The organism is Shewanella piezotolerans WP3, assembly GCF_000014885.1.
Classification (GTDB): Bacteria; Pseudomonadota; Gammaproteobacteria; order Enterobacterales; family Shewanellaceae; genus Shewanella; species Shewanella piezotolerans.
This window is the reverse complement of sequence record NC_011566.1, coordinates 4959903-5190588: the sequence shown is the minus strand read 5'-3', so window position 1 is coordinate 5190588 and position 230686 is coordinate 4959903. Positions and strand designations below refer to the sequence as shown.

Genomic DNA, 230686 nt, shown 5'->3' with positions numbered 1-230686 from the left:
GAGACGGCGCTGCTTTTTTGTAGTGCTTTGCAAGTTTTATCATCCGGGGATAAAAGAGATAATGGGTGATTCAGTTGAATCAAAAGGCTTAATAAAAGTATCGGTCGCAAAGCTCGGTGTAGGAATGTTTGTCGAATCAATTGACAACACCAAGGGGCAAGTGAGCATTGCTAACGCAGGGCAGATCCGCAGTAAAGAAGCCATTGCAAAGTTGCTTCGCAGCGGTATTACCCACGTGTGGGTTAATGCTGAGCGCTCATCAGCAGATTGCGGTTTAAATAAGCCAAATCTGAAGCCTACTCCAGTGGTAAAAAGAGTCAGTACAGATCGAGTAAACACTCAAAAGAAAGCCAAAGAATTAATGGTTGAGGCAAAAGATCTCATCCAAAAAGTGCTGTCTGAAACTTTTGAAGGAAAAGCGGTAGAAGTTGAGCCATTTGAGGCGCTTGCTGACAATATGATTGAGTCAGTACTGCTTGATGCTGATGCGTTGAAGTGTGTATCAGCTCTGCGTTCAAAAGATGCCTACCTGTTAGAGCACTCTATTAACGTTGCATTTCTGCTAGTCACCTTTGGTCGTTATTTGAAGTTTGATACTGATATGCTAAGAAAGTTAGCTGTCGGTGGGATCTTACATGACATCGGCAAGATTAAAGTCGATAGTGCGATTTTAAATAAACCAGGAAAATTAACCGCTGAAGAGTTTGAGCATGTAAAGTTGCACCAAACTTTTGCGATTGAAATCATGAGTAACACCGCTGGTTTATCACAAGTCAGCAAAGATATTAGCTTAATGCATCATGAGAAGCTTGATGGTAATGGTTATCCACGCGGGTTAAAGGGTGATGAGATCCCTATCCATGGGCGAATGAGCTGCATTGTTGATATATTCGATGCGTTAACAGCCACCCGTTGCTACAAAGAGGCTATGAGCCCCGCCGCAGCCTTTAAAATTCTGCTGAGCTTAACGCCATTTCATTTAGATCAGGCATTGGTCTACGACTTTATTCGCTGTGTTGGGGTTTATCCCGTAGGCTCATTAGTCGAGTTATCTGATGGACGAGTCGGTATCGTTTGGGAAGCTAAAAATCGCGACGCTCTACATCCTAAGGTTAAGTGCTTCTATTCAAATAGACATAAGCTTTATACCGAAGTGACTATGGTTGATCTACTCAAGTCAGAACTTAATATTGAAAAAGGGATCTCGCCAAGTAGCTTAGAGATAGATCCGACTCCATTCTATTAAACTTTCTCGAGTGAAAGCCTTAAAAAGCGCCGGTAGGGCGCTTTTTTGTGACCTCTATTTCATATGTTATTTTGATTAGTTGATCCACTCCTGTCATTTGATTTTTACTTTATTATCAACTGAATTAAGTCGATATGATTTGCTCTAAAAATCAGAATGAACTACAACAGGTGACTTATGCTTAAACGTCGGCAATTTTTGAAAATGGGCTCAGCTGCAGTTGCGTCGAGCTTGCTCACGCTCCCAGTCGTAACCGCGGCAAACACCACTGCCACAACCGCGTTATTTCAACCCAATCGTTATCGCGTGTTAGCTTTGGTGTTTGATGACTATGAAACCCTAGACTTGCACGGCCCAATTGAAATGTTAGGCCATATGCCAAATGTTGAGATAAAGCTGGTGGGGCCCACCGAATTTGTAAAAAGTTATCAGGGCCCAAGGGTGGTTGCAGATGTATTGATGGACAGTACTTATGATTGCGATTTGTTGCTTATTCCGGGTGGACTAGGTACCCGAACATTAGTCGATAATGTGCCGATGCTGCAGTGGCTTGCTGCTCAGGTAGAGTGCAGTGAAAAGGTATTCTCTATCTGTACAGGCTCGGCGTTATTAGCTAAAACAACTAAGTTAAGCGGAGTAACTGCAACCACCAACAAAATGGCCTATAAATGGGTCACATCGCTGGCTGAAAACGTTAATTGGCAGCCTAAAGCACGTTGGGTAGATGATGGCAAGTTCTTAACCTCCTCAGGTGTTTCTGCCGGTACTGACGCTGCATTGTACTGGGTTAAGACATTGCATGGTGAAGTTGAGGCTCGACGCATTGAAACGCTTACCGAGTACCACTGGGTGGATGACAGCAGTAACGATCCTTATGCTGTTTCTTTATAAACAAAAAGTATAGCCTTATCTGAAAATGCTATTAATTAGTAATAAAGGATATTGGCAGAAATATTAAAGCTCCTCAATAATTGCGTTTTACATAGCACGCTAATTGGGAGGAGCGCATGAACAAATGGTTAATTTTACTCTGCTGCATGATCTTTATCAGCGCTTCGTTATTGACGACGGGTTTAACTCGAGCGCTTATCGATTTAGCAGCTTTTAGTGCGTTGCTTTGGATTGTACTTCGCCATCAAAATAGCGCAGAAGATTAACGGTACAGTGAAACTTAGTAGAGGATATAGGCGAGTGAACTTGTGCCAATTGCCAGCCACAACAATAGTCCAAGTACTAACGGCTTAGCGCCCGTTGCTTTCATCTTTTTCAGCGTGATCCCTGCACCAATTAAGAATAAACACACCACTAACAAGCGTTTAGACACACTGAATGCGACCTCATAAAATGGCGCTCCTTGGGGGAGCCAATAAGCAATTGCGATGGTTAAGCAGTAAAAGCCAATAAAGTAGGGGATAGTAACTTTTTTCTTATCACCACTAAAAAGCAAAGCACTGACTAAAGCAATGGGAATAATCCACAAGGCGCGTGCGAGCTTAATGGTGGTGGCAGTGGTTAGTGCTTCATTACCATAAGCGGAAGCGGCCCCAACGACTGAAGATGTATCGTGTATTGCTATAGCACTCCACACGCCAAACTCATGTTGTGTCATGGATAATGCATGACCAATGGCTGGGAATAAAAATAGTGCGATGGAATTAAGTATAAATACCGTCGCCAAGGCCACAGCAGCTTGTTCGCTGTTTGCCTTGATTGCAGGCGATACCGCTGCAATCGCACTACCGCCACAAATAGCGGTACCCGATGCAATCAGGTAACCCGTTTTGCGATCAAATCTCAGTAAGCGAGTTAGCAGCACACCCAATACTAAAGTGAAGATGATTGAACCAATAATCAGTGGTAGGTTGTCTAAGCTCACTGTTATTGCATTTTCGAGCTCAATACCAAAGCCTAATCCAACAATAGAAAAAGCTAATAGCTTTTTGGTCAAGTTTGCCAGAAGTCGCTGATCAGGTGCCCAGCCGATACTGGCAAGGGTAAAACCGAGAATGAGTGCAATAGGCGATGAAATCACTGGCAACAAACACAGCAGAGCAATGATGATAAAAAGGGTGAGTTGTGTTCGTGGCTGATTGAGGGTGGACATTAAATGAGTGAGGTACCGGCAGCGATTGAGCTGCTGAGTATAGCGTTTACTTTAATTTTGATAAATTAAATACTACTTACTTTTATGGTCAATAAAATTGAACCTACATTTATCAATATAGATTGATAAACACTCAGCTGTTCAGAGCGTTGGTGCACGTTACATCTCATCTTTACTCTATGCCGCAGATAAATTTCATTTATTTACATAATTTGACTGTAAGCCATTTGGTTTTCACAGAAAATGAAGCTCATTAACATTGTGTGCTGGTATTGATTAGACTCCACCGCACAGTGAAACGTTATCGGTATGAAATGTAGCACTTGCCGCTTAGCTCACACTGTCCTTCAAAGTCTCCCAGTGTTCTATAGGGTTTATTCAGTGCTGAAATTCATAGCTATTTTTATTTGTTGTTTTGTCAGCGGTTGTTCATATTGGTGGGGAAAGCAAGATGCGAATGAACAGCAGTTCTACCATCGGATTAATGAGGCCTATGACTTTGAAGTGACCCATTGCGATAGTTTTGCTATGGCGCGTGGTAAAGGACGCGGAGCGCATGCGCTGCAAGAAGCTAAAAACCAAGCGATGAAGTACGCAGAAAAACTCAATGGCACCCACATTGTTTGGCTCCATATTGATCAAGGTGAGGTGGTAAAAGTCGTTGCTGTTATTTATAAGTGCCAGCAGTAATATTCACAAGCTACAGCCATATAGCTGATATCAGTACAAACTTTCCGCTTAAAACTTCTATATCGCTTGGCATACACTTTTTACTTACAGTAGCTTGCATCATTATGGCTACATAAATAGTACTGTAAAGAATAAAATTTTCACAAAAAATTGAAGTGGATCTCAATTAATTGAATGAGAATCAATATCATTTGCGTTATCGTCTTGGTGAGAGAATAATCCGCGCCAAATGATAATAACCAACATTAGGTGAATGATGAAATCCACTATACTCCCCTCACTTTTAGCCGCCAGTATCGGTTTGGCGCTTTATGGTCCACAAGCCGTTGCAAACGATGTTTTGCCCGTACTGGCTGAAACCGAAACTCAATCAGTCGATCAAGCGGATGGCTTGTTGATTGAACGTGAGCAGATAAAAGTAAAACCGGTTAACAACAGTAGTCTGTCACAGCTATTAAAAACCCAGCCCGGCATTGCGATTAACGACGCGACGGGGTCGGTGCGTGGCGGAGATCTAGCGCCAGAAGAGATTTCATTGGCTAACGCCCGTCCGCATCAAACTAACTACATGATTGGTGGGGTCACCACCAACAATATTTCAACTTTTGGCGCTAATGACACGGCAGGAGGTTTAGGTGGCCATACTTCAGGTTACTTCTTCGATACCGAGCTTTTGGAGTCGGTTGAGGTGATGGACCGGAATGTCTGTGCTGAGTACGGCAGCTTTACCGGCGGTATTATCAATGCGGAGCTACGCAAACCTACCGACGAATTCACTGCAGAATACTCTTTTAAGATGACTGATAGTGACTGGAACAGTGATCCGACGTTAGATGAAGACAACGGCGATCTTGAATCGCCAGTCTGGGGAGATGGCCGTTATCAGGACCAATATCAAAAGCGTTTCCATAACTTGTTTGTTGGTGGCGCCATCAATGAAAACCACAAGCTTGGCATTGGCATCAGCTTACAAGAATCCGACATTCCGCTGATCTACAACGGCGAGCGTAAAGACCAAGGTCAAACGAACACCAATGTGTTTATAAACCACCTAGCTACGCTCGGTGCTTGGGAGATGAGCAATGAGCTGCGCTTCTCTGAGTTCACCGATAAGCGCTTTTTAAATGACACCTTTACTGATGAAACGGATGAGTTTAGTGACTACGAAAATAGCAGTTCAGGAATTGGCTATACCTTAAAGCTAGACCGCGAGTTTGCTGCCGGGATGTGGCGCAATACCGTGGCGTTTGATCAGCTCAAAAATGAACGTAGTGCTGATGTAAACTATTTCAAGACTCACTTTGATTACCGCACTGGCTTCGATATGGGTTCAGAAGGGTCCTACGGTAATTTAGATGAGACCCAAAACAGCAGTAAATTAAAGTCAGTGTTTGACTTCAATGCCCTTTATACGGGGAGTATTCGTCATCAAGTGAGCATGGGTGTTGATGTAACACTGCACTCCGCTGAGGGCACCTACCAAGAAGATTTTCATACCTTTACCCAATACAGCAACGCCGATGGCACCGTAGAGCTAGACTCGTGGACCACGACTGCTGCGGGTGACTACAAAGCCGATGCTAATCAGTATGCATTATTTGCTACTGACACCATTGAGTGGAATAAGCTGACGGTAAACTTAGGCCTTCGTGCTGAGCACATGGAGCTATTTGATCAAACGGTATTGGCACCTCGTATAAGTAGCAGCTGGGATTTTGAAACAGATAATACCAACCGGCTAACTGTTGGTGCATCGCGTTACTACAGCGGTAGCTTATTGGGCTGGGCGCTAAGTGCTGAAAAACGTGCCTTGCAAACTAATCGCCAAGACTGTGTTGCTGTGAGTGATGGTAATAACGTTAGCTTAGACCCAAATGACTACAGCTGTGAGTCGACAAAGCAGTATCAAGCCACCGATCTCAATCAGGCAGACACGCCATATTCAGACGAAATTAGCCTTAACTACGATCTTCAGTTTGGCAATGTTGTGATGAATGCGGGTTACCTGTATCGCCAGCAACGCGATGGCTTATCTTCCATCTACAACAGTGAGCTTGGCTATGACGAGCTGCACAACAACATGGAAAGCGACAGCAACATCTATTCACTGCGATTCAGCAATGCGGATGATTACGTATTCCTTGGTGGCAAGCTCGGTGGCTACCTAGATCTTGGCTATGTCGATGCTAAAGGCTCTGGCAGTACCAGTTCGGTCTATGACTCCCAAAACGATCTTAATGGTGGCTCGAGCACTGAATGGGTGATGCTGGACGGCGAGTTGATGCGCCGCACCGAAATGGAAGCCGGAAGTTATAACAGTGACTTCACTGCAGGATTGGCCATTAATGCCAATTGGGAGCAATACGGCGTGATGTGGAGCAACTTCATTAATTACGAAAGTGGTCGCAACCTGACACTGTTCCAGAGGCAAGAATCCCACGAGATCGACGGAGAGATGACGGGGGTCGCAGTGATGTCCAGCGCTGAAATGGAAAGCCTTGTCACTTGGGACACCAAAGTGAGCTGGACGCCAACCATGGCAGACGAGCGATTCACCTTGAGTGTCAGCGTGACCAACTTGCTCGATAAGCAAGTGAAGATCTCCACCTCGGGAATTGAGGATAACAGCAAGTTCACCGATGACTACTACAACCAAGGCCGTCAGGTGTGGTTGAGCGTAAGCGCGCGTTTGTAATCGCATCACAATTTCCCTGTTTGACAGCGGTGAGGCTAGCTCCCTTGTCGCTGCTTCTTTTATCCATTATTAAGGTTTTTATGAATAAGCTTCCTCTTAGTGTGCTAATCGCCACTGCTCTTCTAGCTGGCTGCAGTCATGCACCGTTGCCTGTGGCGACCGACACCCCTGTTGCGGCATTAGCGTCTCAATCTGCGCCGTTACCACTGCGCAGTGATATACAGCAGGGCACCCTCGCCAACGGCATGCAATATATCGTGCTACCCAACGCCGAACCGGCAGATCGCGTATCAATGCAGTTGATTGTCCACGCTGGATCGTTAGTTGAAGCCGATGATCAAAAAGGTATCGCCCATCTGGTTGAACACATGGCCTTCAACGGCACTGAAAAGTTCCCAGCAAACGGCATCATCGAGCATCAAGAATCACTGGGGATGGTATTTGGTCGTGACGTCAATGCCATGACCGAGTATTACACCACCTCGTATTATCTGCACTTGCCCAATAACAGCGAACAGATGATGGATGAAGCATTTACTATGTTCTCCGAGCAAATCAGTGCGCTAAGGTTTGACCCTGCCGAACTGGAAAAAGAGCGTCCTGTTGTTGAAGAGGAATGGCGTCGTGGCCTGAATATGATGGCGCGCCTAGGTACCGCAAACCGTCAGATCACGCTTGAAGGTAGTCGTTTTGGCGAACGGGACCCCATTGGCGATATGGATCTAGTGCGCAACGTCGACGCTGAGCGCATCGAGGCATTCTATCAAGACTGGTACCACCCTAATAACATGACGATGTTGGTGGTCGGTAGTATTGATAAATCGCAGGTTGAAGCTCTACTAAGTAAACACTTTGCCGCCATGCCAGCCAAAACCTTACCAGTTCGCCCTGATCTGACAGTGCCACTGCCACAAGAGTTACAGTTTAAAACAATCGAAGATGCCGAAATCACCACCGAAGTGTTATCAGTGAATTTACGTGCGGTGCAAGCAGAGGTTTATAGTGAAGCAGATTTAAAAGCAGAGCTATTGAATAGTTTAGCCATGATGATGTTCGATAACCGTTTACGAGTGCAGTATCAGACTGAAAGTGACTATGTGAGCCGAATGGTTGCAAGCGCTATGCCTTTGGCGACGGGCTACAGTAATGACCGCGTGATGGCGATCCTCAAGGATGGCAATTACTTAAAGGGAATGGAGGAGTTATTTACTGAAGTCAGTCGCTACGCCACTCATGGATTTAGCCAGCGCGACTTAGACACCGCCCGCAAGGAGTTATCGAGTCGTTATCGTACCATGGCAGATGGCCAGAAAGGGGCGAAGAACAGCCGTCAGATGATGGCTATATTCAACAAGATCCGTATGCAAAAACCACTAGTGCATATGAGTGATTATAATGCCGTTGCTCAGCGCGTACTGGCCGAACTTAGCATCGAAGAGATCAATAAACACTTCACTCAAACGATGAATCAGCGTGCGCCACTGGTGATTGCCCAGATTAATACAGATAATGCTGTCGCCCAACCTAGCATTGAGCAGGTTGAACAGTTATGGCTGCATACTCTTGCAAATCCACCAGCGGCACTTACGCAGCAAGCGGTTCCCAAGAGCCTGTTTGACAAGGTCCCCGCCCCAGCTGAAGTCGTCGACAGGCAAACCTTCGGTAACGTAATCAAATGGACTTTGGCAAACGGCGCACAAGTTTGGTACCAGTACAGCGATGAGTCGGTCAATCAAGTACAGCTGCAATGGCAAGGTTTTGGCGGCACTATGCAATTGCCACAATCTGAGCGTCGTGCGGCGACTTTGGCTGCTCGCAACTTGCGCTCGTTTGGCTACGGTGGTTTTAATTCAGAAGCGCTATCGACATTAAATGCTGAACACAATATGCGTCAGATCACTTATGTTCAGTTGGATCGCCAAGGCGTGTTTGGCAGTGCTGAACAGGACTCTGTTGAGGCGTGGTTGCAAAACCTGAATCTAATGTTAACCGCCCCCCAAGTGGACAGCACCATTTGGCAAGCGAAACGAACCTTTCTCGCACGCAATATCGAGCGCCGTAAAGATAGTCCGTCGAGCAATTTCAATAAGCAAATTGACCTATTACGTTACGTCAATACGCCGTCAAAACAACCGCTAAGCGCGGCAGAACTGCGTAGCATTACCTCGGAGCAACTATTGAGCGCCTATAAGGGGGTGTTCGGCACTGCTGCAGGGCACCAACTCGTGGTTATTGGTGATATTGAGGCTGAGCGCGTGCTTGATTTAGCCAGCCGCTACCTAGGTGCATTGCCAGCGGGAGAGGCCCACAGTGAACCGAAATTGCCGCCGCTTATCTCAGGTCGCCATCAGGTACTCATTGAAGCCGGAGAAGAGCCGCAAGGGATCACTAGCGTATTGTTTAATGTTGACTACCCCTACAGCAAAGAAGCGGAGTATCAGGCTTATCTGTTAACGCGGGTCGTGTCGCTGCGGATGCGAGAGCAACTGCGCGAAAAAGCCGGTGGGGTCTACAGCCCACGCTTTGGTATCAAGCTAGAACGTGCTCGTCAGCAAGCCTACGGCATGATTAGCTACTCACATCAGCCAGAGCGCGCCGAAGAACTGAAGCAGATGGCGCTAGCGATCACTAAAGATGTGGCTGCCAATGGTGTGACCCAAAAGGAGGTGGACACCATACGCGAACAGCTCCTAAGTGGCCTTAAACCGGAAGCGATAAACGATCGACACCGCTATCGTTGGCTGATTGAGATGGCCGCCGAAGATCACTATAGCGATCTGCATGAAAACTACCTGAAGTGGTTGAACAAGGTCACGCCAGCAGACTTGCAGCCTATGGCGACTGTTGTGCTGAATACTGACAACATCATCGACGCGCTGTTGCTTCCAGACAGTAAAAGCTAACTCAAAGTGATATAGAGGGCCCCGGTCATTAGCGGGGCAAATTTTTTTATGGATCTGTTAAAACAGTTTTGGCGTTTAGCTGCGCCCTACTGGTTCGATAAAGCGAACTGGTTCTCTTGGGTGTTGCTAGTGATGTCAGTCGGTGCAAGCCTAACCATGGTTGAGATCACGGTATGGCTGAACGAGTGGAACCGCGAGTTCTACGATGCCTTAGCCGAACTCAAAGTGGATGCTATCTACCCACTGCTGATTGATTTTTGTGGCTTGGTGGCGGTCATCGTGTTGTTGCTGGTCTATGCCGACTGGTTGTCGCAACTGGTGCAGATCCGCTGGCGTAAATGGATGACCGAACGTCTGCTTGATCGTTGGTTTGCTAACGGTACCTACTACCGTATGACCTTGGGCGAAGAGCCTGATAACCCTGATCAGCGCATTGCAGAAGATGCCCGCTTGCTCACCAGCGATAGCGTTGAGCTGTTTATTGGTGCTATCCGTTCGACGGCGGTACTGATCGCCTTTAGTTCGGTGCTGTGGCAGCTTTCAGGTAACCTTTCTATCCCTTGGAATGGCGAGATGATCCAAGTCGCTGGTTACTTGTTCTGGGTGGCACTGATCTACGCAATTGTAGGCACAGGTATTACTCAGTTGTTCGGCTACAAGTTGCACGGCTTGAACTATCAGCAGCAAAGTAAAGAAGCCGATTTTCGTGCCAGCTTGCTGCGCAAACGTGATAAAGCCGAGCAGATCGCGCTATTTAAAGGTGAGGCAAATGAGTTGCAGCAGCTTAAACGCAGCTTCACTGGCATCGTCAGCAACTGGGGTTTGTTGATGACCCGGCGTAAAAACTTAGGGCTGGTGGTGAACAGTTATCATCAAACAGCCAAGATGGTGCCATTGTTCGCCGGTATTCCGGCATTGCTTGCCGAGATCATTACCCTAGGCGGGCTATTTCAGGTGCGAATGGCCTTTATGAAGGTGTACTCCGGTTTTAGCTGGTTTGTACATAGCTATGATGACCTAACTCGTTGGTCGGCAACGGTGGTGCGTATTGGCCAGTTTGTTGAGGCAATGGAAAACCAGCCACTACTGCCAGAGCCAAATAAGCAACCACAGCTGGATTGCCAAGACCTTGATCTGTTTACCCCAGAAGGTAAGCCGTTGCTAAACAAAGTAGAGCTAAGTTTACCCCCGCATTCACAGTTATTCATCTCGGGAGTGAGTGGCTTAGGTAAGTCGACCTTATTACGCACACTCGCGGGGATCTGGCCATTTTATCAAGGTCAGTTTCAACAAGCTGAAGGCCAGACGATGTTGATGCCGCAAAAGCCCTATTTGCCTGCAGGAACCTTACGTGGTTGCTTGAGTTATCCGAGTGAGCAGTGCTATCAAGATGCTGAGTTAACCCGAGCGTTAGCACTGGTTGGTTTAGACAATTTGCTCGATAGTCTTGAGCATCAATGTGAATGGCAGCAACGTCTATCCGGTGGCGAGCAACAGCGGTTGAGTATCGCTCGTGCTTTGCTGGCTAAGCCTGACACCCTGATCTTAGATGAAGCAACCAGTAGTCTAGATCAAATGGGGGCTAAGCAGTTACTTGAGATGGTTAAGCAGCAACTGCCACAAACCAGCTTGATGATGGTGTCGCATCAATTAGCTCTTAAACCTCTGTTTGAACGTCACCTTGATCTGGGTCGTTTTGGAGTCACGCAGTGAAGCCGTTGCTATTACGAATATCTTTAACTTTAACCTGGTTATGGTTTGGCGTTGTTCAGGCCGAAACGCCTGAGTTGGCCAAGCTGGACCGTTTGATGTCGCAGCAGCTGCAAGTCGAGCGCGCAACGGCGGCCTTGCAAATAGAGGCGCAACAATCGCTGGCGGATAATAAGCGCCTCTTAGCGCTTTATCAGCAGGAGCATAAGGCGCTGACCAACGCCCTTGAGCGGCAGCAGCTGCAGCAGAGTGAAGTCGCTGAACAGCGTATCGCGTTACTCAATTCGCAGGCACAGCAAGAGCAGCGCAGCGAGCAATATTTGCAGCAATTGGAGCAGGGGTTACAACTTGTTAACTCTTTATGGCTGCAGCTCCCGCACCCGTTACAGCAAGGCTTGCAGGCAGAGTCGCAGCAATTAGCCGATCTGCAATTAGGCTTGAGTGTGCGCTATGGCGCGTTGATTGCTATTTTGTCGCGGCTAGAAGAATTTAACGCCAGTATCAGCCTACATCAGGGGACTATCGTTCACGAAGCGGAAAACTGGCGGGCAGAGCAACTGTTTATCGGCTTAGCGCAAGGCTATTACCGCTTGCCTGATGGCAAAGGTGTCGGGGTTGGTTATGCCACCGATGGCCTGTGGCAATGGCACAGTGCACCGCAATATAAGGCGCAGATCAACCATGCTTTTGCAATCTACCAAGGGCAGCAGTCCGTTGAGTTTATCAGCTTACCGTTAGCTGCTGTTGCGGAGGTTCAGCCATGAGACGGGTGAAAATGTTAGGTCTTAGCTTAGTGATGCTGGTAGCGCCCCTATGGGGAAATGCAGCCCCAAGCATTGCCCAGATAAGTATGCAATTTGAACAGAGGCTGGCACACGCTCAGCAGCGGCATCAACAGGTTACAGAGCAATTATTGCAGCAGCGAAAACCGCAGCTACAGCAATTGCAGCAGCTGGAAAGTCAGCTAATTGTTCTGCGTCAGCAATTGACGGGGCGTACTCGCGCTAAGGATGAGCAGTTTATGTCACTGCAAAGCCTACAGCAGCGTTTGAGTCAATGGCAGCAGCAGAGTCGCTATGTTGAAAACCTGTTAGCACGGTACTTGGGTAGCGGCATTGATGTGAATGACCCGCTGCAGTTTAGTCGTCGTTTAACGGCGCTGAAACAGGCCACGAACCCAGCTTGGCAAAAAGCGGAAGTCGTGGCATTAGATGGTCGCATGGTTAAAGGTACGCAGCTCACACTCGGGCCGTTGAGCTGGTTTGTTAATGGTGAGGGGCAAGGTTTTATTGTGGATACTCTAGCCAGCCCAGCGGCGCTAATTATGCCGTCGCCGCAGATACTGAGTGATCCACTGGCGATGCCTGTAGACATTAGCCAAGACAAAGCCATTCGCATTGCTGCTAATAAAGGTGGCTGGTTGGCAAAGCTAGATCGCGGCGGGATCTGGGTGTATCCGATTGTCATTCTGGGCGGATTGGCCCTGCTGGTGGCACTGATAAAACTCTTCGCACTAACCCGAATGACCAAGCTGCAACCGCAACTCGCGCAGCGTGCACTGGACGGTGAACAGCCAGATAGTGGCGGTTGGCAACAACAGTTGTTTGAGCTGGCCAATAGCCATCGTCATTGGCCACATGAAGCGTTGGCTGACAAGCTGCACCATCAATTACTGCAATGGAAATCTCAACTGGACAGTAAAATGGTGATGTTAGCGGCAACAGCTGCTGTGGCACCTCTGCTGGGGTTGTTAGGTACCGTTAGCGGCATGATCCACACTTTTGAGATGATGAACCTATTTGGTAATCAAGATCAAAATATGCTGGCTGGTGGGATCTCTGAGGCGCTAGTAACGACCGAGTTAGGTTTAGTTGTGGCGGTGCCGACATTGCTGTTACACGCCTATATTAATCGTCGCCACCAAGCCTATCTGGCGCAACTGGAAGCCGATACTGTGTTACTGGCTGAGTTGAGTCGAGTTAATCGGGAGGCGCTATGATCGAGATCTTATTATCGGTTAATGGGGTGATTCTGGGGTTGATCAGCTTGCTGGCACTTGCCATCTACTGGCAGGTATCTGATCTATTGCAGCAGTTGTTTCTTGGCCAGCCCAATTCCGCCACTCAACTGACTCTATGTTTGCTGCGTTGCCGGCAATTGGCTGGCTGGATCACGGTACTGCCATTACTTGGGCTATTAGGGACTGTTTCGGGCCTATTGAACAGTTTTAGCGGTCTAGCCAGTGACGATCAGCAAGTACTGACCGGCGGTATTGCTGAGGCATTACTAACGACTCAACTCGGACTCACAACAGCTTTACCCGCATTACTCCTGTTGATGCTGTGTCAGCGCCGTTGTGAGCGCGGCTCACTGGAGGCTGCATGCATCGACATTCAATAACCGACAGTGGTGAGCAAAACCTAACTATCGACATTGGTCCACTGCTGGATGTGGTGTTTATTCTACTGATCTTCTTCATCGTGTCAGCAGTCTTCGTGCAAGATACTGGCATTGAGGTCGATCGCCCAGCCAGCATCAGCCAAGGCGATGCACAGCAGCAAGCAGTGCTCATTGCCCTGAGTGCAGAAGGGGAAGTCTGGCATGGCGGTATGCAAATTGGGATGGCGGGAGTCACACCTATGCTTAAACAGCAGATGCGCAAAGGCCGCAGTGCGGTGATTGTACAAGCAGACAAACATAGCCTGACCGAAGCACTAATACAGCTGGTGGACTTGTGCAAATTGGCAGGTTTTTCTCAGGTCAGCGTTGCCACTAAGTCGGGGTCTTAGCGATGTTATTACGTTGGGGGATCAACAGTGCCACGGCGCTTGTGCTATTGATGGGATTGTGGTGTTTGCTGCATCTGCAGAGCGCGTCACCGCCACCACAGCAAGCATTGCAGATACGGCAACTGACGACGGTTGCTTTACCTGTGCCACCACCGCCACCCAGTCAGCCTAGGCTGCAGCAAAATACCGCGGTGGATCTGCAGCTGTCAGCGGCCGCAGCGCAGGTGCAACTCGAGGTGACCTTGTTAGATGTCCCCTTGCCTGAGTTAAGCGAGCCTAGTGCGCTGAGTAATGCACCGCTAGTAGAGTCTATTCGTTTCGATACCGAGGCGTTAATGACCGCTATCACCACGTTTAGTTTAGATGAATTGGACGAGATGCCGCGCTTGTTGACGCCAATTTCAGTGCGCTTACCGAAGCCGCTACGTCAGCAGGGCGTGCGTGAAGCCCTGTTGCAGTTACATGTCATTATCCACGAGAGTGGCAAGGTGGAGCTGGTGAATGTTGAGTTGGCCGAATATCCAGAGTTAGCACTATTGGCACAACAAATTGTCAATCAAGCGCGCTTTAGTTCCCCACGGCGAGAAAGCAGCAAAGTTAAAGCCGAATTTCTTTGGCCTCTAAAGGTATCTTAATGAAATATTTGATTTTAGTAACATGTTGTCTGACGGTCCTTTTTAGTGAGGCTGCCGAAGATTTCCACTGGGATGGCGGTGAACTACAGTTCGACTTTAGCTCGATTGCTTATCAGCAACGTGAACCGAAGATCACCCAAGAAGAGTATCTACTGCTTAATGACGTTGTTGGTTTAGTGAAGCAACAACGGCAAGACGATGCTATCGCAGAGTTGAATTTGCAGCTGGTACGCAGCCCAAGTGCGGCGTTATGGTTCTCACTCGCGCAGCTGCAACAGCAGCAAGAGCAGATGGCAGCCGCGCTAGCTTCATTTCGTCACGCCATCGTCTTGTTGCCGCACTTCACCCGAGCTCACGAATCGCTAGGGCTACTGTTAACTCAGCAAGGGGATTATGATGGCGCTCGCTCGCACCTGCGCCAAGCTGCCAGCCAAGGGGCGCCAGCACAAATCTACGCCATGTTAGGTTACGGCTACTTGCAAACTCAGCAGCCACAAGCCGCCAAAGCAGCTTACAGCCATGCATTAATGCTAGCAGGAGACAACCGGCAATGGCAGCGTGGGCTACTACACGCCGCAATGGCAGCTGGCGACAGCGCGCTAGCGAACTCGCTGACCGAACAATTACTGGCAGCCAGTCCTGAGGATGCGCAGTTACATCGGCTACGGGCTAGCTTAGCGCAGCAACAACAGTTGTGGGAACAAGCAATAGCAAGTTTAGAGATAGCGCAGCAGTTACAGCCCGATGACGCGGTGCAATGGCAATTGACGCAATTGTACTTTGACCAAGGTTATTACACCTTAGCGCAGCCCCATTTACAGCAGCTATTGGAAAGCGGTATTGACGGGCGTCAGCAGCGTCTGCTCGAAGTGGCGGATTACCTGATTGGTCAGCAACAACCGCAGCAGGCTGAAGCGCTGTTGATCTCGCTTTTAAGCAACGCGTCTTTGAGTGCAAGTCAACGTAGCCACGGACTGACCAGCCAAGCACTGCTGTTGACTGATAACAACTCACAGCGTTCGCAGAGTAAACAGGTTGGGCTTCTCAACAAGGCCCTGCGCCTCGATCCGCTTAATGGTCCTGCATTGATAGCCTTAGCTAAGCGCTATGAGACGAACGAATTGGTGCAGGCCGAAACCCTCTATCGCCGCGCAGCGGCATTATCATCGGTTAGATTAGAAGCGCTGCAGCGCCATGCTCAGTTGTTACTTGAACAGCAGGCATATCACCGTGCCCAGCAATTGTTACGCCAAGCGGTGAAGCAAGCGCCTAATGATCTGCAATTACGCGACAATTTAGCGTTAGTCACTCGAATGGTACAGAGCCAAGGTTGATAGTTTTTACCAGGGTTTAGTCGATGCCTAACCCCGCCATTAGCTGCTGAAAGAGCACTTATTCCGATTAGTTAAAACACGATAGCTGGCCACTCGGTCACTATATTCTGGAGACCCCGTATGAGATTACTGCTTGCTATAACCTTAATGTTCACATCCCCCTATAGCTTTGCCATCGCAGTAGAAAATGATGCAGAAGAAACCCTGACATTCTATGAAAATGGGCAGCAATTGCTGGCAAAGGACGGTGTAATTTACATAAAGAATGATTCTGCTGTAGTCGTTGGCAGTGAAAAGAAGTTAAAGGTAGAACTAGAAGCATTAAAAGAGATTCGAATTTTAAAGGTTGTTGAAGCACTATCAAAAAATGGGGCCGAATCTTTAGAATTTAATAGGCTATACATAAGGAGGGATGACGGCAGTGAAATCATTATTGTGTATGACGACGCTGGAAACGTGATTAGGGTTTTGGATGATCAAGGGCTGGGGCGTGAAGTCTCATTGAATTACGTTGATAACAATTTAGTTAAGAGGAGTGATTCCAAACTTGGGGATCCCCTTTTTCGCTACGACTCTAATGGGTTGAAAAGTATGGAAGTTTATATTAGTCATGAGGGAGTTAACAAGGCAGTCCACCAAGATCCAAACTGGAATTCAAAACGTGATGATGAATGTGCTGACAAATGTTTCAAGGAAATCGAAGCCCAAAATCTGTTATCAATAGAGCAACAGAGGTCGTGTTTTTCTCAATGCATATTTCCAATTAATTAAAATGTATCGGCGTCTAATGGCAGTAAATTATGTCAGCCATGACAATATAATATACTTGTGACGTGGTTAAAAGAGCCTAAACGTTCGAAGAGAGTTCAAGCTGTGTACAGTAAATTAAACCCCGTAAGCAGTGTTTTCCCAAAAAAGAGTTACGTTGAATTGAATATTTGTAAGTGTAAGACGTGATTTGTATAACTTAAGGGTTAATGTTTATATTTCAGATCTTTATGATGCTGTAAAAAAAGCCCTCATATACATGAAGGCTACAGGTGATGTGGTTAAGTCTACATTTTTAAGAGTGATGTAATATAAAATGAGAGCCCCACCAATTAGTATATTGCGAGCCTTAGAAATAGTAGGCTAGGCTGATGTTGAAGCGTTTGTCCCAATCATCACCGACTTCAGGTAAACCGATATGATCGTTGTTAGCAGTTGAGAAAGTCATATTCTTACCCATAATAAAGTCTATCTGGGTGTATGTTGGACCTGCACTAATAGCAGCACCTAATACGTTCTGCATACTATTATCGTAGCTATCATCATCAACATCTGGTGTCATTAAACCGAAGTCATTGTAGAACTTGATACTGCCCCAATCCGTTGCGAGAGTTTTAGCTATATTGGCACTATAGACTTGGCCTTTCGATGCGACCTCAAATTGCCAACTAACCACTGAGATACCTATTTTATTATCGTCTGCACTATCGGCAGCATCGAACTCGTATTGCATTGCTTGTAGCTGTAGGTTCCAGCCATTAAATGTGCTATCTAAATGTGCTGCAAATGCGTATCTATCACCATTATTACCTGTTTTTGAGTTATAGATTTGACCAGCTTCTATTGAGGCTCCAACAGTCGTTGAGCCACCTTGGTGCTCCATGGTGTAGGCTTGGCGAAGGTTAACTTGGTTGGATTCCTCATTGTTGTATTCGGTGCCATTGATCGTGCCGCTGTATAAGTCAGCAGCATAGCGTTTGTTTTCGGTTGGACCGTATTCAGCACCTTTATAAAATGCCATATCGGTTTGCCAGCCATTATGTTCGTAAACAGCCTTAACACCAATGTCATGATCGTCTTCGAAACCAAGATAGTAAGGTAGTCCAAACCAATAACTATTTGAAATATATCCTAGGTTACCAAATGGCACCTTGTTTATACCAAATTGTAACTGCCAGTCAGGGTCGAAGTCGTAAAAGCCGTAGCCGAACTTGATATAATTAGTGTTAGCGGTGAAACGATAATCAGATTTTAGGCCCCAGTTACCATGTTTACCATCAAACCTTAATGAGACCATGTCAAAAGTGAAATCACCACCCTTGTCTTTTGAGCTCTCGCTATAATCTTTGTAGGCATAGTTGACACGTACACCACCATGGATATTAATACCGTCCTCCTCTTGTTCGACTGCAATCGCATTGAAGCTGCAAAGTGTTATTGCACTCGTAAGAAGTGATATATAAAAAGTCTTAATTGATTTCATGAACATATTATCCCAATGAATTCTTAATTTTTATTAACGTTTTGTTTGTTGTCGACACTTGGTTATTAGTTGGTGTTAACCTGTTTCTTTCTTTAATTAATGGTTCCTCTTTTAGTATTTAAAGTATTCCCAGAATTTTATAGGTGACATTTTTAACAAAATTAATTGGTGTTAATTGATTCGTATAATTAACACCAGGATTTACATTAACTATTTGTTGCAACTCCTTTGCTTTGAAATTTGGCAGAACTCGTGGTTTCTAATGTTAGGTCCTTAGTTTCAGGAGCCATAAATACTGATATGACTAATCCAAATAATGAGATCGCAGCACCAATTAATAAAGTTGGTGATATTCCATAATTGGCCATAAATATAGGTAATGCATAGGTAGAGACAATGGTACCGATTCGGCTAAATGACATTACCGCACCCACAGCTGATGCGCGGATCTCTGTTGGGAACAATTCATTAGGGTATAACCACTGTAATATACCTGGGCCGCCGGAGAAGAAAGCGTAAGTTGCGAATGCTCCAATTATTAACCAAATGCTGGGATCTGGTACTACTCCTAATAGTGCTAAGGAGGCGGTCATTATTCCGAAACTTCCGATCAGCAAGGGCCGACGACCTATAGAGTTGAGCCAGTACATTGCAGGAATGCAGCCAGCCATGAAAAATAGGCTAATTACAATATTACCGAGCGCTGCGTCTTTACCGTCAGTAAAACCAAGTAGCTCAATAATCTGCGGTCCAAAGGTATAAATGGCAAACATAGGGATGACTTGGCAGGTCCAGATGATGCCTATGAATAAGATGCGTTTTAAGTAAACCGGTTCAAAAAGCTTACTGTATTTGGTTTTTTCTGCAGCTTCAAAAGCGATATCAACATTAGGGCCAAAAAACTTTTCCATTGTTTCTTGGCACTCTTTTACTCTTCCCTTTTTTAATAACCATCGGGGTGACTCAGGCAGATGAAAACGACCGAGCAGAATGACTAAGCAAGGGATAATAGCGCTACCAAACATCCAGCGCCAGCCATCTTGTACATCATAAAGGAGGTAACCCACCATATTGGCTGCAGTTGCACCGACGTACCACATAGCGGCAATAAACCCCATAGTGTAAGCGCGCTTTTTAGTTGGTGAGAACTCAGCTACCATAGAGGTGGCGATAGGATAATCGGCTCCGATTACTATCCCGATTAAAAAGCGTAGGATCACCAGTTCGATAGGAGAGGATATAAACATAGTGGCAAAAGAAAGTACTGCAATGGCAATGATATCTATCATGAACATTAGCTTGCGACCGAATATGTCTGCGACATAACCGAACAGTGCTGTACCAATAAATAAACCTGCTAAGGTTGCGGCTCCCACTAACCCTATCCATTGAGCGTCTAGCTCTAGTGTTGGGGTGAGTTGTTGTAACGCTAGGCCAATGATAACCAGAACATAACCATCTAAAAAAGGACCCCCACTTCCCCACAGCATTATTTTTCTGTGTAATGGAGTAAACTCCATATCGTCGAAATTAGTTCTTGGTTTCATGCGACTTACCACCAAATAAAAAATTGAAATATAGTTTTATGATTTTTATATTCATGGAGTTAATCTCCATTTGTATGTTTTATAAACTTATAACGGATATTACTCTGTAAAAATATTTAAACGGTGATGTGAATAGTGTTTTACTACTTTTTTTAATAAAGGTTTTATATTTGTGAAGTAGCAACAAATATTTTCAATAAGGCACGCTAATAGGGCTGCGGTATATATTCAGCCCTTTTATTATTATGGTGATTAAGAAAAGGTGTTATCCGTATCTATATTCAATTCCAAAAGTTCCACGTGGATATTCCCACTTTTCCAAAATTGTTTCACCGCATAAGAATTTACAAGTTCCGCATTCTAAACACCCTGCAGAATCAAACCTTATACTTCCATCATCTTCTAGTTTATAAAGTCCAGCAGGACATGCATTAATTAACTTTCGAAATTCTTTTATATCTGGATTATTTTTTAAGATAATATGTGCATGACCTTCGTCAACATGAAATTTATTAGCACTTAGTTTCACATCAACATTAACTGCTTTACTCATATTGAGGTCACTCCTTTAATTCCATCTTTGATTAGATTCATGTAGCCCACTTCTTTACAGTGTTTCATTAGCGTTTTTCTGATCGGTTGAGATGGACTGCCATCAACGGTGAACATATTTTGCATTATGTCGGCTACCATCTTTGGGTATTGATTAAAGATGCGAGGGTTTTCCATAAATTCTGGTAGATCTTTGTATAGCTTGAGATCTTTCATAATGAAGCTATCTTCTAGTAATGTTTGATAGGAAGATAGACCTTGAGCACTAAAGTCATTTTTTTCACGTGCCATTAATATTGCTTTGGCAGCAGCTTCACCAGAGGCTATTGCTAGATCCATACCGCGGACTGTGTAACCAATGTTTAAGCAGAACCCTGCTGCATCACCAGCAATAAGTACGCCGTCATCAACTAGCTTAGGTACCATATTGATCCCTGCTTCAGGTACAACATGGCCTGAGTATTCAATGAGTTTTCCGCCTTCTATTAGTGGCTGTATCATTGCGTGGTTCTTAAAGTCTTCGAGCATTTGTGGCACAGTTTTGCTTGAGTTACCTATATCGTGTAGTCCACAAACAATACCAAGTGAAACAGAGCTTTTATTGGTATAGATGAAACCACCACCCATTAAACCGTTAGCGGGTGAGCCGGCAAATAGCCAAGCGCAACCTTCATTATCATTTAGATTAAAACGATCTTGAATAATCTGTTGAGGTAGTTCAATTAACTCTTTTGCTCCAACAGCCATAGCGTCAGCTTTTAATCGCTGAACCATACCGAGCTGTTCACCGAGTACCGGGTTCACGCCTTCGGCTAGAATGACTGATTTTGCGGCCAGTTCATCACCATCAGCTTTAACACCAATGACTTTTCCGTCTCGGGTTAAAACTTCATCAACACGGATACCGCTAATAAATTGGGCGCCAACCTCTTCGGCTTTATCCATTAACCATTGATCGAATTCACCTCTTAGCAGTGTGTAGGACTCTTCCACTGCAGTTTGTTTTCGACCGTTGTGATAGTCGAGAGTGACACCTGTATCGTCGGTTAAAAAAGTTACCTTTTCCTTGGTCACTTTCCTTTCTATTGGTGCTTCTTTAGCAAAACCTGGAATAATTCTTTCAAGGCTATGGCTATATAGACGACCACCGGTCATGTTCTTGCTTCCTGCGTAGTTGCCTCGCTCAATAACTAGAACGTCTGCACCTTCTTTGGCGAGAACGTAAGCTGCAATACAACCTGCCAGTCCTGCTCCTACGATAATAGCGTCAAATGATTCTTCTGACATATTCGTCACTCTCTACAAATGTTTGACTTGTCGCCTCATGCTCAATTAAGGTTTGAGGCGATTGGAAATTTTATTTAGGCTTTTAAAGCATGAATAAGAGCTGGCATGACTTTATTGATATCGCCAACAATGCCGTAATCCACATATTGGAAAATCGGCGCATTCTTATCTTTGTTCACTGCAAAAATAGTCTGCGAATCTAACGCGCCAACCATATGCTGAATTTGGCCTGAAATACCTAAAGCAAAGTAAATTTCTGGCTTGAGCATCACTCCTGACACACCGATATAGCGCTCACGTTCCATCCACTTTTCAGTTTCAGCAATTGGACGAGAACAACCTAGTTCCGCTCCCATCAAACCACTGAGTTCATCTGCAATTTGTAGGTTTTCTTTACTACCAATACCGCTACCTACACCAATCACGCGCTTTGCTTTACCAAGATCAACACTTTGACCTTGTTTAGCACGGCGCTCTACGCATTTAATGGCTGAGGCAGGCTCTACAAAGGCCACATTTATGGCCTCACCTGTGTGACTAGCGTCTGCAACAGGTGCTTCATAGATACCACTGCTTAAGGTGATAATAGCGACTTGGCTGTTAATCTTTTCTTCGGCCACAGCCAAGCCGCCATATGCCATGTGCTTAGCACGTATGCCATCTTCAAGATTGATTTCAATAGCGTCGTTAACAACGCCTGCAGTTAATTGCGCTCCTAACTTACTGGCAAGCGCTTTACCGCGCTTAGTGGGGGCTAATAGCATTAGGCTATTTTCGCTATTAGCGGCAATAACCTGAGCCATAGAGGTGCTGTAATCTTCAGTGATTCTTTGGCTTACTTTATCGCCTAAGTAGTACACATGAGTCGCACCAAGAGAGAATGCTGCGTCGATGTCTGATTCTGTTCCAACTACAAATGCTGATACTTTTTCGCCTAACGCTACACCAGCAGCGATCACTTCAGGTAAACGGGAAGCGATATCGCTAAATACCCAAATATTAGATAGTTTGCTCATCATTTATCCTTAATTAGTTAAGTGCTTTACGTAAGTGTTCTGCGAACTCAGCGATCTGCTGCTCGTCATCACCATCGATAACAATATTCTGTCGCGCCTTTTGTTTCGGTGCGATAACTGAAATGAGTTCAACTAATGCTGGTTGCTCTGCAAGCTCAAGATCTGCAGCTGCTAGATTAGTCACTGGTTTTTTTGCTGCGGCGAGAATTGTTTTCATCGACGGAATGGTAGGTTCATTGATATCGGCTGACACAGAGATAACTGCTGGAAGGGGAATTTCTAGCACTTCTACTTCATCGTCTAGTGAGCGTTCCACCGTCAATTTACTTGGTTCAGCTGCTATAATTTTGCTTACTGCATTGATACTGGGGACACTTAGTAGTTCTCCTAGCTGTAAACCAACTTGCTGCGCATATAGGTCGCCAGAACCATCACCACAGATGATTAGGTCAAAACCGATATTTTGTGCTGCAGCCATTAATATTCTTGCCGTTTGATGTGGTAATAGTTGTTCGAACCTCTCATCGACAACGACTGTTAAATCATCAGGACCACGTGAAAGAATATCTTTACGTGCTTTAGGGTTATCTAGTGCTCTACCGCCGACACTCATTGCGGTGATATTGCTACTATCTACAAAACCTTTAACCTGAACACCTGCTTCTACCGCGCATAGGTCAAATGGATTAATTTTAGGTGCTGCCTTGTGGGTATCTAAATTGCCATCAGCAGTTACTGCGATATCTTGCTCTTCAGGCACTAGTTTGTAACACGTAATAATTTTCATTATTTCTCCCGTTAAAATACTAAATACTTATAAACCTAATAGTGAATATGTAGATGAGTCATCATAATAAAACTAGCTATATATTTGTTTTAATACATTACCAATTGAAGGTGCTCATTATTAATTGTATCTACTCGACCTACTTATCTATAGGTGCTTGGTTTGGTCGAGATTGTTATTAGGTTTTAAGTGTTTTTTATTGTCGTGTTGTAAGTTGGAATAATTATATTGCGATTATTCAAAATGCTAATGTTATGTTCGTCACACTTATTAATGGATAGATTTTAGTCTTTCTAACAGCTGTATTAGTTACTCTAATATAGTTTAATAAATGTGTTTTTAAGTATAGTTAATAGTCCTATTAGCTTGGCTAATGCAAGGGGGAGTCGGTCTAATAAAGTTATTAGCTAAGCTTAGAAAAGGTGCTTAAGTTATTCTAATATACTTATTAGAATTATAGTTATTTGAAGTTTTAGTATTTTTCATATCGGATTACATTCAGTTGTTTAGATGTTTTTTTTATTGGGATGTTTTGGTTGCACTAATTAAGTTGTTGTTTTTAATGTTTTTATATTAACGCCCATTGTTTTTTTCTTTATTAGTGCTTGCTTGGTTGTATAGCTTTTTAGCTAGTGTAATTTTCATTGTTTGTTAGCTGTAGTTGGCGTATTTACATCATTGTATTTCTATTTTAAATGAACGTGATAACGATCACTGTATACCAAAATGTTGGCTGTCATTATTCCTACGCAAATCAACGGAGTTGTTATTGATTAATTGTTTTGTGGTTTTTATAAATGATTGGCTTTGTTGTTTGGTGATTGGTTGTATTCCCTGGTTATAATTCTACTTTATTTGTTTTGTAGTCAGAGATTTAAATAATTCGATAAATACTCAGTATAAAACTTTAACTATTATCCTCCTAAAACAGAGAGGGAGAAGTATTGATATGAACGATAAAACGATGGATGTAAATGCCAAGGTAGGGAAGAAAAAGGTCACGATTGATCCTATTATATTTTTTCCTTCATTAATTGCAGTAATCATACTTTCTTATTTTACCGTAAAAGATTTGGATGCCGCTAATTTGGTGATTAAAGAAGTGTTCCACTACTTGACTCACTCATGGGGGTGGGCATTTGAGTGGTATATGATTTTCATGGGAGCGGGTTGGGCTTGGTTAACTTGGGGTCCCTATTCTAAAAATCGCTTGGGTCAGGAGAAGCCCGAGTTTAGTACAGGGAGCTGGATCTTCTTGATGTTTGCTTCTTGTACTTCAGCAGCAGTGCTGTTCTGGGGGTCGTTAGAAGTCTACTACTACGTGACGTATCCGCCTTTCGAGCTTGAATCCTTATCGGTTCCTGCTAAAGAACTTGGTCTGGCGTACAGTTTATTTCACTGGGGACCACTTCCTTGGATGGGTTATGGTTTCTTTACTGTCGCGTTGGGCTACTTCCTATTCGTTAAGAAAATGGATGTTGTACGCCCAAGCGGCACCTTAGAGCCGATTCTAGGTAAACACCACAAAGGCTTCATTGGTATTTTTATCGATAACGTGTATGTGGTTGCATTGATCCTTGCTATGGGTACTAGCTTAGGCTTGGCGACTCCATTAGTGACTGAATGTATTCAATGGTTGTTTGGTATTCCGCGAACCCCAGAAGTTGACACCATTGTTATCTCTTCATGGATTATTTTCAATGCTATCTGTGTTGCTTTTGGTTTAACTAAGGGGGTGAAGATTGCCAGTGACTTACGTAGTTACCTCAGCATTATCATGTTGGTGTGGGTGTTTCTTATCGGTGCTACGAGCTTTACGGTTAACTACTTCACCGAATCAGTGGGTGTGATGCTAGATCTACTTCCACGTATGTTGTTCTACACAGCAGCCGTAAGTGAAGGCAGCTTCCCGCAAGATTGGACTGTATTCTACTGGGCTTGGTGGGTCGTATATGGCATTCAGATGTGTATCTTCCTCGCTAAGATCTCTCGTGGTCGTACGGTACGCGAACTTTGTTTGACTATGGTTGCCGGCCTGACTGCATCTACCTGGTTTCTTTGGACCATCCTCGGCAGTAACACCATGAACTTGATGAATGAAAATCTCGTTAACATGCCGCTACTTATTGAACAGTATGGGGCTGCTAGAGCCATCATCGAGACCTGGGCCGCACTACCATTTAGTACCATCACTATGTGGGGGTTCTTCATTTTATGCTTCCTTGCAACAGTGACCTTAGTCAATGCCTGTTCCTACACCTTAGCAATGTCTACATGTAAAGGGGCTGATGCTGATAACGAACCACCAATTTGGGTACGTGTTGGTTGGTCAATCCTAGTCGGTGTGATTGGTATTGTTCTGCTATCACTTGGTGGTCTGAAACCGCTACAAACAGCAATTATTGCTGGTGGTGCGCCGCTGATTATCGTCAATGTCATGATCATTATCTCTTTCTTAAAAGATGCGCGTAAAAACAATTGGAAACCTGTGGATGAAAAGGCCTAGCCACACCTTGGGTTTAATAGATGAAATGTAGAGGATTAAACAATGGATTTTAAATTAACTGACGAACAAGAGCTTTTTGTAGCTGGCATTCGTGACCTAATGGCTAAAGAGAATTGGGAAAACTATTTCGCTGAGTGTGATGAAAACAGCCAATATCCAGAGCGCTTCGTTAAAGAGCTAGCTGAAATGGGGATCGACAGTTTGCTGCTGCCAGAAGAGCACGGTGGATTCAATGAAGGCATGGTTACCTTAGCAGTAATTTGGGAAGAGCTAGGCCGTTTAGGTGCGCCAACCTATGTGCTGTACCAATTACCAGGCATCACGACAATGCTGCGTCATGGTAGCCCTGAACAGATCGATAAGATCATGGCATTACGTGGCACGGGTAAGCAGATGTGGAACTCAGCGATTACCGAGCCGAGTGCAGGTTCTGATGTGGGGAGCTTGCTTACTACATACAAGCGCCGCGATGGCAAGGTGTATTTAACCGGTAGTAAGTGCTTCATCACTAGTGCTGCAGGTACGCCATATATTGTGGTTATGGCGAAAGATGCTGAGTCAGAAAAGCCTATTTTTACTGAGTGGTTTATCGATATGTCTAAGCCTAGCATCAAGATGAGCAAGCTACCAAAGCTTGGATTGAAAATGGACAGCTGTTGCGAGCTGCAGTTTGACGAGTTCGAGTTAGAAGAGTCAGACATGTTTGGTATCGAAGGCAACGGCTTTATGCGTGTTAAAGAGGAGTTTGACTCTGAGCGTTTCTTGGTGGCGTTAACTAACTACGGCGCAGCTTACTGTGCATTTGAAGATGCGGCTAAATATGCAAACCAACGAGTGCAGTTCGGTGAAGCTATCGGCCGTTTCCAGCTGATCCAGGACAAGTTTGCACATATGGCTATCAAGCTAAACAGCATGAAGAACATGGTTTATGAAGCTGCCTGGAAGTGTGACAACGGCACTATGACGTCGGGTGACTCTGCAATGTGTAAGTTCTACTGCGCCAACGCTGGCTTTGAAGTGATTGACTCAGCAATGCAAGTGCTTGGTGGTTATGCGATTGCTGGTGAACACCGTATCAGCCGCATGTGGCGAGATATTCGTGTTGACCGTGTATCAGGCGGCTCAGATGAAATGCAGATCCTAACTTTAGGCCGCGAAGTGCTGAAGCGTTATCGTTAATTCTCCACTGAGCAAACAGGCTGAGTGCTGCATCGTCAGTACATAGCCTGCGTGGTGTAATTGCTGGGGTATGAATCTTCTTTTTATTGCAAAGCAGATCGACACTGCGATTCATACCCCAGCACCCAATACGACAGTGTTTAATCAACAAATAAAGACAAGCTTCGCGACACTATGTCGTGGGGAATTTAATTCGAATATTAAGAGAGATGGGTATCATGTCAAATAAATTGTCCACACCTACGTTTGGTCCTCTTTCTGGTTTAAGAGTGGTGTTTTCAGGTATTGAAATTGCGGGTCCATTTGCGGCACAAATGCTAGCAGAGTGGGGTGCCGAAGTCATTTGGATCGAAAACGTAGCCTATGCGGATACTATCCGTGTTCAACCTAACTACCCAGAATTATCACGCCGTAATCTACATGCATTATCACTAAATATTTTTAAAGATGAAGGCCGTGATGCATTTCTTAAATTAATGGAAACCACTGACATTTTCATCGAAGCCAGCAAAGGACCTGCATTTGCTCGTCGCGGAATTACAGATGAAGTGTTATGGGAGCATAATAAAAAGTTAGTGATCGCTCACTTATCGGGTTTTGGCCAGTACGGTACTGATGAATACACTAACCTGCCTGCTTACAATACCATTGCTCAAGCGTTCAGTGGCTACCTTATCCAGAATGGTGATGTTGACCAGCCAATGCCTGCTTTCCCATACACAGCAGATTACTTCTCAGGTATGACGGCAACGACTTCTGCATTGGCTGCACTCTATCGTGTACGCGAAACCGGAGTGGGTGAAAGTATTGATGTGGCAATGTACGAAGTGATGCTGCGCATGGGTCAGTACTTCATGATGGATCATTTTAATGGCGGCGAAGTTTGCCCACGTATGACCAAGGGTAAAGACCCTTACTATGCAGGTTGTGGCCTGTATAAGTGTAACGACGGTTATATCGTCATGGAGCTGGTTGGCGGTATGCAGATTGAAGAGATGTTCAAAGATATGAATATCACCCATCTGTATGGCGGAGAAGAGATCCCTGCTGGAACTCAACTCATTCACCGTATTGAGTGTCCGTTCGGCTATCAAGTAGAGGATGCGCTGGATCTGTATTTAGGTGAAAGAAGCATTGAAGAGGTTATGGCAAGGTTTGCAGAATTGAAAGTGGCTTGTGCAAAAGTGCTGACAATTCCAGAGCTTGATAGTAACCCGCAGTACATTGCACGTGAATCGATTACTGAATGGAAAAACATCGACGGTAAGACCTACAGAGGTCCAAACGTGATGCCTAAGTTTAAGAATAACCCAGGTCAAATCTGGCGTGGTATGCCTAAGCATGGCATGGATACCGCTGCAATCTTGCAAGATATTGGTTACTCACAGGAACAAATTCAGAGCTTAAGCGAAAAAGGCTTAGTGAAAGTATCTGAGTGTAAGTGAGGCTAGAAGAATGGATATCGTTGGTAGCAAAACATTAAGATGCATGTGGGAAGAGCGTGCTCGGAAATTTAGTAATAACACAGCGTTGGTTTATGAGGATGCTGCTGGCGATGCCCAAGAGTTTACCTATAGTCAGCTTAATGACGAAATAACAAAAACTGCCAATTTGTTTTTTAGCCTTGGGGTCAAAAAAGGCGATAAAGTCGCAGTGCAGTTATACAACAGTCCGCAATTTATTTTCTGTTGGTTTGGCTTAGCCAAAATTGGTGCAGTGACCGTGCCGATTAACAGCCAATATCTACTTGCGGAGTGCCAATACATTATTGATAAATGTGCTGTAACAGCTGTTGTCATAGAGGAAGAGTTTCTTCCAATTTACAGTGCTATGCAGCAGGTTGCTGGTAACTCAATCAAGCATATTCTGGTCAGTAGGGCACAAAGCGAAACTCTTTCGCCGGCAATGAGCTTTGACCAATTGCTGCAACAGCAAGCTGTTGAGCTTACTCAGCGGATCACTCTTAGCAGTGATGACGTCGCCGAAATACTATTCACCTCTGGCACGACTTCGCAACCTAAAGGCGTAGAGATCACCCACTGTAATTTGCAGTTTGCTGGTTATTACACTGCGTGGCAAACCAGCCTGAGGTGCGATGATATCTATCTAACGATGATGCCGAGTTTTCATATCGACTTTCAGTGTAATGCGGCCATGGCTGCATTTACCGTTGGCGCCACATTGGTGATGCTAGAAAAGTACAGTGCACGTAAGTTCTGGCGACAAATCTGTGATTATCGGGCCACTATAACTCATAGTATGCCGATGATTATTCGCACCTTAATGCTGCAGCCTAAGGTTGCTACAGAGCAAAATCATTGCCTGCGTGACATGTTGTTTTTTTTACATATCTCCGATCAAGAAAAGCGTGATTTCGAAAGCCGATTCAAGGTGCAGCTATTTAACTCCTACGGCATGACTGAAACCTTAGTGGGCCTGATTGGTGATAGCCCATCAGAAGAACGTCATTGGCCATCGATTGGCCGACCAGGCTTAGGTTACGAAGCTAAGGTTGCTGATGAGAATGGCCAAGAGTTAGCTGCCAATGTGATTGGTGATCTCTGGGTTAAAGGAGTGCCTGGGCGAACAATAATGAAAGGTTATTACCAAGATGCTAAGTCGACAGAAGAAGTGCTCAGCGCTGATGGCTGGCTCTACACTGGCGATAAAGCCTATGTTGATGACCTTGGTCTGTTCTATTTTGTTGATCGAAAGACCAACATGATTAAGCGTTCCGGCGAAAACATCTCTAGCACTGAAATTGAAAAAATACTGATGTCGCATCCTTATATTCAAGATGCAGCAGTCATCGGTGTCGCGGATGTTATCCGTGACGAAGCGGTTAAAGCTTTTGTCATCTTAACTGAAGGGACTGTTTTAAGTGTCGACGAAATTCTGCAGTTTTGTGCAGAGAATATGGCGAAATTTAAAGTGCCTTCCTTTATCGAAATAAAAATTTCTTTTCCAAGAACTTGTACCTGCAAAGTACAAAAGAAACTTCTCAAATGAAGTTAACTTAAATTAGCTTTTTAATAAATGAGTCTGAAGTGGCTCTATATTGGAGTATTAACATGAGTGAATCATTACACGTTACCCGCAATGGCGCTATTTTAGAAATTACTCTTGATAGACCGAAAGCCAATGCGATTGACGCTAAAACCAGTTTTGAAATGGGCGAAGTGTTTTTAGCTTTCCGAGAGGATCCAGAGCTACGCGTTGCGATTATCACTGGTGCAGGTGAACGTTTCTTCTCAGCTGGTTGGGACTTGAAAGCGGCTGCAGAAGGTGAAGCGCCTGATGCCGATTTTGGTCCTGGTGGATTTGCAGGATTGACTGAAATCTTTGATCTGGATAAGCCCGTTATTGCCGCAGTAAATGGCTATGCGTTTGGTGGTGGTTTTGAGTTGGCATTAGCAGCAGACATGATTGTTTGCTCTGAAAACGCCAGCTTTGCATTGCCAGAAGCCAAATTGGGTATCGTCCCCGATAGCGGCGGAATGTTACGTCTACCCAAGTTGTTACCGCCTGCCATAGTAAACGAGCTTATGATGACAGGACGAGGTATGGGCGCTGAAGAAGCGTTGCGTTGGGGGGTTGTCAATAATGTGGTTAGCAGTGATCAGCTTATGGAAACTGCGCGTGAGCTTGCCCATCAAATTGCACAAGGAGCGCCATTAGCCATTGCAGCAATTAAAGAAATTTACCGTGAAACCAGTGAGCTATCAGTCGAAGAGGGTTATCGCCATATTCGCGCTGGTGGCCTGAAAAACTACCCTTCAGTACTACATTCTGAAGATGCGCTAGAGGGGCCATTAGCTTTCTCTGAAAAGCGTGCCCCAGTTTGGAAAGGCAAATAGGTAAAAATGTTTATTCTCGATAGAGCCTGATATTTCTGGTGAAGCATCAGGTTTTATTTTAACTGTTTGTCGGTAATGAAAGGATTTACAGATGGCGTTGAAATTAGAGATGCAAGGTCAGACCTATGGCCCATTCGTTAATGAATATACGGCTAGAGACTTGATGCTGTTTGCACTGGGTTGTGGTGCAGGCAGTGATGGCAAGACCGATCTTGATTATGTTTATGAGAAAAATTTTAAGGTGTTACCTATCTTTGCAGCCACTCAAATTGTTGATGCCGAAGTGACCAAAACTATCGATTACGGCTTTAACTGGGGTGGCTCACTGCACTGGGGCTTTGATCTGCATATTCATCAACCTTTGCCCACTAATCCAGGCAGGCTGAGCACCATGGTGTTGTTAAAAGGCTTGTTTGATCGAGGCGAAGGCCGCGGGTGCTTAGCACAACATATTGGTGAGACTTTCGATGAAGCCGGCACTAAGCTATTTACCAATGAGAGCTGGGATTGCGCCTTATATGATGGCGGCTTTGGTGGCGCCAAGGCGGCAAAAGATATCGTTGAGATCCCTGAGCGCAAACCTGATTTTGAAATTGAGCAAGAGATCCCATTAAATCAAGCACTGATCTATCGCCTTTCAGGAGATGACCATCCGCAACATGTGGATTGGGAATATGCGCAGGAGTTTGGTCATCCTAAACCTAATTTACACGGCGTGAGTACTGCTGGCGTTGCTTGTCGGCATGTTATTCAGGCAATGTTTCCTGGCGAGCCTGAGCGGCTAACGCGATTTAAAACACGCTTAACCAAGTCTTTGTATCCAGGTTGTCGAGTTAAGACTCAGATCTGGCAATGGCGCAATAACTGTGTCCATTTTTGCGTTATCGATGCTAATGACCCACAGACGTTCTATCTTAATTTTGGCCTTGTTGAATGGCAATAAGTGAAGGTTTTTATGGCGTGCTACGCGTTTGAAGGATTAATTCCAGTGGTTGAACCGAGTGCCTATGTGCATCCTACTGCAGTACTCATCGGTGATGTGATTATTGAAGCTGGAGTTTATGTTGGTCCCCATGCTTCACTTCGTGGTGATTATGGCCGCCTAATTTTGCAAAAAGGCTGCAACTTACAAGATGGCTGCATCATGCACGGTTATTGTGATGTGGATACCTTGATTGAACAAGATGGGCATATTGGCCATGGCGCGATTTTGCACGGCTGTGTTGTAAAGCGAAATGCATTGGTAGGGATGAACTCGGTCGTGATGGATGGTGCAGTGATTGGTGAAGACAGTATTGTTGCTGCCATGAGTTTTGTAAACGCTGGATTTCAAGGGTTGCCAAAGCAGGTGTTAATGGGACAGCCTGCGAAAGTGATACGTGAAGTGACCGAGAAAGAGCTGTCTTGGAAAGGCTTAAATACCTTGGAATATCAGGTGTTAGCAAAACGTTCAGCACAAAACATGCAAGTTGTGACGCCGCTTATCGCGGCTGAATCAAATAGACCAAGATTAAAAGGTGTTACTGAGGTGCTCCCCCAAGCCAAGCTTATGTAACTCAGTTAATTATGCCGCCTGAGTGAGCTTGTAAGGCTCAAGGTTTAAGGGGATGTGCGACCCCAATAACGCTTAAACCTGTTAGCGCCTCAGGCGGCCACCGTATCGAATTGAAGTAGGCTTTTGTGCTGGTGCATAGAAGTTGGATTTTATAAGGAAAGAACAATGGCGTTAGACCCCAAAGTGGCTCATTTTATTCAGCAGGTTACCGACTCTGGCGCTAAAGCCTACGAAGACTTGACTCCTGCTGAGTCTCGACGGCTAGAAATGAATGAACTGATAAGAAATAGAGGGGCTCGAGTACTAGAAAGTGTTGCGGGTGTTGAGCACAGCTTTATCCCAGGCCCGACAGCAGATCTGCCGATACGAATTTATCGGCCAATACATTGCGATATTGATGATCTACAGCCTGCGATCATCTTTATACATGGTAGTGGTTGGGTGGTCTCTAATATCGAGACTAACGACCATTTTAGCCGCGCTTTGGCTCATCGTACTGGTTCTGTTGTTATAGCTATCAATTATCAAAAAGCACCTGAGCATAAGTTTCCCATTCCCATAGACGATTGCTATGCATCAACTTTGTGGATTTTCGAGCATGCTAAATGTTTAGGGCTTGATGTAAACCGAATTGGAATTTTAGGTGACAGTGCTGGTGGTAATTTAGCGGCGGCAGTGACCTTAAGATTGCGGGACGAAAATGGTCCTAAGCTTGCCTATCAGGTTCTGATCTATCCTGCGGTTCAATACGGTTGGAACACGCCATCAGCGCAAACTCATGCCGAAGGTTACCTGCTGCAACAAGCGAGTATGAAGTATTATTGGGGGCATTATTTGCGTAGCGAAGCGGATGCCCTGAACCCCTATTGTTCCCCATTAAGCGCTCAAAGTCACAAAGACCTGCCTGCAACGCTTATCTATACCGCTGAGTTTGATCCGCTTTGTGATGATGGTTATTTATATTATAGGGAGTTAGAAAGTAGTGGTGTGAACGTAAAATATCGCTGTTTTGATGGGGTCATTCATGGGTTCATTAAAATGTTAGGAGTGTTTGATCAAGCTGATGAATTTCTTGATGAACTTAAGCAAGATCTACTAAAGGTTTAGCTGTCCGCTGTTAGGAGTATTGTTTGAATATGCTCGTGAAATAAAGGGTTTCGTGAGCTTGTTCGAATAAATACTAACGAGTTTACTTCGGACAAGGAATTAGCATCTTAATGTGCCCCAAGTTACATTTTTACGCTTAAAGCCTATGTTAGTCTCAAGCATCATGCACTAAAACTATGTAGTCAAATATGAATCATAATATTCCCTTAAGGGCGTTACAGGTTTTTGAATCATGCGCACGGTTAGAAAGCTGCTCCCTTGCTGCTAATGAACTTTGCATTACACAGAGTGCGGTTTCACAGCAGATTAAATTGCTTGAGGATTATTTCCTTGAGAAACTGTTTCACCGTAACGCCGGCAAGATTACTCTGACAGAGTCTGGCTTAGAACTTCGACAGAGACTTGCGCCCGTTTTTTATGATTTAAATAGTGTTTGTGCCAGTTTAGTACCTGATATGTCCAACGAGGTACGTATTCATTCATACAACTCACTTGCTGCGCGTTGGTTAGTGCCTAAAATGGCAAAACTTAGACGAGAACATCCTGAATTTAATATCAATGTGGGCATGTTCCAAGATGATGTTGAAATGAGTGATATGTTGGCAGATATCTTTATCATTACCCGAGAATGTCAAGATGGATATAGCATCATCCCATTGGTAGAAGAGAAGCTTGAGGCATATTGCAGCCCCAAATATCTCGAACAACACCCTAATATCTCGTTAGATAACTTCCACGAACAAACCTTGCTATATTCAAAACACAAAGATTATGGTGTCGATTGGGAAGGGTGGTTTAGATTTAACAAAGTGGGTGTAGGTCCACTACAGAGAAAATTTATTTTTAACCATAATATGCTAGCGGTACAGGCAGCTATTTTGGGGCAGGGATTAGTATTAGGCTTAGAACAAACTTTACAAATAGAGGTTGAGTCGGGAAATCTGGTTAAGTTAGAGCTACCTCATTTTTACACTGGCTGGACGTACTCGGTCGCTTACAAATCATCAAGAAAGCGAGATATTCGTATAACCAAAATTGTTGACTGGATCATTAAAGAATATGCTAGAAGCGGTTCTTAACTAACAAATTTCAGCCAATTCCTGCTAGTAATTTTGCTACTTGCTCTGGTTTACTTATCTATAATAGATAAGTAAACCCTCATTAAACTTGAGATAGTTAATGAGGGTATATTGTTTTTTATTAACAATTAGCATCGACAAATTTACTTTAAATCAAAAGTATATAGCCGTTAATGGTTTGCTATCTCATAGTAACAAACTCTTCCGCACCCGTTGGGTGAATAGCCACTACAGCATCAAAGTCTGCTTTGGTAGCGCCCATCTTCATTGCTACACCAAAGCCTTGGAGGATCTCATCCATACCAAAGCCAATGCCATGGATACCGACAACAACTTCATCTTCACCGGCACAAATCAACTTCATTTTACAGGCTTCACGGTGTGCAGTAATGGCGGTGTACATTGAGGTAAAGCCAGAGGTATAGACCTTAATGTTATCTTTGCCAAATTGCTCTTCAGCTTCTGGTTCAGTCAGTCCCATAGTACCAATAGGCGGGTGGCTGAATACTACGGTTGGAATAACGCTGTAATCCATTTTGGCATCAGGCATGTTACCAAATAGGCGCTCTGACAATAAACGGCCGGCTTTTACTGCAACGGGGGTAAGCTCTACGCCACCCTCCATGATGTCGCCAACGCAGTAAATACCTTTTGCTGTTGTATTTTGCTGCTCGTCGGTGACCACATAACCTTTTTCATTAAGCTTTACATCAGTATTTTCAAGACCAATGTTGCTAGTAGAAGGTGAGCGGCCAATGGCCCAAATTAGGCTATCTACGGTAATGCTGTCGCCGTTTTCAAGTTCTAGTGTCAGGCTATCATCGGCATTTTTAACCACAGCTTTTGGAATGCTATGGGTGTGTAATGTCGGCCCATTGATCTTCATCGCTTCAACTAAGGTATCAGTCAAAATCGGATCGAAGTTACGCAGAGGAGCATGTTTACGCACTAATAAATGAGTTTCGCTACCTAATGCATGTAATACGCCGGCAAGTTCAACCGCAATATAACCTGCGCCAACAACGGCAACACGCTTTGGTTGTTCGCGCAGCGCGAAGAATCCATCTGAATCAATACCGTATTCAGCACCAGGAATATTTGGAATGGTTGGCGCGCCGCCCGTAGCGATAAGGATATGATCGGCGGTGTAGTGCTCACCATCAACTTCAATAGTATTGGCGTTAATAAACTTACCGTAACCATTTAGCAGAGTGACGTTATTGCTGGCAAAACCACGTCCATAAGCATCGTGGATCCGGCTAATATAGGCTTCACGGTTATCAACTAAAGTGTTCCAGTTAAAGTTATTAACTGTTACGTCAAAGCCATAATCTTTAGCGAATAGGTGCATAGATTCGGCGACATGAGCGCCATACCACATCACTTTTTTAGGTACACAGCCTACATTTACGCAAGTGCCGCCAACGTGTTTTGCTTCAATTACCAATACTTTTGCGCCGCGCATTGCTGCACGATTACCTGAAGCGATACCGCCGCTACCAGCGCCAAGACAGATATAATCAAAATGTTGAGCCATTTGTATCTCCAAAAAAGTAACTTATTGAGGAGCAAAAGCGAATAAGACTGAGGCTTTTGTTCCTGTGTACGACTGATGCCAATAAATAGATGACGAATTTAGAACCAAAAAGATTCACATCATCCAAAATTCTTATGGCTTGTCGAATCTAGATACAGCCATTGTAGAGCTAAATATTTATTTGAACCAGAGCAAATATCTCAGCGATAGATTGTGAGCTTGCTAACTGATATTGGGATGAATGTTGTCCATTTCAATCTTTGACCACCAGGCTTAATTCATCCGGTAACAGTTAAGACCTGATCCTAGTCTGAGAACTTTCAGCTCCCTTTTCCTGGGTTAGCGTCGATATTGGCAGCTATGATGGTCACTCGGATTGGGTCCTTCTACACCACACTTTAAGCATTCCCATTCATCTTGCCGCACGTTAAGTTCTTGCTGCTGATGTTGATTACGGTGATTTACACCTAATCTAAGTTGTTTCTCTAGCTGTTTCATGCGGCCATTAAGCCAGCGGCAGCCCGCGTCATTGGCCACGTTTTTGCGGCTTGCAAGCTGTTGTTTACGACTGGTTTTTTTGTATTTCGATTTAGGCTTGGATAGGGGCGTTTTAATGTTATGGCTGCTGTTTACTGCTGGGGGAGTTGAGTAACTCAAGGCCGTTTTGTTTTGGGTCGGTATTGTCAGCGGTTGGCCTTTATCATCCAGTACAGTACCTAAAGGTAAAGTGGAGGGATCACTTGCTATGGCGTAAGGGCAATGAAGTAGTAAAAAAATGATGGTGACGCGATAAAAGGTGAGTAACATTCCTTGTCCTCTAGGCTGTATTGCATCTGCAATCCTTTGCAAATGACAGTGTTGCTATTGTTGCAGCGTATTAAGGCTGCAAAAACAACTATAGCTCAACCAAATAGGATGGGGAGTTATTTAAAAGCTCCAGCTGAGGTGCATACCAGCGTAAGTTTCATCTAAACCGCTGCTGTTGCCGTTTTCTCTCGCTTCAAGTTTAATATCTTCTTGGGCAATGCTGTGGCTTATATGCCCAGACAATACCCAGTGGTTAATCAGTACATATTCGGCCTCAATACCGAACTGTAAGTGGTTGGCACCGTTATGTTCTTCTGTCACGTATTGAAAGTCGAACCCTTGGGTTATGTAGGGGGAGATAGTAAAGCTCTCTGTCAGCGCCCAGTCACTGTGAACGGTAAACTCAACAAAGTAACCAGCAGCTTCGGTAGAATAGGTATAACTAAGAGAAGGCACTAACCAATCGAACTGGGTGTATTCGATGCTACTAAAAAGCTCGTTATCATTAGCACGTTCGTTGCCGTAAAACTCCAAGCGTTGATAGCCAACATTACCGACCAAATGTTCACTTAAGTTGAAGCTATAGTCGATGCCAAAGTTCCATTCAGTATAGTGTTCACTGTCACCGCGTCCGACAGTGGCATAAATGTTAAAGTTGTCTTTTTGTATGGCTGCTGTCGCCCAATATATGCCACCGTTTGAGAGATTATCTCGACCCTCTGAAATGTATTTTGAATCCCAGCCCAGATCAAATATTGCTTCAAGCTCTTGATTCTCAAGCTGAGATTTTTTTTCAATAATTCGGTTAGCGTGGGAGTCGTCAATTTTTTTGGGGTCATCAGCATGTGCTGCTGAAGCACTTATTAGCAGCGAAATTGCAAGAGCAAGTGTGTTGGCATTTTTCATGGTGAAGCTCAATATTTAGGCGAAAGTTAACATCGCGTACATCATAATTTGCGGATAGTGAATGTAAATGATAATCGGTTGTATTTGCGAGGCGCTTTGCAATACTAATTATGACGGTAACCCGGCCTGAAGAAAATTGACTTTAGTCAAAGATAAACAAATTGTTACCTGTTAGGCGGTATATTTATGGCAACTATTCTTACTAATACAATTGAATATTGGCTTACTTACCCTCATCTCTTTATCTATCAACTTAGAATGTTAAGGACTCAACCATGAGCAACCCCTTATTACAAAGCGCTAAGCTTCCACCTTTTTCTAGTATTAAGCCTGAACATATTCAGCCAGCTGTAGAGCCAGGGGATTGCCAACTGTCGTGCCAAAATCGATGAAGTGTTAAAAAATACTGGCGCTTTTAGCTGGGACAACCTTGTGGCTCCGTTAGATGATGTAGATGATGAACTTGGGAAAATCTGGTCACCTATCTCACACATGAACTCTGTCGTTAGCAATGATGAATGGCGCGCAGCTCATGATGCCTGTTTACCATTACTCTCGGAGTACGGCACATTCGTCGGTCAACATCAGGGGCTTTATCAAGCCTATAAATCGCTTGCCGCATCAGCTGAGTTTAACGATTACTCGCAAGCGCAAAAGAAGATGATTGCGAATAGCCTGCGTGACTTTGAACTCTCAGGTATTGGCTTAAGTGATAGCGATAAGCAGCGTTATGGCGAGCTTGTTAAGCGGATGTCGGAGCTCACTAGTGGTTTCTCTAATCAACTATTAGATGCAACCCAAGCGTGGAGCAAGTTGATCACCGATGAGAATGAGCTTAAAGGTTTACCTGAGTCAGCAATAGCTGCAGCTGCGGCGATGGCAGTTGCCAAAGAGCAACAAGGCTGGTTATTTACCTTAGACTTCCCATCTTATCTGCCAGTAATGACCTACAGTGAAAACCGTGAGCTGCGTGAAGAGTGCTACCGCGCATTTGTGACTCGTGCGTCTGACCAAGGTCCTAATGCGGGTGAGTTTGATAATGGTCCATTAATGGATGAGATCTTGGCTTTACGCCATGAACTTGCAAACCTTTTAGGATTCGACAGCTTTGCCGATAAGTCTTTGGCTACCAAAATGGCCGAAACCCCAGCTCAAGTGCTGGAATTTCTAACTGAACTGGCAACGCGCTCTAAAGCACAAGGTGAGACTGAACTTAAAGAGCTTACCGAGTTCGCTGCGAGCGAGTATGGAGCGACTGATCTGGCTGCTTGGGATTTGAGTTTTTACGCCGAGAAGCTAAAGCAACACAGGTATGAGATCTCTCAAGAGTTACTGCGTCCTTACTTCCCTGAAGACAAAGTGCTATCGGGTCTGTTCTATACTGTGTCGCGTCTATTCGGTCTTAAAGTCGAAGAGCAAAAACAGTTTGATAGCTGGCACGAAGATGTGCGTTTCTTCCATATCAGTGACAGTAGTGGCGAGCATAGAGGCAGTTTTTATTTAGATCTTTATGCCCGTGAAGGCAAACGTGGCGGCGCATGGATGGATGACTGTCGCGCACGTCGTGCAACATCCGTTGGTCTGCAAGATCCAGTGGCTTACCTAACGTGTAACTTCAATGCACCAGTAGCGGGTAAGCCTGCGCTGTTCACCCATGATGAAGTGACCACACTGTTCCATGAGTTTGGCCATGGTATTCACCATATGTTGACCAAAATTGACGTAGGTGGGGTATCTGGTATTAGCGGGGTGCCGTGGGATGCTGTGGAGCTGCCAAGTCAGTTTATGGAAAACTGGTGTTATGAGGAGGAGGCGCTGGCTGAGATCTCTGGACATTTCGAAACGGGTGAGCCTTTACCTAAAGAGATGCTCGATAAAATGCTGGCGGCGAAAAACTTCCAGTCAGGCATGATGATGTTGCGCCAGCTTGAGTTCTCACTGTTTGATTTTAAGATGCATCTAGAGTTTGACCCAGCTGCTGGTGCGCAGATCCAAGACAAGCTTAATGAAACTCGAGACTTGGTTGCTGTAGTAAAAGCGCCTGAGTTTAATCGCTTCCAACATGGTTTTGCGCATATTTTTGCTGGTGGTTACGCGGCTGGTTATTACAGCTATAAATGGGCTGAGGTGCTATCGGCAGATGCTTTCTCACTGTTTGAAGAGCAGGGGATCTTTAATGCTGAAACAGGCAAGCGCTTCCTTGAGAACATTCTTGAAATGGGTGGCAGTGAAGAGCCGATGGAGCTATTTAAACGCTTTCGTGGGCGTGAGCCGAAAACTGATGCGCTGCTAAGGCATAGTGGTATTAATGGTTAAACCGCAGAATCATTGAGTAAAAAAAGGCGCTTTGAGCGCCTTTTTTCTTTTAACCAATCCTATTGGAGTGGTCAATTAAGCAATGGCTGGGCTTTATATACCTATCCCACTTGAAAATGCCTCGCCTACATGGATGTAGGTGCTTAGGTTCAGCATGGAGCAATGAACCTGTGACTAAAGCCCATTAAACTCCCACAGAATCCTGCATTTTCAGGTCGGATGGGTATATATGCCCGCTCAGCCAGAATCCACACCTTCATGTTGAACGGGTATAGAGCAAAGGTTTGGTAATACTTCATGGCTTGTCATCTGGTATGACCTTTGGTAGCCTGCCCGCTGTTATTTATCAAGGATGTGGGTTTAGCAGTAAATGAATCTCTATTTTAGGCTTTTTTGGTTGTTTGCTTGGCGCGTACGTCATTGCAACAAAATTGATTTTTTAGGTACAAGTACTCTGAGCTACCGTGCACTTCCTAGCGATTGCGATATCAACTTTCATCTGACCAATTCACGTTATCCAGCGTTTATGGATCTGGCTCGAACCTATATGCTGTCTGAAATGGGATTACTAAAACGTTTCTTAAAGCTTGGCTGGATGCCGATTATTAATGCCGCCGAATTTACCTATATTCGCGATATTAAACCCTTTGCCCAGTTCAATATTGAAAGCAAGATGGTCGGATGGGATGAAAAGTACTTCTATGTTGAACAGCGCTTTGTGAGTGAGCGAGGCTTACACTGTATTGCTCATGTACGTGGTGTATTTGTTTGCAAGCGTAAGCAAGTACCAATCTCAGCCATGTTGGAAGAGATACAGTTTAATGCTGCTCAACCAGAACTGCCCACAGAAGTGCAGAAATGGAAAAGCTTTTTACAATTGAAAAAGCAGCAGAACACATAGAACTGTTATGCCTGACGCGCAAGCGTCAGTGCGACTTCCTCTTGCACCTGATTAATCGCACCCCGCAGTGTGGCTTGGATCCAGTAACGGCCTAAATGTTCATAGTCCAGTAGATTGAATTTTGTTTCTAACGACAGTAGGCAAGGAATTGTCGCGCAGTCGGCAAGACTGAAGCTGTCGCCGCATAGCCAGTGATTTCTGGCAAGACGCCTATCAAAGCTATCTAAAGTGGTCAGTAACTCATTCTCAAGCTGCTTGATTCTTAGCTGGTTGTTCAAATTTTGACGCTGTGCGCTCTGCCAATTATCGATCACCTTATCGAGGCGTGTATCACTGAGCCTGTCATAGAGGCGTACTTGTAGTGCATCAGGGGTGGTAAATGGAATTAGTTGAGTACCTTGATCGATGGTCGCATCAAGGTATTCTATGATAACGCTCGCATCTGGGATTATTTCTCCAGACTCAATTCTTAATGTCGGCAGATAACCCGTCGAATCTATTCGCTGGAATTCGCGCCTCGCATAGGGATCCGTAAGATCAATAATATGCGGATAGAAATGAGCTTGTTTTTCATAAAGGGCAATGAGAACCTTTTGTGATTGTCGTGACAGTGGATGGTAATACAGATCCATACTAGTGACTGGCTCCAATCTAAAGTTATTGGGTTAACTCTAGTCGCTAAATGGGTTCCCCACAATGTGCGTATTTTGCTGTGTAAATGGCATTCACGAGTGTTATGTTGAGAAAGCAATGCCGTTCAGCGGGTTAGTAATAATTAAAGGAAAAATAATGAGTCGTATTGAGACATTTGCTTCAATCTATGAGCGAGCTGCGGAGCGAAAAGGCGGACCAGCTGGGCTTGAGTTGTTGATGCCCGCGAGTCTTGAAGAGGATGAAATCGGTCAATACAAGGATGCACAGCTACTATCTGAAATGAGCAAAAAGGTGTTTCAAAGTGGTTTTGTATGGCGAATTGTTGAGGCCAAGTGGCCAGCTTATGAAAAAGCATTTTTTGATTTTGAGCCCTTTAAAGTACTGATGTTATCTCCTGAACAGCTGCAAGATAGAGCCAGCGACGCCTCGCTCATTAGGCACTTAAAGAAAACCATGGCGATTTACGACAACGCCCATATGGTGAATGATATCGCCCGCGAATATGGTAGTTTTGCAGACTATTTAGCGAACTGGCCAAGTGAAAATATTACGGGGTTATGGGCCGAACTTAAGCGTAAAGGTAACCGCCTCGGTGGTAACACTGGCCCCTATTTTTTACGTGCTATCGGTAAAGACACATTTTTACTGACGGGGGATGTACAGGGATACCTCAAAGCCCACCATTTAGTCGATTATGGCTTTAGCTCAAAAGCGGGGCTAAAACAGGTGCAAACGGTGTTTACTCATTGGCAGCAAGAATCGGGGCGTAGTTTGGCAGATATTAGCCGAATTTTGGCATGTAGCGTTGGGGACAACCGTTTTTAACTCCTCTTAACCTTACAATCTGTTGGATGTTTTCTTTTTGCTGATGACGTTCGCTTATAGTTAATTTCCGCTATCCAATGTCAGCTAATCTACACTTAAAGCTAATAGGTTAGCTGCAAGCGCTGTTTTGTTTACATTTATGAAACATATGTGGCTGATTTAGCGCGAAAATTCTTATTAGCTTACAAATTAAACTGGTAGATCACCTTGTTGACAAGCCGACATTATGAGATAAAGACCCGCTAAATCATTAGACAAAAAATTATGCTTTCAAAGGTTTAATTGACGGCATTTTGTGCTTCATACCAATCGGTATAAAGATTTGATCGCTCAGCGAGAGTTTAGCGGTTTTGAGGCAAGGAAGTGAGTGAAGCGCATAGTTATTCTACGTTCAAGCTCATTAACGCAGCAACAGAGCTGCTAAAACTCGCCTGGAAGGAGTGTTTTTGGCTTTCTACTTCGGTGTTGGATAAATGCAAAAGGGAACAACCATTATGTCAATTATCCGCCTTGAATTAGTTCGCCGAAAACACTCTGAGTAGATCAACTACTTATACTGATTGGTATTATATAAATCAATTACCAAATAGATGGCTTTATAGGAGTTCTCATGCGGCAAATAGTGAAAATTGCCTCTGTTTTAAGTGTGGCGTTATGGATAACTGGCTGTGATCAAAAACCGGAAAACATGGGGCCTCAAGAAAGAGGGCCTATGGAGGTGGGTGCAATTACCATTGCAGCTAAACCTCAATCTATTCTGGTTGAGTTGCCTGGTCGAAGTAAGGCTTATCTCGAGGCTGAAGTTCGCCCTCAAGTGAGCGGTATCATTATGAACCGCGGTTTTGTTGAAGGTAAAGATGTCGAGAAAGGACAGTCGCTATATCAAATCGATTCGGCGACTTACAAAGCAGCACTTGTGAGTGCCAAAGCCGATCTTAAGAGTGCCGAAGCAAGCTTAGTATCAGCCAAAGCCAAGGCATTACGTTTTAAGAAATTGGTAAAGCTGAACTCTATCAGTGAGCAAGATTACGATGAAGCTGATGCAGCTTATAAAGAAGCATTAGCGCGTGTTACTGTGGCTGAAGCCGCGATTAATACTGCGTCGATTAACCTTGAGTACACTGAAGTGCGTGCGCCAATTTCTGGCCGTATCGGTAAGTCATCAGTAACCGCCGGGGCGTTAGTCACTGCAAGCCAAACTGATACTTTAGCTACGATTCAACAGCTGGATCCAATTAACATTGAGATCACTCAATCCAGTGCTCAGTTATTACGCTTAAAGTCGCAAATGAAAGATGGCCAGCTTAAGGCATCTGAAAATGCGGGTGTGAAGCTTATTTTGGAAGACGGCTCGACTTACGGGCATGATGGTTTATTGCAGTTTGCTGAAGTCAGCGTTAATGAGAATACCGGCTCAGTGATTTTACGTGCTGAATTCCCTAATCCTGACGGTCTGTTAATGCCGGGTATGTACGTGCGTGCTGTACTCAATACTGGTACTGACCCAGAGGCGATTCTAGTGCCGCAGCGTGCGATTACTCGTAACACTAAAGGCCAGGCTGTCGCCATGGTGATTACTGACGGTAAAGTGGCATCACGTATTGTGACCACTGCACAAGTGATTGATAACCAGTGGCGTATTACCGAAGGTTTGAATGTGGGTGATCAGCTTATTGTTGAAGGTCTGCAAAAAATTCGCCCTGGAGCACCTGTTAAGGCTGGTCCTTTAGTGGCTGATAAGAAACCTCAAGCACAACAACAGAAATAGGGTAGAGCTATGGCACGTTTCTTTATCGATCGCCCTATTTTTGCTTGGGTAATCGCCATTATTGTGATGCTGGCAGGGGTGTTATCCATCCTCGGTTTACCAGTGTCACAATATCCTAATATTGCGCCGCCATCGGTGGTGATTAGCGCTGTTTATCCTGGCGCCTCTGCGAAAACGATGGAAGATTCGGTAACTCAGGTTATTGAGCAACGTATGACAGGCCTTGACCATCTGCGTTACATTTCATCGACCAGTGATAGTTTTGGTAATGCACAAATTACCCTAACTTTTAACGCTGAGGCTGATCCTGATATTGCTCAGGTACAGGTGCAAAATAAGCTCCAGTTAGCCATGCCCTTGTTACCGCAAGAGGTACAGGCACAAGGTGTGAACGTCGCGAAGTCGAGTGCTGGCTTCTTGATGGTTGTAGGGTTTGTTTCTGAAGATGGCTCGCTAGATAAAAACGATATCTCGGATTACGTGGGTTCAAACATTCAAGATCCTCTCAGCCGGGTACCGGGTGTGGGGACTATTGAGCTGTTTGGTGCTCAATATGCGATGCGTATTTGGCTTGATCCATTAAAGCTGACCCAATATAACCTGACGAGCATGGACATTATCTCTTCTATTAGAGAGCAAAATGCCCAAGTCTCGGCAGGACAGTTAGGTGGTTCTCCATCTGTTGCTGGACAAGAACTTAACGCGACAGTTTCGGCACAAAGCCGTTTACAAACTGCTGATCAGTTCAAGAAAATTATTATTAAAGCCGACCCTTCTGGTGCCAAAGTGTTCCTTGAAGATGTGGCACGTGTAGAGCTAGGCGCTGAAAGTTATGCGGTTGAGTCTTTTTACAATGGTAAGCCTGCAGCGGGTATTGGTATTCAGTTGGCAACAGGTGCTAACGCACTGGCGACGGCTGAAGGTGTTCGAGCTAAAATCGAAGAGATGCAACCTTTCTTCCCTGAAGGGATGGAGATTGTTTATCCGTATGACACCACCCCTTTCGTTGAAAAATCGATTGAAGGCGTAGTCCATACATTACTTGAAGCCGTGGTCTTAGTATTTTTGATCATGTACCTGTTCTTGCAGAACTTCCGAGCCACCCTGATCCCGACTATTGCTGTTCCTGTGGTTCTACTGGGGACATTTGCGATTTTGTCAGCGGCAGGATTCTCGATAAACACCTTAACCATGTTTGCGATGGTGTTGGCAATCGGTCTATTGGTTGATGACGCGATTGTTGTAGTCGAGAACGTTGAGCGCGTGATGCAGGAGGAGGGACTTAGTCCAATTGAGGCCACCAAGAAGTCGATGGATCAGATCACTGGTGCGCTTGTGGGGATTGGTTTAACGCTATCGGCAGTGTTCGTTCCTATGGCATTTATGTCGGGTTCAACTGGTGTGATCTACAGGCAGTTCTCAATAACGATTGTATCGGCGATGGCTCTGTCAGTCATGGTGGCGATTATTCTTACGCCTGCTCTTTGTGCAACTATGCTCAAACCGATTGCTAAAGGTGAAGGCCATAAGAAGACAGGTTTCTTTGGTTGGTTTAACCGTAAGTTTGATGCACTAACCTCGCGTTATGAAGACAGCGTTGCAGCTATGATCAAGCGCGCCGGTCGCACTATGATGGTTTATTTGGCCATTACCGTTGCTGTAGGTTGGATCTTTATGCGTATGCCAACTGCATTCTTACCTGATGAAGATCAGGGGATCTTGTTTACTCAGGCTATTTTGCCAGTGAACTCGACTCAGGAAGCGACGCAGAATGTACTGGAAGATGTTACTGACTTTTACTTAAACGCTGAAGGCGATAATGTTAAATCTGTATTTAGCGTATCAGGCTTTAGTTTCGCCGGTAACGGTCAAAACATGGGGATTGCGTTTGTTGGCTTGAAAGATTGGTCGGAACGCCAAAATCCAGGACAGGATGTGCAGTCAGTAGCTGGACGTGCGATGGGCATGTTTATGCAGATGAAAGAAGCATTTGTATTTGCGTTTGTGCCGCCGGCAGTTATTGAGCTTGGTACTGCAAACGGTTTCGACTTTTATCTACAAGATCGTAATGGTCAGGGTCACGATAAATTAGTTGAAGCACGTAATATGCTACTTGGTATGGCGTCGCAAAACCCTAACCTTGTGGGCGTACGTCCTAATGGTCAAGAGGATGCACCGCTTTATCAAGTGCATATCGACCATGCGAAATTGCGTGCCTTAAGTGTCGATATTGATGCTGTAAACAGTGTGCTTGGCACTGCTTGGGGTGGTAATTACGTCAATGACTTTATCGATCGTGGGCGAGTGAAGAAAGTGTACGTGCAAGGTGAAGCCGAGTACCGTATGCAGCCTGAAGACATGGACTCTTGGTATGTGAGAAACAGTCAAGGCGAAATGGTACCTTTCTCTGCGTTTGCTACAGGATCATGGGAATATGGTTCGCCGCGACTAGAGCGCTTTAATGGTCTACCAGCGATGAATATTCAAGGTGGTGTTGCACCAGGCTTTAGTACTGGTGAAGCAATGAATATTATCGAAGACATGGTTAAGAAATTACCACCAGGGTTCGGTGTTGAGTGGAATGGTCTATCTTATGAGGAACGTCTCTCTGGTAACCAAGCACCAATGCTATATGCCTTGTCAATTGTTGTGGTATTCCTGGTATTAGCGGCATTGTACGAAAGCTGGTCAGTACCATTTGCGGTTATTCTAGTGGTTCCTTTGGGGATTATTGGTGCGCTGCTGGCGATGAATGGTCGTGGTTTACCAAATGACGTATTCTTCCAGGTGGGTCTGTTGACAACGGTGGGACTGGCAACCAAAAATGCCATCTTAATCGTAGAATTCGCCAAAGAGTTCTACGAGAAAGGGGCGGGCTTGGTAGAAGCAACCCTGCATGCAGTTCGAGTGCGTCTGCGTCCGATTCTAATGACATCATTAGCATTTGGTCTTGGTGTTGTGCCACTCGCTATCAGTAGCGGCGTAGGCTCTGGTAGCCAAAACGCAATTGGTACTGCTGTACTAGGCGGTATGATGAGTTCTACCTTTATGGGGATCTTTTTCATTCCAATCTTCTTCGTGATTGTTGAGCGTATGTTCAGTAAGCGCGAACGAGATAATGCTAAAGCCGCCAAGGCAGAAGCTAAAGCGAATAAATAACGTCACAGTTATTGACTAAAAAAGCCCAGCATTTGCTGGGCTTTTTGTTGCTTGAGTCTGACCCGAACTGAGATTTGTTGAGGTTTTATACCAATTGCATTAAAAGTTTGACCATTCAGCGGGAATTCAAAACGCTGTAGGCAAGTAGTGGAATTTGAGCTAATAGTTATTCTCGGCTCTGGCATCCTGCTTCGCTCTCGATAATTGCTCCTGCATTATTCTACCTTCGACCATCCTTGGTCTCGTACCTCCTAAATCTGACCGCCAAGGAGGGCCGGAATGTCTTATTTTGTATGGAACAAAATAGACCATTTAGTCGTATATCCAAATCCCATAGCGAAGCATACAGCGTTTGCCAATTTGTTTAACCTCAGCCGCACTACGTGAGCCCCTCAGTCTTTCCACTTCTGCTTTGCATTGGCTTAAAAGGGAATAACCATTTCTTTACCAATGCGCTTTGAATTGAAAAGGCTGAGGGGCTCTGAACTGGTCAAATACTTAATGCAATTGGTTTTAGGTTGCCACTCTTGTGTACAAAAGCAGATTTGGGCTAGCAGATTTGTGCCCCAAAGTTGGTAGATCTTTAAATGAAGACTGACTACATTTTTGATTGGTGTTACTAAGCAGCAGGTTCTTTATTTTGGCTGCATCATTGCCAATCGCCTGCAGCGGGCGGATGTACAGACACTACCGTGACACGCTGCAAGTCCATCCTTGGAAGCTCGGCCATGACGTCCATGTCATGGACGGTCACGGCCGTATCTGCACTCGAAAACTGGTGTTTTATTTTGTACCGTAGTGGTAAGGCTTCTAGCACGGAAATGCCCCAAAATGAGTTTACGCCAGCAATTAGTCCAATGCAGCAATAACCTCTTTGCAATATTTTTTCTCATCAGTCGGAAAGAGCAGTGTTTGTGTTTTTATACAGTATTATTGGTTTTGTGCGGATAATCACCAAATTATGCGCAATCAGTTCGCGGGTTGCTATTGAGCTAAAATAAAAAGAATAGTAAATTCAAGTAACTAAAAACGCGCTCGCTCGTTTTGCAGGAGATACGAGGCAAACAAAGTGTGCATTCTCGTTTTTCCAGAAGGTGCATTTGGACTAGCCGTTGAAAATCATTATAAATCAGACGCTTAAGTTCATACGCTTTGACTGGTCTAACCTGATAAACGCGCAAGGCGTGTATACAAATGTTAGGTAAATAGGCAAACACGGAGTGTTATGAAGTCACCAAAGGATGAAGCAGATAAAAAGTTTTCAGTTCGAGATAACTTAATACTACTTGTTATTACTTTAGTGCTTGCTGGATTAGCACTCCTTAATATTGTCGATGGCTATGCTTTAGGTCGAAATGGCAGGTATTACTTATCGGAAGAGCCTGTCATGTTTTATATCGTTGTAGCACCTAAAATTATTATTTCTTTTATGTGTTTCTATTACGCAGTAAAAAACCATTTAAAGTTCAGAGTATAAATTTACCTAACAAGCTAATAAATAAGGACAAATAACAGTTGGCTGCTTGCTCCTTCGTCGCTTATTTTAGCCAACAATTATTTGCCCATTATTAGGGCTACATGGACTCCCCTTTGTCAAGCAATAGTAATCACACAACAACAGTGGATCTGACAGCAGCTCTACATTCGGCGTTTGATTAGCTTGCTGCCTAAACAGCTTTTGGCTATCGCCCTGATGATTTGCGCTTGAGCAAAGATCTCATTCGTTAAACAGTATTACTTTCTCTTTCAAGAAAGATGTACTTCCCAACTAACCAGATTCTATCGCTCTCGGTCTGACCGTGTTATCGTCAATTGCTAATGCGTCGACTCGGTGGGGTTAACCGTTTGGGTTAATCCTTTTTACGTTTTTACATAGTTAACTTGGTACTCTTGTCCTGATTGCAATAATGACCAAATTAGCCGTGCATTTTTAGCTGCCAAAGCAATGACAGCTCTTTTGAAACCTCTTCGCTCGATAAGGGCTTTAATCCATAAACTAGTTCTATCTATTTTATTGGCACAGTTTGCGATGACAGCGCGAGCACCATGGATTAGCGAGGTGCGGATATGCTTCTCACCGCGTTTACTTATTCGACCTAGTGTTGGCTTTCCGCCAGTGGAATACTGCTTCGGCACCAAACCTATCCAAGCTGCAAATTGGCGGCTAGTTGAGAAGTGTTTTGCATCACTGACTGTCGCGACTACTGCTGTTGCGGTAACTTCGCCAATACCTGGTATGGTCATTAACCGCTTAGCGTCTTTCATCTGGTTAGCAAGGGCATAGAGCTTTCGGTCAGACCTTAATATGTCTTGGTTTTGTTGTTTTATGCTCAGCCATAAATCATGGAGTAGTTCGCGGGCTAAATCAGGCAAACCGTTCTCAGCATCCTCGAGAATTTCAACAATATGCTTTTGAGCAGGATAACGACCTTTAGGCATAATAATACCAAACTCGGATAGTAAGCCACGTAATCGGTTTATCATCGCCGTACGGTCTTTGATTTGGCCTTGTCGAATGCGGTGTAGGCATAAAACGGCTTGTTGCTCTTCGCTTTTAATACAAACAAAGCGTGTTTTTGGTCTAGTCACTGCCTCACAAATGGCTTCAGCATCATTGGCGTCATTCTTTTCACTTTGGCGATAAGGAATAACGAATTTAGATGCCATGATACGTACGTCGTGGCCGTATTTTGTAAACTCTCTTGCCCAGTAGTGAGCGCCAGAGCAAGCTTCCATCCCGATAATACAGGGTGGAATGTTAGCGATTTTTTCTAACAGCTTGTTTCTTTTAACTGTTTGCTTTAGTTTAGTTTTACCGTATTCGTCAACACCATGAATACTAAAAACTAATTTGGCTAAATCGATGCCAATTGCTTTAATTAAGGACATATGGACTCTCCTTGATTGAATGTTTGCACTTTCAATATGGCACATAGTGGCCAATTGGTAAGGGGAGTCCATATCATTCGTTAGCTGCCAAGGAAGACTATGAGTACAATTCTAGAACAAGGTGTAATAGGAATAGTTACAGGTATTTGTACAACTGCTGTTCTTTTTCTAATTAAGTCTATTTGGGTTACAAAAGTAATCCCATTCATTGAGGCTAGAAAATACCAAGGTGTTAATATTGAAGGTCAATGGACTGGCTCAGGAAAAAATGAAGATCCCGACAAAGGAGATACATACGAAACTGAGTTTAATTTATTCCTAAAACAAAGCGCACATCATTTAAGTGGCTCGTTTCTCTTTAAATTTAAAGACCCAACTAAAGACGTAAACTTAGATTTCGATGTAAGTGGTTATATGTGGGAAGGCTATGTTACGTTAAACTTCACACCCAAAGATAAAAGAGTAACTTCTTATGCAACTACATTGCTTAAACTGCATGATGGTGGCAGTTCATTAGTTGGTACTTGGTTGTTTCGAGATGTAATTAAAGAGTTTGTAAACCAAGTGCCTCTTGTTTTGGTCAGGAGTTCTGGCAGCTAACAAGAGACTATGGCGTCAATAGCTAGTTTTAAGCTTTTGGCGCTTCCCACAAAACACCATCTCTTAGCATCGAATTTAGGATCACAACCATCTTTCTTACGCATGCAATAATCGCGACTTTCTTAGGTTTTCCTGCGGCAACGAGTCGCTGATAAGTCTCTTTAAAAACGGGGTTGGATTGTATTGCTGACATCATTGCCATGTACAAAACGGTTCTAACTTGATGTCGCCCTCCCTGGATTTTTCTATGGCCTTTAAAGCGTCCACTTTCTTTATTCATCGGTGCTACACCAACCAACGAACTGGCTTCTTTGTTATTAATATAGCCAAGCTCTGGTAGGTTACTGATAATGGATGCTGCGGCAATTTTACCTATTCCTTTCATGCTTTGCAGGATAAGGTTTTTAGCTTGATAGTCAGCGTTCGATTCGATGAGTTTAACGATTTTATCTTCTATCTTCGTTATCTGATTTTTGAAGACCGTTAAGATTGGCTTGATCGTCATTGCAAGCTCTTGAGGGAGAATTTGAAGCCGATTCTTTTCCATCGTTTGCATGACCAAAAGCTGGCTCCGCCTTCCTACGAGATCGCTCATAGCCTGCATGACATCAGGCTTTAGCGTTGATAGCCTAGGTTTAATCGCTTCACTGTAATGAGCTATCAGCTGTGCGTCTAGCTTATCTGTTTTAGCGCGTTGGCCTATTGCTCCAGCAAAGCGTTTAATGTGAACCGGATTGGCTATCACGAAGGGTAAATTGGCGTTAGCACAAGCCATGATAAAGGGCATCTCAAGACGTCCTGTCGCTTCAATGACAATACGCTCAGGATGGTACTTTTTAATGAGGCGCACTGCTTCTTTAATCCCTTTTTCATCGTTAGAAACGGTGAAATAGATATCTAGTGGTCGAATATAAATGTCGAGTTGGTACTTACCAGTATCGACACCAACGTTAATGTTTTGATTAGTTTTTGATTTCATAATAAGCTAACTCTTGCTTGCAAATGCGGGTTCGAGACCCAGTAGACTATTCGAGTATTTTGCTTGGAGTCGTTTGTCGCGTTCTTTCTTGTTATCGGTCTCTCGATAGAGGATCCATCATTCAATCGAACTACGACAAATGAAAGCTTTAGTTGCAGCTAAAGCCTGGGTCTCACATTACCCGAAACTGGGAATTAAGTGTAATTAGGTGGGTTTATTATCCATACAAGCCAATAAAGTGACGGGACTGCTAAAGCTTGGTGCATATGAAGACGGATATATATCAGAAAATTGAGCTGGATTTTGGGGCTGATTTACCTCTGGCTATCGAGCAGCTTGAGATTGTAGATGCTCGAACTAAAGGCATGATTGGAGATCGCATGATTCGAGCTATGGTCTTCTTGTCCAAAGGTAATATGGATCGTTTCAAGCAGGTAATTGAACTTGCTCATACAGACTACAGAGATGTCCTATGGCAAGCCGAGTATGACTGTGGCGAAGAACAATTGTATGACTTTAATAAAACGTTCCATGAATTGAAGCTTATGGGCAAGTAAGCACTTGACAAGGGCAGTCACGCAGACTTGTTTTAAGCTGCTTTCGCTGCTCGCTCAATCAACTTAAAACAAGCTGGTGCTGCCGACGTTAAGGATATGTGGGGTCAGGGTAACTTTAATTGGCTATCCATACATTTACTAATCCCATTCCGGTTTTTAGACCCTTTGTACTAACGCATTTCTGTCCGTGCGACCTGAAGTCGTATGAAGCGTTGTTCACCACGGTAAGAGTGAACCATCTGTATCACCAGATGACCCTAAGACTCTGAATAAAGTAGCGAGTCTGACAATGTAACGATATTTGGCTTATGTCAAATGGGAACTGAATCGTGAGAGGACGTTCTTCCTGATAACCACAATCGGGTAAGTGCTAGGGTGTCAGTATGATGAACGTATGTGAATCCATGTAAGGTGCGTTATATGAGAAACAGCGGAAGTGGTTAATACGCTGTGGCCAAAAGGCACGAGAGTTGGAAAGAGATTGGACAGTGCTCTTTCGTGATCAAATAACTCTCCGCACTATAGTGGGCATCTAACCTGACGTTGCGCGACATACGGAACAGGGTAAGCCTGTATTGCTCCCTTTGGGGAAAGTGGCCTGCGAAGGCTACTGATAGTGATGTAGGTAAAGGAGGCTGGAAAAAGCGAAAGCCGTGTTGTAATGATGCGGATACAGGTTGTTATCTGGCGCGAAAGCGAGCTGACTTCTAGCTGGTCTCCCGTTGCAAGATGATTTGAAGAACTTTATTCAAGGAGAAACGCAAATGATGGCTTCAATCGAAGTTAGTGCATCTCCTAACAGCGCTCAATGGCAATCCATTAACTGGAAAGCGGTTAAGCAACATGTATTAAAGCTTCAAATGCGCATTGCAAAAGCAACCCGAGAAGGTAAACACGGTAAGGCGAAAGCGTTGCAGTGGATATTAACTCACTCTAAATCAGCAAAATTGCTTGCAGTTAAAAGAGTTTCTCAAAACAAAGGCAGCAAAACACCTGGAATCGACGGCATCATCTGGAACACCGATGTCCGGTGTATGGCGGCGGTCAATCAACTGAGCAGAAAAGGCTATCATGCCAAACCGCTCAGGCGGATCTACATCCCCAAGAAAAACGGCAAACTCAGACCTTTAGGCATTCCCTGCATGATAGACAGAGCGCAACAAGCGCTTCATCTTCTCGCCTTGGAGCCTATTTCAGAAACGGCAGCCGACCTCAATAGCTATGGCTTTCGACCTAACCGAAGCGCAGCAGATGCAATTGCACAGTGCTTCAAATGTTTGTGTATGAAGCGCTCTAGTCAGTGGGTTCTTGAGGGAGATATCAAAGCCTGTTTCGATAAGATTGGTCATCAATGGCTCATCGATAACATTCAATTAGATAAGCGAATGCTGAAACAATGGCTTGGATGTGGTTATGTTGATAAAGGATTGTTCTACAAAACAGCAGAAGGAACACCGCAAGGCGGGATAATCTCCCCAACGCTGATGTTACTGACGCTGGCTGGGTTAGAACAGTTGGTTAAGTCTATTGCTTGTAAAACAGGGAATAGAGTCAACTTTATCGGGTACGCAGATGATTTTGTTATCACAGGTTCTTCGAAGGAAGTGCTCGTCAATGAAATCAAACCGCAACTCATGGGCTTTCTACAGGAAAGAGGCTTAACACTCTCTGATGAGAAAACGCACATAACTCATATCGATGATGGTTTTGACTTTCTGGGATTCAATCTTAGGAAGTACAAAGGCAAACTGCTCATTAAACCGAGCAAGAGTAACGTTCTATCATTTTTGAGTAATCTACGTGAATTCATCAGAAAACATCCAACAATCCCCGTTAACGATTTAATCAAAATATTGAATCCGAAACTGAGAGGATGGGCGAACTATTATCGCCACAGTGTTGCAAAGCAAGTTTTCGGTTATGTAGGCCATCAACTTTTCTGGCTGTTATGGCGATGGGCGGTAAGGCGTCATCCAACGAAAAGTAAGGACTGGGTGAGGCGTAAATATTACATGAATCGCATAGGTGGGTGGCAATTCCATGGCTGGCAGAAGATTGCCAACATGGACTGCCATTTTAATCTGGTTCAGATAGCTCAAACGCCGATAAAAAGACATGTGAAAATCAGGAGCGCAGCTATACCTTACGACCCCGAATACGAAGCTTACTTAAGTAAGCGGAAACGGGCAAAGGAAGGCAGAAACTCTTGGTTTGATCCTGTTTTGGCTGCTATGTAGGGTGCTGGGTAACAGAATACGCCTTTGTGGAGGCTTGAGCCGTATGCAGTGAAAGTTGCACGTACGGTTCTTAGGAGGGTGGCACTTGGTAACAAGTGCCGCCTATCCGACAATAATGAGCTTGCCCGTTAGGCTGATATCTAGTGACTAACAGCCATTACAGACTCAGCCAATACACCCACTCCCCATCGAAGTTACCGAAGTGCGTTGAAGAAATAGCCGTAATGCCCACACGGACGTGGGCATAGCTTTCGCGGGACAGGATGTCCCATCGGAAGCGCTAGGCTATTTCGAATAAGTATGAGGAAGGCAACTTCGTTTGGGGCGCTGAGGGATTGTTAAGGGGCGCAAGCGCTTTGCCCCTTGGCTCGGGTGTGGGCGAAGCGCCACGATCTTATATCAAACGAAGTTTGATTGGTTTGGCTTTTAGATGTCGAAGTGCTCAAGCACAAACAAACTGTTGTCTAAAAGTGAGTAACCAAGTAGTTAAAAGTTAATATGCGCTAATAGAGCCCTAAACCTCAATTTCTCGCCCTAGATCTTCTAATATTCGAGAGTTATCTGCTAATCTATCTCCTATAAAAAAGACCGTATCTCATAATATAAGATACGGTCTAATCATCAGTATTGACTATTTTTAGCGTCTAGTACTTAAGGGGTGTAATAGGTCTCTGCGCCTGGTCCTACTGGCAAACCAAAGCCGAATACCCAGATGAAGAAGAAGCAGGTCCAGCCAATAAAGAACACGATGGAGTATGGCAACATAGTGGCGACTAAGGTGCCGATGCCGAGATTCTTCTTATATTGCGATGCAACCGCTAAAATGAGGCCAAAATAGCTCATCATCGGAGTAATGAGGTTAGTCACTGAGTCGCCGATTCTATAGGCCGCTTGAATAGTTTCTGGAGCATAACCAACAAGCATAAGCATAGGGACAAAGATAGGGGCGGTAACTGCCCACTGAGCAGAAGCACTGCCAAGCATTAAGTTAATAAAACCACACATCATAATAAACAGCACAAATACTAATGGTCCAGTGAGGCCAATAGCATTTAATGCGTCTGCACCTGATACTGCCAATACCGCACCTAAGTTAGTCCACTTAAAGAAGGCGACAAATTGCGAGGCAAAAAACACCAGTACGATGTACATGCCCATGCTACTCATGCTGTGAGACATGGCATTAATTACGTCGACATCACGCTTCATGCTGCCGACAACTCTACCGTAAACTAAACCTGGAATAGCAAAGCAGATAAAGATAAAGGCGACGATCCCTTTCAGAAATGGTGAGCCTGCAACTAGACCTGTATCGGGGTTTCGCAGCGGCGCGCCCTCAGGAATGATGGTAAGCGCGAGTAACACCGACATCGCCAATACGGCAAGACCTGCAGCCTTAAGCGCTTTCTTCTCTATATCGGTCACCCCGTCCATCTTTTGTTCGCTGAGATCTGTAGCCGCTTCACTGGGATCATACTTACCCAGTTTAGGCTCAACAATTTTCTCGGTAACAAGCGCGCCTAAGAAGGTGATTAAGAAGGTTGAAACAAACATGAAATACCAGTTCACCTCTGGGCCAACAAGGTATTCAGGGTCAATCATCTGTGCGGCTGCTTCAGTGATCCCAGATAAAAGAGGATCAACAGTACCGAGTAAGAGGTTGGCACTATAACCGCCTGAGACACCAGCAAATGCAGCGGCCAGACCAGCTAATGGATGGCGACCGAGCGAGTGGAAGATCATCGCCGCCATTGGAATAAGTACCACATAGCCAAGCTCGGCTGCGGTGTTAGACACAATGCCTGCAAATACTATGGTGAGGGTCACAAGGCGCTTTGATGTCCCCATAACCAATAAACGCATAGCTGCAGAAAGCAAACCAGAACGTTCAGCAATACCAACACCTAACAGCGCAACAAGCACGGTTCCGAGCGGGGTAAAGCCAGTAAAGTTGGTGACCAAGTTTGATACGATCATACGCAAGCCTTCGGCATTCATCAGGCTTACAACGTGAATGAGACCGTCAGCGCTGCGACCAGAGGCTCCTTCTGGGCGAGGGTCAATAACCGTTAGTTCAAAGTAACCAGCAACACCACTAATCACCACAACCGCGGCGCAAAACATTGCAAATAGCGTTATAGGGTGAGGCAGTAAGTTACCTAAACGTTCAACAACATTGAGAAAGTTTACAAACCAGCCACTCTGTTTCTGCTCGGGGCTCGAGGGTGGGTCGTTAGGTAGAGGCAAGCTCTCGCCTTTATCGGTGCTCATTTGATCTTCCTTCAATTGTCTAATTATTTTTATGTTTGTTATTGAGTCAGCTTAGGTTGCTCTGAAACATCAATTTTGTAGTCGAAGCGCTATATCTATGGTTCGATATGTAAATTGAGCTTGCATGATGGATAACAAAAATTAATTGAACCTTAAAATGACCTGTAAAGCTTACAGCAGCGCGGTATAGCTAACCAGCGTGGTGTTTTTGGAAAGTGAGGGAAAAAGTAAAAAGTCAAAAAAAAGGACTCATGTAGAATGAGTCCAAAGGGATTGATTGGTTAACAATGTTCGGTAAAGCTTACAAAATAACTGTCCGTTGGGGATGACTCTAATATAGCGTTTACAAGCTGTATCAAAGCTGAACGCTAAAGACAGATTAGATGAACAGTTATTCATGTTTAAACAATGTGTTAGTCATAATTAAAGCCAAAAAAAGGACTCATGTTGAATGAGTCCAAAAGGGATTGATTGGTTAACAATGTTCGGTAAAGCTTACAAAATAACTGTCCGTTGGGGATGACTCTAATATAGCGCCTACAAGCTGTATCAAAGCTGAATGCTAAAGACAGATTAGATGAACAGTTATTCATGTTTAAACAATGTGTTAGTCATAATTAAAGCCAAAAAAAAAGGACTCATGTTGAATGAGTCCAAAAGGGATTGATTGGTTAACAATGTTCGGTAAAGCTTACAAAATAACTGTCCGTTGGGGATGACTCTAATATAGCGCTTACAAGCTGTATCAAAGCTGAATGCTAAAGACAGATTAGATGAACAGTTATTCATGTTTAAACAATGTGTTAGTCATAATTAAAGCCAAAAAAAAGGACTCATGTAGAATGAGTCCAAAGGGATTGATTGGTTAACAATGTTCGGTAAAGCTTACAAAATAACTGTCCGTTGGGGATGACTCTAATATAGCGCTTACAAGCTGTATCAAAGCTGAATGCTAAAGACAGATTAGATGAACAGTTATTCATGTTTAAACAATGTGTTAGTCGTAAATAGAGCCCAAAAAAAGGACTCATATAAAATGAGTCCAAAAAGGGATTGATTGGTTAACAATGTCGCCTAGGATGTGATGACTATAGCGGCTCGTAACTGTATCCCGGCTGAATGAAGAGTAAGCGAGTTTGAGACTACTGCATTAAGTTTCGTGAGTAGGTCTGTTTAGTCAGTTTTTCAAACCTTAATGCTGCTTTTTAGATATCAATAGTCCAATACATAACTAATTTCTTTAAACATTAGCTATGAACACCAACCTGATTGCAAAGCTGTACAAAAAAACACTAATTTCATCTTGTTGTTAGCTGCTGATTTTAATCGTATTATCTTTTATTGTTGTTGGTAATTTGGCCAGTTAATGTTATTTGGTAAGCCTAATCCATTAATGATGACAAGCCAGCAATATTAAGCAGTGAAATGTGATTTTATCGACCTAATTAGGCCAATAGCGTGAACATTGAGTTAAAAAACACCAACAGAAAATGCGACTTAGTTAGCCTATTAGGCTGGATTTTGGCGGCTAAATAAGTAACAGTGTGGCTATTAAAACCAATAGTTACGCGAGAAATAGCAAGTTTCTCAGCATATTGGTGCAGATGCCTCAATAGAAAGGCACGAATAACAACGATAAGGATATGTAGTAATGGAAGGTATTTTATTGGGCTTAGGGTTAGCAGTGATCATTGCTTACCTCTGGTATGTCAGCTTAATTAAAAAACGCAATGCGGGCCGAGAAGCATTATCAGGCATCGATGTGCAGCTAAAAAAACGTTCTAACTTAGTGCCAAATATCTTGAAGATAGCGCAAAAGTTTATGGATCATGAAAAGTCATTACTGACTGAAATCACCGAGCTTAGGACGCAAGCGATAGAGGGTTATAGCGACACTGACCCAGCTGCCGTAAAAAAACATCTGCAAGTATCTGAACAGTTGAATCAGAAAATGTCGCAACTTATGGTGAGCGTTGAAAATTATCCTGAACTTCGTTCAGACAATACCATGTTACAAGCCATGCAAACCTATAACGAAGTTGAAGCACAGCTTTCTGCCGCACGTCGTTTTTATAATAGCGCCGTTTCAGAACTCAATACTGCCGTTGAAATTTTCCCTGGTTCAATCATAGCGTCAATTGCAAATGTAAAAGTGATGCCTTTTTACGAAGCTGATGAAGCAGCGAAAGCGCCAGTAGATGCGGCTGACTATTTAAAGTAACACAGAGCAAAGAAACGCTTTGGCAATTGCTTAAGTGTATTAACCAATAAATACGATTTAACATAGTTACTTTATGAATATCTTTAGTTTTATTTTTGGCTCGCAGATCAAAGCCTTGCGTAGCGGTGACAGATTGCAGGCACCGAGTGAGGAGCTTGAAGCATTTAAAGCCCACTACCAACAACATATTGAACCGTTAACCAGTAAGTTTGAAAGCGCACGAGTGGCTAGCCTTAAAGCGTGCCGTGGTAGGTTGTACTTAAGCGCTGCTATCTATGCGGCGCTGTTGCTGTTAGCTATGTTGTTTAAACCCATGCTCAATCTTGGCTCTGCGCCAGAGTTGTTTTACGTAGGATTAGTGGTATTGCTACTGCCTTTTATATGGTGGCTATATCGTCCAATCAAACACTATAAACAAGACGTCAAACAGCGAATTTATCCGCAAATATTCAAGTATTTTGGCAGTGATTTTATCTTTAGTCGCGAACACAAAATGAGCTTGAGTAAATTAAAGGCATCTAAAATTCTGCCTTATTATGATAATGCTAACTTCGACGATTATGTACAGGGCACCTATAAAGGCGTTGAGATAGCGCTCAATGAGTTGCACCTGACTAAGCAGGTACAGCGTGATAAACGCACTGAAACTCAGACTGTATTTAGAGGGGTGATGGTAGAGCTTAGCAGCCACAAATCATTTGACGGTCATACAGTGGTGATTAAAAATCGTGGTGGACTGATCAATTTCTTATCGGGCAGTTTTAAAGGACTTGAGCGGGTAAAGCTTGAAGATCCGATATTTGAGAAACAATTTGATGTATTCTCTACCGACCAGATAGAGGCTAGATTCCTACTGACCGTGACTTTTATGGAGCGCTTACAGGCATTATCTGCAAGCTTTGATAACAAAATCCAATGTGCCTTTTATCAAGACCGTTTACTGATTATGTTGCAGAGCAAAGATAATCGTTTTGAGATGGCATCGATATTTAAAGGGGCGACCTTTGAGTATGAGTTTAGTCAAATAAACAAAGAGATGAAGCAGCTATTTGCCATTGTTGACCTACTAAAGCTAGATAGGTCGATGGGGTTATGATTAAAATCTTGCTGCTATGTGGTCTTAGTGTTTTTAGCGTGTATAGCTGGGCGCAAAGCAGTAAGCCACATTTTGTGGCTAAACCATCTAACAAAAGTGTATTGGGTAGTAGCGTAAAAAGCAGTAGCTCTAAACCCGCATTAACGGCTCCAAGTCAGGTATACCATTATCAAAATGCTGATGGGGTCGTCGTTTTCTCTGACAGACCGCCAGAGACAGGTCATTATCAAGTACGAATATATGACTGTTACGCCTGCAAACCAAATTCTAATATCAACTGGCAATCGATACCGCTGTATACCCAGCAGTATAAAGACCACATTCGTCTCGCCGCGCGGACTTATCAGCTAGAGACTGCGTTAATTCGAGCTGTTATTCATGCTGAATCTTCCTTTAAAGCATCCGCCATCTCTAAGACAGGCGCTCAAGGTCTTATGCAGTTGATGCCTGCAACAGCCAGAGAGCTCGGCGTCACTGACGCCTTTAAACCGAGCGAGAATATTCAGGCTGGCAGCCGTTATTTGGCACAACTTTTACAGCGTTTTGATGGTGACATCACGCTGGCTTGTGCCGCTTATAATGCTGGTGCATCGAGAGTAGAACAATATCAAGGGGTGCCACCCTTTGCTGAAACTAAGGCTTATGTCGAACGGGTTAATATTTTGCTGCAGCGCTACCGCAAAACCTAGAAAGTCCTTCCAAGTTCTGATGGGTATTATGCTGTAGCGGCTTGCTGGATAGTTATCGTTGGGTTGCCCTTAATTTGGCGCTGTTTCATGTCAAAGTAAACCAAAGGCATAACGACCAAGCACAGAGTTATATTCGATAGCGGCATGGCTAACCATACTCCATCTACTCCAATAAACCTCGGCAATATAAACAAAAATGGCAGCTGAATTAACATATTACTACAGGCCACTATCAACGCTTTCTTACCTTGGTTTGTCGCCATGAAATACACTGAAGCTAACGCAATAAAGCCATCTAGTGGCATGGCAAATAGGTGCATGCGGATCCCATCTATTGCAGTCGATATTAACAGAGGATCTTCACTGTTAAATAGGCCAACCATTAACTCTGGAAAAAGGTTCAGTAGCAAAGTCCAGCTAATACCAGCAATAAAAGTCACTTTAACTGATAGCTTGAGCATTTTGCAGATATTCTCATGCTGCTCTGCCCCGTAATAGTAACTCACTGGAGGCTGCAGACCCTCTGCAACCCCTTCGGCGACAAAGTAATACAGCACCATCAAATAACCTACAATAGCAAAAGCGCCGACAGTGATAGACGAGCCGTAGTCCATAAATAGGCGATTATGTAGCGCAAATACAAAGCTGGTGTATAGATACATAAATAGGCTGGATGAGCCAAGTAATAGTATTTGCCTACTAAAACTTAAATTGAATAGAGTGAATTTTACAGGCCACTTTATATTGCTATAGTTAGACAAAAAGTAACCTAAACCGATTAAACAAATAGTGATTTGAGCTGTTATGGTTGCAATCGCAGCGCCAGTTAATCCCATATCCAAAATACCAATGAAAAGGTAGTCTAATACGATATTAAGTACGGCACCTAAGGCCATCAATATGGTTGCCAAATTGGGGTTTTCGTCATTGCGAATTAGAAATGGCAATGCAGCAGCTAGCACTGTAGCAATGGTGCCCCAAGTAAACACCTCAATATAATCTTGTCCCATCTGCAGTGTCGTACCTACGCCGCCTTGAGCTTGCAGTAAGTAGGTGCTGGTCAGCAAGATGATGATGGTGGAAGCGGCTGACAATAGCAGCATGACAATCATACTGCTGGTAAGTATGGTAGGCGCTGTGCTCAAATCACCTTTTCCGCGCTGAATCGACAACAAACTACCGCTGCCCATGCCGACCATAATGCCAAAACCGACCATAAAATAGATAACAGGCCAAGCCATATTAATAGCTGCTAGGCCTTCAAAACCTATGTAATGGCCAATAAAAATTCCGTCAACAATTTGATATAAGCCATTGACCAACATTGCTGCAATGGCGGGCAAAGTATAACGCCAGAATGTTTTCTTAATGGATTGGTCTTGCTCAGATGTTGGTGTAAATACTGACATTACTTTTACAGTGTTGAAGTAGGAATGTGGGCAGGTTACTCTGTTATTGAGATTGGACAAAGTTAGTTTCTATCTGTTTTTGATATAGGAGTGTGTGGTGAATTGGACATTGGATGAACTTAACGCATTTGTGTACTCGGTTAAATTAGGCTCTTTTTCAGCGGCAGGGCGACGCATGGGGAAAGCGCAGTCTCGAGTCAGCACGGCAATCAGTAATTTAGAAGCCGATCTTGGCTTTGAGCTGTTTGATCGTAGTGCCAAATTGCCAGTACTGACAGCACTTGGCGAAGAGATGTTTATTGAAGCGCAAGCCGTATTAGCACAATGCCAACGACTGCATGCCCGTGCAATGACCGCCACATTAGGTGAAGAAGTTGCTCTTACTGTGGCGATGGACGAAGCAGTACCAGTTAACGCGTTCGAGAACTTTTTCTTGAGAGTATCGACCCAGTTCCCAATGTTAAAGCTCACCATTATTAACGGCTCTCAAGAGGATATCGCATTATGGGTCGATGAAGGTCGAGCTGACATTGGCATTATGTTTCATACCGCATTGTTACCCGATGCACTTGAATTCATGTCCATCGGGCAATTCAAACATAGCTTGGTGGTGTCGCCAAAACACGTACTGGCGCAGGTAAAAACACCAACATTGGAGCAGTTAATGCAGTATCGCCAGTTGGCTATTTGTGACCGTACAGGCCAATCACAAAGCCAGCCACTTTCGCCAAGCTATTGGTATATCGATAGTTACTACTACATTGTCGCTTTGGTATTACAGGGCGTGGGGTGGGCGCTGGTGCCTGAACATGTGGCAAAAACAGAATGGTACTCTGATGAGTTGACTGAGTTATCAACAGAGTATATTCCTGATCCGCTACTCGTAGAGATCGGTGTGGTAAATCGCCGCGATAAAGAAATAGGCCCAGTCATGCGTTGGTTTTTTAAAGAGTTAGATTGCTTACTTGCCGACGGTTAATACTAGCTGGATCTTCGATAGTTGCTGGAGAAGCGCAGCATAACTGCGTGAAAAAAGCCTGAAATTGTGGTTGATGCCGCTAGCGTTCATTCACCGACATACCTGCTAACAATTGAACGCATTACCATTGGCTATTCGTGACGCTGATTTGCTAAAGTGGTGCGCAAAATAACAACAAAAGACCTCGGTAATGAATATAGATCTAGCTGCTTGTTTTCGTCGCACCTTATTGCCTTTAACCACTGTGGCATTGACTGTCGTGACCACGGTGAGTATTGCCGCTGAATCACATGTCGCCCCTTCTGAAGAGGATATGCGACTGTATGATATTGCCACTGCACCAAGTGCTACTCGTTTGCGTAGTGATGTTGAAAAGCTGGTTAGTTTCGGCACTCGGCATACGCTATCTGATACAAAGTCAGACACTCAAGGTATAGGAGCCGCAAGGCGTTGGATAAAAGCTGAATTTGAGCAGATATCTAAAGCTTGTGGTGGCTGCTTAGAGGTGATCACCCTCGGTGATACGGTCACGGGCAAGCGAATTCCTAATCCAACCGAAGTGGTCAATGTTATCGCTATTCAGCGCGGCAGTTCAGATCCAAAGCGCGTGGTGATGATGAGCGGCGATATCGACTCGCGGGTATCCGATGTGATGAACTCTACTTCAGTCTCTCCCGGTGCTAATGATAATGCTTCTGGCGTTGCGGGGGCAATTGAAGCAGCGCGGGTGTTATCTCAATATCAATTTAATGGCACCATAGTTTACGCCGCGCTTTCAGGTGAAGAGCAGGGGTTATATGGCGGCGCAGCAGTGGCACAATACGCAAAAGATAAAGGCTGGCAGGTACAGGCAGTATTGAACAATGACATGATTGGCAACATTGAAGGGATTAACGGCGTTATCGATAATCACTCGGTGCGGGTTTTTTCTGAGGGAGTGCGTATTGCAGAGACCAAAGATGAAGCTAAAGAGCGTTACTTCAGTGGTGGCGAGAATGATTCAGCGTCACGTAACCTTGCCCGTAAAATCAAGACGCTGGCCGACCAATACATGACCAACCTTGATGTCATGCTGGTATATCGTCTAGATCGCTTTGGCCGTGGTGGTCACCATTTTCCTTTTAACAAAGCGGGTTTACCAGCGGTGCGGATTATGGAAACTAATGAGAACTATAACCGCCAACACCAAGATATTCGTGTTGAGAATGGTATCGCTTTTGGTGATGTTATCGAAGGTGTGGACTTTAACTTTAATGCAAAACTCACTGCACTTAACGCCATTAGTTTAGCTTCAATGGCATGGGCGCCTGCGCCACCAACAGAGGTGAGCATCAAAGGTCAGGTATCTCCGAGTACCACGTTGAATTGGACTCATGCTTCGCAAAAAGATGTTGTGGGCTACCGGGTATACTGGCGATTAACCACTGAGTCAGAATGGACCCACAGTCGCTATGTCGGTAATAAAACTGAATTTACTCTAGATAACATGGTCATTGATAACTACTTATTTGGTGTTGCCAGTGTCAGCGCCAATGGCAATGTCAGCCCTGTTGTGTTCCCAGGGGCTGCGGGGGCATTTTTTTAGTCATTCTATAAAGGAAAAATATGAAAAGGATTTCAGCGATATTGCTAACGCTGCTAGTGCTCGGTTCAGTAGCTTGCTCGTCACGGACGGCAATGAATGCAGGTTGTGACTTTGTCACTACCGCCCATGATAAAACCAAACAAGATGAAAGAGGTCATTCAAGCGGTGAAGGTCATATTGTAGAGACCAGCATTCTTACTGCCATTATCGGGATTTTTGTTCGAGAGGCTAATGATAACGATGAATGCATGGAGCCAGCACAGTATGTGGCAGTAAATTCGCATACTGACTGATATTGTGACTAAATGAAAACAGCCCATGCTAACAATTGCATTAAGTATTTGACCAGTTCAGAACCCCTCAGCCTTTTCAATTCAAAGCGCATTGGTAAAGAAATGGTTATTCCCTTTTAAGCCAATGCAAAGCAGAAATGGAAAGACTGAGGAACTCACGTAGTGCGGCTGAGGTTAAACAAATTGGCAAACGCTGTACGATTCGCTATGGGATTTGGATATAGAATAACTATTAGCTCAAATCCCACTACTTTCCTACAGCGTTTTGAATTCCCGCTGAATGGTCAAACTTTTAATGCAATTGGTATTAGATGGGCTGTTTTATTTAATCTGTGAGTGGAGATAAACTACTCTGCCACTTCTTGTTTAACCACAGTTTTACCGCCGTTGTGGCCAATACGTCGCTCAAGATAGTCGAGCATCTCTTTAGCGATGGTATCTAACTGCCATGGTGGGTTGATTATCCACAACCCTGCTGCCGTCATACCAAATTCATTGCTATCTGGTTTTATCGATTGCTCAATGCGTAGCTGATTTTTAATGCCGCTGTCAGCAAGTAGTTTAAGCATACCTTCTGTTTGCGCGCGGTCGACCACAGGATACCAAAGCATGAATACGCCAGTAGAAAAGCGTTTGTGCGCCTTGATAATTGCTTTAGCTACATCTTGGTAGTCGGTTTTAATCTCATAGCTAGGGTCGATTAAAATAACCCCGCGACGCTCAAGAGGTGGCACGGCACCTATCATGCCTTTAAGGCCGTCGCCCTTAATTACTCTTACATGCTTGTCACCGGTAAATTGTTCTTCAAGTGTTAGAAAGTCAGTGCCATGCAGCTCGTGCAACACCATGCGATCTTTTTGGCGCATGTTCATATCTACAAACGCGGGGGATCCAGGGTAAAACTCAAGTTCAGGTTTACCTTGGTTAAAGTGCGTAACGTCTTCAATGTATTGTGCTAACGATGCCGGTAGGTCATTGCGATCCCACAATTTAGCGACACCATCTAAATACTCACCGGTTTTTTTAGAAAACTCATCGGTAAGTGCATAGCCGCCCGCACCCGCATGGCTGTCGATATAGGCCATAGGCTTGTCTTTTTTATGCATCAATTTCAGCACTTGCAGCAAGATGGCGTGCTTAAGAACATCGGCATAATTGCCAGCGTGATAGCCGTGACGGTAACTTAACATTAGGATTCTTTATCAATAATTGAGGAAAGGCAAAGTATATAACATCTCGGTGTAGGTATCATAATTTCAGATACTGCGGCATCGCTGTTAATGCGTAGATTAGCTTATCAGCCTGAAGGCTTTCCTTGATCATGTTAATTTAAATATTACTCGGCATAGTATTTGTTGTTCTGGCTCGCATGCGTAGGCATCAAACTCGTTCTGATTGAATTCGGTTACTAAGGGGAAAAGGAGAAGTCTAATTTTCAAGAAAGGTGGATACGTCAGAAGTCTATTGTAAGGTAAAAGTATCTATCCCTTACCTGCTATAGAGTATATAGCAGCTGAGGGATAGATATAACGATAGTTAATTATTACAAATTAACTATCTTATCGACCGGTTTTTATTACTGATAGTCAGCAACAAAGTCGGTACCTGTTCCCTGTCCAGAGATCAGGAAGTAATGCCATCCTGAACGTGGGTTAGTTACAGTAATCACTTCATCATTACTATTAGCCGTAACAGAAGAGTTTTGGTTATTGGTTGTGCTCGGCCAGCCGGATGCTGATTGGTAAAGGCTTGCATCACCGTCGCCACCGCTGGTTTTAAGGGTCAACTGTGTTTGACCTGCTGGAACATAAAGACCGAGGTAAACTTGGTTTCCACCTAAACAAACGGCTTGTCCGTCAGTCACGTTGCCACGAGTTTGCGGATTTAACGTCGCACAAGCATTTGGAGTCGGCGTTGGATCTGGGTCGACAACACCACCTTCTTCATATGTACCCGTTAGGGTTACATTGTCAGAAGCTGAGTAACCTTTAACAGTGACATAATAGAGCCCACCAGACTGAGTTAACTTCGAGCTGTCACAAGATTCGTCACGGTTACCACCTGTGTATGGACGGCAATCGTAAACGTTGTCGGTCGCAGCTTCACCAAATCGAACGTAGAGATCTGGATCACCAGTACCTGCGCCCATGTGAACATTCACATTTTTGGCACCGGCAGGTACGTTAAATGTAAAGGTTTTAGACTCTTTAGAAGCAACATTAATTCCCGTTTTAGTGACGCCGTTAGCTAAATCTGACGGTGTTACTGGGTCGGTCGTGTCTGTTTTAAGCTCTACAGTAAAGTCTTCAATTTCACCCCAAGTGATTCGACCACATGATGTAGTGATCTTCTCGTAGCTTTGAACAACACGCATTCTTGTTTTACCAGCTAGCGCTGTTGTAGGGACGGTAAATGGACGTTCAATTGCATTGCTTGTATCTGCGTTGATCCAGTAGACAACGTTCTCAATTTCATCTTCAGCAAACAGACCATCTTGATTCATGTCTATGTAGACTTTCCACTCTGCATTGTATGAGGTCTTAGTACCAGTCGCTCCTTGGCGGAATGAAATGGTGTTATCTCCATATCCAATCGGCAATACTGTTGCTGTATGGTCGGTATAACCCGCTGCACCTGAGTCAATGCTTACACCGTTTACAGTAACGTTAGCCGTGTATTGATACTTAGAATTATAAGCATAGGCACTGCAGTAGTTTTGACCTGGAGGGGCGGTAACCTCTATCACTTTAGTCAGAGTATGCTTATCGCCATTTTTCAGTGTGACGGTTAGCGTTACCGTATAGCTACCGGCAAAGGCATAGGTATGCTCTGGGTTGAATGATGTGCTGGTATTCGTTTGGCTATAATTTCCATCACCAAAATCCCACTCTACTGATGCAATATCAGAGTTGCTTGCAGAACCATCGGCAAAGCTTACGCTTAAGTTATCAGTGGTAATATTTGCTGAGAAGTTAGCTGGGCTTGGCTCTTTAATAATATTGATGCTGTAGTCTTCAACTTCGCCAAATACTACGTCACCACAAGCACCGAGCTCGGTTTCACCTGCACGTACTTTTTCAGATTGAATGACACGCATACGTGTTACACCTGCTAGCGCCGTATCTGGGATGGTGATGCTGGCAAGTAGTGGTTCACGAGATGATGGATTTCTTGGTTTTGAGAAGTGTAAGCGCTCGCCTGGATCGTCAAAGCTGTTGTTCTGGTTTAAATCAACAAAAACAGCCCAGTGATCTGAATATGGTCCATGGCTGCTACTTCTTGTTCCTTGAACTAACTCAATACCTGTCGGGGTATTGGTATGGATAGTAAAGGGAGTAAGCTCAGTTTGATCGGTATAAAGTCGTGAGCCTGAAGTATGCGCTAATCCATTAACGTTTACACTTGATGTGTACTGGTAAAAAGCGTTTCCGCCCTTAGCTGAACAGTAACTTGCACCTGTTGGCGCAGTAACAGTAATGTCACGGGTTGTAGTATTGATTAAACCATTGTTATCAGTGGCGGTAAAGCGGGCAGTGTAAGTCCCTGGAAACTGATACGTGTGGGTCGCACTGTAACCTTCAGCGTAGGGTTTGTTATGGTAAACACCATCACCAAAATCCCAAAGCGTTGAGACGATATTGCCATCGCTATCATTAGCTTGACCTTCAAACGTTGCTGTTAGCAACTCAGATGCTTCAGCAGCGACAGTGATGGTTGCTGTTGGCGGATTGTGTGCTGCAGTACGAAATGCTGATAAAGTCGTCACTCGCTCGTTGTGGAGGCGAGCGTTATCATTTAAATCAGCCGTACCACCTGTATAGCCTTCATAGACCTTGTTTGGGTTAGACCAAGCATTTAGTCGAGTGCCAGTACAAGAGGCCGATGTTGCCATCATTGTTCGCCAAGTATTATTGGCATTACAAAAGCCGTGACCATAAGCGTATGGAGTGCTAGTGCTATCTGCTGCAGTATCGTGGCGAGCACCAAAAAGGTGGCCTAACTCATGCGCAAATGTGTTTTTAAAGGTGCCCCAGCTGCTCATAGAAAATAGCGCATTGCTTTCATCTGCACCAATTTCACCAGCCCAGCCAGCCCAAGGCGAGCTGGCATTTTTGTCAGTTAAAAGCACCATTACATCGGCTTGATGCTGGTCTCTTAAACTCTTGAGTTCAACACCATAACCATTTGGCGCTAGTGGGTTTGGATTTAACAACCAATCACTAGTCGCTTGGTTAAGCATTAGAGAGTTATCTTCAGACATATCACCAGTTGATACATAACCAGTTTGATAAGAGTGGACGATATTAACGGTTGCATCAATACCACTCGCTGTATAGCTATCGTTAGTGTCTTTTTCCATTAACGCCATATACGCCGCAACATCACCGACTTCAGCAGCTAGTTTTGCTGTGTAGGCTACGATAATAGTCACTTCACGGTCGTTTTCAGCCATGGCAACACTGTTAAAAGCGGCCATACCAGCTAGACCTTGGCGTCCATTTACCGATGAGCGAGCTTCAGGTGCATTTTTACTTGCTGGACGGTCAGAGGAGTCAACAGGGGAGTTATCTTCAACAAATTTACTGAGCGTGTAAGTTCCATTGGCTGAAGGAGTTAACAAGTAACCTGCTTGACCTAGATAGATCTTCGCGCTGTATTTACCTTTGGATTTAACCATAGATAGGCTCGCTGAGCCATCGTTGGAACGGCCATCAATATAGGTTAGATCGCTGTTTTTTACGGTGATCTTTGTTAACTGAATCTGTACATCTAGATTGTCAACGGTGAACTTGAGGTAGTTACCCACTTCTAATGCATTGCCAAGTGCATTGTTAAGTTCAATAGTTTGAGGAGTCGAGCGCTGGCCTCTTTCAACATTGAGTTGATTGGCAGCGCTTTCAAAGTTGATTGCGTTATTGAACAGCTTCACTTCTTCAGCGGCTGAAGAGAACGAAACCGCCAACGCTGATAGTATCGCCAGCTTTTTAAGTTTATGATTTGGCACTGATAATTCCTTATCCAATTGAATATTAAGTAACTCCCTTAAACCTTGCGTCTCACTGTTTTTTTTAGCGTTTTCTTTGCAAGGCTGAACTGCTAGAGACGTAAAAGGAGTTGGTTTGCCTTATTGACGGTAACATAAAATATACAATATTCAATTTAGAATTAACATTTCTGTAACTTATCTGTGCTGGCCGTAATCGTAATATTGCTGTCATGCCCAGCGAGTAAGGAGTTGTTTGAAGTGGTAAGTAATCATGAAAAATGTTCACTTTGCCGTTGGCGGTTTATTAGGAGTAGCGCTTTAGACTCAAAAAAGTCAGTTGGCAGAATAAACATGTGAAGTGCAGTCCTAAGGGGAGTTGGATAGTCTAATGATGTCTTTGAGTTGGGCTATCGCGAATGCTGCTGAAAACCGCAAGCTAAAGCCTGGAAAATGCCACATTGGCTTGAGAGTGAATTAATAAGCGATGAAATAGCCCCTAAGTAATAGCAATCAGCATAAACGATAGAAGAGCTTGCTTTGTATTAGGTGTAGTTTTACCTGTTGATATGAGCTTTATTTATAAGTGTTAATACTTTTGAATGGTATCAGAGCAGCTAATTTATCTGTTCAACAGATAAATTCATGTTGCTTATGATAGCGTTGACAACTTCTCTTGCTGGGATATCTTTGCTATATACCAAATGGTATATTTTATCCAAAGTTAGGAAGTGAAAAATGAAAGTATTAGACTTGAAAGATTTAGCTTTTGTATCAGGTGCTGGCGCTCCAACTCCAACAGAAGGAACTATTTGCCCACCAGGTGAAGATCCATCTCAACCTGGTAATGCTCCTGGTACTGGCGCGCCAAGCAACGAAGGGACTATTTGTCCTCCTGGTCCTGGTACTGCACCTGGCACAGCTCCTGGCGGCGACGGCATGCCTGGTCGCGATTAATAACCCTGCTTAACTGGATTGTTAGCTATTTAAGCATGGCTCCTAGAGTCATGCTTTTTTATTGGGTATTTATATCATTGATAACTTGGCAGTAAATACAGCTAACTCGAATTGCTCTCATCTAAATACGGGGTTGCTGGATTTATTTGTCTAACATTCAGTTTTAGTTGATTAACGGTTAACTCTGAAACGCCTTAATATCTTTCGCGACTTTGAATTTTTTGGCTACTCTTTCTTTAATAGGCCTAATAGTGATGTGAGTTTATTGACGCGGTGGTATTTGCAATATTGCTATAGGCTTAATGGTGATGGGTGTTATTATTATCGGGTCTATTTTCATAAAACAGAGTTTGATAGTGACTAGTATTTTTTTCAACCAGCAGTATCCAACATTAGAGTCAGTCGCCGAGCGGTGGGGGCTAACTTATAGCAAAGATGCTGAGTTTGAATTGGTGTTTGAAAATAATATTCTCAGCCTAATTAAACGTGATGAGCCTAAGCTGAAAGGGATCTCCGTCGACTTTGTTTCTGGTGCAGTGGCTCACCGGCGTAAGTTTGGTGGTGGCCGTGGCCAGTCCATTGCCAAAGCGGTCGGTCTTAAGCAAGGGGTAACTCCAACCGTTGTTGATGGTACAGCAGGTCTTGGCAGAGATGCTTTCGTGCTTGCCAGCCTTGGTTGCAAGGTGATTATGGTTGAACGCCATCCCGTTGTAGCAGCGTTATTAGAAGATGGCCTGCGTCGAGCCTATGAGGACAGTGAGATAGGCGAGTGGATGAATGCGCGCATGAGTTTGTTTCATGGCTCGAGTATCGACACCCTAGCTGATGCTGCTAATGCAGCAGGCACTGAAATCGATGTGGTCTATCTAGATCCCATGTATCCACACCGTGAGAAATCTGCCTTAGTGAAAAAAGAGATGCGTGTGTTCCAGTCACTTGTCGGTGCCGATCTTGATGCCGACGGTTTACTTAAGCCTGCAATGGAGCTTGCCAGTAAAAGGGTGGTCGTTAAGCGACCCGATTACGCCGAAGATCTCGATGGCGTCAAACCTAGCACGGTAATCGCCACGAAAAAGAACCGATTTGATGTGTATGTTAAAGCGGCAATGATCTCTTGAATTTCGTATTGGTTAATAAAGCCCTTCAATAATAAAGCCCAGATATCTCTATCTGGGCTTTATTTTATCTGTAGCATGGTGATTACTTGCTAGCAGCTACTTTCACCTCAGAACCGATGAAAATAAAGCTAATGCCTTCAAATATAAATGAGACACCCACGAAGATCCCCAATATAGATAAAGAGAAATCGGCATTATTCATTAAGCTGAAAAAGTAACTGGCAATTGCTGTGGATATGAAGCCGCCAACAGCGATCCAGCCCCAACTGCTCAAAGCATTGCGATTACTAAAAGCAAATACCATACGACTGATACCATTGAGCATCATGATGGTAATCATCAAGGCTGTAATGGTTAGTACGCCAACAAAAGGTTCAGCAAAGATCAATATGCCACCAATGGTATAGAGTAACGCACTGACTACATACCAAAGTTTTTCACCCCATTGTGGAATACCTACGGCATGGTATAGCTGAATAAGGCCAACCCCGATGAAACATCCACCAATTACGCTAGCGATGGTAACACCAGCAGCAACTGGCATAGCGATCGCAATAATTCCTGTTAGCGCAACAATAATACCAATGACTGCAAACCAAATTGAATCTTTACCAAAAATGGTATTCTCATCGTTTTTCATATTTAATTTCTCTGATGGTTATTTACTCATTACTTTGCTGCTGCGATGACTGTGCAGCCATAGCCTTTATCGCAGTTAATGGTATAAACCTGTTTTACTTTGCAGCCCTTAACACCAATTTGATATTGTGGACGCTCGTAGCTTCTTGCGAAGCCGTCAATATTAATCTTCTTGCTGCTGATTAATGTTGAAGTGACGTCTGTACAATCATTTTCAAATTTGAATCTGTTTTCAGCAGATTTAGTTGCTTCAGGTTGATATGACTGCAAGTATTCAGCGGGTGACTGGCAACCGACTAGAAATACACTTAATGCTAACGCTACGCCTAGAACTTTCATTTTTACTACCTTTTTGTAAGTTGAATTTCACTCATATGATTGGGTTGTTGCTGTTGTTACCTAGTGCTATTTAGGCACTGAGTACTCTGTGATTTTGGCTATAAACTCATTTTCACCCTGTAGAAATTTGTCGCCCTGAAGCAGTGTTGCGCTGAAGAAATGAGGGTTATTGTTTAGCAGCTTTATAGACGCTTTTTCACTGAGTTCTTCAATACTGTTTTTGCTATGGATAAAATAAGAGGTTGATGGAACTAAGCCCAAACTAGCCGCTTGTATATCTGAGATGTTCTTAAGTTGGACATCAGTGGTGATTGACTCTGCGACCTCAGCTACATCGTCGAGATAGTAGGACTCCATGGAGACATAGAGCTCTCCGCTTACGTTGATGATCTCCATTTTGTTCATCTCACTGTTAAATGTATTAATGTCATTTAGGTTGTTGTCGATAATGGTATCTGCCATTACAGAGGTAGACGCTAACGCTAATAGCGCGATAGATAGTGATCTTAAAGCTTGTTTCATGGGGAGAGTCTCTAAACTAATTCATGGCTGGTTCTAATGATGGCGCTATAGTAGTGGGCGGCAGGGTTGAAAACATATTGAATAGATAAAATTGTTATAATCGATATATTGCCAATATAAAGTTATTGTTATTTAAGCTTTAAATGAAAATTGATTGGTATTAGATCAGTGTTGCTTCTAGCTTAACGGGCGACCAAGTAAATCACGCTAATCGCTGTAATGGCGATATTCATTATTAGCTTATAAGCTATCGCGTTAGTGATGGTTCTTCAGGAACAAAGCAACACGCAGAGATGAAGTGGATTCATCGAGTGATTACCCACTGAAAATGAAAAATTCGATAATGGGTGAGTAAAGTGAAGTTGTGAATACTTGTGAGCAGTCATCGTTCATTGAGCAGCTCGATGAGAATATACATAGACAGCGAAAGTTAATGATCGATATTTCCATACATCAAAATGGTCAACATGCCGTGTAAAACTCCTCTATATTGCCCGCCACTCTGTAGTTCACTTGAACCTCAGCCATGTTAATGTAATATTCTGTTCACAATTGTTCGCGCGTTATATCTATAAAATTCATAATGTTGCGATCTATTCAACCGTAAGTGCTATTGATTTTGTGTAAATAATGGCTGCTTATCTATCGTTAATCTTTATTTTGGTATATTGTATTCCACGTGAGTTCATTAAGGATGTTGGCTCATAAATAACAGGCGAGCTCTGCTGTTTGAGTCTGGATTACGTCTGCAATAATCCACTTAAAAGGAATTTACGATGAAACCAAATCACCTCGTGGTGGCGCTTGGCCTAATGAGCGCATCGTCGCTGGCTTTGCCAGTGAGCGCCATGGAATCTGAGATTGCTACTCCACTTAGTAAAATATCTTCACAAGCAACACTGACCCAACCTATGGGAGCTATGGGCGCCGTAGGCCCTGTGGGTACTGAAGGTTGTGAGTCCTTTATCGGCTTAAGCGGCTGGGGGTTAGTCGATAAGCTTGCGAGCTCCGATCCTCAATGTGTGAGTCCGCTTTATAATTTACGCGGCAGTGATGCAACAGCTTTATTCAGCGAAAGCAATATTCGCACCGCTTTAGCTGGCGTTAGAGATCGCGCGTTGAGGTACACTGGTGTCGATACCGACGGCATAGAATCCTTGATCTACTATATACGTGCCGCACTTTACGTGCAGTTTTACAGTCCAGATGATGTGCCTACATATTCCTCTGGTGTGGAATCTGATACTAAGGTGGCACTGAATAACCTCTTCAACAACAGCGCTGCTTGGACGGCTAGCGATGAAAACGCTGGCGTTTTGAAAGAGGGGTTAATTCTGGTTGATTCGTCTGGTCTAGGTGCCGAATTTAATTGGGTGACGAAGAAGGTGTTGGCGGAATACGACAGCAGCTGGGAAGCCTCTTGGGGGATGAATGCAGCAGCTAATGCTATATTCACCACCTTGTTTAGAGGACAGTGGGACGATGATCTAAAGGCGCTATTTACAAGTGACTCCTCGATTATGGACGACCTTTATAGTTTTCAATCTCGCAACCGCCACCTGTTAGGTACTGATGCTCAATATGTGTTAGTGAATGCGGTACGTGAAATGTCTCGTTTCTATTATGTCGATGCACAGTTTGCCAAAACAACCTCTTTGGTTAAATCTGTTTTAGCGAGTACCTCTAAAAATGACTCCACTGACGTACTGTGGTTAGCCGCAGCAGAAATGGCTGATTATTACGATCGGGCTAACTGTAATGTTTATGATATTTGCGGTTTTAAATATGAGTTAGAGCAAGACACCTTACCGTTTAACTACAAATGTTCAACGAGTTTGAAGCTTCGGGCTCAATCTATGTATAACGACCAAGCTGCATGGGCTTGTGGTGTACTTGGCGGGCAAGAGACTTACTTCCACAGTAAGCTCAATACGGGTAATCAACCCGTGGCAAATGATAATAATAGTGATTTGGAATTGGTCGTTTTTGACAGTTCTAACGACTACCAATCTTACGCGGGTACTTTCTTCGGCATCGCGACTAACAATGGCGGCATGTACTTAGAGGGCTCTCCTGCGGGGCTGAAAAATCAGGCACGATTTATTGCTTATGAAGCTGAATGGCGTCAGCCAGATTTCCATGTATGGAACCTACAGCACGAATATGTACATTATCTAGATGGTCGCTTTAACCTTTATGGTGACTTTAGCCGTAGTATCTCCGCCAATACAATTTGGTGGATCGAGGGCTTAGCTGAGTATATCTCTTATCGTGATGCTAATAGTCGTGCTATTGAGATGGGAGAAACGCAAGAGTTTTCCTTGTCGACCATTTTCAAGAATGACTATGATTCAGGTCAAGACAGGATCTACCGTTGGGGATATTTAGCGGTGCGATTTATGTTTGAGAATCACCATGACGATGTTAGTCAGATACTAGCGCTATTGCGCGATAATAAGTATGAAGAATACCAAGCATTGATGGATAGCATAGGGACAAGCTACGACAATGAATGGCGTGGCTGGCTAACCAGTGGTCTCAGCAGTAGCAACGACGGTATTGTTGATAAAGGCCCTGCAGACTTGGATGCCCAAGCGAGCGGCACCAATGGCAATTGGGCGGGAACTCCTTCGACCATAAGCAGTGATTTTTCTGTGTGTGTGCCGACAGATGAAGTGAATCGCCATGATCCAAATAGCTCATCTATGACACTTGATACACCAATAGAGTGTGTCGACTCTAAGCAGGGGCGAGCAAGTTTCTCTTTCGCGAATAAAGATAATGGTACCGGCTCACTATGGATCAGAACTCGCGGTGGTTGGGGAGATGCTGACATCTACTATAATTCAGGAGGTTGGGCTAGCGGTGAGCTCAATGAAGGCTTTGGTATCGGTAATGGTAACTATGAAGTCATTGAAGTGCAGCTAAACCCTGAGGAATACTGGCATTACATCACCCTCTCTGGTGATTTTGGTGGGGTAGAGTTTATTGCTAGCACAACGGAGATCACCGTGGAGACAGACCCTGGTACACCAGACCCTGTTGATCCCGTGGATCCCGTCGATCCGATAGATCCCGTGGTGCCTCATTGTGGTACAGCAACTACAAACTATGGCCAGATAAATTATGGTCAGAGTGAGTGTCTCAGTGGTGGGCGTAACAGCTTCTACGTTTATGTTGAAGAAGATAATACCCCATTGACTATTAGTTTGGCGGGAGGCGATGGCAATGCCGATCTGTATTATAACGCTGACACTTGGGCTGGTACTGATAGCGCGCAAGCATCATCGGTCACAGCTGCTAATAACGAGTCCATTACTGTCGTTGCTCATCGAGGCTGGCGCTACTTTACTGTCGATACCAGTACTGAATTTAGCGGAGTAACACTGACAGTTGTCAATGATGCGAGCACTACCCCTGTGGACCCAGTAACTCCAGTCGTACAGATTGTGGATCAATGTGCTATCAGTGGTGTGGTTTCTCGTGCTGAGATAGTGGATGGGGAGCCACTTTGTACCGGTGATGGTCGTAATGATTACCATATATATGTCGAGCAAGGGGCGCAGAGTTTGTCTATTCGCAGTGGGCATGGTAGTGGAAACCTAAGCATCTACGCTGGTACTAGTTGGTCGAATGCTGCAAGTTATGATTATGCCTCAACTAACGCCGATACTAATCAGGAATCGATCACTGTTTCCAACCCTCCCGTTGGTTGGTATTACATTACCGTGCAGAGTGAACCCAGTGCAAATGGGGCCACGATTCAGGTAGATATCGATTAACACACTTTATTGGGGCTCAATGAGAGCCCCTTTTCCAGTTTAATTTCAATAGCGTAATAGAGGAATAACCATGAATAGGTTATGGATACTTCTGCTGGTGTTTATTGCCAATATTGGCTTTGCCAATGAAGACAGTAAGCAGCGTCAAGCGAGTTCATTATTGGATGCGATCAATGCAAAAGGAATGCTACTGCAGGCACAATATAAATTACAGGCACAATATACTCATCTGCTGAAAGATTACCAGATCCCAAAAGCGAAGCGGTCGTTAGAGCAATCGTTCCGCGAGCAGGCATTTAACTTTTCTCGAAAAAACTTGAGCTGGAAGCAACTTGAGCCAGCCATTATAGAAGCTTACTGTTTGCAGTACACAGAGGCTGAGCTTGCACAGTTAACCGCCTTTTTTAGCTCAGAGGTAGGGCAGAAGTTCTTAACGGTTCAGCCGCAACTCGCAGGGAGTGTTGACCAGCTAGTTAACCAGCAAGTTATATTAATAAATAACCAGTTTAGTTATCTGATCGAGGAGTTCGTGTTGCAGGCTGGACTCACTCAGCCATCAATAACTCATCATGAAACAGGAACAAGGTTGGCGCCGCACAGCCGACCAATTGCTCCACCTTCAAAGCCAACTAAGAATATCACGCAATAATCGTTTGTTTGGAAGAGTGTTGTTTTGGCAAATAGGTTGGATAACATTGGAGATTGTGGCTAGGAAAATGACCTCGTTATCAAATGTATTTAATCATAACGAGGCGCTTGTGGTAGCTACTCTTTCCTTGGGCTTGCTTGGCTGATTGGTGCCTGGACTGGAGCACGGCTACTTGGATGGGAAACAACTCCCTGCCCATTAGCCGGTGAAGGCTTTTGTTGAGCCGAACCATAAGGTGGTGGCAGTGGTTTTGATTCAACGTTTGCTACTTCCTCTATTTGCTCCACCTGCTGATTTTGAAGGTGATCGAGCTGCGGCTGTATACTGGCAACCTCCTCTGTGGCGTTTATTTCTACCGAGGGTTGGCTAGCGCTGATCTTGGCAGGCTTAGTCGTTGAGGTTAAAAGAGGATTTTTCGTTTGCTCTAAGCTAAAGAGCACGATACCTGCCAGTGCTATGGCTATAATTCCAACCGCTATTTTATTATTCATGTTGTTAACATCCATGTGTATTACCAATTCTCTAACTTAGCAGTAGCGCAGATTGTATGCAATTTAAATTAAGGGGGGATCTCTACGCTATTGATAATCCATCGAAATACACTATTCTTCTATAGGGTGTGCTATTAAGGTTGTTGGGCCTTGCAGGTCAGGATAACTTGTAGTTTTGCTACTAAAAATGTTAAATTCGCATCCGCTAATTACTTCGTATAATCCCAATGATATGGTTTGGGAGTTTCTACCAAGAGCCTTAAATTCTTGATTATGAGGTCTGTGACTTTGATGTCTTATTAATAAAGGTAGAGACCTATGAACTATTTAAACTTGCCCAAAATCGATCTTCATTGCCATTTAGACGGTAGTGTCCGCCCGCAAAGTGTTATTGATATCGCCCTGCAGCAAAATATTACTCTACCGAGTAATGATCTTTCTGAAATTCAATCACTAATGGTTGCGCCTGACACTTGTTTAAACCTGGATGAATACCTGACTCGATTTGAGTTGCCACTGTCTGTGATGCAAACCGCGGCGGGCATAGAGCGCATAGCCTTTGAAGTCTTTGAAGATGCAGCGATTGAAAATGTTAAGTACCTTGAAGTGCGTTTTGCGCCGTTATTACACCTACAAAGTGGATTAACACTGCAACAGGTAATTGGTAGCGCTGTAAAAGGCATGAAAAGAGCTGAAGCTCAGCACGATATCAAAGGTAATTTCATCCTATCTATCATTCGCAACATGCCTAAAGACAGGGTCAATGAAGTGATTGATGCTGGTGCTAGCTTTATCAATAACGGTGTTGTGGCATTTGATTTAGCGGGCAGTGAGCTACCTGGGTTCTGCGAAGGTTTTATTCCCCACGCCAAGTATGCCGTTGAAAAAGGTTACCGAGTCACTATTCATGCCGGAGAGCAGGGCGTAGGGCAGAACGTGCATGATGCCATTGCAATGCTTGGTGCTGAGCGGATTGGCCACGGCATTGGGATCAATGCACACAAGCAAGCTTATGAGTTAACAAAAAGCGAATCGGTCGCGCTGGAAACATGCCCAACCAGTAACGTACAAACCAAAGCAGTGGACAGCTTGAGCTCGCACCCTTTTAGGGAGTTTTATAAAGATGGCGTGCTAATTACTATTAATACCGATAACCGTACGGTTTCTAATACCACCATGACAGATGAAGTACGTAAAGTGATGCAGGAATTTGACCTCAGCCGCGAAGAGTACTTTGAGATCTATAAGGTCAGCGTTGAACACTCATTTGCATCTGATGCAGTAAAGCAGCAACTGTTAGCACTAGCAGAGTAAAAATGCTCTAGCAACATTTGTCAGGCCAAGCACACCTTGGGTGTAATAATGAAAACAAGATAATGGCTCAAACCCAGTTTGAGCCATCTTCAATTCCACCTCTATAGGTTACAAGCTCAAATTACTCCGTTATCCTTAGTTTTCTTCCTATTATTTAATTTCTGGAATCTAAACCCATGAATAATTCAATTGAGCAGAGCATTGGCAGTATCGCCCTAGTGGTTAAAGATTATGATGATGCCATCGTGTTTTACACGCAGAAATTGCAGTTTGAGCTCATTGAAGATACCGATCTGGGAAATGGTAAACGCTGGGTTTTAATCTCACCGCCTAATTCTAGCGGCACTAAGCTGCTATTGGCACAAGCGAGTAATGCTGAGCAAGAATTAGCGGTAGGAAATCAAGCGGGTGGCCGAGTATTCCTATTCCTGCAGACCAACGATTTTTGGCGTGATTACCACCTGATGCAAGCCAATGGCGTCGAGTTTACCGAAGAGCCCCGAGTTGAAGAGTACGGCACCGTTGCTGTATTTAAAGATCTTTATGGCACAAAGTGGGACTTGTTACAGCTCAATTAATTTTAACTGACAGGGTATATGAATAACTCTCATTATAATTCAAGCTGATGGCTATTGTCTTCATCAGGTCTGTTCTGTATTTTTTAAACCAATAAGATGATTTTTAAGAACGGGTTTAATTGAAAGGTTGTTATTAAATGGAATTTACACAATCACGTTTTCAAGATATATTTTCTCGATGCTATAAAGCGGTGTTTTACATCATTGGCTATTTTGTTGTTACTTTGCTGCTCATTTATTGTTTCCCAGAAGAAAATTTTGGGATTTATTCGTTCTTGTTTTCAGTTGTGACCTTTTTTTTCAGCCTATTTACATATAAAAATGGTTCGAAGAGACTGTGTTTAAGTGATGATAAGTTTGTTTATCAAAATGAAGATATTTTCACCGAGTTTGCGTGGCAAGAATACCAAGGTTACAAAATCTCAAGGTTTCCGCCTTATCAAGTTATTATAAAAGATACTATTTATGATAATACTCGCTTTAGTTATTACGCATTTTCACCTCAGCAGCGCCAGCAGATTTTTGCAATACTGGACACTAAATCGCAAGCGGTAAACTAAGTTAGGCTCATCGTCATTGTGCTAAATTCATAAAGCAAAGGAGTGTGATTTGAATTATACAGATTGGTTAAGAAGTGAATTCCCACCGTTAAGGGCGAGCACCAGCACTGAAACCCTTGAATATATTACCCAGGCAAAATCTGAAACTAGGAAATTGACGATACCGCTAGTATTCCTTAGTGCAGTTGCTCTGATTTACCTAATGAATGCTGTGCTCTCATCTTATGGTTTCGCTCCGTTTGAGAGTGTTGTTTATTGGGTGGCATTTATCATTGTGTTTAATGTTGGTTCTGTTGGAACTGATAAGCTTGAAAGCGTCATCATTAAAAGGCGATTAAGGGCACTGGTCAGAAACAACAAGCAAGGGTAATACCTGATATTGATTGTTATGGGTAACTTTGACAGATAAAGTTTTCATAGCCACATATTTCATAAACTATTCATCGACGGAGCTATTTTAAGTGTTCTCCTTAGTGAGCCAAGTTGTTCACTTGGCTCATCTGTTAGTAGCAAGTGGTTCTTAAGCTTATTCGCTTTCACCCACAATAATTAAGTCACCAGTGTCTTGGTCAATATAAGCGCCAATTGGTTGAGTTTGCTTCTTTCTTTCTGCCGCTTCGATAATTGCAGGGATCACCTTGTAAAAGAGACTGATTGCCATACGTGGGGTTTCACTCATTGGATAACCACCATTCATTGCGATGACGACTCCTGTCGATTTATCCATGGCAAGTACTTGGCCGTGAATACCTATCATCGCTAGGATTTTATGCTGGTTAATATTGAGTACTCGAAACTGATCTTTATACCAACCGTTGACGAGTCGTGCTTCTTTGCCTTTACTCCACGCTTGGCGCACGGTGTCATTGCCTTGTAATAAGTTATCTATAAATGCTGTTGGCACCACTTGCTGCTCGAGGTAGTTCTTACCGTCGTTTAGCAGCATCCTACCGATACGGGCAAGATCTTTTGTTGTAGCATTTAAACCACCGGAAGCCATAGCGCCGCCTGCGTGATCTGCCATTAGGTAGACATGGTTACTCATGCCCACTACGGCTATTGGCTTTTTGATTGCTGCTAACGAATGCGCGGTGATGATGAATATGAGCAGCAGTAATGAAATTGCGAAGTCTAATCGGACTGTTCTATACATAGGTGACACCTAGAGTGATAGCTATAATAAAGCGTTTTTGTGGGCAGCCAAAATTCATATTGTAGGTTCTCAATGGAAGTCAAAAGCTTGTAGTCGCTAGGCTTGCAATTCTATGCTCTAAAGGAGAGCTAATCGGGCGTTTGAATGTTGATATTGATCAACGTGATACCAATGATGATCAGTAACATGCCGAGAATGATGTCGAGGTTGACTGCTTGCCCTCGAATTGTGCCTATGATGACAATCAGTATGAGGCCGATACCACACCATAAAGAGTAGGCAACTGCAGTGGGGATTTGTTGAGTGGAAAGAGACAAAAAATAAAAAGCACTGGCATAACCCAGTGCGCAGCATACCGAGGGAGCAAGGCGACTAAAACCGAGAGTCATCGGCAGTAATGTGGTGGCAATCACTTCCGACATTATCGCAATGGTTAGGTAGATATAGTGACTCATATGCTGCTCTCGGTGACTTTACTTCTTTGGTCGATCTTACCGTTCGCTATCTAGACAAACATCACTAAGGTATTTAGTAAGTAGCGGTTATCCGTTTATCGAGGTTTAACGTAGTTGACCCAGTCACAGAGTTCTCTTGGATCGCCATATACTTTTACCCAGCGTAGAAAGCTTTGTGGGCAACGGGTATGCAGATTTAGCTGGCACCACGCATCTAATGCCGCTTGGGTCGTGTAACCATTACAGAAAGCATCAAACCCTTTATCTGCATGTCGCCAAAACTTGTGATCAATACGGCCTCGTTCTGCGAGGAATGGGTGTTCGCCTTTCGGGAGAGTAGATTTGCGGAACCCATGGCTGAGTGCATTGAGTACTTGCTGCAAAATATCGACTCCTATATCGCTCATAGTCAGTTCGTCAATGCGATTGATATCGTCACCAACTAACAGGTAAATACGTTCAATGAGGTAATCAATGTTCGTTGATATCACGACGTCATAAGCCAAACTATCGAGCCTAGCTAGAATGCGGTCCCGATACTCCTCTTTACTAAACCGCTGATTCTTTAATGCTTGATTGAAACGGCGAGTGTTGGGATGTTTGCTCGTCAGCTCTTTCTGCAGTATCGGGTAATCAGCTAAGTAGTTTTTTGGTAGTAACGACAGTAACTGCATCAAATCGGCTGTGTTGATGATCAGTGTGCCTAGCTCTGCGTTGGCTTTGGTAGAGAGTGTGCTTTTCATTAGTATTTTCTAAATTGAGTCGATGAGGCATAAGTGTAATCAGACAATATCTACTAGCGTATTTTTAAGCTGATAGTGATGTGTAGTGAAAAATGCTATGCCAAAGTTTGTTTGCAATAGTTGCAAACTCTCTCGCCTTGGAAGGCTCTTAAGCGTATTCAGTGGAGGACTTGTCGCATTTTTATGTTTCATTCTCACCTAGGCTACCGGCTCTCCTTTTGCCTGGTAAATGGCTATGCAATGTACCTAATCTCGTTACACTCTTATCAAGTACTTGTTTTTAATCTATTGATTAATATGTGAATAAAATAAATATTCATCTCTAAAAGTGACTAGACCTATTAGTGATGCTTGGTAACGCCTGCCTGCTTAACATTGCCTCATCTTAACAAGCCGCGACAACACTTTTGCTATTAGCGAGTTAGCCCGCAAACCACAGCTTGAATGATTACCGAGGATCCTCCTCATTATTGAACGCCACTTAAGTTGGACTTAAGCGGTAACACAGGCAAGAAGCCTATGTTATTTAAGAGAGTAAATGATGAACAACCCAATATTGATCAAACGATTACCACTAAAAGCGTTAGTATCGACACTCGTTCTTAGCGCAACCATGGGGACGGCCATGGCAAGCGACTTCACTATCAACCCTATGGTGGGTGTCGCTAAGAATAAAGCGATGGGAACCAACGCAGCACTAGGCTTAGAAGCTGGATATAAAGATTTTATTTTGGGTTATAGCTACACAGGTGATAGCAATAAAGATAGTTTCAGTCAGCATTTTGATGAGTTAAAGCCAACGCCATTCGATAATGTATTTCAGCAAGCTAAAGCACATTACAACGATGATTATAAAGCGCATACAGTTTACGCTGGTTATCAGTTTTCGTTAGGTTCTGGTTATTTGGCCCTGAAGGCAGGAGCGGAGTTTTCTAATCTAAAAATGAACGCTGGTGTTGCCGTTTATGATGTGATGCCTGGCGGGCAAACTTTGGTAGAGTCAGGGGCAATTTCAGCTTCCAGCAATACGGTAGTAAAACCTATGGTCGGTGTGGGCTACTATATGGATAACGGATTGAATTTTAACCTGCATTATACTATTCATAATGGCAATCGAGATATGAAAGGTAGCGCAAAATATCAGGGTGACGAAAGCGCAGGAAAAGCGAAGCTCAATGGCCAGATCCCGGACAAAGACTTCAGCACATTGATGTTTACTGTCGGGTATCGATTCTAGTAAAGCATCGACCTATCTAGGCCTATAAGGACTGCTTATGGGCTTTTTTATTGCTTCAATGGCAGTTTCAAGAGCATTGAGGTGAAAATAGCTGCGATACATAGGTAAAACACCCAATGAAGCACATCCTATTAACTATTTCCCTATTATTATCATCTGCGCACAGCGCTGCACACAGTGAGAGCTTTGAAACCTATGGCGATGTCGGTCAGTTTGCTATTCCATTGACTGCGTTATTTATAGTTTGGGCAAAGGATGATACCCAAGGTATGTACCAGCTGGGTAAAGGCTGGGCATACACTCAAGCTGTCACCCATGGCCTAAAATTGACGGTGCATGCGAGACGCCCTAATGGTGTAGATTGCAATAGCTTTCCAAGTGGACATACGTCAAGTGCATTTAGTGGCGCGGCCTTTTTACATCACCGATATGGTTGGCAGTATGGATTGCCCGCCTATATTGCCGCCGCAGGAGTCGGTGCTTCACGCATTGAAGCGAGCAAACATTGGGAGCTGGATGTGTTAGCGGGGGCGGCAATCGCTTATGGCGTGAGTTACTTGGTAACAGAGCGTTGTGCTGCATCAAACTTACAGCTAGCCCCGGCACGATTTGGCAAAGATGGCCAAGGGCTGATGTTAAGCTACCGCTTTTAATCAGACTATGCACTGGCTGATTGCAGCTGAATGGCATAGCTGTCTATAGTGTAACCATCCTCTTGGTATTGTCTTACTAACTTGAACCCCAGTTTTTTTAGTACGTGGCTTGAACCTACATTTTCTGGCATGACTTCGCCGAAAACCGTATCAAAATTCATATTGGCACGAGCATAATCAATACAGGCTTGATTTGACTCAGTGGCGAAGCCTTTGCCCCAGTAATCTGGGTGGAAACGATAGCCAATATCGACAGCATCAATGCGAGTCTCATTTTTAAAGCCACAAAATCCGATAACCGCTCCCGTCTCCTTTAGTACGACTGCCCAACGGGCAAAGCCGTATTTAGCGTACTCTTTAAGCCAAATGTTTTTGATGATATTTGTCGCATCTTCAATACTTTCGCACATTCCAGCGTCGCCCGTGTAACGGTTCACTTCCTCTGGGGCATTGAAATTATAAACTGCCTGCGCATCATCGAGATTAAATTCTCGAATGATCAGGCGGGCTGTCTCTGTGATGATTTTCATACTGATACTCTTCCTTTTTTGTGTTGGTTTTTACTTTACATAGATCTAAAAATTCAAAACAGATACAGTTAAAATAAATAAAACCCAATACAGATGGTAAGCAGGAAATGGCAGTGTTCAAATATCGAAAAATTGTCGATGAGATAACAACAGCCATTGAGTTAGGGCAGTTGACTGGCAAGCTCATGTCGGTTCGTGCTTTGGCAAAACAGAAGAAGCTTGGTGTTTCAACTGTGGTACAGGCTTATCATGAGCTTGAGCGTTTAGGTTGGATTGTTGCTAAACCTAAGCGAGGTTATTTTGTTATATCAACAGTGAGAGCTAAGCCGCCAAACTATGGCCGACAGATCAATAGAGTGCTTGCGGGGTTATCGCTTGATAAGGCGGTGCAATACTCTTTCAATGATAACGATATTCTGCCCTTGTCCTGTACCGCTCCAAGTACAGTGATTGATCCTGAACAGCTACTTGGTCAATTACATAAAAAAGCTTTGGCTAAGCGCCCCTATAAATTGTGGATGCAAGATCCAATCGAAGGTGTGTCGGAGTTCCGGCTGGCTATCTGTCAGCATCTCTCACGCAGCCAGCAACACTTTCGGTATGATCAGCTCTTGATTACTAATGGTCGGCAAGAGGGGTTATTGCTTGCTCTCATTGCTGCAAAGGCGCTGAATCGGCCAATAGCGGTAGAGTCACCAATGTCGTTTTATTTCCAGACCATGCTAAAGCAGTTTAATGCCGAGGTCGTGGAGATCCCAATGCAGGCCGATTATCGAGATGAACTCGCCCTGATGAGTACAGCCTATAACTCACAGGCTTTTGCTACCTACTTGGTGAACCCCAACTTTGCCGATCCAACCGGTAGAGTGCTCAGTGTCAGTGAAAAGGAGTTGCTTATCGAATGGGCTGAACAACGAGACGTGACGTTAATAGAGTACGACCGCGGCGAATTGCATTTTGATAATGAACGCCCGGTGACGATTGCCAGTTTAGTAAAAGAGCAATCATCATGTAGGGTGATCTGTATTGCAGATTTTTACGACACTATTTCTCCGTCTATAAGCTTGGGCTATTTGGTATGTATTAACAGTTTTGATGAATGCCAGTTCGCCAAGCAAACTGTGGCTGAGGAGCCGAGTATTGTATTGCAGTACATGCTGCAACAGATGATGCAGTCTGGCAGATACCAAAAACATTTGCGGCATTTGCGCAACCAACTTAAACAAAATTACACGGCAACGATAGCACTCCTTAGGCCACATTTAGCAGCGATTAACACGGAGCAGCTCTACATCAGTCAACCTGCTGGTGGCCCTTGTATTTGGTTTAAGTTACCCAATAACCTAAGCAGTCATGTGTTGTGGCATAAAATGGTCGAGAAAAAGTTGTCTATCGCTCCAGGAGCCATGTTTACCTTGGGCGAAGGTTACGATAATTTCTTTCGGGTGACCTTTGCGCTGCCTTGGAATGAGAGCATGATCAAGGGAATTAGCTTGCTGGGGGAGATTGTTGCAGAGTTTATTGCTGAGCAAGATAAGTGTAAAACAATAGAGTAAGCCGCAGTTTTAGCGAATGCATTTTCAATTACTAGCCAATTTTTTTAAACTTGCCGCTCAGAAAATAGTTTAAAGCCGAGAGTCGCATATGAGTGATGAGCATTTTAAAGGCCAATATGAAGTTGAGCTGAAATATCGCTTGAGCAATAAAGCTCGCTTTTTATCGATATTAAACTCTATTGAGCATGAGGTCATGCTACAAGATAATCTTGAGTCTGACTGCTATTTTGATTATCAGGGCACACTGCTCGCACAAGGAAAGAGTATTTGCATCCGTGAGATGGAGCCTTCGGGGATCAAGTTGTGGATTGTGAAGGGCCCAGAGGCAGATAGGTGTGAAGCCACTAGGATTACCGATGCAGACAGTGCCAAGAGTATGCTTAAGACCATGGGCTATGACGTCACTCTAACCTTGCAGAAGACACGTAGTATCTACTTTGTCGGTAAGTTTCATATTACAGTCGATAATCTTCCGGGCTTGGGAGATTTTGCTGAATTCGCGATTATGACTGATGATGCAGCTCAGTTAGAGGGTTTTCGACAGCAGCTCATGGACTTAGCCGCGAGATTCGGCTTAACAACTACTGATATTGAGCATCGATCTTACCGCCAACTGCAAACCGTTTAAGCTGCGGTGATGACAGACTCCATACTAACGGGTAGGGGGTGAGTGCCCATCGATTGATGAACCTTTAACAATATCAATAATATAATGCCAATTATATTAAGTGTTTAATCAATTCTGAAGCGCTCAAGCTTTTCAACTCAATGCACACTGGAGAAAGAATGGTTATTCCCTTGTGAGCCAATGTAAAGCTGAAGTGGGATGCTTGAACACTTCCCTTTGGGTGGGTTAAAGCTCTGCATGCTACGGCGAAAACTCTTGATATAGAATAACTATTAGCTTCAAGTTTCCGCTTTGCCTCCAGCGCTTTGCCTCCAGCGCTTTGAATTCCCACTGAATGAACTGATACTTAGTTCAATTGGTATTAGCCTAAATGCTTTCGCCGAAACCGAAGTAGATGATAGTGTCGCCGTCTGAGTTATAAGTGAGATCGACTTTGATGTTAAGACGTTCATACGGAAGTATGTTGTACCTAAAGCCGACACCAATAACTCCGAGTAAATCAGTATCACGAAAATCTAAGCTATTCCCCTCAAGCTGCTCACCAAAACTCTTACCAACACCACCGATAAGCACCATGGCTGATTTGTCTAAATAGTCATTACCAGTTGCTGAAAACTTGTGTCGATATTCAACTTCGACATTGACCATATTTGAAGATATATAATCACCGATGGCATAGCCACGCTGCACTTCTTTACCTTGTCGACCATAAGTCGAGAAAGCTGAAGAGGGGGCGTTTTCCGCATCAATCAAGTAACGGCCAACAAATTTGGTGGCAATAATGCGGTTTGAATTGCCGTTAATGCTATAAAAATGTCTAAAGTCGGTAAAAATCGACGAATAGGTTTTATCGCTATCGTTACCAAGCCATTCAGCATGGTTTTCGTACTTAAGATCCCAAATAAAGCCGCTGTGAGGGTAATAGAAATGCTCACGTGTGTCCCACTGCATGACACTCGGTAACCGATATCATCTTGATAATCACTAGTAAATCCAAATGCTTCAAGCGCACTTTGTTCTTCGGCATTATCGGCAGTATATTTAGTTGATGTGTATATTGCACCGACGCCAAGATAGAAGTCATCTAACACTTTAAACATGAAGTCAGCATCGAAATCGATAGTCTCTTTGTTTGAATCAATACCCGATAAAGGCTGATTAGTGCTGGTAAATCCAGTTTCAAAAGAAAGTCGGAAATTGTCTTCGAATAAGATTATGTCTCCAGAGACCTTAGCAATGTAGCTATCATTGCTGGTGTAGATCAATGGCACTGCAATCGTAGAAGCGTCAGAGATTAAATCATTATCGTCAGGGTAAAAGGCAAACAGTGGAATCGCGGTAATCCCTGCTTTTATCGATGGGTCGTAAAACGGTAGAATGATCGGCTTAAACTTATTACTTCTGTCTGCACTGGCAGCAACATCTTGAGCTATGTCAGTATCATAAGTTTCAGAGCTTACCTCGTTTGCAAAAGCTGTACTCATAAGGGCTGCAGCTAGGCTACAAGCGAGTATATTTAATTTGGTGATACGCATAATATGTTGCTATACAGTTCAAAGGGGAGCGGATATTACTTTAGGTGCGTTGTATGTACAACTAGGTTTATTACCAGTTACTAATTCTGCTATAAGGAATAGATGAATGGAGTTGAATAACAAACTGTTTTATCAAATATCTTTACTGCATAGGGTGTTTCGTCGAGATGCGCAGAATATTTTGACGAATGAGCTGAATGTCACACTGGAGATGCTTTCGATATTACAGATCCTGTCAGAATCAGGTGCTATGCCTCAGCAGCAGCTGGCAGATTTACTGTTTATCGAAAAGAGTTCGATGAAGCGCAATATCGATAAGTTAGTCGCTCGAGAATATGTTGTAGCTGACTATGGCTTAGAGAAGAACCGAAAAATCATCACCATTAGCGATAAAGGTAACCAGGTGCGCATGCGAGGGAAACAGATCATGCTTCAACAAGAGTCAAGCTGGTTGCAGCACTTGCCGGAGGAGGAGCAGCAGAGTTTGATGGCCAGTATCAGTACACTTGTTAAAGGCCAGATTGATGGTTTTAACTAGGGGGAGTGGAAGTGGCGCCAATGAACCTGATAACCCTGTTTTATATCAGTGTTTGTTCTTTGTAAATTGGTCTAGCATGTAGTCTCTTTGCACACTTCTCAATATAAAGGGATCACTCATGATTGAACAAGGACAAGCATTGCCAGCAGGCGTACTTTCTGAATTAACTGACGATGGTATGCTTAATCATCAAGTAGACGCATTATTTGCGGATAAAAAAGTGGTACTGTTTGCAGTGCCTGGTGCATTCACCCCAACTTGTTCCGAGGCTCACCTACCTGGGTTTGTGGTGATGGCCGATGAGTTTAAAGCGCGAGGCGTAGATATCATCGCCTGTGTTTCTGTTAATGATGCATTCGTTATGAAGGCTTGGGGAGTGGCGCAAAATGCTTCAGAGCTTATGATGTTAGCCGACGGTGATGCTAGTTTTACCAAGGCGCTTGGACTAGAAATGGAAACCGCTGGCTTTGGTGGTACACGCTCTCAGCGCTATGCGATGGTGGTAGATAATGGTGTGGTGACTACACTCAATGTTGAAGCGCCAAAGTCATTTGAAGTGAGTACTGCAGAAGCTGTGTTAGCAGCAATTTAATGCAGTAGTAAGGCGAATTTAATCGATAGTAAAGCTATAGCGCCTTTACTATCGATGAGTTCGATTACGAGTATGCTTTAGAAGTAATGCACGTATTCCACCGCAACTCGATACAGCACATCATCAAAGCCAATCAGATCTTGCTCAGATTCTCTATCGATATATTGCGTCATAAAGTGCAGCAAGTTGTTATTGTTGCTCAAAGGAACGATTGCGCCCATGCTCAATTTATTAAAGGTGTATGATTTGTCATTATCGTAACCCCAAAGCCCATCGTAACGGCTGTAATCTAGCACAAGTTGCACTCCAGAGTGGCCAAATGTATAGCGGTTACTCCAAGCAAAGTAGTAACCATACCCTTTACGATTTAACTCATCTTCAGTGATGCCTTGAGCCTCTCGCGGCCAATCATCATCTTTTTCTTCTTCGCTATAAGCGAGCCCCAGAGTCAAACCTAAATCATAGAAGTTATCGCTACCATAACGATTATTAAGCCCTAAACCTAAAACGGCAAGTTGCTCAAACTCTTCCAGCTGCTGGCTGTTATAGTGGCCTTCATAACGACCAACAAAGCTTAAAGTATGGTCAGCATTATTATTGATATTCATGAATGGGCGTTGGTAATGAAGCTTCAAATCCATGGAGTCACGATATCTATCTTCATCGTATTTCTCTGAATCGCTTTCGTAGTAATAGGTGCCACGCACTCTGAAGTAATTTTTGTCTAGCTTATAGGTTTTGTCGTAGCGTAGGTCGTCCCATATAAGTGATAAACCAACGCCTTTAGACAATGAGCTATCTGGAGAATCCTCATAGGCTTCCATCCCAGATATGATAGACATGGCGAAAGGAGAGTCAGTGGTTTCAGCACTAACCTGGCCTGATAAAAAACTTGTCGCAATAACTGCGCTTAAAAGGAGGTTTCTCATGATATCCCTATAATAGTTAAATCCAGCAATATGCTATTGAAAGTAAGTTCATTTTAGCTGGGTTTTTATAGAAAGGTTACCAAGAAATGTACCTTTTATTAAATGCTTGCCCTAATTCCTAGACTGACCTCTATATTTTCAACGCTGAGTTCAACTTCCTTTGCTATCTCTTCACTTTGTTGTGACGCGGCTTGGGCGTGGTTTTTAAGGCTATTCATCGCTGTAATAAAATCATCGAGGTAACTTACCTGCTCTAGAGTACTATTTGATCCCTGCTTGGCTGTGCTTGCCATTTCACTTGCTTGCGATTGCACACTTTGTGCAACTTGCCAAAGGCTTTGAGCACGCTGTTTTTGCAGTAATGTTGTCTCTTCAATCCCTTGCACTCGGGTATCTAGATCGGTGTTGGCTTGAGTGAGCTGATTGAGGATCTGCATGATCTCTTTTAGCGATATTTGCGTTCGTTGTGAAAGGTTTCGAACTTCATCTGCAACCACTGCAAAGCCACGGCCTTGTTCTCCCGCCCTTGCGGCTTCAATGGCAGCATTAAGTGCTAATAGGTTGGTTTGTTCGGCAATGTTACTAATGACATCAATGATCCTTGATACATCAGAGACGGAGGTCGTTAAGCTCGAAAGAGACTGATGACAATGAGATACAGCAGTTTGCGATTCTTCCGTCGCATCCAGTACTGCTTGCGCTTCTTGCTGGCTAAGCTGCATCTGTTGCATTGTCTGTTGTGCACTTTTTTCTACTTGTTCAGATGTTTGGCTAACATCCTGTGCCAATAAACGAATATGCTCAGTTTGATCTTGGGCTGTGAGCACAATCTTTTGAGTTTGTCCTGTACTTGCTGAAATATGTGAAATACGCTCAACCAGCAAGCTTAGAGATTGCGAAACCTGGGTTATTTGCTCTCTTTGAACCTCATCCTCTTCTTCAAATCGATGTAGAAGTTGATTAAAGTGGCCAGCAATCTGGCCCGTTTCACAGCGGCGCTGTATCGCAAGTCGCTCGCGACTGTTTGATTCGCTTAGTTTGTGAAAGGCACGGTTAAGATGCTTTAGCGGTTTTATCACTCGGCGCTGTTGCAGTACCAAATAACCGATCGCGAACACTATCAGTACTGAAACCATGATATATATTGCCATGCTGAGTTCTTGCTTTAACTGCTGATTATGTGCCTGTTGTTCTAGACCTAATGCGAGTAAAAGCTGCTCTATATTAGCGATGTCTTGGGTCATTGCTTGTTGAGTGCGCTGGTTATCAATGAGCAGCGAGTGAGTGTTATTGACCTCTTTGTTATAGCGGTTACTTAGGCTCAGTAGTTCACTACGAGCATTACCGCCGATCTCTATCTCTTCGCCCTCATCATCGCCGAGTGCAAATTCATCTACCTCCACAGTTTCATAGATGCCAATAAGTGGTAAGGTATCGAGGGTATCATGCCAAACATTAAGCTCTGTAATTAGGCTGTCTAACATTGATTTTAGCCGCTGTTCTTTGCCGATTAAGTAACCATCAGTGACTTGAGATAAGCCATAAACTAACGGAGGAAGCTCTCGAGTTAGTGCTAGGTATTTATTGGCAAGATCTGGTTGTTGCTGCAAGCCTTGGAAAGCGTAATCGGCAAGGCGTCGATTATAATCGAGCATCTCTGATTCTGCATGGGCGAGCAGTTGCCGTGGATTACCGGCAAGTTTACCTGCGGCGCGATAGTCATTATCAAGTGCTAGCACAAAACTGCTAATCGCAGCTTGCAGGGGAAGGACTTCGACACTTTTTTGTTGAGTTATATCGGCTTGAATGTCGGCTAGATTGAGCTTTGCTTGTTCAAGTTTACTGGCATCACCACTGGACAGGTAGCTATCAAGTTCTCGCCTTATCTCTACCAGAAACGTTTTTTGGATCTGTTGTAATCCTGATGTTTGTTGTTCAATAAATTGCCGCTCTTCACTACTCCAAAACACGACCCCTGCGAGTAATGCTGCAATGAATAATAATACTGCAGATGCAGAGAGTGACAGGGTTGAGATTTTCATTCCGTTGACCGACATCTAAAAAGATGGCGTTAGAATATGTCACTTAGATTACAAAAAAATTACAGAGAAACAGCTAATTAGAAAAACATTGTTCTTTAACATGAACTTAAAAATTATTTATTTTAGTGAGCTTAAGGGGGGGAGCTGTGACATTCCTTTGTTTATTAGTTCTGGATTGTTACTTTAAGCCTTCATCTCTTACCAATGTTCGTTTCAAATCTGTACTTTTCAGTTTGATCTCCCTATCGGCCGAGGCAATGGTTTCTTTGCGATGGGCAATAATCACACGGGTGATTTTCATCTGTTTAATGGCACGGTTTATATCGCTTTCTAGTGCAGTATCTAAGTGGCTGGTAGCTTCATCCATAAAGAGAATTTTCGGCTGCTTATACAGCGCTCTTGCTAAGATGATCCGCTGCTTTTGGCCGCCAGATAAACTAGAGCCCATATCGCCAATCAAACTGTGGTATCCCATCGGCATGTTGCTAATATCATCATGGATTGCTGCGAGATCAGCGCAATAAACTAAACGTTCCATATCGACTTTATCATCAAAGAAAGCGATGTTATCGGCGACACTACCTGATAGTAACTCGTCATTTTGCATAACAGCTGCTATTTGCTGACGATAGTGTCTATGGCCTATTTGGCCTAGGGGCACGCCGTCGACTAACACCTCGCCTTTATAGGGGGAGTCTAAGCCTAACATGACTTTAAGCAAGGTTGACTTGCCGCAACCAGAGGGGCCTGTAATCGCGACTGATTCACCGGCTTTTATGTCCAGATTGACATCAATCAGTACATCTGGGGTGGCATCGCTGTATTTAAAGTAGAGGTTTTTAAGGCTTATAGCGCCTTTTATGTCACTTGCAACTTGTTGGTCACTCAAAACCTCTTTTTGCTCTAAAGCGATATCTGCGATGCGCTCTAGGTGTAGGCTGAGCATTTTGAATTGGATCAATTTGTCGATGAGGTTTTGAGTCTTGCTCATAAACTGGCTTTTATAGGCCATAAATGCGAACAACATACCGGTACTAAAACCGCCTTGAATGACCAATGTAGCCGCCACATAAACCACCAGTATATTTTCACAGCCAAACAGGAAACGGTTGATGGCGCTAAAGGAAATTGTAAAGTTACCCAAGCGAATATTTTGGTTAATAGCTGCGGCATAACGGTTTTGCCACTGGCCTTCGCGTTTGGCTTCAGAGCCAAACAATTTAATTGTTTGAATAGCCCGTACGGACTCCATGAAATTGCTATTTTCTTCGGCTCTGGCGATGATCTCTTGTTCTGATATGGCCCGGTAGGGTTGGTACATCGCGATGCGAATGATCGCATATAGCGCGACCGCAATAAGTACGATGGCTGATAGTTTAGGGCTGTAATAGAAAATCATAAACAGCGTTAGAATGGCCATTATGCCATCAATGATGGACTCAACCACACCTGTGGTTAACAGCTCTTTTACCTGTTGCAGTGAGCCAAACCTGCTCACTACATCCCCCATATGACGCTTTTCGTAATACTGCAGTGGTAAGCGGATCAAATGGTGGAACAAGTTGGCGCCTAGCTGAATGTTCATCAAATTGCCAAAATGCAATAAAGCAAGGCCCCGTAGTGCATTGGTCGCAATTTCAAATAATAACACCATGAAAAAACCAGCGGCTAATACAATCAATAAAGAGGTGTCTTTACTGATAATAACGTCATCGATAACAAGCTGAATATAGTAGGGAGCGATTAGCGCGAAACACTGCAACAGCAGTGACAGTGAGAATATCAAAATCAATGAGCTTTTAAGGCCAATGATTTTGCTCCAAAAATCTGAAAACTTAAGGCTTGGGGCTGGCTCTTTTTGTTCAAACTCTTTAGTAGGCCTTAGCTCTAGTGCAATACCTGTGAAGCGTTTAGAGGCCTCTTCAATAGAGACTTTTTTGACGCCAGATGCCGGGTCATGGATAACAATATGACTCTTACTGACTGATTTTAATACCACAAAATGGTTGAGATCCCAGTGCAGTATACATGGGGTGTCTAGAGAGGGCAGATCTTCAAGCTCTATTTTCAGTGGCCGAGTTGTCAATGCCATTTGCTCGGCAAACTGCATAATGTCCAGCAGCGTTGCGCCTTCTAAAGAGAGTTGAAACCGTTGCCGCATTTCATTCAGCTGCGAGACATGGCCGTAATAACCCGCAATCATGGTTAAGCATGCAAGGCCGCATTCGGTAGCTTCAGACTGGCGGATCATCGGTAGCTTTTTACGGTTCCAAAAACTCAATTTATTTGCCGAGTCTTCTACTATATCGTCCATGTTAGCGGTCCTATCGATCGAGTTTTTAAAGTTTGCCATGCAGGCTGAAAATGGGGTCAAATAGCCAAGCTAACAGTGAGCGTTGCTCCACGATGATATCCGCATCTAGCATCATATCGGCCCGCAATGGAGTTTCTTTGCCGTATGCGAGTATGGCTTGATCGGCGAGGCTGACCACAACTCGATAAGAGGGCGTTTGAATGACACCTGGCAACTCAGTCTCTTCTGGTAAGATTACATTAGCGCTCACTTCAATGATTTCTCCATCAAAAATGCCGAACTTTTCGTAGGGAAACGCGTGATAGCGCAATCGAACTTGTTGGCCTATTTCGATGAAACCAAACGCTGAGGTGGGGATAAATAGCACCGCTTGCATCTTGCTGTTTTCAGGTAACACGCTGAGCAAAAACTGCTGTGCATTAACTGATTTGCCAACTTTAGTTAGGATGCCGGTGACACTACCACTCATTGGGGCTCGAAGTTCAGCTAATGACTCTTGCTTCACAATCGCTAGATTAAGCTGTACTTCAGTGAGTTGATTTTGCAGTTGATCGAGAATTTTGGCATGCTCTATCGGTAGCTGTGATAATTGATTGCTGATTTGATTTAGCTCGTTAGTCAGCGTGAGTTTTTGTGACTGAGTGCTTGAACTCTGCTGCTCAATGGTTAACGACGTATCTATCTGTCGATTGAGATCTAGCTTTGAGGTGTAACCTTGCTTGGCAAGCGTAGCCATCTGTTCTGAGACATTATTATTGATTTCAATTCTTTGATTTATAATCTTATTTTGCCGTTCAAGCTCTTTAAGCTTGGCTGTGATACTTGTTTTGCTATGGGTTAACTCTTGGATCTGTAGGGTATTTTGTGAGTGTTGCTTGTTTATTTGCAGGTTGAGCATATTGATTTGAAACTGATACTGGCTGATGCGGGAGTGATTTAATTCAAATCCATTGGCACCGTGTTTTAGCGACTCTACCCGTAAAATCGGTTCGCCCTGCTCCACATGCTGACCTTCAGCAACCAGCAGTGTTTTTATGACACCAGCTTGTGGCGAAGTGAGTTTTAGTAGGCCGCTATCGGGTTGCACAACCCCAACAACGCGCTCCTTTTTGCTGTATTGACCACTGGCGAGAAAGATCACGCTAACAATAATAATAGTGACCAGCAAAAGGGTTAACCATTTAAAAGCTGCTGGCTGAATCAGGCTTACAGTGCCATCTAAGCGGTTTACTTTATGTTGTATGACTTCTTGTCTAAATAACTGTTCCATGTCATTCCGAATCGCTGAACTTGCGTTAGATAGTGTTCAATTAATCTAAGGCGATTGATACTAGCTCAGGGAAAATGATATCGAAAGTGAAACTAATTTGAGGTCACGCAATAAGGTCGCGCGTTTATTTACTCTAGTGGTAGCCATACCTGGGCATGTAGTCCGCCTTCACTACGATTAGTGAGAATGACTTTGCCTTGGTGGCGATCAACAATCCGCTTAATAATTGCTAAGCCTAAACCAGAGCCAACACTGCCACGGGCCGTGTCGCCTTGAGTAAAGGGCTCAAACAGTTTTGGGATCTGCTTTTCATCAATGCCTGGGCCGTTATCTTCAACGCTAAAGCCAAGCACTTTTCCATTATATTGCGAGCTTATTTTTACCCAGCCATTACCATAGCGGTAGGCGTTTTCGACTAAATTGCTCAAGATCCGTTTAATGGCGATTCCCTGCATGGGAACTGCTGGGCAATCACTGAGATCGGACTCAATAATGCCTTCACGGTTGGACTCTGCTTGGATCACATCATTGATCAGCTCATTGATCTGCTCTGGTTCTCGAGTTCCCTCTTGATCTTGGCGGATGTAAGAGATGAACTGATTAATAATGGCGTCCATATCTTCAATGTCATGCACGATGCCATCTTTAAGGTATTGATCCTCTTCGACCATCATCTCTGATGCTAATCGAATTCGAGTCAAAGGGGTTCTTAAGTCGTGGGAAATCCCTGCCATTAGCAAGGCTCTATCTTGCTCTAACTGTTTCATGCCGTGAGACATCTGATTAAAGGTATTAGTCACTTCGACAATTTCAGTCGAGCCACTCAAGGGCAGGGGATCTGGGTAGTCACCGCGAGACACCGCAGTCGCTGCTTTTTGTAAACGTCTTAGAGGCCGATTTTGCTGACGGGCAAACCACCAACCGCCAGCAACACTAAGTGCACCAATCACCATTAAATAGAGGGTCAATGGCGAGAGGTTTTTCTCGTTCAACCCAGCAAGTGGCACTTTAATCCATATTGAAGGGGCTTGCGGTGGGCGGATCCAAATTTCAAACTCTTCGCCTTGTGCAATACGCACTTCAGCTTCACCGCCCAAATATTCAGACATCTGTGACGACAGAAAACCATAATAAGTTGCCCGCTCGATACCTGCTTGGCGTGCATCTTTTTGATTATAAAATTGCATCGCATCATCGCGTACTTTGGCGTTAAGCGCATCGACCATGGTCAGGTGCTCACGGCCAACATCCACACCGTCAACAAAAAGCAATTTTACTTGGCGAGCAATAAGTTGGTTAATTTGCTGGTAGCTGGGCTTAATAAAATAAACCGCCACCGAGAGATAAGACACCAGCTGGTTGGTCAGCAGCAGACAGCCAATTAACATCACAGTTTGACTGAAAGAACTGCGGGGCGTTACGCGGTGCCACCATCTCTTTTTCATATATTACTTTCGTGAAGCGCCATCAGGTACAAACACATAGCCTAGGCCCCAAACAGTTTGAATATAACGCGGATTAGCAGCATCGACTTCAATCAAGCGGCGCAGACGTGAAACTTGCACATCGATAGAACGTTCTAATGCGGAGTAGTCACGACCACGGGCAAGGTTCATTAACTTATCACGTGATAGAGGTTCGCGAGGGTGGCTAACAAGTACTTTTAATACTGCAAATTCGCCGCTCGTGAGCGCAATAGCTTCTTCGCCATGATGCATTTCGCGAGTGGCTAGATTAAGAGAGAATTCACCGAAGGTGATCTCCTCTTCCTGCTGTGTTGGCGCACCAGGCACTTCAGGTGTTTGGCGGCGCATTACCGCTTTAATTCGCGCCAGTAGTTCTCGCGGATTAAACGGTTTTGGCAGGTAATCATCGGCACCGAGTTCAAGACCGATAATTCTATCGACTTCATCACCTTTAGCCGTCAGCATAACAATTGGGATCGGGTTACCGACTTGGCGTAGTCGGCGGCATATTGAAAGACCATCCTCACCAGGTAGCATTAAATCCAATACTAATAGATGGAAGTTTTCACGCTCCAATAAGCGATCCATCTGTTCGGCATTCGCTGCACTGCGGACTTGATAACCTTGCTCCATCAAGTAACGCTCCAATAAGGCGCGTAGCCTCATATCATCGTCGACCACGAGAATTTTTGAGGTTTCTTGTCCCATGCGTAGGATCCTTTTTTGCTAGGAGGCCAAGTAGATATTAGGCAACTGGCTGATATTGAATATGAATTAGCTTAATATAGCCGTTTTAATATGTTGATGACTAGCTGCTAATGAGTAAAAGCGACCTTTAACGTCATAAATGAGTAGTTGTTTCATGATTAGGTTATTGAAAAGTATTGTAATAATCATCATTCTAACGCTATTTGTAAATTGTAACTAAATTGAACAAAGTGTTATTTGCCGCAGTGTCAGCTGAAAAGCATATTTTCCCTAGCGCCAAAATGCAGTGATGGGGTTGAAATATGCTATGATTTTTGGCCACAGATTATCATTTTCTTCTAAAAAGTAGCCCGTATGAGAACTAATATCGTCACCCGTGAAGGTTTCGACAAATTACAAAAAGAGCTGAATTACCTTTGGCGAGAGCATCGACCTGAAATCACCAAGATTGTCAGTTGGGCTGCTAGTTTAGGAGATCGAAGCGAAAACGCTGACTATACCTTCAACAAGAAGAAACTACGTGAAATAGACCGTAGAGTACGCTATCTGCGTAAAACTATCGAAAATGTACAGGTTGTTGATTACTCCCCTGCGCAAGAGGGCAAGGTGTTTTTTGGTGCTTGGGTTGAAATCGAGAATGATGATGGTGAAAAGCGCAGCTTTAAAATTGTCGGTTACGATGAGATTTTTGGTCGCAATGATTACATCTCCATTGATTCTCCCATGGCGCGGGGGCTTTTGAAAAAAGAGGTTGATGACGAAGCTGTCATTCATACTCCGGCGGGTGAGCAAGTTTGGTATATCAACCGCATCTCCTATCAAGGGTTTGATGAGTAAGTGCTGTGACTGTAAGGTAAAAAAATTAGTATGTTGTCACCAGATTTCCTGGTTCAACATTGGGCTTGAACGGGGAAATGTGCTGAGGCTGGTATTTGTATCTCTCAGGCCTATAGCGGGATGACTGTACTGCTTACCATCCTTAAATAAAGGTATATGAAGTTAACCTCATATACCTTTATTTGTACTTATACTACTTCCCACTCAACGTTTGCTATTTGCTCATTTACAGCAAGATTCTGAGTAAACAAGCACCGTATAGCGGGTACTTCTATATTTGGAATAGAGAAAGTGCACAATTTTTGAAGACCATATTTATCTGCAACGGCAACGGCTTCCAGCTCTCCTCCGGTAAGTCGCCAAGCCCAGATCATTGATAAATCTGTACTGATGAATGGCTTGTTACGGTATAGAATCCCATTAGCTAAACCTTGATCTAAATAAAAGTCGCTATTCGTTACTCTAAAGTAGAAAGCATCAGGCAAATCCTTAGCACTTTGGCCTCTGTATTTTCTTGCCGTAAAAATGGTCGCGTCAGCAGCAGGAACAAGCTCTCCTGTATTCCCCAACTGAATGTAAAACTCTCTACCATCATCAGGATCTTTAAGCGTCACTTTTAGTCGCCCAAGTCCATTATCCTTAATTTCAGCCATCTTTAATACCAATTGCATTAAGTATTTGACCAGTTCAGAGCCCTCTCAGCCTTTTCAAATCAAAGCGCTTTGGTAAAGAAATGGTTATTCCCTTTTAAGACAATGCAAAGCAGAAGTGGAAAGACTGAGGGGCTCACGAAGTGCGGGTTTCAAAACGTTGTATGCTTCATTATAGGATTTGGATATAGAATAACTATTAGCTCAAATCCCACTACTTGCCTACAGCGTTTTGAATTCCCGCTGAATGGGCAAACTTTTAATGCAATTGGTATCACTCCTTTAAGTTATGTTAATTACTGATTATTGAGTTGCTTCTCAATTCATTGGTGCTTCTTATTGAAAGCTTACAAGTACACTAATCCTGCGCTGTAAAAGCTCACTTCCAAATAAACAATATTGGTTTCATCACAGTTCAGCTCAAATGTGCTTTGTGATTTGAGGTTGACCTCTAGATGAACATCTTCGCCAAAAGGGGTGCGCTCTAACATCGCAAATAATCTGAGGCTATAACAGTTATCAATTACTTGCTGGGTGCCTTGGCTGTACTGGCATTCAACAAATAGGTCGCCGAGATCGGGTGTGCCATCATTGCTCCCAGAAAAATTCATCCAGAACTGCCGCGTGTCATTGACAGGAACATCGTGCTCTATCAACACCACAATTGGATGCCCTGCAGGTTTGTGCTCTCGGTAAACAGGGGTGGAAACACGACTAAAATCAGGTCCGCCAACATGGATAGCTTCTTTACCGATATTACTCATTGTTATATGGAAAATATTGTGTCGCATGGGAACTCCTTTTCTTGTCACGAGTAAGTTGCGCTTGGTATGTAAGATTAAAAAAACAAAATGCTAGGTTTTCACTCCGGTCCACTGAGCTTGTTAATAAGGTAGGAATACTGCGTCGCTAGGGTATTGATGTTGCTATAACGGGCTGAACTGTTTTGATGGCCACCAGTATTGATTGTTAAGATGATTTCGGCATTGGTGTACTGATTTTGGTGTTGTAGGTAATATTTACATGCTTCCCAATAAGGGACTTGAGCATCGTGCATAGCGCAACTCAGCAGCATATCTGGGTAGTCACTTACCTTTCGAATATTTTTGATTGGGTCGTAGCTTGCTATGTACTCCGCCATTTGAGGATCGTGTGGATCCCCCCATTCGCACCACTCCTCGCTAGTTCCTGGTAAGGCTTCATTGCTAAGCGTATCAATTACGTCAACAAATGGATTTATTGCCACTACCGCTTTGCAAATGGCTGGATGCTGGTTGATTGCCGCACACACAACTAAGCCACCGGCGCTTTCCCCCATCAATGCGAGCTGCTCTGCACTGGTATAGTTTTTTTCACAGAGAAACTCAGCGCAGCATATTAGATCCTCAATGCTGTTTTTTTTGTGTAACCCTTTACCTTTATCGTGCCACTGAGGGCCACGCTCCCCTCCACCGCGGACATGTGCTATTGCGTAGATAAAACCTCTGTCGAGCAAGCTTAAACGTGTTGAGGTAAATTCATCTGGAAAACAGTAACCGTATGCACCGTAGGTGTAGAGCAACATTGGGTTACCTTGCTCGCGTAGTAGTGACTTTTTATAGACCAAAGAAACGGGAACTTTTACTCCTTGATTGCAAACATCTAGGTACTCGCAGCAATACTCCTCAGGACAATAACCGTTAACTGTTATCTGATCGATATGACTTAACTGCTGTGTCGTAAAATTAAATTCATATAAGGTGTGTGGCCGAAGCAATGAGCTGTAGTTAAAACGTAAGCAGTTACTCTCAAAATCACGATTCTCAGCGCGGCTAATGACATAATGCGCTTCAGGCATAGGAATGGTTGAAATAGGTTTGCCTTGAGGCGATATCACTGAAATGGTGATGAACTGTTCTTCACGTGTATAGAGCACTAAATGTTTAGCAAAAACTTGTAACCTGACCAGCTGCTTTGTCGCTGATGGTGGTATAAGGCAATCCCAAGATAGGCACAGAGTGTCTTTTACCTTTGTACGATATAACCCATAATTTTCACCTTGGTGGTTACTGATTAAGTAAAAGTATTCTCCTTGATGATAAAGTTGATCTTGTTGTAGCTCTTTCCCGGGTCGTAATAAAGCAAATTTGGGGTTAGCTGCCTCACAATGGGTATGGTACACAACGCTACTTTTCTGCAATTCGGTGGCGGTCAAAAAAATAAACTGGCCACTTTCTGAGCGACGCACACTTAGGCTTATACGCTGGTTAAATTCCTCATATAGAAGCTCGCTTTGCTGTAAATCTAAGTGATATAACCATGCTTGGAACGGACGGTTACGATGATCTAAAGCTATGTATACAAAGCGAGTACTATCTAACCAGGCTAATTGCGGAGCAATGGCGTCAACTTCCAAATTGATAGGAAAATACAGGCCAGTAAACATATTTTTCAAATTTAGGATAAAGCGCTCGTTTCCTAAAGGATCGAGAGCAATAGGCAAATAAGACTGGCTAGGATCACAATCCAATCGGTGCACAAGCAACTGACTACAATCAGTAGGAAGTAACGCCATCGGTTCACTATTTTCATCAAAAATAAGTGTTGTTGTCCCATCCTTATATGTCCTATAAAAAAGTGGTTTTTCTTGGCCGACAACATCACGCAGTGAGTAACTGAATTCGCCTTGGCTATACGCAGGCATATGACGATCCATTTCCAAGCGACCTGTAATCTCAGTGGCGATGAGATCTGTTAATGGTTGCAGGTTTGCTAGAGCTCGGGCACTTGCTTTATTGGCTTCAGCAATAAACTCTTTTGTTACAGTTAGACTGCTATCTTCCAGCCAGTGCTGTAACTCAATATGATAAATGTTGTTCATATTAATCCAAGATGGTTTAGATGACGGCGTATTAAAGGGATAAGGCCGTCATCAAGTGGCTTAAAGATTCATGTAAGGGTAAAGAGTTTGAGCTAGCATAGGTGTAAGAGCTAGAGAAGCATTAGCCCCCATACCAGCAGCTGAAGATTGATACGTGGTACGTTCAATGGGCTGTGATTGTGTTGGTAACTTCATGAGATGTCCTTATGTAAATGGGCAGGAAAGCAGCAATAACTAGCAAGCTTAGCTATTGCTGCTAAAAGGCTTAAAGCGCGCCGAGTATTGCAGGGCCTACAACTTTAGCGGCGCTTAACGCACCACTCGCCAGTGAACTCCAGAAGCTACAGGCTTCTGCGCCAACGCCTGCACCGTGAGATGTGTAAGTTGTACGTTCGATTGGTTGAGATTGAGTTGGTAATTTCATTTTGAATTCCTTTTTAATGATGAATTAAAGTGTAAAAGTTATCAGCATTGGGGTATCCCAAAAGTCACGACAGCTGACGTGCCGTTTATTCAGGCGCTGAGAGCCGCGCCCAATAAAACTGGTTATAGCGATGCAACACTAATCGGTGCTTGCCATTGCTCGATGCTGCCAACAATAATCGGCGTGATCGCACTGACATCCACTGTGAGGGCGTAAGTCGTCGACGCTTGCGTAGTGTTTGCAGGGTTGAAGAAGGTTAGTTGCACATCGCGCATCTCTGAGTGCTGACGGGCAATTTTAGAAGGAGTGACCTTGTAAGTCGTAAATTGCATGTCGGTTTTGGCCGCATCTCGGACGATTTGGGCTACAGCAATAATGTTGTAAATTGCGTAGTTTAGCGCTCTGTCATCAGGAGTTTGACCACGGTTAATGGTGTTAATATAAAGGCGGTTAAGTAAGCTTATTAATTGCTCCCGGTATTCAGGACTTCCTGAATACTCGGGCGGCAGAGTGCTAACTAGCGCGTCAATTGTCCAGTTATTTATGCCGTAGGCAACAGGGGTCACAGATTGAATAGCGTTGCCATTTAATAGCTTGGTTTGGCCAGATATGTAGCCGGGCAAAGACATGCGCATCACATCATTTTTGTTGTCTTGGAAGTTATCGAACTTGCTTTGCAGGCAACTAATGAGTCGCTCTTGTTTCTTTTGGTTTTCACAACCGCTCTTAGTGCCAGCTAAACTGCTAAACATTGAGATATTGTTCGTCAACTGGGTGTAGTCAGAGATATCTAAGCCTACATTCTCACCAAGAAATTCAGCCATCGACAGATAAATGGCATCGTTAAAAGGCACTAGACCTGGAGTAATGCTGTAAACAGGCGTTGCATTCATACTGAGAATCCAAACCAACTGGCTGCTATAGAATCCGTTAACTAAGCTGCCGTTGACCTTCCAAAGTAAGAATGCCGACATTGTCAATTCGGAGAAGGCAGTGTTAGGAAATAGAGACTTAAGCTCAGCCGGCAGGTTGTCATGCCACGCTGAAATTGCCGCTTTGAAAATATCTTGGTTCGCTTCAGTGCCAAAGTTATAGGCGGGTTGACCGATGGCTGAGACAAGTTGGCAATTTTCAAATGTGGGCGTATTACCTTGGTTATTTGATGGGTTGAAGCTGGAGGCTGAGGGAGATACTGAACTTGGCGCTACGGCAGTTGGGCAGGCGCATTGTGCAGATTCTGATGGCTCAACTTGGCTTGTAGAAGCCGCACTTGCAGATACCGTAGTAGATGCGTTATCGACTGCAGTAGAATCTATCGCACTTGCAGATACTGCATCCGTTGCTGCTTCTGTATTGGCATCTGCAGCACTCGCAGTAACGTGCGTTGATTGGGGAGCAGAAGAGTTCTCTTGGTTCATAATGGTTACCTTTTGTATTGAGTTAGAAGGGGTGACGTTGTGTACTTGCTTGCTCGAAATATCTTTTGCTACAGGTAAAAGCATGTCTTGAAATTGAGTTAAGATACTTTTTATATTCAATCTTCCGGCGAGAATACGGTTGCAATTAATGCCTTCATTTTGGAGGCATGGCGTTGCGCAACTAAGGATCCAATCCCGTATTTGCAGCATATCTCTAGGCTGCTGTTGACAGCTGGCCAACAGGGCGGCAACACCAGAAACAAGAGCGGTAGAAAAGCTAGTACCACTCATTTTGCCGACTAACTGCTCTGCTTGATTGATAGCGCCGTGAATGTTTTCACCAATAGTGGTGATCCCATGTAAACGATCTGCTGCAGTCCAATTGCTAAAGCCAGAAGGTAAACCTTGAAGGTCTATGGAGCCTACTGCTAACACTGTTGGGAAACGTGCTGGCACATGTAATCGTGCGTCACCTTCATTACCCGTAGCGGCAACCACCAAAACGCCTTGTTGTTCACACATTTGTAATGCATTAACGAGGCGTGGCATCATCTCAACATCACTACCAATCGGTTCGCCACCGCTGATATTGATAATGTTGGCACCATTCTCTAGTGCGTTGTGGATCCCTGCTGCAATGTCTGATTGTGAACAGCTGTAAAGAGACCCATCTGGCTTTTCTTGATAAATATCATGTAGCAAGAAAGAGCATGCTGGGGCGATGCCTTTCACTTCACTACTGTGCTTAGCTGCAATTAAGCTAGTAATGAAAGTACCGTGAGATGATTGAATCGAGGATGAAGGTCGTTGAGAGATATAACGGCTATTCGAGTCAGTTAAACAGGCATGGTTTAAGTTAGTGGGGCCATCTAAAATTGCGATCTTTACAACAGGATCCCCCAAGGTTCTCTCCCACAAATCATCTAGATTATCTATGGCTGGCTTTGGTGTTAATCTATTGTTTTTAAGCATTTTTAGTTCTCCAGTGTTGCGGACTATTTTGAGCCAGTGTTGTAAGTTAGGCTCAAAGTTAAAGTATTAGTTTAGGCTGCGTAATAGGAAGCATTACCCTTTGATGCTAGTCGTTAGATGCAAGTGGCTAATATTTTTTGCAGCTCTGCTCGTCTAGTATTGCCGCCACTGCTTTTGATATTGCTGATCTGTCGAACGGTAAGGTTGTACTTATTGGCGAGCGATTTTCGAGGGCTGCCAGCCTCTATCTCATTTTGTATAACTTCATTACGGATCAATCGGTAGAAGTGATCTTGCTTAGGAAACTCTATGGTAGAGCCGCCGTAGCAATATGAAAGTTGTGCTAGTATGGGAGTTGGTACAGATTGGCTGAGCTTGGTGCGATTGGGATCTTTTGCAATATAGATCACTCTTCCGCCTAAATGTTCTAGTAGGTCGTAAGTGTCGTCGAGTCCTAGGAGTTGGATTAAATCTTGTAACTGATTAGGTAAAGCTGCTGTATCGATAAAAGGCAGTGCTTTTTTAATGAGGCTCCGCTCAATAATATGAGACATATATAATTCCTTTTACATAATAAACCATTACTAAAACAGTTAAGTTGCTGGTTTTATAAGAGGAAGGATTTCCAATGGGAACAGCTTAGGGAGTGAGTATCTAGGCAGAGTAGACTTACTGAGCGCTGAACATGAGTCGCAGATATGAAAAGCGTTCATGCAATTTCTAAATCCAAAAAGAAAATAAGTTAAAAGTATCAGCGCTAATAGTTAAGTATACGCTAAACTACTAACGTTTTACGATGACGCCTTTTTACGAGTAATTTTACTTATCTTAAGTTTTTTGGGTAAAGCACTGTAAAAAGAGCTTGTTAAGGAATGGAATTCGGAACTAGCCTGATTTAGTCGCTCCATTTGAGCATAGTTAAGCGTATAATCCATCATCTTCATGAGCACTCTTCAAGTTCACGCCTAGCGCGATATCTGCAATATATATTGGTTCACGACTCCAGTAACATATTGAATTATAATGGCGGGATAGTATTTTTACCGCAGAGTGTGTCAGTGCCTGGTAAAACGGGTGGGTCGCCTGTTATACGTTGATAGCTACATTAGGTATTGTGGCGACTGCTAATGTGGCTAATGTATAAGCAGTGAATAGTAGTGACTTAGTCATTGTTTAGTCCTTTAGTTTATTGAATTTGTTGTCAGTTATATCTGACACTAGAAATACTCCTATACCCTCTAGTTTTGTCCATTTACACTATTAAATAACAGCGCTGTCTATTTGGCGAGCACTAACATCTTGGCATTTGTCCTTAAAGGTTGCTTAGCCGCTGGCAGGTATATTATCGTCTGCTAGAGATAAAGAGTCCCGCCCTTGTTCTGGACATAAAACTGGCTTTGGCGACGCAAATGGTATGTTTGGTTGGGCCTGCGGTTGTTTTGCAAGCGATATACACCGCTGAGACTAATGCACCGTATCGAGCTGTTGGCAACCGAATAAACGTGAACAGCGGCATAGTAGCGTAATAAATCAATACCACTGGCGGGGAAATTCGTGCAAGTTTTGCTTGAATGTAAAAAGCCCTGTTCAATCGAACTGGGCTTTTGTTTTGGCAGATAGCCTTGCAGTTATCTTCTTGGTTATTCACATAGTGAGTTTAGCGACAACCCTCAGTGTCAAACTCGAGAATAACCGTGCTGCCACCAGTTGAGCCGCTGATCTCTAAATAACCCCAGTAGTCATTACCTGCGGGAATGTAGATACACTCTTGGCTGCTGTTAGGGTTTGCTGAACTGCCATCACTATTGGCGCTATTTGACCAAGAACCATGGTTGTAGTTAAGCGAAATATCACCTTTACCGTGAGCGGTGGTGATGGCGATGCTGCGGTGACTATCAACATCTGGGATGCTGAAGTTGATTGAGTTGTCATCGGCTAAACACACTGCTTCGCCGCCATTTAAGCGTCCACGGTCACGCGGTGATTGGGTGGCGCAGGCGTCGGGTACCGTGCTTGGCGTTGGCTCTGTCGGTTCGCTAGCGTCATCGTCGGTACTGATTTGCACGCTGTAGTCTTCTACTTCGCCATAACTTATAGTATTGCAGGCGCCATCGATGCTGCGGTAGCTGAGTGCGACACGCATACGTGTCTTACCGCTAGCGGTTGCAGGCACGTTGATGCTGCTATCAAGTGTGTTGGCAGAGGTGCGATCTGAAACGACTAGCTCATTGCTATCATCAAAATCACCATCTTGGTTAAAGTCGATCCAGACATACCAGTATTCGCTATCCGAGTCATTATTGGTCGTCAGCGTAATGGCTTGGTTGCTGCCTGCATCTAAGTTGATGACTTGCTGAGTGAAGTCACTGTAACCGCCCAGCTCTTTACCTGAACTATGGTTGATATTGGCGATGGCTACCCCTGTGATCCATTCATAGCTTTGTTTGTCGGCACTTTGCATGCAGTACTCGACGCCGTTTGGCGTAGTGTCTGCGTTATCGCCAATACCGTCATTGTCGCTATCTTTTGTTTCATTCGGATCGCTTGGGAATGCGTCACTATTGTCACCGGTGCCATCGTTATCGCTATCGGTTGTTTCAGTGGCGTCATGGGGGAAAGCATCGCGATTATCGCCCACACCGTCACTGTCGCTATCTACCGATTCGCTTGGGTCGTGAGGGAAGGCATCTTCGCTGTCGATCACTCCGTCGCCATCGCTGTCCGCTGGTTGTGGGGCATTATCGATAAGGTCTTGGCTCACGCTGAAGCTATTGATGCTGTCAGGCTGTGAGAAAATCGCCACTCCTAGACACTGCTTGGTTTCAGTGGCTATTACTGCTCGGCGTTTACCATACCAAGCGTATTTGGCTTCTTTGGCATATTCTTCGCCGGGTTGCAGTGTGGCGTAGATTTTGTCGAAGTTGACCTCACCTGTTTCGTTCAATACTCGGTAGATACGCACCGGTGTGTCACTGTCATTGACAATTGATAGCGGGTAACCCACCTCATCAATGTAGTGCTTTTCAATCAAATCGCAGCTACCGATGGTGTTCGGCTCTGGTAAACCCTCTAGCTCAGCGGCTTCAGCTATGGTGGTTTCGTCAATGGTGTAATCAGCGTTTTCGTTGTTTAACACCCCGACGGCGATACAATTTAAGCGTGCATCGGCCGCCATAAAGCGGCGATTGCCATACCAGCTAGGTGAGGAGTAGCTTTCCCCTTGATTAAGTACGCCATAATTACTGCTGTATAGCGGCTTGCCTGTAATGTCGTCGATACGTACGATCGATACAGGGTAGTCAGTGGTGTTGGTTACGCTGAACGCCCCTGTGGCATCCTTGTCTTTGATATGACGGTTGACCAGTTCACAGCTACCGAACTGGTCTTGCTTTGGAATGGTTTCAGCAACCACATTCTCAACTAAACTTGGCTCAATGGTGAAGTAATTGCTGGCTTGAGTCATCACTGCGATGCCTACGCAGTTGAGGTTGGCATCTGACAGCAGCATGCGGTCGTTGGCACGCCAGCCTGAAGAGGTAAAGCTATCGCCCTGATTGAGCGTGCGGTAGTTCTTGCTACCAATATAGTCACCCGTAGTATTTTTTATCCAAAATAGTGATATTGGGGTGTCGGTAGTGTTGGTGACAGTCACTTCAGCAAGTATGGCATCATCTTCTGATACATATTGCTGCTGCAAATCGCACGAGCCTATTTCGTTGGCGGTAGGAATGATTTCAGGCTTTGGAGCAACAGCTTCTGAGTGAGCTAATACATAATCGATGAAGCCCGCTTCTGTGCGCGTAACGACGGCTTTGATGGTCGCTTCATAGGCGTCAGTATCACCTGCACGCAGGGCTTCTGCTAGCAAATTAACTTCAGCTTTGTGCTCATTGGCCAGGTAGTGCATCGCAAAATAAGCCCATTGATACAGGTCGTCATAACTGTCGCGCATCAACATGATGTTGTATAGCGGCGGTATGGTTTTACCTTTTACATTATGCAAGGTGCGCGGGTAGTTGTTGCCTTGAGAAAGATACTCCGCCATGCCTTCTACCCAAGCGATGTCATACTTGTAGTACTTGTACTCGTCAAAACGGTTGTAACGGCCGTCTAGGTAATGGGTAAACTCATGTTTTAAATTGTAGATCTGGCCGGAGTAGTCACAAGAGTTACCGACCCAATCGTCATCACACACCATGGCGATGAAGATGGAGTTATCATCTGGCTTAGCGGGATCGCCCTCTAGATAGATCCCACCGTTTGAGGTGCTGATCCCAAAAAACGCACCAGCATATTTTTTATAATCATCGGGGCTTGAGAATGCGTATATATCTAGGCTTTGGTTATCATCATTTGGTAGCGGTGTACCTTGAGTGCCAAAAAACTGATGGAAATGGACTTCGTGTTCGCTGATCTCAGAGCAAGAGCGGTTGAGTTGCTCTGTGGTGGCGGATGCCTGCATATGCAGCGTGTAGTCAGTGCTACATTGGTGCACTACCGACAATACATCTTCAGAGGTGACACAATAGCTTGCAAGTGGATCGCTTGTGCCGCAACTCCGATTAACCGCCTCCAAAAACTCATAATTAACTAAAATGCCCACTGCCTCGCTGTCGACCTCACTGGCAAGTTTGGCGTGGAGCTCGATGATAAGGCTATCGATCCGTTGTTTCGCTTCATCATGAGCAATGTTATAGATCCGTGCCAGCGATTTGAGTGCCGTTGGCACTAACCAAAGAATGTCATCGGCATCGCTATAGCGAGCATCGAATGCGGTTTCGCCTAGATAAATGTGTGAGCGCATTACCGACAAAACTTCGGTCATTCTGGCATTGAGCGCGGTTTTTACTGGAGTGTCACCATAGTAAGCCGCTGCACCTAGCGCTCTAATGGTATAAGTTGTGGCATCGATATAATTGTCGTTGGCAAAGGGGTTACTGAGCAGAGACTGGAACTGTACTAGTGCCATTATATGCGGGAGTTGTTCGGCAAAATACTTAGCCCCTTCGCCTTTGTTAAAGTTACTAATTGCGCCAGTGTAGCTCTCTTGAATATCACCAGCAGGCACTGCAGTAGATAAAAAGCCTGACATTTTTGCTACGGCTTGCATGGCGATACTTAGGCTTTGAGCTTGTTCAGCTGTGAGTGGCTCGCCATCTTTGGCGTATACCAGCACAAAATTGAGTAGTTTGAGTAGATCTGCATCGGCAATATCATCTGTGCTCGCCAAGTAATGCAGTGCCTCACTGACATGGTTAATCACATTGGTGCCGTTGCTGGCAATCGCTTCATAGTCTGAAAATGAAAGTGACAAAATAGTGGTTACTGAGCTATCAAAGCCAGCCTTACTGGCAATAATTGCAGCCGGTATAGATGTAACTACATTTGTGTCGTAGACCACATAATCACCTAAAGGCGGTGGTGGTGGGATATCACCGCCGCTGACAGACACTAATAAATTGGTTTGCTCTATGTTGCCGCGAATTTTGAAATAGCGCTTCCCCTCTTTTGAAGTGAAACTTAAGCTTTCTTCATTTGAGTTTGGTGTATCCGTTTGCAGTTCAAGCGCTTCGCTACTCCAGTTGGTTCCAGAGTAAAGGTAAAGCTCGGCATCGGCAGTGCCTGAAAAGGTTCCACCAGATACGGTGATGGTGACATCACTATTTTCATAGGGGACGTTGAAATGCAGGTATAAGGTGTTATCGGTCATGCAAAGGGGTTTATTGATTTCGACCTCACCTTGTCTAGCAACAGTTGGGCCGTCACAATGCTCAGCCGTATGGCCGATATTTGGCAGCAAAGCGGCAAGTAAACTCCCTGACAATAATGTCTTACGAGTAAAATTTTTCATATTAAGTCTCTTATTTTTATATTGTGTTGTCGTTACGCTATCTGCGATAGATGTGTTGACCTAAAACGAAGCGTTGCGTCGCACTAACCTTCTACTGTTTTGTAGAATGGCATTAGAGATTAGTCTCGTGGCTACTTTGATACAATGTGTTAACATTCCTTTGGTTTTTATAAGTCATTGTATTTAAAGTGGTTGGTTGTTTGCCCATCAGTTTCTATCAGCTAAAATCAGCAATGGTCAGCGGTCAACTGTGGTAAAACAGTGACTCGATAGTGTTGCTTGCGGACTGTGCTGTTAGTTGGATGGCATAAGTATTGTTGTTTTCAGTCTTTAAGGGAGAGGTAATGATGTTAAGAGTCGTGCTATTTTTAATGCTGTTCGGTACTTGGCAATCGATGGCGGCAGAGGTATCACCACTGGTTAATATTGGCAGCGAGTGGCGCTATTACGATGGTTCAAAAGCTCCAAACTATCAATGGCATACAGTCGATTTTGACGATAGTAACTGGTCGGTTGGCAAAGCACAGTTTGGCTACGGCGAAGGTGATGAGGTGACTGAAACTTCATTCGGTGAGCAGGCGACCGCGAAACCGATAGCACAGTTGTTTCGGCACTACTTTATAGTTGATAGTCTGCCTAGCGAGCCATTAACATTGAACTTGCTGGTGGATGATGGCGCAATTATCTTTATTAATGGTCAAGAGGCCTATCGGGCCAACTTGCCGGCGCAATACCATGTCAGTGCCCAAGCTACAGGCACATTTATTGAGCATGTTTGGTTGTCTGTACCACTCGATGCAAGGCTAGTGAAACCGGGCAAAAATGTGATAGCCGTTGCTGTGCATCAGCTATCTGCCACGAGTACCGATATTAGCTTTGATCTCGGGCTATTTTATTAGCGCTTAAACTAGAGTTGGTTGATCTGCCATATATCCGCTTGTAGCTGTTTTACCTCTGTGGCTGCAAGGCCGTGGAGTGTGGCTTGAGGGCGATATAGCGACGACAGTGCTTCAGCATGCTCTGCAGTTATCATTGCAGAGTCTAAGTTTGAGCGCATTAGCTGTGTTTTTCCTGAAATTTGTTCAATCCAAAGAATTTGTTGCTGATTAACGTCCCAGTTTCTATCTAATCTGCTCGCTGAATTTAGCTTTTGCGGCGTGGAATGCCAGTCCCAAGACCATAAATCTCTCGTATTAGCATCGATAAAAAGTAGCTTATCCTTGTTTGGGGTTAGCCGCGCTTGAAAAACATCAAACTTAGCCATGTTAATAATATCGCTGCTAGCTATATCGAGGCTTTTTAGTTGCCAATTAATCTGTTTATTATCTCTGTTGAGTTCAGAATAAAGCAGTGTCTGTGCAGTTTTCCAACCAATACCATTAATAGCACGGGTCGATTGCCAATGGAGCTGGTGTTTTGCGCTAGCAACAGCGTAAATCAATAGCCCATAACGGCCCTGATCTTTGACTACTGCGCTAAAGTGGCTACTGTCGGCTGACCAACTAATATCGAAAATCTCACTGAATTCACTGCCCTCAATACGAGTCAGTTGATCGCTACTTCTAAACCAGAGGCTCTTTTGTCCTGAGCGATCTGATACAAAGGCAAAATGCTTGGTATCAGGGCTAATATTGGCGGCGTAATCATCGGCATCTGATCGCGTTAACGCAAAGCGACTCGGTTGGCTGGTAAAATCGTAAATTAGGTTTTGATGACGACGAGTACGTTTTGAAAAAAGACTGCTCGCTTGCTGCGGGTGGTGGTCAATATCTTGTGCGCCAACCACTTCAGTGGAGCTCCAAGGGGCTATTTCACCACTGAGTGAAAGAGTAAATAGCCCTTTGTTGAGTGAGACTAATAGCTGCTCGTCGTTAAGCCAGCTGACACCTAAGATGTCGCTAAAATAATGAGACACCTTGTGACTGTTGCCTGCTAAGTCTGAGCTGAAGATAGCATGTTCCTTGAAGGCAATTTGCCGTTGAAATACTAGTCTGTCACCTGATGGGGAGAAGATTGGTTTAGTGTCGTGGGCACCTGGAATTGCCTCGGTTAGTGTTGTCGCTTGATGCTTATCTTGATCCCATAATTGGATTGAGTGGTTGCCATTTGGACTGGTCGGTTGGCTGTAAGCGAGCATATTCGCTGTCGGATGCCAGCTTAAACCATGACTTACCGCCTCTAGGGGGATAACGGATTGCGATTGCCGGTTATCGGCAGTAAAAATCTCGATGGCAAACTGTTGGTTAGGCTGCTGCGCAATTGCGGCTATACGCTTATCGTTAGGTGAGAATACCGGGTAGGAGTAACTACTAGTACTGCCTAGACGTTTTGGGAATGTTTGCGTTTTCTCACGCAGCATCAATTGATCGACCGCGCCTTGCTCTGCTGCGATATAGACAAATGAATCACCTTGATGCGACTGTGTAGGCATGATGTTTATCGCCTTGTCATGAGTGAGACGCTGAATATTAGCTGGCGCCAGTTGTTGCTTATCATGCTGAAGGTAGCGCCAGCCAAAGATAAACACAGAGGCTATCACTAGGTAGGCGAGCCATCGCATTACGCCGATAATTTGGCGCTCCTCGTTGGCAACTGTCGCTTGGATTAGCGCTGGTTCGTTTTGCAGCGTAGCTTGCTGCTCAGTGGTAAGCGCATTAAGCACTGTGACATCAGCAACTAATTTGTAACCCACTTTACGTATGGTGGCGATATATTCAGGGTTACTGGCATTATCTTTAAATAATCGTCTTAAAGAGGACATCACTCTGTTGAGAGCATCTTCGGTAACCACTTGCTTGGGCCAGAACTCTTCAAACAACACTTGTCTGCTGACCGTTTCTCCAGGCCTCGATGCAAGGTATTGCAACACCATCATTGCTTTAGGTTCTACCAACACCTTTTCATCACCTAGCCACGCTAGATTTCGCTGGCAATCAATTTTCCAAGCGTTAATCGAAAAGTAATCGGGCAGGTTATCGGTCATTAGTCTGATTTTTTTGTCGGTTTTATCAGCAGTATAAGGGAGTTAAAGCAAGGGTACTAATAGAAACTAAGCAGCAAGAGTAATGGTCAAGTTTAACCATGGATACAGTGTTTATTACTACTATTTTTCATGAATCAATGACAGTGTGCTGTTACTTAAGGACTATTTTAAATCAATTAAATTAGCAAATTCCATTTTTCAGCGTCAAAACCGCGGGTGACGACATTAAAATTGCTGCTTAGCTGTGGTATCTTGAGCGCAATATTATCTATTTGGCATTACTTTATATATGCAAAACATTGCACAGCTTATTGCTGAAGAATTAAACGTCCGTCTTCAGCAAGTTAACGATACGATTACGTTATTGGATGACGGTGCGACCGTTCCGTTTATTGCTCGCTACCGTAAAGAAGCAACGTGTGGACTTGATGATGCGCAGCTGCGTACATTGAACAGTCGTCTTGGTTACTTACGTGATCTCAATGAGCGTCGTAACGTAATTTTATCGAGCATTGAAGCCCAGAGTAAGTTAACTCCTGAGCTGAAAGCTGCAATAAATGCCGCAGATAGTAAAACCCGCTTAGAAGATCTCTACCTGCCTTATAAGCCTAAACGTCGCACCAAAGGCTTGATAGCTATTGAAGCGGGGATAGAACCATTAGCAGATTTCTTACTTGCTAATCGCGGTGCCGATTGCGAAGTAAAAGCGGCGGAGTTTATTAATGCTGATGCAGGTTTTACCGATAGCAAATCAGTATTAGACGGTGCACGTTTTATCTTAATGGAGCGTTTTGCCGAAGATGCTGAGTTACTGCAAAAGATCCGTACCCACGTTAAGCAAAATGCAGTGCTTGAAAGCCGCATGGCTAAAGGTAAAGAGAAAGAGGGTGCCAAGTTTAGAGATTACTTTGAGCACTCAGAAAAGCTAACTAAGGTGCCATCACATCGTGCTCTCGCTATGTTGCGCGGCCGTAATGAAGGTATGTTGAGCTTAAGTATCAATGCTGATCCTACCAACGAAGCGAAACAAGCTAGCTACTGTGAAGTGATTATTGCTGAGCACTTCAAACTGGGTCTAAAAGACAGTGTGGTTGATCAATGGTTAAAGACGGTAGTGAGCGCTACTTGGCGAGTCAAAATCGCACTACAGATGGAAACTGAGTTTTTTGGCCGTATGCGAGATGATGCAGAAGGCGAAGCGATTAATGTATTTGCGCGTAACTTAGGCGACCTGCTGATGGCGGCTCCTGCGGGTGCTAAAGCCACATTGGGGTTAGACCCTGGGCTGCGAAGCGGCGTCAAAGTGGCCATTGTAAATAACACTGGCAAGCTAGTGGCACACACCACTATCTTCCCTCATGCTCCACAAAAGCAATGGGATAAGTCTGTTAGAACCTTGGCTAATTTGGCTAAAATGCACAAAGTTGAACTTATTGCGGTTGGTAATGGCACGGCATCGCGTGAAACAGACAAGTTAGCCGCTGAATTGATCACTATGGTTAAAACGGAGCTGCCAAGCTTGACCAAAGTGATGGTGAGTGAGGCGGGCGCATCTGTGTATTCCGCTTCTGAACTGGCCTCTGAAGAGTTTCCTGATATTGATGTTTCTATTCGCGGTGCAGTATCCATTGCGCGCCGTTTACAAGATCCATTGGCAGAGTTAGTCAAAATTGAACCTAAAGCGATTGGTGTTGGTCAGTATCAACATGATGTTAGCCAAAGCATGCTTTCTACTTCGCTTGAAGCTGTGGTTGAAGATTGTGTGAATGGTGTGGGAGTTGATGTGAATATGGCATCGGCTGCACTGTTGGCGCAAGTGGCAGGGCTTAATAAAACCTTGGCGCGAAATATTGTGGCTCACCGTGATGAACAGGGCCGATTTACCAATCGTAAATCATTGCTTAAGGTTGCGCGTTTAGGGCCAAAAGCATATGAGCAAGCAGCAGGATTCTTGCGGATCAGCGATGCGGAAAACCCATTAGATGCATCATCTGTCCACCCTGAAGCCTATTCATTGGTTGAAACTATCGCTAGTGCAAAGCAACAATCAGTTGCCAGCTTAGTCGGTAATAGCGAGCTGTTAACCAGCATCGATGCTAAAGACTTTATCACTAGTGATTTTGGTCTGCCAACTGTAACCGACATTTTGGCGGAGCTTGATAAGCCAGGACGTGATCCACGTGGTGAATTTAAAACGGCGACCTTTAAAGAGGGGGTTGAGCAGATCAACGACCTTAAGCCTGACATGATCTTAGAAGGTGTGGTCACCAATGTGACTAATTTTGGCGCCTTTGTTGATGTGGGCGTACATCAAGATGGATTAGTGCATATATCCTCGATGACAGACAAGTTTATCGATGATCCGCACAAAGTGGTTAAAGCCGGCGATATAGTCAAAGTAAAAGTGATGGAAGTAGACGCTGAAAGGCGTCGTATTGGCCTGAGCATGCGCTTGACTGATAAAGCAGGCGAGGCACCAAAAACAGCGCCGCGTCCTTCAAATAATGCAGCTAAGCATAAAGGGGCGAAACCACAGTCTCATAACAAAGCTAAGCCAAAGCAACCTGCCAACGCAGCGATGGGTAATGCTTTTGCTGATGCGTTTGCCAAACTGAAAAAGTAACCCACAAATTATCAGTTATAAGCCTCAACAGGTGTGATCTCTGTTGGGGCTTTTTTGTGCTCAATTTATATCAGCTCTTCGAGTTTCACTATGCTCTCTACTCACTTCCCAAAACCGCTAGACTCTCGCTGAGCGAGCAAATCTTATAGGTTAATGGGGGCAAAAATGTGCGCTATGTTAGTTAAAATGCCTGTAACTGAGCGATAACGTTTAAATAGCTTGAATATAACCTAGTAAAGGATATGTTATATCCCGCTTTAAAATTGAAACTTATTGGCGACATGGAGGTCAGAACTAATTGGAAAACGCTTCATAGAAAGCGTTAACAAAATAAATTAGGATTACCATTTTGACTCGTTCACATACTTTAGGGCCGTTTCGCCCAATTATAATCTTTGCCGCTATCTCGTTAGTGATCATTATGCTCAGTCGACTAGGGTTGGCGATTTGGCAGTTTGATCGTGTAGATATTGCTGCGGGTTGGTCACATTTATTGCTACAGGGCTTACGCGTCGATTTTGCGACTATGTGTTGGCTTTGGGGCGCCGCGGCACTCGGTACCGCTATTTTTTCTGGCGAGCATTTGGTTGGTCAGCTCTGGAACAAAATATTACGTGTTTGGCTGACGCTTGGCTTACTCACTTTAGTCTTCCTTGAAATATCAACACCTTCATTTATTGCCGAATATGGTGTTAGACCTAATAGGTTATATGTCGAATACTTGATTTACCCTAAAGAAGTGTTTTCAATGCTTTGGGCGGGTAGAAAGTTTGAATTGATCTTATCTGCGCTCATTAGTGGTGCTGTGATTTTTGGTGGTTGGAAACTGAGTGGTTACCTAATAAACCAAAAGCAAACATATCCTCGTTGGTATTGGCGTCCAGTATTGGGCGTGTTAGTGATAGGTATCGCGCTTTTAGGTGCGCGTTCAAGTCTGGGACATCGTCCACTTAACCCTTCACTTGTTGCTTTTTCGAGTGACCCTCTAGTCAACTCATTAGTGACTAACTCTGCTTACTCTTTGGTGTTTGCTATAAAGCAAATGGGCAATGAAGCCGATGCTGCCAAGATATACGGCAAAATGCCTAAAGATGAAGTGGTTAATATTATTCGACGTGAAAGCGGTAGACCGCTCTCTGATTTCTTGTCTAATGATTACCCGAGTATCTCTAGCAACACTGCAAGCTATCAAGGTAAGCCGAAAAACTTGGTCATTATTCTGCAAGAAAGCCTTGGTGCTCGATTTGTCGGTAGTTTAGGTGGTTTACCATTAACACCTAACATTGATGAGCTATCGAAAGAGGCGTGGTCATTTGAACGTATGTATGCCACCGGAACTCGTTCTGTTCGTGGTATTGAGGCGGTAGTGACAGGTTTTACACCTACTCCAGCTCGCTCAGTGGTCAAGCTAGGACGTAGCCAAACTGGTTTCTTTACCTTAGCTTCATTGTTAAAGGAACATGGTTACCGCAATCAGTTTATTTATGGCGGTGAAAGTCATTTCGACAATATGCGCAGCTTTTTCTTAGGTAATGGCTTTAGTGATATTGTTGATGAATCGGACTACAGCAATCCCAATTTTGTTGGTTCTTGGGGCGCATCTGATGAAGACTTAATGTATCGCGCTAACGATGAATTTGAACGACTGCATAAAGAGGGACAACCCTTCTTCAGTTTAGTCTTTAGCTCGAGTAACCACGATCCATTTGAGTTTCCAGATGGCAGAATTGAACTGTATGAGCAACCAAAGCAAACAGTGAATAATGCGGTCAAATATGCCGATTATGCCGTGGGAGAGTTTTTCAAAAAAGCCAAACAATCAGATTACTGGAAAGACACTATTTTTGTTGTTGTGGCAGACCATGATAGCCGAGTTGGTGGCGCAGAATTGGTGCCTATTTCTAGATTCCGTATACCGGGTCTTATTTTGGGAGAGGGCATAGAGCCTAAGCTGGATACCCGTGTCACGAGTCAGATAGACTTGGGACCGACTCTGCTATCTTTGATGGGCGTAAGTGACAACTATCCGATGTTAGGGCGTGATTTGACTAAGACTCCTGATGATTGGCCTGGACGTGCATTAATGCAGTACAACAAAAACATGGCTTACCTTCGTGGTGACGACGTGGTGATTTTGCGCCCTGAAAAGCCAGCAGCAGGCTTTGTTTACGATGTGGATGCTGAAAAGCTTCATCCTAAAACTCAACCCGATGAGATGAAAGAAACGGCTTTGGGGTGGGCGCTATGGGGCAGTATGGCTTACCAGCATGGATTGTATAGCGATAAGAAGTTGTAATCTTATACAGTCGTCAGCATATCGGGCTCAGATTTTGGCTGAGCCCGAGTTTGATAAAATGCCTCTATATGTGCACCAAAGGCGCGGTAGAACTGTAGTGTTTCATTTGGTAAATGTTTACTTTCTGCCGTTTCTTGTTTCTCTTGTGGCTGATTGGGAAGTTTGATATCACTGCGTTTTAGCGGCGAACGGTAGCTAAATAACTGCTTTAAATCGAGTGCTGGCGGACGCTTTTGCTGCTCTTGCTGAGACTGGTCTTGTTGCGAACCACCTTGCTGTTTATCCTGTACTGAACCACGCAGTTTCGCCTGCGCTTGAGCTTGCTCAGCGGTACGTTCATGTTGTGGGTTAAAGGCTCGCTCTTCATGACCTTTATTGGCTTGTGGTGGAGGTAATACTGGTGGACGCTGTTGATTATCCGTGCGCGCAGAATCAGTCGCTACGTTAGAGGTAGAGATTGGCACATTAGGATAATTGGTAACAACCAGCATAGACAATTCCATTTCAAGTCATGGTTAAATGTTAACCAATGTCGACCTAATAATAAAGCTGTTTTGCTCTTAAGTGTGTTGATAAGTTGTGCTTTTAAGCCACTCTTCCAGCTTGGTAACAAATTCTTCAGTGTGGCTGATAAATGGTGCATGAGATGCTTTTGCCAGCATGGTGTCTTGAGTATTTTCCATCACTGGCATCAGTTGTATTACTTTGCGAGGAACCAGTCCGTCAAGCTTGCCCCACAGCCTCAGCCAGGGTTGCTTTATATTGGTAGTTTGTTCTCTGATATCGACGTTAGCTAGCATCGACAAGCCCTGTTGCAGTGCTGGAAATTGCGCCTGAGGCTTGGCTAATACCCACTCTCGTAGCTGTTTAATATCGCCTTTGGCGGTTTGGCTGCCCATAGCTTGAATGGCAAGAAAACGTTCGATGGTCTTATTGAGATCTTGCTGCAACTGGCTAGCAAACTGCGCCAGAACGCTAGAAGGGATCCCCGGCCAAGACTCCTCTTCACGTGCCATAAAACAGGGAGATGAGGCAATCGTACATAAGCGGCTGACATACTGTGGGTACTTAATTGCAGCTAATGAGGCAATTAACCCTCCTAGTGACCAACCGATCCAAATAGCTGGTTGCGGCACGCTGTCAATGATCGCCGCAAGCCAGTCGTCTATTTCACCGTTAATGACTGGGCTATCACCAAAACCAGGCAGATCGACAAAGTGAAACCTATACTCAGGTAACATGTCAGGCAAAGCGTTAAATACGGCGCTATTCACACCCCAGCCATGCAGCATCACAACATCGATACCTTGACCGACAGATTTAACATGTAACTTAGTTTGACTCACGTTTCGATCCTGTCAATTTGATTTAAAATATGAAAAAGGAATTTCATTATTACTCAACCAGCCATACAGCGATGGCTCGCGGCTATGTTACCCAATCGCTGCCTAATGTGCCATCAACAGATTTTATCGAATCAAACTGGTATTTGTACTGTTTGTTTAAACGCCTCTATCTATCATGTTCCTGTTTGCTTAGGCTGCGGTAAGGAGATGCTTTTGCTGGCCGAATACTGTGGTAGGTGTCAGCAGAGCTGTCATTTAAAGGTGATCGCGGCTTGTCGCTATCATGATGGTCTAGGACATTGGGTGGGGCAGATAAAATATCAGGCTCAGTTTGCGGTCATTGAGGTGATGGTGGATACGCTTATTTGTCGGTTACATTTTTTAGTTAAGCAAGGCTTTATAAAAATGCCGCAAGCAATTATCGCTGTGCCATTACATCCTAAGCGACTAAGAAAGCGAGGTTTTAACCAAGCTTGGTTGATTGCAAAAACACTGTCAAAAAAGTTACAACTGCCGTTACTTGATGATGTCATTATTAGGCAAGCGAACACTTTGTCTCAGGCTGGACTATCGGGCACTCTGCGCCGAAAAAACCTGCTTAATGCCTTTGCTTTAATCGCTGATATTAGCCAGCAGCGAGTCGCCATCGTTGATGATGTCGTCACTACTGGCACTACAGTTTCAGAAATCTCCAAGCTGTTATCTAAGCAATATATCGATGCGCAAGTCTGGTGCCTCGCAAGAGCTGAGGCGCCTGGGCTCAATTAAAACAGTGGCAACGGCTAATGAAGCGCCGGAATAAAGTAGAGTGCATTGGCGTAAAGTTTTTCTGAGCCGAGCCAGATATTCCTAAACAATAGGTTATCAGTTAATGCTACGACCGCGCCTTTACCTCTAGACTCAACGACAATCGCCGGTGAACTCGCAAAACTACTCTGATACTCCTGCGCCATATAACCGCTTAATAGTGGCTGTGAGGAGTAGCTTGCTGCGACACTGAAGTCATTGCTTGCTTGCGCAAAACCGAGTGCTTTGTTTTTCATTACCGCTAAACGATTGCCGGTAATGCCAAAGTTCATTGGATGGCTTTTATCCAGCTTTAACTCAACAATAGCGCCACCAATCTCTTGCCTGGCACTAAAGGAGGATTTCTTATCGAATGTAAGACCTGCACCATTAAAGAGCTGCTTATAAAAACGTTCGCCCCTGAGGCTAGTCTTGAGAAAGTTGGCTTTATTGAGCCAACTCAATGCGCCTTTTTGTGCGATCACTACACCACCATCGGCGGTAAACGGACCTAGCTTTCGAGCGAATTTATCATCTAGGCTAGTGTAACTGCCGCCAGCAAGAATAATATGGCTATAGCTGCTGAGTTTGATTGCGTTTAAATCGTTAATGTCGACTAACGTTGTTGGTACTTTAAGTTGTGAGTCCAAGTAATACCAAATCTGACCAACTTCGGGTATAGAAGTCCCTTTTCCGCTAATAATGAGCGGCTTGAGTGGGCGGACAACTTTAAAATCTGGGCTGCCTAAGTCGATGCCATTAACTGAACTGCTGGAGTTTGCAGCGGTAATTTCCAGTTGCATCTGTTGGCTGAGTTTAAGTAGCATTTTATTCAGTTCACTGGCAGAGTGGCCATCTTGTTTCAAAGGTATTTGCAAGGTACCAGCAGGGAAGTCTAATTGGCGATTATTGCTTTTTATCGTAAACGGCTTGGCAGCAAATTTGACCATGACACCTTGATTAAGCAGCTGCTGCAATGCGGGTGCAGCTTGGTTTTGGCGCCAATCAATTAGCAGAGCGACGGCTTTAGGTGACCATTTAGACTGTTTAAACTTTGGTGCTGTCTGGCTCAATACGCTTAGCTCTAGCTTTACATTTTGCCGTATGGTTAAGTTTAAAGCGTGCTGTAAATTCCAAGTCGAGACGTCATAAAAAGTCGGATCGTTAAATTCCGTTCTATTATCAAATAGCGCTGTTAATAATGAACTTTGGGCTTGCTGGTCTGGTACAAAAATACTACTGTCTACATCAAATGATCCACCGCCTTGAGTGAGTGGATTGGTCAGATAGTAATACTCAATTTGGTGCTGTGATAACAGTGCCGTTAGCTGCTTAATACGTTGATTATCATTGGCTGTAGAGATTAAACGTCCAGATTGACGAGGTTTCTTTTTCTTCGGTTTTTGATGCTTATTGCTGAAGAACTCAGCTTGGTAATCTTGCAGCTCCGACTTGAGGGCTAATGCACCTTTTAAGCTTGAAATAGAGGTCGCGTACTGATTATCTATTGCTTCATCAAAACGAACCATACCATTACTTGAATCCTGCTGCTGACCGCGGGCACTAGCTTGTTCAAACAACACGCCAATTGCACCATTGATATCGGGATAGGTCGAGCCTTTGCCGTAAAAAAAGTCATCAAAAAGTTGCTGGCTAAAATAGCTCTGTTTTTTATCATCTAGTGCAGCTTGGTGATATGCTGCTAGCTTCACCGTCAATTTTTGATTTGCTGCTGGTGTTAGTGGGTGAGTGCGCTCAGGCACACCAGGCTGGAAAAAGTAAGTTTGGTTGTGACCCATCTCGTGAAAATCACCGACGTAATGCGGCTGCCAGCGGTGAAAGAGTGCAACTCTTCCTTGAGACTCGGGGTGTCTGAGAAACAACCAGTCTCTATTTAAGTCTGCTAAATAATGGTTACTTCTGCCGCTTGGCCAGCCTTGTTTATGTTCTTTGTGGTTTGGATCGCTGACCGCGACTTTGCCTGCATAACCATTGGCCCAAGTTGAAAACCTATCCATGCCATCAGGATTTTGGCTTGGGGTGATAAGTACTACTGCATTTTCCAGTAGATTAGTAACCCATTTGTCTTCACTGGTTGCCAGCATGTGGCTCAGTTTTAGTGCTGCATGGGCACCACTGGCCTCATCGCCATGTATTGAATAGGCCAGCCAAATAACAATTGGGCCTGACTGTTCGCCAAGATACTTAACTTGCTGACGTTGTTTTAGTATTTCATCTAGTTGTTGTTGATTATTGGCTGAGGTAATGACTGCTGTAAGCTGCTGACGTCCTTCATGGCTGATGCCAGTATTTTCTAACGATACTCTTGGGTTCTGCTGTGCTATCTCTTTTAGGTAGTAGTTGACTTGATCATGACGCAGTAGATGCTGCCCAAGCGGGTAGCCAAGAAACTCTTCAGGACTGGTGGTGGTCACTCCATAAAGGGGATTATCAGTCAGTCGGGTCTTTTTTGCCTCAGCGGAAACAGAGAGCAATATCAAAAAAACGAATATAAAGGTAACAGCAGTTTTCAGCATCGAAATGTTCATTATATTTATAGTATTACGCTTAAATTACCAGCTCAGCAGTGACAAAACCACAGCAAGTAGAGATAAAAAAATGTGATCAGAACTGCGTTAATTCACTTTGTGCGAGCATTAAGGGCTACAAAGCGTGGCGCAGTAAGAGTATTATAGGGCTAATTCTTACTAAAACACTCAGGTTTATCCCTGACGGAGCTATGTTTTCATGATTACCATTTCCGAAACCGCTCAGGCGCATTTTGTTAATTTGTTATCAGATCAGCCTGAAGGAACTCACATTCGAGTCTTTGTTATCAGCCCTGGCACAGCGCAGGCTGAGTGTGGTGTTTCTTACTGTCCACCAGATGCTGTTGAAGCAGATGACACCGAACTTGAGTTTAATGGCTTTAATGCCATGGTTGACGAGAAGAGTGCTCCTTTTCTTGAAGAAGCTACTATCGATTTTGTCACTGACCAGTTAGGTTCACAGCTAACGCTTAAAGCCCCAAATGCTAAGATGCGCAAAGTGTCTGGTGATGCGCCATTGGTTGAGCGTATAGAGTATGTTATTCAGTCAGAGATCAACCCACAGCTAGCAAGCCATGGTGGTAACATCATGTTGGTAGAAATTACTGAAGATGGCATCGCCGTATTGCAGTTTGGTGGCGGTTGTAATGGTTGCTCTATGGTTGATGTGACACTCAAAGATGGAATCGAAAAGCAGCTGCTTGATATGTTCCCTGGTGAATTGACTGGCGTTAAAGACGTAACTGAGCACCAACATGGTGATCACTCTTACCAGTAAGTAGTGAATCAGTAGAGAAAACGCGGCCCTGAGGTCGCGTTTTTTTATCTCTTTTTAATCTAGCACCTTTCTTAGCCTCAGCGAGTAATGAGCAGACAACGTAAGGCTGCGAGCCAGCATGAATGCACTCATTGCTGCCCATAAAGCATGGTTGCCCAGTCCCTGCAGTAGATACCAAGTAGGGAAGAACACCCCGAAGGTGGCAATAATCATACTGTTGCGCATGACTTTGCCTTGCGCCGCGCCAATATAAACTCCGTCAAACAGATAAGAGCCAAAAGCCAGTAGTGGCAAGAATATTACCCAGATAAGATAGTCATTAGCGACCTGTTGCACCTCTACAATACTAGTGAGGGCACTAATAATATTGCTACCGGCTACTGCAAAAAAAAGCGTAAAGGTGATGGCGGCAACTGCTGACCAAGCCCAGGCTAAGATCACTGACTCTTTCATCAAGCAACTGTCTTTGCGGCCGTAAGCTCTACCCACTTCAGCTTCAGCATAATATGCAATACCATCAAGTGCGTAAGAGATCAGCAGTAGTAGATTAAGCAGTACCGCATTGGCTGCAACAGTATTATCTCCTAGGCTAGCACCGTAAAAAGTCATAAAGGCAAAGGAAAGCTGCAAGCATAAGCTGCGGATGAAAATATCTGTATTGAGGCTAATAAGTTGACGGTAACTTTGCAGTGTTAGTTGTTTGCAAATCGTCATCAGTTGAAAATCGCCTAAACGATTAAGTTGACGTCTCACTAGTGTTAACGCAACCGCAAAGCCTGCCATATCTGCAAATACAGATGCCAGTGCCGCGCCACGAACGCCCCAATCTAGCCCGATAACAAACAGTACATCTAAAACAATATTGACGAGATTAGCTACAATTAATTGCCACATTGCCGCTTTAGGCTGTTGCCGACCGAGTAACCAACCAAGCATGACCAAGTTCATTAGTGCGAATGGGGTTGACCAGATCCGTACTTGAAAATATTCGCGGCAATAGCGCTCAACTTCAACACTGGCATCGGACATTGCCATGGCTAGATTAACGATTGGTAGTTGTAATAATACAGCAGTAAGACCAAACAACAGTGCTAGACTTCCAGCTTGAACAAGTAAGCGATATTGTTGTTGGGTGTCATTTGCACCGTAGGCTTGAGCGACTAATCCAGTGGTTGCCATGCGTAAAAAACCAAGTAACCATATAATTAAGGTTATAATCGTTGACCCAACAGCCACGCCGCCTAAATAATAGGCATTACTGAGGTGGCCAACGACGGCAGTGTCGACGAGGCCAAGTAGCGGCACAGTAATATTCGACAGGATCATTGGCAACGCCAGTGCAAGAAGCTGTCGGTTTTTTTGTTGGTTTAACAGTATGGCAATCATTTTAGAGGTCTAATATTTATGGTTAAAAACGTGTTACTCGCGCTGCTCGCGCTGACGTGTTTTTCAGCGCAAGCAGCGGTGATTTTGCAATATCATCATGTATCCGATGATACGCCTGCTATCACCAGTGTCACGCCTGAACAATTTAAAGAGCAGATGCAATATTTGGCTGAAAACAACTTCAATGTTGTACCGCTGTCTACAGTCGTAGCATCGGTAAAGGCTAAGCAGCATCTACCAGCCAAAACGATTGCAATTACCTTTGATGATGGATATCGAAGTATCGCAAATACAGCGCATCCTATCTTAAAGCAATACAAATTTCCCTACACGCTTTTTGTCTCAGTGGAGCCAATACAAAAGAAGTATGGTGAGATGATGAGCTGGCAACAATTGATCACGTTATCTGAAGAGGGAGCTGAAATTGCCAATCATACTTGGGGGCATGAGCACCTTATTCGTATGGAGAAGGGGGAAACTGAGCAGCAATGGCTAGCACGTATCGAAGGCAATATTTTGCGCACTGAAACGGAGATTGCTAAAGCGACGGGCCAAAACCATAAAATGTTGGCCTACCCCTACGGTGAATACAATCAACAGATCGAAAATATGTTGACTAAGCATGGCTTTGTGGCTTTTGGTCAGCAATCGGGTGCCGCTGGACCACACTCTCCTTTAACGGCATTACCAAGATTCCCGGTTGCAGGGGCTTACGCCGATCTAGATAGTTTAAAGGTCAAGTTACATAGCCTTAATATGCCAGTGATTGAGCAGACGAATAGCGATCCACAGCTGCAGTTTGGTCAATGGCGACCTGAGATCAAAGTGAAGCTGGATATGTCTGACATCAATGCCTCACAGCTGATGTGCTTTATCCAAGGTCAGGGTGCCAAAAAGCCTAATTGGATCAGTGCTGATGAATTTACCATTCGTGCAGAACTTGATCTTCCTGCGGGGCGTTCGCGCTATAACTGCACGGCACCGAGCAAGCATCAAGGTGGTTACTACTGGTTTTCGCAACCATGGGTTAGAGCCAGAGATAATGGTGAGTGGATAGCAGAATAGCTGGATATTCAAATAATGCATGGCCATAGAGGCCAAGCACATTTGTCATCATGGTCCGTTAGTTAATCCTTGTTTGATTGTACCGCTACAATGGCGGTACATTCTGCGCGGCCTGCAAATAATAACTTGATATAAAGATAGCTGATGACGGTAGTTGGCCAGATATTTTGTCATTAAACTTAGTGTATACCCATCCGACCTGAAAATGCAGGATTCAGTGGGAGTTTAATGGGCTTTAGTCAAGGCATTGATTGCAGCTAATGGTCTCTCCCTTGGTAAAATCAATAACACAGAGTAAAACCAATTAAAACCCATCGAAGAAGGGGTTGTGCAAGCCCACTTCGTTGTTGCGGCAACTTTAAATGGAATAACCATTTCCACGTTAACGCGCCTAGAATTGAACTAGCGCAACACCTCTGAAACGAGCATTTTCAAGTGGGATGGGTATACATCTCTAAGCTGATGTCGCCATGGGCCAAAAAGATACAGCCTAGAAGGTTTGCGCCTGTTACCGACTGCAAGTAACTAAACAGCTTTTCATGGCTATCAAATCCAATAAGCTGCGAAGTGGTGGAGACAAGGTGTCGCAGATCTACGACGTCTAAATTATTAGGCATTTCGTTAGAATCTAACTTTGCTTTTAAGTTAAGCATTACATTGTAGATGACTTCTGAGCCACTTGAGAGGGAATCTATTTCCGCAACCACGCAGTTTTGAACTGTACAAGCCTTATCAATCAGTTGTGATTTCGCCGTAGAGGCACCATGCACTAGCAGCTGGTCGAGTTGTTTAGCTAAGAGCGCTTTCTCAGTCAAGGTGTCGATAGGTATGTAATGCTCGACGTCGGCAAAATAATTCTTTGAGCTTATGATTGGAGCTGTGATTCCAACTTTGACTTTTTCCATTTCTACCGCAGGGTCAAACATAGACGTTCTATTTATAAAGTAACCATAGAGGACGTATTAAGGTGCAACATATTACTAAGTATGGCAATGATTAGTTTAGCCTTTTTCATACTTAGCAATCAACGCATGTACGTCATGAATAAGTGCACTATTCTTAATTTGTGGCAACTTACCTGGAGTGTCTGATTTAGGTTTGATAACAGCCACTTTCTCACCATTAGGGGAAACCAGTGCAAATGAAGCACTGTGATCGACTTGGTAGTCTTCTCCATCTCCCACCATCGCATACACAAAACCTAGGCTGCGAGTTATCGGGTATAGCTGTTTATGTTCAGCCGTTACCGCGACAAATTCAGGGTTGAAGAAGTTAGCGTAATTTAAAAGTGTATCTGTAGAGTCTCGCTGAGGATCAACCGATAGGAAGATTACTTGTAAGTCAGCATGCTCTGATAGTGACGGGTAGGCAGCTGTAAGTTTTCCCATAGTGGTAGGGCAAACATCTGGGCAGGAGGTATAGCCGATAAAAAACAGGCTCCACTTTCCAGATAAGTCATCATTAGTAAACGCTTTTCCATGCTGATCTGTCAAAGAAAATGGAGCAATGGCTTGGGGAGTGGGAAACTCAAAACTAGTCTGCAATTGCAGCTCTTTTGGCTGGCTAAATTGTATTGCCGCCCAAGCACCTGCTGAGGCGAGAATAATCGCCGCTATTATCCATGACAACTTCATTATCGTTTCTCTCCTTAAGCCAGTATTAGACCCATAAATAATGGTCAACCAAGAGCGCCATAAATAGCAGCATCAGGTGGTAGATAGAGAACTTAAATACGTTCATCGCAAGACCTGGCGTTTCATGAAACTTAAGCTGCCAGGCTTTATAGATAAAGCCAGCGCTTAATAACGTCGAGCTGACCAAATACACTGGGCCGCACATGCCAACCAGTACCGGTAGTAAACAAGCGATGGCCAGTAAGATGGTGTAAAGAAAAATACAGGTTTTAGTAAATTCAACACCATGGGTGACGGGTAGCATGGGAATATCGACTTTGGCGTACTCAGCTTTACGGTGAATAGCTAGCGCCCAAAAATGCGGGGGGGTCCAAGCAAAAATAATAATCACCAACAATAATGCGTTGCCATGAAACTCGCCGGTTACCGAAGTCCAACCCAGCAGTGGCGGCATCGCACCAGCAAGCCCACCAACAACGATGTTTTGTGGCGTTGCACGCTTTAAGTAGGCGGTGTAAACCACGGCATAGCCGATGAGACTGGCAAAAGTGAGCCACGCAGTTAATGGATTGACCAAGGCATAAAGAATAACAAAACCCAGTATCCCAAGGCCGAAAGAGAAGACCAGTGCTTTGGTTATTGATACTTTACCTTTGGGCAATGGGCGGTTATAGGTTCTTGCCATTAAGCCGTCAATGCGGCGATCGATAAGGTGATTAAATGCCGCAGCTGCGCCTGCCATCATCCCAATGCCTGTCATTCCCGCGATAAGAGGTTGCAGTGGCACTGTTCCTGGCACGGCTAGGCACATGCCTACCAGCACGGTTAAAAGCATTAAAGCGACGACTTTGGGCTTGGTCATTTCGTAATAGGCGCGCCACTGGAACAGCGGTGTTGCTGCGCTTCTGGGTATAGTTATTTGTTTTTCCATGGCTTACACCTCGTTTTGTGCAAATAGCACACTCTTAAATAGGCTGAACTCTGCTTAGTTGTATTTGTTTATCGCAGCATGTGGTTACGCTTTTCGCCATAAGGCGTAATTAATAAATACCAATGTCAGCAGCAGTAGTGCCGCCCCAGCGTTATGAGATACCGCTATCCCCAAAGGTAGGTGTAACACGACATTGCTAATGCCAAGAATGACCTGTAGCACTACTAACCCTGCTAATAACCAAGCTGCATTACGTATAGTGGTTGAATGCGCTTTAGTGATGAGCTTGAATGCCAACCAAAGCAGCATCGCCGCAGTGATAATGGCGCCAATACGATGGGCGACATGGATGGTCATTCGAGCTGAGTAATCTAAAACGCCAAACTCATAACTGGGGTGATCCCCTTGAAATGGTGAAAAAGCGGCACTGAAGTTGAGATTATCGACCCAATTGCCTTCGCATATTGGCAGTGATGTACAAGCCAAAGCGGCGTAATTAGATGAGGTCCAGCCGCCTAAGATAATCTGTAGTAACAGCACGCCAATACAGATTAAGGCAAATGCTGATAGTTTCCTCGCGGGAGCGTCACCACCAGGAATGCGTAATGGTTTGCTTCGAAGGTAGAGCAGTAAGAGCAAGGAGAACAGCGCGAAGCCGCCGATAAGGTGTGACATTACCACAATCGGCATTAGTTTCATGGTGACGGTCCACATCCCCAATGCGGCTTGAAACACGATTAATGCAGCAATAAACAGCGGTAGTTTTTTGGGAGCATCGGCTTTACGTAAGCTCATGATCAAAATGACTAGCACCATTAATCCTAAGGTGCCGGCAATATACCGATGGATCATTTCAAGCCAAGCTTTTTCTGATTCTACAGTGTGGTCTGGAAAGGCATCTTTTGCTGCTGTAAGTTCATGGCTCGCACTTGGAACCTTAATCATGCCATAACATCCAGGCCAATCAGGGCAGCCAAGACCAGCATCAGAAAGACGAGTGTATGCGCCCATCATAATAACGCACAGCGTAAAAACCAAAGTCACTTTAAGTAGAGGTTTAATATCCATTAAGTCCTCCCATGCTTTGGTTATCTGCCATAAAGAAGCGGGTATAAGCCAATCGATGCATAATAACGCACAGCGTAAAAACCAAAGTCACTTTAAGTAGAGGTTTAATATCCATTAAGTCCTCCCATGCTTTGGTTATCTGCCATAAAGAAGCGGGTATAAGCCAATCGATACATAATAACGCACAGCGTAAAAACTAAAGTCACTTTAAGTAGAGGTTTAATATCCATTAAGTCCTCCCATGCTTTGGTTATCTGCCATAAAGAAGCGGGTATAAGCCAATCGATGCATAATAACGCACAGCGTAAAAGCCAAAGTGACTTTAAGAAGTGGCTTTATATCCATTAGCCGATCCTTGAAAGCTTAAGCATCTTTCTTAAGTCAGCCACAATCGCCTTTCCCTGCATGATCTGAGCTTGATGACTGTTGGTGATAGGGTAACTCATGACCATACTCCCAAGAGGGTCGACGACGACGAAGGCTTGATCTTTGAGTAGCTGAGTCAGTGCAGTTGTTGGAGTTGCAGTCATAAAATCGAATGATTTTAGTGCTGAACTGTCACTGTTTTCATCAAGCATTATGATGGTATGAACGCGGTCTTGATTTCGACCCATTGCGATATGGCTTTGCTGTAAAATATAGAGTCTATCTAGACAAGTTGTGTCGCAAATCGCTGGCAGTTGATACAGCAGTTGCCACTCTCTAGGTTGAGGGTTTGTCATATCTAGACTTTGGTAATTGATACCCACATCAAGCAGCTGGCCTTTGTTGGTCGCTCCGCCATTGTATAGCCCAAAACTCAAAATCAATTTGGCGGCGATAACAGGTACCGCAAAAGCCAAGAGCAGTAATAACAGTGTTTTCTTGCCGTTCTTTTTGGGGGAGTTCATTCCATCTCCTCTGTATGAGTTTCACGTTACCTTTGTGGCTGCACCGCCTCGTTGGGGAGTGTCAGCATGCATTACCAATACTGCAAAGGTAATAAGCAAAACGACGGCAATCGTGAACAACTTAATATCAGTACATCCCGGAACGGCTAGGATGCATATTTTCTAACCTACATGGTCTATTCAGGCTTAGCAATAGCCAAGTAAACTTTTAATTTTTATTGATTATGTTGTTGTTTTAATTTGCGAAAAAACAAAAACAACATAATGACTCCAAATACTCCAGCCATACTGAACCACTGCACTGCATATCCTTGATGCTTTTGTGAAGATAGTGGAATCGGTTGCCATGGATGAACACGGCTGTCATCGGGAATATTGTTGGGTTGCAGCACGACTGGCGCGAGTGGTTTCTTAATTAACTGTGCAAGTTGCTCTATGTTTAAATTTTGGATCCGTATAGGTGAGCCTGTTTCAGCCATGAGCTCTGAACTCATTGGGTTCATCTGTTTTTGGTAGACGCGTCCACTTAACTGTAAGGGACTCGTTAACGCTGCAACGTTAGGCAATATTGAGCGATCAACGCTTCCAGCCTCAAAGCCTAACTCAACTAATAACCATGGTTTATCTGGTGAAACTTCAAAAGCTTGATAGGCTAAATAGCCAACTCTACCGTTAACGGTTTGGTTATCTAGTAGAAATACTTGCTGCAAAATGGGCGCTACCTGAGTACTTAGTTTATAGCCTGTTAGATTGTCATCGCCAAGTTTAGCGAGTAGTTGTTCATAGCTCAGTACGCTAGCGTTTTGTCGTTGGCTAAGCGCTGCTTGCCCATTGCTGTTTCTGCTCCGCCCGTTCAAGCTGCCAAAAACCAAGCTTGACCAAAATTGTAAACACCATCAAAGTAGAAAGTACGATAAACAACCAAATGCCTAAAGCCCCAATTTTTGGAGATTTGATGAATATGCTATTTGTTTTTAAGCTGGTTTTAGTACTACTACTGCTGTTCATATTGGTTAATTTAGCGAGAGCCCTATTTGTGATGGTTAAAGGTGAAAAGAGTGTACCCATGAGCCAATATTTAGGCCGACGAGTACTCTTTTCTGTGCTGGTGGTTATGTTACTGCTAGTGGCTTTAGGAACTGGGATTATTGCGCCGAACCCCAGACCCTATTAGTCAATCGAAAACCGTTATCTATTTGAAATTAAAGTACATAGACAAATATAAATAGGCATAGCCACACTACATCTACAAAGTGCCAATACCAGCTACCCGCTTGGAACGCAAAGTGATGTTCAGGGGTGAAATGTCCTTTCAGTACCCTGAAAAATAACACTATGAGAAACACCGTTCCTAATGTCACGTGCATGCCGTGAAACCCTGTGAGTAGAAAGAAGGTGTTACCGTAAACGCCAGATTCAAGCGTTAGCCCCATCTCTTGATAGGCATGGATATACTCTTCAGCTTGCAAGAATAAAAAGCCAATACCTAACACGATGGTTAATGCTAACCAGGCCGTTAGTGCCTGACGTTTGTTTTTTTCCAGCCCTACATGGGCAAAATGCAGTGTCACTGATGATGTTAGTAGAATAAGGGTGTTGTATAGCGGCAAACCTGTCCAGCCCATCGCTTCGGTCGTGGTACCATCAGGTGTTGTGACTAGTGGCCATACCGCTTCAAACGTAGGCCAAAGCACTTCGTGGGTCATGGCATTATTGGATGCACCGCCAAGCCAAGGGATTGCAATCATTCTAGCGTAAAATAGCGCACCGAAAAATGCAGCGAAAAACATCACTTCAGAGAAGATAAACCAGCTCATCCCTTGTCTAAATGATCGATCCATCTGTTCTGAATAGAGACCAGCCATTGATTCTGCAATAACCGTTCTAAACCAACCGAAGATCATAAAAATAATCACAGCTATTCCGGCTAATAATATATAACCGCCGATGCCGCCTTCGCTATTCAGCTCAGATACAAAGCTACCTGCACCAAATGCGATAAGAAACAACCCGATGGCGCCGATAATCGGCCAGGCACTTTGCGCTGGTACATAATAGGGTTCGTGCTTGGTCGTCATTTTAAACCTCCTTTCTCGGCTATTGAGTAAAGAGTAGTCGAGTGGAAAAAAGTTGAAATTAACTGTGTATTTGGCCTACCGTTTCTTAAGGGAAAATAATGAAACTGTTGTTCAATAAATGTCATCTTGCAGCTCCTTGCTCTACGCTACCGGCATAGCTCTTGTCGGTAATATTGTAGAGGGTATAAGAGAGGGTCAAGGTAGAGATGGAGTCCGGTAATTCTGGGTCCACATAAAAGATAAGCGGTAGATCGGCAGTTGCTGTTGCAGCTAATACTTGCTGATTAAAACAGAAGCACTCTGTTTTATTAAAATAAGCTGCCCCTTGCCCTGGAGACACCGACGGTATTGCTTGGCCTACGATATGATTCGCAGACAAATTCTTAGCAACAAAGTGAGTGCGAATAAGTTCTCCAGGGTGTACTTGCATACTGTTCATTTGAGGTTTGAACTCCCAGGGCATATCGCTTTGTACTTGGGAAACAAACTCAATGGTGACAGTTCTATTTTTATCTACCGTAACGGGCTTATAAACACTGGCGGTACTTTGAGTCTTGCCATTAATACCTAGCGTGTCGCATAGCACGTCATACAGCGGCACGAGAGCAAAACCGAAACCAAACATACCCACAGCGCCTAAAAGCAGCATGGTAATTAACTTTCGGTTTGATCTGCTCTGTGGCTGGCTCATCTTTATTTCACCTCAGGTGGTGTTGTAAATGAGTGGTAAGGTGCCGGGCTTGGTATTGTCCATTCCAATCCTTCTGCGCCATCCCATGGTTTTGCTGGGGCTTTTTCACCGCCGCGAATACATTTGATCACTACCGCTAAAAAGATCAGCTGCGATAATCCAAAGGCGAAGCCACCAATCGATACAATCTGATTCACGTCTGCAAACTGAATAGCGTAATCAGGTATTCGGCGAGGCATACCTGCCAACCCGAGGAAGTGCATTGGGAAAAACAACACGTTTACCGAGATAACTGAGCACCAGAAGTGCCAGCGGCCTAAGCTCTCGCTATACATGTTGCCAGTCCATTTAGGTAGCCAGTAATACGCTGCAGCCATAATGGAAAATATCGCCCCAGTGACTAATACATAGTGGAAATGCGCCACTACAAAGTAGGTATCGTGGTACTGGAAATCAGCAGGAGTAATGGCCAACATCAAACCAGAGAATCCACCAATGGTGAACAGAATGATAAACGCCACGGCAAACAGCATTGGTGTTTCAAAACTTATCGATCCGCGCCACATGGTAGCGACCCAGTTGAATACCTTAACTCCAGTAGGTACAGCGATGAGCATAGTGCAGTACATGAAGAAGAGTTCGGCGAACACCGGCATCCCTGTGGTAAACATGTGATGCGCCCAAACTAAGAACGACAGCACCGCAATACTGGCTGTGGCATACACCATTGAGGCATAACCAAAGAGAGGTTTACGGCTGAAAGCGGGAACAATGGCTGAGATAATGCCGAAAGATGGCAAAATCATAATGTACACTTCTGGGTGGCCAAAGAACCAGAAAATATGCTGGAACATGACTGGATCGCCGCCTCCAGCAGCATCGAAGAAGCTGGTAGCGAAGTACTTATCGGTTAGTACCATGGTGACGGTTCCAGCTAATACCGGCATCACCGCTATTAGCAGGAATGCGGTGATCAACCAAGTCCAAACAAACAGCGGCAATTTCATCCATGTCATGCCTGGAGCACGCATGTTGACGATGGTTACGACAACGTTAATTGCGCCCATAATCGAACTCATACCCATGATATGTACTGAAAAAACGAATAGAGCAGTGCTGTCAGGACTATAAGTCGTTGATAGTGGGGCATAGAAGGTCCAACCAAAGTTAGGTCCACCGCCTTCCATAAACAGTGAACTTAACAGAATGGCAAATGCAAACGGTAGGATCCAAAAGCTCCAGTTATTCATGCGCGGTAGCGCCATATCTGGCGCACCGATCATCATTGGGATCAGCCAGTTAGCTAAGCCGGTAAAAGCCGGCATCACCGCCCCAAAGACCATAACTAAGCCGTGTACTGTGGTCATCTGGTTGAAAAAATTAGGCTCCACGAGTTGTAAACCGGGCTGAAATAGCTCAGCTCGAATAACCATAGCCATTGCGCCACCTGTAAGGAACATAATGAAACTGAACCATAGGTAAAGCGTGCCGATATCTTTGTGGTTAGTGGTTAATATCCAGCGCATAATGCCTTTCGGCGCCCCATGATGTTCATCATGGTGATCGTCCTGAGCGGCAGGTGTATCTTGAGTAATAGTGCTCATTTTAATCCCTTACTTTCCGTGGCCATCAACATCAGAAGCCTGCACCGCATCACCGGAGTCATTACCCCATGCATTGCGCTCATAAGTTATAACTGCGGCTAATTCCTGCGGTGTAAGCTGCGAGCTAAAGCCTTGCATTGCTGTGCCAGCTTTACCATTGATCACAATATCTAAATGCTCGGTAACAGGTCCGGTAATGATGGGACTATTAACTAAGGAGGGGAAAGCGCCAGGCAGTCCAGTGCCTGCCGCTTGATGACAGGCGACACACTTGATCATGTATACTTTCTCACCCATGGTCATTAGTTCATCCATGCTCAAGTCATCTAGCACCGCAGCCTTAACATCCTCAACAGTTTCACTTACAGTCTCCGTGACTGTCGATGTTGCTGGGTCTGCGGCTGCGGCTGGGAGTTCTGCGGGTAATGTCACTGGTACCGCAGTAGAAGCGCCCGAGACAGCAGGGTTAGCATCATCTGAGCTAACATCTGCGGCTTGAACCGAGTCGCCGGAGTTATTGCCCCAAGCATTACGCTCAAAGGTGACCACTGCAGCAATCTCTGTAGCGGTTAGCTGCTTGGCAAAAGCTTGCATCGCAGTGCCTGGTTTGCCGTTAACCACGATATCAATATGGTCTGCAACTGGGCCTTTAATCATCGGACTACCAATAAGCGATGGGAACACGCCGGGTAAGCCTGCACCATTAGGTTGATGACATGCGGCACAGCGAGCCATGTATATCTGCTCCCCTTGAGTCATCAGCTCATCCATGGTCAAGGTTTTAGAAAGTGCTGCTTGAGCTGCTGCTTCAGCATTATTAGCAGCTTGTTTTTGAGCGATAAGCCAGTTATCGAAGTCAGCTTCCGATAGTGCTTCCACCACAATGGGCATAAATCCATGGTCCTTACCGCATAACTCAGCACATTGACCACGGTATACACCTGGTTTATCTATCTTGGTCCAGGCTTCATTGATAAAGCCTGGGTTAGCATCCTTCTTAACTGCAAAAGCCGGTACCCACCAAGAGTGAATAACGTCTTCCGAGGTCATTAAAAAGCGGACTTTGCGATTAATGGGCAATACCAGGGGCTTATCAACCTCCAGTAAATAGTGCTCACCTTTAGCTTCGGTGCCTTCTATCTGCGCTCGTGGGGTAGACATTAAGCTGTAAAACTCTACATCTTGATTAAAGTAGCTGTAATGCCACTTCCACTGCGAACCCGTAATTTTAATAGTTAGGTCTGCATCGCTTGGATCTTCCATGGCTATGAGTGTTTTGGTTGCCGGAATAGCCATGATGATAAGAATAATAAAAGGCACTACAGTCCATAATATTTCGACTTTAGTACTTTCATGAAAGTTGGCGGCGACTGCGCCTTTTGATTTGCGGTGGTTGATCATGGCATAAATCATCACGCCAAAAACAACTAAGCCAATAGCACAACAGATGTAAAGGATGATCATGTGAAGGCTATAAACCTGTTCACTGATCGCCGTCACGCCTTCTGTCATATTAAGTGGCATTTCTGATGCAAAAAGTGCAGGCGTAAATATTAGCGCCAACACACAATACAACAATTGCTTCACTAGACTTCTCCTCTGTCAACAAGACAAAGAAGAGTCACACAGTAAGTCTCTGCTCTATGTAAACTCTTCAGTTCCCAAAAAAGCAACGATGACTTCAAAGTGCACGAGTGGCGTGTCTATCGTGTCGTTATATTATGTGTCGACTATCGATATGACTTTTGTAATTTCCAGTATCTATCTACTGGTTAGTGTAACCACTTTGGCACCTACGGCTGAAATATATCAGGCCGATCTCAGTCTTCATATACTCTAAAAGGATCTACAGTCCGTACATAAAGACCGACGACTAAATCGCTCGGATATAACAAAAATATCGTTGTTATCAGTTCCTACCCTACTTGGTGTTGAAATATTGATCAAGATCACTTTTTGACTAATTTCACTCATAAGTGAAATAAAAAAGCTCTCATGGAGAGAGCTTAGAACTGTAATAGAAATAACTGCTTAATGCATTGAACTAAATAAAGAGCCTTGATTACACCTATCATCCTGTGTGTTTATTGCGCTATCAGGTAAGTGAGCGTTCGCATTTTCAATCACTATACCTAATGCTTGTGCACTTTTGGCCACTAACTGTAAGCGTCTATTATCGCGCGCATCTAGGCTATTTGCCCAAGTAATTACCGCACTCGATGTGCCGCTTGTTAGCGCTTTTTCCATTGCCCAAAGAGTTTCGATTTCATCTTTAGCATGCACCAATAAAATTCTATCCATGCGCACACCAGCCGATGCTAGCATTTGCTTATAACCAATATTAGGTGGGCTAATCAATACGATCCAGCGCCCCTGCTGACTCAATTGAGCCAACTGAGCGCTAATCTTTGTTAGCTCATTGCGCCCTTGAGTGTGAGATACCATCGTTTCTATATCTACAACTGCTTTTTTCGTCATGGTAGAGGCTGGAATATCTTGCCAAAGACCAGGGTGACGAGGGCTAACACCTAATAATTTGTTCATTGCCAATCTCCATTGCGGATCACGCCAACTGCTAGCCCTTCAATGCTTAAGCTCTGGTTCGCTAGATCTACTTCTATTGGTGAATATTCTTCATTTTCAGCATGTAGAAAGACCTTATTACCTTTCTTTTCAAAGCGCTTAACGGTTACGTCATCTTCCACTCGAGCAACGACTACTTGGCCGTTACGTGCTTGCTGACTTTTATGCACGGCTAATAGATCACCTTCGAGTATGCCAATATCCTTCATACTGTCACCTCGGACTCGCAGTAGAAAATCAGCAGAAGGGCGGAACATGGCAGGGTCAACTTTATAGTGTTGTTCAACATGCTCTTGGGCGAGGATCGGCTCACCTGCAGCAACTTGACCAATTAAAGGTAAGCCGAGTTCGACCTCTTCCGGTTCCTCTTGAGTGAGCCGAATACCTCTAGAGGTTCCCGGTATGATCTCAATACACCCCTTTTTAGCCAGTGCTTTTAAATGCTCTTCAGCGGCATTGGCAGACTTAAAGCCTAAACGTCTCGCTATTTCAGCACGAGTCGGTGGCATACCTGTGTCTGAAATGTTTCGTTTAATCAACTCTAAAATTTCTGCTTGGCGCGGTGTAAGTGGTCTCATGGTTGAACCTGTTTTTCTATACAGTACCTGTTAGTATATACAGTAATTTAATCAGTGCAAGTATTAACCAAATTAATGTAAGCATAAGTTAAATTTACATTTATATGCCGTTGCTTTAAATGTTGGGCTGTGCGACGGCAGACTGGATGGGGGAATCATTCGACTCTAGAGCTAATACACTTAACTGCAACTAAGTCATTGTTCTATAAATACACAGTAACTTCAGGTGCGGATTGTAAAGCAATTGCACAAATCGTCGAAAATTCTGGTATTCTACGGGGTTATTAGAAGCGACTAACACTGCAAGCGAATCATGTCGAAAAAAGACTCTCTTTGGTTTAAATCTTTACGCTGGATCCAGAAAAAGTTGGTACACACTATTGTGGTACCTCATGATCCTTTTGATGATCTCAATCTCGATCCAAGCAAGCCACTCGTATATGTCATGAAAACAGAATCCGTGAGTGACATCGCGGCTTTAAGTGAAATGACCGGGACGCTAGGACTTCCAAGCCCTTATGATGACTTAGAGGTCAATGGCGTGAGTGCGCCGCGTGTTGTTTGCCTTGAAGGTAGCAAACCTCTATTTGGCGAGCGGGAAAGTGCTGAGCAGTATCTACACTGTTTTAAACGTCTGTTGAGTGTGCATAAGCAAAATGCTGAATTAGATATTCAATTGGTACCGGTCAGCCTTTACTGGGGACGCACCCCAGGTAAAGAAGATGACACTATGCGCGCGGCGGTTTTGGAACGTCAAAATCCAACTTGGTTACGTAAGTGTTTGATGATCCTATTTCTTGGTCGTCATAACTTCGTCCAGTTTTCTAACGCGGTGTCATTGCGCTATATGGCGGATGAACACGGTACAGATAAGCGTATCGCCCAAAAACTAGCGCGCGTAGCTCGAGTTCACTTTCAGCGCCAACGTAAAGTGATGACCGGCCCTCAGCTCCCTAAGAGACAAGCACTTTTCCATGCTTTGCTTAAATCTGATTCGATTACTAAGGCGATAAAAGAGGAAGCGGCCAGCAAGAAAATTTCAGAAACTGAAGCTCGTGCCAAAGCAATGGAATATCTTGATGAAGTCGCAGCTGACTACTCAGACAGCTTGGTACGTATAGCCGAGCGTTTTCTAACTTGGCTGTGGAATAAGCTTTATAAAGGAATCAACATCAAAGGTGCGGAGCAGATCCGTCAGCTACACCATGATGGCCATGAAATAGTTTATGTGCCGTGTCACCGTAGTCACATGGACTACTTGTTAATCTCATATATTCTCTATTATCAAGGTATGGTGCCGCCGCATATTGCTGCTGGTATTAATCTTAACTTCTGGCCTGCAGGGCCAATGTTCCGTCGTGGCGGCGCATTCTTTATCCGTCGTAGTTTCCGTGGTAATAAGCTTTATACCGCTGTATTCCGTGAGTATTTAGATCAGCTATTTACTAAAGGTTATTCGGTTGAGTACTTCACTGAAGGTGGACGCTCACGTACAGGTCGTTTATTGGCGCCTAAAACAGGCATGATTGCGATGACGCTTAATAGCGTTTTGCGTGGTGTTGAACGCCCTGTAACACTAGTGCCCGTTTACTTGGGTTATGACCATGTGATGGAAGTGGCTACTTACCATAAAGAGTTAAGCGGTAAAAAGAAAAAGAAAGAATCTGTCTGGCAGGTATTTGGTGCAATTCGTAAGCTAGGTAACTTTGGCCAAGGTTATGTGAACTTTGGTAAGCCAATAACGCTGCACAACTTCTTAAATGATGAAGTGCCTAATTGGCGTGAAGATATCGCCCAAGATCCTGAGCAAAAGCCAACTTGGCTAACGCCAGCTGTGAATACGTTAGCTAGCCAAGTGATGACTAATATTAATGATGCGGCAGCAGTCAGTTCAGTGACGCTAACGAGCTTGGTATTACTGGCATCAGAGCAAAATGCACTAGAGCGTAGTCAGCTTGAAAAGCAACTTGACCTTTATCTTACATTGCTAAAAGAGCTGCCTTATACCGAGTACACCTCAGTCCCAGAGGGGAGTGGTAAAGATCTGGTTTCTCAAGGTCTTGAGCTGAAGAAGGTTCAAATTGAAAGTGATGCGCTTGGCGATATTATCTCCATTGATGACAGTATCGCGATCACTATGACTTATTATCGTAATAACATCATTCATCTATTGGTGGTGCCATCACTGATCGCAGCCTGTTTATTGCGTAAAGAGCGTTGCACTCGTGATGATGTTGTTTGTGTGGTTAATGACTTTTATCCGTTGCTTCAAGCCGAACTATTTATGGGTATTGAAGATCCTAAGGTCTACGCAGATAGCATCTTAGATATCTTTGTTGCGCAGGGGCTGGTGATTGAAAATGGTCATTTTGAAGTTGCCGATGATAAAGTGAATCAGTTGCTATTGCTGTCTGGCACCATCGACGAAACTATGCAACGTTATGCTATCTTATTTAACTTGTTAGCGGTGAAGCCTAACATGGAGCGCTCTGAGTTAGAGCGCGATAGCCATCGCCTGGCACAAAGGCTGGGAGCACTTCACGGTATTACTGCACCAGAGTTCTACGACAAGAAGCTATACGCTACGCTAAGCGTTAAATTAAAAGAGTTAGGTCATCTAACCGATAGCGAAGGCTGTAGTGATATCAAGCGAATAAAAGATAGAGCTAACTTGCTGCTGCGTTCATCAGTTAGACAGACGATTGTTGATAGCGTTAATGCGGAGCAAAAAGATTAAATGGCAAATCATATGAATGCGGCCAAAAACAAGGCCGAAGGAAAATCACTATTAGGCGGCGCAATGATTATTGCGGGCACGACCGTTGGCGCGGGCATGTTCTCCTTACCTGTAGTGGGCGCAGGCATGTGGTTTGGCTACTCGATGTTAATGTTACTAGGCATATGGTTTTGCATGTTGGTGTCTGGCTTGATGTTGCTAGAGACTAATCTTCATTTTGAACCTGGTTCTAGTTTTGACACTCTTACTAAAACCACACTCGGCCAATTTTGGCGTATCGTCAATGGATTATCGATTGCCTTTGTATTGTATATATTGACCTACGCTTACATTAGTGGCGGCAGCTCGATAGTCAATCACAGTCTAGAAGGTATTGGTATTAGCTTACCGCAAAGTATTGCCGGATTGGTGTTCGCTGCGGTATTGGCCACCATCGTTATCATCAGCACTAAAGCCGTAGATAGAATCACCACTATTATGCTTGGCGGTATGATCATTACCTTCTTCTTGGCCGTCGGTAATCTATTGATAGATGTTGATACTACTAAGCTGTTTGTGCCTGATGGCGAAACGAGCTATGCGCCATATCTATTGGCTGCACTGCCATTTGGTTTAGCCAGCTTTGGTTACCACGGTAATGTGCCTAGTTTGGTGAAGTATTACGGTAACCAACCAAAGACCATTATCAAGGCTTTGTTCATCGGTACCTTTATTGCCTTAGTCATTTATAGCTGCTGGTTAGTTGCCACTATGGGTAATATTCCTCGTAGTCAATTTGTCGATATCATTGCTCAAGGCGGTAATATGGGCGTATTGGTCGGCGCATTGTCTGAGGTGATCGCTAGTAACTGGTTAAACACCATGTTAACCCTATTCGCTAACTTGGCTGTGGCTTCATCTTTCTTAGGAGTGACCTTAGGTTTATTTGATTACCTTGCGGATCTGTTTGGTTTTGATGAATCTCGCCAAGGTCGCTTAAAAACAGCAGCAGTAACATTTATTCCACCGACTATTTTAGGTATTTTATTCCCGAATGGCTTTCTAATTGCGATTGGTTTTGCTGCATTAGCGGCTACCATTTGGGCTGCAATAGTGCCTGCTATGATGGCTTATAAGTCACGTAAGATTTTTGCTGAAAGTAAAGGTTTTAGAGTGCCAGGTGGTACTCCTTTAGTTGTCATAGTGATTGTCTTTGGTATTGTCACTGGAGCTTGTCACCTGTTGGCAATGGCCGGGATTTTGCCTGTATACGGGTAAGTTATACCAATTGCATTAAAAGTTTGACCATTCAGCGGGAATTCAAAACGCTGTAGGCAAGTAGTGGAATTTGAGCTAATAGTTATTCTATATCCAAATCCCATAGCGAAGCATACAGCGTTTGCCAATTTGTTTAACCTCAGCCGCACTACGTGAGCCCCTCAGTCTTTCCACTTCTGCTTTGCATTGGCTTAAAAGGGAATAACCATTTCTTTACCAATGCGCTTTGAATTGAAAAGACTGAGGGGCTCTGAACTGGCCAAATACTTAATGCAATTGGTATTACTGCTACTCGAAACGATTAACAAAAAGCCTCTTCTTAAAGAGGCTTTTTGTTTTTTAGATTTTTCAAATACTGAGTTGGTGTTTGTTGACGAAAGCGGGCAAAAGAGCGGCTAAAGCTATGGGCATTAGCGTAACCTAATAGTGATGCAATCTCGGTTGGTTCTTTTCCCTCCAGCATGTACTTGATTGCTTGATTACACAGAATATACCCAGATAGATAGGTAAAGCTAAAGCCCAGTTTTTGTAAGCGTCTTTGTAGTTGCTGCCGTGAGATCCCAAAAAGTTCGGCAACCGTATCGACATTGGGAAAACCGTAACAACGCGAATAGTTTACCATCTCGTAAAGTACCTTTGGCGTATCTGTGGGCTGGGGCATATTGAGATAGTTTTCAAGCTGCGACAGGGGAATTGAAGTTTTTAGAGGCTCTGGCACATAAGTAAAATCACCATTGGATGCTAAAAGGTCATCGATATCTAACCAAAGCTCAGTTTGGGGGGCATTCCAGGAAATAGCACAGCCAAATAAGGCCTCGGTTTCTGACTGATTAATCGGTGATCCACTTAGACGAACCTTTAAGAGGCTGTGGTTATCTCCGGCATAGTGCTTGATAGCGTTAAATAATGTCAGGGCCACTCGCAATGAATCGTGGGCTCTTGCTCGATCTTTGACAAAAGAGTTGCTGTAACACCATTTCAATATTCTTCCTGATTGTTGGGCGTAATAACTGGCGCCAGACTGAAAGCTAGCTACCCCATGATTAATACGCCTAAATGATATTGCTAAGTCTGGTGCGTTCAGAAACCAATTGCCGGGAACCTTAAGGCTAGATAACGTCAGATGTTGCTGAATTTTCATCATATAGTCAGCATCGCCAGTCAGTCGCTCAATCTGCTCTAACCAGAGTGACACTTCCGTAAAAGGGATCAGCATCATTGGATCTTGCTGCAATAATTGCGGCAGTTTAAGGGTGTCTGGCGTTAAGCCGTAGTGTGCTTCTACCCCCTTAAATACAGGCGAAAGATAGCAAGAGCGAATAAAGGCTGTATTGAGTAACATGATGCGATACCTATTGGGGAAGTGTGCTAATTGAATCATAAATCATGGTTTATTGATATCTATGTGTCACTTGTATTGTTCTCTAAGGCAAAAAAGGCAAACTACACAGCCGATACACAGTTGTGAGATTTCCCTATGAGTTTGTTCAGTATGCCATTATGTCGATACAGGGGTTGATACCGCTTTACATGGTGTCGCCGCAGTCGTGATGGTGTTGACTATTGCTGCTGCTGTTTTTGGTTTCTGGAAAATTCATGAGCTTCCCATTAACCAAGCTCATAAGAAACAACATCAACAGATAGGACTCATTACTGCGCTCACCTGGATAGGCTTTGTTTGGCACTGGGTGTGGGTGATCGCAGTGATTGTTGCATTTGTTGATAGTGATAAGGCTTTACGCCGAGTCAGAGATATCTGGCGTGAGAAAGAAACAGCAACTGAGCAAAACATGATGAAAGAGGAGCGATAAATGCTGGAAGGATTAGCTGTATGGGCATTATTCATCTATCTGCTTCGTTTAGTCGGTATGCCTTGGAATATCTATAGTAAGAGCTTTGCTTATTTAGGGGGCACTGGCTGGCTTATGTTTGTTTGGGTCGGGCTGCTTAACTACACGCCGATGGATCTATCTGGCGGCTCCTTGGTGCAATCACCTCATATTCAGCTTCGCCCTGCCAATAGTCAGATACGAGGCAAAGTTGAAAACATTTATATCAAACCTAACCAGCAGGTTGAGGCTGGACAGTTAATTTATGATTTAGATGCAGAGCCTTATCAGATAGCTTTGAATAAAGCCCTTGTGGCAAAAGAGACGGCACAAGTGAATCTCTTTTTGGCTGATGAAGATGTTAAATTGGCTCTAAAGCAACATGATGTTTCGATTGCCGATGTCAGTATTAGTGAAAATCAGCTTAGCGCAGCGAGCAAAGATTTAGCTTGGAAAGAGAAAACACTCGCTCGCTATATTGAACAGAACCGAGTTGTCCCCGATACCGTCACTAAGAGCTTGTTAGATGAACAGCAGACTGCAGTCGATCTCGCGAAGGCGCAAGTGAGTACCTATTCTACTCAAATAGAAAAAGCACAGATGGCAGAAAATACAGCGCTGCTCAATATTAAGAAGTCGCGCCTCGCTGTCAAAAGCCGTCAATCAGATTTAAATACTGAACATGAGAATGTCGCACAAGCTCAGTGGAATCTGGATAACACTAAGGTATTCGCTCCCACGGATGGCTACGTGACAAATTTTATTATGCGTGAAGGTCAGTATGTGGGAGTTGCGCCGCGCATGCAGATGTACACCAATGAAAAATATGTATTGATGCGTGTGAACCATCAAGCCATTAGAAATGTGAAAATTGGGCAAATGGCCGAATTTGCTTCGGCTGTCTACCCAGGAAAAGTCTTTAGTGCTGAAGTGGAAGGGATTATTGAGGCAACAGGGGAGTCTCAAGGACGTTTAGTCGCATTGGATGATAATGTTAGGCAAACAACGGGTCAAAACCTTAACAATAAGCACCACTTTGTTAGGCTAAAACTGACAGAAGCTGATGATTATGACATTCCTGTGGGCTCGGTTGGACTGGCATGGATCTCGGGTGCTAAGCCAATTGAATTTTTGGCCTTTCTGGATGTTATTCGTGGCATTGTGATTCGGATGAAGTCGCAGATCTACTATTTTTACTCTATATAGTTTGTAGTGTCACGCTAGCAGTTAAAGGCTACTAGCGTGACACTTAATTTAAGCAAAAACGCGATTTCTACCGTTCTTTTTGGCTATGTATAAGGCTTTATCGGCTAACTTTAGGGTTTGAGCAAATGTCAGCTGTCCATGGTGCTCTGCAACACCGATAGAGATAGTGACATTCACTGTAGTACTTAGGTTATCTTCTTGGGTGTTACGGCTAGATTTATTGCTTGTTTTACGATGTTCATTTCTGAGTACAATATCATAATCGCGAATTATACATCTGAGCTCGTTAAGATAAGGAAGCACAAATTCAACATCTCTATTGGGGAATACGATCGTAAACTCCTCTCCACCGTAGCGGTATACTTTGCCACTTCCTTTCACCTTCGTTAGTTTGCTAGCAATCAGCTGCAGTACTTGATCTCCCACGTCATGACCATAGGTATCGTTAAAGCTTTTGAAATGATCAATATCTACCATTGCAACGCTGTAGTGGCTATTGAGCGAAAGTGCCATGGTATTGAGTGCACGTCGAGAAGATAGCCCTGTTAAATCATCTCGATAGGCTAGATGGTATGACTCACTTAAAATTGCGCATAGATAAGTAACTGCCAACATACATAGCAGTATAGAAAGAGGCAGTTCACTAGGGTAATAGTAGTAGAATAGCCATATAAACAGAGTCACTACCATCATAGAGTCGATGGCAGTTTTACGCCAGGTTGCATAAATACACACCACAATACTCGAAACCCCAACAGGGACGTATATCGCAGCAAGTAAGTTGAATGCTGGCGGTAGTTCAGGCGTTGTTGGCGCGCTTAACTGTGTAATAAGAAATAGCCATGCAAACCCAAGGACAACACAAAAGGCGATGCTTACAAAGGTCTTTATTGTATGGGTAGAGAGAATAGCCCTGTCTTTATTGATTGAAAAAAATGCGATGACTAGCGTACCAGATAAAAATATATGGTCTCTCAGGTCTTCTATTGAAGTGAGTTCAGGTAAAAGACCTTGTTCATATAGGTAATAAATTAATAGGAGTACGGATAGAAAGCTTAGCCTAGCGTAATTGAATTGAAGCGCTAAGACCGCAACAATAGGATACAGGTAGTAGGGCAGCTCATTAATAGTGGGCAACCAAAGCTGCCATTTATAGGCAAAGAGTTGAGTCGCTGCAATACAGATAAATGTCATCATTACAGGTACAAAAATATAGCGAAAACTACGTGTTAATGCAGACACTGATCTCTTCCCTGATGTTAGATGAACAATATTATAGTCGATAGTGGCGGGTACTACATAAGTTGTAGTTTTACTCTTTTCGATTTGCAAGCGGGTCAATTGATTCGTTGGAAGGGCAAATATTAAAGAGGCATTTTATAAGACAAAGATTGGACAGGGATTGAAATAAGGTCTTAACTCAGTTCATTGTTAATTACCCCGCAGTCGGGGATTAGGACTGGCTATGAAAATTGATCAATATTTCCAAGGGCAGCCCTGCTGGGTTGAGTTGGAATCTGTAGATGTTGCGGTCAGCAAGCAGTTTTATCATGCTTTATTTAATTGGGATATTGTCGATATGCCGATCCCACAAGGCACATACAGTATGTTTAACTTGGAAGGCGATGATTTAGGTGCGATGTATCAGCTGCCTGACGAGATGATCACTGCGGGTGATAAAAGTCATTGGCTAATCTACTTTGCCGTAGAAAACCTAGAAAATAGTTTAATTGATGTCACAGGGGCTGGTGGCACAATTGTACTTGGCCCACACGATGTTGGTGAGGCTGGGAGTATGGCAGTCATTAGAGATTTAGAGGGGGCTAAGTTTGCCTTATGGCAGGCTAAAAATCATATTGGAGCAAGGAGAGCCGCAGAGGCGGGGACGTTATGCTGGGTTGAACTCGCTTGCAGAAAAACAAAGGACGCTAAGTCATTTTATAGTCATATATTGGGTTGGGGTTCTCGTAAGGCTGATATGGAAAATATTGAGTACACAGAATGGCAGGTAGGTACTCAAGATATTGGCGGCATGATGAAAATGACAGCTGAGTGGGGTGATATGCCAGCTCACTGGATGAGTTATTTTACTGTTGATGATTGCGATGCTAAAGCGGCAAAATTGGCAGAGCTTGGGGGGGCTGTATGCGTTCCACCAACCGATATTGCCAATGTCGGTCGCTTTGCCGTTGTGAATGATCCAGCCGGTGCCGTTTTTTCGATCATAGAACTGAGAATGAATAGCTAGACGTTTATTCTATTAAAAAGAAGCACAGTGATTAACTGTGCTTCTATAGCTATAAGCAGAAAAGCTAATTTTCGTTGTTTCCTTTGTTTAGTTTCCTACCATAGATCAGTAAGTAGATTGCGGGTATCACAAACAACGACAATATTGGCGCGGTGACCATACCGCCGACCATCGGCGCTGCAATTTTCTGCATCACTTCATTACCCGTACCGCTGCCCCACATAATCGGTAACAAGCCAAAGAAAATCGTAGCAACTGTCATCGCTTTAGGGCGAATACGCATCACGGCGCCATGGATTAATGCTTCGCTTAAGTCGTTACGATTATTGTAATTGCCAGCTTGTTTACGATCTTTGATGCTGTTGTTCAGATAAACCTGCATCACCACGCCAAACTCTGCTGCCACACCCGCGAGTGCGATCATACCGACCGAGACGGCAACCGAAAAATTGAAGTCTAAGAAGTACAGCAACCAGGCGCTACCCACAAGCGAGAATGGCAAGCTAAGCATGATGACCGAAGCTTGAATGAATGAGCTGAAAGTCATCATTAATAGCATGAAAATAACGGCTAGCATCAGCGGAACTACGAGTTTCATTTTAGCCTCAACCCGTTGCATATACTCATATTGACCGGCAAAGCTATAGCTATAACGTGCTGGTAACTGGATCTCTTTATCGAGCGCCGCCCTTGCCGTTGCAATGTACTCGCCAATTGAGGTGTTTTCTAAGTCAACAAACACCCAACTGATCAATCGGCCATTCTCACTGGCAAGCATTGGCGCACCGTCGCTAACGGTGATGCTGGCCAGATTTCCTAAGGGTAAATATTTTCCAGTCTTTGTCAGTACGGGTAACTCTTGAAGTTTCTCAAGGCTGTCACGTAACTCGCGCGGATAACGGATGTTGATTGGATAGCGCTCTTGTCCTTGAATTGACTGACCTACCTGCATTCCACCAATCGCCATCTGTACCACGTCTTGAATATCTTTGAGTGTCATACCGTAACGAGCCGCATTTTTAAGATCAGGCTCAATATCGATGTAACGCCCACCACTGGTTCGTTGGGCAAATGCTGACGCAGTTCCTGGAAGCTTACTGACTACCGCCTCAATCTCAGTGCCAATTCGCTGTAGTTCATCAATATCGGCGCCAGAGATCTTGATGCCAACCGGGGTTCTTACACCCGTTGATAGCATGTCGATACGGGTCTTGATCGGCTGAACCCACGCATTAGTCATTCCAGGGACTTTTACGGTTTTCTGCAGTTCGCTAATGATCCCCTCTAAAGTCATCCCTTCACGCCAAGTCTCTCGTGGATTGAGCATGATGGTTGTCTCTAGCATGGTCAGTGGGGCAGGATCGGTTGCTGTCATTGCGCGGCCGACCTTACCAAATACACGCTTAACTTCAGGTACTGTTTTTATGAGCCTATCGGTTTGCTGCAAAATCTCCGCCGCCTTACCTGCACTTACACTTGGCAAGGTGGTTGGCATGTAAAGTAGATCGCCCTCTTCAAGTTCAGGCATAAACTCACTGCCCATCTTTGTCATCGGGTAGGTTGCGCTGCCCAAGGCAATGATCGCCAGTAAAATGGTGATTTTTGGGAAGCGTAACACTAAGCGTAACAGTGGCTCATAGATGGCAATTAACACTCGACTGATAGGATTTTTCCTTTCGTCAGGGATCTTGCCACGTACAAAGTACCCCATTAATACTGGGATCAAGGTGATCGCCAGTATCGCACTTGCTGCCATAGCAAATGTTTTGGTAAATGCCAGTGGATGGAATAGACGACCCTCTTGCGCTTCCAGTGCAAATACGGGGACAAAGCTTAAGGTGATGATCAGCAGACTGAAAAATAGTGCCGGCCCAACCTCAACAGATGCTTTACGAACTAACTCCCAGTGTGCATCACCAGTGGGGACGGCACCGTTATGTTTTTCCCGATAATGCTCTAGGTGTTTGTGGGTGTTTTCCACCATTACAATGGCGGCATCAACGACGGCGCCGATTGCAATCGCTATCCCCCCAAGACTCATAATATTGGCATTAACCCCAATAAGATTCATCACAATAAAGCTTATCAGAATAGAGATTGGCAGAGAGATGATTGCTACCAATGTAGAGCGGGCATGTAGTAGGAAAATCAGGCAGATAATGCCGACCACTAACATCTCTTCCAATACTTTATGTTTGAGGTTATCGACTGAATTAAGGATAAGCTCAGAGCGATCGTAAGTGATCACTAACTCAACCCCATCGGGCAAGCCATTCTCGATCTGCTTTAGCTTCTCTTTAACGTTATTGATGGTAGCAAGGGCATTCTCGCCATAGCGCATCACCACAATACCACCGACGACTTCACCCTCACCATCTAACTCGGCTATACCTCTACGCGCAGCTGGGCCGGTGCGTAGCTGTGCAACGTCCTTCATCAACACTGGTATACCTGATTCAGAGACGATGCCAAGTGGGATCTCCTCAAAATCGGCCAAGGTTTGGCGATAACCTGCAGAAGTGATCATATACTCAGCTTCTGCCATCTCGATGACAGAGCCACCGGTTGAGCTATTGGAGTTATCTAATGCATTTTTAACTGTCATCAAATCAATTTGATACAGAGCTAATTTATGCGGATCGACAATGATCTGGTAGGACTGTTCCATACCGCCGATTGTGGCAATTTCAGACACGCCCTCGACACTTTGCAGCTCAAGTTTTAAGAACCAGTCTTGCAATGAGCGTAGCTGGGCTAAATCATGCTGCCCCTTGCGATCAACGAGAGCGTACTGGAATACCCAGCCCACTCCCGACGCATCAGGCCCAAGTGTCGGAGTGACACTTGCTGGTAGCTGTCCTTGGGTTTGCGATAGGTACTCTAGCACTCTCGAGCGCGCCCAATAGATGTCGGTGCCATCTTCAAAAATGATGTATACATAGGAGTCTCCAAACATGGAGAAGCCGCGTACTGTTTTTGCACCGGGTACCGCCAGCATCGCTGTCGATAACGGGTAGGTGATTTGATCTTCAACCAGTTGTGGTGCTTGCCCTGGATAGGAGGTTTTTACAATCACCTGCACATCAGATAAGTCTGGTAGCGCATCTAGTGGTGTCATGCGCATGGCTTGATAGCCGATTAAGGCGATAACAGCAGTCAGTACTAACACCATTACACGTTGTTTAATCGAAGCGCTAATAATTTTCTCTAACATGATAGCCTCCGATTAGTGGTTTGCATGTGGATCGCTAGCAGCTTTTTCACTGCTGTTGCTACCACTTAGGCGCTGTAAGCTGCCTTGAATACTCGCCTCTGAATCAAGCAAGAACTGGCCTGATACAATCACTTTATCGCCAGCTTTTAAGCCTTCGGTGATCTCAGCTTTCCCCTGAGCTATCATGCCGACCTTGACTGAGACTGAGGCAAACTTATTGTCATCACGCTGCACCACCACTCTGTTTTCTCGGCCAGTAAGAATTAACGCTTCTGTTGGGATCGACAAGACGTCTTGCTTAGGACCACCAAAGAGTTTCACATCAACTAATGTCCCCGGCTTAAGCAGCTTTCCTGGGTTGTCTAGCTTTACGCGGACTCGCATCGCGCGCGAAACGGGATCGAGTTCAGGGTAGATATAGTCAATGGTTGAATCCAAATCGAACAGGCCTTGTGCCGCTGAGGTTACCTCAACAGGGCGGCCTTGTTCGAGCCAGCTTTGTTCGTTTTCAAACACATCAGCAATGACCCATACACTACTTAAGTCGACGATTTCAAAAAGGGTGTTCCCGGGCTCAACATACATACCATGGCGAACCGATAGCTGACTGACAAAACCATCTTGATCGGCATAATAGGGGACCCGATAAATAGTTTCGCCTGTGCGTTCTAATTGCTTGATGGTATCGGAGCTAACGCCTAGCAGTTCGAGGCGTAAACGGGCTTTTCGCAGTAGTCCGGCGCCACGGACTTTATCTTGCTTGAGATAATCCATCGCCTGCATGTAATCGTCCTGGGCGTTAACCAGCTCTGGTGAATACAGTTCATAAAGCAGTTGCCCTTTTTTCACTCGTTGACCTACTGTGTGCACCATTAAGGTTTCCAGCCAGCCGCTGACTCGGGTGTGAGCATGACCTATGGTATTTTCATTGTACTCAACCGTGCCTATGGTTTTGACCAGCTTCCACAATGTGCCCTTAGTGACTTGCTCACTGCGCATACCTAGTGCTTGTTGCATGCCACCTGACACACCAACGACGACTTCTTCACCAACGCCGCCTATGGTCACTTTTTCCAGATTCATGCCGCAGATAGGGCAAGTGCCTGGGACGTCTGAAACCACATGGGGATGCATAGGACAGACATATTTTATATTGCCTTCACCACTGCTTTTCTCAGCAGGTATTAATGTCGGTTTGGGCTGACTTAATACCTGATCAGCTTTGCTCTGTGGCTCTGATTGGTTTGTGAGCTCTGTTGCTGAGTGATTGTGTCCTGCATGTTCGTCTATTTGATTCTCTTCCTCCTCTTCCTTAACGAGGAACATATTACATTTAGGACAGCGACCAGGTTGGTGACTGGTCACTTCAGGATGCATGGGGCAGTAATAGTCTTTATTTGCTGCCGTAACGGTTTGCTCTTCGATAGAGGGGTCGCCTGCTTGCTCATCTTTAACGAGGAACATATTGCATTTAGGGCAGCGACCAGGTTGGTGACTGGTTACTTCAGGATGCATGGGGCAGTAATAGTCTTTATTTACTGCCGTAACGGCTTGCTCTTCGGCTGAGGGGGCTTCTGCTTGCTCATCTTTAACGAGGAACATATTGCATTTGGGACAACGGCCTGGTTCGTGGCTCGTTTCTTCAGGATGCATGGGACAGTAGTAGTGCGCATCAGTTTGCTCACTTTTTACTGCTGGCTGTGATTGTTTTTGTTCAAGTGTTTGGCTATAACCTGCCATTGGCGCCGCAGCAACCAATAATCCCAGAGCACAAACTGCATTGTTACGAAATTTTTTTACTTTAAATAAACTCATAATGCCTTATCTCCACCCTAGCTATTAGTGATGCATGTGATTCTTTTTATCTGCGTTATCGCTTTTCGCAATAGGCATTAGATCCATACCGCACTTAGGGCAGCTATCACCCTCTTTACCAGTAATCGCAGGATTCATTGGACACGCATGAGTATCGGCAGTCATCTTATGATGTTCGCCTTTACCCTTGTGTGGGCATGAGTCGCAGCTTTTAGCTTCGGCGTTTTTGGCTTGTAGCTCCATGCCACATTTCGGACAGCTATCACCCGCTTTGCCAGTAATAGCCGGATTCATTGGACATGCGTGAGTGTCAGCAGTCATCTTATGATGTTCGCCTTTACCCTTATTTGGGCATGAGTCACATTGATGTCCAGCAGCTTTTACTACTTGTAAATCCATGCCGCATTTAGGGCATGAGTCGCCTTTAGCGCCTGTTACTTCTGGGTGCATTGGGCAAGCGTAACTTTGGCTTTGCTCTGCGCCATGATCATGCGCATGAGCGGATACCGACGGTGCCCAGGTTAAAAATAAAAAGGTAGTTAATACCATGCTAATAAAGGTTTTCATAAATCAACTCCATCAAAGAGATGGCCGAATGCTGTAAGTGCTAGCGCACCGGACAATTAACGGCATAAATAATTGCTTAATAAGAATAAATAGCGTTTTTAAAATACAGAGACGGGGAGTCTCAGACTAGGCTATTGGTGGTCTTAAATCTTGTGGCAATGAGATAGAGTGGAAATGAGGCATAGGAGTGGCCGTTACAATATCGGTGGTGTTATTGCCAGGCCATGACAACACACTAAACAGAGTACCTGTTACTGAAATAACCAAGCAATGGTTGCAATCACTCAGGCAGGATCCTTTGCCGTTACAGCAATGCTTTGAGTTGCCGGGAAGCATTTGCATATTCTCGTCGGCATCACAGCAATGAGTATCGCTATCCATTTGCATTTGGTGGCATTCAGCCCCATCTTGCATGTTCATCATTGGCATCTCTTCTGCCATGGCATTCGGCACCATCAAAGAACCATTAGCTAACAATAGCTGACTCAGCAATGCGAGCAGCGTAATGGTTAGTAATGTATGACGGCGAAGTATGCTAAGCATGATAATCCCAAGTGGTGAACGTTTTTAGTCTAACACAGCAATGAAGTGACACATTGATAAAGTTCACAAAACGACTCTATCAATGTGATAATAATCCTATTTAACAGGATTTACTTTGACAATAAAAGCTTAGTCATCAACTGGCTGTGAGTCATTAAGGCCACTTGTTTTTCGCTACCGCCTTCATCGGTGAGCTTAATATAAGGTGAGTTAATAAACTGATAAGCATCCTCTTCAGAAAGGATCTTAGGAGTGATTGCTTTATAGTTAGCCGCAGTTTGTAAGTCAATATAGAGATATAAAGGCTCAGAACGTACCCAGCTTGAATCCTCCGCATTAGATTCAAACAAGTCTCTATACTGTAGTTCAATTAAGTTCTGCCCATTTTCCAATTGCAGATAACGGCTATCTACATTGTTTAAGCCATTCACTCCGATAACTTCAAGTGACTCTGGAAACGAAACTGAGGCTGCCATGCTGCTAAAGCTAGCTATTGAAAGTGCGATAACGCTGATAAATTTTTTCATATTAAACTCCAAATAAAACCAATAACCATGGGCTCATTGCCGATGGAATAAATACTAATGAGATATTGCTTACTTAAAACGAGTATTTGAGGTTAAACGTGGAGCGAGATAGGCGGCGGGTTAATCAGAGATTGCTCTGCAGTTTGAGGAGCCCAAAATACAGTTTGTAGGCTTTGCCCTACCGCAGGAGGGGTGAGATTAAGTTGGCTTTGTTCGATAATAGCTGGAGTATATAAACAGTGCGCTACACAACCTCCCGCCCCTAATATTTCACACAATGTATCGCAGTCGACCATAGCGGTATTCAAAGCGGCAAGACTATTATCACAGTTAGCTGAATCTTGTCTGTGGTGTTCTTTGGCGTCGAAACGCATCGCTGCCATTGGCTGCTTCGTTATCTGTTGCTTAACTTCTTGTTGAGCATGGGAGCTGGCGTGCAAAAATTTAGGCATTGCCATCGCTGGTGAAAGCAAAAATTGCCCTACCAGTGAGATGAGTAATGCTAAATATGCAAACCGTTTGTACATGTTCAACCTGTGCGAATTAATATGTTGTAATCAGATAGACCCACCTTTTGAGGAAATAGTTTCAAATGATTAATATTTTTTTAAATATTTAATTCAATTTGAGATCTAAAAAAAAATAAATGAATTTGCTTAATTACGGCCTTATCAACCTGATAGTGCTAAATCCTTGCGGTGGGCATGGCTTTAAGCTAACTTTAGTAAAAGCGCATATATATTGAACAAGTTTTGATTCTGATGAGAGAGTTAGAGCCATGTCTCATTTTACGCTTTTAGTTCCAGATCAATGAGTAATAATTGGTTTATAATAAGCCGCATAAATAGCGATGAAGTAAAACTTACATCGATATAAAAATTAAACTTTGGAGATGTGTGATGAACTGGCGAGCACTTTTTAAACCCAGCGCAAAAATTTCGATTCTGGCATTACTAGTCGTCGGTATCGTAGTCGGTGTAGTTGGTTATTTTGCTACACAACAAACTTTACATGCGACAAGTACAGATGAGTTCTGTATGAGCTGTCATAGCAATCACTCATTGAAAGATGAAGTACTTGCTTCTGCTCACGGCGGAGGTCGCGCTGGTGTAACTGTTCAGTGTCAAGACTGTCACTTACCGCACAACCCAGTTAAGTACTTAGTTAAGAAAATCATCGTATCTAAAGACCTATACGGTTACCTAACTATCGACGGTTTCAACACTCAAGAGTGGTTGGATGAAAACCGTAAAGAGCAAGCTGACCTAGCACTTAAGTACTTTAAAGCTAACGATTCAGCTAACTGTCAGCACTGTCACACTCGTATCTACGAGAACCAGCCTGATACAATGAAGAAGATGGCGAAGAGAATGCACGCTAACAACTTCAAGAAAGACGAAGACAAGCGTAAGACTTGTGTCGACTGTCATAAAGGTGTTGCTCACGTTTACCCAAAGGGTAAGTAACTAGCAACGTCCTCTAGCTGCGAGCGGGATGAGACGCTCGTAGCTAACTAAAAGCCCCGTGTTCATTGTGAACATGGGGCTTTTTTGTGGCTGATGTATAGCGGGATACTACTGAGACGGATAAGCTGGTTAAAGCCAAGGTTAAGAGGTGATTACAGCTGAGGCGAAAAACGCTTAGAGCTAATATTAATGAGTAATACCAATCAGTATAAAGATTTATACCAATTTGCATTAAGTATTTGAGCAGTTCAGAGCCCCTCAGTCTTTTCAATTCAAAACGCATTGGTAAAGAAATGGTTATTCCCTTTTAAGCCAATGCAAAGCAGAAGTGGAAAGACTGAGGGGCTCACGTAGTGCGGCTGAGGTTAAACAAATTGGCAAAACGCTGTATGCTTCGCTATGGGATTTGGATATACGACTAAATGGTCTATTTTGTTCCATACAAAATAAGACATTCCGGCCCTCCTTGGCGGTCAGATTTAGGAGGTACGAGACCAAGGATGGTCGAAGGTAGAATTATGCAGGAGCAATTATCGAGAGCGAAGCAGGATGCCAGAGCCGAGAATAACTATTAGCTCAAATCCCACTACTTGCCTGCAGCGTTTTGAATTCACGCTGAATGGTCAAACTTTTAATGCAATTGGTATTAATCGTTCAGCGAGAGTTTAGCCGCTTTGAGGTAAGGTCATTAAATACTCCTCGGTAACTGCTCCTGCGTTACTCTACTTCCTATATACCCATCCCACTGAATCCTGCATTTCAGGTCGGATGGGTATATCCATAAAGTCGTGCATTAATTATATTCACCACATTTGACCTCCAGAGATGGAGAGAATGCCTAAGCATGTCAGGAACATGCTTAGGCCATGTGGTTAGCAATGAATGAAGGACATAATTAAACTAGGTTCAAGTTCACTAGTGCAGCATCAAAGCCGCTAACACTCGCCTGTTAGGAGTATTTTTGGTTATTACTCACTTTGAATTAGCCTGCCTTGAATGAGTTCGATAAAAAATTCTCAGTAGATCAACTTCTTATACTGATTGGGAGAAGGCGGAAAAATAGAAACAGCCAAGTAAGGAAAGACAGGTTAGAGCTAAAACAGCAAACCAAAGAAGGCATAACTCGTTTTGTTTTCTTTGGTTTACTGTTGGCGAAGTGCTGATGTAAGCGGGTTCGCAGTTATTATCGAGGACTATCTGTTTTAGCTTTTTTGCTTATCTAAAACTTGTTGGCGGTATTGCAGCAGGCTAAATACACCAAACATAAACACCTGTAGGTAATCCACTTTCTTTAACGGTAGCAGTTGATTGAACAAAGTATGAAAAATAATAGTTTGAAAGCAGTGCATAAACACTGTGACAGCTAGCAGGATATTTAAAATGACTGCGATATTGCCTTCAAACGGTGCAACTAGGTTATAGAACATCATCAACCAAGCAAAAGCGGTCGCCAACTTACCGGCTATTAAAACCCATTTCATCAGAGGTCTTCCTCGGTATTATCTTGTTCAAGTGGACAGTACTGATATAGGCGGTAGATCACTTGTCCTGCTGATTTTTCTTTCAGCAGTGTCCAGCTTGCAGGTACCTCAAGCAGTGTTAGTTCAGCTTCTGTTTCAACATAAATCAGTGCATCAGGCAGTAACCACTGTTGTTGAGCTAGTAGCTGTATGCTTTTATCAGCGAGTGACTTTCTAAAAGGCGGATCCACAAACACGATGTCGAAGCCTTTTTCTGGAGAATTAGCTAACAGTTTCAGGCTGTCTCCCTTAATCACGTCAGCATCGTTACATTTTAATGTGGCTAGGTTTTCAACTAGTTGCTTAGCAGCTTGAGGTTGCAGTTCAAAGACTCTGGCATAAGCCGCATAACGTGATAAAGATTCCAAACTGAGCGCGCCACTGCCGCCAAAGCAATCTAATACTCGCGCACCACGCACGTCATTAGCTATCCAGTTAAACAGGGTTTCACGCACGCGGTCGGTCGTGGGGCGCAGACCTTCAAGATCGTGAATAGGCAATTTGCGCGATCGCCACTGGCCAGAGATGATCCTGACTTGGCCGCTTGAGGGTCTTTTTTTGACCATGGTGTCCTCGTGATTTTGCCTTGTGGCAGAAAGTGGTAGACTATAGCGTCTGATTTAAGGTCGTTATTTTATATCAAAGCACAGCTAAAAGGTAACAAGCCGTCGTTTGGCTGTAGTTCGGTTGCACTTTTGTTGTTTTAATCAGCGTAATCTTGACTTGTTTTTGATATAACGTCCTCCACCCTAACGTATTTATGTACAGTTATTTGAGCATCGGTAAAACACATGGCAAAGAAAGGTTTTTTTTCCTGGTTCCGCAAAGATAAATCTAAAGAGCAATCGCAAGAAGTCGAAGCGGAGTTGAATGTTTCTACTCCAGCAGAAACTGAGCAGGTTGATACGGCGCATGTTGACGCCGAACGTGTAGCCGCTGAGCAGGTAGAAGCTGAAAAAATTGCTAATGAACAAGCCGCTCAAGCCGAAGCTGAACGTCTTGCCGCTGAGCAAGCAGAAGCAGAAAGAGTGGCTAGTGAGCAAGCCGCTCAAGCCGAAGCTGAGCGCCTTGCCGCTGAGCAGGCAGAAGCAGAAAGAGTGGCTAGTGAGCAAGCCGCTCAAGCCGAAGCTGAGCGCCTTGCCGCTGAGCAGGCAGAAGCAGAAAGAGTGGCTAGTGAGCAAGCCGCTCAAGCCGAAGCTGAACGCCTTGCCGCTGAGCAGGCAGAGGCAGAAAGAGTGGCTAGTGAGCAAGCTGCTGAAGCTGAACGCCTTGCCGCCGAGCAGGCAGAAGCAGAAAGAGTGGCTAATGAACAAGCCACTCAAGCTGAAGCAGAACGCCTTGCCGCTGAGCAGGCAGAAGCAGAAAGAATTGCGAGCGAACAAGCTGAACAAACAGCAGCTGAAGAGCAACAACCAGAACCTCAAGCTAAACCAGTAAAAGAGGGGTTGTTTGCTCGACTTAAGCGTGGCTTAAAGCGCACTAGTGAAAGTATCGGTAGCGGTTTTGTTGGGATCTTTAGCGGTAAGAAGATTGATGACGATCTGTTCGAAGAGCTAGAGGAGCAATTGCTGATTGCTGATGTTGGCGTAGAAACCACGACCCGTTTGATTAAAAATTTAACTGAACAAGCCAGCCGTAAACAGCTTAAAGATGGTGAAGCGCTCTATGATCTGATGCGCGATGAGATGCAAAAGACGCTAGATCCTGTCTCAGTGCCACTTATCCCAGAAAATGCCGATGGCCCATTTGTTATTTTGATGGTGGGTGTTAATGGTGTAGGTAAAACCACCACTATCGGTAAACTCGCCAAGCAATATCAAGCACAAGGTAAGTCAGTGATGCTTGCTGCGGGGGATACCTTCCGAGCTGCTGCGGTTGAGCAGTTGCAAGTTTGGGGTCAACGAAATGATATCCCTGTGATAGCACAGCACACTGGCGCCGATAGTGCTTCTGTATTGTTTGATGCATTACAAGCTGCCAAAGCGCGTAAAGCCGATGTGTTGATAGCAGACACCGCAGGCCGATTGCAAAACAAAGCACATTTGATGGACGAGCTAAAGAAAGTCGTTCGAGTGATGAAAAAACAAGATGAGTCTGCGCCACACGAAGTGATGCTGACACTGGATGCGAGCACTGGCCAGAATGCCATTAGCCAAGCACAGCTTTTCCAAGAAGCGGTTGGCGTGACCGGTATTACCATTAGCAAATTAGACGGTACCGCAAAAGGTGGTGTTATTTTTGCTATTGCAGATAAATTTGGTATCCCTATTCGTCATATCGGCGTAGGTGAGCAGATTGACGATCTTCGTACATTTGATGCCAAAGACTTTATTGAAGCGCTATTTAGTCAATCAAAGGACGACACAGAGACAAAATAACGTTAGCTTATAAACCTTTAATAGCGATATCGACGACTAAGAAATAAAAAATGATTCGATTTGAGCAAGTCAGCAAAGTTTATCCCGGTGGCCAGAAGGCCCTTTCGGATGTGAGCTTTCATTTAAAACGCGGTGAAATGGCGTTTCTTACTGGTCACTCTGGTGCTGGTAAGAGTACCTTGCTCAAATTGATCACTGTAATAGAGCGTGCTAATGGCGGGAAAGTGTCTATTAATGGCCATGATATAGCCAAAATTCGCCGCTCTCAGGTACCTTATCTGCGTCGCGATATCGGCATGATTTTTCAAAATCATCACCTGCTAATGGAAAAGACGGTCTTTGATAATGTCGCTTTGCCGTTAATCATTGAAGGCTTTTCCCATGGCGAGATCCGCAAGCGTGTGGCTGGCGCACTGGATATGGTTGGCCTTTTTGGCAAAGAGCGTCATAAGCCTATTATGCTATCAGGTGGTGAGCAGCAACGTGTCGGTATTGCCCGTGCGATTGTGAATAAGCCGCCATTGCTATTAGCCGATGAGCCGACGGGTAACTTAGATCCTAAGTTGTCGATGGACATATTACGTTTATTTGAAACCTTTAATGATTCAGGCACTACGGTACTCATCGCCACCCATGATTTAGGGCTTATTGCGCGCATGAAATATCGCACTTTAACGCTTAAGCAGGGTCGTGTGCTTGGCGCTCAAGAGTTAGATCACACCGATAGCTTAAGTGCCTACTGAGAATGATGATGAATAAGCAACCTCAGTTAACCCGCAGCAAACTACCCATCTCTGGTCAAATAGTGATGTTCTTCATTCGTCATATTCAGCATGCTATGGCAAGTCTTGGTGAGTTGTGGCGTAACCCTATTTCATCTGTAATGACAATGGCGGTGCTAGGGGTCAGTCTTAGCCTACCAGCGGCGCTGCAAGTGCTAGTCAAAAACGCTGAAACGATCACGCAGTCATGGAACAGTGCTGCAGAGATCTCACTGTTTGTTGATGAAGGTCGCAGCGAGAAGAGCATTCAAAGCTTAATCACACGCCTCAAAGTCTATCCTGAAGTGGCTGAGGTGAACTACATTAACCGTGAGCAGGCGTTAGAGGAGTTCCAGCGACTGTCAGGTTTTGGTGAGGCGCTATCCTATTTAGATACTAATCCTCTTCCAGCTGTGGTGATGGTGACTCCGAGTCTGAAATACTCCAGCCCAGAAGGGGCAAGAGAGTTATTGAGAAAGCTTGAGCAAGAAGCTGAAGTTAGCTTTGGCCGGTTGGACATAGAATGGCTTGAGCGTTTACAGGCTGTGGTGCGACTACTCGAACGCACCGTTTTGGCGATAGCCGCACTGCTTGTGTTAGCAGTCGTGCTGGTCATTGGGAATACGATTCGGCTCGCGATTATGAATCGTCGTACCGAAATCGAGGTCATGAAGCTCGTTGGGGCGACAGAAGCCTTTATTCAGCGGCCATTCCTTTATACCGGAATTTGGTTTGGCATCATTGGTGGCGTATTGGCATGGATGATCATTAATCTACTGGTATGGTACCTAGACTCCGCCTTGGCAGAGTTACTCGGTTTGTATGGCAGTCAGCTACATATGGAATCATTGACGATCACTGAACTGGGCCAGTTAGTACTGTTAGCGTCCTTCCTTGGTTGGCTGGGTTCATACCTTTCTGTTAGGCAACATTTACGAGCCATCGAACCCTCTTAAAGGTTGTCATCCTTTAGTCAAAAACATGAACTATCCTTCATTTGCGTTGTCTTTATGTAAGTGTAAAATCCAATTCTGTACTGATAGGTATTACATATTAGATAACGCCGATGGTTGACATATTTTGTCAATTAGTCGATAGTTCACAGTCCATCTTGTTAAGAGGTGGATTTTTAGGTTTAGTTAGACTGTAGTATTGGTAATAAGTAGTAGGAGCGTGAATGACTGATCAAACGCAAACAATGGCACTAATGGTTCCTCAAAGTAGTGGAAGCCTCGAGTCTTATATTCACTCAGCGCACAGCATCTCTATGCTGGATGCGGAGAAAGAGCATGAGCTAGCGAAGCGTCTACAGGAAACTGGTGACCTAAGTGCTGCGAAAGAGCTGATTATGTCGCATCTGCGCTTTGTTGTGCATGTTGCCAAAGGCTACTCTGGTTACGGTCTACCGCAAGCCGATTTGATTCAAGAAGGTAATATTGGCTTGATGAAAGCCGTTAAGCGTTTTGACCCAGATGTGGGCGTACGCTTGGTATCATTTGCCGTGCATTGGATCAAAGCTGAAATTCATGAATATGTGCTTAAAAACTGGCGCATAGTTAAGGTTGCAACCACTAAAGCCCAGCGTAAGTTGTTCTTTAACCTTCGTAAAACTAAAAAGCGTCTCGGCTGGTTTAGTGATAACGAAGTGGGCATGGTAGCTGAAAGCCTAGGTGTTTCTAAAGCTGACGTGACCGAAATGGAATCACGTATGGCTGCACAAGATCCTGCTTTTGATTTAGCTAGCGATAACGATGATGAGCAAGATTATGCGCCTATGCATTACCTTGAAGATCATTCATCTGACTTAGCTTCTCAAGTTGAAAATGACAACTGGGAACAAAGTAATCAAACGCGTCTGCTGTCAGCTATCAAGACTCTTGATGAACGTAGTCAGCATATTCTCCAAGCTCGCTGGTTAAACGAAGATAAAACCACGCTACAAGAGCTAGCAGCAACCTATCAAGTATCGGCAGAGCGTATTCGCCAACTTGAAAAAAATGCGATGAATAAATTGAAAGGACGAATGGAAGGCTAAGGCTTTTTGTTGGTGCTTTAAAGAAAACCTGCTTAATAGCAGGTTTTTTTATGTCTGGAACATTTATGCCAAAAAACCATGGATGGATATTTTTTGGCTTTATGTCTGGAACATTTATGCCATAAGCCCATGGATGGGTAGCTTACGGCTTTATGTCTGGAGTATGTGCTCCAGACATAGGTTTTTAAAATCAAGCTGCGCTTGACCAACGTCGTGGGATTCCATCCCACACCTGGGCAAGGAGGACTGCTCGTCCTTATCCTCCTTGCATCCACCATGACGCCCCGACGAAATTGTCTCCCTCGTACTTATGGATAAATCACTAACGCTTCCGATGGGGCATCCTGCCCCGCGAAAGCTAACCCGACATCCTTGTCGGGCTTACGTGATTTATTCCAACGTACTTCGGCAACTTCGATGGGGGAATAGGTGTTTTCTGTTCGTTAGGTATGGAATCAACTGTTGAGTTGCTATTTTTAAACTCAAATGTCTAATGGATGCGCTTTTAGAAACCAGTGTCGATGCAGCTGAGGCGGTCGAAATCAGGGCCAATTCTGTTCCATACAGAATATGGCATTTCCTCCAACCCTAGAGGTCAGATTTTTTGTCGAGCCTCAGCAGTATCTGCACACGCGTCGACCGCAGAACATTGGAACCACCTAGCTAGAAAACTCATTATTTATCCACAAATTGAGACAATGCTTTTTCAAGCATCAGAATAAATTATAAGATATTTACAACAACACCTTAGCAGTGCTAGCGTAATCTAAAATTACTTTGTCGAGCAGCTATTTAATAAGCTTTCAGGTCTACATGAGGTGTTGTGCAATATCATATACCAAAAGAACTGCCGTACAACTTTCTCAAATCGATCGACATTTTCTCCGTTGAGCAAGTAAAAATAGATGCAGTTGATGGCAGCAAAAAACTAGAGTGCTTTAACAACGTTAAAATGTTCCTAAAATCTACTTCTTGGGAAATTCAATTGGGTTGGGTTTTCGCTCAACTGGGAAATATCGCATTGAAACTTAATGCTCATGCAGTTGTAAAGCTTCCCAATGGTTCATTTAGGTGTGTTACACCATCAGAGCATGGTGCTTCTGAGATTAACTTTGCACCTGATGACTCAGTTGCTTCACTAATAGTAAACGATAGGCTTCCCGCTAAAATATATCCACTTGTAAGCAACAAGGTCGTTGACCAATTTGTAAAATTAGAAAACTTTGAAAATAAAATGAGATTGGAAAACAATAAGTATGCAGTTGCTTACATATTGGATCAAAAGTATCAAATTTCAAATCAATTAATAGAAGTTTTCAATAACCATCAAAAATAATTAAATGCTCCTAGCAAGTGTTAGCAATCAGGTGTTTTAGCCTTGTTGCTTTTTGCAAAAGGCGCAAAAACATTGCCAATCCTAAACAGTCATTGTTGCAGAGGTTACCGCTTAACTGCTGCTATCACCTGTTTGCGCACAACTTTAATCCCCACAGAGTTGATATCAGGCCATGGGTAGTATTGTCTTGGTCTTTTAAAGCGGGCTATTTTGTTGGCGAGAAATTCGCTCAACTCGGCTTCTGATGGTTGGCCTGTTGAATGACTCGCGATTTTAATAATTGCTGCCGGTAGGTTGCCAAATTGAGCATCGTTAATGGGATAGACGATGGCATCATCTATCTGCGGGTGTAGCTTTAGCGCTGCCTCTATCTCTTCTGGTTGGATATTTTCGCCACCACTGATAAACATGTTGTCTGCTCGGCCATCAATGCGTAGGTTGGTGTTTTCATCCCAATGGCCCAGATCTTTGGTGTAGAACCAGCCCTCACTATCAGTCGGTCGTTGAAAGTTATCTTGCGTTAAATAGCCAAGAAACAAACACTCACCCTTAACCCAGATTTCGCCATTAACTATCTTGAGCTGTCGTTGGGGTAACACTGTGCCACTGGAGCTGTCAGCACCAGCCTTACCTGTGGTGATTTGCGAGCTCATCTCTGTCATGCCATAGCTGGTATAGGCACCAATGTTCAGCGTTTCAAGTTGCAGCAGAAGATCGGCAGAGATCACGCCACCGCCCAATAGCATGGCTTTGACTTGGCTTAAATCGCAGTTGTCGCTATCAAGCAGTTTTTGTAGTTGTGCGCTAACCAGTGATAGGTGGCTTATTTTGTCGCGGCTTAGCTGCGTGGCAAGGCTGACTGTTTTGTCTTCAAATACTACGCAGGCTCCGCTAAGTGCACAGCGATTGATAATGGCTAATCCACCAATATGAAACAGTGGCAATAACAGCAGCCAGCTATCTTCCGCTGTGATATCAATAAGCGACTTTGAGCCATTAGCGCTGGCGATATGATTCTTTAAACTATGCACTGCAGCTTTAGGTAAGCCTGTACTGCCGGAAGTAAGAATGGCGTTTACGCCTTGGCTTGGGTCGATATTTGGTGCTGATGCTGAGCTGTGCTGAGTATAGTCGATGCTTAATTGCTGAGTAGTATCATTACTAAGCGCCTCATGCAGCGCTTGGTTGTGGCTATTATTTGAAATGTCGCCTAACCAGCAGTAAGTATATTGATGAGTTTGAATCAGCTCTATTAGTTGTTTTGGTGCGAATCGCGGTGAGATAGGGCAAAACAACATACCGTGATCAACGCAGGCCCAATATAGCGTCAGCAATTCAGGTTGGTTATAGGCGATACAGGCAATTCTATCGCCTCGCTGTACGCCAGCTTGTATCAACTGCTCGCCGACAGCCAGCACTTGCTGACTGAGCATCTGGTAGCTGACTTTTAGCTCTCCGATACGATACGCAAAGGTGTTAGGCGCTATGGTTGCCCGCTGATGGATCGGCGATAGCATTGTAATGTTTGCATCATGCTGTGGCATCTTGGGCTATCCAAGCTCGAGTATTGGCTGTAGGTCACTCAGTTGCAGGCATTTAGCTTTACCTGAGCTTTGTATTAGATCTTGGCTGAAGGCACCTAAGGTATCTATACCTGGGATCTCATCGGGTGTGACCATGTTGGCTAAGCGGCTCAAGGCATGAATACCCAAGCTAGCCTCTAAGCTTGAACTGAGAATTGTCCGTACTCCGTGTTTATTAGCAAGATTCTGCAATGCTTGTAGCTTATCTAAGCTCCCTAGCAGCATAGGTTTGATGATGATGGCGCAAAGCCCTGCCTGCATTTCAAATTGGTAATCTGGGTCGTTAAGCGACTCATCCAGCGCCCAAGGGGCCTCTATGGCTTTATAAAAGCTTGGATTGTCGCTCGGTTGCTTACACGGCTCTTCAATGTACTCGATGGCATGCAAAGGAATACAGGCGATAAATTCGATCGCTTGCTGTAACTCAAAGCCACGATTGGCATCGAGTCTCAGTTTTAGGTCTGGACGAATCGCTAATATTTGATGAATAAGCTGGATTTCATCCTCTAGAGATGTCTGTGCCACTTTAACTTTTACTGAATGGACATTACTGCCAAGTGCTTGTACTCGTTCGGCAACTGCTGTCAGTGGTTCATCTTGATTGCGATAGATAAGCGGTATGGTGCGGCTCTCGAGGCTATGGCCGTTAAGTGAGCCCATCAGTTTGGCGTGCATCAAGCTTAAACCAAAGGCGATAGCACTCTGCTCAGTATTATCTGCTAAATCTAACAGCGAATCGACAGGCTGTTGCAGCAGTGCGGGTAAGTTGTCATTTAGTTCTGTAACGGTTTGGGCTAAGGAGTGCTGACTAAAGCCTGTGAGTTGGTTGCCGTCGACATCGATACCTGTAAGAGGAGAAATCTCGACATACTCAGTGCGTTCATCATTATCTGCAATAGCTGTTGCTGCCAGAACTAAGCCGCTACGGTTATCTATCCGTTGTTTACCCACAGGCAGTAATCGATCGAGTTCAACACTGAATTGATAAAGGCTAAGTTTACTCAGAAGCATTTAGAGGCCTATTTAGGTAATGTTGGGTTAACGGCAAGGGGGTTGAGTAGCCGCAAGATTAACTGGCTAAAGGTATCAGGTGCTGCGCTATGAATATTATGGCCACTGGCATTAACTGGATAAAGCTTGAGTGGGTATTGTTGCTGCCAGCGAGTGGCCAGTGACAGAAATTTTTTGTCATCAACACCTGCAATAAAAAAACAGGGCGCACTGATAACCGCAGGCGTATCCCACAAGTCAGCTTGCTGTGCCAGTGAAGTGGCTTGATAACAATTGCTCAGTTTTGCGCCATTATTACCACTGCGGCGTTTAATCATCGTTTGTTGTTCAGTGATGCTGAGGTCGGTAAAAACGGCTTGTTGGTACCACAGAGTTAAAAATGCTGTGATATCAAGATGGGCGAGCTTGTCTGCCCATTGCGCATCATTGATTTTCCGTTGTGCTTTATCTTGCTCGGATTGTAGACCTGGATGGCAAGATTCTAAGATAAGGCTTAGTACACAGCTAGGATAGCGGCGAGCCAGATGCAGTGCAATACGGCCGCCAAGCGAATAACCAACGAGGTGATACTGTTTTATACCTAGCTTAGAGACTGTTTGCTGAATGAGTTCGCAGCAAGTTTCAAACCCAGGCGTAGGCAACAATTGGTTGAAGCTGTCGCCATGGCCAGGAAGATCGATGCTAATGCAGTAATATTGTTCAGCGAGCACAGCGGTGATAGCTGACCAATCTTGTTTATCTCCTAAGAAACCATGCAGCAGCACAATGGCTGGTTTGTTAGGCTGACCTTGGCTGCGATAACTCAGCATTAGCTCTGTTTTACCCAAGTGGCAATAGCTGCTATTTGATCACTCGCTTGGTTCTGCGCCACGCTGACTTCAATGACCGATGGGCCTGCATATGTCATGGCGTACTCATAAGATTCAATAAAGTCATCGAGGTTGTCGACTTGGTTATAGGCTAAACCGAACATTGCTGCACCGAAACCAAATTCAAGGCCATGGGATAAACGGTAGTAATCGGTTCTTAGCTGCTCGTTAGGTACTGGCAATAGATTAAATATATTGCCGCCATCGTTATTGAGGATAACAATCACAAAGGAGCTAGATACCGTTCGGGCAATCGCCAGTGAATTGAGATCATGTAGCTGAGAGATATCGCCAATAATCAATGTTGTTGGTTTTTTATCTGCAATCGCAACCCCGGCTGCCGTCGCTAACAGACCATCAATCCCCGATGCCCCGCGATTGGTAAAGATATTGGCATAGTCAGCAGTGATAGGCGCATACATATCAAATAATCGTACCGGCAAGCTATTACCAATGAATAATTGCTGCGCTGAGGTTTGTCGTTGTGCGATGGCTCTAATGGCCTGTGCTTCACCAAAGTCAGCATGGTCTATCTGTTGTTGGAATAGTGTCTCTAGTGCTGCATTATGCTGTGTGAGAGCTAGTGCCCACTGCGCCTCGGAGGAGCGCGGCCATGGCAACTGGCTAAAGGTATCAGCTTTGGCTATCCACTGCTGTTTGGCTTTATGGCTAGGGTCGAGCCTTTGTTGCTGGGGCAAGACTTGCCAGTAATCCTTCCACTGTTTTTCGTTTAAATAGCTGATGAGTCGCTTTGATAAAATACGACCACCAAATACCAGTACCTTTTCCGCTTGTGCCAATATCGCTTGAGATTTCGGATGCAATAGCAGTTGATCGATATTGCCAATGGCGGCATTACTTTGTCTAAGTTGCGACTGTGCGTCTGTAACAATTGGCCAGCCGAGCTTAATAGACAGTGCGATAAGCTGTTGTGGATCGTGCTCTGGAGGCAGCGTTGCTGCGACAATCACCCCTTTGCCATGGACAAATCGCGCTAGCGCATCAGCAGTTGGGAGTTGTGATGCCGTATTTGCAGCGTACTGAATATAGGGGGCACTATCTTGCAGCCAGTGGGCAACAGGTTTTAAATATTGGCTAAAATCGGCTTGTGGCTCAGCGGGGTAGAGCGGTTCACGGTACATACAGTTTATATGTACTGGTTGGGTATGATTGCTCACTGCATCATCGATACTGCTTAATAGTGCTGCCGGGCTGATATTGAGAGCTGGCGTCGGTAGATTGAGTGGTTTGGCATACTGGGCAAATATTGCTGGCTGGCTTATGGCTTGATTGGCGCCGCAGTCAATCAGTTCTGGTGGGCGGTCGCCTGAGAGCACGATAAGCGGCACTTGGGTTAACCAAGCTTCAATAATTGCAGGATATAGGTTGGCAACCGCGGTACCTGAAGTGGTAATTATCGCCACTGGTGCCGCGCTGGCTTTAGCCAGGCCAAGAGCCATAAAACCTAGGCCACGCTCATCGAAATGCAGGTGCTGCTGAAGACTTGCCTGCTTGGCGGCGGCAAGGGTTAGAGGAGTTGAGCGAGAACCCGGTGCCATACACACGTGTTTAACGCCTAGACGAGCAAGCTCCTCTAAGATCAACGTTCCCCATAACAAGTTCAGTTCAGCTGTATGTTCAGTTTGCATAGATAATTACCATCCCAATGATAAAGCTAGTTTAACTTGCTTTAGCGTAAAGGAATATGATCAGCTTTGGTTTTATTAAAACCTAAAAGGTTCCGTTGTGGAAATCTCTAATGGCAACGATAACTGCAAAAGCTGCTAACCCTGATTATCAATCCACTCACTCATCACCACATGAGTTTTAATTTTAGTGATATCGGGGTGTGCATCGATAAATTCTCGAATTTGATGCAATCGCTTCATTGACGGTGCATTCACATAAACTAAAAGATCCATATCGCCAGTGATACCTCTACAGGTAATGATCTCTGGAATGGTACGGAACACTTTAACGATATCTGCACAGTTAGGACATTGATGACGGATTTCAAAATAGGCCGTTACCCCTTCTGTTTGCGAAGCACTTAGCAGTACTTGATAGCCACGAATGGTACCGTTCTTTTCCATCTTCTTTATTCGTTCTGTGACTGCAGAGCGTGATAAGTTAACCTCCGTTGCAATATCAGAGATACTGCGGCGTGCATCGGTTCTTAAGGCCGCTACAATAGCGTTATCAAACTTATCCATAGTGTATTCCCACATAATGGCGGTAAGTAAATGGAATACCGACAAAATGCTGGTATCTTCGGTGATCTTGATTGCGAACAAACGCAGATTGCAGTTAAGTCTAGAACTATAATGGTGCCATTGAAGTCAGTGAGTATATGAGATGAATCAAATATCAGCAACAATAGGACGTTGGCAAGGTGCCGGCTTAATGGCCACCACTTTGTTGGGGACGGGAGTCTTTATTTTACCGCAAATGACCATAGCAACGGCGGGACAGGGCGCATTAATCGCTTGGCTAGTGCTCACTCTGGCCATTATTCCTGTGACCTTAGTGTTTGGCCGTTTAGCCAGTGTAATGCCCCATGCCGCAGGCCCAGCGTATTTCGTTGAAAAGGCTTTTGGCCGCACCGCGGGCCGAACCATAGGGTTAATGTTTCTGCTGGTTGTGCCTATTGGCGCGCCAGCAGCAATTCTAATGACTTTCCAATTTGTGAATGCTCTGGTGCCGATAGAGGGTTGGGCGCAGGTGGCGACTGAATTGTTACTGCTTGGTGTATTGCTGCTGTTAAATTTAAGAGGCATTCAAGTCTCTGCCAAACTGCAGTTTGCTTTAACCTTAGCGATTGTTTCGGTAGTTGTGGCACTTTTTGGTGGTGTCGGAATGAGCCTGTCTGAGCTTGAATCCTTTACCCATCAAGATAGCCCTAACGTGAGTTTAGTGATGGCAGCTGTAGGTATCGCTTTTTGGAGCTTTCTTGGTATTGAAGCAATGACGCATCTGGCGGGCGATTTTCGTAACCCTAAGCGAGATATGATCCCGGCGATGTTTATTGGCACTGTGCTGGTGGGTATTGTCTATTTAGCGTGTACTTTGCTGCTGCTTGTCGTCCCCAGTGAAAAGCCTGTAGCAATGGTTGGAGTGTTCGATAGCTTGCTGGGTGGTTATGGAGCTCAGGTCATCGGCATTCTAGGGATTGTTAGTGGTTTGGCGACCGTTAATGTTTATACCGCCAGTGTCTCTAGGCTTATCTGGAGTTTTAGTCGTGACGGTGTGTTGCCTAAATACTTTAACAAGCTAAATCAGCACAATTCTCCTGCTCGTGCATCAATCGCAGTACTGGTTTCAATGGCATTGGTGATAATTTTGACCTATGCAACAGGTCAGCAACTAGAAGATCTGATTGCTTGGAGTAATGGCGTGTTTGTCATTATCTACTTAGCGGCTATGTTCGCTGCGGGGAAGTTGCTGAGCAAGCGTTATCTGCCTTTGGTCGCTCTGAGTTGCATGTTATGTGGTGTTATTGGTTTCGCATTAGGTTGGAATATGGCTTACGCCATACTCTTAATGTTGGTGTTATTTCCAATATTATGGCTACAGAAAGCGCACCTCAGCCGTAAACAATGGGTCACTGAGTAACCTAAGGCGTCTGTTGTGTTTCAATGGCGAGATTACGCATCTGAATAAGCTCGCTATGTCTTAAGTAAAGCAGCTCTGAAGTGCGACGGATCATCTGGTCTTCATATTGGCAAAGATGACCGTCAGCATAGGCAAGGCGCCACATAGCTAAGATTAGTTGCTGCTTTTGTTCAATATCAAAATTGTCATTAATCGCTTGGGTAAATTCGAACAAAGAGGTCGAATTACTCTGCGATACGGTCGCGTCTTGTATCAATGCGCCGACATCATTTACTGATAAGCCTAAGGTGGTGGTAAGCAACTCGGGCAGTATCTTGGCTTCTTCATCTGACATGGTTTCATCGGCCATAACAACTTCTAGCAATAAACTTGCAGCCGCTAGGTTAAGATGATGAGCTTGCTCCTGGGCAGATAATGTCTGATTAGGGGATTCAAAAAACTGTTTTAGCTTGGCAAGCATGTAAACTCCTCAATAGGTAATAGCCATTACACTCCAGCGTTATCAGTAGCAGCTGTTTGCGTAAGTCCGGACATTGTTGTCTCATCTATACACTTTTAATGGCAGCTTTAAGTCGAACTGAATGAGCTATTTACTAAATGTCATTACGGTGAATATATACCCATCCCACTTGAAAATACTCGTTTCAGAGGTGTTGTGCTAGTTCAATTGTAGGCGCGTTAACCTGGAAATAGTTATTCCCTTTTAAGTTACCGCAACAACGAAATGGGCTTGCATAACCCCTTTTTCGATGGGCGTTTCTTATATAAAAAGCATGGGCTTTACTCTGTGTTATTGATTTTACCAAGGGAGCGACCATCAGCTGCAATCAATGTCTCGCCTACATGGCCTAGTATGTTCCTGACATGCTAGAGGCATTCCCTCCATCCCTGGAGGTCAGATGTAGGTGCTTAGGTTCAGCATGCAGCAATGAACCTGTGACGAAACCCATTAAACTCCCACTGAATCCTGCATTTTCAGGTCGGATGGATATAACTTAGAGCTACAAATAAAGAGAGAGTTCAATATTGGCTTACATTGATAGTGTCAATGATAAGCCAAGATATCAATGAAGCTTATAAAATAGCACTTAGCCCTTTCATCAGCAGATCAGAAGTGCCAGAAGTGCCATTAGCATCAAGGTAGCCTTTAACGATATCGACCATAGGCGCGGCAAGATCTTTTGAGATCCCTAGCTTTTCGAAAGCATCATAAACCATCGCTCCGCCCTGTAATGATTCACCGAACCCGCCAGCCTTGGAAAGTAGACCAGACATACCTGAATCGTTGTCTAGCTCTGGCACAGCACCTAGTAAGCCGTCAATACCAGGAATAGAGTCTGAAATAGCGCTAAAGTCACTGCTACCCAGAGAAGATTGTGCTAATGATAGCAAGCTACCTAAACCACCTTCAGCTTGGCCTTGGCTCAACCCCAATTGTGACATTACACTACCCACTAAATCGCTTGATTCAGAAGGATTAGATACAGCGTTGGTAACTTCCGTTAGCGAGTCTAACCCGTGAGCGGTAACCTGAGTCGAGACAAGGCTAAGCATGGCTAGAAAGGTCGCAGTCAATAATTTCATGAGGGTCATCCTTTTAAGGTTTATCTGTTGCGGTTTTTATTAGTTTAACGGGTTTAACAGTTCGTTTGCAGTTTTTTTACTTTTCAGAAATAGTAAATACGTGATTTGAACTGTGCATTAATTACCAAATTTGGGTATCCTTAGCCTTAATTCGTGTTATTCAATTTCAATCTTTGGAATACCCTATGTCATTATCAGCCATCTTGACTCAAGCTTTTAATTTTTTTCGTAATAATATTAGTCAATTAGCCACGTTACTGGTGCCTGTATTGTTTATCCAAGTGGGTATACAGTTATGGTTGAGCCTAGAAATTAACGCTGCCGATCTTGAAAATCCGCAGTTTGGCGCTAGTCATATGGTCGCTATGATGGTGTTGTTGTTGGTTTTTTCCTTTCTTATCGCCGCTCTGACACTGTTTTTAGAGATCCGCTCGCAAGGACACAGTCCGAGTAATGCTATGATCTTAAAAACCAGTCTGAACTTTGTACCTACCCTTTTGTTGGCTGGTGTATTGTCTGGCTTAGCGGTAGTGGGGCCATTTATTGTATTGCTCGCGATTAACCCAATGCTCGGTATTATTGGCTTAGTACTAAGTATTTATCTATTTGCTCGACTCGCATTCGTTAACTTTATGGTAGTTGTAGAGCGGTTAACCCCCTTGGAAGCAATTAAGCGTAGTTTCACTTTTAGTGGAGCAATCACGCTGAAAACCATCACGGTATTATTAATCTATATCCCTATTTCTCTTGCTGGTGGCGTATTGGCACTGGTAACACAGCTAGGTGGCGTGCCGTTACAGCTTGTTGGCGAAGTCGTTGTGGCATTCTTCGGTCTATTTGTGAACGTAGCACTGTTCCGTTTGTACATGGTTGCGCGTGACGACTCTGATGTGCAGGGCAATCTAGAGCAGTAATCACGTTTATTGCCAATCAGCTTTATCACGAGTATTGGATAAAATGCTCGTGATAGAGTTCAACATATCACTGTGTGGCGCAGTTAGCGGCGTAGGAGCGTATCTTGTTAAACGATATAGAATTCGTTAATCAGTTTTCGGCAGAGCTGGGACAAGACTACCGTAAAGCCAAAAGCTTTGTTACTGATGTACCTACTCAGGCATTACTGCACGTAAGAAGCTTTAGTCATAAACTGACCAGTTTACTGGCTGAGAAACGTTCAATTCATTTTGAAAGCCCCAACCTTTATGACCGCATTGAGTTACTGAATCAACGTCGATTAATCGATGTAAAAACCACTCGAGCACTGCATAAATTACGCACGGACGGAAACCGTGGTGCGCATCCTGAAAAATATCACCTAACGCCGGAGCAATTACAGCAGCTTAGTCAGCGAGCGATTAAGAACCTGTTGCAGCTCGTGGATAGCTTGTTTAAGCAAATCACTGGTAATGCCTGTCCTGAATATTACTTTGAAGAGTTTGACGCCCTAGCGGGGAGAGATCTGTGTTACCGCGCAGTGATGGAGCGTGATGCCGAGTCACAATATTTGGTGGGGATGTCACTCAAGGCGCGGGCATTAATGCAAAGAGAGCAAGAGCTTGCTTTGCAAGAGCGTAGTGAGGACAGTGTAAAGGAGCGTTCTACTGCATCTTTTGAGCAAGCGAGTTACTGGTTCTCTCAGGCTGCTGAGCATGATATCAATGCACTCTTTGAACATGGCGTGGCGCTGATCCACGGTTACAGTGGTGAATTTGATATTATTGCAGGCGAACAAGCAATCGCCAAAGCTGCTGCGGCAGGCGTTGCCAATGCGATGGCGCTATTAGGTTACTTCTACTTAGTTGGTAGTCAACATTTTGCCGCCGATGTTGAACTCGCAGAGCAGTATTTAAGCCAAGCAGCAAAGCTTGAGCAATCTGAAGCGATGGCTAACTTAGGGGTGCTCTACTATCAAAAATCAGATTTGCAGTGTGCTTATAAATATATCAGCCGTGCGGCAAAAGCAGGTTTTCCACACGCACAGTTTCATCTCGCACTAATGTTAGCGCGTGGCGAAGGTTGCGAAGTAGATGCGATAAAGAGTGAATACTGGCTAGCGGAAGCCGCTGAGCAAGGGCAGATAGATGCGATGTTTTCGAGAGCTCAGACTATGCTGCATGATGATACTGGCCTTATAAAGGATTACACTCAAGCTGAAGCCTATTTACGTGAAGTCATAAAGTACGGCCATAGTGTGCCGGCAATGATAGAGCTAAGTATTGCATTAGCCGATGGTGTGTTGGGTCGCATCGATGTGGTTGCTTCAGCCTCTTTACTGAAACTTGCTAAAGAGCATGCGAGTAAAGAAGAGTTAGCGGTTATTGAACCTCTTTGGGCATCGCTAGAACAGCAGGTGTTATCAGTAATGCAGATGACAAGTTCACCACAAGAGAAAGAGGCATTGGTTAAAGCCGCTGAATTACTGAGTTAGAGGATAAGTTGTCCCACGTTTTCATCGGCGAAATAGCAAATGCAATCCATTACCGCAGCATAAATTAGTTATGCCACATCACTTCATTTTCCCAAATTAACAGCTATGAACCAGAAAGTTCAAACTGGATGTTTTTCATTTAAATTCTGCTATTAGCAGTATAGATTTTTGAATAATCGGTATTATTTGTTTTTTTTATCTAGCTAAATATTTTATTTAGCTAATTAGTCTGTAAAGTGTTTGGTACGTTTTTTATTCATCTGACTATAATTTCTACTTGTATACATTATGCATGGTGGGTACATTAGCTGCACATAAAACCTTGGAGCGCTATATGTCCTACTCAGCAGCTAATGAAGCTAAGTCAATTCTCATCTCGCAAGCTTCTTTTAAAAGCCAGAACATTGAGCTGAATCATTTTGCTGAGCGCTATGTTCGGTTGGTACTGGCTGTAGGACAACATGATGACCTTTATGTCGATGCTTATTTTGGCCCAAGGGCTTGGAAAGAGCAGGCCTACTGGCAGCCTTTAGCTACACTTAGAGCGCAGTTCGATGAAGGTTGTAAGTTACTCTGTATTCTAGGTGCTGAAAAGTTTAATGCTGAGCTACAAGCGCGGTATGACTTTATAGAAAAGCAATGGTCGTCTATTGGGGCTTACTTAGATTTATTGGAAGGCAAGCCGCTGAGTTTCGATGAAGAAGCCGCAAGACTATATGACTCCGCCGTCGCTGATTTCCAGCTAGATGAATTACAGGCAATACACCATGAGCTTGAGCGATTATTGCCTGGTGTTGGCAGTTTGCAAAGCCGTTTTACTGAATTTAAAAATAGTTACATTGTGCCTAAAGCTAGAGCCGCAGCGGTGTTCAATGCGGCGGTCGACAAGGCACGTGAGTTAACTAAATTGCAGTTCACACTGCCAGAAAATGAGAGCTTTGAAATAGAGTATGTGAATGACAAAGTCTGGACCGCCTACAACTGGTTTAAAGGTGATTACCATAGCCTTATTCAACTCAATCAAGATCTGCCACTGACAATTGATCGATACTTGGAGCTTGCCACTCACGAAGGGTACCCAGGCCATCATGTATTTAATGCTTTGCAAGAACAGCAGCTAGTAAAAGGAAAAGGTTGGTTGGAATATGCTGTTTACCCGTTATACAGCCCCATTTCATTCTTAGCTGAAGGGAGTGCTAATTACGCGCTCCGCATACTGATGACAGCCGACGAAATTATTGATTTTGAAAGTGATGTATTAATGCCTTTAGCTGGGCTTGATGCAGATATGACGTTATTTCATGAAGTCTTTGCGTGTATTAAGCGGCTGGGGTACTTCGAAAACCATGTCAGCAAGCTACTGACGAATAAACAAATTGATCAGCAAGAGGCGGCGCGGCTTTTGGTTGATGATGCGCTTTATACTCATTCGCGAGCTCAGCAGCGTATGCGCTTCTTTGACTGCAATCGTGCCTACATTATTAATTACAGTATCGGTGAAGATGCTGTTGCTGATTGGGTTGAGTCTGAATCAGATAGTAAAGCGGTGCATTGGCAGCGTTTTGAGGCCCTGCTATCAAGGCCTCGTAGTGCATCTGCAATGAAGGTTACTCGTTAGGATTGTGCTCGAAAGTGCGTCCGGTTCTTGCCGATTGAGGTGGACTGTCTTTAAAGACTGTATTGCTGAAAGCATCAGTTTGCTGATCGCTTTCTCTTTGGAATGTTTGCCCAGCTTGCTGTTTCTGGAAACGTGCTAGCTGGCGCTTTAAATAAACGCGACCAAAAAGGCTTAGTGTTATAAAGGTGATAGCGCCAAAAAGTAACAGGAAAGGCAGCGCAACTAAGGCTAGAGTCATAAAGGCTAAACCGATGACGAATGCTAACCAGCCGCGAGAGCCAGAAAATCGATTTTGCATGGAACTGTTTTGAAACTGGTTGTAAATCATATCTTCTCCGTAATGTCTTAGTTGTTAGCTTACACCATAAAGATGAATACTTACTGAATGAATAAACTAACAACCTTCATATTGCCGATAAACTAAGCAGATATCACGTTAATAAAGGTTAATCTTGATTAGGGACTGTTGATCTTTCGAGCTTAGTTCTTGTTAAAATAATCAAAGAACGGCGGCCAAAATAAACGTGAGAGATCAACTGCCTCTAACTTCCGCAAATTCTTTTAGGTCTGGGAGCTAAAAGCGGCCGAAACGCTGCGGCAAATTACGTTCTTAACCCATTGGTGTCCTGGGTCATCATCGTTTCTCTGATGCCATAACAACACATAAGCAAGTGGCATGAAATCAAAGGGAAGCGGTAGTTCTGCCAGCGGGTATAGCTTTTGGGCATGTTTAGCAAAGCTTGCAGGTAGAGTGAATATAAGATCACTGTGGGCGCAAATACTAGCAGCACCGTAAAAATCAGGCACTGTAGTGCTGATACGACGATGATGCCCTAAGTCGGCTAAGTGATAATCTAGTGCCCACCAGTCATTTCCTTCGCAGCGCACTTGCACGTGTGCCATTTCTAGGTAGATCTCTCGATCCCAATGACCTGCGGCTATCGCGTTTAGCAATGGATGGTCTTTTCGAACAAGGCAAACTTGTTCGTCGGTGAAGAGTGTTTGATGCGCAATTCCGTCGGGTAGCCTGTCTACCTGAAAAGCCGATTGTGGATGGAGATCACGTCCAGAGATGCCGAAATCTATCTGCCCTTGTTGGATTGCGAGTGTCGAGTTTTCGGTCCAAACATAACTATCGAGCTTAAGATTTGGCGCTTTAGTCAGTAACGGGCCAATAAAATAGGGAATGAGTGTTTCATATGCACTTTCAACCATGGCAAATGAGAATTGCCTAGTACTGCTAGCGGGTTCAAAGCTAGGTGGTAAAGTCAGTTGGTACAAGCTTTGTAGGCTTTGAGGTAGCATTTTTCCTAGCTGAACAGCGTGGGCGGTAGGCTTTAGACCGTGAGCAGTGCGCAGAAAAAGAGGATCGCCTAAGGTTTCACGCAATCTATTGAGACTTTTACTCAATGCAGACTGACTGACATGTAAACGGTTGGCTGCTCGAGTAACACTCTTCTCTTCAAGCAGTATTTGCAGTATCACCAATAGGTTTAAGTCGATTCGAGCCAAATTCTCTAATTTCATTAGATATTCCTCAATGGAAATTCATTATGGAAATAATGTCATTTCTGTTCATACCATAGTTTGATTAATATAGTCACGTTTCCAATAGTTGAGAAAGATGATGCGTCGTAACCTATTACCTATTTTAATGTCGATGGTGGTTCTTAGTCCTTTGGCTATCGATATTTACCTTCCTTCCATGCCTGCCATGGCGGCAGATTTTTCGGTTTCTGCTAGCCAAATCCAGTCGACTTTGGTGTTGTTCCTATTTGCCATGGGTACCGGGCAATTATTGATCGGTCCTTTAGCCGATAGATACGGTAGAAGACCTGTTGCTTTAGGCGGTATTATTCTTTATGCAGCAAGTAGTATGTTGGCTGCCGTAGCCGTTGAGTTTGAATGGCTGCAGTTTGCTCGTGTATTACAAGGTTTGGCTGCTTGCTCAACCTCGATTGTAGTTTTTAGTGCGGTGCGTGATTGCTTTTCTCCGAAAGAGGGGGCTCGCTACTACAGTTACCTTAACGGCATGATATGTGTCATTCCAGCATTAGCTCCAACGCTGGGTGGTTTGCTAGCCTTGCAATTTGGGTGGCGATCTACCTTTGTCTTTATGACGCTGTACGCTATTCTCATCCTAGTTTTTGTCGGCTATCGTCTGCCAGAAACTCGTCCTAAAAATACAGTCAGTTCGGGCCCACTATATCGTTGGGCTCGGTATAAACCAGTGATAGTTGAAACACACTTTTTATTCTATGCCTTTGCTTGTATGGCAGGTATGGCAGCAATTTTAAGCTACGTTTCTTATGCTCCTGTTTGGCTAATAGATCGTCTTGGCGTGTCAGAATTGACCTTTAGTGGCTTATTCGGCCTTAACGCTGCGGTTAATATAGTTGCTTGTTTTGCAGCTCCAGTGGTGATTAAAAAGCTAGGTAATCGTCCGACGGTTATACTCGCACTGGCTTTAATGCTAGTTGCAGCGACAACCGAAGTGCTAGTGCAGATATTCGGCCCTCAAACGGGGTTAGCAGCGGCATTTAGCTTTATGTTGCCAATGATGTTGCTCTGTATTGGCTTTGCGTTGTTATTAGGGCCTGCTACAAGTATGGCGTTATCTGCCTTTGGTGAAAGAGCGGGTACTGCTACTGCGATGTTAGGTTTCATTCAGATGAGTGGTGCATCGCTACTGACAGGCCTAGTGCAACAGACCAGTATTCCAGCGCCTTATGCTGTGGCTTTAGTTATGGGCGGTTTAGCGATCACCTTGCTCACTATGATGGCTATGTCCCGTTTCGACCATTGGCATCAAGAGCAACACGCTTATTAAACGACTTTAAAATTACAGTTAGATCAAGTTAACCGCTAACATTTAAACACCCTTTGACCTGCATAGAATAACCGTCTATGCAGGTTTTTTTTGCGTGAAGCTTAATGATAGACCATAGTGAATTGGTATAAACTAAGCATTACCAAGTTAGCGGAATGAAAAAGGTTTACACTCTTGTCTCGTCCAGATTGTCCTACGTGCCATTACCCATTAAAAGCATGTTTGTGTGCCTGTATTAGAAGAATGCAGGTAAAAACTGAGTTGATCGTGTTGCAAGATCCTAGTGAAGTAGGGCATGCCAAAAATAGCGTGCGTTTAATGGAGCTTGTGATCCCCGAAACACAGGTCTTTGTAGGTGAAACTGCGGAGGATTTTTCTGCATTAAGACTATATTTAGCTGAATCTAAAAAACAGGTCTATTTAGTTTATCCGTCAGAAAGCAGTGAATTAGCTAATAGCAGCTCACTGGATGAAGAGGTGATTCTTTTGCTATTAGATGGTACCTGGAGAAAAGCCTACAAGTTGCTGAAGCTTAACCCGTGGTTAGCGGATTTTCCTGCTCTACACCTAGATCTAGAGTCAGCCTCTAATTACACCATCCGCAAAGCAAGTCGCAGTGATAGCTTATCGACTTTAGAGGCGAGTGCGATGATGTTAAAAGTGATAACTCCGCAGCAAGATGTGACGCCATTGACTGATGCCTTGGCAGCATTAGTCGAGCAAAGGCTGGCTTCTATGCCTGTCGATGTGCGGGCACGATATAGAGAGAATAAATAGAAGTAGAATTTGTGAATCACGTCATCTATTAGTCAATAAAAGTCTATTTAGGTCACGCTAATCCAGTGACATATAGGGTTTAATAGACATGTAAGCTATTTTAGCTAACGTAAGAGGCTGCCTCATTCACAGCTTTTGCAGGGGGCGACACTGAATTTTTTCAGGTGATTGATGCAGCCATCTTTCCATGTGTTTTATCTCATTGTGACTGTTTAAGTTAGGCTTTTTTTAGCAGACATAATGATTCTGTTGCAAACACATCAGCCGTTGCAGGCCAGCCAAAATGGTAGCCTTGGCCATATCCATTCCCCATCTTAGCTAACAACTCTTTTTGCTCTTTGGTTTCGACACCTTCTGCGATATAACAGATATTCAAAGTCTGAGCTAACTGCACCATGGCTTTGCATAGCTCTTTTCCTTGAGGCTCATGTAATCGTTGTGCAAAGCTGGAGTCAATTTTTAAGCAATCAATTGGCAAACTGCCTAATCGACTTAATGAAGATAGTCCAGCGCCAAAATCATCGATGGCTATGCCGATATTGAGCTGTTTAAGTTCACTTAATACTGCAGACATCATGGCTGGTTTACGGATCAAGGCTGACTCTTCAATTTCGATAATCAGTTTATCTGATGGCAATTGGGTCTGTTGTAGTACCTTGGTGAGCATTGATACAAAATCTGGGTGTTCCAGTTGTGATGTCGAGATATTAACTGTGATTTTGAGTGTATTATTGTACTGAGTATGCCACTGAGCCATCTGGGTACAGGCTTGCTCGAGAGCCCAGAGTCCGACATTGACCATAGAGCCAGTCTCTTCCAGCAAAGGAATAAACTCACTGGCCTCCAGTATATCGCCGTTGCTACGTTGCCAACGCAGTAGCGCCTCAACGGCAATCACCTCGTTGGATTCAAGATCAACAATTTGCTGATAAACCAAACTAAATTGCCTCAAGCTTTGAGCGTGCCTCAGGTCGTTGAGTATATGAAGTTTTTTCTCAGCAGCTTCTCTGATTGCAGCGTTGTAAAAGCGAATATGGTTCGGGCTTTTCTTAGCGGAATACATCGCTGTGTCAGCCATACTCAGTAATTGATTTGCTTCGTGACTCTGTTGTGGGAATAGTGATATTCCAATACTGGTACTGAGGTAAAATTTCTGGCCATCGATTTCAAATGGCGCATCAAACAAAGAAAGCACCAGATCGGAGAAGGCTTCGATCTCCTGCTTGTTCTTACATTTTGGCAGTACTAAGGTAAATTCATCGCCACCGAGCCGAGCTATCTCAGCGTCTTCTAGGCAGCAAGTTTCTAGTCTTGCCGCTACTAGTTGCAAAACCTTATCGCCTGTTGCATGGCCAAAACTATCATTAATATTTTTAAAGCCATTGAGATCTAAAAACATTAAAGCACCAATCATGCTGCTGTGCTGTTTAATATCTTCAATCGCCTTATTAAGAATTTTGATAAGATGAAATCGATTGGGTAAGCCGGTTAGTTTGTCGTACATAGCTTGCTGGGTGAGTTTAGCCTCGAGTCGTTTTTTCTCGCTAATATCACTGAATAAATTGACGAAGTACACTGTGTTATCGGCATAAATACGACGGCAACTTTGCCAAGCGGGGAACTTTGAGCCATCTGAGCGATACTTCCAGACTTCGCCTTGCCAGTTACCTTTTTCTTTTAGAGGGTTAGCGTTGAGAGTGTCGTTGAGCATTGCTTCAAGGCCAAGTTCCTTGGGAGTTTTGACGAGCATATGTTCAGCGCTATAACCACAAATACGACACATGGCTTTGTTTACTGCCAAGATTCGATGGTCTTCATTAGTGATATATACAGCTTCTGCACTATCTTCAAGTGTTATCGACATTAGCTCTTTCGGGAGCCCTTCAAAGCCATTGTTTGAGCGAGTGCGACGTTTGCCCCTTCTATCCATTGGGGTAAATTGAATCAAGATGACATCTTCATCTCTAAGCTTTACAGGGTAAAGGGTCACTTTGGTCGGTAGCTCGTTCCCTTGCTGGCTAATATGTAGCCAGTTAAAGGCGACTATATTGCCTTTAGCGGCTTCGCGGAGCTTTTGTTGGCCGTGCTCGACACTATTTCTACCTGATGATTGTATTCTAGGAGAAAAATCATAGGGGGTTGCATGGACAAAATTTTGTTCAACACTTTCGAAGTAACTTAAGGTTGCTTGGTTGGCAGCAAGAAAATGGTAACCTTTTACAATAGCCAAGGCCGAAGGTGGCTCTGCACTACCTAGTTGAATAAGTTGCTCGGAAAGAGAAGGGGTGGAAGATGTCAGGTGAGAGTATAACTCTGACCACTTTTGCATATTCATTTTTCCCTTTCCTTCATAACATTATTCTAATCGTCAGTACCGATTAAAAGTGAATAAATCTAGCGTTTTAGATACTTTGTTCTATAAGTGTCAAAAATACCTTTATTTGACGCTTTGTACAAACTTGTTGTAACAAATTTTCGTATAAAATCAGTTTTTGATCATAAAAATGCTACGTAATAAGCAAGTTTGTGTTTTTTGTCGACTTGTTTAATTACTTGATTAGAGTTAGGTGTTACCAAGCTAATTGGATTGATACTTGATGACATATTACTAATTTTTATCGCCGCTTGAGCAATACCTTGCAGGTGAGCTTTTAACAAACATATACAGTGATTGGATAAAAGGCATGACGCATCAAATTAGTTTCGTGAGCGGGCCCACAGCTTAAGCTCAAGCTGTAACTTTTGTTAAGTTAATGTTGGGTGCTGGCGGGTGATTACGGTAATCTGGAATAGATTCAACAATCTTGAGGTGATTCGTGGGCCAATTTCGAAGCAAACTCTTTCTGCCAATCATCAGCATTTTCATTGGTGCTTTCTCATTAATGATGCTGCTGTCGTATGCTGTTGCATATTGGCGAGTGACTTTAGAAGTAACCTCAGATGCTGAACAGATGGTTAATTATGTAGAGCATAAACTTAACTATGCTATGCGTAATATATTTGCAGTTGAACAACTGCATTATGAGAGATGTGATGATAAAGGTCGGGCAGAGTTAGAGCGTTTTTTACTGCATCATTTCAACGGTGGACTGTTTTTCGTTAGGAGTAATAAGGCTAAGAGGTTTACTTATTGTTCGGTGGTTGGTGAGATCGTCGTTGCGAAAAAAGATCGTAATTTTGAAAACCTAATTTTGCTTGATGAAGTTAATCGGCAGTTCCCACTTGCGGTACTCAATTATAACTGGAAACAACAGGATAGCCGCAGCCTGTTTCTTGGCTATACAGGGAAGAGGAATACCAGCGCTATTCGTATCACGCTTGATGATGGTTACGCTTTTTTTGAACCTGACTGTACAAAATGTCGACATGTCGAGATTAAGCTCAATAATGACAGTTTGGTTTACTCAATGGGACAACCGTTGGAAGGCTTAATCACGACGATTCGAATTGAAAGTGATCGCTACCCTTTCTATGTTGCTTCTCAGGTAAACCGTAATCGTATCTTGGTTATGATGAAAAACGGCGTGGTATTTAGCTTACCTGTGTCATTGTTGGTGGCATTTTTATGTGCTTATTTGTTTAAATTACTAAAAAGATCAGAGCGGTCTCTTAAGCAGCGATTAAAGCGGGCTATTCGTCAAAGGGAGTTGATTGCTTTTTACCAACCTATTATGGATGCAGCGACAGGTCGCATAGTTGGAGCCGAAGCGCTCGTTCGCTGGCTAAGACCTAATGGAGAAGTGATCTCTCCTGCTCGCTTTATCGATGAGCTCGAACGTACCGCATTAATTAATCCACTAACGATACAGATGCTTGAGCAGATCCCCGAAGATTTAAAGTCAATATTTGCAAGTGATGGTGGGTTTAGATGCAGTTTGAATCTGGTTCCTGAGCAAGTTGAGCAAGAAGATTTTTGTCGTCATGTAGAGCTGTTAGCAGCATCTGGTTTTCCTACTCAGCAGATAGCAGTGGAAATTACGGAGCGCTTGCCTTTACGAAATTTAGAGGTCGCAAACCAACATCTTGAGCGGTTGAAAGCACTTGGGGTAATGATTGAACTTGATGATGCGGGAACAGGTTATGGGGGAGCCTCATACCTACAAGAGTTAAACATCGATATTCTTAAGATTGATAAACTGTTTGTTGATACCTTAGTGTTGTCGCCTGATAACACACCCGTGCTAGATGCCTATATACAGATGGCTAAGACTTTAGAGATGGAAGTGATTGCTGAGGGTGTTGAGAAGCAAAAGCAATCCTTAGCGTTACTTGCTAGGGGAGTTCACTTGCATCAAGGCTATTACTTCTCGAAACCTTTGCCTGCTGAAGAGTTTGTGCGTTTTTGGTTATCGAAACAAAACTAATACAATTCGGATGTAATGACTGCTTGATGATAAAGGTCGGCAGGAAAATGACTAAATAAGCCGATATTTTATGCAGCTGGTATAAGGTAGCATTAGCTAGCTGTCTGATTGCTATTTAAGGAATGATGAGTGACATTAGCTAAAGTATTAATGACTGTTCTCCTACTACTTGCTTTTGGGTTAAGCGCAGACCTACAGGCAAATGACAAAAGTGACCTGGCGATGCTAGTCGATAAGGCCGAAGAAGCAAAGGCACGTTCTTTGACAATCGAGCAAGAGCAGTTGAAAAAAGCACGGGATGCTGCCAATAAGACAGCTGAGCATGAAAAAGAGATGCTCGCCAAAGAGAAACAAAGAGATTGGCAAACCGAGCAAAGAAAGAAAGCTCAGCTGCAGTTCGATGAACGAGAATCTAGAGAAGATAAATACTTAAGGGAAGCCAAAGAGGCTGCTAAGCTAGAGCGGAAAATACCGGAGCCTTTATAACCAATATCTCTGAGCCTAACGGGAGAACGGTGTGGAACAGTGCCCTTTGTGTGGATGTGCTAATTCGGAGTTATATGATAGAGACAATGTTATACCCATCCGACCTGAAAATGCAGGATTCAGTGGGAGTTTAATGGGCTTTAATCACAGGTTCATTGCTCCATGCTGAACCTAAGCACCTACATCTGACCTCCAGGGATGGAGGGAATGCCTCTAGCATGTCAGGAACATACTAGGCCATGTAGGCGAGGCATTGAATGCAGCTAATGGTCGCTCCTTTGGTAAAATCAATAACACAGAGTAAATTATATAAGAAACGCCCATCGAAGAAGGGGTTGTGCAAGCCCACTTCGTTGTTGCGGCAACTTAAATGGGAATAACCATTTCCACGTTAACGCGCCTAGAATTGAACTAGCACAACACCTCTGAAACGAGCATTTTCAAGTGGGATGGGTATAGGCATTACCTGCGCTGTAAGACATGCCAGTTAGTTTTTGTTCCGCCAAAGTTCCATTAAAGTGTGATGGATGAAAAGGCTATTTACAATTATCATCAGAACAGCGCGTCAGACATGGGTTACAGGCAATTTCTTTCTCGCGCATTAGTACCGCTATTTTCACGACTCGCTAGCCAAGATCAAGGATTAGACTTTGGCTGTGGTCCAGGGCCAACTATCAGTGTTATCGCTGCTGAATCAGATATCCAGATCAGCAATTATGACCCGTATTATTGTAATGACATGGCGTTGCTGCAACAGCAATATGATTTTGTGACTACAACCGAAGTCATTGGACACGTTGCTGGTGCTTTGTGTTATACCAATTGCATTAAGTATTTGAGCAGTTCAGAGCCCCTCAGTCTTTTCAATTCAAAACGCATTGGTAAAGAAATGGTTATTCCCTTTTAAGCCAATGCAAAGAAGAAGTGGAAAGACTGAGGGGCTCACGTAGTGCGGCTGAGGTTAAACAAATTGGCAAACGCTGTATGCTTCGCTATGGGATTTGGATATACGACTAAATGGTCTATTTTGTTCCATACAAAATAAGACATTCCGGCCCTCCTTGGCGGTCAGATTTAGGAGGTACGAGACCAAGGATGGTCGAAGGTAGAATAATGCAGGAGCAATTATCGAGAGCGAAGCAGGATGCCAGAGCCGAGAATAACTATTAGCTCAAACCCTACTACTTGCCTGCAGCGTTTTGAATTCCCGCTGAATGGACAAACTTTTAATGCAATTGGTATTATTACGAAAGCTGGATAGTTTGCTCAAACCTGGAGCAACATTAGTGGTGATGACTAAGCGGGTTATTGATAAGGCCGCTTTTACTCAATGGCACTATAAGAGAGACTTAACACATATCTGCTTTTACTCAATAGAGACATTTAAGTGGATTGCTGACAACTATACCCGTTCTACCTGGAGATGCAGGATTCAGTGGGAATTTAATGGACTTTAATCACGGCATTGATTGCAACGAATGGTCATTCCCTTGGTAAAATCAATAACACTGAGTAAAGTCCATTAAAGCCCATCGCCGAAGGCTTTGTGCCAGCCCACTTCGTTGTTGCACTAATTTAAAAGGGAATAACCATTTCTACATTAATGCGCCTAGAATTGAGCTGGCACAATGCCTCTGAAACGAGCACCTTCAAGTAGAACGGGTATATAATTGGACGTTAGAGATTATCGACACCGACGTAGTGTTTTTTACCAAACGGATTTAAATCTGTTCCCGTTCAGCTGACTTTGATAAATGAATTTTGAATCAGAGTGGCTATTAATCTATTGGAATTTAAATATGTTAAATAGAATTTCTCTTTTCAGCTGCTTTATCGCTGTGTTGCTATTTAGTCACATAGTGCAAGCCAAACCAATCTACAACATAGAGTTTTTAAGTAAAACTGAAGCAACCAATTTACTGACATTGAATGATGACTTTGTTCAACGGGTGAGCCAGTTTGATATCGATGCCAGGATGAAACAAGGTACGGCTCAGTCAAAGGGTGATTACCTTGGTTTTGTAGCTCAGCAAACTTTAGATTGGACGCCGGAAGAACAACGGATCATTAGCGAGGCATTTAACAGTATTAGCGCTAAGTTAGCAGAACTAAAAGTGAGCTTACCCGATCCTATTCAATTCATTAAAACCACTGGGTTGGAAGAGGGCGGAGCGGCTTATACCCGAGGCCAAGCTATTATTCTACAAGCGCGACAACTGGCGAAAAAACAGGGGTTACCTAGGCTAATAGCTCATGAGCTACTGCATGTATACTCGCGTTATAACCCGCAGATCAAGCAAGCGCTATATCAAGCAATAGGCTATGAATATATCGGTGACATAGAATTTCCAACCAACTTGGCTAAGCAAAAGATTACTAATCCAGATGCGCCGGTAAATGACTTTGCAATACAAGTTAAATATAAAGGCGAGCTAGTGTGGGTAGTACCAATCCTATATTCAGACGTTGAGCAATATGATGCCGAAAAAGGTGGTGAGTTTTTTGATTATTTAACCTTTAAGTTTGTCATTGTAGGCAAGGAGGAGCAGGCGAGTAAAGCTGATTATGACCCGCAGCAAGCAGAAATCATTGCAGTGCCTGATCTTAAAGGTTTCTTTAAGCAAGTGGGGCGTAATACCAACTATATTATTCACCCTGAAGAGATTATTGCTGATAATTTTGCCCTATTAGTTACCGAAGAAACTGAGCTTAAATCACCTAAAATTCTGTTCAAGATAGAGCAAGTGTTAATGCAGCAGTGAATACTATTTTATCCAAAAGTTAGTTTTTTGGATTTTGTAGAAGGTGGTGCAAAATCACTTTTTGTACCATCACTTCAGCTTCTTCATGATCAGCCTCTAAGATCAGCCCATATTGGATCTGTTCTGCTTGGCCTTCAGCTTCCTGTTGGTTTTTCAAAGTGACCAAGGTTTCAATGGTTTCATTTTGTTCATCAAGCCTAACTTGCAGTTTATACTGGCTATCAAGCTCAAAGCCTTCTATCTGCTCACCGACAAAGGCGCCACCCTTTATGGATATATCACGTAGATCGCCTTGAGAAACCACGGCATTGCTTGTTCTACAGATTAAACTTGCTGTTACGTTGATGGGGATTCGAGAATGCTGCCTTAGCGCTACTGTTTGTAAAGCCTTAGGGTAATCAATGATAAGCCAACGGCCAACAACGGTAATGACTTTTTGAATACTACTTCTAAAGGCAAGAATATTAGCATCCTGTTCATCGCTGTTTACTACTCGCATGATCACGCTCTGTCGCTCCCTAATAAATGGAGTGGCAGCAGCCCAAGCTTTATCGTTGCCGTGAGCAAGAATGATAGATCGGCCTGAATCCACACCAATGAGTTTACTGCGTAAGCGAATGGCTTGTGTTGGAGTCAGGATCTGCAGATGCACTTCAGTACTACAGGTTAAATTATCAAGCGCATTAAAATCATTTTCAGTTGGCATAGTCAGGCCGTTGCTTAAGGATCCTTTGATTCAAACTAGCATAAAAGGTTGCTGCTGTTGATATTTATAGAATATTTTTTAGTCGTATTGACAGCTTGATGATTTGAATCTCAGAGTTAGATAAATGGCAGGATGCCCATTTGAATTAACAAAAGTATCAAAGTGTTTACGGAACGTTACAAATAAAAGATAAGCAAATTTGATTTTCAGCACGAATTGCTTTTTTATATCAGCTGAATTAGGTCATTTAGATAATAAAAACTGCTATTTGCAGTGATATTTTTTGTAATGACGACATAAGTGCTCAAACAAGGAGCGAATAATGAAGCGCTATACAAAGGCATTGTTACTGTCAGTGGGCATGCTATTTACAGCATCTGCTGTGCAGGCAACGGAAGCCAAAGATATTCAGAGTTTTACTCTGGATAACGGCATGAAAATAATGGTGTTAGAAGACAGCTCGATCCCTAACGCTAATATGTACCTATTTTGGAAAGTAGGTTCGCGTAATGAGGTGCCAGGCATCACTGGGATATCTCATTTTTTTGAGCATATGATGTTCAATGGTGCTAAGAAATATGGCCCAAAAATGTTTGACCGCACCATGGAAGCGGCTGGTGGTGCAAACAATGCTTACACCACTGAAAATTTAACTGTATATACAGATTGGTTCCCAGCCAATGCGATTGAAACCATTTTTGATTTAGAAGCAGATCGTATCGAAAATCTCGATATTAACCCTGAAATGGTTGAAAGTGAGCGCGGTGTAGTCGCATCAGAGCGTCTGACAGGTCTTGAAAACTCTAACTGGCGCAACCTACAAGAAGAGCTGAAAGGCGCAGCATTTAGAGCGCACCCTTACAGCTGGTCGGTGATTGGTCATGAGTCAGACATTGCAGCATGGACATTGGATGATCTCGTTCAATACCATAAAACCTATTACGCGCCTAACAATGCCGTTGTCGTGATTGCGGGCGATGTAAAACTTGCCGAAGTGAAGCGTTTGGCAAACCAATATTTAGCACCTATTCCAGCGCAAGCTCCTCCAAGAGAAGTGAAAACCGTTGAGCCGTTGCAGAAAGGTGAGCGTAGAGTCTATGTTCAAAAAGCGTCGGTGAGCACACCTAATGTAATGTTGGGCTACCATGTGCCAGCAACTTCAAATGCTGATTACTATGCACTTGATCTATTGTCGTCTATTTTAACCACTGGTAACAGCTCACGAATGTATCAAGGCTTAGTTGATAAGCAGGTGGCAATTGAAGTTGAAACCTACATGCCAATGTCTTTCGACCCGAACCTATTTTATGTGATGGGAGTGGCGAATCCAGGTATAACAGCAGTCGAACTTGAGAAAGGTATGATCGCTGAGATCAACCGTATCGGTCGCGAAGGTGTCACTGAGCAAGAGTTGGAAAAAGTTAAAAACATCAAATTGATGGGCTTCTATCATGCGATGGAAACGATTAATGGTAAGGCCAATACAGTAGGAACCTATGAGCTGTTCTTTGGTAGTTACGATAAGTTGTTTAATGCACCTCAAGAGTACAACAAAGTAACGCCTGCGGATATTCAACGTGTGGCGCAAACTTATCTAAAGCGTTCAAATAGAACTGTTGCTGTACTGGCTGCTACTGAGGAGACTGACGAATGAAAACATTAATCAACGGAGTCACTAGATTGTCAGCTTCTGCGCCTTTGGTCGTGAAAACAAAGCAACTTGCTAGTGCAATGGCGATGGCTAGCTCGATAACACTTACGGGTTGTGCTGCCACAGACATTCAAAGCACTCCCGTAGATACGGGTAGCTTTAGTGTGCCAGCATATCAGCAATTAACACTTGATAACGGCCTGACGATTTATCTGATGCCGCAAACAGAAGTGCCCCTTATTACGGTTAATGCCACGGTCAGAGCTGGAGCCGTAAACGATACAACTTCGGGGGTGGCGCAAGTCACCGCAGCGAGTTTAATGCTGGGAGCAGCAGGTAAAACTAAGCTAGAAATAGAACAAGAAGTAGACTTTCTAGGCGCTAGCCTTTCAAGCGGAGCAGGTAAAGAGGGGAGCTATTTAAGTGCCAACTTTATGGCGAAAGATGCTGATGTCATGTTGCCACTGATCCAGAGTGTGTTGTTATCGCCAGACTTTGATGCTGCAGAGTTCGACAAATTACGTCAACGTGAGATTGCGGGTCTAGGGCAATCGAAAGAGAGTCCAAGAGCAGTGATTAGTCGCTACTATGACAAACTCATTTTTGCTGATCATCCGTATGGTAATGCGACATCGGGTAATAGTAAGTCGTTGGCTGAATTGAACGTGTCGCAGCTGCGAGCTTTTCATAAGAGTTACTACCAGCCATCGAACACGGCTATCAGTGTTGTCGGTGATTTTGATGCTGCTAAGATGAAGGCTAAGTTACAGCAGCTGTTTGCCAGCTGGAAAGGCAGTGAAACCATTTCTCCATTAGATCTTAAACAAGGTTTACCAAAGCTTGATGCTAACAAGGTGTTGTTAGTTGATAAAGGTGATGCTGTTGAAACTACCTTTTTAGTTGGCGGTATGGGGATTAGTCGCGACAACCCTGACTTTGTTGGTTTAACAGTGGTTAACACCATCTTGGGCGGGCGTTTTACTTCATGGCTCAATGATGAGTTAAGGGTTAATGCGGGATTAACTTACGGCGCACGTTCAGGGTTTAGCGCATACTCTGCTGCTGGCACATTTAGAATTAGTACCTTTACTAAGACTGCGACGACTAAAGAGACCATCGACTTAGCACTTAAAACCTATGATCGTCTATGGGAACAAGGTTTAGATCAAAAGACTCTGGATTCAGCAAAAGCTTACGTTAAAGGCCAGTTTCCACCGAAGTATGAAACCAGTGGTCAGCTTGCGGGCTTGATGTCTGATATGTACCTATATGGCTTTGATGATGCGTTTATCAATGAGTTTCAAGCCAAAGTTGATGGCTTAACATTGCAAGAGTCGAAGCGTTTAATCGACACTTATTTTCCGAAAGATAACTTACAGTTTGTGATTATCGGTAACGCCGCCAAAATAGCACCAATTGCTAAGCAGTACGGTAGCGTTAAGCAGGTCGATATTAAAGATGTGGGCTTTGGTGGATAAGTAATACCAATTGCATTAAAAGTTTGACCATTCAGCGGGAATTCAAAACGCTGTAGGCAAGTAGTGGGATTTGAGCTAATAGTTATTCTATATCCAAACCCCATAGCGAAGCATACAGCGTTTTGAAACACGCACTACGTGAGGCTCTCAGTCTTTCCACTTCTGCTTTGCATTGGCTTAAAAGGGAATAACCATTTCTTTACCAATGCGCTTTGAATTGAAAAGACTGAGTGGCTCTGAACTGGCCAAATGCTTAGTGCAATTGGTATAAAAGTAAATGGGTGAGTTTCGCTCGTTCAGATAGCAAAAGCCGCGATAATTCGCGGCTTTTATGTCTGGAACATTTATGCCATAAGCCCATGGATGGCTAGCTTAAGGCTTTATGTCTGGAACATTTATGCCATAAGCCCATGGATGGCTAGCTTAGGGCTTTATCTCTGGAACAATAATCTAATCACATTAAATCGTTGCTAAGATCTTATCGACTATCGCTTTATTGGCTGCTGGAAACTCAAAGTTAACCAAATCTTGTTTAGCGACCCACTTAACTGCCTGCCCCTCTAGCCCCTGAGCTGTACCTGAGAAATCTCTAACCCAGTGAATATCAAGCATCACTTTTTTGTCACCATAATCATGGTGGATCTCCATCATGGGCGTAGTCATTTCAACGTGAAGGTCAACCTCCTCTTTAAGCTCCCTGATTAGCGCTTGCGAGGTTGTTTCTCCGACTTCCACCTTGCCACCTGGAAACTCCCACTTATCGCCTTGGTGCAGGTGTGCATGGCGTTTTGCGAGTAGAATTTGTTGTGTACTGTTTTCAATAACACCTACTGCAACATGGACTTGTTTGTTCACTGCTTTTTATCATCCATAGAGCCGTCATCCATAAAAAAGTCCGCTTCATCATAACCGAGTTGATCTAACATCTCTGGATCGAACTCAGGTTTAACTGGAATGGCATTCTTCTCTGCAGCCCAATCACCAAGATCAATTAACTTGCAGCGGTCACTACAAAAAGGCTTAAATTTAGAGGTTTCATCCCAAGTGACTTCGGTTTGGCAGGTTGGACATTTTACGGTTAGAGGCATAATTGATTTAGCTAGTGCTTGAGTGATAGTGGCACGATATTAGCGTTTTTAAGGGCAGGTTGCCAACTCAAACTGAATCGATTGGTCTGAATGTTTCTGCTTATCGAACTGTACAAAGTGGATAGCGTATCGATTTTTATGGCCGCTAATTGTAGGGTAGCAACCTTGTTCGGCAGCAAGTTTAACTCTGATGAGTGATAACGCTTGTTCACTATCGCCTTGATAGAAACCTGCAGTTGCTTGTAGTTGGTTGTATTCTGTAGTTTGGCGGGTTAAGTCGAGTAGTAAGTTAATTGGCGATAGTAGGCAGGCGAATTGGCTCATCCACTCTTGATACTCTGCTTGGCGAACTTCCCATGATTTAGCTAGCCAAAAATGCAGCTGTGGTAGGTCAAAATTACAACTTGCTCCAGGCATATTAAAGCGCTGCCTAAGGGCTGCAAGAAAGCGGTCCTGTTTTATCTGTTGGCCTGGACGTTCAGATACTTGTAGTACTTCTCTAGCAACACTGAGCTTGGCGATATAAGCTTCAACTTCCTCGCTATTAATTGCGGGGAGAGATTGCCATTTAGACAGTGCAAATAGCTGTCTGTCTAAATCTTTCAACACTTCACCACGATAATCGCAGCGCTCAGTGAGTTCACATAGGGAAAATAATGGGTAAAAACAGCGATGCTGGTGATCGTGATCTAAATTAGCCTGCAATTGCTCAGCCAAATACTCTAGCCTTAAATAGCTACGTATTTTTTCATTGAGCGGTTGTTCATAGATTAAATCAGTCATGGCGTTGCTTAAGTATTACCGCATATCTTCAAATAAAGTGAATTTAGTGCGTCTACCTTGCACTTTAACGCCGATATCTCTCCTTGATTGTCTATGACATCATCAGCTTTTGACAGTTTCTCGGCTCTTGTGGCCTGACTGCCTATTATATTTTGGACTTGCTTGGCGGAGACATCATCTCTTGCCATTGTTCTTTGTTGTTGTAGCTGTGGTGAAATATCCACCAAAAGCGTACGTTGTACTAACCTATCTAACCCATTCTCAAATAGCAAGGGTACAACCATAATTACATAATTTGATTGAGCTTCTTTACATTTCTTCAGCATAGTTTCTCTAATCAATGGGTGCAGTAACCCATTCAACCATAAACGTTCTTCATCGTTGTCAAAGATACGCTCCCTGAGTTTTGAGCGATCTAAATTTCCATCGCTGAGCAGGATGTCTGCGCCGAAATGTTTAACGATAGCCGCTAAGCCTTCTGAACCCGGGCTCACCACTTCGCGGGCGACGATGTCGGCATCGACTAACACTACGCCAAGATCTGCAAAAAGGTTGGCTACGGTGGTTTTTCCGCTGCCGATCCCGCCCGTTAAGCCTACAATAAAGTCAGCCATAGCCCCTCAAAATTAATTAATTCTAAAAGCTTAGAAGATCCTATGTACTAGGACCTTCGCCAGCACCTTCTTTTACAGTAGGTCGGCATTTATGCCGTCGCTGTTCTAGTTTTCAGCGTAAGCGAAGCGTTCCGTAGTGACGAAGTCACCAGTCCTAGGCAGTGCGCTTAAGACTTTACCGTCTTTGATAGTACATAGTACCTCGAATACTCGAGCCTAGCTCCTAAAGTCAAAGCGTTGATATATACCATTGGGTGATCGACTCGCCCCATATCATGGCAATCCAGCCAGCAGCGGCGATATAGGGACCAAAAGGAATAGGGTTACCTTGGTTAAGCTTTTTAAATGCAATTAAGCTAATGCCAACAATTGCGCCGACCAGTGAAGACAGTAGAATCACCAAGGGTAATACTTGCCAGCCAAACCAGGCGCCAAATACAGCTAGCAACTTAAAATCACCATAGCCCATGCCTTCCTTACCGGTTAGCAGCTTAAATGCCCAGAACACGCTCCAAAGGCTTAAGTAACCCGCGGCAGCGCCCACTATCGCGTCTGACATCGACACAAAAGTACCACTTAGGTTTAAGATTAGCCCTAACCATAAAAGTGGCAAAGTAATTTGATCGGGCAATAACATCTCATCGAGATCTATGCCAGTGAGCACCACTAAAGCAAAGGTCAAAATAGTACTGAAGACAAACTCTGCAGTCGGGCCAAAATGCCAAGCAAGAAAAGCCACTAACGCGCCAGTGATAAGCTCTACTATTGGATAGCGCGCCGATATTGGGTTTTTACAAGCGGCGCATTTGCCGCGTAGCATTAGCCAGCCAATAATCGGCAAGTTATGTATCGGTTTGATATTGGTTTTACACTTAGGGCAGGCAGAGCCTGGTACCACTAAGTTATACTTTTCAGGAAACTCATCGATTGGTGCAGTAAGTGCTTTTTCATTTTGCTCAAATACTGGTTTTTTATACTCAGCTAAATAGTGGTTGCACTCTTGCTGCCAGTCTCTTTTCATCATCACCGGTAAGCGGTGCACCACCACATTCAAAAAGCTGCCAATAACTGCAGCAAAAACAAAGCTAAGGGAGACAAAGAGCCAAAGGTTCTGGTTAAAAACGGTAATTAATTCAGTCATTATTTTTCAATCTATTATTTTTTTAAATTCTATTTTATAAAGTCTAAAGGAGTCTAGCCTCCGCCCACTACATTACCTAATTGGAAAATCGGTAAGTACATAGCTACAATAAGGCCACCAACTACAGTGCCAATAACTACCATCATAATAGGTTCAATTAGGCTTGATAAGCCATCTACTGCGTCATCCACCTGCATTTCGTAAATATTGGCCACTTTGTTGAGCATGCTATCCAATGAGCCTGATTCTTCACCAATCATCACCATCTGGATCATCATATCAGGAAACAGTCCTGTGGTGCGCATAGCGACATTCATCTGCATGCCCGACATCACTTCGGTGCGAATATTCAGTACAGCTTTTTTATACACTGCATTACCTGAGGCGCCGGCGGCAGACTCTAAGCCATCAATCAGTGGCACACCCGCGGCAAAGGTGGTTGCTAAGGTGCGGGCAAATTTTGCCATGGCGCCTTTATGTAAAATTTCACCAATTAAAGGGATCTTTAAGATAATTTCATCAATTTTATCGCGAAATAGCTGAGAGTTACGGTGCGCTCGCCTAAAGCCCCAAACAGCAGCAATAATGGCTATAACAAAAATATACCAAGAGGATTGAAGCCAACGAGATAAGTTGACGACAATTTGAGTAAAAGCAGGCAATTCGGCACCAAAGCCCTGAAATATAGTTTCAAACTGCGGTACAACAAAGAGCAGTAATAAGGCAGTTACAATAACAGCAACAATAACTACTGAAGCTGGATAAAACATCGCCTTTTTGATTTTTGATTTAAGCGCTTCTGATTTTTCACGGTAGGTGGCAATACGATCAAATACTGCATCTAGACTGCCGGAGTGCTCACCTGCGGCCACTAAGTCAACATACAGTTCATCAAAGTAGAGTCTGTGGGGACGAAGCGCCTCTGACAATGGAATGCCTGATTGCACATCATTGACGATAGTTGCTAACAACTCGCGCATTTTAGGCTTCTCATGGCCTTTCCCGAGTAACTCAAGAGTAGTTACAATTGGCACGCCAGCAGCCAACATGGTAGCTACCTGGCGGGTAACCATGGCGATATCCATGGGCTTGATTTTTTTCTCAGATTTAAACAGTGGTGCAGACTTTTTGCGAACATTTTTGGGGATGACGCCTTGGGCTTTCAGTTGCGCCCTAATTTCAGCGCTAGACACTCCTCTAAGTTCGCCGGAGGTGCGACGGCCATCGCGGTTAACCCCTTTCCAGGAGTATGTGACAACTTTTGGCTGGCTTTTTTGCGCGCCTCTCTTTTTTGATAATTGACTGCTTGCTGTAGCCATTGGTGCCTTCTATCTTATTGTTTTAGGTCGACAATCATTTTTGATTAAAAGCTGGTAACACGATTAATCTCGGCAATACTAGTTACACCTTGAGTAACCTTTAGCAGACCTGAATCCCTCAGATCTCGCATCCCTTGCGATTTAGCCTGCTTAAGAATTTGCAATGAATTCCCTCCCTCCATAATGGTGCGGGCGATCTCATCTGACATCTTCATCACTTCATAGATGCCGACACGGCCTTTATAACCGGCAGTGCAGTGTTCACAGCCGACTGGTTTATAGGGGGTAATATCTGTATCTATTTGTGTTTGGCTAAAGCCAAGCTTCAGTAGTTCATCCGTTGGGATCTCTTCAGGGGTTTTACAGTGTTGGCATAGGCGCCTTGATAGCCGCTGAGCAATAATTAGGTTAACCGAGCTGGCAATGTTATAGCCTGGAACGCCCATATTGATTAGACGTGTTAAAGTCTCAGCAGCGGAGTTGGTATGCAAGGTCGATAGTACTAAATGACCGGTTTGCGCAGCCTTAATGGCAATCTCAGCGGTTTCTAAGTCTCGAATTTCACCGACCATCACCACATCAGGATCTTGACGCAAGAATGAGCGCAGCGCAGAGGCAAAAGTTAACCCCGCTTTAAGGTTAATATGAACTTGGTTAACGCCTTCAAGGTTGATCTCCACCGGATCTTCGGCGGTAGAGATATTGCGCTCAGCAGTGTTAAGGATATTTAACCCTGTATAGAGAGATACTGTTTTACCAGAACCGGTAGGGCCAGTAACCAATATCATCCCTTGGGGTTTGGCCAGCATCTCCTCGTACATCAGCCTTTGGTCATCTTCATAACCCAGCTTTTCGATACCTAACTGCGCCGAAGAGGAGTCCAGAATACGCATCACTATTTTTTCACCCCAAATAGTGGGCAGAGTGCTGACACGAAAATCGATAGATTTAGTGCGCGACATCTTCATCTTGATGCGACCATCTTGCGGCACTCGGCGCTCAGCTATATCAAGTTTGGACATTACCTTTAAGCGGGCTGAAATACGGCCAGAAAGGTTGACTGGTGGCTCTGAAACCTCTTGCAAGATACCGTCGATACGAAAACGAATGCGGTAGCGTTTCTCATAAGGCTCAAAGTGCAGATCTGATGCACCCTTGCGAATGGCATCAGTAAGAATTTTATTGATGTAAATGACGATAGGCGCGTCATCTTTTCCATCACCTTGTTCTTCATCGCGTTTATCGGTATCGGTAACTTCGATGCCTGCAAGGGCTTCTTCATCAATAGCGCTTAAGTCAAGTGATGTAATATCCTCTTCAAGTACACTCTCTAGTGCTTTGCTGAGCTTATCATCTTCAACTAGAATAGCTTCGGCGTGCAAACCCGCGCTGAATTGAAAATCCTCTAAAGCGGCGATATTAGTGGGATCAGAGGTGGCGATATAGAGGCGGTTACCACGCTTAAATAACGGTAAACATTTGTGCTTCTCAATCAGTTTTCTATTGAGAAATTCATCGGGAATGGCTGCAACATCAAACTCATTAAGATCGAGTAGAGGAGTACCATATTCTTCATAGCAGAGTTCGGCAATGGTTCGAGCTGATATCAACTGCTGCTGGATAATGGTGCTGACTAGCGAGGTATGCTTTTTACGAGAAATAGATATAGCTGATGATATTTGCTCTTCGCTAAGTAGGTTTTTGCGAATAAAAAGAGTAGATAAGCCAAGATGAAGACCTGTGGTAGGCATTAGTATTCCTTACTTCAGCTATTATATATTTGCCTTCTAATAATAGATAATAACAATAATTAGTTCGGGAATCCTACGGAAAAACGCAAGATTTCATCTTGATAACTTTACTTCTAGATAACCAACTTCGAATGTTATTCGTAATTGGTTATCTTATATCATAAGAAAACTGCCACTGAGTCTACAACTCAGTGGCGGCCTGAATTATGTCAAGTTGCAAGACGCTGTTGAGGCTACGCAAGTAATTGTCTGCGTTACACCAGTAACAGAGAAAACGTTTGAACTCTCGCCACCAGTACAAGCTGCCTTCGCATAGGTCGGCGGAGTGAGTCCCGCAATCGTTGAAGCTGCAACCGCTTTAGTATGCGCACTAGCTTCCGCTAGACAAGAGTTGACTTTACCTTTTTCAACATAGTCATTATACGCAGGCAATGCAATCGCTGCCAAAATACCGATAATCGCAACTACGATCATTAATTCGATTAGGGTGAAGCCCTTAGCTTTGCTCATTTGTGATTTGTTCATCATGTTTTTCATGTCTATCTCCATTAGAAAGCTTCAAGTGAGTGCTATGCGCCTATATCTATTGAGGTCACATATTAACGCACATACCACTACTTAGTTTAATAGTGCTTCAACCTTGCTTGATGCTCCTGCGCTAGCATGTCGCCAAATCCAAAGCTAATTGTCAGCGGGGAAGCATTAAAGTGGCTGCTTATACCCGGTAAGACGCTTAGCGCGACCTAAGGTGTCAGTGTCTATCTTAATTTTTAATTGGTTGTTACTTTTTATATATCAAGGTCTAGCATTTACGTCACTACAGCTATTTTAACCGCTAGTTCAACAGCCACTTCAACAGTTAGCTTGGCCGTTAGCTTAACCCTTAGCTCAGCCGTTAGCTGAATATTCCACCTCTTCAAGAAGTTTGAAAAGTTAGTCCCAACGTATCGATAGATATTTTGGGGCTCTCTTTTGTAAAAGCTGAAGAGATAGCTAAACCTTTTTTAGCTCATATTATATGTTAAATATCTACTAGCTATTTAGCATACATATTTACTTAGCAGTTATTCCCATTTTAGATATAGCCTTGAATAAATTTAACGCTATAACTCAAATTGAAATCGACTTAGCTTTGCACAATTAATAACTCAAGTTAATAACCATAAAGCACGAGTCTATCTAGTCATTGCCTCGTCTAAAGGCAAAGTTAGTACAAAGTTAAATAAATTGGAATAGCTAATGAGCACAAAGTTGCAATCTAATGGCTAATTCATCTAAAAGTCGTGTTTGTAGTGTCAAAAAGTTCTAGCAATATATTGTCACCACGGGCGATATTGACGATTAATGCTGTAGTGTCATTTTTAAGGCGCTTAAAGATGAATAAATGGTTTAGCGCTGTCTAAAGCTACATAATGGAACATTTTGCATGTTGTGCTCGCTTTTTACGGTTTTTGTTAACTTGAGCACAGTTTTGCTAAGTACCGCCGTTGGTTGTTTTTTATGCGTTTCGACGCAGGGTTTTGATAGTTTACCAACTTGGTTTCGCGCAAGCTAAATCGTGGTGATTTTGCTTGCTGTTGCGATCTATTTGTTTACATTCAAGTAACTTTCTTGAGAGAGCAAAGCCTGTGCCAAGGCAAACTACATATTGGTACTCAGTATGGCTATTTGGCTTTTGGTCTTTCTAATCATTGTCTGTTAGCTGACTTTCATGCTGGCTTGAGAGCTTATTAAATACGGTGATAATTTGTAAATGCAGATAATTATTCTAAATTAGTTGTTATTCCAGCGGTATCTATTTGCTATTGCTGCTGGTTAATGGGCAATAGCATAAATGTTTAACTGGCAGAGGGAAATTAATTGAGCTATCAGCTTTATTTACGATGAGAAAATACTTGCTGGTTGAATTATAAACAGTGATAGAAAGTCTTTATTGAGAGCTAAGTTAAACTTGTTAGAAGAGTTAGCAAAAGCTTTAAATGAGTAATAAAGCCTTTGCTAAAATAGTGCTATTCAATACGGCTATTTAAGTCTTAAAGATAGATCTAGTGCTCGCACGTGCTTAGTCAACGCACCAACTGAAATATAATCGACGCCTGTTTTTGCAAACTCTGCAATCGTTTCAAGGGTGACGTCACCGGAAACTTCAAGCTTTACGCCCATACCTTTGGCTTTATACTGTTTATTGAGCCCTACTGCGTCCAGCATCATGGTGACATCAAAGTTATCTAGCATCACAATGTCTGACTGCGCATCAAGTGCTTGGGTCAGCTCTGCGATACTTTCTACCTCTACCTCAACTGGCTTGTCTGCGTGTAGCGCTCGAGCGGCTGCAATCGCCAAGGCGATGCTGCCACAAGCCATGATGTGATTCTCTTTTATCAAGAATGCATCAAATAATCCGATGCGATGGTTTTTGCCACCACCACAAGTTACCGCATATTTTTGTGCGGTTCTCAGCCCTGGAATCGTTTTGCGAGTATCTAACAGTTGGGTATGAGTCCCTGATAAGCGGTCAACGTAATGTTTGGTTAGCGTGGCAACGCCGGAAAGCGTTTGGATGAAGTTCATTGCAGTGCGCTCGCCGGTAAGAATTGCGCGTGCAGGACCTTCTAATTCACACAGCAGCTGATTCGGCACCACTAAGTCACCATCATCTACATGCCAATGCAGCGCGACTTCACCACCGAGTTGATTAAACACTTGTTCGGCCCATGCCTTGCCACAAAAAACGCCCTCTTCGCGGGTGATTAATGTTGCTTGTGCGATTCTATCAGCTGGAATTAGCTGGGCGGTGATATCCGCGTCGCAGCGCTGTGACAGTGAAACCGAAGAGTAAGTATCTTGATGACCTAAATCTTCGTCAAGTGCGGCTTTGACTGAGAGTCGAATGTCATTTTCAAGCATGATGGGCTGTCCTTACTGACTTTAAGTCGTAATAGTTTACGGGTAATTTTATATGGAGTTTATCTTAACATAAAGGCTAGTATTATCGGTTTTAATGTTTCAAACCTATCGGCTTGTTTACGATCCAAATAGGTTATCCCCGTTCTATTTGAAGGTGCTCGTTTCAGAGGCATTGTGCCAATTCAATTCTAGGCGCATTGACGTAGAAATGGTTATTCCCTTTTAAGTTAGTGCAACGACGAAGTGGGCTGACACAAAGCCTTCATTGATGGGCGTTTCTTATTATAAATAGCATGGACGTTATTCAGTGTTATTGATTTTACCAAGGGAATGACCATTAGTCGCAATCAATGCCGTGATTAAAGTCCATTAAACTGCCACTGAATCCTGCATCTTCAGCTAGAGTGGGTATAAACATCGGCTATATTCATAGGGTTAAACCTGATAAAGTGGAAGTACTATCTATATAGATTAATAGGCTTAAATTGTCGTTTACTGTGATTGATGGTTGGTTCACTCAAGCGCGCTTTTGTTTATCGCCCCATTTTAATTTGCGGCCGTTAAATGAAGTTAGTTTGTTAGTTGTGCATAACATCAGTTTGCCGGCGGGTCGCTTTGGCCTACCTTATATTGATCAGCTGTTCCAAGGTTGTTTAGATATAACTGCAGACCCAAGCTTTAAAGACTTGGATGGCTTAGAAGTTTCGGCGCATTTTCTTATTCGACGAGATGGCGAGCTGGTGCAGTATGTGTCGTGTGATGATAGAGCTTGGCATGCTGGTGTGTCTGTCTTTGATGGTAGAACGGGTTGTAATGATTTTGCCTTGGGTGTTGAGCTTGAAGGCACTGATGATATTAACTACACCGATGAGCAATATGCCCGCTTAGCTGAATTGACCAGCACTTTGATTGCTCATTACCCGGCATTAACGCCCGACAGAATTGTGGGTCATTGTGATATAGCACCGGGACGAAAAACCGATCCTGGTAATAGTTTTGATTGGCAGCGCTTTAAAGGATTGCTTTAACACTGCTGAACTTGTTTTGTGTTAGAAGATAGGGGATGGAATACCGATGGCTTTATTTTCGTTATTAATCGCAATTTTCGTTGAGCGCATGCGCTTATTGCCAGATGCTTGGCAATTTGACGTGCTGTTAGCTAAGTATCATCAGGCGCTATTTGGTGACAAACAAGTGCAATCAACATTGATGATGGCGTTAGCGCTACTATTACCTGCACTGTCGATAAATATCGTCTCTTGGTTTGTATCTGGCATGGTTTGGGGAGCTGTAAGCTTAGTTTTATGGGTTGCAGTTGCCGTCTTGTGTTTTAGCCATAACCAGCAAAGACAAGCTTTTAAACGTTATATTCAGGCAGCTTGTCGCGGTGATTCTCAAGCATGTTTTAACTATGCTGCCGAGTTGGACTCAAGTAAATGCCTTGAGTCTGTGAGCGAGCAGGAGTTGGGTGAGCATGTGGGTCAGAGCGTTGCTTGGATCAACTATCGTTATTATGGTGCAATTGCTTTGTACTTAATCATTCTCGGACCTGTTGGTGCAGTGCTTTATTGCACAGTGCGCTTTTATAGTGAAGACAATCGTAAGCGCGAGCTTTCACTACCTTTGGTTGATACCCTGTTATTTATACTCGATTGGCTGCCAAGCCGTATTTTTGCATTTGGTTATGTACTAAGTGGTCAGTTTAGGCAGTCTATTTCATCTTGGATGGGTTTAGCATTTAATCCTAAAGCACAGGCTCGAGATATTATTACTACAGTTGCTATTGAAGCGGAGGAGCTACCTGAGGCTTCCTCTGCGCCAGTGTGTGTGCAGTCTACGATTGCACTTTTACAGCTGAGCAAGCGTAACTTTATTTTACTGATTACTGTACTGTCGCTGATGACAATTTTTGGCGTGGTGAGTTAATCACACCAAGGCTTCAACCAAACGTGGGGGTCTGCTGTGAATAAGCGACCCTCTTTTTGTATCGCTAGAATTTTTAATCGTTACTGATGCAGGCTGCTTATACCGATTGGTATTAAGAGACTTTTCAACGATAAACATATCAATTGGAACATTGGTCTGACCCCATGTTGAAAAAAATCAGCTATGCTCACACATCGCGCATGGATATGATGCAGATCACGAACTAGACATCTAAAGTGTGATTTGATAAAGTGCGCTCAGTCAATTAAATTGGTAAGACCAATTTACAATAGGAGCTGAGGGCCACATGGCTTATAGCAAAATAAACCAGCCAAAAATATCTGACGTCATTATGGGTCAGTTGGAACAGATGATTCTGGAAGGCAGTATTCAACCAGGACAGAAGCTTCCGCCTGAGCGTGAATTGGCGCTGCAGTTTGAAGTGTCACGCCCATCACTGCGTGAAGCGATTCAAAAGCTAGAAGCAAAAGGCTTGTTGATGCGCCGCCAAGGTGGCGGTACCTATGTAAAAGAACAACTTTGGCAAAGTCTTGCCGACCCTATCGTTGAACTCATGCATTCAGACTCTGAAAGTCAGTATGACTTACTTGAGTTTCGTCATGCGACTGAAGGCATGATGGCCTATTTTGCCGCGCTTCGTGGAAATGATGCCGACATGCAAAACATTAAGCGCACCATTTTAGAAGTGGAAGCGGCGACGGGTGTTGAAAATCAAGCTAATGCCATTGTACGTTTTTATCGTGCAGTGGCTGAAGCATCACATAATGTGGCGATGCTGCATCTTGTTTTAAGTTTATCTCCTGTGCTGCATAAAAACGTGGCACAGAACTTAGAGCTTTTAAGCCGACGCGAAGAAGCCTCTACCATGGCAAACGATCACAGACGAGCTCTGCTTGCTGCCATTGTACGCCGTGACCCTGAAGCAGCTAGAGAGGCCTCCAATGAACACTTAAGTTACATTGAAGAGGTTATGTTGTCTGTAAGGGAAGAAGATAGCCGGTTGCAGCGTAGTCTGCGCCGTTTAAAGAGCGGTGATTAGGCACAAGCCAACACCGTTTTATCCATATTTTTCATTTATTATTAATGTATATAGGGAAGGACAGCGTCATGTCTGAACATATGCTACAAGATTTAGATCCACTAGAAACTCAGGAATGGGTAGATTCACTGCAAGCGGTATTAGAGCAAGAAGGCCCTGAACGTGCGCACTATCTACTAGAGAAGTTGATTGATAAAGCGCGTCGTAATGGTACTCACCTACCTTATAAAGCGACAACCGCTTACTTGAACACTATTCCTTCAGGCCAAGAGCCTCATATGCCTGGCAACCAAGAGATGGAGCGCCGTATTCGCGCTATCGTTCGTTGGAATGCATTGGCGATGGTTCTGCGTGGTTCTAAGAAAGATCTAGAGCTAGGTGGTCACATCTCGAGCTTTGCATCGAGTGCAACTATTTATGACGTTTGTTTTAACCACTTCTTCCGCGGTCCAAATGAAAAAGACGGCGGCGATTTGGTTTACTTCCAAGGACATATTGCACCGGGGATCTACTCGCGCTCTTTCCTTGAAGGACGCATTAGTGAAGATCAGATGAATGGTTTCCGTCAAGAAGTTGATGGCAAAGGTTTGTCTTCATACCCGCACCCTAAGTTGATGCCTGATTACTGGCAGTTCCCGACAGTATCTATGGGTCTTGGTCCTATCCAAGCTATCTATCAAGCACGTTTCCTAAAGTATCTTACTGATCGTGGTCTGAAAGATTGCTCAGAGCAAACGGTTTACTGTTTCTTAGGTGACGGCGAGTGTGATGAGCCTGAAACATTAGGTGCTATCGGTCTTGCTGCTCGTGAAGAGCTAGATAACTTATGCTTTATCGTTAACTGTAACCTGCAGCGTCTTGATGGTCCTGTACGTGGTAACGGTAAAATTATCCAAGAACTTGAAGGCGAATTCCGCGGCGCTGGCTGGGAAGCGGTTAAAGTGATTTGGGGTCGCTACTGGGATCCACTACTTGCACGCGATACCAGCGGTAAGTTACTGCAGTTGATGGAAGAAACCGTTGATGGTGAATACCAGAACTGTAAAGCTAAAGGTGGCGCGTACACCCGTGAGCACTTCTTTGGTAAGTACCCTGAAACTGCCGAAATGGTTGCTAACATGTCAGATGATGACATCTGGCGTCTAAACCGTGGTGGTCATGATCCAGTTAAGATTTTTGCTGCGCTACAGCATGCTAAAAACACTAAAGGTCGTCCAACAGTAATCCTAGCTAAAACCGTTAAAGGTTACGGTATGGGTGACGCAGGCGAAGGTAAGAACATCGCTCACAACGTGAAGAAGATGGGTGTTGAGTCACTTAAATACTTCCGCGACCGTTTCAATATCCCAATCAGTGATGATCAGCTAGAAGATATTCCTTTCTATCATCCAGGTGCCGATTCTGAAGAAGTTCAGTATCTAAAAGCGCGTCGCGCAGAGCTACACGGTGCAATCCCTGCACGTCGTGAGAAGTTCTCGCAAGAGCTTGAAGTGCCATCATTGAAGATCTTTGACTCAGTGCTTAAAGGCTCAAACGGTCGTCAGATCTCAAGCACTATGGCATTTGTGCGTATTTTGACTGCATTGCTTAAAGACAAGAAGATTGGTAAGCAGATCGTACCGATTATTCCTGATGAAGCGCGTACCTTTGGTATGGAAGGTCTATTCCGCCAAGTAGGTATTTACGCTCATGAAGGGCAAAAGTACGAACCACAAGATTCAGATCAAGTGGCTTACTACCGCGAAGATAAAAGTGGTCAGGTATTGCAAGAAGGTATTAACGAGCTAGGTGCAATGTCATCTTGGGTTGCTGCGGCAACGAGTTACTCAGTTAACGATACCCCAATGATCCCGTTCTATATCTACTACTCAATGTTTGGTTTCCAGCGTATTGGTGACATGGCTTGGGCGGCAGGTGACATGCGTGCACGTGGCTTCATGGTTGGTGGTACCTCAGGTCGTACAACCCTAAACGGCGAAGGTCTACAGCATCAAGATGGTCACAGTCATGTATTGGCTAACACTATTCCAAACTGTATCTCGTACGATCCAACTTACGGTTACGAAATCGCAGTGGTAGTACAAGATGGTATTCGTCGTATGTACGGTGAGCAGGAAGATGTTTTCTACTACCTAACCACGATGAACGAGAACTACGAGCAGCCAGCAATGCCAGAAGGCGCTGAAGAAGGTATCGTTAAAGGTATCTACAAGCTTGAAACCCTGCAAGGTAGCGGTAAAGGTTCTGTGCAACTCATGGGTAGTGGCACCATCTTAGAGCAAGTTCGCAAAGCGGCGGTTGCACTATCAAAAGATTTTGGCATCACCACTGATGTATTCAGTGTTACTAGTTTTAATGAGCTAACCCGTGATGGTCAGGCTGCAGAGCGTTACAACATGCTGCACCCAACTGAAACACCAAAAGTGCCATACATTAGTGAAGTGCTTTCGAAAGATGCACCAGCGATTGTGGCGACAGACTACATGAAGATATACGGTGAGCAACTACGTGCCTACGTACCAACAGACTATAAAGTTCTTGGTACTGATGGTTTCGGTCGCAGTGATAGTCGCGAAAACCTACGTCATCACTTTGAAGTTGACGCTAAGTTTATTGTAATTGCTTCTCTGAAAGCCCTTGTTGACCGTAACGAGCTGCCTGTTGATGTGCTAACTAAAGCCATCAATGAGTATGGTATCGACGTTGACAAGATCAACCCACAGTACGCGTAAGAGGGAAACAAAATGGCTGAATTAAAAGAAGTTTTGGTTCCTGATATCGGTGGTGATGAAGTTCAGGTTATTGAAATCTGTGTTGCTGTAGGCGATACGCTGGCAGCAGAAGAGTCAATCATCACGGTTGAAAGCGATAAGGCAACGATGGATATCCCTGCACCATTTGCAGGTGTATTGAGCGAGCTTAAAGTCGCAGTTGGCGATACCGTGTCAGAAGGTAAGTTGATTGCAATGATGTCAGCTGCGGCGAGCGAAGCGCCTGTTGCAGAGGCTCCTGCTCCTGTAGCACCTTCTGCTCCAGCACCAGTAGCGGCTCCAGCTTCTGTAGCAGCAGCACCAGTTGCAACTAGTACACAAGTTATCGAAGTCAATGTGCCTGATATTGGTGATGCAGCAGATGTTGATGTGATTGAAGTCTTGGTTGCCGTCGGCGATAAAATTGATGCTGATACAGGTTTGATTACGCTGGAAACAGACAAAGCCACTATGGAGGTGCCAGCACCTTCAGCTGGTATCGTTAAAGAGCTTAAAGTTAACGTTGGCGATAAAGTGTCTATGGGCTCATTAGTATTGATGCTTGAAGTTGGCGATGCCGCTCCAGCATCAACACCTGTGGCTGCAGAAGCGCCTGTTACAGCAGCTGCAGCGAGTGTGAGTGCAGTGCAAGAGATTGCCGTGCCTGATATCGGTGATGCTGCAGACGTAGACGTGATTGAAGTACTGGTTGCCATTGGTGATGAAGTGACGCTTGATCAAGGCCTCATCACATTAGAGACAGACAAAGCGACTATGGAAGTACCTGCACCAGTTGCCGGTAAAGTGGTTGGATTGACTGTAAAGCTGGGTGATAAAGTTTCTCAAGGTAGCGTGATTGCGAGCATTGAAACGGTTTCAGCTGCACCTGCACCTGTTGCGGCTCCAGCTGCAAGCGCGCCTGCAGCAAGTGCACCAGCTCCAGTAGCCGCACCTACAGCTAGCAAGCCACCTGTGCCGCATCATCCAAGTGCGGGTAACCAACCTAAGACTGGTGCGGTACATGCGTCACCAGCAGTGCGTCGCTTAGCGCGTGAATTTGGTGCTGACCTGACGCTGGTTAAAGGTACAGGCCGTAAAGGACGTATTCTTAAAGAAGATGTTCAAGCCTTTATCAAGTATGAGCTGAGTCGTCCTAAAGCATCTGCCGCTACAGCGGTTGCTGGCGGTGCTGGTGGCTTGAATGTGATTGCAGCGCCGAAAGTAGATTTCGCCAAATTTGGTGAAGTTGAAGAAGTGCCGTTAAGTCGTATTCAGAAGATCTCTGGTCCTAACTTGCATCGCAACTGGGTAACTATCCCACATGTGACGCAGTTTGATGAAGCTGATATCACTGAGCTTGAAGCGTTCCGTAAAGAACAGAACACTTTGGCTGCTAAGAAGAAAGCGGATTATAAGATCACGCCATTAGTCTTTATGATGAAAGCAGTTGCCAAGGCATTAGCTGAATTCCCTGTGTTTAATTCAAGTTTAAGCGCTGACGGTGAGTCACTGATTAAGAAGAAGTACTTCCATATCGGTGTGGCTGTTGATACGCCAAATGGCTTGATGGTGCCAGTAGTTCGTGATGTTGATAAGAAAGGTATTGTTGAGCTTTCTCGTGAGCTGATGGATATATCCGTCCGTGCGCGTGATGGCAAGCTGAAGTCTGCTGATATGCAAGGCAGCTGTTTCACAATCTCAAGTCTAGGTGGTATTGGTGGTACGGCGTTTACGCCTATCGTTAACTATCCAGATGTGGCTATTTTGGGTGTATCTAAATCTGAAATTAAGCCGAAGTGGAATGGTAAAGACTTTGAGCCTAAGTTAATGCTACCACTGTCATTATCTTATGATCACCGAGTTATCGATGGTGCGATGGCGGCACGATTTAGTGTCACGCTTTCAAGCATCCTCAGTGATATTCGTACACTTATTTTGTAAAGTTGAAGGCTGCTCAGGTTGAGTGGCCTTTTTTCTGTTACGACTAGGATTGTGATCAGTATCAAACAAAGGTTAAAATGCGGCCACCTTACAAGATTTGGCCACACTTTATCGTTGAGACGGTGCTTCCGCCAACGACATAAAAAGAATAGAGGAAAACATGAGTAACGAAATCAAAACTCAGGTAGTTGTACTAGGCGCAGGCCCTGCGGGCTATTCAGCGGCATTCCGTGCTGCAGATCTCGGTCTAGATACTGTCATCGTTGAACGCTTCAGCACATTGGGTGGCGTTTGTTTGAACGTAGGTTGTATCCCATCTAAAGCATTGCTTCATGTTTCTAAAGTGATTGAAGAAGCAAAAGCTGTTGCCGACCACGGTGTCGTTTTTGGTGAGCCAAAGATTGATCTTGATAAGCTTCGCGGCTTTAAAGAGAAAGTAATTGGTCAGCTTACTGGCGGATTAGGCGGAATGTCTAAAATGCGTAAAGTTGACGTAGTGAATGGCTTAGGCAAGTTCACTGGCCCTAACACGCTTGAAGTTCAAGGTGAAGATGGCGTTAAAGTGGTTCACTTTGAGCACGCAATCATTGCTGCGGGTTCACGTCCAATTCAACTGCCATTTATTCCACATGAAGATCCACGCATTTGGGATTCAACTGACGCGCTAGAGCTTAAAGAAGTGCCTGGCAAGTTACTTGTTATGGGCGGCGGAATTATCGGTCTTGAAATGGGCACCGTTTATTCATCTCTAGGTAGCGAAATCGATGTTGTAGAGATGTTCGATCAAGTTATTCCTGCCGCAGATAAAGATGTTGTTCGTACCTTTACCAAGCAAATTAAGAAGAAGTTTAACTTAATTTTGCAGACTAAAGTGACAGCTGTTGAAGCGAAAGAAGACGGCATCTACGTGACTATGGAAGGCAAGAAGGCACCTAGCGAGCCTGTGCGTTATGATGCAGTGCTTGTTGCGATTGGCCGTACACCAAATGGTAAAGGCTTAGACGCTGAGAAAGCTGGCGTGAATGTTGATGAGCGTGGCTTCATCAATGTTGATAAGCAGATGCGTACTAACGTACCGAATATTTTCGCGATTGGTGACATTGTTGGTCAACCAATGCTTGCTCATAAAGGTGTGCATGAAGGGCATGTAGCTGCAGAGGTTATCTCTGGTCTTAAGCACTTCTTCGATCCTAAAGTGATCCCATCTATCGCTTACACAGATCCAGAAGTCGCGTGGGTTGGTCTAACTGAGAAAGAAGCGAAAGAGCAGGGCGTATCATACGAAACTGCAACTTTCCCTTGGGCTGCAAGTGGCCGTGCAATCGCATCAGATGCGAGCGAAGGTATGACTAAGCTTATCTTCGACAAAGAGACTCATCGTGTGATCGGTGGTGCTATTGTTGGTGTTAACGGTGGCGAGTTACTCGGTGAAATTGGCCTAGCAATTGAAATGGGTTGTGATGCAGAAGATTTAGCATTGACCATTCATGCTCACCCAACTCTACATGAGTCAGTTGGTCTTGCTGCCGAGATGTACGAAGGCTCAATTACTGATTTGCCAAACCCAAAGGCAAAAAAGAAGAAAAAGTAAGATTTTCCTAATAAATCAAGCGCTCATTTGAGCGCTTTTTTTATGCCTTAAATCCCGTAAATATGGGATTTGTGCTAATCAATGCGTGATTCTGTGTTATCTAAATGATACATTCAAGTTATACCAATTGCATTAAGTATTTGGCCAGTTCAGAGCCCCTCAGCCTTTTCAATTCAAAGCGCATTGGTAAAGAAATGGTTATTCCCTTTTAAGCCAATGCAAAGCAGAAGTGGAAAGACTGAGGGGCTCACGTAGTGCGGGTTTCAAAACGCTGTATGCTTCGCTATGGGATTTGGATATAGAATAACTATTAGCTCAAATTCCACTACTTGCCTACAGCGTTTTGAATTCCCGCTGAATGGTCAAACTTTTAATGCAATTGGTATTAAAGCTAAAAACCTCTATACCTAAAGCTAAATGGGTATATCAAATGAGAGTTATAATTATAAAAAAGTGGTTTAGTTTTATCATTTTGTTGCTTATCTGTTCGACACCGGTCTTTGCCAGTGGCGTGGTTCAACGCATTTTTACTGCCAGTGACGGACTGATAAATGGCACCGTATGGGATATCAGTTTTGATGAGCATGGTTTTACTTGGCTAGCGACTGAGGAAGGTTTGTATCGCGTCGGCAGTAGCAAAATTAGAAGACTGGATCAGGTCGGTTTAGATTCTAAACTCAGTGATAACCATATCAAAATGGTCTCTCCTCTTAGTAAGCGTCACCTGTTGGTGAGTAGCTTCTATGAAATCTACCTTTATGACATCTATAGCAATACTTTTACCGCCTTTGGCAGCCCTGCACTTTTTCCAGAGTTTACGGGAGTGGGGATCACCTCACAAATTGAAGATGATCAGGGCAACCGGATCATACTCACTGGTGAGGGAGAGCTGCTACGTTTTAATTACAGCAAAATGTCCTTAGAGCGGATAAATTTCTTAAGCAGTAATCAAGACTATCCTTGGCGAGCGATGTCCACTCTATCTGATAATCGAATTGTGGTGGCGACAGAAGGTAGGATTGAAATCCGCGATGAGGTTGGAGAAAGAGTCGCTGTACTTCCTTGGCATGAAGCATATGGCCGTATTGAACAAATACTTCGGGATTCCAGTAGTCGAACTTGGATCAGCTCTAGCAAAGGATTTTTTGAGCTAGTCGAACAAGATTTATCTTTCAGACAGATCGAACAATTACCTTATTATATTACCCATATTGCAGAAGATGATAACGGCTTTCTATGGTTAGCTAGCCGAACAGGTTTGCTTAAGTGGCAACCCGATGCAGAGCTAGTAGAAAAGTACGGTAATGAAATAAAACAGAATTCCAACATCGACTATATACACGATATCGCTGTTGATAATACGGGGCTTGTCTGGATTGGTGGCTCGGGTGATGGTGTTGCTGTATTGGCTGACACACCGGATTTTTTACTTGAACAGTACAGTAAGTCAGTACCTTACAACATGCCTGATGAAGTCATTTGGTCTATCTATTCTGATAATGAAGATTTATGGCTTGGCACTGACGCTGGGCTCTTGCTTATCGATAGACAAACCAAACATTCTTATTTCATCACACCGCAGAATATTGATCTCAATGACAGTATTTATCATATTGATGCCCTTGATGAGCAAAATATTTTACTTTCGAGCACCAGCGGTCTTTCTGTGGTTAATACAAAAACCTTCCATACGCAGACATTTGCGGACTGGAACGGCGGAGTAGGCAGCTTAGAGAACAAAACCATCTATAGCACCTATTTCGACACGTTGATTCCCGGACGGATTTGGTTTGCTACTAACCGAGGATTGTTCTTTTGGGAACCAGGTTTAGCTAAACCTCAATATGTAAGCTTGAGTGCTGATAAGAGCATTGTTACGTTACAGAAGATTAAACAGGTTAGGCGAGATAGTACTCAGCGTCTTTGGATCGGCGGCGACCGTTTATTCGGTTATTTTGATAAACAACAGAGCTTTCATGAAATTACAGCCCCCATTGTTAATGGGCAGGCTACGGCATCGGTCACGGTTATCAAAGAGGTTGAGCCTGACCTTTGGTGGATTGGGCTGAAGAACCGAGGGGCGGTTGAATACGATCATAAAACAGCTACAACTCGCTCTTTAACAGAGGACTGGAAGGTTGACTGCAACAGTGTTTATTTTATTGAAGAGATCGGCCGCTATCGTTTAATTGGTTGTCCGCGCTCCATTATACGTTTTGATACGTTAACCGAGGATGTTGTGGTCATCGCACCTGAAGATGGTTTTGTCAGTGATGAGCTCAATGAGGGAGCTGTGCACATCTCTTCTGAGGGGCTTTATGTTGGAACCCCTGATGGCGCCATGCTATTGGATGTAGACAAATTGACGAATCGAACGGGAAAAGACACTGTTCTACTTGAGTCGATGGAAGTTTACTTTGAATCTCGAACCGAAATTAGTTTAGTCCCGCAAGAAGGGCATCGTATATTGCCAGGGGCGCAATTGGTGAGTTTCCAATTAGCACGGACAAATTACCTTAATGAAAAGCCATTGCAACTGCAGTACCGCTTGCGCCGACCTGAAGATAAAACTGGTGGTAGTTTTATCTACCTAAATGGTCAATCTCAACTCAATATTTCGGGGTTAGGTGCGGGGACTCATATACTTGAAATTATCAGTTTGGAGAATGAAGTTTGGTCATCTATTCCCTTTTCATTTTCTTTTGAAGTAGAGGTGTACTGGTGGCAAACGAGTTGGTTTAAAGGCCTAATGTTAATAGGGGTCTTGCTAATTGGCTTAGCTGTTATCTTAATCCGGCAGCGGCAAGTGATGGCATTTAGGGCAATAAATTCGGCGCTCTCGGACAGTGAAAATCGACTCAAACAAGCATTAAAAGGCAGCGATTCTGAATTGTGGGAATGGCTCCTTGAGACAGATGTCTTTAGGCTCGAAAATGTTGGTGGTTTATTGAGTGCCAAAGATAGTCAGGTCTATCTTAAAATAGGTGAAATCCCTATTCATAATGAAGATAAAAGTAATGTCCTTATAGCATGGAAAGACATGCTTGAAGAGCGAGTCGATCGCTTCGAGGTCGAATACCGCTATTTGCGCAGTGATAACTCTTGGGGCTGGATCCGAGTGTTGGGACGACCTGTAGAGCGTAATCGGATTAATGGAGAGATAGAGAGAGTAGCGGGAATTTACACCGATATTACTGAGCAACGTCAGCTTAAAGATGATGTTTACTTGCTGGCTCAAGCATTTGAAAATACCACTGAAGCAGTACTTATCTATGACCGAGATGAGCTCATTCAGGTTACCAATAAGGCCGCTCAAGATATTTTAGGCTATAAATCTAGCACGCTAATCGGACAGTCTTTTTCGGAGGTATTACTCGGTAAAGAGTCTGGAACTCATATTGCCGACCTGTTGCAGCATGGCTTGAGCTGGACTGGAGAGTGTACGGTTGCGTGTGCTAACGATAAGCAGTGCGTGGTTTGGTTAAATGTATCTTCGATTTTGAACACTAATGGCGAGGCAACGCATTACGTCGTAGTTTTCTCTGATATCACCGACCGCAAACGTACTGAGGCAGATCTACGCCGACTGGCTAATTATGACGTATTGACGGGGCTGCCTAACCGCTCTTTGTTTTCAAGCAAGCTGTCGCAATCCATTTATCAAGCGGAAAAAGAGGGGGGTAAGCTTGCTTTACTGTTCTTAGATTTAGATCGCTTTAAGCATGTGAATGACTCATATGGTCATAGTATGGGTGATGCTTTATTGGTTGAAGCTTCAAATAGGTTACAAACATTCATTTCTCAAGAAAATGTACTATGCCGTTTTGGCGGTGATGAGTTTGTAATATTGCTGCGTGATGATATTTATATCGATAGTATCAACCGGCTTTGTGAGCAACTGTTGGCGAGTATTCAGCAACCATTTGACCTTTACGGACGTGAATTTTATATCTCTACGAGTATTGGTGTGAGTCTATGGCCTGAAGATGCTAAACAGCCAGAGACCTTGATTAAAAATGCCGATTTGGCAATGTATCACGCTAAAGATGAAGGTAAAGGTAACTTTAAATACTATTCTCAAGATCGTAACGCGGAAGCGCTTTACCATTTAAGGCTTGAAGCTGATCTGCGAAAAGCGATTGAAAGAGATGAGTTTGAACTTCATTTTCAGCCGCAAATAGATATTTTACAGAACGATAAGCTTGTTGGAGTAGAAGCATTACTGCGCTGGAACCATCCACAAGATGGTTATGTGCGTACCGATATATTTATCAAGGTTGCTGAAGCTTGTGGGTTGATTGTGGAGATTGACCGTTGGGTGATGCGTGAAGCTTGTCGTCACGGCGCCCGCTGGGCGCAAACATTGACTGAACCACTTGAGGTATCGGTCAACATATCAGCACTGCATTTCCGTCAGCATGACTTTATTCAAGGTGTTGAAAAGTGTTTAGCTGAAACTGGCATGCCGAATCACGCTTTATCGCTTGAGATCACCGAAGGCGTGTTGATGAAAGAGCTTAAAGTGGCTAAACAACACCTAAAAGAGCTCAAAGCACTGGGAGTTGATGTTGCAATTGATGATTTTGGAACCGGTTATTCATCGTTAGCTTATTTACGTCATTTTGAGGTGAACACTTTGAAAATCGATCGTTCGTTCCTAATTGATATCGCTACTAATAAGGCCGATCAAGCGATTGCCAGTAGTATCATTGAGCTGGCCAGAAACTTAAAGCTAGATGTCGTGGCTGAAGGTGTTGAAACCCATGAGCAGTTAGAGCAAGTCTTTAGTCGTGGCTGTTATGTTATACAGGGATACTACTTTGCCAAGCCTATGTCATCGGCTGATTTAGAAGTTTACATGGCAACCCGAGCTGATTTGAGTTTACCGCCCGAAGCAAAGCAACTGCTGGCACCCAGTCTCTAAAGCTTGCACAAACTAGTTAAATACCCTAGGTTAAAATATCATTAGAAGAGTCGAATAAGTCATTATGATACATAGAATTATTATTCTTTGTTTGCTTGTGTTTTTTCAGTCATATGTGAGTGCCGAAGAAAGGCTTAAAATAGGCTTGGTACTCAGTGGTGGCGGCGCTAAAGGTGCTGCTCATATTGGTGTGCTAAAAGTGCTCGAAGAAAAGAATATCCCGATTGATTATATTACAGGGACCAGTATTGGCGCTTATGTTGGCGGCATGTATGCACTTGGCTACAGCGCAGCTGAAATTGAAGCCATTATGATGACGACCAACTGGGACAAAGGTTATTCAGACACTATTCCCCGTGAAGCTCTTAGCTTTAAAGACAAAGAAACTCGCGATAAATATAACATCCCCATCAATATCGGCTATAGCGATGAAGAAGTTAAAATGCCAGCGGGTCTGCTCCGTGGCCAAAGTATGTCGCAGCTGTTACGAAGCTCAACCAATTTAATTCAGCAGCTTGGCCATTTTGATGAGCTATCAATTCCTTTTAGAGCTGTTGCAACAAATTTGGCTACCGGTGAGCCTGTCGTATTAAGCAGTGGCAGTATTGTTGCAGCAATGCAAGCATCAGCCTCTGTTCCTGGAGCACTGCAGCCTGCAGTTATAGATGGCCTTTTACTGGTTGATGGCGGTATTGCCAATAATATGCCGATAGATGTGGTCAAGGAGATGGGCGCTGATATTGTCATCGCGGTCGATATTGGCTCACCACTGGTGGGCAATGACGAGCTCAACAGTACCATAGCAGTACTTAATCAGCTATCTACCATTCTAACCAATGCCAGTGCTGAGAAGCAAAAAGCGTTATTGACCGACAGTGATATCTTAATTCGACCTAATATTGGTGAATTGAGTACGACAGATTTCAGTATAATGCCCATCGCACTGCCGTTAGGCGAAATTGCAGCCAGAGAGAATTCGTCTAGGTTAGATAAGCTATCGATTGATGAGGCTGAATTCCAAAGTTATCTAGTAGCTAAAAAGCAAAAAAGTGAGCACTGGCTTAATGAAATAAATCGCCCATTAATTAAAGTGGTTTATGACAATGAATCCAAAGTCAGTGAGAAGTTACTGGCAGATAGTTTAGATCTAGATGTCGGGGATTACGTTACAACCGCAACACTGGAAGCCGGGATTGCACGGATCTATGCCTTAGATAAGTTTGAGCGTGTTGATGCAGAGTTTACCGACACCGAAGATGGTCGAGTACTAACGGTAATGACTACAGCTAAATCATGGGGACCTAACTATTTCAATTTTGGGTTTAGCTGGGAAGATGACTTTAGCTTAGACTCGGTTGTGTCGTTGGATCTTGCTTACACCATGACCAACCTGACTGAAAACGGCGGTGAATGGCGAAACGAAATATCGCTTGGTTTTGATAAATTGCTTGGCTCTGAGTTTTATCAGCCCTTGTCTAAAGATCAAGATTATTTCAGTCGAGCGAGGGTCGAGTATGAGCTCAAAGACTGGGGGTTCTTTGAGAATAATCAACGGATTTTAGAGCTGCGACAGACCTCATACCGTGCAGAGGCGGGGATCGGTATTAATTACACTCAAAACGGTATGGTTGAACTTGGTATTCTAGGTGAAACTGGTGATCTTGAGAATGACCTCTGGGGCCTTGGCACTGTTGATTACACCGGTTATGGTGGTTATTTGAAGTTTGCCTATGATGATCTTAACAGTATTAATTTCCCGACCTCAGGTAACCGATTTACTTTCAATGTATACATGAGAAAAGAAACTTATGATCTTGAAAGTTTTGATGACTCTTCAAATTTCTCAATGCAATACGAAGCTGATTGGCGTGGTGCGGTTGGCGTTGGTAATCATGCCTTTGTTGGTATTGCTTCCTTAGCTACAGTCGATAAAGATGGCGTGTTTACCGTCAACGTTTCTGAGTTGGGCGGATTTCTAAACCTCTCTGGTTATCATAAAAATGCTCTTTATGGCTCGCATAAGATTTTCGGCGCTTTTGTCTATCAGTATGATCTCGGCCGAGATGTATTAGGCATGACAGAATATCCGCTTTATTTAGGTACCAGCCTTGAAGCGGGTAACGTTTGGACTCAAAAGGACAGTGTCGCTCTAGACGATCTCATCTATTCCGGTAGTTTATTCCTAGGTATTGATACTGGTGTGGGCCCCGCTGCCTTTGGTTTTGGCGCCGCAGATGACGGTGAAAAAACTATCTTTTTGTTTATTGGTAAAAACTGGTAGAAGTAATAGCGTTCGCGAGTAGAGGAAACTAATTAAGCGCTGCACATTTACAATATTGGGCTATTTGGTCTAAAACATAATGTGTAGCGTTAGCTCTTCACAGGACTGTTGAGAGCTTTTTAAAGGACTATAACGGGGATAACCATGAATAAAGTCAGTCAATTAGCACTTTGTGTAGCGCTAAGCTTAGGCTTAACTGCTTGTGGCAGTAACGAAGCCAACAAAGAATCCACTCAAACGTCAACAGCACTAGTATCAGGTGTTGAAAAAGCCAATTTCGATCCAGCAGTGCGTCACCAAGATGACTTCTATTACAGTGTTAATGGCACTTGGTTAGCTAATACGCCAATCCCCGCGGATAAATCTAACTACGGTTCGTTCACTGTTCTGTATGAACAAAGCCAAGCTTCATTGAAAGAGATCATTGAGGCTTCTGCAGCCAAGCCCAACAAGGTAAAGGGCAGTAGTGAGCAGAAAGTGGGTGACTTTTACGCGAGCTTTATGGATACCAAAACGATTGAAACTCTTGGGTTCTCGCCGCTGAAAGATCAGTTATCAGATATTGCCTACGCTTCTACTCATAACGATATTGCGACCTTAATGGGGAGCTTATTGGTTCACGGTGCTTCCGTACCATTCGGCTTTTATGTCAATAATGATGCGAAGAACTCTAGCCAATACGGTGTTTATCTATACCAGTCTGGTCTGACACTACCAGATCGTGACTATTACCTGAAAGATGATGAGAAGTTTACCGCTAATCGCGCTGCATTAGACAAGTATGTTACCGACTTAATGACGGAGGCTGGTTATAGCGATCCGCAACGTGCTAGCAAGAGTGTGGCAAAGATTGAGAAATTTATTGCTGCCAGTCAGTGGAGCCGAGTAGAGTCGCGTGACGCCAATAAAAGTTATAACAAGATGGATCGTCAACAGCTGCAAGGCTTAGTTAAGGGTTTTGACTTTGTGCAGTTCTCGGCGGGAGCGGATATCGATAAGGTGAGCGAAGTGATTGTTCGTCAGCCATCGTATTTTGAAAAATTTGGCCAACAGTTTAACAAGTTCACTGTTACGGAATGGCAAGATTATTTAGCCTTCCATTTGGTGGATGATTACGCTGAGTTGTTAAGTAAGGACTTTGTTGATCTTCACTTTGCTTTCCACGGTAACACCTTGATGGGGATTGAAGCGCAGAAGCCCCGTTGGAAAAAAGCGGTAGATGCAGCCGATCAAGTGATTGGTGAAATAGTAGGTGAAGAGTACGTTAAGCAGAACTTTAAGCCAGAAGCCAAAGCTAAAATGGAACAGATGATCCAAAACTTGATCAAAGGTTTTGAGGTTAGTATTAATGAACTAGAGTGGATGACGCCGGAAACTAAGATTGCAGCGCAAGAAAAACTCGCCAAGTTTACTTATAAGATTGGCTACCCTGATAAGTGGAAAGACTATACTGCGCTAGATATTGAAGCCAATGATCTTGTAGGTAACTACCAGCGGTATGCTCAATTTGAATATAAGGCAATGCTCGCTAAGTTGGGCAAACCAATCGATCGTACTGAGTGGCACATGACGCCACAAACGGTGAATGCTTACTACAGCCCAGTGATGAATGAAATTGTATTCCCTGCAGCTATTTTACAGCCACCATTCTTTAATATGGATGCCGATGATGCGATTAACTATGGCGGCATTGGAGCGGTAATTGGTCATGAGATCAGCCATGGTTTTGATGATCAGGGTGCAAAATATGACGGTGATGGTAACTTACGTGACTGGTGGTCAGATAAAGATCGTGAAGAGTTCCAAAAGCGTGGTGCGCAGTTATCTGCGCAATACGCTGGCTATGAAGCCATGCCTGGTAGGTTCGTCAATGGCGACTTAACTTTGGGCGAAAATATTGGTGATTTAGGTGGATTAACGGTTGCTGCACGTTCATATAAGATGAGCCTCAATGGTAAACCATCTCCAGTGATTGATGGTCTTACTGGTGAGCAGCGTCTGTTTATCGGCTGGTCACAAGTATGGCGCCGCAATTACCGCGATGAGGAGCTCGGTCGCCGTCTAATGACCGACTCTCACTCGCCAAGTCACTTCCGCGCAATGGGTACGCCGCGTAACATCCCCGCCTTCTATGAAGCGTTCGATCTTAAAGAGGGCGACAAGATGTTCCTGACGGAAGATGAGCGAGTGAAAATCTGGTAATGTTTTATTTGCTTAGCCATAGCTAAATGCTAAAAGCCCATCTTACGATGGGCTTTTTTATGGAGTGTGCCGGCTAACAATTGATATCAACCTCAATATTTCTTCAAAGTAACTCACCTGCGTTGAGCTTTTGCAAGCCGCCGTGAATATATCCCTATAGGCTCTGCCTAAATCATCCATGATTTAGAAGCTTGCACAGCCCAATTCGGATGAATAGCTAGTAATCCGATTACAGAGCTGACTCATTATTGTCGGATAGGCGGCACTTGTTACCAAGTGCCACCCTCCTAAGAACCGTACGTGCAACTTTCACTGCATACGGCTCAAGCCTCCACAAAGGCGTATTCTGTTACCCAGCACCCTACATAGCAGCCAAAACAGGATCAAACCAAGAGTTTCTGCCTTCCTTTGCCCGTTTCCGCTTACTTAAGTAAGCTTCGTATTCGGGGTCGTAAGGTATAGCTGCGCTCCTGATTTTCACATGTCTTTTTATCGGCGTTTGAGCTATCTGAACCAGATTAAAATGGCAGTCCATGTTGGCAATCTTCTGCCAGCCATGGAATTGCCACCCACCTATGCGATTCATGTAATATTTACGCCTCACCCAGTCCTTACTTTTCGTTGGATGACGCCTTACCGCCCATCGCCATAACAGCCAGAAAAGTTGATGGCCTACATAACCGAAAACTTGCTTTGCAACACTGTGGCGATAATAGTTCGCCCATCCTCTCAGTTTCGGATTCAATATTTTGATTAAATCGTTAACGGGGATTGTTGGATGTTTTCTGATGAATTCACGTAGATTACTCAAAAATGATAGAACGTTACTCTTGCTCGGTTTAATGAGCAGTTTGCCTTTGTACTTCCTAAGATTGAATCCCAGAAAGTCAAAACCATCATCGATATGAGTTATGTGCGTTTTCTCATCAGAGAGTGTTAAGCCTCTTTCCTGTAGAAAGCCAATGAGTTGCGGTTTGATTTCATTGACGAGCACTTCCTTCGAAGAACCTGTGATAACAAAATCATCTGCGTACCCGATAAAGTTGACTCTATTCCCTGTTTTACAAGCAATAGACTTAACCAACTGTTCTAACCCAGCCAGCGTCAGTAACATCAGCGTTGGGGAGATTATCCCGCCTTGCGGTGTTCCTTCTGCTGTTTTGTAGAACAATCCTTTATCAACATAACCACATCCAAGCCATTGTTTCAGCATTCGCTTATCTAATTGAATGTTGTCGATGAGCCATTGATGACCAATCTTATCGAAACAAGCTTTGATGTCACCCTCAAGAACCCATTGGCTAGAGCGCTTCATACATAAACATTTGAAGCACTGTGCAATGGCATCTGCTGTGCTTCGGTTAGGTCGAAAGCCATAGCTGTTGAGGTCGGCCACCGTTTCCGAAATAGGCTCCAAGGCGAGAAGATGAAGCGCTTGCTGCGCTCTATCTATCATGCAGGGAATGCCTAAAGGTCTGAGTTTGCCGTTTTTCTTGGGGATGTAGATCCGCCTGAGCGGTTTGGCATGATAGCCCTTTCTACTCAGTTGATTGACCGCACCTATACAACGAGCATCACTGTTCCAAATGATCCCGTCGATTCCAGGTGTTTTGCTGCCTTTGTTTTGAGAAACTCTTTTAACTGCAAGCAATTTTGCTGATTTAGAGTGAGTTAATATCCACTGCAACGCTTTCGCCTTACCGTGTTTACCTTCTCGGGTTGCTTTTGCAATGCGCATTTGAAGCTTTAATACATGTTGCTTAACCGCTTTCCAGTTAATGGATTGCCATTGAGCGCTGTTAGGAGATGCACTAACTTCGATTGAAGCCATCATTTGCGTTTCTCCTTGAATAAAGTTCTTCAAATCATCTTGCAACGGGAGACCAGCTAGAAGTCAGCTCGCTTTCGCGCCAGATAACAACCTGTATCCGCATCATTACAACACGGCTTTCGCTTTTTCCAGCCTCCTTTACCTACATCACTATCAGTAGCCTTCGCAGGCCACTTTCCCCAAAGGGAGCAATACAGGCTTACCCTGTTCCGTATGTCGCGCAACGTCAGGTTAGATGCCCACTATAGTGCGGAGAGTTATTTGATCACGAAAGAGCACTGTCCAATCTCTTTCCAACTCTCGTGCCTTTTGGCCACAGCGTATTAACCACTTCCGCTGTTTCTCATATAACGCACCTTACATGGATTCACATACGTTCATCATACTGACACCCTAGCACTTACCCGATTGTGGTTATCAGGAAGAACGTCCTCTCACGATTCAGTTCCCATTTGACATAAGCCAAATATCGTTACATTGTCAGACTCGCTACTTTATTCAGAGTCTTAGGGTCATCTGGTGATACAGATGGTTCACTCTTACCGTGGTGAACAACGCTTCATACGACTTCAGGTCGCACGGACAAAAGTGAGTTAGGGCTGCAACTCTCGGATTGATGAATTTCATAAGGGAAAGTATGACAAACGGATATGCGGTAACGCCCCATTAAGAGGTTTTTAACTGTTGGCTAAAACGTGAAGCGAAACGAAACGAAACCGAGCAAACGGTTAGCAGTCCCGCTTTAAATTCTTGTTAGTTGCCGTTTACTTGCTTATCAGAATGAACATTAAAATTATTGAAGCGATTGGTAAACACATTAAATTAAGAAAGCTCCAATATTTCTTTTTTGTTAGAGAGTACAAGCCGAGAGAAAGATGAATAGCAGTAATAATACTGCATATTATGCCACTTACCAATAGCCTGAAGTTGTTCTCAGTATCGGAAAGCAATAATGCCGCAACAATACATGCCGGTAGGATTATTATTAACTCAGTCCAAACAAAATGGGCATCATCTAAAAATTTAATATATCTCTGAGCTAGATTCATGTGATGGCAACTAACGCCTCAGTAATAAGTGAGCCAAATGTCGTGGGAGCATGACATGTTTGGTGAACCTTTATTTATTGAATTGTTGGGATATTGGTAGGAGTTCACCGGATCTCCATAATAATGCTTTTGATGTAGTCACTATAATAAGGACAGTTTCGAAATCTGAGTCATAAATAAATAATTCAGTAAAATTAAAGCTTGTAATAAACCCTTTGTAGCTTGATTTAACTTCGATAGATTCTTTTACTTTTAGAAACAGTTTCTCAGCTATCGAGGGGCACCCACTAACCTTCACTATCTCTTGGTCATTAAAGCACAATAAATAATTAATACTTGAATTATCAGTGCCGATATAAGCATTGATCAAATTAACAATTTTTCTTTGGTCTAGCCCACCATCATCTTGTTCAACATTAACCCACGAATTTTTACCTGTTGCTTTCCAATATATAGGTAAGTGTCGTGTCAAGTTGACATAGTCTTGACTACAGGTAATGTCAGGCCTTTGCTCATATTCTGATATCGACTCCAAAAAGTCATTGAAATCGGCTGGAATGGTCATAAACCTAACAATAAATGCCTTTTCACCAAATTCAACCTTAAATTTTTCCCAGTCGATCTTCCTACCAAAAGCAAATCCAAGATTCGAGCTACCAATTGAATCAATACAGAGGTAAATTTCAACAGTTTGATTTATAAGGTTATTCAGTGCAAATATTTGGTGTAAGTAGTCTTGTTTACTTAATAGCAATCTTGTGATTATTGATTGCTTATTAAATCGAATTTCTACCGAATCATCATCGATTAAATGTAAATTCAACTTACCAAGTTTCTTAGCTTTAGGGATATTATTCCACTGTAGATCTAGTGGTGTTTTATCATCCCATAAAAAACACTCATAATTGTCGACCAGCACATCCCATGCGCTAATGTTCTCTGGACACTTCAATATTTTCTTAATAGGTGCAAGATACATGCGGATATCCTAACAACTTATTCATTAGTCGCTCGATAACGTTCTTAGCAACTGGTTAAATTTTTAACAAGTTACCACTGCTAAGGCATTGTTGTAAATAGATATTTTCTACATTTAGACTACTGTAACTGCTTGGCTAGCAGCGGAGAAAGAGAGCCTAGGGTGTTCAATGGGGTTGTGTATCACTTTTTTACATTTTTCATAAGGCTGATTTTTATCGGTTTTGTGAAATGAAAAAGTTTGTATCTTCCAAAGTGCTCCCGATGATTTCTGGTAAACGTATCTGTAGGAATTTGATATTTGTGCTTTTAGCTTAGAGTAAACGTTCAGAGCAAAAAGGGCTTAAATAAACTCACAGAATCAAATCTTCCCCGTTGGAAATTTTGCTTTTTAAATTTCGCCGGGGCGCTGAGGGATATCCAAAAGGGGGGCAAGCGCTTTCCCCTTTTTGGTCTGGTGTGGGTGAAGCGCCACGACTTTAATCAGACGCAGTCTGATGCGTTAGAGATCTAATTGACTTGTAGCGTCTCGCAGTTGTATCTGCACATGCGCCCGCTGCGATTTATAGTTTGTAGGTTGAACTATAACTCAAGGCTATAAGCTAAACTTTAGCTGCCAATACCTTAGGCAAAAAAGTAAGGTCGTCAAGTTGCTGATGGGCGATAGCCCATTTAGGTAAATGGGCAAATTTAGGCTCTGGAATGGCAATAGTTTGCATATTGGCTGCGCGTGCGGCGACCAATCCATTAAATGAATCCTCAATGGCTAAACAATTGATAGGATCAATATTGAGTCCATTGGCGCAATTTAAATAAACTTCAGGGTGCGGCTTGCCATAGGCTAGATGTTCAGCTGATTTAATCGATTGAAAGTATTCTCTAATTTCCAGCTTGTTTAAAACAGCATTAATGATGTCACTCGATGAAGAGGTTGCGAGGCCAATTTTAAGCCCCATCTCTTGGCAGCTTTTAAGTGCTGCGATTACACCTAACATCGCTTTGCCATCAGCATTAATATGGCTTACGACTTGCTCAACAATAGCTTTTGCAGTTTGTTGGTTGTCGTAGTTTGGCCAGGGGAAGCGGGTGTACCAGAATGAAACAACCTGATCGATTCTCAGGCCGGTTGTTTCAACAGTATCTTCAATTGTGATGTTTAAACCAAGCTCGGTCATGACCTTGTGCTCGGCAATTTGCCATACCGGTTCTGAGTCGATCAGTACGCCGTCCATATCGAAAATAACGGCTTTAAGCTCAGGTTTGCTCATAAGTATCCAATTATGTTCATTATAACTATGGTGAATATTAGTGGTTATTTTCTATGTTTTTACAAATAATGCTAGGAATTATTGTGTTTAGCTTTACGAAAATTAGACGTTGAGTATAGCAATAAAAAAGTGAAAAACTGTCTATAGCATTGATTTTATGTGATTAATCTCAGTGTTAACACTATGGTCTAGTTTTCTTTCCTAATTTGAAAGGCTAAGGTAAGAGCAACTTGTCGCTTGTGTGCTATTTCTCATCTGAGCAAGTGTGATCTGATTCATACTTTTGCCAAGTTGTAGTATAATACGCGTCGAAATAAGGGTCGAGCCTGCCGAGCTGTCAGTTTCAATGTGAAGACGAGCAGTTTCGCTGTTAGAACGCCAAACAAAGAGGAATGTTGCCGTGCTAGAAGCATATCGTAAACACGTCGCAGAACGTGCTTCAGAGGGCGTAGTCCCTAAGCCATTAGATGCCCAACAAGTGGCGCAGCTAGTTGAATTGATTAAGAACCCACCTGCAGGTGAAGAAGCATTCCTTCTTGATCTGCTAGAAAACCGTATCCCACCAGGTGTTGATGAAGCTGCCTATGTAAAAGCGGGTTTTCTAGATGCTGTCGCAAAAGGCGAAGCATCATCAAGCATCTTGTCATCTGAGCGCGCTGTTGAGCTGCTTGGCACTATGCAAGGTGGTTATAACATTGAGCCACTAATCGCTCAATTAGATAACGATGCACAAGCACCACTTGCTGTTAAAGCACTATCTCATACGCTACTGATGTTTGATTCATTTCACGATGTAGTGGAAAAAATGCAGGCAGGTAACGATTACGCTAAGCAAGTTGTTCACTCTTGGGCTGATGCTGAGTGGTTCCTATCTCGTCCAAAGCTTGCCGAGAAAATCTCATTAACAGTATTTAAAGTATCGGGTGAAACTAATACCGATGACTTATCTCCTGCGCCAGATGCATGGTCTCGTCCAGATATCCCATTACATGCACTTGCTATGCTCAAGAATGCCCGTGACGGTATTGTTCCTGACGAAGCGGGTGTTGTTGGCCCAATCAAAGAGATTGAGTCACTAAAAACTAAAGGTTTCCCATTAGTTTATGTGGGCGATGTTGTAGGTACGGGTTCATCACGTAAGTCTGCTACTAACTCAGTACTGTGGTTCATGGGTGACGATATCCCTAATGTACCAAACAAGCGTGCGGGTGGTTTCTGTCTCGGTGGCAAGATTGCTCCAATCTTCTTCAACACCATGGAAGATGCTGGTGCGTTACCAATCGAGCTAGATGTTAGCAAGATGGAAATGGGTGATGTTATTGATATCTACCCATATGAAGGTCTTGTTAAGCGTCACGATAGCGACGAAGTTATTTCTGAATTTTCTCTAAAGACTGAAGTCTTAATGGATGAAGTTCGTGCTGGTGGTCGTATTCCATTGATCATTGGTCGTGGTTTGACTGACCGTGCTCGTGAAACTCTTGCGCTAGAAGCATCAACAGAATTTGTTCGTCCACAAGATGTGGCTGATACAGGTAAGGGCTTCACTCTTGCACAGAAGATGGTTGGTAAAGCATGTGGCGTGACGGGTATTCGTCCAGGCCAATACTGTGAACCTAAGATGACATCTGTTGGTTCACAAGATACTACCGGTCCTATGACGCGTGATGAGCTTAAAGATCTAGCATGTCTTGGATTTAGTGCTGATTTGACGATGCAGTCATTTTGTCACACCGCGGCTTACCCTAAGCCAATTGATGTGAACACTCACCATACGCTACCTGATTTCATCATGAACCGTGGCGGTGTTGCACTACGTCCAGGTGACGGTGTTATTCACTCATGGTTAAACCGTATGCTACTGCCTGATACAGTTGGTACTGGTGGTGACTCACATACGCGTTTCCCAATTGGTATCTCGTTCCCAGCGGGTTCTGGCCTAGTAGCATTCGCTGCTGCAACAGGTGTTATGCCACTGGATATGCCTGAATCAATTTTGGTGCGTTTTAAAGGCGAACTGCAACCTGGTATGACTCTACGTGACCTGGTCCATGCAATCCCTCATAAAGCGATTGAAATGGGTCTGTTGACGGTAGAGAAGAAAGGTAAGATCAACGCTTTCTCTGGTCGTGTACTGGAAATTGAAGGTCTTGAGCAGCTTAAAGTTGAGCAAGCATTTGAGCTTTCTGATGCATCTGCTGAGCGTAGTGCGGCTGGTTGTACTATTAAGCTGGGCAAAGAGCCTATCATCGAATACCTAAACTCTAACATCGTCATGCTTAAGTGGATGATTGCTGAAGGTTATGGCGACCGTCGTACTATTGAGCGTCGTATTACTGCAATGCAAGAGTGGTTGGCTAATCCAGAGCTAATGGAAGCTGATAGCGATGCTGAGTACGCTGAAGTTATCGAAATCGATTTGAACGAGATCAAAGAACCTATTCTTTGTGCGCCAAACGATCCAGATGATGCGATTCTACTGTCATCAGTGGTTGATACTAAGATTGACGAAGTATTCGTTGGCTCTTGTATGACTAACATCGGTCACTTCCGTGCAACTGGTAAGATGCTAGACAAGTTTGCCACGACTCTGCCTACACGTTTGTGGATTGCACCGCCAACTAAGATGGATCGTGATCAACTAACAGAAGAGGGCTACTACGCCATCTTCGGTCGTGTCGGTGCACGTATTGAGATCCCTGGTTGTTCACTGTGTATGGGTAACCAAGCACGTGTTGCTGAAGGCTCGACAGTTGTTTCAACTTCAACGCGTAACTTCCCGAACCGTTTAGGTACAGGCGCTAACGTATACTTGGCATCAGCGGAACTTGCAGCTGTGGCGGCACTATTAGGTCGTCTACCATCGCCTGACGAGTATCAGACATACGCTAAAGAGTTAGATGCAACGGCAGCTGACACTTACCGTTACCTGAACTTCGATCAAATTGCATCGTACACAGAAAAAGCAGACGAAGTTATCTTCCAGTCTGCTGTGTAAGTGACAAATTGATGTACTAAAAAGGCCAGCTAATTAGCTGGCCTTTTTGTTGTCTGCGTCTTGTCCTGGAATGTGTTTGCTAAAGTTATTGACAGATGACAGACGATTACACCTTCGGGATTTAGGCGATCATCTTGCTATGAGCAACTTCGACTACTGACTATGAATGCTTAGTGTGTAGCACTTCCAGTAACTTATCTTCTAGCGCAAAGCGTGTTTCCATTGCATGACCCAAAGATGACAGATCTTTATCGAGATGGAACAGGACTTTCTCATCTTCCGCTTCAGTGTACTTGTCATTAAAATCGAGTGCGGTATCTGTGGTTTCACTGATCTGCGGTACTAACTGCTGTGCTAACTCCTGGCTTGAGCTGCCATTCTTCTCACAGGCGGTAACCACTTGGTTATAGATCTCG

186 protein-coding genes, 3 pseudogenes and 1 riboswitch (1 of these 190 running past the window's edge) are annotated in these 230686 nt (G+C 44.0%); of the genes and pseudogenes, 94 read left to right on the top strand and 95 right to left on the bottom strand.

Going from position 1 to position 230686, the window contains the following annotated elements; all coding sequences use genetic code 11:
- Positions 1-61: 61 nt before the first annotated feature.
- The 3 genes from SWP_RS21965 (at position 62) to SWP_RS24290 (ending at position 2403) form a co-directional block, all read left to right on the top strand.
- Positions 62-1246 carry a cyclic di-GMP phosphodiesterase gene (locus SWP_RS21965; protein ID WP_020914908.1) on the top strand — a complete coding sequence of 395 codons (1185 nt, stop codon included), beginning with the start codon at positions 62-64 and terminating at the stop codon, positions 1244-1246.
- A gap of 177 nt (positions 1247-1423) precedes the next feature.
- A complete protein-coding gene (locus SWP_RS21960) occupies positions 1424-2137 on the top strand; it encodes a DJ-1/PfpI family protein (RefSeq protein ID WP_020914907.1) in 714 nt (237 codons plus the stop codon).
- A gap of 116 nt (positions 2138-2253) precedes the next feature.
- Positions 2254-2403 (top strand): hypothetical protein, encoded by a 150-nt coding sequence (locus tag SWP_RS24290; RefSeq protein ID WP_020914906.1) that lies wholly within the window; start codon positions 2254-2256, stop codon positions 2401-2403.
- Between the two features lie 14 nt (positions 2404-2417).
- On the opposite strand, the gene SWP_RS21955 is transcribed toward SWP_RS24290, so the two are convergent.
- Positions 2418-3350 (bottom strand): YeiH family protein, encoded by a 933-nt coding sequence (locus SWP_RS21955; RefSeq protein ID WP_020914905.1) that lies wholly within the window; start codon positions 3348-3350, stop codon positions 2418-2420.
- Between the two features lie 381 nt (positions 3351-3731).
- On the opposite strand from SWP_RS21955, the gene SWP_RS21950 reads away from it, so the two are divergent.
- The 11 genes from SWP_RS21950 (at position 3732) to SWP_RS21900 (ending at position 16877) form a co-directional block, all read left to right on the top strand.
- Positions 3732-4040, top strand: coding sequence for a hypothetical protein (locus SWP_RS21950; RefSeq protein ID WP_228371092.1), 309 nt, complete (start codon positions 3732-3734; stop codon positions 4038-4040).
- Between the two features lie 253 nt (positions 4041-4293).
- Positions 4294-6735, top strand: a complete 2442-nt coding sequence (locus SWP_RS21945) for a TonB-dependent receptor domain-containing protein (RefSeq protein ID WP_079891973.1) — start codon at positions 4294-4296, stop codon at positions 6733-6735.
- 80 nt (positions 6736-6815) lie between these two features.
- Entirely contained in the window at positions 6816-9638 is a 2823-nt protein-coding gene (locus SWP_RS21940; RefSeq protein WP_044556183.1) for a M16 family metallopeptidase, read from the top strand.
- 48 nt (positions 9639-9686) lie between these two features.
- Positions 9687-11351 carry an ABC transporter ATP-binding protein/permease gene (locus tag SWP_RS21935; protein ID WP_020914901.1) on the top strand — a complete coding sequence of 555 codons (1665 nt, stop codon included), beginning with the start codon at positions 9687-9689 and terminating at the stop codon, positions 11349-11351.
- Complete coding sequence (locus SWP_RS21930) at positions 11348-12112, top strand: DUF3450 family protein (protein WP_020914900.1); 765 nt, start codon at positions 11348-11350, stop codon at positions 12110-12112. Before SWP_RS21935 ends, SWP_RS21930 begins: the two co-directional genes overlap by 4 nt.
- Complete coding sequence (locus SWP_RS23135; RefSeq protein WP_020914899.1) at positions 12109-13347, top strand: MotA/TolQ/ExbB proton channel family protein; 1239 nt, start codon at positions 12109-12111, stop codon at positions 13345-13347. The genes SWP_RS21930 and SWP_RS23135 overlap by 4 nt, the downstream gene beginning before the upstream one ends.
- Positions 13344-13748 carry a MotA/TolQ/ExbB proton channel family protein gene (locus SWP_RS23240; RefSeq protein ID WP_020914898.1) on the top strand — a complete coding sequence of 135 codons (405 nt, stop codon included), beginning with the start codon at positions 13344-13346 and terminating at the stop codon, positions 13746-13748. Before SWP_RS23135 ends, SWP_RS23240 begins: the two co-directional genes overlap by 4 nt.
- Complete coding sequence (locus SWP_RS21915) at positions 13730-14137, top strand: ExbD/TolR family protein (protein ID WP_020914897.1); 408 nt, start codon at positions 13730-13732, stop codon at positions 14135-14137. Before SWP_RS23240 ends, SWP_RS21915 begins: the two co-directional genes overlap by 19 nt.
- Before the next feature lie 2 nt (positions 14138-14139).
- Positions 14140-14772 carry a hypothetical protein gene (locus tag SWP_RS21910; RefSeq protein WP_044556182.1) on the top strand — a complete coding sequence of 211 codons (633 nt, stop codon included), beginning with the start codon at positions 14140-14142 and terminating at the stop codon, positions 14770-14772.
- Entirely contained in the window at positions 14772-16106 is a 1335-nt protein-coding gene (locus SWP_RS21905) for a tetratricopeptide repeat protein (protein ID WP_020914894.1), read from the top strand. The genes SWP_RS21910 and SWP_RS21905 overlap by 1 nt, the downstream gene beginning before the upstream one ends.
- A 120-nt stretch (positions 16107-16226) precedes the next feature.
- Positions 16227-16877, top strand: coding sequence for a hypothetical protein (locus tag SWP_RS21900; protein WP_020914893.1), 651 nt, complete (start codon positions 16227-16229; stop codon positions 16875-16877).
- 346 nt (positions 16878-17223) lie between these two features.
- Here the strand turns inward: SWP_RS21900 and SWP_RS21895 are convergent, their stop codons facing one another.
- The 6 genes from SWP_RS21895 to SWP_RS21870 all read right to left on the bottom strand — a co-directional run bounded on the left by SWP_RS21895 (position 17224) and on the right by SWP_RS21870 (position 23546).
- Positions 17224-18363 (bottom strand): hypothetical protein, encoded by a 1140-nt coding sequence (locus SWP_RS21895; protein WP_044556181.1) that lies wholly within the window; start codon positions 18361-18363, stop codon positions 17224-17226.
- Positions 18364-18563: 200 nt separating this feature from the next.
- Positions 18564-19904 carry an MFS transporter gene (locus tag SWP_RS21890; RefSeq protein WP_044556180.1) on the bottom strand — a complete coding sequence of 447 codons (1341 nt, stop codon included), beginning with the start codon at positions 19902-19904 and terminating at the stop codon, positions 18564-18566.
- A gap of 265 nt (positions 19905-20169) precedes the next feature.
- A complete protein-coding gene (locus SWP_RS21885; protein WP_044556179.1) occupies positions 20170-20457 on the bottom strand; it encodes a ferredoxin family protein in 288 nt (95 codons plus the stop codon).
- The gene (gene fixC / locus SWP_RS21880; RefSeq protein WP_020914888.1) at positions 20454-21743 is read right to left on the bottom strand and encodes an FAD-dependent oxidoreductase FixC; all 1290 of its coding nucleotides are present in this window, start codon (positions 21741-21743) and stop codon (positions 20454-20456) included. The genes SWP_RS21885 and fixC overlap by 4 nt, the downstream gene beginning before the upstream one ends.
- 74 nt (positions 21744-21817) lie before the next feature.
- Positions 21818-22762: an FAD-binding protein gene (locus SWP_RS21875; RefSeq protein WP_228371091.1), complete on the bottom strand. Its 945-nt coding sequence runs from the start codon at positions 22760-22762 to the stop codon at positions 21818-21820.
- A 10-nt stretch (positions 22763-22772) separates the two neighbouring features.
- Positions 22773-23546: an electron transfer flavoprotein FixA gene (locus tag SWP_RS21870; protein WP_020914886.1), complete on the bottom strand. Its 774-nt coding sequence runs from the start codon at positions 23544-23546 to the stop codon at positions 22773-22775.
- 949 nt (positions 23547-24495) lie between these two features.
- On the opposite strand from SWP_RS21870, the gene caiT reads away from it, so the two are divergent.
- The 9 genes from caiT to SWP_RS21825 all read left to right on the top strand — a co-directional run bounded on the left by caiT (position 24496) and on the right by SWP_RS21825 (position 34829).
- Positions 24496-26052 carry an L-carnitine/gamma-butyrobetaine antiporter gene (caiT, locus tag SWP_RS21865; protein WP_020914885.1) on the top strand — a complete coding sequence of 519 codons (1557 nt, stop codon included), beginning with the start codon at positions 24496-24498 and terminating at the stop codon, positions 26050-26052.
- Between the two features lie 42 nt (positions 26053-26094).
- On the top strand, positions 26095-27231 hold the full coding sequence (gene caiA / locus SWP_RS21860; RefSeq protein WP_020914884.1) for a crotonobetainyl-CoA dehydrogenase: 1137 nt from the start codon (positions 26095-26097) through the stop codon (positions 27229-27231).
- 218 nt (positions 27232-27449) lie between these two features.
- Entirely contained in the window at positions 27450-28676 is a 1227-nt protein-coding gene (gene caiB / locus SWP_RS21855) for an L-carnitine CoA-transferase (RefSeq protein WP_020914883.1), read from the top strand.
- Between the two features lie 10 nt (positions 28677-28686).
- Positions 28687-30240, top strand: a complete 1554-nt coding sequence (gene caiC / locus SWP_RS21850) for a crotonobetaine/carnitine-CoA ligase (RefSeq protein WP_020914882.1) — start codon at positions 28687-28689, stop codon at positions 30238-30240.
- Positions 30241-30302: 62 nt separating this feature from the next.
- On the top strand, positions 30303-31088 hold the full coding sequence (gene caiD / locus SWP_RS21845) for a crotonobetainyl-CoA hydratase (protein ID WP_020914881.1): 786 nt from the start codon (positions 30303-30305) through the stop codon (positions 31086-31088).
- Positions 31089-31179: 91 nt separating this feature from the next.
- The gene (locus SWP_RS21840; RefSeq protein WP_020914880.1) at positions 31180-32031 is read left to right on the top strand and encodes a MaoC/PaaZ C-terminal domain-containing protein; all 852 of its coding nucleotides are present in this window, start codon (positions 31180-31182) and stop codon (positions 32029-32031) included.
- A 12-nt stretch (positions 32032-32043) separates the two neighbouring features.
- Positions 32044-32643, top strand: coding sequence for a carnitine operon protein CaiE (gene caiE, locus SWP_RS21835; protein ID WP_044556178.1), 600 nt, complete (start codon positions 32044-32046; stop codon positions 32641-32643).
- A 165-nt stretch (positions 32644-32808) separates the two neighbouring features.
- Positions 32809-33750, top strand: coding sequence for an alpha/beta hydrolase (locus SWP_RS21830; RefSeq protein ID WP_020914878.1), 942 nt, complete (start codon positions 32809-32811; stop codon positions 33748-33750).
- A 188-nt stretch (positions 33751-33938) separates the two neighbouring features.
- A complete protein-coding gene (locus tag SWP_RS21825; RefSeq protein ID WP_020914877.1) occupies positions 33939-34829 on the top strand; it encodes a LysR substrate-binding domain-containing protein in 891 nt (296 codons plus the stop codon).
- A 181-nt stretch (positions 34830-35010) separates the two neighbouring features.
- On the opposite strand, the gene gorA is transcribed toward SWP_RS21825, so the two are convergent.
- From gorA to SWP_RS21810, 3 genes are all read right to left on the bottom strand, one after another.
- The gene (gene gorA, locus SWP_RS21820) at positions 35011-36366 is read right to left on the bottom strand and encodes a glutathione-disulfide reductase (protein WP_020914876.1); all 1356 of its coding nucleotides are present in this window, start codon (positions 36364-36366) and stop codon (positions 35011-35013) included.
- Between the two features lie 339 nt (positions 36367-36705).
- Positions 36706-37173, bottom strand: a complete 468-nt coding sequence (locus SWP_RS21815) for a hypothetical protein (protein ID WP_020914875.1) — start codon at positions 37171-37173, stop codon at positions 36706-36708.
- A 120-nt stretch (positions 37174-37293) separates the two neighbouring features.
- Positions 37294-38079, bottom strand: coding sequence for a hypothetical protein (locus SWP_RS21810; RefSeq protein ID WP_020914874.1), 786 nt, complete (start codon positions 38077-38079; stop codon positions 37294-37296).
- Positions 38080-38354: 275 nt separating this feature from the next.
- Here SWP_RS21810 and prlC point away from each other — a divergent pair.
- Together prlC and SWP_RS21800 are read left to right on the top strand one after the other, a co-directional pair.
- Positions 38355-40395, top strand: a pseudogene (gene prlC / locus SWP_RS21805) (oligopeptidase A).
- A 370-nt stretch (positions 40396-40765) separates the two neighbouring features.
- Complete coding sequence (locus SWP_RS21800) at positions 40766-41296, top strand: thioesterase family protein (protein WP_020914872.1); 531 nt, start codon at positions 40766-40768, stop codon at positions 41294-41296.
- A 5-nt stretch (positions 41297-41301) separates the two neighbouring features.
- Here SWP_RS21800 and SWP_RS21795 read toward each other — a convergent pair whose 3' ends face one another.
- Positions 41302-41928: a glutathione S-transferase family protein gene (locus tag SWP_RS21795; protein WP_020914871.1), complete on the bottom strand. Its 627-nt coding sequence runs from the start codon at positions 41926-41928 to the stop codon at positions 41302-41304.
- 157 nt (positions 41929-42085) lie between these two features.
- On the opposite strand from SWP_RS21795, the gene SWP_RS21790 reads away from it, so the two are divergent.
- The 4 genes from SWP_RS21790 (at position 42086) to SWP_RS21775 (ending at position 49179) form a co-directional block, all read left to right on the top strand.
- Positions 42086-42775: a DNA-3-methyladenine glycosylase I gene (locus SWP_RS21790; RefSeq protein ID WP_020914870.1), complete on the top strand. Its 690-nt coding sequence runs from the start codon at positions 42086-42088 to the stop codon at positions 42773-42775.
- Positions 42776-43385: 610 nt separating this feature from the next.
- Positions 43386-44543 (top strand): efflux RND transporter periplasmic adaptor subunit, encoded by a 1158-nt coding sequence (locus tag SWP_RS21785; protein ID WP_020914868.1) that lies wholly within the window; start codon positions 43386-43388, stop codon positions 44541-44543.
- Positions 44544-44552: 9 nt separating this feature from the next.
- Positions 44553-47702, top strand: coding sequence for an efflux RND transporter permease subunit (locus tag SWP_RS21780; protein ID WP_020914867.1), 3150 nt, complete (start codon positions 44553-44555; stop codon positions 47700-47702).
- 1225 nt (positions 47703-48927) lie between these two features.
- Entirely contained in the window at positions 48928-49179 is a 252-nt protein-coding gene (locus tag SWP_RS21775; protein ID WP_020914865.1) for a hypothetical protein, read from the top strand.
- Positions 49180-49562: 383 nt separating this feature from the next.
- On the opposite strand, the gene SWP_RS21770 is transcribed toward SWP_RS21775, so the two are convergent.
- A complete protein-coding gene (locus tag SWP_RS21770; protein WP_020914864.1) occupies positions 49563-50591 on the bottom strand; it encodes an IS110-like element ISSpi2 family transposase in 1029 nt (342 codons plus the stop codon).
- A 99-nt stretch (positions 50592-50690) separates the two neighbouring features.
- Between SWP_RS21770 and SWP_RS21765 the strand changes: the two genes are divergently transcribed.
- The gene (locus SWP_RS21765; RefSeq protein WP_020914863.1) at positions 50691-51191 is read left to right on the top strand and encodes a hypothetical protein; all 501 of its coding nucleotides are present in this window, start codon (positions 50691-50693) and stop codon (positions 51189-51191) included.
- A gap of 28 nt (positions 51192-51219) precedes the next feature.
- On the opposite strand, the gene SWP_RS21760 is transcribed toward SWP_RS21765, so the two are convergent.
- A complete protein-coding gene (locus SWP_RS21760) occupies positions 51220-52170 on the bottom strand; it encodes an IS110-like element ISSpi5 family transposase (protein WP_020911050.1) in 951 nt (316 codons plus the stop codon).
- A gap of 266 nt (positions 52171-52436) precedes the next feature.
- Here SWP_RS21760 and SWP_RS21755 point away from each other — a divergent pair, with 266 nt between their 5' ends.
- Entirely contained in the window at positions 52437-52727 is a 291-nt protein-coding gene (locus SWP_RS21755) for a hypothetical protein (RefSeq protein WP_044556177.1), read from the top strand.
- Between the two features lie 764 nt (positions 52728-53491).
- Positions 53492-54964, top strand: coding sequence for a group II intron reverse transcriptase/maturase (gene ltrA / locus SWP_RS21750; protein ID WP_020914861.1), 1473 nt, complete (start codon positions 53492-53494; stop codon positions 54962-54964).
- A 651-nt stretch (positions 54965-55615) separates the two neighbouring features.
- Here ltrA (SWP_RS21750) and SWP_RS21745 read toward each other — a convergent pair.
- Positions 55616-57235: an AbgT family transporter gene (locus SWP_RS21745; protein WP_020914860.1), complete on the bottom strand. Its 1620-nt coding sequence runs from the start codon at positions 57233-57235 to the stop codon at positions 55616-55618.
- Between the two features lie 1651 nt (positions 57236-58886).
- Between SWP_RS21745 and SWP_RS21740 the strand changes: the two genes are divergently transcribed.
- The 3 genes from SWP_RS21740 (at position 58887) to SWP_RS21730 (ending at position 61241) form a co-directional block, all read left to right on the top strand.
- Entirely contained in the window at positions 58887-59456 is a 570-nt protein-coding gene (locus SWP_RS21740; protein WP_020914859.1) for a LemA family protein, read from the top strand.
- 73 nt (positions 59457-59529) lie between these two features.
- Positions 59530-60552: a DUF3137 domain-containing protein gene (locus tag SWP_RS21735; RefSeq protein ID WP_044556176.1), complete on the top strand. Its 1023-nt coding sequence runs from the start codon at positions 59530-59532 to the stop codon at positions 60550-60552.
- The gene (locus tag SWP_RS21730) at positions 60549-61241 is read left to right on the top strand and encodes a lytic transglycosylase domain-containing protein (RefSeq protein WP_020914857.1); all 693 of its coding nucleotides are present in this window, start codon (positions 60549-60551) and stop codon (positions 61239-61241) included. Before SWP_RS21735 ends, SWP_RS21730 begins: the two co-directional genes overlap by 4 nt.
- 26 nt (positions 61242-61267) lie before the next feature.
- On the opposite strand, the gene SWP_RS21725 is transcribed toward SWP_RS21730, so the two are convergent.
- Positions 61268-62650 (bottom strand): MATE family efflux transporter, encoded by a 1383-nt coding sequence (locus SWP_RS21725; RefSeq protein ID WP_044556175.1) that lies wholly within the window; start codon positions 62648-62650, stop codon positions 61268-61270.
- A 97-nt stretch (positions 62651-62747) separates the two neighbouring features.
- Between SWP_RS21725 and SWP_RS21720 the strand changes: the two genes are divergently transcribed.
- From SWP_RS21720 to SWP_RS21710, 3 genes are all read left to right on the top strand, one after another.
- Positions 62748-63629, top strand: a complete 882-nt coding sequence (locus tag SWP_RS21720) for a LysR family transcriptional regulator (RefSeq protein WP_020914854.1) — start codon at positions 62748-62750, stop codon at positions 63627-63629.
- A 190-nt stretch (positions 63630-63819) separates the two neighbouring features.
- The gene (locus SWP_RS21715) at positions 63820-65214 is read left to right on the top strand and encodes a M20/M25/M40 family metallo-hydrolase (RefSeq protein WP_020914853.1); all 1395 of its coding nucleotides are present in this window, start codon (positions 63820-63822) and stop codon (positions 65212-65214) included.
- Between the two features lie 20 nt (positions 65215-65234).
- On the top strand, positions 65235-65507 hold the full coding sequence (locus tag SWP_RS21710; protein ID WP_020914852.1) for a hypothetical protein: 273 nt from the start codon (positions 65235-65237) through the stop codon (positions 65505-65507).
- A gap of 347 nt (positions 65508-65854) precedes the next feature.
- On the opposite strand, the gene SWP_RS21705 is transcribed toward SWP_RS21710, so the two are convergent.
- Positions 65855-66697, bottom strand: a complete 843-nt coding sequence (locus SWP_RS21705; RefSeq protein WP_020914851.1) for a 23S rRNA (adenine(2030)-N(6))-methyltransferase RlmJ — start codon at positions 66695-66697, stop codon at positions 65855-65857.
- Positions 66698-67083: 386 nt separating this feature from the next.
- Positions 67084-70512 (bottom strand): GEVED domain-containing protein, encoded by a 3429-nt coding sequence (locus SWP_RS21700; protein ID WP_020914849.1) that lies wholly within the window; start codon positions 70510-70512, stop codon positions 67084-67086.
- Positions 70513-71229: 717 nt separating this feature from the next.
- Between SWP_RS21700 and SWP_RS21695 the strand changes: the two genes are divergently transcribed.
- Both SWP_RS21695 and SWP_RS21690 read left to right on the top strand, forming a co-directional pair.
- The gene (locus SWP_RS21695) at positions 71230-71448 is read left to right on the top strand and encodes a hypothetical protein (protein WP_020914847.1); all 219 of its coding nucleotides are present in this window, start codon (positions 71230-71232) and stop codon (positions 71446-71448) included.
- Between the two features lie 356 nt (positions 71449-71804).
- On the top strand, positions 71805-72566 hold the full coding sequence (locus tag SWP_RS21690) for a class I SAM-dependent methyltransferase (RefSeq protein ID WP_044556587.1): 762 nt from the start codon (positions 71805-71807) through the stop codon (positions 72564-72566).
- A gap of 82 nt (positions 72567-72648) precedes the next feature.
- Here the strand turns inward: SWP_RS21690 and SWP_RS21685 are convergent, their stop codons facing one another.
- The 3 genes from SWP_RS21685 to SWP_RS21675 all read right to left on the bottom strand — a co-directional run bounded on the left by SWP_RS21685 (position 72649) and on the right by SWP_RS21675 (position 74066).
- Positions 72649-73206 (bottom strand): HdeD family acid-resistance protein, encoded by a 558-nt coding sequence (locus tag SWP_RS21685; protein WP_020914845.1) that lies wholly within the window; start codon positions 73204-73206, stop codon positions 72649-72651.
- Between the two features lie 29 nt (positions 73207-73235).
- Positions 73236-73544 carry a hypothetical protein gene (locus tag SWP_RS21680; protein ID WP_020914844.1) on the bottom strand — a complete coding sequence of 103 codons (309 nt, stop codon included), beginning with the start codon at positions 73542-73544 and terminating at the stop codon, positions 73236-73238.
- 66 nt (positions 73545-73610) lie between these two features.
- Positions 73611-74066 (bottom strand): hypothetical protein, encoded by a 456-nt coding sequence (locus SWP_RS21675; protein WP_044556174.1) that lies wholly within the window; start codon positions 74064-74066, stop codon positions 73611-73613.
- A gap of 776 nt (positions 74067-74842) precedes the next feature.
- Here SWP_RS21675 and SWP_RS21670 point away from each other — a divergent pair.
- Together SWP_RS21670 and SWP_RS21665 are read left to right on the top strand one after the other, a co-directional pair.
- The gene (locus SWP_RS21670; RefSeq protein WP_020914841.1) at positions 74843-77848 is read left to right on the top strand and encodes a M9 family metallopeptidase; all 3006 of its coding nucleotides are present in this window, start codon (positions 74843-74845) and stop codon (positions 77846-77848) included.
- A 70-nt stretch (positions 77849-77918) separates the two neighbouring features.
- Positions 77919-78497, top strand: a complete 579-nt coding sequence (locus tag SWP_RS21665) for a DUF2059 domain-containing protein (RefSeq protein ID WP_020914840.1) — start codon at positions 77919-77921, stop codon at positions 78495-78497.
- Between the two features lie 116 nt (positions 78498-78613).
- On the opposite strand, the gene SWP_RS21660 is transcribed toward SWP_RS21665, so the two are convergent.
- Positions 78614-78988, bottom strand: coding sequence for a hypothetical protein (locus tag SWP_RS21660; protein ID WP_143711221.1), 375 nt, complete (start codon positions 78986-78988; stop codon positions 78614-78616).
- Between the two features lie 194 nt (positions 78989-79182).
- Positions 79183-79282: riboswitch (purine riboswitch) on the top strand.
- A 24-nt stretch (positions 79283-79306) separates the two neighbouring features.
- Between SWP_RS21660 and add the strand changes: the two genes are divergently transcribed.
- The 4 genes from add (at position 79307) to SWP_RS21640 (ending at position 81810) form a co-directional block, all read left to right on the top strand.
- Positions 79307-80302 (top strand): adenosine deaminase, encoded by a 996-nt coding sequence (gene add / locus SWP_RS21655; RefSeq protein ID WP_020914838.1) that lies wholly within the window; start codon positions 79307-79309, stop codon positions 80300-80302.
- Between the two features lie 176 nt (positions 80303-80478).
- Positions 80479-80880: a VOC family protein gene (locus SWP_RS21650; RefSeq protein WP_020914836.1), complete on the top strand. Its 402-nt coding sequence runs from the start codon at positions 80479-80481 to the stop codon at positions 80878-80880.
- 137 nt (positions 80881-81017) lie between these two features.
- Positions 81018-81440 carry a hypothetical protein gene (locus SWP_RS21645; RefSeq protein WP_020914835.1) on the top strand — a complete coding sequence of 141 codons (423 nt, stop codon included), beginning with the start codon at positions 81018-81020 and terminating at the stop codon, positions 81438-81440.
- Positions 81441-81489: 49 nt separating this feature from the next.
- Positions 81490-81810 carry a hypothetical protein gene (locus SWP_RS21640; RefSeq protein ID WP_020914834.1) on the top strand — a complete coding sequence of 107 codons (321 nt, stop codon included), beginning with the start codon at positions 81490-81492 and terminating at the stop codon, positions 81808-81810.
- A 156-nt stretch (positions 81811-81966) separates the two neighbouring features.
- Here SWP_RS21640 and SWP_RS21635 read toward each other — a convergent pair whose 3' ends face one another.
- The 3 genes from SWP_RS21635 to SWP_RS21625 form a co-directional block, all read right to left on the bottom strand.
- Complete coding sequence (locus tag SWP_RS21635; protein WP_020914833.1) at positions 81967-82593, bottom strand: serine hydrolase domain-containing protein; 627 nt, start codon at positions 82591-82593, stop codon at positions 81967-81969.
- Between the two features lie 128 nt (positions 82594-82721).
- Positions 82722-83048: a DMT family transporter gene (locus SWP_RS21630; protein ID WP_020914832.1), complete on the bottom strand. Its 327-nt coding sequence runs from the start codon at positions 83046-83048 to the stop codon at positions 82722-82724.
- A gap of 95 nt (positions 83049-83143) precedes the next feature.
- Entirely contained in the window at positions 83144-83791 is a 648-nt protein-coding gene (locus SWP_RS21625; RefSeq protein WP_020914831.1) for a hypothetical protein, read from the bottom strand.
- A 538-nt stretch (positions 83792-84329) separates the two neighbouring features.
- Between SWP_RS21625 and SWP_RS21620 the strand changes: the two genes are divergently transcribed.
- Both SWP_RS21620 and SWP_RS21615 read left to right on the top strand, forming a co-directional pair.
- Positions 84330-85028 (top strand): hypothetical protein, encoded by a 699-nt coding sequence (locus tag SWP_RS21620; protein WP_228371090.1) that lies wholly within the window; start codon positions 84330-84332, stop codon positions 85026-85028.
- 116 nt (positions 85029-85144) lie between these two features.
- Entirely contained in the window at positions 85145-85681 is a 537-nt protein-coding gene (locus tag SWP_RS21615) for a phosphatase PAP2 family protein (RefSeq protein WP_020914828.1), read from the top strand.
- A gap of 5 nt (positions 85682-85686) precedes the next feature.
- On the opposite strand, the gene SWP_RS21610 is transcribed toward SWP_RS21615, so the two are convergent.
- Positions 85687-86211 carry a GNAT family N-acetyltransferase gene (locus SWP_RS21610; RefSeq protein ID WP_020914827.1) on the bottom strand — a complete coding sequence of 175 codons (525 nt, stop codon included), beginning with the start codon at positions 86209-86211 and terminating at the stop codon, positions 85687-85689.
- A 107-nt stretch (positions 86212-86318) separates the two neighbouring features.
- On the opposite strand from SWP_RS21610, the gene SWP_RS21605 reads away from it, so the two are divergent.
- The gene (locus tag SWP_RS21605) at positions 86319-87767 is read left to right on the top strand and encodes an aminotransferase-like domain-containing protein (protein ID WP_020914826.1); all 1449 of its coding nucleotides are present in this window, start codon (positions 86319-86321) and stop codon (positions 87765-87767) included.
- 88 nt (positions 87768-87855) lie between these two features.
- On the top strand, positions 87856-88395 hold the full coding sequence (gene cyaB / locus SWP_RS21600; protein ID WP_020914825.1) for a class IV adenylate cyclase: 540 nt from the start codon (positions 87856-87858) through the stop codon (positions 88393-88395).
- 366 nt (positions 88396-88761) lie between these two features.
- Here the strand turns inward: cyaB and SWP_RS23125 are convergent, their stop codons facing one another.
- Both SWP_RS23125 and SWP_RS24800 read right to left on the bottom strand, forming a co-directional pair.
- On the bottom strand, positions 88762-89148 hold the full coding sequence (locus tag SWP_RS23125) for a hypothetical protein (RefSeq protein WP_048908480.1): 387 nt from the start codon (positions 89146-89148) through the stop codon (positions 88762-88764).
- Positions 89145-89879, bottom strand: coding sequence for a hypothetical protein (locus SWP_RS24800; RefSeq protein ID WP_338057147.1), 735 nt, complete (start codon positions 89877-89879; stop codon positions 89145-89147). The genes SWP_RS23125 and SWP_RS24800 overlap by 4 nt, the downstream gene beginning before the upstream one ends.
- A gap of 157 nt (positions 89880-90036) precedes the next feature.
- On the opposite strand from SWP_RS24800, the gene SWP_RS21590 reads away from it, so the two are divergent.
- Together SWP_RS21590 and SWP_RS21585 are read left to right on the top strand one after the other, a co-directional pair.
- A complete protein-coding gene (locus SWP_RS21590; RefSeq protein ID WP_020914822.1) occupies positions 90037-90468 on the top strand; it encodes a MarR family winged helix-turn-helix transcriptional regulator in 432 nt (143 codons plus the stop codon).
- 118 nt (positions 90469-90586) lie between these two features.
- On the top strand, positions 90587-91060 hold the full coding sequence (locus tag SWP_RS21585; RefSeq protein WP_020914821.1) for a peroxiredoxin: 474 nt from the start codon (positions 90587-90589) through the stop codon (positions 91058-91060).
- Between the two features lie 77 nt (positions 91061-91137).
- On the opposite strand, the gene SWP_RS21580 is transcribed toward SWP_RS21585, so the two are convergent.
- From SWP_RS21580 to ompR, 6 genes are all read right to left on the bottom strand, one after another.
- Complete coding sequence (locus SWP_RS21580; RefSeq protein ID WP_020914820.1) at positions 91138-91989, bottom strand: hypothetical protein; 852 nt, start codon at positions 91987-91989, stop codon at positions 91138-91140.
- Positions 91990-92087: 98 nt separating this feature from the next.
- Positions 92088-94031 carry a methyl-accepting chemotaxis protein gene (locus SWP_RS21575; RefSeq protein WP_044556172.1) on the bottom strand — a complete coding sequence of 648 codons (1944 nt, stop codon included), beginning with the start codon at positions 94029-94031 and terminating at the stop codon, positions 92088-92090.
- 178 nt (positions 94032-94209) lie between these two features.
- A complete protein-coding gene (locus SWP_RS21570; RefSeq protein ID WP_020914818.1) occupies positions 94210-96345 on the bottom strand; it encodes a peptidase domain-containing ABC transporter in 2136 nt (711 codons plus the stop codon).
- Between the two features lie 25 nt (positions 96346-96370).
- Positions 96371-97615 carry an HlyD family secretion protein gene (locus tag SWP_RS21565; RefSeq protein WP_044556171.1) on the bottom strand — a complete coding sequence of 415 codons (1245 nt, stop codon included), beginning with the start codon at positions 97613-97615 and terminating at the stop codon, positions 96371-96373.
- Positions 97616-97743: 128 nt separating this feature from the next.
- The gene (gene envZ, locus SWP_RS21560) at positions 97744-99060 is read right to left on the bottom strand and encodes a two-component system sensor histidine kinase EnvZ (protein WP_044556170.1); all 1317 of its coding nucleotides are present in this window, start codon (positions 99058-99060) and stop codon (positions 97744-97746) included.
- A gap of 3 nt (positions 99061-99063) precedes the next feature.
- The gene (gene ompR, locus SWP_RS21555; RefSeq protein ID WP_020914814.1) at positions 99064-99789 is read right to left on the bottom strand and encodes an osmolarity response regulator transcription factor OmpR; all 726 of its coding nucleotides are present in this window, start codon (positions 99787-99789) and stop codon (positions 99064-99066) included.
- A gap of 354 nt (positions 99790-100143) precedes the next feature.
- Here ompR and greB point away from each other — a divergent pair, with 354 nt between their 5' ends.
- On the top strand, positions 100144-100626 hold the full coding sequence (gene greB, locus SWP_RS21550) for a transcription elongation factor GreB (RefSeq protein WP_020914812.1): 483 nt from the start codon (positions 100144-100146) through the stop codon (positions 100624-100626).
- Between the two features lie 188 nt (positions 100627-100814).
- Here the strand turns inward: greB and SWP_RS21545 are convergent, their stop codons facing one another.
- The 8 genes from SWP_RS21545 to SWP_RS21520 all read right to left on the bottom strand — a co-directional run bounded on the left by SWP_RS21545 (position 100815) and on the right by SWP_RS21520 (position 112801).
- Positions 100815-101279 (bottom strand): hypothetical protein, encoded by a 465-nt coding sequence (locus SWP_RS21545; protein WP_044556169.1) that lies wholly within the window; start codon positions 101277-101279, stop codon positions 100815-100817.
- 344 nt (positions 101280-101623) lie between these two features.
- A complete protein-coding gene (locus SWP_RS21540) occupies positions 101624-102067 on the bottom strand; it encodes a hypothetical protein (protein WP_020914810.1) in 444 nt (147 codons plus the stop codon).
- 71 nt (positions 102068-102138) lie between these two features.
- On the bottom strand, positions 102139-104136 hold the full coding sequence (locus tag SWP_RS21535) for a prolyl oligopeptidase family serine peptidase (RefSeq protein ID WP_020914809.1): 1998 nt from the start codon (positions 104134-104136) through the stop codon (positions 102139-102141).
- A 60-nt stretch (positions 104137-104196) separates the two neighbouring features.
- Positions 104197-104331, bottom strand: coding sequence for a hypothetical protein (locus SWP_RS24680; protein ID WP_020914808.1), 135 nt, complete (start codon positions 104329-104331; stop codon positions 104197-104199).
- A 70-nt stretch (positions 104332-104401) separates the two neighbouring features.
- Positions 104402-104560 carry a hypothetical protein gene (locus SWP_RS24285; RefSeq protein WP_020914807.1) on the bottom strand — a complete coding sequence of 53 codons (159 nt, stop codon included), beginning with the start codon at positions 104558-104560 and terminating at the stop codon, positions 104402-104404.
- Between the two features lie 122 nt (positions 104561-104682).
- Positions 104683-106950: a S8 family serine peptidase gene (locus tag SWP_RS21530; RefSeq protein ID WP_020914805.1), complete on the bottom strand. Its 2268-nt coding sequence runs from the start codon at positions 106948-106950 to the stop codon at positions 104683-104685.
- A 113-nt stretch (positions 106951-107063) separates the two neighbouring features.
- Entirely contained in the window at positions 107064-107504 is a 441-nt protein-coding gene (locus SWP_RS21525) for a Mor transcription activator family protein (protein ID WP_020914804.1), read from the bottom strand.
- 1103 nt (positions 107505-108607) lie between these two features.
- Positions 108608-112801 (bottom strand): collagenase, encoded by a 4194-nt coding sequence (locus SWP_RS21520; protein ID WP_020914803.1) that lies wholly within the window; start codon positions 112799-112801, stop codon positions 108608-108610.
- Positions 112802-113145: 344 nt separating this feature from the next.
- Between SWP_RS21520 and SWP_RS21515 the strand changes: the two genes are divergently transcribed.
- On the top strand, positions 113146-113700 hold the full coding sequence (locus SWP_RS21515; protein ID WP_020914802.1) for a hypothetical protein: 555 nt from the start codon (positions 113146-113148) through the stop codon (positions 113698-113700).
- An 8-nt stretch (positions 113701-113708) separates the two neighbouring features.
- Here the strand turns inward: SWP_RS21515 and SWP_RS21510 are convergent, their stop codons facing one another.
- A complete protein-coding gene (locus SWP_RS21510; protein ID WP_044556167.1) occupies positions 113709-115784 on the bottom strand; it encodes a winged helix-turn-helix domain-containing protein in 2076 nt (691 codons plus the stop codon).
- Between the two features lie 289 nt (positions 115785-116073).
- Here SWP_RS21510 and SWP_RS21505 point away from each other — a divergent pair, with 289 nt between their 5' ends.
- Both SWP_RS21505 and SWP_RS21500 read left to right on the top strand, forming a co-directional pair.
- Entirely contained in the window at positions 116074-118407 is a 2334-nt protein-coding gene (locus SWP_RS21505; RefSeq protein ID WP_020914800.1) for a Tex family protein, read from the top strand.
- 421 nt (positions 118408-118828) lie between these two features.
- Positions 118829-120703, top strand: coding sequence for an LTA synthase family protein (locus SWP_RS21500; RefSeq protein ID WP_079892021.1), 1875 nt, complete (start codon positions 118829-118831; stop codon positions 120701-120703).
- A gap of 2 nt (positions 120704-120705) precedes the next feature.
- Here SWP_RS21500 and SWP_RS21495 read toward each other — a convergent pair whose 3' ends face one another.
- Positions 120706-121194, bottom strand: coding sequence for a hypothetical protein (locus tag SWP_RS21495; RefSeq protein ID WP_020914798.1), 489 nt, complete (start codon positions 121192-121194; stop codon positions 120706-120708).
- A 69-nt stretch (positions 121195-121263) separates the two neighbouring features.
- On the bottom strand, positions 121264-122049 hold the full coding sequence (gene bioH, locus SWP_RS21490) for a pimeloyl-ACP methyl ester esterase BioH (protein ID WP_020914797.1): 786 nt from the start codon (positions 122047-122049) through the stop codon (positions 121264-121266).
- 84 nt (positions 122050-122133) lie between these two features.
- Here bioH and SWP_RS21485 point away from each other — a divergent pair, with 84 nt between their 5' ends.
- Positions 122134-122817, top strand: a complete 684-nt coding sequence (locus SWP_RS21485; protein WP_020914796.1) for an amidophosphoribosyltransferase — start codon at positions 122134-122136, stop codon at positions 122815-122817.
- Between the two features lie 14 nt (positions 122818-122831).
- Here the strand turns inward: SWP_RS21485 and SWP_RS21480 are convergent, their stop codons facing one another.
- Positions 122832-125372 carry a M14 family zinc carboxypeptidase gene (locus SWP_RS21480; RefSeq protein ID WP_020914795.1) on the bottom strand — a complete coding sequence of 847 codons (2541 nt, stop codon included), beginning with the start codon at positions 125370-125372 and terminating at the stop codon, positions 122832-122834.
- 211 nt (positions 125373-125583) lie between these two features.
- Between SWP_RS21480 and nfuA the strand changes: the two genes are divergently transcribed.
- Positions 125584-126162, top strand: a complete 579-nt coding sequence (gene nfuA, locus SWP_RS21475) for a Fe-S biogenesis protein NfuA (protein ID WP_020914794.1) — start codon at positions 125584-125586, stop codon at positions 126160-126162.
- A 54-nt stretch (positions 126163-126216) separates the two neighbouring features.
- On the opposite strand, the gene SWP_RS21470 is transcribed toward nfuA, so the two are convergent.
- Positions 126217-127548, bottom strand: a complete 1332-nt coding sequence (locus SWP_RS21470) for an MATE family efflux transporter (protein ID WP_020914793.1) — start codon at positions 127546-127548, stop codon at positions 126217-126219.
- An 18-nt stretch (positions 127549-127566) separates the two neighbouring features.
- On the opposite strand from SWP_RS21470, the gene SWP_RS21465 reads away from it, so the two are divergent.
- The gene (locus tag SWP_RS21465; RefSeq protein WP_020914792.1) at positions 127567-128613 is read left to right on the top strand and encodes a polysaccharide deacetylase family protein; all 1047 of its coding nucleotides are present in this window, start codon (positions 127567-127569) and stop codon (positions 128611-128613) included.
- Positions 128614-129044: 431 nt separating this feature from the next.
- Here SWP_RS21465 and SWP_RS21460 read toward each other — a convergent pair whose 3' ends face one another.
- The 9 genes from SWP_RS21460 to SWP_RS21435 all read right to left on the bottom strand — a co-directional run bounded on the left by SWP_RS21460 (position 129045) and on the right by SWP_RS21435 (position 133993).
- The gene (locus SWP_RS21460) at positions 129045-129539 is read right to left on the bottom strand and encodes a hypothetical protein (RefSeq protein WP_020914791.1); all 495 of its coding nucleotides are present in this window, start codon (positions 129537-129539) and stop codon (positions 129045-129047) included.
- A gap of 75 nt (positions 129540-129614) precedes the next feature.
- Positions 129615-130247 (bottom strand): SCO family protein, encoded by a 633-nt coding sequence (locus tag SWP_RS21455; protein ID WP_020914790.1) that lies wholly within the window; start codon positions 130245-130247, stop codon positions 129615-129617.
- A gap of 25 nt (positions 130248-130272) precedes the next feature.
- Positions 130273-131178, bottom strand: coding sequence for a heme o synthase (gene cyoE / locus SWP_RS21450; protein WP_020914789.1), 906 nt, complete (start codon positions 131176-131178; stop codon positions 130273-130275).
- An 84-nt stretch (positions 131179-131262) separates the two neighbouring features.
- Positions 131263-132246, bottom strand: a complete 984-nt coding sequence (locus SWP_RS21445; protein ID WP_020914788.1) for a COX15/CtaA family protein — start codon at positions 132244-132246, stop codon at positions 131263-131265.
- A complete protein-coding gene (locus tag SWP_RS24675) occupies positions 132236-132361 on the bottom strand; it encodes a hypothetical protein (RefSeq protein WP_020914787.1) in 126 nt (41 codons plus the stop codon). The genes SWP_RS21445 and SWP_RS24675 overlap by 11 nt, the downstream gene beginning before the upstream one ends.
- Entirely contained in the window at positions 132351-132476 is a 126-nt protein-coding gene (locus SWP_RS24670) for a hypothetical protein (RefSeq protein ID WP_020914786.1), read from the bottom strand. The genes SWP_RS24675 and SWP_RS24670 overlap by 11 nt, the downstream gene beginning before the upstream one ends.
- Positions 132466-132591 carry a hypothetical protein gene (locus SWP_RS24665; RefSeq protein ID WP_266197797.1) on the bottom strand — a complete coding sequence of 42 codons (126 nt, stop codon included), beginning with the start codon at positions 132589-132591 and terminating at the stop codon, positions 132466-132468. Before SWP_RS24665 ends, SWP_RS24670 begins: the two co-directional genes overlap by 11 nt.
- Positions 132591-133136 carry a hypothetical protein gene (locus SWP_RS21440; RefSeq protein ID WP_020914784.1) on the bottom strand — a complete coding sequence of 182 codons (546 nt, stop codon included), beginning with the start codon at positions 133134-133136 and terminating at the stop codon, positions 132591-132593. The genes SWP_RS24665 and SWP_RS21440 overlap by 1 nt, the downstream gene beginning before the upstream one ends.
- A 215-nt stretch (positions 133137-133351) precedes the next feature.
- Entirely contained in the window at positions 133352-133993 is a 642-nt protein-coding gene (locus SWP_RS21435) for an SURF1 family protein (RefSeq protein WP_338057145.1), read from the bottom strand.
- 98 nt (positions 133994-134091) lie between these two features.
- On the opposite strand from SWP_RS21435, the gene SWP_RS21430 reads away from it, so the two are divergent.
- Positions 134092-134310, top strand: coding sequence for a DUF2909 family protein (locus tag SWP_RS21430; RefSeq protein WP_044556164.1), 219 nt, complete (start codon positions 134092-134094; stop codon positions 134308-134310).
- Positions 134311-134338: 28 nt separating this feature from the next.
- Here SWP_RS21430 and SWP_RS21425 read toward each other — a convergent pair whose 3' ends face one another.
- From SWP_RS21425 to lexA, 6 genes are all read right to left on the bottom strand, one after another.
- Positions 134339-135214, bottom strand: coding sequence for a cytochrome c oxidase subunit 3 (locus SWP_RS21425; RefSeq protein ID WP_020914781.1), 876 nt, complete (start codon positions 135212-135214; stop codon positions 134339-134341).
- A 121-nt stretch (positions 135215-135335) separates the two neighbouring features.
- Positions 135336-135905, bottom strand: a complete 570-nt coding sequence (locus tag SWP_RS21420; protein WP_020914780.1) for a cytochrome c oxidase assembly protein — start codon at positions 135903-135905, stop codon at positions 135336-135338.
- 2 nt (positions 135906-135907) lie between these two features.
- Complete coding sequence (ctaD, locus tag SWP_RS21415) at positions 135908-137509, bottom strand: cytochrome c oxidase subunit I (protein WP_020914779.1); 1602 nt, start codon at positions 137507-137509, stop codon at positions 135908-135910.
- Positions 137510-137518: 9 nt separating this feature from the next.
- Positions 137519-139096, bottom strand: a complete 1578-nt coding sequence (gene coxB / locus SWP_RS21410; RefSeq protein ID WP_020914778.1) for a cytochrome c oxidase subunit II — start codon at positions 139094-139096, stop codon at positions 137519-137521.
- 444 nt (positions 139097-139540) lie between these two features.
- Positions 139541-140053: a cell division inhibitor SulA gene (locus SWP_RS21405; RefSeq protein WP_020914777.1), complete on the bottom strand. Its 513-nt coding sequence runs from the start codon at positions 140051-140053 to the stop codon at positions 139541-139543.
- Positions 140050-140670, bottom strand: coding sequence for a transcriptional repressor LexA (gene lexA, locus SWP_RS21400; protein ID WP_020914776.1), 621 nt, complete (start codon positions 140668-140670; stop codon positions 140050-140052). Before lexA ends, SWP_RS21405 begins: the two co-directional genes overlap by 4 nt.
- A 313-nt stretch (positions 140671-140983) precedes the next feature.
- Between lexA and plsB the strand changes: the two genes are divergently transcribed.
- Positions 140984-143407, top strand: a complete 2424-nt coding sequence (gene plsB, locus SWP_RS21395) for a glycerol-3-phosphate 1-O-acyltransferase PlsB (RefSeq protein WP_020914775.1) — start codon at positions 140984-140986, stop codon at positions 143405-143407.
- Positions 143408-144664, top strand: a complete 1257-nt coding sequence (gene mtr, locus SWP_RS21390; protein WP_044556163.1) for a tryptophan permease — start codon at positions 143408-143410, stop codon at positions 144662-144664.
- Positions 144665-144983: 319 nt separating this feature from the next.
- Here the strand turns inward: mtr and SWP_RS21385 are convergent, their stop codons facing one another.
- On the bottom strand, positions 144984-146006 hold the full coding sequence (locus SWP_RS21385; RefSeq protein ID WP_044556162.1) for an AraC family transcriptional regulator: 1023 nt from the start codon (positions 146004-146006) through the stop codon (positions 144984-144986).
- 135 nt (positions 146007-146141) lie between these two features.
- On the opposite strand from SWP_RS21385, the pseudogene SWP_RS21380 reads away from it, so the two are divergent.
- Together SWP_RS21380 and SWP_RS21375 are read left to right on the top strand one after the other, a co-directional pair.
- A pseudogene (locus SWP_RS21380) lies at positions 146142-146475 on the top strand (MFS transporter).
- Entirely contained in the window at positions 146476-147699 is a 1224-nt protein-coding gene (locus SWP_RS21375) for an HlyD family secretion protein (RefSeq protein WP_020914771.1), read from the top strand.
- 48 nt (positions 147700-147747) lie between these two features.
- On the opposite strand, the gene SWP_RS21370 is transcribed toward SWP_RS21375, so the two are convergent.
- Positions 147748-148941, bottom strand: a complete 1194-nt coding sequence (locus SWP_RS21370) for a GGDEF domain-containing protein (RefSeq protein WP_020914770.1) — start codon at positions 148939-148941, stop codon at positions 147748-147750.
- A 223-nt stretch (positions 148942-149164) separates the two neighbouring features.
- Between SWP_RS21370 and SWP_RS21365 the strand changes: the two genes are divergently transcribed.
- Positions 149165-149947: a VOC family protein gene (locus SWP_RS21365; protein WP_020914769.1), complete on the top strand. Its 783-nt coding sequence runs from the start codon at positions 149165-149167 to the stop codon at positions 149945-149947.
- A gap of 64 nt (positions 149948-150011) precedes the next feature.
- Here SWP_RS21365 and SWP_RS21360 read toward each other — a convergent pair whose 3' ends face one another.
- The 6 genes from SWP_RS21360 to SWP_RS21335 all read right to left on the bottom strand — a co-directional run bounded on the left by SWP_RS21360 (position 150012) and on the right by SWP_RS21335 (position 157140).
- Positions 150012-153161 (bottom strand): efflux RND transporter permease subunit, encoded by a 3150-nt coding sequence (locus tag SWP_RS21360; protein WP_020914768.1) that lies wholly within the window; start codon positions 153159-153161, stop codon positions 150012-150014.
- Positions 153162-153173: 12 nt separating this feature from the next.
- A complete protein-coding gene (locus SWP_RS21355) occupies positions 153174-154976 on the bottom strand; it encodes an efflux RND transporter periplasmic adaptor subunit (RefSeq protein ID WP_020914767.1) in 1803 nt (600 codons plus the stop codon).
- 24 nt (positions 154977-155000) lie between these two features.
- Positions 155001-155543, bottom strand: coding sequence for a heavy metal-binding domain-containing protein (locus SWP_RS21350; RefSeq protein ID WP_020914766.1), 543 nt, complete (start codon positions 155541-155543; stop codon positions 155001-155003).
- Between the two features lie 126 nt (positions 155544-155669).
- Entirely contained in the window at positions 155670-156086 is a 417-nt protein-coding gene (locus tag SWP_RS21345) for a hypothetical protein (protein WP_020914765.1), read from the bottom strand.
- Between the two features lie 110 nt (positions 156087-156196).
- Entirely contained in the window at positions 156197-156613 is a 417-nt protein-coding gene (locus tag SWP_RS21340; RefSeq protein WP_020914764.1) for a DUF2057 family protein, read from the bottom strand.
- Between the two features lie 92 nt (positions 156614-156705).
- Positions 156706-157140, bottom strand: a complete 435-nt coding sequence (locus SWP_RS21335) for a hypothetical protein (protein ID WP_020914763.1) — start codon at positions 157138-157140, stop codon at positions 156706-156708.
- A 372-nt stretch (positions 157141-157512) separates the two neighbouring features.
- On the opposite strand from SWP_RS21335, the gene SWP_RS21330 reads away from it, so the two are divergent.
- The gene (locus SWP_RS21330) at positions 157513-158079 is read left to right on the top strand and encodes a NapC/NirT family cytochrome c (RefSeq protein ID WP_020914762.1); all 567 of its coding nucleotides are present in this window, start codon (positions 157513-157515) and stop codon (positions 158077-158079) included.
- 1202 nt (positions 158080-159281) lie between these two features.
- On the opposite strand, the gene SWP_RS21325 is transcribed toward SWP_RS21330, so the two are convergent.
- Together SWP_RS21325 and rsmD are read right to left on the bottom strand one after the other, a co-directional pair.
- Complete coding sequence (locus tag SWP_RS21325) at positions 159282-159560, bottom strand: DUF1145 domain-containing protein (protein WP_020914761.1); 279 nt, start codon at positions 159558-159560, stop codon at positions 159282-159284.
- Complete coding sequence (rsmD, locus tag SWP_RS21320) at positions 159560-160165, bottom strand: 16S rRNA (guanine(966)-N(2))-methyltransferase RsmD (RefSeq protein WP_020914760.1); 606 nt, start codon at positions 160163-160165, stop codon at positions 159560-159562. The genes SWP_RS21325 and rsmD overlap by 1 nt, the downstream gene beginning before the upstream one ends.
- Before the next feature lie 225 nt (positions 160166-160390).
- On the opposite strand from rsmD, the gene ftsY reads away from it, so the two are divergent.
- The 5 genes from ftsY (at position 160391) to SWP_RS21295 (ending at position 166109) form a co-directional block, all read left to right on the top strand.
- Positions 160391-161977: a signal recognition particle-docking protein FtsY gene (ftsY, locus tag SWP_RS21315; protein WP_020914759.1), complete on the top strand. Its 1587-nt coding sequence runs from the start codon at positions 160391-160393 to the stop codon at positions 161975-161977.
- Positions 161978-162027: 50 nt separating this feature from the next.
- Positions 162028-162720 (top strand): cell division ATP-binding protein FtsE, encoded by a 693-nt coding sequence (ftsE, locus tag SWP_RS21310; protein ID WP_020914758.1) that lies wholly within the window; start codon positions 162028-162030, stop codon positions 162718-162720.
- Between the two features lie 8 nt (positions 162721-162728).
- Positions 162729-163694, top strand: coding sequence for a permease-like cell division protein FtsX (gene ftsX, locus SWP_RS21305; protein WP_020914757.1), 966 nt, complete (start codon positions 162729-162731; stop codon positions 163692-163694).
- Positions 163695-163915: 221 nt separating this feature from the next.
- Complete coding sequence (gene rpoH, locus SWP_RS21300) at positions 163916-164773, top strand: RNA polymerase sigma factor RpoH (protein ID WP_020914756.1); 858 nt, start codon at positions 163916-163918, stop codon at positions 164771-164773.
- Between the two features lie 823 nt (positions 164774-165596).
- Positions 165597-166109 (top strand): hypothetical protein, encoded by a 513-nt coding sequence (locus SWP_RS21295; protein WP_020914755.1) that lies wholly within the window; start codon positions 165597-165599, stop codon positions 166107-166109.
- Between the two features lie 104 nt (positions 166110-166213).
- Here the strand turns inward: SWP_RS21295 and menE are convergent, their stop codons facing one another.
- The 5 genes from menE to SWP_RS21270 all read right to left on the bottom strand — a co-directional run bounded on the left by menE (position 166214) and on the right by SWP_RS21270 (position 171785).
- Complete coding sequence (gene menE / locus SWP_RS21290) at positions 166214-167653, bottom strand: o-succinylbenzoate--CoA ligase (RefSeq protein ID WP_020914754.1); 1440 nt, start codon at positions 167651-167653, stop codon at positions 166214-166216.
- A gap of 6 nt (positions 167654-167659) precedes the next feature.
- Complete coding sequence (menC, locus tag SWP_RS21285) at positions 167660-168703, bottom strand: o-succinylbenzoate synthase (RefSeq protein ID WP_020914753.1); 1044 nt, start codon at positions 168701-168703, stop codon at positions 167660-167662.
- Positions 168704-168711: 8 nt separating this feature from the next.
- Entirely contained in the window at positions 168712-169512 is an 801-nt protein-coding gene (menH, locus tag SWP_RS21280) for a 2-succinyl-6-hydroxy-2,4-cyclohexadiene-1-carboxylate synthase (RefSeq protein ID WP_020914752.1), read from the bottom strand.
- Positions 169512-171221 carry a 2-succinyl-5-enolpyruvyl-6-hydroxy-3-cyclohexene-1-carboxylic-acid synthase gene (gene menD / locus SWP_RS21275; protein WP_020914751.1) on the bottom strand — a complete coding sequence of 570 codons (1710 nt, stop codon included), beginning with the start codon at positions 171219-171221 and terminating at the stop codon, positions 169512-169514. The genes menH and menD overlap by 1 nt, the downstream gene beginning before the upstream one ends.
- Before the next feature lie 135 nt (positions 171222-171356).
- Positions 171357-171785 carry an Lrp/AsnC family transcriptional regulator gene (locus SWP_RS21270; protein ID WP_044556161.1) on the bottom strand — a complete coding sequence of 143 codons (429 nt, stop codon included), beginning with the start codon at positions 171783-171785 and terminating at the stop codon, positions 171357-171359.
- Between the two features lie 142 nt (positions 171786-171927).
- Here SWP_RS21270 and yjeH point away from each other — a divergent pair, with 142 nt between their 5' ends.
- Positions 171928-173184, top strand: coding sequence for an L-methionine/branched-chain amino acid transporter (gene yjeH / locus SWP_RS21265; protein ID WP_044556160.1), 1257 nt, complete (start codon positions 171928-171930; stop codon positions 173182-173184).
- 1 nt (position 173185) lies between these two features.
- Here the strand turns inward: yjeH and SWP_RS21260 are convergent, their stop codons facing one another.
- Together SWP_RS21260 and SWP_RS21255 are read right to left on the bottom strand one after the other, a co-directional pair.
- On the bottom strand, positions 173186-173644 hold the full coding sequence (locus SWP_RS21260; protein ID WP_020914748.1) for a tellurite resistance TerB family protein: 459 nt from the start codon (positions 173642-173644) through the stop codon (positions 173186-173188).
- Positions 173645-174258: 614 nt separating this feature from the next.
- Positions 174259-174768 carry a DUF2780 domain-containing protein gene (locus tag SWP_RS21255; RefSeq protein ID WP_020914747.1) on the bottom strand — a complete coding sequence of 170 codons (510 nt, stop codon included), beginning with the start codon at positions 174766-174768 and terminating at the stop codon, positions 174259-174261.
- A 185-nt stretch (positions 174769-174953) separates the two neighbouring features.
- Here SWP_RS21255 and SWP_RS21250 point away from each other — a divergent pair, with 185 nt between their 5' ends.
- The 3 genes from SWP_RS21250 to SWP_RS21240 all read left to right on the top strand — a co-directional run bounded on the left by SWP_RS21250 (position 174954) and on the right by SWP_RS21240 (position 178814).
- Positions 174954-175682, top strand: coding sequence for a hypothetical protein (locus SWP_RS21250; RefSeq protein ID WP_020914746.1), 729 nt, complete (start codon positions 174954-174956; stop codon positions 175680-175682).
- A 104-nt stretch (positions 175683-175786) separates the two neighbouring features.
- Complete coding sequence (locus tag SWP_RS21245) at positions 175787-177196, top strand: DUF4145 domain-containing protein (RefSeq protein WP_020914745.1); 1410 nt, start codon at positions 175787-175789, stop codon at positions 177194-177196.
- 334 nt (positions 177197-177530) lie between these two features.
- A complete protein-coding gene (locus tag SWP_RS21240) occupies positions 177531-178814 on the top strand; it encodes a hypothetical protein (RefSeq protein WP_020914744.1) in 1284 nt (427 codons plus the stop codon).
- On the opposite strand, the gene SWP_RS21235 is transcribed toward SWP_RS21240, so the two are convergent.
- Complete coding sequence (locus tag SWP_RS21235; protein WP_020914743.1) at positions 178804-179142, bottom strand: hypothetical protein; 339 nt, start codon at positions 179140-179142, stop codon at positions 178804-178806. The genes SWP_RS21240 and SWP_RS21235 overlap by 11 nt on opposite strands.
- 233 nt (positions 179143-179375) lie before the next feature.
- Entirely contained in the window at positions 179376-180341 is a 966-nt protein-coding gene (locus SWP_RS21230) for a LysR family transcriptional regulator (RefSeq protein WP_020914742.1), read from the bottom strand.
- 100 nt (positions 180342-180441) lie between these two features.
- Between SWP_RS21230 and SWP_RS21225 the strand changes: the two genes are divergently transcribed.
- Positions 180442-181644, top strand: coding sequence for a multidrug effflux MFS transporter (locus tag SWP_RS21225; RefSeq protein WP_044556582.1), 1203 nt, complete (start codon positions 180442-180444; stop codon positions 181642-181644).
- Between the two features lie 174 nt (positions 181645-181818).
- Entirely contained in the window at positions 181819-182421 is a 603-nt protein-coding gene (locus SWP_RS21220) for a tRNA-uridine aminocarboxypropyltransferase (protein WP_020914740.1), read from the top strand.
- Between the two features lie 217 nt (positions 182422-182638).
- Here the strand turns inward: SWP_RS21220 and SWP_RS21215 are convergent, their stop codons facing one another.
- Positions 182639-184750, bottom strand: a complete 2112-nt coding sequence (locus SWP_RS21215; protein ID WP_044556581.1) for an EAL domain-containing protein — start codon at positions 184748-184750, stop codon at positions 182639-182641.
- A gap of 487 nt (positions 184751-185237) precedes the next feature.
- Here SWP_RS21215 and SWP_RS23120 point away from each other — a divergent pair, with 487 nt between their 5' ends.
- The 5 genes from SWP_RS23120 to SWP_RS21190 all read left to right on the top strand — a co-directional run bounded on the left by SWP_RS23120 (position 185238) and on the right by SWP_RS21190 (position 190033).
- On the top strand, positions 185238-186785 hold the full coding sequence (locus tag SWP_RS23120) for an EAL domain-containing protein (RefSeq protein ID WP_020914737.1): 1548 nt from the start codon (positions 185238-185240) through the stop codon (positions 186783-186785).
- A 129-nt stretch (positions 186786-186914) separates the two neighbouring features.
- On the top strand, positions 186915-187271 hold the full coding sequence (locus SWP_RS21205) for a hypothetical protein (RefSeq protein WP_228371089.1): 357 nt from the start codon (positions 186915-186917) through the stop codon (positions 187269-187271).
- A 523-nt stretch (positions 187272-187794) separates the two neighbouring features.
- Positions 187795-188178 carry a methyltransferase domain-containing protein gene (locus SWP_RS21200; protein ID WP_052634194.1) on the top strand — a complete coding sequence of 128 codons (384 nt, stop codon included), beginning with the start codon at positions 187795-187797 and terminating at the stop codon, positions 188176-188178.
- 307 nt (positions 188179-188485) lie between these two features.
- Positions 188486-188728 (top strand): methyltransferase domain-containing protein, encoded by a 243-nt coding sequence (locus tag SWP_RS21195; protein ID WP_143711219.1) that lies wholly within the window; start codon positions 188486-188488, stop codon positions 188726-188728.
- A gap of 342 nt (positions 188729-189070) precedes the next feature.
- Positions 189071-190033 (top strand): hypothetical protein, encoded by a 963-nt coding sequence (locus SWP_RS21190; protein ID WP_052634193.1) that lies wholly within the window; start codon positions 189071-189073, stop codon positions 190031-190033.
- 19 nt (positions 190034-190052) lie between these two features.
- On the opposite strand, the gene SWP_RS21185 is transcribed toward SWP_RS21190, so the two are convergent.
- Positions 190053-190739 (bottom strand): PilZ domain-containing protein, encoded by a 687-nt coding sequence (locus tag SWP_RS21185; protein ID WP_020914732.1) that lies wholly within the window; start codon positions 190737-190739, stop codon positions 190053-190055.
- Between the two features lie 322 nt (positions 190740-191061).
- Here SWP_RS21185 and SWP_RS21180 point away from each other — a divergent pair, with 322 nt between their 5' ends.
- Both SWP_RS21180 and SWP_RS21175 read left to right on the top strand, forming a co-directional pair.
- Positions 191062-192393: a M16 family metallopeptidase gene (locus tag SWP_RS21180; protein WP_020914731.1), complete on the top strand. Its 1332-nt coding sequence runs from the start codon at positions 191062-191064 to the stop codon at positions 192391-192393.
- Between the two features lie 77 nt (positions 192394-192470).
- On the top strand, positions 192471-193868 hold the full coding sequence (locus tag SWP_RS21175) for a M16 family metallopeptidase (protein ID WP_228371173.1): 1398 nt from the start codon (positions 192471-192473) through the stop codon (positions 193866-193868).
- 459 nt (positions 193869-194327) lie between these two features.
- On the opposite strand, the gene mutT is transcribed toward SWP_RS21175, so the two are convergent.
- From mutT to nadC, 9 genes and pseudogenes are all read right to left on the bottom strand, one after another.
- Positions 194328-194723, bottom strand: a complete 396-nt coding sequence (gene mutT / locus SWP_RS21170) for an 8-oxo-dGTP diphosphatase MutT (protein WP_020914728.1) — start codon at positions 194721-194723, stop codon at positions 194328-194330.
- Entirely contained in the window at positions 194720-194956 is a 237-nt protein-coding gene (gene yacG / locus SWP_RS21165; RefSeq protein ID WP_020914727.1) for a DNA gyrase inhibitor YacG, read from the bottom strand. The genes mutT and yacG overlap by 4 nt, the downstream gene beginning before the upstream one ends.
- A 48-nt stretch (positions 194957-195004) precedes the next feature.
- The gene (gene zapD / locus SWP_RS21160) at positions 195005-195739 is read right to left on the bottom strand and encodes a cell division protein ZapD (RefSeq protein WP_020914726.1); all 735 of its coding nucleotides are present in this window, start codon (positions 195737-195739) and stop codon (positions 195005-195007) included.
- An 8-nt stretch (positions 195740-195747) separates the two neighbouring features.
- Positions 195748-196353, bottom strand: a complete 606-nt coding sequence (coaE, locus tag SWP_RS21155) for a dephospho-CoA kinase (protein WP_020914725.1) — start codon at positions 196351-196353, stop codon at positions 195748-195750.
- 229 nt (positions 196354-196582) lie between these two features.
- Entirely contained in the window at positions 196583-197494 is a 912-nt protein-coding gene (locus SWP_RS21150; RefSeq protein WP_020914724.1) for a prepilin peptidase, read from the bottom strand.
- A 53-nt stretch (positions 197495-197547) separates the two neighbouring features.
- Entirely contained in the window at positions 197548-198813 is a 1266-nt protein-coding gene (locus SWP_RS21145; protein WP_020914723.1) for a type II secretion system F family protein, read from the bottom strand.
- A 44-nt stretch (positions 198814-198857) separates the two neighbouring features.
- Positions 198858-200564, bottom strand: coding sequence for a type IV-A pilus assembly ATPase PilB (gene pilB, locus SWP_RS21140; protein ID WP_020914722.1), 1707 nt, complete (start codon positions 200562-200564; stop codon positions 198858-198860).
- A 410-nt stretch (positions 200565-200974) separates the two neighbouring features.
- Positions 200975-201074, bottom strand: a pseudogene (gene pilA5 / locus SWP_RS24855) (type IV narrow pilus major component PilA5); the annotation flags it as partial.
- 1512 nt (positions 201075-202586) lie between these two features.
- Entirely contained in the window at positions 202587-203471 is an 885-nt protein-coding gene (nadC, locus tag SWP_RS21130) for a carboxylating nicotinate-nucleotide diphosphorylase (RefSeq protein WP_020914717.1), read from the bottom strand.
- Positions 203472-203956: 485 nt separating this feature from the next.
- On the opposite strand from nadC, the gene ampD reads away from it, so the two are divergent.
- The 9 genes from ampD (at position 203957) to SWP_RS21085 (ending at position 222146) form a co-directional block, all read left to right on the top strand.
- Positions 203957-204499, top strand: a complete 543-nt coding sequence (gene ampD / locus SWP_RS21125) for a 1,6-anhydro-N-acetylmuramyl-L-alanine amidase AmpD (RefSeq protein ID WP_020914716.1) — start codon at positions 203957-203959, stop codon at positions 204497-204499.
- Between the two features lie 46 nt (positions 204500-204545).
- Positions 204546-205397, top strand: coding sequence for a beta-lactamase regulator AmpE (gene ampE / locus SWP_RS21120; protein WP_020914715.1), 852 nt, complete (start codon positions 204546-204548; stop codon positions 205395-205397).
- Between the two features lie 307 nt (positions 205398-205704).
- Positions 205705-206457: a pyruvate dehydrogenase complex transcriptional repressor PdhR gene (gene pdhR, locus SWP_RS21115; RefSeq protein WP_020914714.1), complete on the top strand. Its 753-nt coding sequence runs from the start codon at positions 205705-205707 to the stop codon at positions 206455-206457.
- Positions 206458-206525: 68 nt separating this feature from the next.
- Entirely contained in the window at positions 206526-209189 is a 2664-nt protein-coding gene (gene aceE, locus SWP_RS21110) for a pyruvate dehydrogenase (acetyl-transferring), homodimeric type (protein ID WP_020914713.1), read from the top strand.
- Between the two features lie 12 nt (positions 209190-209201).
- A complete protein-coding gene (gene aceF, locus SWP_RS21105; protein WP_020914711.1) occupies positions 209202-211148 on the top strand; it encodes a dihydrolipoyllysine-residue acetyltransferase in 1947 nt (648 codons plus the stop codon).
- A gap of 160 nt (positions 211149-211308) precedes the next feature.
- Positions 211309-212739 carry a dihydrolipoyl dehydrogenase gene (gene lpdA / locus SWP_RS21100; protein WP_020914710.1) on the top strand — a complete coding sequence of 477 codons (1431 nt, stop codon included), beginning with the start codon at positions 211309-211311 and terminating at the stop codon, positions 212737-212739.
- Positions 212740-213169: 430 nt separating this feature from the next.
- Positions 213170-217663: an EAL domain-containing protein gene (locus tag SWP_RS21095; protein WP_020914708.1), complete on the top strand. Its 4494-nt coding sequence runs from the start codon at positions 213170-213172 to the stop codon at positions 217661-217663.
- 64 nt (positions 217664-217727) lie between these two features.
- Entirely contained in the window at positions 217728-219944 is a 2217-nt protein-coding gene (locus SWP_RS21090; RefSeq protein WP_020914707.1) for a patatin-like phospholipase family protein, read from the top strand.
- A 144-nt stretch (positions 219945-220088) separates the two neighbouring features.
- A complete protein-coding gene (locus SWP_RS21085) occupies positions 220089-222146 on the top strand; it encodes a M13 family metallopeptidase (protein ID WP_020914706.1) in 2058 nt (685 codons plus the stop codon).
- A gap of 361 nt (positions 222147-222507) precedes the next feature.
- Here SWP_RS21085 and ltrA (SWP_RS21080) read toward each other — a convergent pair whose 3' ends face one another.
- The 3 genes from ltrA (SWP_RS21080) to hxpB form a co-directional block, all read right to left on the bottom strand.
- Positions 222508-223980: a group II intron reverse transcriptase/maturase gene (ltrA, locus tag SWP_RS21080; protein ID WP_020914705.1), complete on the bottom strand. Its 1473-nt coding sequence runs from the start codon at positions 223978-223980 to the stop codon at positions 222508-222510.
- 1116 nt (positions 223981-225096) lie between these two features.
- Positions 225097-226005 (bottom strand): hypothetical protein, encoded by a 909-nt coding sequence (locus tag SWP_RS21075; protein ID WP_020914704.1) that lies wholly within the window; start codon positions 226003-226005, stop codon positions 225097-225099.
- Positions 226006-226606: 601 nt separating this feature from the next.
- The gene (gene hxpB / locus SWP_RS21070) at positions 226607-227272 is read right to left on the bottom strand and encodes a hexitol phosphatase HxpB (RefSeq protein WP_020914703.1); all 666 of its coding nucleotides are present in this window, start codon (positions 227270-227272) and stop codon (positions 226607-226609) included.
- A gap of 400 nt (positions 227273-227672) precedes the next feature.
- Here hxpB and acnB point away from each other — a divergent pair, with 400 nt between their 5' ends.
- Positions 227673-230270 carry a bifunctional aconitate hydratase 2/2-methylisocitrate dehydratase gene (gene acnB / locus SWP_RS21065; RefSeq protein WP_020914702.1) on the top strand — a complete coding sequence of 866 codons (2598 nt, stop codon included), beginning with the start codon at positions 227673-227675 and terminating at the stop codon, positions 230268-230270.
- Positions 230271-230430: 160 nt separating this feature from the next.
- On the opposite strand, the gene SWP_RS21060 is transcribed toward acnB, so the two are convergent.
- Positions 230431-230686 carry the 3' portion of an Rsd/AlgQ family anti-sigma factor gene (locus SWP_RS21060; protein ID WP_044556158.1) on the bottom strand. The gene runs 212 nt beyond the window's last position, so only the last 256 of its 468 coding nucleotides appear in the window; the start codon falls outside the window, past its right edge — the gene reads right to left on this strand; it ends in the stop codon at positions 230431-230433.

Bases quoted from the DNA above. Each gene is read 5' to 3' on its own strand.
- SWP_RS21965 (WP_020914908.1), top strand. From the start codon at position 62: ATGGGTGATTCAGTTGAATCAAAAGGCTTAATAAAAGTATCGGTCGCA.
- SWP_RS21960 (WP_020914907.1), top strand. From the start codon at position 1,424: ATGCTTAAACGTCGGCAATTTTTGAAAATGGGCTCAGCTGCAGTTGCG.
- SWP_RS24290 (WP_020914906.1), top strand. From the start codon at position 2,254: ATGAACAAATGGTTAATTTTACTCTGCTGCATGATCTTTATCAGCGCT.
- SWP_RS21955 (WP_020914905.1), bottom strand. From the start codon at position 3,350: ATGTCCACCCTCAATCAGCCACGAACACAACTCACCCTTTTTATCATC.
- SWP_RS21945 (WP_079891973.1), top strand. From the start codon at position 4,294: ATGATGAAATCCACTATACTCCCCTCACTTTTAGCCGCCAGTATCGGT.
- SWP_RS21940 (WP_044556183.1), top strand. From the start codon at position 6,816: ATGAATAAGCTTCCTCTTAGTGTGCTAATCGCCACTGCTCTTCTAGCT.
- SWP_RS21935 (WP_020914901.1), top strand. From the start codon at position 9,687: ATGGATCTGTTAAAACAGTTTTGGCGTTTAGCTGCGCCCTACTGGTTC.
- SWP_RS23135 (WP_020914899.1), top strand. From the start codon at position 12,109: ATGAGACGGGTGAAAATGTTAGGTCTTAGCTTAGTGATGCTGGTAGCG.
- SWP_RS23240 (WP_020914898.1), top strand. From the start codon at position 13,344: ATGATCGAGATCTTATTATCGGTTAATGGGGTGATTCTGGGGTTGATC.
- SWP_RS21915 (WP_020914897.1), top strand. From the start codon at position 13,730: ATGCATCGACATTCAATAACCGACAGTGGTGAGCAAAACCTAACTATC.
- SWP_RS21910 (WP_044556182.1), top strand. From the start codon at position 14,140: ATGTTATTACGTTGGGGGATCAACAGTGCCACGGCGCTTGTGCTATTG.
- SWP_RS21905 (WP_020914894.1), top strand. From the start codon at position 14,772: ATGAAATATTTGATTTTAGTAACATGTTGTCTGACGGTCCTTTTTAGT.
- SWP_RS21900 (WP_020914893.1), top strand. From the start codon at position 16,227: ATGAGATTACTGCTTGCTATAACCTTAATGTTCACATCCCCCTATAGC.
- SWP_RS21895 (WP_044556181.1), bottom strand. From the start codon at position 18,363: ATGTTCATGAAATCAATTAAGACTTTTTATATATCACTTCTTACGAGT.
- SWP_RS21890 (WP_044556180.1), bottom strand. From the start codon at position 19,904: ATGAAACCAAGAACTAATTTCGACGATATGGAGTTTACTCCATTACAC.
- SWP_RS21885 (WP_044556179.1), bottom strand. From the start codon at position 20,457: ATGAGTAAAGCAGTTAATGTTGATGTGAAACTAAGTGCTAATAAATTT.
- fixC (WP_020914888.1), bottom strand. From the start codon at position 21,743: ATGTCAGAAGAATCATTTGACGCTATTATCGTAGGAGCAGGACTGGCA.
- SWP_RS21875 (WP_228371091.1), bottom strand. From the start codon at position 22,762: ATGATGAGCAAACTATCTAATATTTGGGTATTTAGCGATATCGCTTCC.
- SWP_RS21870 (WP_020914886.1), bottom strand. From the start codon at position 23,546: ATGAAAATTATTACGTGTTACAAACTAGTGCCTGAAGAGCAAGATATC.
- caiT (WP_020914885.1), top strand. From the start codon at position 24,496: ATGAACGATAAAACGATGGATGTAAATGCCAAGGTAGGGAAGAAAAAG.
- caiA (WP_020914884.1), top strand. From the start codon at position 26,095: ATGGATTTTAAATTAACTGACGAACAAGAGCTTTTTGTAGCTGGCATT.
- caiB (WP_020914883.1), top strand. From the start codon at position 27,450: ATGTCAAATAAATTGTCCACACCTACGTTTGGTCCTCTTTCTGGTTTA.
- caiC (WP_020914882.1), top strand. From the start codon at position 28,687: ATGGATATCGTTGGTAGCAAAACATTAAGATGCATGTGGGAAGAGCGT.
- caiD (WP_020914881.1), top strand. From the start codon at position 30,303: ATGAGTGAATCATTACACGTTACCCGCAATGGCGCTATTTTAGAAATT.
- SWP_RS21840 (WP_020914880.1), top strand. From the start codon at position 31,180: ATGGCGTTGAAATTAGAGATGCAAGGTCAGACCTATGGCCCATTCGTT.
- caiE (WP_044556178.1), top strand. From the start codon at position 32,044: ATGGCGTGCTACGCGTTTGAAGGATTAATTCCAGTGGTTGAACCGAGT.
- SWP_RS21830 (WP_020914878.1), top strand. From the start codon at position 32,809: ATGGCGTTAGACCCCAAAGTGGCTCATTTTATTCAGCAGGTTACCGAC.
- SWP_RS21825 (WP_020914877.1), top strand. From the start codon at position 33,939: ATGAATCATAATATTCCCTTAAGGGCGTTACAGGTTTTTGAATCATGC.
- gorA (WP_020914876.1), bottom strand. From the start codon at position 36,366: ATGGCTCAACATTTTGATTATATCTGTCTTGGCGCTGGTAGCGGCGGT.
- SWP_RS21815 (WP_020914875.1), bottom strand. From the start codon at position 37,173: ATGTTACTCACCTTTTATCGCGTCACCATCATTTTTTTACTACTTCAT.
- SWP_RS21810 (WP_020914874.1), bottom strand. From the start codon at position 38,079: ATGAAAAATGCCAACACACTTGCTCTTGCAATTTCGCTGCTAATAAGT.
- SWP_RS21800 (WP_020914872.1), top strand. From the start codon at position 40,766: ATGAATCTCTATTTTAGGCTTTTTTGGTTGTTTGCTTGGCGCGTACGT.
- SWP_RS21795 (WP_020914871.1), bottom strand. From the start codon at position 41,928: ATGGATCTGTATTACCATCCACTGTCACGACAATCACAAAAGGTTCTC.
- SWP_RS21790 (WP_020914870.1), top strand. From the start codon at position 42,086: ATGAGTCGTATTGAGACATTTGCTTCAATCTATGAGCGAGCTGCGGAG.
- SWP_RS21785 (WP_020914868.1), top strand. From the start codon at position 43,386: ATGCGGCAAATAGTGAAAATTGCCTCTGTTTTAAGTGTGGCGTTATGG.
- SWP_RS21780 (WP_020914867.1), top strand. From the start codon at position 44,553: ATGGCACGTTTCTTTATCGATCGCCCTATTTTTGCTTGGGTAATCGCC.
- SWP_RS21775 (WP_020914865.1), top strand. From the start codon at position 48,928: ATGAAGTCACCAAAGGATGAAGCAGATAAAAAGTTTTCAGTTCGAGAT.
- SWP_RS21770 (WP_020914864.1), bottom strand. From the start codon at position 50,591: ATGTCCTTAATTAAAGCAATTGGCATCGATTTAGCCAAATTAGTTTTT.
- SWP_RS21765 (WP_020914863.1), top strand. From the start codon at position 50,691: ATGAGTACAATTCTAGAACAAGGTGTAATAGGAATAGTTACAGGTATT.
- SWP_RS21760 (WP_020911050.1), bottom strand. From the start codon at position 52,170: ATGAAATCAAAAACTAATCAAAACATTAACGTTGGTGTCGATACTGGT.
- SWP_RS21755 (WP_044556177.1), top strand. From the start codon at position 52,437: ATGAAGACGGATATATATCAGAAAATTGAGCTGGATTTTGGGGCTGAT.
- ltrA (WP_020914861.1), top strand. From the start codon at position 53,492: ATGATGGCTTCAATCGAAGTTAGTGCATCTCCTAACAGCGCTCAATGG.
- SWP_RS21745 (WP_020914860.1), bottom strand. From the start codon at position 57,235: ATGAGCACCGATAAAGGCGAGAGCTTGCCTCTACCTAACGACCCACCC.
- SWP_RS21740 (WP_020914859.1), top strand. From the start codon at position 58,887: ATGGAAGGTATTTTATTGGGCTTAGGGTTAGCAGTGATCATTGCTTAC.
- SWP_RS21735 (WP_044556176.1), top strand. From the start codon at position 59,530: ATGAATATCTTTAGTTTTATTTTTGGCTCGCAGATCAAAGCCTTGCGT.
- SWP_RS21730 (WP_020914857.1), top strand. From the start codon at position 60,549: ATGATTAAAATCTTGCTGCTATGTGGTCTTAGTGTTTTTAGCGTGTAT.
- SWP_RS21725 (WP_044556175.1), bottom strand. From the start codon at position 62,650: ATGTCAGTATTTACACCAACATCTGAGCAAGACCAATCCATTAAGAAA.
- SWP_RS21715 (WP_020914853.1), top strand. From the start codon at position 63,820: ATGAATATAGATCTAGCTGCTTGTTTTCGTCGCACCTTATTGCCTTTA.
- SWP_RS21710 (WP_020914852.1), top strand. From the start codon at position 65,235: ATGAAAAGGATTTCAGCGATATTGCTAACGCTGCTAGTGCTCGGTTCA.
- SWP_RS21705 (WP_020914851.1), bottom strand. From the start codon at position 66,697: ATGTTAAGTTACCGTCACGGCTATCACGCTGGCAATTATGCCGATGTT.
- SWP_RS21695 (WP_020914847.1), top strand. From the start codon at position 71,230: ATGAAAGTATTAGACTTGAAAGATTTAGCTTTTGTATCAGGTGCTGGC.
- SWP_RS21685 (WP_020914845.1), bottom strand. From the start codon at position 73,206: ATGAAAAACGATGAGAATACCATTTTTGGTAAAGATTCAATTTGGTTT.
- SWP_RS21680 (WP_020914844.1), bottom strand. From the start codon at position 73,544: ATGAAAGTTCTAGGCGTAGCGTTAGCATTAAGTGTATTTCTAGTCGGT.
- SWP_RS21675 (WP_044556174.1), bottom strand. From the start codon at position 74,066: ATGAAACAAGCTTTAAGATCACTATCTATCGCGCTATTAGCGTTAGCG.
- SWP_RS21670 (WP_020914841.1), top strand. From the start codon at position 74,843: ATGAAACCAAATCACCTCGTGGTGGCGCTTGGCCTAATGAGCGCATCG.
- SWP_RS21665 (WP_020914840.1), top strand. From the start codon at position 77,919: ATGAATAGGTTATGGATACTTCTGCTGGTGTTTATTGCCAATATTGGC.
- SWP_RS21660 (WP_143711221.1), bottom strand. From the start codon at position 78,988: ATGAATAATAAAATAGCGGTTGGAATTATAGCCATAGCACTGGCAGGT.
- add (WP_020914838.1), top strand. From the start codon at position 79,307: ATGAACTATTTAAACTTGCCCAAAATCGATCTTCATTGCCATTTAGAC.
- SWP_RS21650 (WP_020914836.1), top strand. From the start codon at position 80,479: ATGAATAATTCAATTGAGCAGAGCATTGGCAGTATCGCCCTAGTGGTT.
- SWP_RS21645 (WP_020914835.1), top strand. From the start codon at position 81,018: ATGGAATTTACACAATCACGTTTTCAAGATATATTTTCTCGATGCTAT.
- SWP_RS21635 (WP_020914833.1), bottom strand. From the start codon at position 82,593: ATGTATAGAACAGTCCGATTAGACTTCGCAATTTCATTACTGCTGCTC.
- SWP_RS21630 (WP_020914832.1), bottom strand. From the start codon at position 83,048: ATGAGTCACTATATCTACCTAACCATTGCGATAATGTCGGAAGTGATT.
- SWP_RS21625 (WP_020914831.1), bottom strand. From the start codon at position 83,791: ATGAAAAGCACACTCTCTACCAAAGCCAACGCAGAGCTAGGCACACTG.
- SWP_RS21620 (WP_228371090.1), top strand. From the start codon at position 84,330: ATGATGAACAACCCAATATTGATCAAACGATTACCACTAAAAGCGTTA.
- SWP_RS21615 (WP_020914828.1), top strand. From the start codon at position 85,145: ATGAAGCACATCCTATTAACTATTTCCCTATTATTATCATCTGCGCAC.
- SWP_RS21610 (WP_020914827.1), bottom strand. From the start codon at position 86,211: ATGAAAATCATCACAGAGACAGCCCGCCTGATCATTCGAGAATTTAAT.
- SWP_RS21605 (WP_020914826.1), top strand. From the start codon at position 86,319: ATGGCAGTGTTCAAATATCGAAAAATTGTCGATGAGATAACAACAGCC.
- cyaB (WP_020914825.1), top strand. From the start codon at position 87,856: ATGAGTGATGAGCATTTTAAAGGCCAATATGAAGTTGAGCTGAAATAT.
- SWP_RS24800 (WP_338057147.1), bottom strand. From the start codon at position 89,879: ATGAGTACAGCTTTTGCAAACGAGGTAAGCTCTGAAACTTATGATACT.
- SWP_RS21590 (WP_020914822.1), top strand. From the start codon at position 90,037: ATGGAGTTGAATAACAAACTGTTTTATCAAATATCTTTACTGCATAGG.
- SWP_RS21585 (WP_020914821.1), top strand. From the start codon at position 90,587: ATGATTGAACAAGGACAAGCATTGCCAGCAGGCGTACTTTCTGAATTA.
- SWP_RS21580 (WP_020914820.1), bottom strand. From the start codon at position 91,989: ATGAGAAACCTCCTTTTAAGCGCAGTTATTGCGACAAGTTTTTTATCA.
- SWP_RS21575 (WP_044556172.1), bottom strand. From the start codon at position 94,031: ATGAAAATCTCAACCCTGTCACTCTCTGCATCTGCAGTATTATTATTC.
- SWP_RS21570 (WP_020914818.1), bottom strand. From the start codon at position 96,345: ATGGACGATATAGTAGAAGACTCGGCAAATAAATTGAGTTTTTGGAAC.
- SWP_RS21565 (WP_044556171.1), bottom strand. From the start codon at position 97,615: ATGGAACAGTTATTTAGACAAGAAGTCATACAACATAAAGTAAACCGC.
- envZ (WP_044556170.1), bottom strand. From the start codon at position 99,060: ATGAAAAAGAGATGGTGGCACCGCGTAACGCCCCGCAGTTCTTTCAGT.
- ompR (WP_020914814.1), bottom strand. From the start codon at position 99,789: ATGGGACAAGAAACCTCAAAAATTCTCGTGGTCGACGATGATATGAGG.
- greB (WP_020914812.1), top strand. From the start codon at position 100,144: ATGAGAACTAATATCGTCACCCGTGAAGGTTTCGACAAATTACAAAAA.
- SWP_RS21545 (WP_044556169.1), bottom strand. From the start codon at position 101,279: ATGGCTGAAATTAAGGATAATGGACTTGGGCGACTAAAAGTGACGCTT.
- SWP_RS21540 (WP_020914810.1), bottom strand. From the start codon at position 102,067: ATGCGACACAATATTTTCCATATAACAATGAGTAATATCGGTAAAGAA.
- SWP_RS21535 (WP_020914809.1), bottom strand. From the start codon at position 104,136: ATGAACAACATTTATCATATTGAGTTACAGCACTGGCTGGAAGATAGC.
- SWP_RS24680 (WP_020914808.1), bottom strand. From the start codon at position 104,331: ATGAAGTTACCAACACAATCACAGCCCATTGAACGTACCACGTATCAA.
- SWP_RS24285 (WP_020914807.1), bottom strand. From the start codon at position 104,560: ATGAAATTACCAACTCAATCTCAACCAATCGAACGTACAACTTACACA.
- SWP_RS21530 (WP_020914805.1), bottom strand. From the start codon at position 106,950: ATGCTTAAAAACAATAGATTAACACCAAAGCCAGCCATAGATAATCTA.
- SWP_RS21525 (WP_020914804.1), bottom strand. From the start codon at position 107,504: ATGTCTCATATTATTGAGCGGAGCCTCATTAAAAAAGCACTGCCTTTT.
- SWP_RS21520 (WP_020914803.1), bottom strand. From the start codon at position 112,801: ATGAAAAATTTTACTCGTAAGACATTATTGTCAGGGAGTTTACTTGCC.
- SWP_RS21515 (WP_020914802.1), top strand. From the start codon at position 113,146: ATGATGTTAAGAGTCGTGCTATTTTTAATGCTGTTCGGTACTTGGCAA.
- SWP_RS21510 (WP_044556167.1), bottom strand. From the start codon at position 115,784: ATGACCGATAACCTGCCCGATTACTTTTCGATTAACGCTTGGAAAATT.
- SWP_RS21505 (WP_020914800.1), top strand. From the start codon at position 116,074: ATGCAAAACATTGCACAGCTTATTGCTGAAGAATTAAACGTCCGTCTT.
- SWP_RS21500 (WP_079892021.1), top strand. From the start codon at position 118,829: ATGCTCAGTCGACTAGGGTTGGCGATTTGGCAGTTTGATCGTGTAGAT.
- SWP_RS21495 (WP_020914798.1), bottom strand. From the start codon at position 121,194: ATGCTGGTTGTTACCAATTATCCTAATGTGCCAATCTCTACCTCTAAC.
- SWP_RS21485 (WP_020914796.1), top strand. From the start codon at position 122,134: ATGTTACCCAATCGCTGCCTAATGTGCCATCAACAGATTTTATCGAAT.
- SWP_RS21480 (WP_020914795.1), bottom strand. From the start codon at position 125,372: ATGCTGAAAACTGCTGTTACCTTTATATTCGTTTTTTTGATATTGCTC.
- nfuA (WP_020914794.1), top strand. From the start codon at position 125,584: ATGATTACCATTTCCGAAACCGCTCAGGCGCATTTTGTTAATTTGTTA.
- SWP_RS21470 (WP_020914793.1), bottom strand. From the start codon at position 127,548: ATGATTGCCATACTGTTAAACCAACAAAAAAACCGACAGCTTCTTGCA.
- SWP_RS21465 (WP_020914792.1), top strand. From the start codon at position 127,567: ATGGTTAAAAACGTGTTACTCGCGCTGCTCGCGCTGACGTGTTTTTCA.
- SWP_RS21460 (WP_020914791.1), bottom strand. From the start codon at position 129,539: ATGTTTGACCCTGCGGTAGAAATGGAAAAAGTCAAAGTTGGAATCACA.
- SWP_RS21455 (WP_020914790.1), bottom strand. From the start codon at position 130,247: ATGAAGTTGTCATGGATAATAGCGGCGATTATTCTCGCCTCAGCAGGT.
- cyoE (WP_020914789.1), bottom strand. From the start codon at position 131,178: ATGGAAAAACAAATAACTATACCCAGAAGCGCAGCAACACCGCTGTTC.
- SWP_RS21445 (WP_020914788.1), bottom strand. From the start codon at position 132,246: ATGGATATTAAACCTCTACTTAAAGTGACTTTGGTTTTTACGCTGTGC.
- SWP_RS24675 (WP_020914787.1), bottom strand. From the start codon at position 132,361: ATGGATATTAAACCTCTACTTAAAGTGACTTTGGTTTTTACGCTGTGC.
- SWP_RS24670 (WP_020914786.1), bottom strand. From the start codon at position 132,476: ATGGATATTAAACCTCTACTTAAAGTGACTTTAGTTTTTACGCTGTGC.
- SWP_RS24665 (WP_266197797.1), bottom strand. From the start codon at position 132,591: ATGGATATAAAGCCACTTCTTAAAGTCACTTTGGCTTTTACGCTGTGC.
- SWP_RS21440 (WP_020914784.1), bottom strand. From the start codon at position 133,136: ATGAACTCCCCCAAAAAGAACGGCAAGAAAACACTGTTATTACTGCTC.
- SWP_RS21430 (WP_044556164.1), top strand. From the start codon at position 134,092: ATGAATATGCTATTTGTTTTTAAGCTGGTTTTAGTACTACTACTGCTG.
- SWP_RS21425 (WP_020914781.1), bottom strand. From the start codon at position 135,214: ATGACGACCAAGCACGAACCCTATTATGTACCAGCGCAAAGTGCCTGG.
- SWP_RS21420 (WP_020914780.1), bottom strand. From the start codon at position 135,905: ATGAGCCAGCCACAGAGCAGATCAAACCGAAAGTTAATTACCATGCTG.
- ctaD (WP_020914779.1), bottom strand. From the start codon at position 137,509: ATGAGCACTATTACTCAAGATACACCTGCCGCTCAGGACGATCACCAT.
- SWP_RS21405 (WP_020914777.1), bottom strand. From the start codon at position 140,053: ATGAACAAATTATTAGGTGTTAGCCCTCGTCACCCTGGTCTTTGGCAA.
- lexA (WP_020914776.1), bottom strand. From the start codon at position 140,670: ATGAGACCACTTACACCGCGCCAAGCAGAAATTTTAGAGTTGATTAAA.
- plsB (WP_020914775.1), top strand. From the start codon at position 140,984: ATGTCGAAAAAAGACTCTCTTTGGTTTAAATCTTTACGCTGGATCCAG.
- mtr (WP_044556163.1), top strand. From the start codon at position 143,408: ATGGCAAATCATATGAATGCGGCCAAAAACAAGGCCGAAGGAAAATCA.
- SWP_RS21385 (WP_044556162.1), bottom strand. From the start codon at position 146,006: ATGTTACTCAATACAGCCTTTATTCGCTCTTGCTATCTTTCGCCTGTA.
- SWP_RS21375 (WP_020914771.1), top strand. From the start codon at position 146,476: ATGCTGGAAGGATTAGCTGTATGGGCATTATTCATCTATCTGCTTCGT.
- SWP_RS21365 (WP_020914769.1), top strand. From the start codon at position 149,165: ATGAAAATTGATCAATATTTCCAAGGGCAGCCCTGCTGGGTTGAGTTG.
- SWP_RS21360 (WP_020914768.1), bottom strand. From the start codon at position 153,161: ATGTTAGAGAAAATTATTAGCGCTTCGATTAAACAACGTGTAATGGTG.
- SWP_RS21355 (WP_020914767.1), bottom strand. From the start codon at position 154,976: ATGAGTTTATTTAAAGTAAAAAAATTTCGTAACAATGCAGTTTGTGCT.
- SWP_RS21350 (WP_020914766.1), bottom strand. From the start codon at position 155,543: ATGAAAACCTTTATTAGCATGGTATTAACTACCTTTTTATTTTTAACC.
- SWP_RS21345 (WP_020914765.1), bottom strand. From the start codon at position 156,086: ATGCTTAGCATACTTCGCCGTCATACATTACTAACCATTACGCTGCTC.
- SWP_RS21340 (WP_020914764.1), bottom strand. From the start codon at position 156,613: ATGAAAAAATTTATCAGCGTTATCGCACTTTCAATAGCTAGCTTTAGC.
- SWP_RS21335 (WP_020914763.1), bottom strand. From the start codon at position 157,140: ATGTACAAACGGTTTGCATATTTAGCATTACTCATCTCACTGGTAGGG.
- SWP_RS21330 (WP_020914762.1), top strand. From the start codon at position 157,513: ATGAACTGGCGAGCACTTTTTAAACCCAGCGCAAAAATTTCGATTCTG.
- SWP_RS21325 (WP_020914761.1), bottom strand. From the start codon at position 159,560: ATGAAATGGGTTTTAATAGCCGGTAAGTTGGCGACCGCTTTTGCTTGG.
- rsmD (WP_020914760.1), bottom strand. From the start codon at position 160,165: ATGGTCAAAAAAAGACCCTCAAGCGGCCAAGTCAGGATCATCTCTGGC.
- ftsY (WP_020914759.1), top strand. From the start codon at position 160,391: ATGGCAAAGAAAGGTTTTTTTTCCTGGTTCCGCAAAGATAAATCTAAA.
- ftsE (WP_020914758.1), top strand. From the start codon at position 162,028: ATGATTCGATTTGAGCAAGTCAGCAAAGTTTATCCCGGTGGCCAGAAG.
- ftsX (WP_020914757.1), top strand. From the start codon at position 162,729: ATGAATAAGCAACCTCAGTTAACCCGCAGCAAACTACCCATCTCTGGT.
- rpoH (WP_020914756.1), top strand. From the start codon at position 163,916: ATGACTGATCAAACGCAAACAATGGCACTAATGGTTCCTCAAAGTAGT.
- menE (WP_020914754.1), bottom strand. From the start codon at position 167,653: ATGCCACAGCATGATGCAAACATTACAATGCTATCGCCGATCCATCAG.
- menC (WP_020914753.1), bottom strand. From the start codon at position 168,703: ATGCTTCTGAGTAAACTTAGCCTTTATCAATTCAGTGTTGAACTCGAT.
- menH (WP_020914752.1), bottom strand. From the start codon at position 169,512: ATGCTGAGTTATCGCAGCCAAGGTCAGCCTAACAAACCAGCCATTGTG.
- menD (WP_020914751.1), bottom strand. From the start codon at position 171,221: ATGCAAACTGAACATACAGCTGAACTGAACTTGTTATGGGGAACGTTG.
- SWP_RS21270 (WP_044556161.1), bottom strand. From the start codon at position 171,785: ATGGATAAGTTTGATAACGCTATTGTAGCGGCCTTAAGAACCGATGCA.
- yjeH (WP_044556160.1), top strand. From the start codon at position 171,928: ATGAATCAAATATCAGCAACAATAGGACGTTGGCAAGGTGCCGGCTTA.
- SWP_RS21260 (WP_020914748.1), bottom strand. From the start codon at position 173,644: ATGCTTGCCAAGCTAAAACAGTTTTTTGAATCCCCTAATCAGACATTA.
- SWP_RS21255 (WP_020914747.1), bottom strand. From the start codon at position 174,768: ATGAAATTATTGACTGCGACCTTTCTAGCCATGCTTAGCCTTGTCTCG.
- SWP_RS21250 (WP_020914746.1), top strand. From the start codon at position 174,954: ATGTCATTATCAGCCATCTTGACTCAAGCTTTTAATTTTTTTCGTAAT.
- SWP_RS21240 (WP_020914744.1), top strand. From the start codon at position 177,531: ATGTCCTACTCAGCAGCTAATGAAGCTAAGTCAATTCTCATCTCGCAA.
- SWP_RS21235 (WP_020914743.1), bottom strand. From the start codon at position 179,142: ATGATTTACAACCAGTTTCAAAACAGTTCCATGCAAAATCGATTTTCT.
- SWP_RS21230 (WP_020914742.1), bottom strand. From the start codon at position 180,341: ATGAAATTAGAGAATTTGGCTCGAATCGACTTAAACCTATTGGTGATA.
- SWP_RS21225 (WP_044556582.1), top strand. From the start codon at position 180,442: ATGCGTCGTAACCTATTACCTATTTTAATGTCGATGGTGGTTCTTAGT.
- SWP_RS21215 (WP_044556581.1), bottom strand. From the start codon at position 184,750: ATGCAAAAGTGGTCAGAGTTATACTCTCACCTGACATCTTCCACCCCT.
- SWP_RS21200 (WP_052634194.1), top strand. From the start codon at position 187,795: ATGGATGAAAAGGCTATTTACAATTATCATCAGAACAGCGCGTCAGAC.
- SWP_RS21195 (WP_143711219.1), top strand. From the start codon at position 188,486: ATGGACAAACTTTTAATGCAATTGGTATTATTACGAAAGCTGGATAGT.
- SWP_RS21190 (WP_052634193.1), top strand. From the start codon at position 189,071: ATGTTAAATAGAATTTCTCTTTTCAGCTGCTTTATCGCTGTGTTGCTA.
- SWP_RS21185 (WP_020914732.1), bottom strand. From the start codon at position 190,739: ATGCCAACTGAAAATGATTTTAATGCGCTTGATAATTTAACCTGTAGT.
- SWP_RS21180 (WP_020914731.1), top strand. From the start codon at position 191,062: ATGAAGCGCTATACAAAGGCATTGTTACTGTCAGTGGGCATGCTATTT.
- SWP_RS21175 (WP_228371173.1), top strand. From the start codon at position 192,471: ATGGCGATGGCTAGCTCGATAACACTTACGGGTTGTGCTGCCACAGAC.
- yacG (WP_020914727.1), bottom strand. From the start codon at position 194,956: ATGCCTCTAACCGTAAAATGTCCAACCTGCCAAACCGAAGTCACTTGG.
- zapD (WP_020914726.1), bottom strand. From the start codon at position 195,739: ATGACTGATTTAATCTATGAACAACCGCTCAATGAAAAAATACGTAGC.
- coaE (WP_020914725.1), bottom strand. From the start codon at position 196,353: ATGGCTGACTTTATTGTAGGCTTAACGGGCGGGATCGGCAGCGGAAAA.
- SWP_RS21150 (WP_020914724.1), bottom strand. From the start codon at position 197,494: ATGACTGAATTAATTACCGTTTTTAACCAGAACCTTTGGCTCTTTGTC.
- SWP_RS21145 (WP_020914723.1), bottom strand. From the start codon at position 198,813: ATGGCTACAGCAAGCAGTCAATTATCAAAAAAGAGAGGCGCGCAAAAA.
- pilB (WP_020914722.1), bottom strand. From the start codon at position 200,564: ATGCCTACCACAGGTCTTCATCTTGGCTTATCTACTCTTTTTATTCGC.
- nadC (WP_020914717.1), bottom strand. From the start codon at position 203,471: ATGCTTGAAAATGACATTCGACTCTCAGTCAAAGCCGCACTTGACGAA.
- ampE (WP_020914715.1), top strand. From the start codon at position 204,546: ATGGCTTTATTTTCGTTATTAATCGCAATTTTCGTTGAGCGCATGCGC.
- pdhR (WP_020914714.1), top strand. From the start codon at position 205,705: ATGGCTTATAGCAAAATAAACCAGCCAAAAATATCTGACGTCATTATG.
- aceE (WP_020914713.1), top strand. From the start codon at position 206,526: ATGTCTGAACATATGCTACAAGATTTAGATCCACTAGAAACTCAGGAA.
- aceF (WP_020914711.1), top strand. From the start codon at position 209,202: ATGGCTGAATTAAAAGAAGTTTTGGTTCCTGATATCGGTGGTGATGAA.
- lpdA (WP_020914710.1), top strand. From the start codon at position 211,309: ATGAGTAACGAAATCAAAACTCAGGTAGTTGTACTAGGCGCAGGCCCT.
- SWP_RS21095 (WP_020914708.1), top strand. From the start codon at position 213,170: ATGAGAGTTATAATTATAAAAAAGTGGTTTAGTTTTATCATTTTGTTG.
- SWP_RS21090 (WP_020914707.1), top strand. From the start codon at position 217,728: ATGATACATAGAATTATTATTCTTTGTTTGCTTGTGTTTTTTCAGTCA.
- SWP_RS21085 (WP_020914706.1), top strand. From the start codon at position 220,089: ATGAATAAAGTCAGTCAATTAGCACTTTGTGTAGCGCTAAGCTTAGGC.
- ltrA (WP_020914705.1), bottom strand. From the start codon at position 223,980: ATGATGGCTTCAATCGAAGTTAGTGCATCTCCTAACAGCGCTCAATGG.
- SWP_RS21075 (WP_020914704.1), bottom strand. From the start codon at position 226,005: ATGTATCTTGCACCTATTAAGAAAATATTGAAGTGTCCAGAGAACATT.
- hxpB (WP_020914703.1), bottom strand. From the start codon at position 227,272: ATGAGCAAACCTGAGCTTAAAGCCGTTATTTTCGATATGGACGGCGTA.